Origin of the sequence: Pseudomonas sp. NFR02 (assembly GCF_900119375.1) — a bacterium.
In the GTDB taxonomy this organism is placed as follows: Bacteria; Pseudomonadota; Gammaproteobacteria; order Pseudomonadales; family Pseudomonadaceae; genus Aquipseudomonas; species Aquipseudomonas paracarnis.
In genome coordinates this window covers 113,160-343,845 of record NZ_FPJJ01000006.1, presented here as the reverse complement: position 1 = coordinate 343,845, position 230,686 = coordinate 113,160, and the positions used below count along the sequence as shown (strand labels likewise).

General features: G+C 60.4%; 205 protein-coding genes (2 of these 205 only partly in view). 106 read left to right on the top strand and 99 right to left on the bottom strand.

From position 1 onward, the window contains the following. The 4 genes in view from zur to BT199_RS19655 are tightly spaced (at most 37 nt apart) and all read left to right on the top strand, a layout consistent with a single transcriptional unit that may run on beyond the window. Positions 1–337, top strand: partial view of a zinc uptake transcriptional repressor Zur gene (gene zur / locus BT199_RS19670; RefSeq protein WP_014716336.1) — the 3' portion only. The gene continues 146 nt to the left of window position 1, outside the view; the window shows 337 of its 483 coding nt (coding positions 147–483); its start codon lies beyond the left edge, outside the window; its stop codon occupies positions 335–337. Next, positions 337–1,107, top strand: a complete 771-nt coding sequence (gene znuC / locus BT199_RS19665; RefSeq protein ID WP_072435321.1) for a zinc ABC transporter ATP-binding protein ZnuC — start codon at positions 337–339, stop codon at positions 1,105–1,107. The genes zur and znuC overlap by 1 nt, the downstream gene beginning before the upstream one ends. Then, entirely contained in the window at positions 1,100–1,888 is a 789-nt protein-coding gene (gene znuB / locus BT199_RS19660) for a zinc ABC transporter permease subunit ZnuB (RefSeq protein ID WP_014716335.1), read from the top strand. Before znuC ends, znuB begins: the two co-directional genes overlap by 8 nt. A 37-nt stretch (positions 1,889–1,925) precedes the next feature. Continuing rightward, complete coding sequence (locus BT199_RS19655; protein ID WP_014716334.1) at positions 1,926–2,645, top strand: PA5502 family lipoprotein; 720 nt, start codon at positions 1,926–1,928, stop codon at positions 2,643–2,645. Between the two features lie 86 nt (positions 2,646–2,731). Here the strand turns inward: BT199_RS19655 and katE are convergent, their stop codons facing one another. Continuing rightward, complete coding sequence (gene katE, locus BT199_RS19650) at positions 2,732–4,873, bottom strand: catalase HPII (RefSeq protein ID WP_060766945.1); 2,142 nt, start codon at positions 4,871–4,873, stop codon at positions 2,732–2,734. A 265-nt stretch (positions 4,874–5,138) separates the two neighbouring features. Between katE and BT199_RS19645 the strand changes: the two genes are divergently transcribed. The 3 genes from BT199_RS19645 to BT199_RS19635 are packed head-to-tail and all read left to right on the top strand — an operon-like array spanning position 5,139 to position 7,642. Further along, positions 5,139–6,146, top strand: a complete 1,008-nt coding sequence (locus tag BT199_RS19645; RefSeq protein WP_014716332.1) for a methionine ABC transporter ATP-binding protein — start codon at positions 5,139–5,141, stop codon at positions 6,144–6,146. Further along, the gene (locus BT199_RS19640; protein WP_003187354.1) at positions 6,146–6,820 is read left to right on the top strand and encodes a methionine ABC transporter permease; all 675 of its coding nucleotides are present in this window, start codon (positions 6,146–6,148) and stop codon (positions 6,818–6,820) included. Before BT199_RS19645 ends, BT199_RS19640 begins: the two co-directional genes overlap by 1 nt. Positions 6,821–6,871: 51 nt before the next feature. Next, entirely contained in the window at positions 6,872–7,642 is a 771-nt protein-coding gene (locus BT199_RS19635; RefSeq protein WP_014716331.1) for a MetQ/NlpA family ABC transporter substrate-binding protein, read from the top strand. 129 nt (positions 7,643–7,771) lie between these two features. Here BT199_RS19635 and BT199_RS19630 read toward each other — a convergent pair whose 3' ends face one another. Genes BT199_RS19630 through BT199_RS19610 form a run of 5 tightly spaced genes read right to left on the bottom strand, consistent with a single transcriptional unit; the run spans position 7,772 to position 11,695 of the window. Continuing rightward, on the bottom strand, positions 7,772–8,407 hold the full coding sequence (locus BT199_RS19630) for an SCO family protein (protein WP_072435320.1): 636 nt from the start codon (positions 8,405–8,407) through the stop codon (positions 7,772–7,774). Continuing rightward, positions 8,404–9,303, bottom strand: coding sequence for a heme o synthase (gene cyoE / locus BT199_RS19625; protein WP_072435319.1), 900 nt, complete (start codon positions 9,301–9,303; stop codon positions 8,404–8,406). The genes BT199_RS19630 and cyoE overlap by 4 nt, the downstream gene beginning before the upstream one ends. After that, positions 9,291–10,370 (bottom strand): COX15/CtaA family protein, encoded by a 1,080-nt coding sequence (locus tag BT199_RS19620; RefSeq protein ID WP_014716328.1) that lies wholly within the window; start codon positions 10,368–10,370, stop codon positions 9,291–9,293. Before BT199_RS19620 ends, cyoE begins: the two co-directional genes overlap by 13 nt. Positions 10,371–10,380: 10 nt before the next feature. After that, a complete protein-coding gene (locus BT199_RS19615; protein ID WP_014716327.1) occupies positions 10,381–10,965 on the bottom strand; it encodes a hypothetical protein in 585 nt (194 codons plus the stop codon). Continuing rightward, positions 10,931–11,695, bottom strand: a complete 765-nt coding sequence (locus tag BT199_RS19610; protein WP_032872186.1) for an SURF1 family protein — start codon at positions 11,693–11,695, stop codon at positions 10,931–10,933. The genes BT199_RS19615 and BT199_RS19610 overlap by 35 nt, the downstream gene beginning before the upstream one ends. 31 nt (positions 11,696–11,726) lie before the next feature. Between BT199_RS19610 and BT199_RS19605 the strand changes: the two genes are divergently transcribed. Then, positions 11,727–11,930 carry a twin transmembrane helix small protein gene (locus tag BT199_RS19605; protein WP_003187345.1) on the top strand — a complete coding sequence of 68 codons (204 nt, stop codon included), beginning with the start codon at positions 11,727–11,729 and terminating at the stop codon, positions 11,928–11,930. A 6-nt stretch (positions 11,931–11,936) separates the two neighbouring features. Here BT199_RS19605 and BT199_RS19600 read toward each other — a convergent pair whose 3' ends face one another. The 4 genes from BT199_RS19600 to coxB form a co-directional block, all read right to left on the bottom strand. Then, entirely contained in the window at positions 11,937–12,824 is an 888-nt protein-coding gene (locus tag BT199_RS19600; protein ID WP_003187344.1) for a cytochrome c oxidase subunit 3, read from the bottom strand. Positions 12,825–12,859: 35 nt separating this feature from the next. Beyond that, entirely contained in the window at positions 12,860–13,411 is a 552-nt protein-coding gene (locus tag BT199_RS19595; protein WP_003187340.1) for a cytochrome c oxidase assembly protein, read from the bottom strand. A gap of 135 nt (positions 13,412–13,546) precedes the next feature. Beyond that, complete coding sequence (gene ctaD, locus BT199_RS19590; protein ID WP_003187339.1) at positions 13,547–15,130, bottom strand: cytochrome c oxidase subunit I; 1,584 nt, start codon at positions 15,128–15,130, stop codon at positions 13,547–13,549. Between the two features lie 58 nt (positions 15,131–15,188). Next, positions 15,189–16,316: a cytochrome c oxidase subunit II gene (gene coxB / locus BT199_RS19585; protein ID WP_014716323.1), complete on the bottom strand. Its 1,128-nt coding sequence runs from the start codon at positions 16,314–16,316 to the stop codon at positions 15,189–15,191. Positions 16,317–16,685: 369 nt separating this feature from the next. On the opposite strand from coxB, the gene BT199_RS19580 reads away from it, so the two are divergent. Continuing rightward, positions 16,686–17,333 (top strand): hypothetical protein, encoded by a 648-nt coding sequence (locus tag BT199_RS19580; RefSeq protein WP_003187334.1) that lies wholly within the window; start codon positions 16,686–16,688, stop codon positions 17,331–17,333. A gap of 68 nt (positions 17,334–17,401) precedes the next feature. Here the strand turns inward: BT199_RS19580 and BT199_RS19575 are convergent, their stop codons facing one another. The 6 genes from BT199_RS19575 to BT199_RS19550 all read right to left on the bottom strand — a co-directional run bounded on the left by BT199_RS19575 (position 17,402) and on the right by BT199_RS19550 (position 24,980). Continuing rightward, a complete protein-coding gene (locus BT199_RS19575; RefSeq protein ID WP_014716321.1) occupies positions 17,402–18,943 on the bottom strand; it encodes a SulP family inorganic anion transporter in 1,542 nt (513 codons plus the stop codon). Between the two features lie 85 nt (positions 18,944–19,028). Further along, the gene (locus BT199_RS19570) at positions 19,029–19,760 is read right to left on the bottom strand and encodes a carbonic anhydrase (RefSeq protein WP_003187331.1); all 732 of its coding nucleotides are present in this window, start codon (positions 19,758–19,760) and stop codon (positions 19,029–19,031) included. 228 nt (positions 19,761–19,988) lie between these two features. After that, positions 19,989–21,047, bottom strand: a complete 1,059-nt coding sequence (locus BT199_RS19565) for a PA0069 family radical SAM protein (protein WP_072435318.1) — start codon at positions 21,045–21,047, stop codon at positions 19,989–19,991. Positions 21,048–21,129: 82 nt separating this feature from the next. Continuing rightward, positions 21,130–22,428: a cytochrome c gene (locus BT199_RS19560; protein ID WP_014716319.1), complete on the bottom strand. Its 1,299-nt coding sequence runs from the start codon at positions 22,426–22,428 to the stop codon at positions 21,130–21,132. Between the two features lie 12 nt (positions 22,429–22,440). Next, positions 22,441–24,225, bottom strand: a complete 1,785-nt coding sequence (locus tag BT199_RS19555; RefSeq protein WP_014716318.1) for a GMC family oxidoreductase — start codon at positions 24,223–24,225, stop codon at positions 22,441–22,443. A 2-nt stretch (positions 24,226–24,227) separates the two neighbouring features. Further along, the gene (locus BT199_RS19550; RefSeq protein WP_072435317.1) at positions 24,228–24,980 is read right to left on the bottom strand and encodes a gluconate 2-dehydrogenase subunit 3 family protein; all 753 of its coding nucleotides are present in this window, start codon (positions 24,978–24,980) and stop codon (positions 24,228–24,230) included. 275 nt (positions 24,981–25,255) lie between these two features. On the opposite strand from BT199_RS19550, the gene BT199_RS19545 reads away from it, so the two are divergent. Further along, positions 25,256–25,906, top strand: a complete 651-nt coding sequence (locus BT199_RS19545) for a dual specificity protein phosphatase family protein (protein WP_072435316.1) — start codon at positions 25,256–25,258, stop codon at positions 25,904–25,906. A 35-nt stretch (positions 25,907–25,941) separates the two neighbouring features. Here the strand turns inward: BT199_RS19545 and BT199_RS19540 are convergent, their stop codons facing one another. Continuing rightward, complete coding sequence (locus BT199_RS19540; protein WP_072435315.1) at positions 25,942–26,217, bottom strand: YheV family putative zinc ribbon protein; 276 nt, start codon at positions 26,215–26,217, stop codon at positions 25,942–25,944. Next, positions 26,214–28,265 (bottom strand): oligopeptidase A, encoded by a 2,052-nt coding sequence (gene prlC / locus BT199_RS19535; protein ID WP_014716314.1) that lies wholly within the window; start codon positions 28,263–28,265, stop codon positions 26,214–26,216. The genes BT199_RS19540 and prlC overlap by 4 nt, the downstream gene beginning before the upstream one ends. Before the next feature lie 101 nt (positions 28,266–28,366). Here prlC and BT199_RS19530 point away from each other — a divergent pair, with 101 nt between their 5' ends. Together BT199_RS19530 and BT199_RS19525 are read left to right on the top strand one after the other, a co-directional pair. Next, positions 28,367–28,909, top strand: a complete 543-nt coding sequence (locus BT199_RS19530; RefSeq protein WP_072435314.1) for a gamma carbonic anhydrase family protein — start codon at positions 28,367–28,369, stop codon at positions 28,907–28,909. Next, positions 28,906–29,565, top strand: coding sequence for an HAD family hydrolase (locus BT199_RS19525; protein ID WP_072435313.1), 660 nt, complete (start codon positions 28,906–28,908; stop codon positions 29,563–29,565). The genes BT199_RS19530 and BT199_RS19525 overlap by 4 nt, the downstream gene beginning before the upstream one ends. Before the next feature lie 95 nt (positions 29,566–29,660). Here the strand turns inward: BT199_RS19525 and BT199_RS19520 are convergent, their stop codons facing one another. Then, complete coding sequence (locus BT199_RS19520; RefSeq protein ID WP_072435312.1) at positions 29,661–30,704, bottom strand: aminopeptidase; 1,044 nt, start codon at positions 30,702–30,704, stop codon at positions 29,661–29,663. Between the two features lie 110 nt (positions 30,705–30,814). Here BT199_RS19520 and BT199_RS19515 point away from each other — a divergent pair, with 110 nt between their 5' ends. Next, positions 30,815–31,237 (top strand): PA0061/PA0062 family lipoprotein, encoded by a 423-nt coding sequence (locus tag BT199_RS19515; RefSeq protein ID WP_014716310.1) that lies wholly within the window; start codon positions 30,815–30,817, stop codon positions 31,235–31,237. A gap of 1 nt (position 31,238) precedes the next feature. On the opposite strand, the gene BT199_RS19510 is transcribed toward BT199_RS19515, so the two are convergent. Next, entirely contained in the window at positions 31,239–31,478 is a 240-nt protein-coding gene (locus BT199_RS19510) for a DUF1161 domain-containing protein (protein WP_003187312.1), read from the bottom strand. A 212-nt stretch (positions 31,479–31,690) separates the two neighbouring features. Beyond that, positions 31,691–32,122, bottom strand: a complete 432-nt coding sequence (locus tag BT199_RS19505) for an OsmC family protein (RefSeq protein WP_003187311.1) — start codon at positions 32,120–32,122, stop codon at positions 31,691–31,693. 218 nt (positions 32,123–32,340) lie between these two features. Here BT199_RS19505 and BT199_RS19500 point away from each other — a divergent pair, with 218 nt between their 5' ends. Next, positions 32,341–33,342, top strand: coding sequence for an LLM class flavin-dependent oxidoreductase (locus BT199_RS19500; protein WP_014716309.1), 1,002 nt, complete (start codon positions 32,341–32,343; stop codon positions 33,340–33,342). A gap of 57 nt (positions 33,343–33,399) precedes the next feature. On the opposite strand, the gene BT199_RS19495 is transcribed toward BT199_RS19500, so the two are convergent. Together BT199_RS19495 and BT199_RS19490 are read right to left on the bottom strand one after the other, a co-directional pair. Next, positions 33,400–33,627 carry a DUF1161 domain-containing protein gene (locus tag BT199_RS19495; protein ID WP_014716308.1) on the bottom strand — a complete coding sequence of 76 codons (228 nt, stop codon included), beginning with the start codon at positions 33,625–33,627 and terminating at the stop codon, positions 33,400–33,402. A gap of 116 nt (positions 33,628–33,743) precedes the next feature. Continuing rightward, the gene (locus BT199_RS19490) at positions 33,744–33,959 is read right to left on the bottom strand and encodes a dodecin (protein WP_005783406.1); all 216 of its coding nucleotides are present in this window, start codon (positions 33,957–33,959) and stop codon (positions 33,744–33,746) included. A gap of 157 nt (positions 33,960–34,116) precedes the next feature. Between BT199_RS19490 and BT199_RS19485 the strand changes: the two genes are divergently transcribed. Further along, positions 34,117–34,443, top strand: coding sequence for an ElaB/YgaM/YqjD family protein (locus tag BT199_RS19485; RefSeq protein ID WP_003187304.1), 327 nt, complete (start codon positions 34,117–34,119; stop codon positions 34,441–34,443). A gap of 8 nt (positions 34,444–34,451) precedes the next feature. Here BT199_RS19485 and BT199_RS19480 read toward each other — a convergent pair whose 3' ends face one another. Continuing rightward, positions 34,452–35,348, bottom strand: coding sequence for a LysR family transcriptional regulator (locus BT199_RS19480; RefSeq protein WP_014716307.1), 897 nt, complete (start codon positions 35,346–35,348; stop codon positions 34,452–34,454). A 108-nt stretch (positions 35,349–35,456) separates the two neighbouring features. Between BT199_RS19480 and trpB the strand changes: the two genes are divergently transcribed. From trpB to BT199_RS19465, 3 genes are all read left to right on the top strand, one after another. Next, positions 35,457–36,683 carry a tryptophan synthase subunit beta gene (trpB, locus tag BT199_RS19475; protein WP_014716306.1) on the top strand — a complete coding sequence of 409 codons (1,227 nt, stop codon included), beginning with the start codon at positions 35,457–35,459 and terminating at the stop codon, positions 36,681–36,683. After that, positions 36,683–37,492 carry a tryptophan synthase subunit alpha gene (gene trpA, locus BT199_RS19470; RefSeq protein WP_014716305.1) on the top strand — a complete coding sequence of 270 codons (810 nt, stop codon included), beginning with the start codon at positions 36,683–36,685 and terminating at the stop codon, positions 37,490–37,492. The genes trpB and trpA overlap by 1 nt, the downstream gene beginning before the upstream one ends. A 188-nt stretch (positions 37,493–37,680) precedes the next feature. Next, positions 37,681–39,339 carry an FAD-binding oxidoreductase gene (locus BT199_RS19465; protein WP_072435311.1) on the top strand — a complete coding sequence of 553 codons (1,659 nt, stop codon included), beginning with the start codon at positions 37,681–37,683 and terminating at the stop codon, positions 39,337–39,339. Positions 39,340–39,372: 33 nt separating this feature from the next. Here BT199_RS19465 and BT199_RS19460 read toward each other — a convergent pair whose 3' ends face one another. From BT199_RS19460 to BT199_RS19435, 6 genes are all read right to left on the bottom strand, one after another. Beyond that, entirely contained in the window at positions 39,373–40,677 is a 1,305-nt protein-coding gene (locus BT199_RS19460) for an MFS transporter (RefSeq protein ID WP_072435310.1), read from the bottom strand. A gap of 161 nt (positions 40,678–40,838) precedes the next feature. After that, positions 40,839–41,987: a galactonate dehydratase gene (dgoD, locus tag BT199_RS19455; protein WP_003187297.1), complete on the bottom strand. Its 1,149-nt coding sequence runs from the start codon at positions 41,985–41,987 to the stop codon at positions 40,839–40,841. 48 nt (positions 41,988–42,035) lie between these two features. Further along, on the bottom strand, positions 42,036–42,656 hold the full coding sequence (locus BT199_RS19450) for a 2-dehydro-3-deoxy-6-phosphogalactonate aldolase (RefSeq protein ID WP_072435309.1): 621 nt from the start codon (positions 42,654–42,656) through the stop codon (positions 42,036–42,038). A 1-nt stretch (position 42,657) separates the two neighbouring features. Then, positions 42,658–43,617, bottom strand: coding sequence for a 2-dehydro-3-deoxygalactonokinase (locus BT199_RS19445; RefSeq protein WP_072435308.1), 960 nt, complete (start codon positions 43,615–43,617; stop codon positions 42,658–42,660). Positions 43,618–43,793: 176 nt separating this feature from the next. Then, the gene (locus BT199_RS19440; RefSeq protein WP_014716300.1) at positions 43,794–44,120 is read right to left on the bottom strand and encodes a DOPA 4,5-dioxygenase family protein; all 327 of its coding nucleotides are present in this window, start codon (positions 44,118–44,120) and stop codon (positions 43,794–43,796) included. A 30-nt stretch (positions 44,121–44,150) separates the two neighbouring features. Continuing rightward, a complete protein-coding gene (locus BT199_RS19435; protein WP_072435307.1) occupies positions 44,151–45,101 on the bottom strand; it encodes a choline sulfate utilization transcriptional regulator in 951 nt (316 codons plus the stop codon). Positions 45,102–45,204: 103 nt separating this feature from the next. Here BT199_RS19435 and betC point away from each other — a divergent pair, with 103 nt between their 5' ends. The 3 genes from betC (at position 45,205) to BT199_RS19420 (ending at position 49,444) form a co-directional block, all read left to right on the top strand. Continuing rightward, the gene (betC, locus tag BT199_RS19430) at positions 45,205–46,719 is read left to right on the top strand and encodes a choline-sulfatase (RefSeq protein ID WP_072435306.1); all 1,515 of its coding nucleotides are present in this window, start codon (positions 45,205–45,207) and stop codon (positions 46,717–46,719) included. 18 nt (positions 46,720–46,737) lie between these two features. After that, positions 46,738–47,652 carry a choline ABC transporter substrate-binding protein gene (gene choX, locus BT199_RS19425; RefSeq protein WP_032901545.1) on the top strand — a complete coding sequence of 305 codons (915 nt, stop codon included), beginning with the start codon at positions 46,738–46,740 and terminating at the stop codon, positions 47,650–47,652. Positions 47,653–47,875: 223 nt separating this feature from the next. Further along, a complete protein-coding gene (locus BT199_RS19420; protein ID WP_072435305.1) occupies positions 47,876–49,444 on the top strand; it encodes a SulP family inorganic anion transporter in 1,569 nt (522 codons plus the stop codon). Positions 49,445–49,572: 128 nt separating this feature from the next. Here the strand turns inward: BT199_RS19420 and aroE are convergent, their stop codons facing one another. Next, complete coding sequence (aroE, locus tag BT199_RS19415; protein WP_072435304.1) at positions 49,573–50,391, bottom strand: shikimate dehydrogenase; 819 nt, start codon at positions 50,389–50,391, stop codon at positions 49,573–49,575. Then, on the bottom strand, positions 50,391–51,323 hold the full coding sequence (gene hemF / locus BT199_RS19410; RefSeq protein ID WP_014716294.1) for an oxygen-dependent coproporphyrinogen oxidase: 933 nt from the start codon (positions 51,321–51,323) through the stop codon (positions 50,391–50,393). Before hemF ends, aroE begins: the two co-directional genes overlap by 1 nt. A 178-nt stretch (positions 51,324–51,501) precedes the next feature. On the opposite strand from hemF, the gene BT199_RS19405 reads away from it, so the two are divergent. Continuing rightward, positions 51,502–52,479, top strand: a complete 978-nt coding sequence (locus BT199_RS19405; RefSeq protein WP_014716293.1) for a quinone oxidoreductase family protein — start codon at positions 51,502–51,504, stop codon at positions 52,477–52,479. A gap of 110 nt (positions 52,480–52,589) precedes the next feature. On the opposite strand, the gene BT199_RS19400 is transcribed toward BT199_RS19405, so the two are convergent. The 3 genes from BT199_RS19400 to BT199_RS19390 all read right to left on the bottom strand — a co-directional run bounded on the left by BT199_RS19400 (position 52,590) and on the right by BT199_RS19390 (position 55,164). After that, positions 52,590–53,147 carry an L-threonylcarbamoyladenylate synthase type 1 TsaC gene (locus BT199_RS19400; protein WP_072435303.1) on the bottom strand — a complete coding sequence of 186 codons (558 nt, stop codon included), beginning with the start codon at positions 53,145–53,147 and terminating at the stop codon, positions 52,590–52,592. A gap of 73 nt (positions 53,148–53,220) precedes the next feature. Continuing rightward, positions 53,221–54,324, bottom strand: a complete 1,104-nt coding sequence (gene dprA / locus BT199_RS19395; RefSeq protein WP_072435302.1) for a DNA-processing protein DprA — start codon at positions 54,322–54,324, stop codon at positions 53,221–53,223. A gap of 63 nt (positions 54,325–54,387) precedes the next feature. Then, entirely contained in the window at positions 54,388–55,164 is a 777-nt protein-coding gene (locus BT199_RS19390) for a hypothetical protein (protein WP_014716290.1), read from the bottom strand. Positions 55,165–55,299: 135 nt separating this feature from the next. Between BT199_RS19390 and def the strand changes: the two genes are divergently transcribed. The 5 genes from def (at position 55,300) to BT199_RS19365 (ending at position 59,979) form a co-directional block, all read left to right on the top strand. Beyond that, the gene (gene def, locus BT199_RS19385; RefSeq protein ID WP_003187273.1) at positions 55,300–55,806 is read left to right on the top strand and encodes a peptide deformylase; all 507 of its coding nucleotides are present in this window, start codon (positions 55,300–55,302) and stop codon (positions 55,804–55,806) included. A gap of 69 nt (positions 55,807–55,875) precedes the next feature. Next, entirely contained in the window at positions 55,876–56,829 is a 954-nt protein-coding gene (gene fmt / locus BT199_RS19380; protein WP_072435301.1) for a methionyl-tRNA formyltransferase, read from the top strand. Beyond that, complete coding sequence (gene rsmB / locus BT199_RS19375; protein ID WP_014716288.1) at positions 56,826–58,136, top strand: 16S rRNA (cytosine(967)-C(5))-methyltransferase RsmB; 1,311 nt, start codon at positions 56,826–56,828, stop codon at positions 58,134–58,136. Before fmt ends, rsmB begins: the two co-directional genes overlap by 4 nt. 22 nt (positions 58,137–58,158) lie before the next feature. After that, entirely contained in the window at positions 58,159–59,532 is a 1,374-nt protein-coding gene (gene trkA, locus BT199_RS19370; RefSeq protein WP_014716287.1) for a Trk system potassium transporter TrkA, read from the top strand. 135 nt (positions 59,533–59,667) lie between these two features. Then, a complete protein-coding gene (locus BT199_RS19365; protein WP_014716286.1) occupies positions 59,668–59,979 on the top strand; it encodes a tetratricopeptide repeat protein in 312 nt (103 codons plus the stop codon). 131 nt (positions 59,980–60,110) lie between these two features. Here the strand turns inward: BT199_RS19365 and BT199_RS19360 are convergent, their stop codons facing one another. Both BT199_RS19360 and BT199_RS19355 read right to left on the bottom strand, forming a co-directional pair. Further along, the gene (locus tag BT199_RS19360) at positions 60,111–60,998 is read right to left on the bottom strand and encodes a lysophospholipid acyltransferase (RefSeq protein WP_014716285.1); all 888 of its coding nucleotides are present in this window, start codon (positions 60,996–60,998) and stop codon (positions 60,111–60,113) included. Between the two features lie 40 nt (positions 60,999–61,038). After that, positions 61,039–61,596 carry a DNA-3-methyladenine glycosylase I gene (locus BT199_RS19355; RefSeq protein WP_032901531.1) on the bottom strand — a complete coding sequence of 186 codons (558 nt, stop codon included), beginning with the start codon at positions 61,594–61,596 and terminating at the stop codon, positions 61,039–61,041. A gap of 81 nt (positions 61,597–61,677) precedes the next feature. Between BT199_RS19355 and glyQ the strand changes: the two genes are divergently transcribed. The 4 genes from glyQ to BT199_RS19335 all read left to right on the top strand — a co-directional run bounded on the left by glyQ (position 61,678) and on the right by BT199_RS19335 (position 66,074). After that, positions 61,678–62,631 carry a glycine--tRNA ligase subunit alpha gene (glyQ, locus tag BT199_RS19350; RefSeq protein WP_003187265.1) on the top strand — a complete coding sequence of 318 codons (954 nt, stop codon included), beginning with the start codon at positions 61,678–61,680 and terminating at the stop codon, positions 62,629–62,631. Further along, positions 62,628–64,682, top strand: a complete 2,055-nt coding sequence (glyS, locus tag BT199_RS19345) for a glycine--tRNA ligase subunit beta (protein ID WP_072435300.1) — start codon at positions 62,628–62,630, stop codon at positions 64,680–64,682. Before glyQ ends, glyS begins: the two co-directional genes overlap by 4 nt. Continuing rightward, positions 64,682–65,221 (top strand): D-glycero-beta-D-manno-heptose 1,7-bisphosphate 7-phosphatase, encoded by a 540-nt coding sequence (gene gmhB, locus BT199_RS19340; protein ID WP_173877514.1) that lies wholly within the window; start codon positions 64,682–64,684, stop codon positions 65,219–65,221. The genes glyS and gmhB overlap by 1 nt, the downstream gene beginning before the upstream one ends. Positions 65,222–65,303: 82 nt before the next feature. Then, positions 65,304–66,074, top strand: coding sequence for a lysophospholipid acyltransferase family protein (locus BT199_RS19335; protein ID WP_003187258.1), 771 nt, complete (start codon positions 65,304–65,306; stop codon positions 66,072–66,074). A gap of 181 nt (positions 66,075–66,255) precedes the next feature. Here the strand turns inward: BT199_RS19335 and BT199_RS19330 are convergent, their stop codons facing one another. Then, the gene (locus BT199_RS19330; protein WP_072435299.1) at positions 66,256–68,535 is read right to left on the bottom strand and encodes a CHASE2 domain-containing protein; all 2,280 of its coding nucleotides are present in this window, start codon (positions 68,533–68,535) and stop codon (positions 66,256–66,258) included. Between the two features lie 410 nt (positions 68,536–68,945). Here BT199_RS19330 and BT199_RS19325 point away from each other — a divergent pair, with 410 nt between their 5' ends. Beyond that, complete coding sequence (locus tag BT199_RS19325; RefSeq protein WP_014716281.1) at positions 68,946–69,668, top strand: response regulator transcription factor; 723 nt, start codon at positions 68,946–68,948, stop codon at positions 69,666–69,668. A 105-nt stretch (positions 69,669–69,773) separates the two neighbouring features. Here BT199_RS19325 and gyrB read toward each other — a convergent pair whose 3' ends face one another. The 4 genes from gyrB to dnaA are packed head-to-tail and all read right to left on the bottom strand — an operon-like array spanning position 69,774 to position 75,982. Beyond that, positions 69,774–72,191 (bottom strand): DNA topoisomerase (ATP-hydrolyzing) subunit B, encoded by a 2,418-nt coding sequence (gene gyrB, locus BT199_RS19320; RefSeq protein WP_072435298.1) that lies wholly within the window; start codon positions 72,189–72,191, stop codon positions 69,774–69,776. Positions 72,192–72,195: 4 nt separating this feature from the next. Further along, positions 72,196–73,299 (bottom strand): DNA replication/repair protein RecF, encoded by a 1,104-nt coding sequence (gene recF / locus BT199_RS19315; RefSeq protein ID WP_003187251.1) that lies wholly within the window; start codon positions 73,297–73,299, stop codon positions 72,196–72,198. A 20-nt stretch (positions 73,300–73,319) separates the two neighbouring features. Beyond that, positions 73,320–74,423 carry a DNA polymerase III subunit beta gene (gene dnaN, locus BT199_RS19310; RefSeq protein WP_003187250.1) on the bottom strand — a complete coding sequence of 368 codons (1,104 nt, stop codon included), beginning with the start codon at positions 74,421–74,423 and terminating at the stop codon, positions 73,320–73,322. Between the two features lie 38 nt (positions 74,424–74,461). Next, the gene (dnaA, locus tag BT199_RS19305; protein WP_032901521.1) at positions 74,462–75,982 is read right to left on the bottom strand and encodes a chromosomal replication initiator protein DnaA; all 1,521 of its coding nucleotides are present in this window, start codon (positions 75,980–75,982) and stop codon (positions 74,462–74,464) included. Positions 75,983–76,567: 585 nt separating this feature from the next. Here dnaA and rpmH point away from each other — a divergent pair. From rpmH to mnmE, 5 genes are all read left to right on the top strand, one after another. Then, complete coding sequence (gene rpmH, locus BT199_RS19300; protein ID WP_003213577.1) at positions 76,568–76,702, top strand: 50S ribosomal protein L34; 135 nt, start codon at positions 76,568–76,570, stop codon at positions 76,700–76,702. A 13-nt stretch (positions 76,703–76,715) separates the two neighbouring features. Then, positions 76,716–77,123, top strand: a complete 408-nt coding sequence (rnpA, locus tag BT199_RS19295; RefSeq protein ID WP_020302575.1) for a ribonuclease P protein component — start codon at positions 76,716–76,718, stop codon at positions 77,121–77,123. Beyond that, on the top strand, positions 77,116–77,361 hold the full coding sequence (yidD, locus tag BT199_RS19290) for a membrane protein insertion efficiency factor YidD (protein WP_019816912.1): 246 nt from the start codon (positions 77,116–77,118) through the stop codon (positions 77,359–77,361). The genes rnpA and yidD overlap by 8 nt, the downstream gene beginning before the upstream one ends. Positions 77,362–77,363: 2 nt before the next feature. Beyond that, on the top strand, positions 77,364–79,046 hold the full coding sequence (yidC, locus tag BT199_RS19285) for a membrane protein insertase YidC (RefSeq protein WP_014720596.1): 1,683 nt from the start codon (positions 77,364–77,366) through the stop codon (positions 79,044–79,046). A 79-nt stretch (positions 79,047–79,125) separates the two neighbouring features. Next, positions 79,126–80,496, top strand: coding sequence for a tRNA uridine-5-carboxymethylaminomethyl(34) synthesis GTPase MnmE (gene mnmE / locus BT199_RS19280; RefSeq protein ID WP_072435296.1), 1,371 nt, complete (start codon positions 79,126–79,128; stop codon positions 80,494–80,496). A gap of 18 nt (positions 80,497–80,514) precedes the next feature. Here mnmE and BT199_RS19275 read toward each other — a convergent pair whose 3' ends face one another. The 3 genes from BT199_RS19275 to BT199_RS19265 form a co-directional block, all read right to left on the bottom strand. Then, on the bottom strand, positions 80,515–82,905 hold the full coding sequence (locus BT199_RS19275) for a TonB-dependent siderophore receptor (RefSeq protein WP_175556215.1): 2,391 nt from the start codon (positions 82,903–82,905) through the stop codon (positions 80,515–80,517). 135 nt (positions 82,906–83,040) lie between these two features. Next, complete coding sequence (locus tag BT199_RS19270; RefSeq protein WP_072435294.1) at positions 83,041–83,985, bottom strand: FecR domain-containing protein; 945 nt, start codon at positions 83,983–83,985, stop codon at positions 83,041–83,043. Next, positions 83,985–84,491: a sigma-70 family RNA polymerase sigma factor gene (locus BT199_RS19265; RefSeq protein WP_072435293.1), complete on the bottom strand. Its 507-nt coding sequence runs from the start codon at positions 84,489–84,491 to the stop codon at positions 83,985–83,987. The genes BT199_RS19270 and BT199_RS19265 overlap by 1 nt, the downstream gene beginning before the upstream one ends. Positions 84,492–85,032: 541 nt before the next feature. Here BT199_RS19265 and mnmG point away from each other — a divergent pair. The 17 genes from mnmG to BT199_RS19180 all read left to right on the top strand — a co-directional run bounded on the left by mnmG (position 85,033) and on the right by BT199_RS19180 (position 101,291). Further along, the gene (mnmG, locus tag BT199_RS19260) at positions 85,033–86,925 is read left to right on the top strand and encodes a tRNA uridine-5-carboxymethylaminomethyl(34) synthesis enzyme MnmG (protein ID WP_014720591.1); all 1,893 of its coding nucleotides are present in this window, start codon (positions 85,033–85,035) and stop codon (positions 86,923–86,925) included. Beyond that, a complete protein-coding gene (gene rsmG, locus BT199_RS19255) occupies positions 86,922–87,566 on the top strand; it encodes a 16S rRNA (guanine(527)-N(7))-methyltransferase RsmG (RefSeq protein WP_020302581.1) in 645 nt (214 codons plus the stop codon). The genes mnmG and rsmG overlap by 4 nt, the downstream gene beginning before the upstream one ends. An 18-nt stretch (positions 87,567–87,584) precedes the next feature. Beyond that, the gene (locus BT199_RS19250) at positions 87,585–88,382 is read left to right on the top strand and encodes a ParA family protein (RefSeq protein WP_003195891.1); all 798 of its coding nucleotides are present in this window, start codon (positions 87,585–87,587) and stop codon (positions 88,380–88,382) included. 9 nt (positions 88,383–88,391) lie between these two features. Then, positions 88,392–89,264 (top strand): ParB/RepB/Spo0J family partition protein, encoded by an 873-nt coding sequence (locus tag BT199_RS19245; RefSeq protein WP_003195890.1) that lies wholly within the window; start codon positions 88,392–88,394, stop codon positions 89,262–89,264. Between the two features lie 148 nt (positions 89,265–89,412). Further along, complete coding sequence (locus BT199_RS19240; protein WP_010565865.1) at positions 89,413–89,820, top strand: F0F1 ATP synthase subunit I; 408 nt, start codon at positions 89,413–89,415, stop codon at positions 89,818–89,820. A 16-nt stretch (positions 89,821–89,836) separates the two neighbouring features. After that, entirely contained in the window at positions 89,837–90,706 is an 870-nt protein-coding gene (atpB, locus tag BT199_RS19235) for a F0F1 ATP synthase subunit A (RefSeq protein WP_003195886.1), read from the top strand. Positions 90,707–90,839: 133 nt separating this feature from the next. Next, entirely contained in the window at positions 90,840–91,097 is a 258-nt protein-coding gene (gene atpE / locus BT199_RS19230; protein WP_002555987.1) for a F0F1 ATP synthase subunit C, read from the top strand. 55 nt (positions 91,098–91,152) lie between these two features. Further along, entirely contained in the window at positions 91,153–91,623 is a 471-nt protein-coding gene (locus BT199_RS19225; RefSeq protein WP_003195835.1) for a F0F1 ATP synthase subunit B, read from the top strand. 12 nt (positions 91,624–91,635) lie between these two features. Continuing rightward, complete coding sequence (locus tag BT199_RS19220) at positions 91,636–92,172, top strand: F0F1 ATP synthase subunit delta (RefSeq protein ID WP_003195833.1); 537 nt, start codon at positions 91,636–91,638, stop codon at positions 92,170–92,172. 21 nt (positions 92,173–92,193) lie between these two features. Further along, positions 92,194–93,738, top strand: a complete 1,545-nt coding sequence (atpA, locus tag BT199_RS19215; protein WP_003195831.1) for a F0F1 ATP synthase subunit alpha — start codon at positions 92,194–92,196, stop codon at positions 93,736–93,738. Between the two features lie 50 nt (positions 93,739–93,788). Beyond that, positions 93,789–94,649, top strand: a complete 861-nt coding sequence (atpG, locus tag BT199_RS19210; RefSeq protein ID WP_005792602.1) for a F0F1 ATP synthase subunit gamma — start codon at positions 93,789–93,791, stop codon at positions 94,647–94,649. A 27-nt stretch (positions 94,650–94,676) separates the two neighbouring features. Next, entirely contained in the window at positions 94,677–96,053 is a 1,377-nt protein-coding gene (gene atpD / locus BT199_RS19205; protein ID WP_003195827.1) for a F0F1 ATP synthase subunit beta, read from the top strand. A 44-nt stretch (positions 96,054–96,097) separates the two neighbouring features. Continuing rightward, on the top strand, positions 96,098–96,514 hold the full coding sequence (locus BT199_RS19200; RefSeq protein ID WP_003195825.1) for a F0F1 ATP synthase subunit epsilon: 417 nt from the start codon (positions 96,098–96,100) through the stop codon (positions 96,512–96,514). A gap of 122 nt (positions 96,515–96,636) precedes the next feature. Next, a complete protein-coding gene (gene glmU / locus BT199_RS19195; protein ID WP_072435292.1) occupies positions 96,637–98,004 on the top strand; it encodes a bifunctional UDP-N-acetylglucosamine diphosphorylase/glucosamine-1-phosphate N-acetyltransferase GlmU in 1,368 nt (455 codons plus the stop codon). Between the two features lie 226 nt (positions 98,005–98,230). Then, positions 98,231–98,998: a DeoR/GlpR family DNA-binding transcription regulator gene (locus BT199_RS19190; RefSeq protein ID WP_014720586.1), complete on the top strand. Its 768-nt coding sequence runs from the start codon at positions 98,231–98,233 to the stop codon at positions 98,996–98,998. Between the two features lie 10 nt (positions 98,999–99,008). Continuing rightward, positions 99,009–100,841 (top strand): glutamine--fructose-6-phosphate transaminase (isomerizing), encoded by a 1,833-nt coding sequence (gene glmS / locus BT199_RS19185; RefSeq protein ID WP_014720585.1) that lies wholly within the window; start codon positions 99,009–99,011, stop codon positions 100,839–100,841. Between the two features lie 84 nt (positions 100,842–100,925). Then, positions 100,926–101,291, top strand: coding sequence for an avidin-fold protein (locus tag BT199_RS19180; RefSeq protein WP_014720584.1), 366 nt, complete (start codon positions 100,926–100,928; stop codon positions 101,289–101,291). Between the two features lie 167 nt (positions 101,292–101,458). Here the strand turns inward: BT199_RS19180 and BT199_RS19175 are convergent, their stop codons facing one another. The 6 genes from BT199_RS19175 to BT199_RS19150 are packed head-to-tail and all read right to left on the bottom strand — an operon-like array spanning position 101,459 to position 107,136. Next, complete coding sequence (locus tag BT199_RS19175; RefSeq protein ID WP_014720583.1) at positions 101,459–102,391, bottom strand: phosphatidate cytidylyltransferase; 933 nt, start codon at positions 102,389–102,391, stop codon at positions 101,459–101,461. Position 102,392: 1 nt separating this feature from the next. Next, positions 102,393–103,013: a lysophospholipid acyltransferase family protein gene (locus tag BT199_RS19170; protein ID WP_032901856.1), complete on the bottom strand. Its 621-nt coding sequence runs from the start codon at positions 103,011–103,013 to the stop codon at positions 102,393–102,395. A 9-nt stretch (positions 103,014–103,022) separates the two neighbouring features. Continuing rightward, positions 103,023–103,466, bottom strand: a complete 444-nt coding sequence (locus BT199_RS19165) for a hypothetical protein (RefSeq protein WP_072435291.1) — start codon at positions 103,464–103,466, stop codon at positions 103,023–103,025. Further along, complete coding sequence (locus BT199_RS19160; protein ID WP_072435290.1) at positions 103,456–104,754, bottom strand: phosphatase PAP2/dual specificity phosphatase family protein; 1,299 nt, start codon at positions 104,752–104,754, stop codon at positions 103,456–103,458. Before BT199_RS19160 ends, BT199_RS19165 begins: the two co-directional genes overlap by 11 nt. A gap of 2 nt (positions 104,755–104,756) precedes the next feature. Next, the gene (locus BT199_RS19155; RefSeq protein WP_038452043.1) at positions 104,757–106,505 is read right to left on the bottom strand and encodes a bifunctional alpha/beta hydrolase/class I SAM-dependent methyltransferase; all 1,749 of its coding nucleotides are present in this window, start codon (positions 106,503–106,505) and stop codon (positions 104,757–104,759) included. 10 nt (positions 106,506–106,515) lie between these two features. Beyond that, complete coding sequence (locus tag BT199_RS19150; RefSeq protein ID WP_072435289.1) at positions 106,516–107,136, bottom strand: CDP-alcohol phosphatidyltransferase family protein; 621 nt, start codon at positions 107,134–107,136, stop codon at positions 106,516–106,518. Between the two features lie 317 nt (positions 107,137–107,453). Between BT199_RS19150 and hflK (BT199_RS19145) the strand changes: the two genes are divergently transcribed. The 8 genes from hflK (BT199_RS19145) to cfaB all read left to right on the top strand — a co-directional run bounded on the left by hflK (BT199_RS19145) (position 107,454) and on the right by cfaB (position 116,636). After that, positions 107,454–109,379, top strand: coding sequence for a protease modulator HflK (gene hflK / locus BT199_RS19145; RefSeq protein ID WP_072435288.1), 1,926 nt, complete (start codon positions 107,454–107,456; stop codon positions 109,377–109,379). Positions 109,380–109,388: 9 nt separating this feature from the next. Beyond that, positions 109,389–110,390, top strand: a complete 1,002-nt coding sequence (hflC, locus tag BT199_RS19140) for a protease modulator HflC (protein ID WP_175556216.1) — start codon at positions 109,389–109,391, stop codon at positions 110,388–110,390. Then, on the top strand, positions 110,387–111,421 hold the full coding sequence (gene hflK / locus BT199_RS19135) for a protease modulator HflK (RefSeq protein ID WP_014720575.1): 1,035 nt from the start codon (positions 110,387–110,389) through the stop codon (positions 111,419–111,421). Before hflC ends, hflK (BT199_RS19135) begins: the two co-directional genes overlap by 4 nt. Further along, on the top strand, positions 111,418–113,304 hold the full coding sequence (locus BT199_RS19130; protein ID WP_032901860.1) for a cation-translocating P-type ATPase: 1,887 nt from the start codon (positions 111,418–111,420) through the stop codon (positions 113,302–113,304). The genes hflK (BT199_RS19135) and BT199_RS19130 overlap by 4 nt, the downstream gene beginning before the upstream one ends. A gap of 116 nt (positions 113,305–113,420) precedes the next feature. Continuing rightward, entirely contained in the window at positions 113,421–113,672 is a 252-nt protein-coding gene (locus tag BT199_RS19125; RefSeq protein ID WP_003195792.1) for a BufA2 family periplasmic bufferin-type metallophore, read from the top strand. A 67-nt stretch (positions 113,673–113,739) separates the two neighbouring features. Beyond that, the gene (locus tag BT199_RS19120; RefSeq protein WP_014720573.1) at positions 113,740–114,585 is read left to right on the top strand and encodes an MNIO family bufferin maturase; all 846 of its coding nucleotides are present in this window, start codon (positions 113,740–113,742) and stop codon (positions 114,583–114,585) included. Further along, complete coding sequence (locus BT199_RS19115; protein WP_014720572.1) at positions 114,576–115,364, top strand: HvfC/BufC N-terminal domain-containing protein; 789 nt, start codon at positions 114,576–114,578, stop codon at positions 115,362–115,364. The genes BT199_RS19120 and BT199_RS19115 overlap by 10 nt, the downstream gene beginning before the upstream one ends. A gap of 87 nt (positions 115,365–115,451) precedes the next feature. Beyond that, entirely contained in the window at positions 115,452–116,636 is a 1,185-nt protein-coding gene (cfaB, locus tag BT199_RS19110; RefSeq protein WP_014720571.1) for a C17 cyclopropane fatty acid synthase CfaB, read from the top strand. Positions 116,637–116,767: 131 nt separating this feature from the next. Here cfaB and cls read toward each other — a convergent pair whose 3' ends face one another. After that, the gene (cls, locus tag BT199_RS19105) at positions 116,768–118,207 is read right to left on the bottom strand and encodes a cardiolipin synthase (protein ID WP_014720570.1); all 1,440 of its coding nucleotides are present in this window, start codon (positions 118,205–118,207) and stop codon (positions 116,768–116,770) included. Positions 118,208–118,337: 130 nt separating this feature from the next. Here cls and BT199_RS19100 point away from each other — a divergent pair, with 130 nt between their 5' ends. After that, a complete protein-coding gene (locus tag BT199_RS19100) occupies positions 118,338–118,859 on the top strand; it encodes a DUF3617 domain-containing protein (protein WP_014720569.1) in 522 nt (173 codons plus the stop codon). Here the strand turns inward: BT199_RS19100 and BT199_RS19095 are convergent. Genes BT199_RS19095 through folE2 form a run of 6 tightly spaced genes read right to left on the bottom strand, consistent with a single transcriptional unit; the run spans position 118,856 to position 124,064 of the window. After that, entirely contained in the window at positions 118,856–120,193 is a 1,338-nt protein-coding gene (locus BT199_RS19095; RefSeq protein WP_072435286.1) for a dihydroorotase, read from the bottom strand. The genes BT199_RS19100 and BT199_RS19095 overlap by 4 nt on opposite strands. A 3-nt stretch (positions 120,194–120,196) precedes the next feature. Then, a complete protein-coding gene (locus BT199_RS19090; RefSeq protein WP_072435285.1) occupies positions 120,197–120,757 on the bottom strand; it encodes a gamma carbonic anhydrase family protein in 561 nt (186 codons plus the stop codon). Further along, the gene (locus BT199_RS19085; RefSeq protein WP_072435284.1) at positions 120,754–121,632 is read right to left on the bottom strand and encodes a metal ABC transporter substrate-binding protein; all 879 of its coding nucleotides are present in this window, start codon (positions 121,630–121,632) and stop codon (positions 120,754–120,756) included. The genes BT199_RS19090 and BT199_RS19085 overlap by 4 nt, the downstream gene beginning before the upstream one ends. A 9-nt stretch (positions 121,633–121,641) precedes the next feature. Next, entirely contained in the window at positions 121,642–122,508 is an 867-nt protein-coding gene (locus BT199_RS19080) for a metal ABC transporter permease (RefSeq protein WP_072435283.1), read from the bottom strand. After that, positions 122,509–123,177, bottom strand: a complete 669-nt coding sequence (locus BT199_RS19075) for a metal ABC transporter ATP-binding protein (protein ID WP_072435282.1) — start codon at positions 123,175–123,177, stop codon at positions 122,509–122,511. Continuing rightward, a complete protein-coding gene (gene folE2, locus BT199_RS19070) occupies positions 123,174–124,064 on the bottom strand; it encodes a GTP cyclohydrolase FolE2 (RefSeq protein WP_020302044.1) in 891 nt (296 codons plus the stop codon). The genes BT199_RS19075 and folE2 overlap by 4 nt, the downstream gene beginning before the upstream one ends. A gap of 128 nt (positions 124,065–124,192) precedes the next feature. Between folE2 and BT199_RS19065 the strand changes: the two genes are divergently transcribed. Beyond that, complete coding sequence (locus tag BT199_RS19065) at positions 124,193–125,404, top strand: N-acetylmuramoyl-L-alanine amidase (RefSeq protein ID WP_072435281.1); 1,212 nt, start codon at positions 124,193–124,195, stop codon at positions 125,402–125,404. On the opposite strand, the gene BT199_RS19060 is transcribed toward BT199_RS19065, so the two are convergent. Then, the gene (locus BT199_RS19060) at positions 125,401–125,769 is read right to left on the bottom strand and encodes a hypothetical protein (protein ID WP_019818159.1); all 369 of its coding nucleotides are present in this window, start codon (positions 125,767–125,769) and stop codon (positions 125,401–125,403) included. The two genes, BT199_RS19065 and BT199_RS19060, sit on opposite strands and share 4 nt — an antisense overlap. A gap of 126 nt (positions 125,770–125,895) precedes the next feature. On the opposite strand from BT199_RS19060, the gene dksA reads away from it, so the two are divergent. From dksA to BT199_RS19040, 4 genes are read left to right on the top strand one after another with little or no spacing between them, the layout of a single operon-like run. After that, positions 125,896–126,300: an RNA polymerase-binding protein DksA gene (gene dksA, locus BT199_RS19055; protein WP_003195761.1), complete on the top strand. Its 405-nt coding sequence runs from the start codon at positions 125,896–125,898 to the stop codon at positions 126,298–126,300. Positions 126,301–126,327: 27 nt separating this feature from the next. Then, complete coding sequence (gene zigA / locus BT199_RS19050) at positions 126,328–127,533, top strand: zinc metallochaperone GTPase ZigA (RefSeq protein ID WP_072435280.1); 1,206 nt, start codon at positions 126,328–126,330, stop codon at positions 127,531–127,533. Next, positions 127,533–128,177, top strand: coding sequence for a DUF1826 domain-containing protein (locus BT199_RS19045; RefSeq protein WP_072435279.1), 645 nt, complete (start codon positions 127,533–127,535; stop codon positions 128,175–128,177). The genes zigA and BT199_RS19045 overlap by 1 nt, the downstream gene beginning before the upstream one ends. A gap of 44 nt (positions 128,178–128,221) precedes the next feature. Continuing rightward, positions 128,222–129,184: a CobW family GTP-binding protein gene (locus BT199_RS19040; protein WP_060766914.1), complete on the top strand. Its 963-nt coding sequence runs from the start codon at positions 128,222–128,224 to the stop codon at positions 129,182–129,184. Here BT199_RS19040 and BT199_RS19035 read toward each other — a convergent pair. Next, positions 129,178–129,573, bottom strand: a complete 396-nt coding sequence (locus BT199_RS19035; RefSeq protein WP_003195752.1) for a DUF3301 domain-containing protein — start codon at positions 129,571–129,573, stop codon at positions 129,178–129,180. The two genes, BT199_RS19040 and BT199_RS19035, sit on opposite strands and share 7 nt — an antisense overlap. Positions 129,574–129,690: 117 nt before the next feature. On the opposite strand from BT199_RS19035, the gene pdxY reads away from it, so the two are divergent. Beyond that, positions 129,691–130,563 (top strand): pyridoxal kinase PdxY, encoded by an 873-nt coding sequence (pdxY, locus tag BT199_RS19030; protein ID WP_014720557.1) that lies wholly within the window; start codon positions 129,691–129,693, stop codon positions 130,561–130,563. 133 nt (positions 130,564–130,696) lie between these two features. Here pdxY and BT199_RS19025 read toward each other — a convergent pair whose 3' ends face one another. Then, the gene (locus BT199_RS19025; protein ID WP_003195747.1) at positions 130,697–131,182 is read right to left on the bottom strand and encodes an acyl-CoA thioesterase; all 486 of its coding nucleotides are present in this window, start codon (positions 131,180–131,182) and stop codon (positions 130,697–130,699) included. Between the two features lie 282 nt (positions 131,183–131,464). Here BT199_RS19025 and BT199_RS19020 point away from each other — a divergent pair, with 282 nt between their 5' ends. After that, positions 131,465–133,225 (top strand): cation:proton antiporter, encoded by a 1,761-nt coding sequence (locus tag BT199_RS19020; protein WP_072435278.1) that lies wholly within the window; start codon positions 131,465–131,467, stop codon positions 133,223–133,225. Positions 133,226–133,294: 69 nt separating this feature from the next. On the opposite strand, the gene BT199_RS19015 is transcribed toward BT199_RS19020, so the two are convergent. The 3 genes from BT199_RS19015 to uvrD form a co-directional block, all read right to left on the bottom strand. After that, positions 133,295–133,702 carry an SMI1/KNR4 family protein gene (locus BT199_RS19015; RefSeq protein ID WP_072435277.1) on the bottom strand — a complete coding sequence of 136 codons (408 nt, stop codon included), beginning with the start codon at positions 133,700–133,702 and terminating at the stop codon, positions 133,295–133,297. Positions 133,703–133,837: 135 nt separating this feature from the next. Continuing rightward, entirely contained in the window at positions 133,838–134,704 is an 867-nt protein-coding gene (locus tag BT199_RS19010; RefSeq protein WP_003195740.1) for a Tim44 domain-containing protein, read from the bottom strand. Positions 134,705–134,921: 217 nt separating this feature from the next. Continuing rightward, positions 134,922–137,105 (bottom strand): DNA helicase II, encoded by a 2,184-nt coding sequence (uvrD, locus tag BT199_RS19005; protein ID WP_014720554.1) that lies wholly within the window; start codon positions 137,103–137,105, stop codon positions 134,922–134,924. 278 nt (positions 137,106–137,383) lie between these two features. Here uvrD and BT199_RS19000 point away from each other — a divergent pair, with 278 nt between their 5' ends. The 3 genes from BT199_RS19000 to BT199_RS18990 all read left to right on the top strand — a co-directional run bounded on the left by BT199_RS19000 (position 137,384) and on the right by BT199_RS18990 (position 141,627). Next, positions 137,384–140,257: a putative bifunctional diguanylate cyclase/phosphodiesterase gene (locus BT199_RS19000; protein WP_072435276.1), complete on the top strand. Its 2,874-nt coding sequence runs from the start codon at positions 137,384–137,386 to the stop codon at positions 140,255–140,257. Between the two features lie 162 nt (positions 140,258–140,419). After that, on the top strand, positions 140,420–141,286 hold the full coding sequence (gene hexR / locus BT199_RS18995; protein ID WP_003177007.1) for a transcriptional regulator HexR: 867 nt from the start codon (positions 140,420–140,422) through the stop codon (positions 141,284–141,286). A 143-nt stretch (positions 141,287–141,429) separates the two neighbouring features. After that, positions 141,430–141,627, top strand: coding sequence for a PA3496 family putative envelope integrity protein (locus BT199_RS18990; protein WP_020302818.1), 198 nt, complete (start codon positions 141,430–141,432; stop codon positions 141,625–141,627). On the opposite strand, the gene BT199_RS18985 is transcribed toward BT199_RS18990, so the two are convergent. Continuing rightward, on the bottom strand, positions 141,557–142,531 hold the full coding sequence (locus BT199_RS18985; protein ID WP_014720552.1) for a LysR family transcriptional regulator: 975 nt from the start codon (positions 142,529–142,531) through the stop codon (positions 141,557–141,559). The genes BT199_RS18990 and BT199_RS18985 overlap by 71 nt on opposite strands. Positions 142,532–142,727: 196 nt before the next feature. Between BT199_RS18985 and BT199_RS18980 the strand changes: the two genes are divergently transcribed. Both BT199_RS18980 and oadA read left to right on the top strand, forming a co-directional pair. Continuing rightward, a complete protein-coding gene (locus tag BT199_RS18980; RefSeq protein ID WP_003195732.1) occupies positions 142,728–144,143 on the top strand; it encodes an acetyl-CoA carboxylase biotin carboxylase subunit in 1,416 nt (471 codons plus the stop codon). Between the two features lie 11 nt (positions 144,144–144,154). Next, entirely contained in the window at positions 144,155–145,963 is a 1,809-nt protein-coding gene (gene oadA, locus BT199_RS18975) for a sodium-extruding oxaloacetate decarboxylase subunit alpha (RefSeq protein WP_003195730.1), read from the top strand. A gap of 84 nt (positions 145,964–146,047) precedes the next feature. On the opposite strand, the gene BT199_RS18970 is transcribed toward oadA, so the two are convergent. After that, the gene (locus BT199_RS18970) at positions 146,048–147,349 is read right to left on the bottom strand and encodes an autotransporter outer membrane beta-barrel domain-containing protein (RefSeq protein ID WP_072435275.1); all 1,302 of its coding nucleotides are present in this window, start codon (positions 147,347–147,349) and stop codon (positions 146,048–146,050) included. Positions 147,350–147,458: 109 nt separating this feature from the next. Continuing rightward, positions 147,459–150,425: an autotransporter outer membrane beta-barrel domain-containing protein gene (locus tag BT199_RS18965; RefSeq protein WP_072435274.1), complete on the bottom strand. Its 2,967-nt coding sequence runs from the start codon at positions 150,423–150,425 to the stop codon at positions 147,459–147,461. A gap of 223 nt (positions 150,426–150,648) precedes the next feature. On the opposite strand from BT199_RS18965, the gene BT199_RS18960 reads away from it, so the two are divergent. Further along, on the top strand, positions 150,649–151,989 hold the full coding sequence (locus BT199_RS18960; protein ID WP_072435273.1) for a type II toxin-antitoxin system HipA family toxin: 1,341 nt from the start codon (positions 150,649–150,651) through the stop codon (positions 151,987–151,989). Continuing rightward, entirely contained in the window at positions 151,986–152,264 is a 279-nt protein-coding gene (locus BT199_RS18955; protein WP_014720548.1) for a helix-turn-helix domain-containing protein, read from the top strand. Before BT199_RS18960 ends, BT199_RS18955 begins: the two co-directional genes overlap by 4 nt. A 3-nt stretch (positions 152,265–152,267) precedes the next feature. Here BT199_RS18955 and BT199_RS18950 read toward each other — a convergent pair whose 3' ends face one another. Continuing rightward, complete coding sequence (locus BT199_RS18950; protein WP_072435272.1) at positions 152,268–153,038, bottom strand: amino acid ABC transporter permease; 771 nt, start codon at positions 153,036–153,038, stop codon at positions 152,268–152,270. Beyond that, positions 153,035–153,856 carry an ABC transporter substrate-binding protein gene (locus tag BT199_RS18945; protein WP_014720546.1) on the bottom strand — a complete coding sequence of 274 codons (822 nt, stop codon included), beginning with the start codon at positions 153,854–153,856 and terminating at the stop codon, positions 153,035–153,037. The genes BT199_RS18950 and BT199_RS18945 overlap by 4 nt, the downstream gene beginning before the upstream one ends. 114 nt (positions 153,857–153,970) lie before the next feature. Here BT199_RS18945 and BT199_RS18940 point away from each other — a divergent pair, with 114 nt between their 5' ends. Next, complete coding sequence (locus BT199_RS18940; RefSeq protein ID WP_014720545.1) at positions 153,971–154,873, top strand: homocysteine S-methyltransferase family protein; 903 nt, start codon at positions 153,971–153,973, stop codon at positions 154,871–154,873. A gap of 115 nt (positions 154,874–154,988) precedes the next feature. Here BT199_RS18940 and BT199_RS18935 read toward each other — a convergent pair whose 3' ends face one another. The 3 genes from BT199_RS18935 to BT199_RS18925 are packed head-to-tail and all read right to left on the bottom strand — an operon-like array spanning position 154,989 to position 156,752. Continuing rightward, positions 154,989–155,660 carry a GNAT family N-acetyltransferase gene (locus tag BT199_RS18935; RefSeq protein WP_072435271.1) on the bottom strand — a complete coding sequence of 224 codons (672 nt, stop codon included), beginning with the start codon at positions 155,658–155,660 and terminating at the stop codon, positions 154,989–154,991. Positions 155,661–155,670: 10 nt separating this feature from the next. Then, positions 155,671–156,117: a GNAT family N-acetyltransferase gene (locus BT199_RS18930; protein WP_072435270.1), complete on the bottom strand. Its 447-nt coding sequence runs from the start codon at positions 156,115–156,117 to the stop codon at positions 155,671–155,673. Further along, positions 156,114–156,752 carry an FMN-binding negative transcriptional regulator gene (locus BT199_RS18925; RefSeq protein ID WP_072435269.1) on the bottom strand — a complete coding sequence of 213 codons (639 nt, stop codon included), beginning with the start codon at positions 156,750–156,752 and terminating at the stop codon, positions 156,114–156,116. Before BT199_RS18925 ends, BT199_RS18930 begins: the two co-directional genes overlap by 4 nt. Positions 156,753–156,839: 87 nt before the next feature. Between BT199_RS18925 and BT199_RS18920 the strand changes: the two genes are divergently transcribed. After that, positions 156,840–158,378, top strand: a complete 1,539-nt coding sequence (locus tag BT199_RS18920; protein WP_072435268.1) for a MocR-like pyridoxine biosynthesis transcription factor PdxR — start codon at positions 156,840–156,842, stop codon at positions 158,376–158,378. A 4-nt stretch (positions 158,379–158,382) separates the two neighbouring features. On the opposite strand, the gene BT199_RS18915 is transcribed toward BT199_RS18920, so the two are convergent. The 8 genes from BT199_RS18915 to aspA all read right to left on the bottom strand — a co-directional run bounded on the left by BT199_RS18915 (position 158,383) and on the right by aspA (position 175,508). Further along, complete coding sequence (locus tag BT199_RS18915) at positions 158,383–163,005, bottom strand: dermonecrotic toxin domain-containing protein (protein WP_072435267.1); 4,623 nt, start codon at positions 163,003–163,005, stop codon at positions 158,383–158,385. 150 nt (positions 163,006–163,155) lie between these two features. Beyond that, positions 163,156–167,754 (bottom strand): dermonecrotic toxin domain-containing protein, encoded by a 4,599-nt coding sequence (locus BT199_RS18910; RefSeq protein ID WP_072435266.1) that lies wholly within the window; start codon positions 167,752–167,754, stop codon positions 163,156–163,158. 139 nt (positions 167,755–167,893) lie between these two features. Continuing rightward, complete coding sequence (locus tag BT199_RS18905; protein ID WP_019818144.1) at positions 167,894–168,985, bottom strand: polyamine ABC transporter substrate-binding protein; 1,092 nt, start codon at positions 168,983–168,985, stop codon at positions 167,894–167,896. Next, positions 168,982–170,016 (bottom strand): histone deacetylase family protein, encoded by a 1,035-nt coding sequence (locus BT199_RS18900; RefSeq protein WP_072435265.1) that lies wholly within the window; start codon positions 170,014–170,016, stop codon positions 168,982–168,984. Before BT199_RS18900 ends, BT199_RS18905 begins: the two co-directional genes overlap by 4 nt. Before the next feature lie 132 nt (positions 170,017–170,148). Further along, entirely contained in the window at positions 170,149–171,141 is a 993-nt protein-coding gene (locus BT199_RS18895; protein ID WP_014720537.1) for an AraC family transcriptional regulator, read from the bottom strand. 50 nt (positions 171,142–171,191) lie between these two features. Next, positions 171,192–172,169 carry an asparaginase gene (locus tag BT199_RS18890; protein ID WP_072435264.1) on the bottom strand — a complete coding sequence of 326 codons (978 nt, stop codon included), beginning with the start codon at positions 172,167–172,169 and terminating at the stop codon, positions 171,192–171,194. Between the two features lie 76 nt (positions 172,170–172,245). Continuing rightward, positions 172,246–173,691: an alanine/glycine:cation symporter family protein gene (locus tag BT199_RS18885; RefSeq protein ID WP_019818140.1), complete on the bottom strand. Its 1,446-nt coding sequence runs from the start codon at positions 173,689–173,691 to the stop codon at positions 172,246–172,248. Between the two features lie 392 nt (positions 173,692–174,083). Further along, on the bottom strand, positions 174,084–175,508 hold the full coding sequence (gene aspA, locus BT199_RS18880) for an aspartate ammonia-lyase (protein WP_003195657.1): 1,425 nt from the start codon (positions 175,506–175,508) through the stop codon (positions 174,084–174,086). Between the two features lie 181 nt (positions 175,509–175,689). Between aspA and BT199_RS18875 the strand changes: the two genes are divergently transcribed. From BT199_RS18875 to BT199_RS18845, 7 genes are all read left to right on the top strand, one after another. Continuing rightward, complete coding sequence (locus tag BT199_RS18875; protein ID WP_003195655.1) at positions 175,690–176,610, top strand: LysR substrate-binding domain-containing protein; 921 nt, start codon at positions 175,690–175,692, stop codon at positions 176,608–176,610. A gap of 168 nt (positions 176,611–176,778) precedes the next feature. Next, a complete protein-coding gene (locus BT199_RS18870; RefSeq protein ID WP_072435263.1) occupies positions 176,779–177,159 on the top strand; it encodes a helix-turn-helix domain-containing protein in 381 nt (126 codons plus the stop codon). Beyond that, positions 177,156–178,460 carry a type II toxin-antitoxin system HipA family toxin gene (locus BT199_RS18865; RefSeq protein ID WP_083535084.1) on the top strand — a complete coding sequence of 435 codons (1,305 nt, stop codon included), beginning with the start codon at positions 177,156–177,158 and terminating at the stop codon, positions 178,458–178,460. Before BT199_RS18870 ends, BT199_RS18865 begins: the two co-directional genes overlap by 4 nt. A gap of 195 nt (positions 178,461–178,655) precedes the next feature. Beyond that, positions 178,656–179,147, top strand: a complete 492-nt coding sequence (gene purE / locus BT199_RS18860; protein WP_003195648.1) for a 5-(carboxyamino)imidazole ribonucleotide mutase — start codon at positions 178,656–178,658, stop codon at positions 179,145–179,147. Between the two features lie 11 nt (positions 179,148–179,158). Beyond that, positions 179,159–180,244, top strand: coding sequence for a 5-(carboxyamino)imidazole ribonucleotide synthase (locus tag BT199_RS18855; protein WP_020302828.1), 1,086 nt, complete (start codon positions 179,159–179,161; stop codon positions 180,242–180,244). Positions 180,245–180,349: 105 nt separating this feature from the next. Beyond that, entirely contained in the window at positions 180,350–180,595 is a 246-nt protein-coding gene (locus tag BT199_RS18850; RefSeq protein ID WP_005792540.1) for a GlsB/YeaQ/YmgE family stress response membrane protein, read from the top strand. Positions 180,596–180,672: 77 nt separating this feature from the next. Continuing rightward, positions 180,673–181,209: a DUF3299 domain-containing protein gene (locus tag BT199_RS18845; protein WP_003195640.1), complete on the top strand. Its 537-nt coding sequence runs from the start codon at positions 180,673–180,675 to the stop codon at positions 181,207–181,209. Positions 181,210–181,325: 116 nt separating this feature from the next. Here the strand turns inward: BT199_RS18845 and BT199_RS18835 are convergent, their stop codons facing one another. Then, a complete protein-coding gene (locus BT199_RS18835; RefSeq protein WP_072435260.1) occupies positions 181,326–182,225 on the bottom strand; it encodes a D-hexose-6-phosphate mutarotase in 900 nt (299 codons plus the stop codon). 58 nt (positions 182,226–182,283) lie between these two features. Next, positions 182,284–182,688 carry an acyl-CoA thioesterase gene (locus BT199_RS18830; RefSeq protein WP_003176975.1) on the bottom strand — a complete coding sequence of 135 codons (405 nt, stop codon included), beginning with the start codon at positions 182,686–182,688 and terminating at the stop codon, positions 182,284–182,286. A 406-nt stretch (positions 182,689–183,094) separates the two neighbouring features. On the opposite strand from BT199_RS18830, the gene BT199_RS18825 reads away from it, so the two are divergent. The 7 genes from BT199_RS18825 to BT199_RS18790 all read left to right on the top strand — a co-directional run bounded on the left by BT199_RS18825 (position 183,095) and on the right by BT199_RS18790 (position 192,588). Beyond that, positions 183,095–184,384 carry an MFS transporter gene (locus BT199_RS18825; protein WP_014720517.1) on the top strand — a complete coding sequence of 430 codons (1,290 nt, stop codon included), beginning with the start codon at positions 183,095–183,097 and terminating at the stop codon, positions 184,382–184,384. Positions 184,385–184,503: 119 nt separating this feature from the next. After that, positions 184,504–185,490 (top strand): phosphate ABC transporter substrate-binding protein PstS, encoded by a 987-nt coding sequence (locus BT199_RS18820; RefSeq protein WP_003195633.1) that lies wholly within the window; start codon positions 184,504–184,506, stop codon positions 185,488–185,490. Positions 185,491–185,975: 485 nt separating this feature from the next. Then, the gene (locus BT199_RS18815; RefSeq protein WP_172832677.1) at positions 185,976–188,009 is read left to right on the top strand and encodes an ABC transporter permease subunit; all 2,034 of its coding nucleotides are present in this window, start codon (positions 185,976–185,978) and stop codon (positions 188,007–188,009) included. Between the two features lie 15 nt (positions 188,010–188,024). Next, entirely contained in the window at positions 188,025–189,695 is a 1,671-nt protein-coding gene (pstA, locus tag BT199_RS18810; RefSeq protein WP_020302831.1) for a phosphate ABC transporter permease PstA, read from the top strand. A 163-nt stretch (positions 189,696–189,858) separates the two neighbouring features. Then, the gene (pstB, locus tag BT199_RS18800) at positions 189,859–190,692 is read left to right on the top strand and encodes a phosphate ABC transporter ATP-binding protein PstB (RefSeq protein WP_003195626.1); all 834 of its coding nucleotides are present in this window, start codon (positions 189,859–189,861) and stop codon (positions 190,690–190,692) included. Positions 190,693–190,762: 70 nt separating this feature from the next. Beyond that, entirely contained in the window at positions 190,763–191,524 is a 762-nt protein-coding gene (gene phoU, locus BT199_RS18795; protein ID WP_003195624.1) for a phosphate signaling complex protein PhoU, read from the top strand. Between the two features lie 164 nt (positions 191,525–191,688). Then, positions 191,689–192,588 carry a response regulator gene (locus BT199_RS18790; RefSeq protein WP_014720514.1) on the top strand — a complete coding sequence of 300 codons (900 nt, stop codon included), beginning with the start codon at positions 191,689–191,691 and terminating at the stop codon, positions 192,586–192,588. 132 nt (positions 192,589–192,720) lie between these two features. Here BT199_RS18790 and BT199_RS18785 read toward each other — a convergent pair whose 3' ends face one another. The 3 genes from BT199_RS18785 to phoB form a co-directional block, all read right to left on the bottom strand. Next, positions 192,721–194,061: a hemolysin family protein gene (locus BT199_RS18785; RefSeq protein WP_003195620.1), complete on the bottom strand. Its 1,341-nt coding sequence runs from the start codon at positions 194,059–194,061 to the stop codon at positions 192,721–192,723. A gap of 257 nt (positions 194,062–194,318) precedes the next feature. After that, positions 194,319–195,605, bottom strand: coding sequence for a phosphate regulon sensor histidine kinase PhoR (phoR, locus tag BT199_RS18780; protein WP_232246145.1), 1,287 nt, complete (start codon positions 195,603–195,605; stop codon positions 194,319–194,321). Between the two features lie 81 nt (positions 195,606–195,686). Further along, the gene (phoB, locus tag BT199_RS18775; protein WP_003195617.1) at positions 195,687–196,376 is read right to left on the bottom strand and encodes a phosphate regulon transcriptional regulator PhoB; all 690 of its coding nucleotides are present in this window, start codon (positions 196,374–196,376) and stop codon (positions 195,687–195,689) included. 154 nt (positions 196,377–196,530) lie between these two features. Here phoB and BT199_RS18770 point away from each other — a divergent pair, with 154 nt between their 5' ends. Next, positions 196,531–196,908, top strand: a complete 378-nt coding sequence (locus BT199_RS18770) for a COG4315 family predicted lipoprotein (RefSeq protein ID WP_014720512.1) — start codon at positions 196,531–196,533, stop codon at positions 196,906–196,908. Between the two features lie 121 nt (positions 196,909–197,029). Here the strand turns inward: BT199_RS18770 and ubiA are convergent, their stop codons facing one another. Beyond that, positions 197,030–197,920: a 4-hydroxybenzoate octaprenyltransferase gene (ubiA, locus tag BT199_RS18765; RefSeq protein WP_014720511.1), complete on the bottom strand. Its 891-nt coding sequence runs from the start codon at positions 197,918–197,920 to the stop codon at positions 197,030–197,032. Further along, entirely contained in the window at positions 197,920–198,483 is a 564-nt protein-coding gene (locus BT199_RS18760; protein ID WP_072435258.1) for a chorismate--pyruvate lyase family protein, read from the bottom strand. Before BT199_RS18760 ends, ubiA begins: the two co-directional genes overlap by 1 nt. Positions 198,484–198,678: 195 nt before the next feature. Here BT199_RS18760 and BT199_RS18755 point away from each other — a divergent pair, with 195 nt between their 5' ends. From BT199_RS18755 to BT199_RS18740, 4 genes are all read left to right on the top strand, one after another. Next, on the top strand, positions 198,679–198,846 hold the full coding sequence (locus BT199_RS18755) for a rubredoxin (protein WP_014720509.1): 168 nt from the start codon (positions 198,679–198,681) through the stop codon (positions 198,844–198,846). 36 nt (positions 198,847–198,882) lie between these two features. Beyond that, a complete protein-coding gene (locus tag BT199_RS18750; RefSeq protein WP_019818134.1) occupies positions 198,883–200,031 on the top strand; it encodes an NAD(P)/FAD-dependent oxidoreductase in 1,149 nt (382 codons plus the stop codon). Positions 200,032–200,221: 190 nt separating this feature from the next. Further along, entirely contained in the window at positions 200,222–200,497 is a 276-nt protein-coding gene (locus BT199_RS18745; protein WP_003195589.1) for an HU family DNA-binding protein, read from the top strand. 274 nt (positions 200,498–200,771) lie between these two features. Further along, positions 200,772–201,866 (top strand): type III secretion effector protein, encoded by a 1,095-nt coding sequence (locus BT199_RS18740; RefSeq protein ID WP_072435257.1) that lies wholly within the window; start codon positions 200,772–200,774, stop codon positions 201,864–201,866. Positions 201,867–202,037: 171 nt separating this feature from the next. Here the strand turns inward: BT199_RS18740 and BT199_RS18735 are convergent, their stop codons facing one another. The 12 genes from BT199_RS18735 to tssA all read right to left on the bottom strand — a co-directional run bounded on the left by BT199_RS18735 (position 202,038) and on the right by tssA (position 219,570). Beyond that, positions 202,038–202,799 (bottom strand): pentapeptide repeat-containing protein, encoded by a 762-nt coding sequence (locus tag BT199_RS18735; RefSeq protein WP_175556214.1) that lies wholly within the window; start codon positions 202,797–202,799, stop codon positions 202,038–202,040. Beyond that, complete coding sequence (locus BT199_RS18730; RefSeq protein WP_038452012.1) at positions 202,796–207,178, bottom strand: RHS repeat-associated core domain-containing protein; 4,383 nt, start codon at positions 207,176–207,178, stop codon at positions 202,796–202,798. The genes BT199_RS18735 and BT199_RS18730 overlap by 4 nt, the downstream gene beginning before the upstream one ends. 14 nt (positions 207,179–207,192) lie before the next feature. Further along, complete coding sequence (locus BT199_RS18725; protein ID WP_014720504.1) at positions 207,193–207,627, bottom strand: DcrB-related protein; 435 nt, start codon at positions 207,625–207,627, stop codon at positions 207,193–207,195. Positions 207,628–207,642: 15 nt separating this feature from the next. Further along, a complete protein-coding gene (locus BT199_RS18720) occupies positions 207,643–209,589 on the bottom strand; it encodes a type VI secretion system Vgr family protein (RefSeq protein WP_014720503.1) in 1,947 nt (648 codons plus the stop codon). A 156-nt stretch (positions 209,590–209,745) separates the two neighbouring features. Then, positions 209,746–212,406, bottom strand: a complete 2,661-nt coding sequence (gene tssH / locus BT199_RS18715) for a type VI secretion system ATPase TssH (RefSeq protein ID WP_019818130.1) — start codon at positions 212,404–212,406, stop codon at positions 209,746–209,748. Then, positions 212,399–213,442 (bottom strand): type VI secretion system baseplate subunit TssG, encoded by a 1,044-nt coding sequence (gene tssG / locus BT199_RS18710; protein WP_072435255.1) that lies wholly within the window; start codon positions 213,440–213,442, stop codon positions 212,399–212,401. Before tssG ends, tssH begins: the two co-directional genes overlap by 8 nt. Then, complete coding sequence (tssF, locus tag BT199_RS18705) at positions 213,406–215,265, bottom strand: type VI secretion system baseplate subunit TssF (protein ID WP_020302842.1); 1,860 nt, start codon at positions 215,263–215,265, stop codon at positions 213,406–213,408. Before tssF ends, tssG begins: the two co-directional genes overlap by 37 nt. Continuing rightward, positions 215,262–215,777 carry a type VI secretion system baseplate subunit TssE gene (gene tssE / locus BT199_RS18700; protein ID WP_003195563.1) on the bottom strand — a complete coding sequence of 172 codons (516 nt, stop codon included), beginning with the start codon at positions 215,775–215,777 and terminating at the stop codon, positions 215,262–215,264. The genes tssF and tssE overlap by 4 nt, the downstream gene beginning before the upstream one ends. Positions 215,778–215,849: 72 nt before the next feature. Continuing rightward, a complete protein-coding gene (locus tag BT199_RS18695; protein ID WP_003195562.1) occupies positions 215,850–216,338 on the bottom strand; it encodes an Hcp family type VI secretion system effector in 489 nt (162 codons plus the stop codon). A 155-nt stretch (positions 216,339–216,493) separates the two neighbouring features. Then, positions 216,494–217,990: a type VI secretion system contractile sheath large subunit gene (gene tssC, locus BT199_RS18690; protein ID WP_003195559.1), complete on the bottom strand. Its 1,497-nt coding sequence runs from the start codon at positions 217,988–217,990 to the stop codon at positions 216,494–216,496. A 2-nt stretch (positions 217,991–217,992) separates the two neighbouring features. After that, a complete protein-coding gene (gene tssB, locus BT199_RS18685; RefSeq protein ID WP_003195557.1) occupies positions 217,993–218,499 on the bottom strand; it encodes a type VI secretion system contractile sheath small subunit in 507 nt (168 codons plus the stop codon). A 54-nt stretch (positions 218,500–218,553) separates the two neighbouring features. After that, positions 218,554–219,570, bottom strand: coding sequence for a type VI secretion system protein TssA (tssA, locus tag BT199_RS18680; protein WP_072435254.1), 1,017 nt, complete (start codon positions 219,568–219,570; stop codon positions 218,554–218,556). A gap of 393 nt (positions 219,571–219,963) precedes the next feature. Between tssA and tagH the strand changes: the two genes are divergently transcribed. The 8 genes in view from tagH to BT199_RS18640 are tightly spaced (at most 57 nt apart) and all read left to right on the top strand, a layout consistent with a single transcriptional unit that may run on beyond the window. Further along, a complete protein-coding gene (gene tagH / locus BT199_RS18675; RefSeq protein WP_014720498.1) occupies positions 219,964–221,292 on the top strand; it encodes a type VI secretion system-associated FHA domain protein TagH in 1,329 nt (442 codons plus the stop codon). 57 nt (positions 221,293–221,349) lie between these two features. Next, positions 221,350–221,859: a type VI secretion system lipoprotein TssJ gene (gene tssJ / locus BT199_RS18670; protein WP_019818127.1), complete on the top strand. Its 510-nt coding sequence runs from the start codon at positions 221,350–221,352 to the stop codon at positions 221,857–221,859. Positions 221,860–221,877: 18 nt separating this feature from the next. Beyond that, the gene (gene tssK, locus BT199_RS18665; protein ID WP_019818126.1) at positions 221,878–223,212 is read left to right on the top strand and encodes a type VI secretion system baseplate subunit TssK; all 1,335 of its coding nucleotides are present in this window, start codon (positions 221,878–221,880) and stop codon (positions 223,210–223,212) included. A gap of 6 nt (positions 223,213–223,218) precedes the next feature. After that, on the top strand, positions 223,219–224,508 hold the full coding sequence (locus tag BT199_RS18660) for a DotU family type VI secretion system protein (protein WP_014720496.1): 1,290 nt from the start codon (positions 223,219–223,221) through the stop codon (positions 224,506–224,508). Next, a complete protein-coding gene (gene tssM / locus BT199_RS18655; protein ID WP_072435253.1) occupies positions 224,505–228,005 on the top strand; it encodes a type VI secretion system membrane subunit TssM in 3,501 nt (1,166 codons plus the stop codon). Before BT199_RS18660 ends, tssM begins: the two co-directional genes overlap by 4 nt. Continuing rightward, a complete protein-coding gene (tagF, locus tag BT199_RS18650; RefSeq protein ID WP_072435252.1) occupies positions 228,002–228,655 on the top strand; it encodes a type VI secretion system-associated protein TagF in 654 nt (217 codons plus the stop codon). The genes tssM and tagF overlap by 4 nt, the downstream gene beginning before the upstream one ends. Further along, positions 228,656–229,375 carry a PP2C family protein-serine/threonine phosphatase gene (locus tag BT199_RS18645; RefSeq protein ID WP_072435251.1) on the top strand — a complete coding sequence of 240 codons (720 nt, stop codon included), beginning with the start codon at positions 228,656–228,658 and terminating at the stop codon, positions 229,373–229,375. After that, on the top strand, positions 229,372–230,686 hold the beginning of the coding sequence (locus BT199_RS18640) for a serine/threonine-protein kinase (protein ID WP_072435250.1). Its footprint extends 1,664 nt past the window's final position; only the first 1,315 of its 2,979 coding nucleotides appear in the window; it begins with the start codon at positions 229,372–229,374; the stop codon falls past the right edge of the window. The genes BT199_RS18645 and BT199_RS18640 overlap by 4 nt, the downstream gene beginning before the upstream one ends.

Genomic DNA, 230,686 nt, shown 5'->3' with positions numbered 1-230,686 from the left:
CCACAAGCCTTTGGGCGCGTACGACATTCTGGGCGTCCTCAGCGAGCAGGACGGCCGCCGCGCCGCGCCGCCCACCGTTTACCGTGCATTGGATTTCCTGCTGGAAAACGGCCTGGTGCACCGTATCGCCTCGCTTAACGCCTTTGTCGGTTGCAACCACCCGGAGCACGCGCATCAGGGCCAGTTCCTGATCTGCCGCGAGTGCCACGCCGCCATTGAGCTTGAACAAAAAAGCATCAGCGACGCCATTATCAAAAGCTCTGCCGACGTCGGCTTCAAGGTCGAAGGGCAAACGGTCGAAGTGGTCGGCCTGTGCGCAGGCTGCCAGGGGGTTTGATGAGCAATGCGTTAATCCGCCTGGAGCAGGTCGGGGTCACGTTCGCCGGGCAAAACGTGCTGGAGAACATCGCACTGAGCGTGGAACCGGGGCAAATCGTCACCTTGATCGGCCCCAACGGCGCTGGCAAGACCACCTTGGTGCGCGCCGTACTCGGGCTGCTCAAGCCCCACAGCGGCACGGTTTGGCGCAAGCCCAAGCTGCGCGTGGGGTATATGCCGCAAAAGCTGCATGTGGACCCGACATTGCCGCTCTCCGTATTGCGCTTCCTGCGCCTGGTGCCTGGCGTAGACCGCACCCGCGCCCAGGCTGCGCTTAAGGAAGTCGGCGCCGAACACGTCATCGACAACCCGGTGCAAAGTATTTCCGGCGGCGAAATGCAGCGCGTGCTGCTGGCCCGCGCCTTGCTGCGCGAGCCCGAGCTGCTGGTACTCGATGAACCCGTGCAAGGTGTCGATGTCGCCGGCCAGGCCGAGCTGTACAGCCTGATCACCCGCCTGCGCGACCGCCATGGTTGCGGCGTACTGATGGTCTCCCACGACTTGCACCTGGTCATGAGCACCACCGACCAAGTGGTCTGCCTCAACCGCCACGTGTGCTGCTCCGGCCACCCGGAACAGGTCAGTGGCGACCCGGCGTTCGTGGAGCTGTTCGGCAAGAACGCCCAGAGCCTGGCGATCTACCATCACCACCATGACCACGCCCATGACCTGCATGGCGCCGTCGTCGATACCCCCCACGTTCATGGAGATAGCTGCAAGCATGGCTGATTTTCTGCTCTACGCCCTGCTGGCAGGCTTGGCTTTGGCACTGGTGGCGGGCCCATTGGGCTCGTTCGTGGTGTGGCGACGCATGGCCTATTTCGGCGACACCTTATCCCATGCTGCCTTGCTGGGCGTGGCCATGGGCTTTCTGCTGGATGTAAGCCCGGCCATCGCCGTGACCGTCGGCTGCCTGCTGCTAGCCGTGCTGCTGGTGACCCTGCAGCAACGCCAGCCACTGGCCTCCGACACACTGCTGGGCATCCTTGCGCCCAGTACCTTGTCTCTGGGCCTGGTGGTGCTGAGCTTCATGCATGAAGTGCGCATCGACCTGATGGCCTACCTGTTCGGCGACCTGCTGGCGATCAGCCCGACCGACCTGGCCTGGATCCTCGGCGGCAGCGCTGCGGTGCTGGCGTTGCTGGTGGCCCTGTGGCGCCCGTTGCTGGCGATCACCGTGCATGAAGAACTGGCCAAGGTAGAAGGCTTGCCCGTCGCAGGCCTGCGTATGGCCTTGATGTTGCTCATCGCCGTGGTGATTGCTGTCGCGATGAAGATTGTCGGCGTATTGTTGATCACGTCGCTGCTGATCATTCCAGCCGCCGCCGCCCAGCGCCACGCTCGCTCTCCGGAGCAGATGGCGATTGGCGCCAGCCTCCTGGGGATGCTTGCAGTGTGTGGTGGCCTGGCGCTGTCCTGGTTCAAGGACACACCGGCCGGGCCGTCGATTGTGGTTACGGCGGCCGCCCTGTTTCTGCTGAGTTTTGTCCTGCCCCGTCGAGGGGTGTAGACTTGCTCGCTTTTTGCGCAAATAGAGAGTCGCAGGAATGAAGCCGTTCACCTCCCGTTATCTGCTCCTTGCCGCATTTTCACTGCTGCTGGGCGCCTGCCAAAGTACGCCGCCCGCTGCCCCCCAGGCTCCGGATCCGCGGGCTGCGGCCATCGCGCAGCTGGAACAAAACCTGGCCAGCAGCGAATTGGCCACCGCCGAAGACCAGCTGGCTGCATTGCAGGCCCAATCGCCCAATGACCCGGCACTTGAGGCCTACCAGCGTCAATTGGCCGAAGCCTACCTGCAACGCAGCCAGATCGTGCTGCAAAAAGGCGACGTCAACGCGGCAGCCACGGCCCTGAGCCGCGCCCGCGCTTTGATGCCCAAGGCCCCTGCGCTGACCGGTGGCGTCAACAGCGCCATCAGCCATGCGCGCAAAGCCGAATTGGACCAGGCAGAAGCTGCGTTGAAAGCCGCTGAGGCCAAGCCTGCCGCCAAGGTCATCGACCCGGCAGCGCCGAGCACCACCGTGGCGCTGAACCTTGCGGATGTTGAAGACATGCGCCATCAGTTGGACGCCATCGCCACCGATGTGGTGAATTACCAGTGCGACGTCAGCATCCAGGTGCCACGCACCCAGGATTACCCGTGGCTGGCCACGTTACTGACCAAGCGGGTCAAGCGGATTGATTCGGGGTATGACCTGAAGATTCACCGGCAAATCCTGAAACATATTCCGGCGCAGGTTGTGCTGATTCCGCGCAAGGCGGACTAAAAGCATCGCAGGCAAGCCAGCTCCCACATTTGAACAGTGTGGGAGCTGGCTTGCCTGCGATGACGACCTAACAAACAACCGATAAGTTAAGCCGGAATCGCCTTGGATTTCGGCTCACGCTCCCACACCCGATGCTGGGCAATCGCCGCAAAAAACGCTTTGAACGCCTTGGCATCCGCGCCCACGATCAACCCCGCATCCTCCTCCAGTTTCAGCAGGTCCAGCAACGGCTTCACATCGCTGGCTACCGCAATCGCCTTCAGGTGTTTGTAGGCTTCCAGTACGTAATGCAACGCCACGCCATCACCGCTCAGCGCCTTCACGGACTCTTTGCCACCCGGGATAAACACTGCGTCGAAGGCAATGGACGGCATGCCTTCCATGGAGGCGTCGACCGGCAGCGTCTTGCCCTGCGCGGTGGTTACCGGCGCCGAAGTAGGCCCCAGCAACTTGGCATGGGCGCCTTCAGCTTCAAGCGCGGCTTTTAACGCGTCAATGGCCGCACCATCAACGCCGTTGGCTGCCAGAATCGCCACTTTGCGCGTTTTGATGTCACCCGATAGCAAATTCACCTGGCTCAAGGCTGGCGATTCTTTCAACGACGTTTCACGGGCAGGCACGGTGCCCTTGGTCGGCGCCGGCAAGCCGAGGTTCTGCGCAACGCGCTTGGCCAGCTCCAGGTCGATATTGGCCAGGATCTCGTTGACCTGGCGCGCACGGATGAACTCGCGCTCCACCTTGCCCAGCTCAAAACTGTAGGCCGCGATAATGTGCTCTTTCTCGTGGTGGCTCATGCTGTTGTAGAACAGCGTCGCCTGGGAGAAATGGTCACCGAAGGATTCGCTGCGCTCACGTACTTTGTTGGCATCGACGCGCTCGTAGTAGGACTCAAAGCCACCATCGGTAGGACCAGCAGGGGTTTCTTTCGGCCAACCACCATCAATAGAGTTTGGCTCGTAGGACGCACGACCCTTATCAATCACGGTGCGATGCTGAGCGTCGCGCTGGCCGTTATGGAAAGGCACGACAGGCCGGTTGATTGGAATCTCATGAAAGTTCGGCCCGCCCAGTCGGCTGATCTGGGTATCGGTGTAGGAAAACAGACGGCCCTGCAGCAATGGGTCGTTGGTGAAGTCGATGCCCGGCACGATGTGGCCCGGGCAGAACGCAACCTGCTCGACTTCAGCGAAGAAGTTGTCCGGGTTACGGTTGAGCACCATTTTGCCCAGCGGCGTGATCGGTACCAGTTCTTCTGGAATGATCTTGGTCGGGTCGAGCAAGTCGAAATCAAACTTGTGCTCGTCTTCTTCGGCCACGATCTGCACGCCCAGCTCCCACTCGGGGTAATCGCCGCTTTCAATCGCTTCCCACAGGTCACGACGGTGGTAGTCCGTATCTTTACCGGCCAGCTTTTGCGCCTCATCCCATACCAGCGAGCAGGTGCCGACTTTTGGACGCCAGTGGAACTTCACGAAGCTGGACTTACCTTCGGTATTGATCAAACGGAAGGTGTGTACCCCAAAGCCCTGCATGGCGCGCAGGCTTTTTGGAATGGCGCGGTCGGACATGGCCCAGATCACCATGTGCGCGGATTCCGGTTGCAGCGAAACAAAGTCCCAGAACGTATCGTGGGCCGAACCGCCGGTAGGAATCTCGTTATGAGGCTCGGGTTTCACCGCGTGGACGAAGTCAGGAAATTTGATCGCATCCTGGATGAAGAACACCGGCATGTTGTTGCCCACCAGGTCGAAGTTGCCTTCGTCGGTGAAGAACTTCACGGCAAAACCGCGAACGTCACGCACGGTGTCGCCGGAGCCACGCGGGCCCTGCACCGTGGAAAAACGCGCGAACACCGGGGTTTTATGCTCAGGCGTGCGCAGGAAACCTGCCTTGGTCAGCGCCGAATGGTCGCCGTAGCTCTGGAAATAGCCATGGGCCCCCGTACCACGGGCATGCACGATGCGCTCAGGGATGCGTTCATGGTCGAAGTGCGTGATCTTTTCACGCATGATGAAGTCTTCCAGCAGCGACGGGCCGCGAGCGCCGACTTTCAGGCTGTTCTGGTTATCGGAAATTTTCACGCCCTGGTTGGTGCGCAGGGCCTGGCCGGTTGCATCGGAACGGAATTCTTCCAACGCCTGCAGCTTGGCGTTGGTGTTGCCACGGTCCAGGGTATCAGTGCCCGCGAGTTCACTCTTCGGCGGGGTGGCTGGCTTCTTGGTACTCATCAGTCAAAACTCCTTATTCAAAGTGGCCAGAGCGGTCCCCGGCTCGTTTGAGCAAAACCCCAGGCACGGCACCTGGGAAATCGAGTTGCTTAAGTAGTGACTGACGCGGTTTTGCACCGTTCCTTTTTTATGACCTTTGATCGCGTTATTGCCAAATGACTGGATGAATACGAAATAAATGCTAAGAAACGCTATACGGACAGGCTAAAATGCGCGCCCGGCTAACCGCTGATCCCTTTTCAATGCGCCCCACAAGGTTCGCTACGTGATCGAGTTTCAAAACGTCCATAAAACCTACCGCGTCGCCGGTAAGGATATCCCCGCCCTGCACCCCACCAGCCTGCGCGTCGCCAATGGCCAGGTGTTTGGCCTGATTGGCCACTCGGGTGCGGGTAAAAGCACGCTGCTGCGCCTGATCAACCGCCTGGAAGAACCCAGCGGCGGGCAGATCACGGTCGACGGTGAAGAAGTCACCGCCCTGGATGCCAACGGCCTGCGCCGCTTCCGTCAGCAGGTCGGGATGATCTTCCAGCACTTCAACTTGCTGGCGTCCAAGACCGTGGCCGACAACGTCGCGCTGCCGCTGACGCTCGCCGGTGAACTGTCGCGCAAGGAAATCGACCAACGTGTGGCTGAGCTGCTCGCCCGCGTCGGCTTGTCGGACCACGCCAAGAAGTACCCGGCGCAGTTGTCCGGCGGCCAGAAACAGCGCGTCGGCATCGCCCGAGCCCTGGCGACCAAGCCAAAAATCCTGCTGTGCGACGAAGCCACCAGCGCCCTCGACCCGCAAACCACGGCATCGGTCCTGCAACTGCTGGCCGAGATCAACCGCGAGTTGAACCTGACCATCGTGTTGATCACCCATGAAATGGACGTGATCCGCCGCGTATGCGACCAGGTCGCCGTCATGGACGCCGGGGTGATCGTCGAGCAAGGCTCGGTGGCCGACGTGTTCCTGCACCCCAAGCACCCGACCACCAAGCGCTTCGTACAAGAAGCCGAACAGGTGGACGAAGGCGAGCAGCGCGACGACTTTGCCCATGTGCCAGGCCGTATCGTGCGCCTGACGTTCCAAGGAGACGCGACCTACGCGCCACTGCTGGGTACCGTCGCACGGGAAACCGGTGTGGACTACAGCATTCTTGCCGGTCGTATCGACCGCATCAAAGACATCCCTTACGGGCAACTGACCCTCGCCGTCACCGGCGGTGACATGGAAGCTGCGTTTGCACGCTTCACCGCCGCAGACGTTCACATGGAGGTGCTGCGCTGATGGACGTGTTCCTGAGTTTCTTCGCCAATATCGACTGGTCTGAAATCTGGCTCGCCACCGGCGACACTATGACCATGCTGTTCGGCTCGCTGTTCTTCACCGTGCTGCTGGGCCTGCCTCTGGGCGTGCTGTTGTTCCTGACCAGCCCGCGCCAGCTGTTCGAACAAAAAGGCCTGTACGCGCTGTTGTCGCTGATCGTGAATATCTTGCGCTCGCTGCCGTTCATCATTCTGTTGATCGTGATGATTCCGTTCACGGTACTGATCACCGGCACGTCGCTGGGTGTTGCCGGTGCGATCCCACCGTTGGTCGTCGGCGCTACGCCATTCTTTGCGCGCCTGGTGGAAACCGCACTGCGCGAAGTGGACCGTGGCATCATCGAAGCCACCCAGGCCATGGGCGCCACCACCCGCCAGATCATCACCAATGCCCTATTGCCCGAGGCCCGCCCTGGCATCTTCGCGGCGATTACGGTGACGGCTATTACACTGGTTTCCTACACCGCGATGGCTGGCGTGGTCGGTGCTGGCGGCCTGGGCGACCTGGCAATCCGTTTTGGCTACCAGCGCTTCCAGACCGATGTGATGGTGGTCACTGTGGTGATGCTGTTGATTCTGGTGCAAATTCTGCAAACCGTCGGCGACCGGCTGGTGGTGCACTTTTCTCGTAAATAACGGCCATTGCCGGCGCGCAGCCGGCAGATGCCCGAACAAGGAGCTTGCTGGATGAAAAAACTACTGGTTGCCTTCGCCGCCGTGGCTGCGTTTTCCGCCCACGCCGAGACCATTACGGTCGCTGCTTCGCCGGTGCCTCACGCCGAAATCCTCGAATTCGTGAAGCCTGCCCTGGCCAAAGAAGGCGTGGACCTGAAGGTCAAAGTCTTCACCGACTACGTGCAGCCGAACGTACAGGTGGCTGAAAAGCGCCTGGATGCCAACTTCTTCCAGCACCAGCCGTACCTGGATGAATTCAACAAAGCCAAAGGCACTCACCTGGTGAGCGTCGGCGCTGTGCACCTGGAACCTCTGGGCGCTTACTCCAGCAAGTACAAAAAACTGGCCGACCTGCCTGACGGCGCCAACGTGGTGATCCCGAACGACGCCACCAACGGCGGCCGTGCGCTGTTGCTGCTGGCCAAGAACGGCCTGATCACCCTGAAGGACCCGACCAACATCCTGTCGACCATCAAGGACATCACCGGCAACGATAAAAACCTGAAATTCCGTGAACTGGAAGCCGCTACCTTGCCGCGCGTGCTGACCCAGGTCGATCTGGCGCTGATCAACACCAACTACGCCCTGGAAGCCAAGCTGGACCCATCCAAGGATGCCCTGGTGATCGAAGGCAACGACTCGCCTTACGTGAACATCCTGGTGACCCGCGAAGACAACAAGGATGCAGACGCGGTGAAGAAGCTGGTTGCAGCCTTGCACACGCCTGAAGTGAAGAAATTCATCGAAGAGAAGTACAAAGGCGCGATCAAGCCAGCGTTCTGATCTCTCCTGATCTGATCGTTCCCACGCTCTGCGTGGGAACGCCTCTTGTGACGCTCTGGGTCACGCTTGGGGACGCAGAGCGCCCCTAACTGCATTCCCACGCTCAGCGTTGGAACGATCATCAGGTGCTCACTTGCGCTGTAGCAACCCCGGCAACTGCGCCACCAGCTTCTGGTTGTTCAACGGCGCACGAATAAACCCACGCTGGGTACCATCCGGGCCGATCAGTGCCAGGTTACCGCTGTGGTCGACGGTGTAGTTCGGCTTGTTGGTATCCGCCGGAATGAAGGGAATGCTCACCGCATTCGAAACCTTCTGTACATCCTCCACATTCGCGCCAGTCAGGCCTTGGAACTGTGGGTCGAAGTAACCCAGGTACTGCTTGAGCTGCGCCGGGGTATCGCGGTTCGGATCGACGCTCACCAGGATCACCTGCAACTTATCCACAGCCTCTTTGGGCAGTTCGCTCTTGATCTGGCGAAGCTGGGCGAGGGTGGTCGGGCAGATATCCGGGCAGAAGGTGTAACCGAAAAACAGCAGGCTCCACTTGTCCTTCAACTCATTGACCACCACCGGCTGACCTTCCTGGTCAGTCATGGTCACCGCTGGCAACTGGCGGCTTTGCGGCAGCAGAATGATGCCGGCGTCGATCAGCGCAGTGGGGTCGCCCTGGCCTTTGCCCGAGAGCACTTTGTTGACGGTCAGGCCCATGATCAACGCCACCAGGGCCACGAGGATGAAGACGGTTTTTTGAGTTCGAGTCATAGGTTCAACAATAAGTAGTGGTCTACGAGCAGGGCGATAAACAGCAGCAGCAAGTACCAGATAGAGTACTTGAACGTGTTGATCGCCGCGTGCGGCTGGCTGCCACGGTACAACACCCAGGCCCATTGCAGAAAGCGCGCCCCCAATACCAGCGCAAAGCCCAAGTAGAGCAGCCCGCTCATGTGGATAACGTAGGGCATCAGGCTTACCGCCAGCAGGGCGAAGGTGTACAGCAGGATATGCACCTTGGTGTAGTGCTCGCCATGGGTGACCGGCAGCATCGGGATGTCGGCCTTGGCGTATTCCTCTTTGCGGTGAATAGCCAGGGCCCAGAAGTGTGGCGGAGTCCAGGCGAAGATGATCAGCACCAGCAGCAAGGGTTCGGCACTCACATGCCCAGTGACAGCCACCCAACCCAGCAGCGGTGGCGCCGCACCGGCCAGACCGCCGATGACAATATTCTGCGGCGTCGCTCGCTTGAGAAAGCCGGTGTAGATCACCGCATAACCCAGCAGCGAAGCCAAGGTCAGCCAGGCCGCCAGCGGGTTGGTAAACGCCAATAGCAGAGCCAATCCTGCAATCGCCAGGAACAACGCAAACGCTAACGCCGCCATCGGCGAGACACGCCCCTCAGCCATCGGCCGCTTGTGCGTGCGCGCCATCACGGCATCAATCCGTCGATCCACTACATGATTGACCGCCGCCGCGCCGCCGGCACACAGGGCAATGCCGAGGTTGCCGAACACCAGCACTGTCCAGGGCACACCGGCGCGGGTGGCAAGGAACATGCCCACCAGCGAAGTGATCAGCATCAGCACCACCACTTTGGGCTTGGTCAGCTCCAAATAGTCACGCCAGATCGCCCGGTCGCGACGTGCGCCGATCACGGTCGCCATGGCAGTTCTCCTTTAAGGGTGATCAGACCTGACACCTGCTTGCGCGGGATAAAACGCCAGCCAAACAGGCGCGGGTGTCGCACCCGAACCAGGCTGGTGCGCGCGTGATAATTGACCAGCACCAGCGTCATCAACAACGTTGCCCCGCCAGCGTTGTGCGCGACCGCCACCGGCAGCGGCAGGCCGAACGCCACATTGCTCACCCCCAGGCAGATCTGCGCGGCCAGGGCGATCAACAACAAGCCGGCCAGGCGCGTCATCCCCACTGCCCGCAGTTGCCAGGCCAAACCGAGCAGCACCAGCGTGACCAGCACGGCGCCGATGCGATGCGTCAGGTGGATGGCGGTGCGCGCTTCGCTGTCGAGCTGGCCCCCCAGGTAATTGGGGCCGATGTGCTGGGTCAGGTGAAAACCATTGGCGAAGTCCGCTGCCGGCCACCATTGGCCGTGGCAGGTGGGCAAATCGACACAGGCCACCGCGGCGTAGTTGGAACTGACCCAGCCGCCCAGGGCGATCTGCCCGATCACCAGCACCAGGCCCGCCGTCGCCCAATATTGTAGGCGCTTGGGCACGACCAGCGCCGGTAGTACGCCGGACAGCCGCAGGGTCAGCAGAAACAGCAGGCTCAAGGTCGCAAAGCCGCCCAAAAGATGCCCTGTGACCACTTGCGGCCAGAGCTTCAAGGTCACGGTCCACATGCCAAACGCCGCTTGGGCGAACACCACCGTCAGCAGGAACAGCGGCAGCTTCACCGGCTGGCCCGGATCGCGTCGATGACGCCACGAACGCGCCGCCAGCAGCGCGATCAACAGGCCCAGGCTGCCCGCGAAGTAGCGATGGGTCATCTCGGCCCAGCCTTTGTCGGCCTCCACCGGCGTGTCGGGAAAGTGCAACTCGGCATGAGCCAGTTGGGCTTCGCTTTGCGGCACGCTGATAAAGCCATAGCAGCCCGGCCAGTCCGGACAGCCGAGGCCGGCGTGGGTCAGGCGGGTATAAGCACCGAGCAGCACGACAAACAACGCCAGTAACGTGGCAAACAGCGCGAGGCGAAATCCAGGCTTGGCCATGAGGGTGCCCTTATCCGATGTTCGACAGTTTCAGCAGCAGGCGCAGATCGTTGAGCAAGTCCTTGCCCTTGACCTTGGCGTCGTAGCGCAGCACCAGATTGCCGTGGGGGTCGACGATCCACAATTGCGCATCGCCAGGCGCGGCAGCGTTCCTGGTAAAGGTCGACACATCCAGCGGGTAGCGCTGCAGCTGTGGATATTCGGCTTTGAGCTTGGCCTCGTATTCGCCGCTCAACGGTTGCGCACCCGCCAGGGCATGGCTGGCACGGGATGCATCACGGCCAAGGCTGATCTGCAGCTGACGCGCCAGGTAGACCAGTTGCTGGCAATTGGCAGCACAGGCGGTGGGGGCGGTGACCAGCAGTTGCCAGCGCTGTTCATCGGCCTGCACGCCGATGTCGGCGCGGGTCTGGCCGTTGCCAATCAGTTCGCCGTGATAGCTGCGGCTGTCCGGCACCCAGAACTGCAATTTGTACATGAAGGTGGCCAGCACCATCGGGCCGATCACCATCATCAGGATCAAAATCAGCTGCCAGCGCCCCTTGCGCCGATCAGGCGTGTCAGATGTGCTGGGTGGATTCATGACCGCTCCCATGGGGCTTCTCCTTTTTGTTATGCCATCCGAGGTAGAGGTAAAGCGCCAGCAACGCCATGGCCATGGCGAACCATTGCACAGCGTAGGCCAGGTGTTTTTCCGGGCCCATGGCGACCACAGGCCAGCTGGTTTCGTAGGTACCGGGGCCCGCTTCGGCACGCAGCTCATAGGCAAAGCCACTGCGCCCCAGTTCGCCCCACAGGGCGGCAGGGTGCAGCGCGGTCAGCAGGCGCGGCCATTGCGTGCTGGCCGGGTCGGCATGCAGTTGGAAGGTCTCGCCGGGGGCGACGTACACCCAGGCGTCGAGGTTCAGCGTCTGTTCAGGGGTTGTAAAGGCGGGCGCGATACGCCGGTCCGGCCAGGGCAGCCAGCCGCGATTGAGCAACAGCCACAGGCCGCTGGCCTGGTCATGAAAGGGTTGCAGCAACTCGACACCGGCCTTGCCGTCACGCATGCGGTTATCCAGCAATACGCTGTGTGCACCATCCAGTTGCCCGCGAAGGTGAACGCGACGGAAGGCTGGATCAGCCATGTCATTGAGCTGAGCACTGCTGACCGGCTCGGCGGCGCGGCGCTCGGCATAACGGTCTACCAACAGTTGCTTTTCGTGCCCGCGGGACAATTGCCAAAACCCCAGGCCCACCATCAACGGCAGCAACACCAGTACCACCAGCGTCGGCGCGATGCCCGGGCGAAAGCGTTGCATGGCACTGGCTATACTCGATCTCATCGCCCCTCCCCAATTAGCCCGGAGCCAGACCATGCTCAAAGCCGCCATTGCCCTGATGCTGATCGCGACCGTCGTGAGCCTGTTCAGTGGCTTGTTCTTCTTGGTCAAGGACGAGGGCAACTCCAACCGCCTCGTCACTGCCTTGACCGTGCGTGTCACCCTGGCCGTGATCACCGTGGGCTTGATCGCCTGGGGCTTTTTCAGCGGCCAATTGGTCTCTCATGCGCCGTGGTAAGCCGCGTCAGAGCACATAGACAAAGAAAAACAGCCCGATCCACACCACGTCCACAAAGTGCCAATACCAACTGGCCGCCTCAAAACCGAACTGGTGCTCGGCATTGAAATGCCCGCGCAGGATACGCATCAGCATCACAAACAGAATGATGGTGCCGATGGTCACGTGGGCGCCGTGAAAGCCCGTGAGCATGAAGAACGTCGCGCCGTACACCCCCGAACCCAAGGTAAGGCCCAACTCTTTGTAGGCGTGGATGTATTCCTCGGCCTGGAACCCGAGAAAGGCCAAGCCCAGCAGCACGGTGATCGCCAGCCAGAGTTTCAGCGCACCACGATGGCCTTTGCGCAGGGCATGGTGGGCAATGGTGATGGTTACGCTGGAACTCACCAGCAGGATGGTGTTCACCAATGGCAGGCCCCAGGGGCTGATGGTGCCTTTGGGCGCAGGGTAGAGCTTGGGGTCGGGGTTGTTCAGCAGGGGCCAGGCAAACTCAAAGTTCGGCCACAGCATGTGCGCAATGCCCTTGGGCCCCTCGCCCGCCAACCAAGGCCCGGCCCAGACACGCACGTAGAACAGCGCACCAAAAAAGGCGATGAAGAACATCACCTCCGAAAAGATGAACCAGGTCATGCCCCAGCGGAACGAGCGGTCCATCTGCGCGCTGTACAGCCCGGCGCGACTTTCCTTGATCACCGCGCCAAACCAGCCAAACAGCATATAGGCCAGCAACAAACCGCCGACGAAAAAGATCCACGGCCCGTGGGATTCGGGCCGCGCGGCCTTCAAGTCGTTGAACCACACGGCCAGGCCATACACGGTGACCAGCAGGCCAATCGTGGCAATTATTGGCCATTTGCTTTGCGCTGGTACGTAGTACGTATCATGAGTCGACATGTATTCGCTCTCCTGATTGAGGGGGCAAACAGTAGCTAGCCCCCGGTCCTGACGGCCACGGGCGGCTGGCGCGCAGTGATATCGAACAGCGTGTACGCCAGGGTCAAATGCTTCACATCCTTGGGCATCGCGCGGTCGACGATGAAACGTACGGGCATCTCAATGCGCTCACCGGGCTGCAACACTTGCTGGGTGAAGCAGAAGCATTCGGTCTTGTGGAAGTACATCGCCGCTTCGGCCGGGGAAATGCTGGGTATCGCCTGGGCTGTCATCGGCTTATCGGTGGGGTTGTAGGCCACGAACAGCATCTCGTTGACTGCACCGGGGTTGACCACAATCTCATCGGCCTTGGAGTGGAATTCCCAGACCATGTCGATGGCGTTGGTGGACAGAAACTGCACCCGCACCTGGCGCGAGGGGTCAACCATTTGCTCACCCTCGTACTGCCCGGCGGTCTTGCCGTTGATGCCGAACGCCTTGCACATCACGTCGTAGATCGGCACCAGGGCGAAGCCAAAGGCGAACATCGCCAGCACCAGGATCAGCAGGCGGGTGACCAGGCGCTTGAGCGGGACGGAGTCAGCCATGGCGCCCACCTGGCTTTGGACTTTCTGTGGGAGCTGGCTTGCCTGCGATGAGGGCCTGGGGGTTGGTAGATTCAGCGCCTGACCTACCGCCATCGCGGGCAAGCCCGCTCCCACAGGGGGAGTATAGGGAGGGCTTCATTTGACCTCCGGCGGCGTGGTGAAGGTGTGATACGGCGCGGGTGAGGGCACGCTCCATTCCAGGCCCTCGGCGCCATCCCACGGCTTGGCCGGCGCAGGCGGGCCGCCACGGATGCACTTGATGACAATGAACAGGAAGAAGATCTGCGTGGCGCCAAACATGAAGGCACCAATGGACGAGACCATATTGAAGTCAGCGAACTGCAGGTTGTAGTCCGGCACTCGGCGCGGCATACCGGCCAGCCCCACAAAGTGCATGGGGAAGAACGCCATGTTCATGCCCACGAAAGACAACCAGAAGTGCAGCTTGCCCAAGGTTTCGTCGTACATGTGGCCGGTCCATTTCGGCAACCAGTAGTAGGCCGAAGCGAAGATCCCGAAGATCGCGCCCGGCACCAGTACGTAATGGAAATGCGCCACCACAAAGTAGGTGTCGTGGTACTGGAAGTCCGCCGGCGCAATCGCCAGCATCAGCCCGGAGAAGCCGCCGATGGTGAACAGGATCACAAAGGCCACCGCAAACAACATCGGCGTCTCGAACGTCAGTGAGCCTTGCCACATGGTGCTGACCCAGTTGAACACCTTCACGCCCGTGGGCACGGCGATCAGCAGGGTGGCGTACATGAAGAACAGCTCACCCACCAGCGGAATGCCCACCACGAACATGTGGTGCGCCCACACGATGAACGACAGGAAGGCGATGCTCGCGGTGGCGTAGACCATCGAGGTGTAACCGAACAGTGGCTTGCGCGAGAAGGTAGGGATGATCGAGCTGACGGCGCCAAAGGCCGGCAGGATCATGATGTACACCTCGGGATGCCCGAAGAACCAGAACACGTGCTGGAACAGCACCGGATCACCACCACCGGCCGCACTGAAGAAGCTGGTGCCAAAGTGAATGTCCATCAGCATCATGGTCACGCAGCCCGCCAGTACCGGCATCACCGCGATCAGCAGGAATGCGGTGATCAGCCAGGTCCACACGAACAGCGGCATTTTCATCAGGGTCATGCCCGGCGCACGCAGGTTGAGGATGGTGGCGACCACGTTGATCGCGCCCATGATCGAACTGATGCCCATCAGGTGGATGGCAAAGATAAAGAACGTCACGCTTTCCGGCGCATAAGTGGTAGAGAGCGGGGCGTAGAAGGTCCAGCCGAAATTCGGCCCGCCGCCGGGCGTGAACAAGGTGGACACCAGCAACAGGAACGCCGCCGGCAACAGCCAGAAGCTGAAATTGTTCATGCGCGGCAGGGCCATGTCCGGCGCGCCGATCATCAACGGGATCATCCAGTTGGCCAGGCCAACAAACGCCGGCATCACCGCGCCGAATACCATGATCAACCCGTGCATGGTGGTCATCTGGTTGAAGAACGCCGGCTGCACGATCTGCAGGCCCGGCTGGAACAACTCGGCGCGGATCACCATGGCGAACGAGCCGCCGAGCAGGAACATGGTGAAGGCGAACCACAGGTACATGGTGCCGATGTCTTTGTGGTTGGTGGTCAGCACCCAGCGCATCAAGCCTTTGGCGGGGCCGTGGGCGTGGTCGGCATGACCGTGGTCGATCACAGTGCTCATGGCCGTTCTCCTGCAAGCGAGTGAGCGGGGCGATTCAGGGCATTGGCAATGAAAGTCGTCATTTGCTTTGGGCCTGTTTCAGAGCCAGCACGTCTTTGGGCGTGACCATGTCGCCTTTGTTATTGCCCCAGGCGTTACGCTCATAAGTCACCACAGCGGCGATATCCACTTCAGAGAGCTGCTTGCCGAAGGCTGCCATCGCGGTGCCGGGCTTGCCGTGATACACGATGCTCAGATGGTCTTTGGCCGGCCCGGTGGCGATTTTCGAGCCCTTGAGCGCTGGGAACATCGGTGGCAAGCCTTGGCCCTCGGCCTGGTGACAGGCCACGCAAGTGGTGTGATAGACCTTGTCGCCACGTGCCACCAGTTCGTCCAGTGTCCATTCCTTGGAGGTCAACTCCTTGAGCTTGGCGGCCTCCTCCTTGCGCTCGCCCAGCCAGGTGTCGTAGTCGGCCTTGGACTTGACCTCCACCACGATGGGCATGAAGCCATGGTCCTTGCCACACAGTTCGGCGCACTGACCACGGTAGATGCCGGGCTTCTCGACGCGAGTCCAGGCCTCGTTGACGAAGCCGGGGATGGCGTCGCGCTTGACCGCAAAGGCCGGCACCCACCAGGAATGGATCACATCGGCGGCGGTCACTAGAAAGCGCACCTTGGCGCCCACCGGCAATACCAGCGGCTGGTCGACTTCCAACAGGTAGTGCTCACCCTTGGTGGCCTGGTTATGGATCTGCTCGGCGGGGGTGGCCAGGTTGCTGAAGAACTCCACATCCTGACCCAGGTATTTGTAGTGCCACTTCCACTGATAGCCGGTGACCTGGATATCGATATCCGACTCACTGCTGTCGTAGATGTTGATCAGGGTCTTGGTGGCCGGAATAGCCATGGCCACCAGGATCAGCAAGGGCACCACGGTCCAGAGGATTTCCACGGTGGTGCTTTCGTGGAACTTGGCCGCTACCTGGCCCGTGGACCGACGGTGCAGGATCATCGACCAGAACATCGCGCCAAACACGACGATGCCGATCACCACACAGATCCAGAAAATGGTCATGTGCAGGTCAAACACAGCGTGGCTGACTTCAGTAGCCCCTGGCGCCATATTCGTAGTCCAGGCGGCGTGCGCCTGGCCGAATACCGACCACAACAGGAGGCCCATCCAAACGTGTGGATGTCGCGTCATTGCGGGTTCCCCTTTATGTTTCTTGTTATCCCGCCGGTTTGCACCTGCGGCGAAGGGAGCGGCTTCCATACTGCTTACAACCGCCAAGCCTTGCCTGCGTCATGCAGTTGGGCGTCATCAGCTAATTGCGTACAAAATCGAGTATAGACAGCCGTAGCAACCCCGCAATGTGTGGGGGCAAATGAATAGAAACAGACAGACGGAGCCCGTAAAATAGGCAGCGGAATCGTTTATCCGACGAACGATGGCATTTCGATATAACCCCTGCCTATAACCATGAAATAATTATGACAAATGCGTCTTAGGCGCTCGTATAAACGAACTACCTTATCTTCTCCCTTTTCCTACGCCTGCTTCACTGGAGCCCTCATGAACACCGCCGCATTGCGCGAGCAGATTTCCCGTGCCCATCAACACGAAGCCAGCACCGGCCAGCTCGTCAGCCAGCTGAAAAAACAAGTGCCGCACCTGCATTCGTCCATCGCCCTGGCTGACGGTGATCGCAACATGGTCATGACCCGTTTTGTGACCGCTTACATCGACCTGGTTCCTGATTTGCTCGACGCCGCCAATGACGTGGCCCGTGAGGCCGGGATTGAAAGCCAGATCAAACCGGTACTGAAAATCGCTGAACATTTCTTCCTGCAGCCGCCAGCGATTCTGGCCGGCCACGACGGCCTTGATGGCCTGCTGGATGAGGCCTACCTGGCGCATCGCCTGGTCGAAGAAGTAAACGATCTGTATATCAAGCATTTTGGCCAGCCGTTGATTCCAGCGGATACCACCGTGGCCAACGTGATCGCCCATCAACTGATCGGTGAAGACTTCGCCAATCAATTGGATGAAGCCGTGCACCTGGCGGTGGATGAGATGCTTAACGAGGAAAGCTTTGCGCTGGAGTCGGTCGAGGCCTATCGCGAACAGCTCAAGAGCCCGCAGACCGAAGCGTCCTGGAAGCGCTGGCCATGCCTGTCGCGCCAGCTTGGGGTTGAGCTGTCGCTGGATCAGCCGGCATAGACTTCAGATCCGATAGGGGATTCAATGTGGGAGCCGGGCAAGCCCGGCTCCCACAGTTTTTTGAAGGGTCAGGCAGGCGCTGAGCCGATCCCCACTGTCGTTCGCACCCGACCTTCCAGCCGACGCTTCAACCCACGCGCCTCGATCACCAACGTCGAGCCCTTGGCCGCATTGGCCCGGCCCCATTCTTCCAGCAACTCCAGGCAAGAGTGGTCGATGTAACTCAAGTTGCTCAACGGCACATGCAGGGTGGTCCCCGCAGGCACCGCCGACAACACCTGAGTCAACGCCGGCACCTTCAGAAAGGTCGCCGCCCCCGTCAAACGCAGCTCCATCTCACCTTCCTGGGGCAGGTCGATCAGGCTGACTTTCAGGCGCGAGGCCTTGAAGGCCAACTTGAGCAATGTGAGCCCGAAGCCCACCAGCACGCCGGTCAGCAAATCGGTAAAGATGATTGCCAGCGCGGTGGCCGCATAGGTGAACATCGGCATCCGCCCATAGCGCCCCAGCGCCTTGAACGCCTTGACGTCTACCAGCTTGATCCCGGTGTATACCAGCACACCCGCCAGGCTCGCGACCGGAATGCTCTGCAGCACGCTCGACAGCAAAAGCACGAAACCCAGCAACCACAGGCCATGGAACATCGCCGACAGACGCGTGGTAGCACCAGCCTGGACGTTAGCCGAGCTGCGTACGATCACACCGGTCATTGGCAATGCACCCACCAGGCCGCAGAGCATGTTGCCCACGCCTTGGGCCGACAATTCCTTGTCGAAATCGGAACGTTGACCACTGTGCATACGGTCCACCGCTGCGGCAGACAGCAGGGTTTCGGCACTGGCAATAAACGCCACGGCGAATGCCGCGATCAAAAGCTGTGGATCTGCCAGGTTCAGCAGGTCGCTGGGGCGCAGCCAGTCGATAGCGTCCGCCAGGTTTTCCGGGACTTCCACGCGCTTGACCTGCAACGCCAGCACCAGGCTGGCGACGGTCGCCAGGCCCACGCCAAGCAACGCGCCAGGCACAAACCGCAGTTGTTGCGGGCGGAATTTGTCCCACAGGTACATCACCAACATCGTCGACAGGCCGAGTACGCCAGCCTGCCAGCCGAGACCGCCGCCGAAGGTAGGAATCGCTTCAGCCAGCGCTGCCGGGAAGCCAGCCAGGTTATCCAGCCCTGACGGCTTGGGCGCGCCGTCGAGCATCACATGGATCTGCGACAGCACGATCAACACGCCAATGCCGGCCAACATGCCGTAGACCACCGCCGGCGCGGTGACGCGAAACCAGCAGCCCAGGCGCAAACGCCCGGCCACCAATTGCAGGAAGCCGGCCAGCAACAGGATCGGCCCCAGCATCAGCATGCCGTGCTGGCGCACCAGTTCGAACACCAGTACCGCCAGACCCGCCGCCGGGCCGCTGACTTGCAGCGGCGAGCCGGCCAACCAGCCCACCACCAAGCCGCCGATGATGCCAGTGATCAGGCCTTTGGCCGGCGGCATGCCGGACGCAATCGCGATGCCCATGCACAGTGGCAAGGCGACCAGAAAAACAACCACCGAGGCGAGCAGCTCCCGTGGCAATACAGCTTTCAATTGAGCAGCACGCATGATGACTCTCCCGAGGCATTCGCCGGGCGCGGTAAAGCCTGGCTGCATCCATGGCAGCCACCGCATTACCCGGCAGGGAAGTGTTTTAGAAGCGCGCTTTAGGCGTCGCTGAAGGGATCGGCTCGGTGCCGTTCAGCGGTCGGAACGCCGCTTTGTCCGCATCGTAGGCCCGGATTTCGCTGGTCTCGATGTTGTAGATCCAACCATGGATAAACAAATGACCATTGGCCATGCGCGAAGCCACGGAAGGGTGGGTGCGCAAATGTTGCAGTTGGGCGATAACGTTTTCTTCGGTCAGCACCGCCATGCTCTCGCCTTCGTTGGCGCAGTCGCAGTTGTCATGGACCATTGTCTTGGCGACCTCGGCGTGACGCAACCAGGCCTTGACCGTTGGCATCTTCTCCAGGCTGTCGGGGTTGAGCACCGCACGCATGGCGCCGCAGTCCGAATGCCCGCACACGATGATGTGCTGTACGCCAAGGGCGAGCACCGCGTACTCGATAGCGGTGGAAACACCACCGTTCATCTGGCCGTAAGGCGGCACCACGTTACCGACGTTACGGGTCACGAACAGGTCGCCTGGGGAGCTTTGGGTAATCAGCTCGGGCACGATGCGCGAGTCGGCGCAGGTGATGAACATCGCCCGTGGGCTCTGGGCGGTGGCGAGTTTCTTGAAGAGTTCTTCCTGCTGGGGGAAGACGTCGTGATGGAAATGCAAAAAGCCGTCAACGATATGCTGCAGCGCTGCATCGGCGGATTCCGCCACCTGAGGGGCTGAAGCCGACGCAGCCAACGGCTGTTTATCCTTGTCACTCATGATTCATCCTCTTGATCAATGCAGGGGAGGGTTCAGGTCAGTTCGACGCCATGGCGGTGAAATAGTTGTAAAACAAGCACCGGCCAGGCCGCCGACTCATCAGTCACTCGCTGAACAAGGTAACCGTCGAAACTTAACTCAAACTGAATGAACCGCTCTAGAACGCGGGTTTCAGTGATGTCAAAACGCGACTATTCCTACAGCAGAGATGCACACCTCTCCATCAGTCTACAACAAAGCCATCTGCCTGCCCGGTGGGCAAAACGCCGTGCAATCAAGGTTGAACCCTTCCCGCCGATTCAGCCCCAGACGCTTGATCGCCTTGCTGAAACGCTGCGCCAGCAAATCGGCAAACGGCCCTTCACCGCGCATACGCACGCCAAACCGGCTGTCATACACCTCACCCCCGCGCACCTGGCGCACCAGGCTCATCACATGGGCCGCACGCTGGGGGTAATGGGCCGCCAACCACTCCTCGAATAACGGCGCCACCTCCAACGGCAGGCGCAGCATCATATACGCCGCGCTTTGTGCGCCGGCCGCGTGAGCTTCGGTAAGCAGGCTCTCCAGCTCGCTGTCGTTGATCATCGGGATCATTGGCGAGCACAGCACGCCCACCGGGATACCCGCGTCGCGCATTACCCGAATCGCCCGCAGCCGTGCCTTGGGCGCTGCGGTGCGCGGTTCCAAGATGCGCTTGAGCTCATCGTCCAGGCTGGTGAGGCTGATCATCACCGCCACCAGGCGCTGGCGGGCCAACTCGGTCAGCAGGTCGAGGTCGCGCAGGATCAGCGAGCCCTTGGTGATGATCGTCACTGGGTGGCGGTAGCGCAGCAGGACTTGAAGGGTTTGCCGGGTGATCCGGTATTCGCGCTCGATTGGCTGGTACGGATCGGTATTGGAGCCCAGGTTGATCGGCGCACACACGTAGCCCGGCTTCGACAACTGCTGTTCCAGCACATCGGCCGCGTTGCTCTTGGCAATCAATCTGGTTTCAAAGTCCAGCCCGGGCGACATGTCCCAATAGGCGTGGCTTGGCCGTGCATAGCAGTAGATGCAACCATGTTCACAACCGCGATACGGATTGATGGACCGATCAAACGGCAAGTCCGGGGAGGTGTTGCGGGTGATGATGGTCTTGGCCGTTTCGATACGCACTTCGGTGCCTTGGGTCGGCGGCACTTCCTGGTACCAACCGTCGTCCTCGGCCACGCTGACGGTGGGTGCAAAGCGATTGTGCAGGTTAGTGGCCGTACCCCGGCCACGGGGCGGCAGCGCAGTAGACATGAAAACGCCTCGATACTGTTTTTATATACAGTATCGAGGCGCGAAGCTTCTGACCAGTGCCGTTGGGCGGCCAGCGAACTTATCAGTGCTTTTGCGTCACCTGCCCCAGGTCATCGCCCGAGGTGGTGTGCAGATCGTTTTTGCGCAGATCCGCCACATCGCTCGCCTTGACCGGTGCGCCCTGGTTGCCCCAACTGCCACGGATAAAACTGACCACATCCGCCACTTCCTGGTCCGACAGACGCCAGGCAAACGCCGGCATGGTGAAGGTTGACGGCGCCGCATGGGTGGCCGGCAAGGTGCCGCCGTTCAACACAATGTTGATCAACGACGTGGCATCTGCCGTCTGCAGCACCGGGTTGCCCGCCAGCGCCGGGAATACCCGCGTATAGCCATGGCCGTCGGTACGGTGGCAGGCCGCGCAGTTGTCGATATACACCGACGCACCCGGCTTGCTGTCGTCCCCCTTCCACAACGCTTGCGCTACCTGCTTGTCGTACTGGTGCGGCTGATCCTTGGGATCGACCGCCGGCAGGCTCTTGAGGTAACGGGCGATGGCGGTCAGGTCATCTTCCGACATGTACTGCATGCTGTGCACGACCACATCACTCATGCCGCCGAATACCGCGCTGCGGTCGCTGCGACCGGTCTTGAGGAACTGCACCAACTGCTCCTCGCTCCAGCTGCCGAGACCGTCCTTGTGGTCGCCGCGCAGGCTTTTGGCAATCCAGCCTTCCAACGGCGCACTGCCAGAGAGGAAGGCGCTGCCGTCCGTGGCACTCAGGGCTTTTTCCTGCATGGTCAGGGCACGCGGCGTATGGCAGGCGCCGCAATGTCCGAGACCTTCCACCAGGTAGGCACCGCGATCGATCACCGGGTCGGCAGCGGCTTGCGGCTGATGCGCCTCGACTGCCGGGGCAAACATCCAGCGCCAGGCCGCCAACGGCCAACGCATGCTCAGGGGCCAGGGAATATCGCTGTCCTTGTTTTCCTGGGCGACCGGTTCGACCCCCTTCATGAAGTACGCATACAACGCTTGCATATCGCTGTCGCTGACGCGCGCGTAAGACGGGTAGGGCATCGCCGGGTAAAGCGTACTACCGTTCTTGGCGACGCCATGGCGCACGGCCTTGTCGAAATCCTCGAAGCTGTAGTCGCCCAGGCCGGTCTTGTCCGGGGTGATGTTGGTGGAATAGATCACGCCAATCGGTGTTTCCATCGGCAGGCCGCCAGCGAAGGGCTTGCCACCCTTGGCGGTATGGCAGGCAACACAGTCGCCGGCGCGCGCCAGGTATTCACCCTGTTTGATCAGATCGGTTTCGGCAGCGCTGATCGAGCAGCTGCTGAACAGCGCCAGGGAGGCAATAACGAATGCTTTCATGGTCATCGCTCCTTATGCCTGAACCAGTGGGCCGGGGTTTTTGAGGTACTGCTCGCGAATCGCGCGAGCCGACCAATAGGTCAACGCTGCCACCAGGCCGGTAGGGTTGTAGCCCAAGCCTTGTGGGAAAGCGGAAGCACCAGGGACGAAGACGTTGTGCACATCCCAGCTCTGCAAGTAGCGGTTCAACGCACTGGTTTTCGGGTCGGTACCCATGATCGCGCCACCGTTGAGGTGGGTGGTCTGGTAGGAGGCGGTATTGAAATGCTCACCGACCTTTTTACCCAGCACGGCGATGGCCTTGGGGTTCATGGCCTGGGCCACTTTGCCCATTTTTTCCATCATGAAGCGGTTCATCTTGATGTCGTTTTCTTGCCAGTCGAAGGTCATGCGCAGCAGCGGCAGGCCGTAGGCATCGCGGTAAACCGGGTCCAGATCCAGGTAGTTGCTGCGGTAGGACTGATGGGCACCGTGGGAATCCATTGAGACTTGATGGGTGTAGTAATCGGCGGTGGCGCGCTTCCAGGCACTGCCCCACGCCGGGGTGCCCGGCGGGTTGGACGTACCGGCAATCGGCCGGCTGCCCGCCTGGTTGACCCACATCGGCGACCCCCCCACAAAGCCATGGGGGCCATGGTCAAAGTTGTCGGCGTTGAAGTCGTCGATGGCCACGCCATTGCCGCCCGCGCCGATAAAGTTGTTGGTGTGGGTGTCCTTGTCGAAGAACGCCTTGATGGTGCCCATGTTCTGGTAGGCGAAGTTGCGGCCTACCACACCCTCGTTGGTAATCGGGTCGTAGGGTTTGCCGATGCCGGACAGCAGCATCAGGCGCACGTTATGGAACTGGAATGCGCCAAGAATCACCAGGTCGGCCGGTTGTTCACATTCGCGGCCCTGGGCGTCGATGTAGGTCACGCCGGTGGCTTTCTTCTTGGTGCTGTCGAGGTTGACCTTGAGCACGTGGGAATTGGGCCGCAGCTCGAAGTTGGGCACCTGGCGCAAGGCCGGCAGGATGTTCACGTTCGGCGAGGCTTTGGAATACATGTAGCACACGTAGCCACTGCAAAAACCGCAGAAGTTGCACGGGCCCATCTGCGCACCGTAGGGGTTGGTGTACGGCCCCGACGTGTTGGCCGAAGGCAGGTTGTAAGGTTTGTAACCTACGTCGGTCGCCGCTTTCTGAAACAGCTGGGCGGAGACGGTATTTTTCTGCGCCGCAAGCGGGAACGGGTTGGAGCGATCCGGCGCGTAGGGGTTGCCGCCACGGCCCTCGCCGACCAGTTGGCCCTTGACCGTCCAGGCTTGCCCGGAGGTGCCAAAGACTTTTTCCGCATAATCGAAAAACGGCTCCAGCTCTTCATAGCTGACGCCGAAGTCCTGGATGGTCATGTCCTTGGGAATGAAGTTCTTCCCGTAGCGCTCTTCGTAATGGCTGCGCATGCGCAGCTCAATTGGATCAACGCGAAAATGTACGCCCGACCAGTGCAGCCCCGCACCACCAACACCGTTACCCGGCAGGAATGCGCCCAACTGGCGATTGGGCAGGGCAACGTCATTCACGCTGTGGCGAATGGTCACCGTTTCTTTGGAGATGTCCTGGAACAGCTTCTTACGCACGCTGTAGGTCAATTCGTCGATGACCTGGGGATAGTTGCCGTCTGGGTAAGTGTCCTGCATCGGGCCGCGCTCCAGCGCTACCACGTTGAGGCCCGCTTCCGTCAGCTCCTTGGCCATGATCGCGCCCGTCCAGCCGAAGCCCACAATCACTGCATCCACTTTCTTCATGATGGTCGCCACGTTTATGCCCTCTCACCGCGAATGGAAACAGCCGGGAAGGGGTATTGCTCGTTGCGTTCCACCCAGTCCATGAAGTCGGCGCGGGCGCCGGGGAAGCCGATCATGGTCCAGCCGACCATGCCTTTATTACCGCCGTGGATAGGGTCGCAGAAGAAGCCTTCCTTGGTGTTTTGCAGCAAAAGGTTGAAGAACATCTTGGGCGGCACGGCATCGAAATGCGCCGCCACTTCGCTGCCGCCAGCCTCCAGACGCCTGAGCATATCGTCTCGGGTAGCGCTGTCTTGCGCAGCAAAAGCTTTACCGTTGAACGCTTTCGACCAGGCATCCGTCGCAGCAATACCCAGGCGATAGATCTCCTTGGGCACCAATTTGCTTTGCCAGCCCATCTCCGGCGCCGCATCGGCGTTGAACGGGCCTTGCATGAACCACAGGGCGCCACTGGCGTAAGGGGTGTTCATCTGGCGGTCGATGTATTCCGGCGCGCCAGCCTCCAAGGCACCGGGTCCCTGGGCGTCAGCGGGAATCAAGCGCTCGACGGCGGCGTTGATAAACGCCCATTCCTCGGCCGTGAAATAGCTCGGCTCATAGGCTTTGTCGCTGACCGCGGGTTTGGCCGGCTCGGCCTGGGCCGGTTCCGCAGTGGCCATCAACATCGACCCGCCAAGGCCAGTGCTGGCAACCGTGACCACCGGGATCAAGGTCAAGGATTTGCGTAAAAAGTCACGCCGGGGGTTGTCTTGATCTTGATCAGACATAGGTACACCTCATCATGTGGTCACGGGTTTATCCGCCGCTTCTGGGAGCAGCGTGAAGGCTTTGCCGCTAATTGGATCCAAGCAGACACAGCACAATGGCAAACATTAGTTACAAATGATAGCAGGCTAAGAATTCAGAGGCGTCAATTCGGCGACAAAAACACCGGATCAGATAGCAAGTATCACGATTCTTTGACGCGAACCTCACGCCTTATTGACCCGCCGTGAGTGAGTCTGTGGCCCATCAACCACTTCCTCGCTCGGTCACAACGTTCATGTTCAACACACGCATACTGCTCGCTCTCGGCCTGGCGCTCATGAGCCTGCTCAACACCGTACAAGCCGATGAGGCTGCGTCGATCCGCTCGCCGGAATGGGCCCAGCCGGTGGGTAACCAATACAACCTGCATCAAATGACACCCACGCTCTATCGCAGTGCATTGCCGGACGAGCGTGCGCTGCCGCTGTTGCACACGCTCAAGATCGCTACGGTCATCAACTTCCTGCCGGAATCTGATGCGCACTGGCTCCAATCATCTGATATCAAACAGGTGCAGTTGAGTTATCGCACCAACCACGTCGACGATGCCGACGTGCTGGCGGCGATCAGGGCGATTCAGGCAGCAGAGGCCGATGGCCCGGTGTTGATGCATTGCAAGCACGGCGCCGACCGCACCGGCCTGATGGCAGCGATGTATCGGGTGGTGGTTCAAGGGTGGAGCAAGGAGGACGCGCTGAACGAAATGACCTTGGGCGGCTTTGGCAGCAGCAATGGTTTCAAGGACGGCGTTCGCTACATGATAAAAGCTGATGTCGACAAGTTGCTTACAGCTTTGGCGAATGGGGATTGCAGCACCAGCGCCTTTGCGTTGTGCTCAATGAAAGACTGGATCACCACAACGGGCCAGCAAGAGAAAAAATTGTAGGAGCGAGCTTGCTCGCTCCTACAGTGAGTGCGGTTTTAGTCTTTTTTCAGCTTCGGGTTCGGGAAGAACTGCACTGCCTGCACTTTAGGATCCGCCGGCGCTTTCAACGCGGTGGTATTGACCCTAGTGCCCAACTCCTTGGGCACCGACAGGCCTTGGTCATTCAGCGTATCGGTATACCCGCAGGCCACGCATTCGCGGTGCGGCACGCTGTCTTCGGTCCACATCTTCAACTTGTCCGACTCGCTGCACGCCGGGCAGACCGCCCCGGCGATAAATTGCTTTTTGGTGATCACAGGCCCTTCACTCATGCTGCTGCGTCCTCACTCAGGCCGCTGTGGCGCAAGAGTGCGTCAATCGACGGCGCGCGTCCGCGGAAGTCGACGAACAGCACCATCGGCGCCTGGGAACCGCCACGCGCCAGGATGGCTTCACGGAAGGCACGCCCGGTCTGGGCGTTGAGCACGCCGTCTTCCTCAAACTTGGAGAACGCATCCGCCGACAGCACTTCGGCCCACTTGTAGCTGTAGTAGCCCGCCGCATAACCGCCGGCGAAAATGTGAGCGAAGCTGTTGGGGAAGCGGTTGTAGGCCGGTGGGCGCATGACCGAGACTTCATCGCGCACGCCTTCAAGCACCTGGGCCACACTGCGACCATCGCCATGGGTGGCGTGCAGTTCAAAGTCGAACAGTGAGAACTCCAGCTGACGCACCATCATCAGGCCGGACTGGAAATTTTTCGCCGCGAGCATTTTCTCCAGCAAGTCCTGGGGCAGGGGCTCGCCGGTTTCGTAGTGGCCGGAGATCAGCGCCAGGCCTTCAGGCTCCCAGCACCAGTTCTCCATGAATTGGCTCGGCAGTTCCACCGCGTCCCACGCCACACCGTTGATACCGGATACGCCGGCATGTTCCACGCGGGTGAGCAGGTGATGCAGGCCATGGCCGAATTCGTGGAACAGGGTGGTGACTTCATCGTGGGTCAGCAGGGCAGGCTTGCCGCTGTCGGCCGGAGTGAAGTTGCACACCAGGTTGGCGACGGGGCTTTGCAGCACGCCATCAACGGTACGGCGGCGGTCACGGGCGCCATCCATCCAGGCACCGCCACGCTTGTTGGCGCGGGCGTACAGGTCGAAGAAGAAACGTCCGACGTGCTCGCCGTTCTCCTTGATCTCGAACAAGCGCACATCCGGGTGCCAGGTGTCGAAGCCTTTAAGCTCGGCGATCTCGATGCCGTACAGGCGCTGCACAATGGCAAACAGGCCGCCCAGCACTTTGTCGATGGGGAAGTAGGCGCGTAGCGCTTCCTGGGACACGCTGTAGCGCTGCTCACGCAGTTTTTCGCCGTAGAAACCGCTGTCCCAGCTTTGCAGATCGGCGCAGCCTTGCTCGGCGGCATAGGCCTTGAGTTGCTGCAGGTCCTGGGCGGCAAACGGCTTGCTGCGCTTGGCCAGGTCACGCAGGAAGCTGAGCACCTGGTCGCTGGACTCGGCCATCTTGGTGGCCAGGCTCAGCTCGGAGAACGACGCATAACCCAGCAATTGGGCCAGTTCCTGACGCAGGTCGAGGATCTGTTCCATCACCGGGCCGTTATCGTTCTGACCGGCATTCGGGCCTTGGTCCGAGGCACGGGTGCAGTAGGCGGCGTACACCTCTTCACGCAGGGCACGGTCCTGGGCGTAGGTCATGACGGCGTAGTAGCTGGGGAATTCCAAGGTGATCAGCCAGCCGTCGAGGCCCTTGGCCTGAGCGGCGGCGGCCATTTGCGCCTTGGCCGAATCGGTCAGGCCGGCGAGGGTGGCTTCATCGGTGACGTGTTTGGTCCAGGCCTGGGTGGCGTCCAGCAACTGGTTGGAGAATTTGCTGCCCAGCTCGGATAGCTTGCTCTGTACCTCGGCGTAGCGTTTTTGCTGCTCCGGCGGCAAGTCGATACCCGACAGGCGGAAGTCACGCAGGGAGTGCTCCAGAATGGTTTTTTGTGCCACATCGAAACCGGCAGCTTCCGGGCTGTTGGCCAGGGCTTCGAAGGCCTGGAACAGCTCACGGTTCTGGCCCATTTCGGTGGAGTAAGCGCTCAAGGCCGGCAGGCACGCCTCGTAGGCTTCGCGCAGTTCGGCGCTGTTGCACACGGCATTGAGATGGCTGACCGGGCTCCAGGCCGCGCCGAGGCGATCATTGAGTTCATCCATGGCCAGGACCAGGCCGGCCCACGTCGGATTTTTACCCTGGCTTTGCAGGATCTCTGCGATTGCCACGCGGTTGTCGGCGAGGATCTGTTCGATGGCCGGCTGGACGTGCTCGGCACGGATCGCCGAGAACGGCGGCAGGTCGTAGGACTGCAAAAGAGGGTTGTTCGCGCTCACGGTTGGCACCTTGGCTGAAGAAACATGTAGAACAAAGATGGGGCCATCTTAATTACAATCAACACCCACCGCAGCTATCAGCACAACAGAGAGAGGCTATCGTGACCCTTCGCACCTATCAGAACCACACGCCGACCCTCGGCGCCGGGGCGTTTGTCGATATTTCGGCGGTGGTGATCGGCGATGTCGAAATCGGCACTGACAGCTCGGTTTGGCCGCTGACAGTGATTCGCGGCGACATGCACCGCATCCGCATCGGTGCGCGCACCAGCGTGCAAGACGGCTGCGTGCTGCACATCACCCATGCCGGGCCGTTCAATCCGCAGGGTTTCCCGTTGCTGATCGGCGACGATGTGACCATCGCCCATAAGGTCATGCTGCATGGCTGCACCGTAGGTAGCCGCGTCCTGATCGGCATGGGCAGCATCGTGATGGATGGCGCCGTGGTTGAAGACGACGTGATCATCGGTGCCGGCAGCCTGGTGCCGCCAGGCAAGAAACTCGACAGCGGTTTTTTGTATGTGGGCAGCCCGGTTAAGCAGGTTCGCGCATTGACTGACAAAGAGCGCGCCTTTTTCACCTACAGCGCGGCGAACTACGTGAAGCTCAAAGACCTGCACCTGGCCGAAGGATTCGATCAATGACGCTGCATCACCCCACCGTCCTGTTCGACCTGGACGGCACCCTCACCGACCCGCGCGAGGGCATTACCCGTTCGATCCAGTACGCCCTGGCCAAACTGGGCATTGATGAGCCCGACCTGACCAAGCTCGAACACTTCATCGGCCCGCCCTTGTTGCAGGCGTTCATGCAGTTTTACGCCTTCGACGAGGCCAAGGCATGGGAGGCGGTGAATTTCTACCGCGAGCGCTTCAAGGTTACCGGACTGTATGAAAACCGCGTGTTCGACGTGGTCATGCCGTTGTTGGAAGAGTTGAACAGCCAAGGGCGCCAGCTGTACATCGCCACCTCCAAACCGTGGGAATTTGCCCGCGAGATTGCGCGGCATTTCGACTTTGCCAAGCACTTCAAGGTGATCTACGGCAGCGAGTTGGACGGCACGCGTACCAACAAGGTGGAATTGATCGCGCATTTGATGCGTGAGGAACAACTGGACCCGGCCACCACCTTGATGATCGGTGATCGCAAGCATGACCTGATCGGGGCACGCAGTAATGGGCTGGATTCGGTCGCCGTGGGGTATGGGTTTGGTAGTTTTGAAGAGCTGAATGCCGAGGCGCCGACCTGGCATTTCGAGACGTTGGACCAGATGCATCAGGCGTTTTTGCAGCGTCCTTGAGACCGCTTTCGCAGGCAAGCCAGCGCCCACAGTTGACCGCATTCTCATGTTGAAAATCGGTCAACTGTGGGAGCTGGCTTGCCTGCGATAAGGCCCTAACGGCCAACCCTCTCCAACTGCCTCAACGCCGCCTTACGCTGCTCCACCGGCAGCTCACCCAACTTCTCCACCGCCGCATAAAACCTCACCCAATCCCCGCCTTCCCGCGCAAACAACGCCGCAAACGCCGGCACCCATTGGTCATACAACCCAAACGGCAAAAGCCGCGCGTTATTCATCGGCTGGTTGATCCAGGCGTCATAACGCTTGTCACCACCCCATTGGCTATCGCGCAGGCGCCGGTATTCGCTGCGCAACTGCTCGAATTGCGCCGCTTTGGCCCGGCGCATGGCGTCCGCCGCCAATGGCTGCGCGTACAACGCCTCCAGACGTTTGCGGGTATCGAGAATCAGCCGGATAAATTGATCGCGTTGCTTCAACGCCGCATCGCCGACAGGCGCCAGGCCCCGCGCCGCACGCCATTGTCGGGTGCCTTCCTGCTCGACAAAACTGGCATAGGACTCGTTGAACTCGGTGTCGTCTTTCACGTAGAAGCGCTGGTGGGCCAGCTCATGGAAGATCAGCGTGGCGAGGCGCTCATCGCCCCAGCTCATCATCGAACTCATGATCGGGTCGTTGAACCAGCCCAGGGTGGAATAGGCCTCCACGCCACCAATCGACACATCCATGCCCTGCTGCCGCAGCAGCGCCGCCTCGCCCCGCGCAGCGCCTTGGTTGTAGTAGCCGCGATAGGCGACGCAACCGGCGATGGGAAAGCAATGGTTCTGTGGTGACAGAGAAAATTCCTGCGTGGCAAAGACATTCCAGACCACATAGGGCCGGCCGATATCGGCATACAGCCGATAACTTTGGTTGTCAGGCAGATGCAGCTGTTCACTGGCAAAGGTTCGGGCTCTCTGCGATTGAGCCAGATGCTCGCGCAGCACTGGCGGGCGAGCAGGGTCGGCGATGACCTCGGCAACCGGCTCCCGGGCCCGCAACAGCTGCCACTGGCCACTCGCCAACTGGCTGTAATAACTGACACTGGAGCAGCCGCTGAGCAGCACAACCATCAGCCCTGGAAGAAAACGCCTGATCATGCCCTGACTGCTCCTGGATGATGGGTTCGCCAGACTATCGCGCTTGCAGGGGATTTTTCCACGGCATGGCGTGTTTATACTCAAGCCTCTCTTCGTGTTGAGTACCTGCCATGCGCCAGCTTGTGCTTCCCCTCGCCGCTGTGTTCCTCAGCGCTTGCGCCTATACCCCCATCCCCCCTGTGGACCCGCAGCAGGCCTGGGTGGATTTCACCACGCCGACACCGGGTTCCAAGTTGGTGATGGCTCAGCGCCTGGACGGGAAAAACCTCGACGACGGGCGCTTTTTTCAAATGCCTCCCGGCCCTCACGAGCTGATGGTGCGCTTTGACTTTGAAGTGCCCGCCGGCGGCGGCCTGGGTGGCCTCAGCCAGATGATGTATCGCACCTGCTTCATGACGCTGCAGTACGACCACTTTCAGGCCGGCCAGCACTATGTGCTGGAAGGGCGATCACTGGCGTTCACGCCCAACATCCGGCTGTACGACTCAACCCGCCAGCTATTGGCCGAAGAGCGCAGCGTGAACTGCATCTAAGTCAGTCGTTGTTCTTTTGATAGATGATGCGCTTGGTGCCGTTTTCGCATGAGCCGACAATCATGGCTTCGTCATGGTTCTTGGCTTCTTCGGCGGTGATGATTTCCAGGGTGTAGGACGGAATCGCCTTGGCCTGGATCTTCACTTCGATTTCTTTCCTGAGCTCTTCACAATCTTTTGGCGCGGCCACGGCCGAAGTGGCCAATACACCGCAGATGATTGCCAAGGCAAAACGTTTCATGTGTGGAGCTCCCTGAATGCGCTGCGCACGAGTGTGCGCCTAGGCTGCATGGGCTATTCGACCACATTTTGCAAACACGAGTTCTAATTTAACGCAGCACCAAAAATGTGAGAGCGGGCTTGCTCGCGAATACGCAGTATCAGGCACCGAAGATATCGGCTGATCCACCGCATTCGCGAGCAAGCCCGCTCCCACACAAGATGACTGCTGTGTCAGTTGACCAGCGTGGCATCCAAGGTGATGGTTGCATTCAGCACCTTGGACACCGGGCACCCTTCCTTGGCCTTTTTGCTCAGTTCATCGAACTGCGCCTGGCTCGCGCCTGGAATTTTGGCCTTCAGGATCAGATGCACTGCTGTAATCGCAAAGCCGCCCTCGACCTGGTCCAGGGTCACTTCGGCCTGGGTGTCGATACTGTCAGCCTTGAGCCCGGCGTCGCCAAGAATCATGGAAAACGCCATGGAGAAACAGCCGGCGTGAGCCGCGCCGATCAATTCTTCAGGGTTGGTACCCTTGCCGCCCTCGAAGCGGGCCTTGAAGCCGTAGGGCGCTTCGCGCAGCACGCCGGTTTCGGTGGAAATGGAGCCCAGGCCAGTCTTCAGGTCACCTTCCCAATGCGCGGATGCCTTTTTAACGATACTCATAGCTTTCTCCTCGAACGGTGGTTTTGCGTCGGTAAGGGTTCTGAGGATAGACGCCGCGGCAAAGTTCACTTGTAAGAAAAACCTAGTGATTAAGTAGGAAATTTGGCGGTTACTATTGAATCTCGGGTATATGCCCTCATTGCATAGGGTATGCACATGCAGCGGCAGGTTTTGGCTCGTTTAAAAAAGCCTGTGCGCCCAATTGGAGAAGCAGGCTTATGAAATCGCTGTCCGACGTAAAATTCTCGACCCTTGACCTCGTGCCCGTGCGCGCCGACGGCAACCCGGCGCAGTCCCTGCGTAATTCCCTGGACCTGGCCCAGCATGTGGAGAAGTTCGGCTACCACCGTTTCTGGGTAGCCGAGCACCACAATATGGACGGTATCGCCAGTTCGGCTACCTCGGTACTGCTCGGTTACCTGGCAGGCGGCACCTCGACCATTCGCGTGGGTTCCGGCGGGGTGATGCTGCCTAACCACGCGCCACTGGTGATCGCCGAGCAGTTCGGCACCCTGGAAAGCCTCTACCCTGGCCGTATCGACCTGGGCCTGGGGCGCGCCCCCGGTTCCGACCAGATGACCGCCCGCGCCCTACGCCGTGAGCGCTCCGGCAGTGCCGATGACTTCCCCGAAGATGTGGCCGAGCTGATGGCCTACTTGGGCCCGCGTACGCCCGACCAACGGGTTATCGCGGTACCGGGCACCGGCACCAATGTGCCAGTGTGGCTGCTGGGTTCAAGCCTGTTCAGCGCGCAATTGGCCGGTGAGCGTGGCTTGCCTTACGCCTTCGCCTCCCATTTCGCGCCGCGCCTGATGCACGAAGCAATTCGCGTGTACCGCAATCACTTCAAGCCTTCGGCGGTGCTGGACAAGCCCTACGTGATGCTCGGCATTCCGCTGGTGGCCGCGGACACCGATGAGCAGGCCGATTACCTGGCCACCTCGGTGTACCAGCGTATTCTCGCGTTGATGCGCGGCCAGAGCCTGGTGCAGCGCCCTCCAGTAAAAACCATGGACGGCCTGTGGTTGCCTCACGAAAAAGACGCGGTGGGCAGCTTCCTCGGCCTGGCCATGGTGGGCAGCCCGGCGAAGATTCGCGGCAAGCTGGAGGTGTTGATCGAGCAGACCGGCGCTGATGAGCTGATTTTTACCAGTGACCTGTATGAGCACGCCGACCGGATTCATTCCTACGAGCTGCTCGCACAAGTGATGAAGGGCTGAAATCCAAGCGAAAAAAACCGACGCACTTGCGTCGGTTTTTATGTCCACAACACGAGATTAACCGCGCTTGTAGGCAATTTCCTTGGTGCCACCTTCGCAGGTGCCAACTACTGTGTGGTCACTTGGCGTAGCACCTTTGTCCACCACTTCCAGCGAATACCCCGAAGCACCCTTGGCGTCGATTTTCGCTGCGATTTCGCTTTTCAACTCTTCACAAGGCTTGCCCGCCGCCATAGCGGTACCCGCAATGCTCAACAACCCTACCGCTAACAGAAACTTCTTCATCCGTTACTTTCCTTGCGCTGATCAAAAAGAGCGTGCCGACGCTCATCGCGTCGGCACCCGTTGTTTGTAGCGCAGGTTATGGCAATCGGCCAGCGGGCAAAGTTCAACTCTGCCGATCAACTACTGGCAATGCGGAATCCCACTTTGAGCGTGACCTGGAAGTGTGCAGCCTTGCCATCCTTGATGTGACCACGGGTTTCGGTCACCTCAAACCATTCCAGATGCTTGATGCTCTTGTTGGCTTCGGCCAGGGCATTGTTGATCGCGTCTTCGATGCTGGTGGTGGAAGAGCCTACCAGTTCGACTTTCTTGTATGTGTGATGATCACTCATGGCGTTTCTCCTTTAGGTCGTCAATCAAGACTAGCAGCGAATGTGCGTACTGCTTCAGGCGACCGTTGGGAGGCGAAAGTTCAGAATTACTGCACTTTCTGAAACCGGCGCAGTCGGTATCTACACACGCCACTCAATCACTTCAGGAGATGTCCACATGGCCAACACTTCTTTACGCAAAGCGTCGCTGGAAAGCATGGAAGCCGAGATTTCGAGCCTGCTCAAATCTCTGGAGAGCCTCAAGGACGACGCGTCCGATGAGTCGCGCAAAACGCTGAAGGCCTTGAAGAGCAATGCCGAGAACGCGCTCAAGCACTCTCGCCATCTGATCAGCGACGCCTACGAAGAAAGCAAAGTCAAAATCCGCGAAACCAGCGCTGCCACCCGTGACTACGCACAAGAGCACCCATGGACGACCGCTGGCGTCGCCGTGGGCGCGCTGGGCCTGCTGGCGGCTTACCTGCTGTGCAAGCGCGGTGACTGATTGACCGGTTACACCGGTTGACGCAACAGCTCAGCCTTGAGCCATTGCGCCAACTGCCCGGCGCGCCCGTCTGCGGCGCGCTTGGGTAGCCACAACGCCAGGTGCGCCGGGGTTTCACTGAACCCCCACGGCGCCACCAGGCGACCCGCTCGCAGGTCCTCTGCCACCAGCGGTTCTGGCGCAATTGCCACTCCCAAGCCGGCAACCGCCGCTTCCAGTAAATAATACAAATGCTCAAACCCCTGGCCGAGCTTCAGCGCACCGGGTTCGATGCCGTGTTGCCGTGCCCAACTGGGCCAGGCTTGCGGCCTTGACGTGGTGTGAAGCAAGGGTTGCTCCAGCAGTTCCGACGCTGGGGCCTGACGCAGGTGTTCAAAACCGGCGAAGCGGGGGCTCAAGACCGGGCCGATACGCTCGCTGGCCAATTCATACACTTGCATGTCCGCCGGCCAAGGCGGCTCAGCGAATACCAGCAGGGCATCCAGCCCCGGACGGCGCGGGTCCAGATCGCCTTCGCCCGCCGACAGGTGCAGGCGTAAATCCGGCAAGTCGGCATTCAACCGCCCCAGCCGAGGGATAAACCAACGCGCCAGCAAGCTGCCTGAACAGCCAAGAACGAAGGGCGCATCAGCGCCGCGTTGGGTGAGTTCGGCGCACACGTCGCGCAACCGCTCAAAAGCCTCGCTGCTGGCATCTCGTAGCCTGACGCCAGCATCTGTGAGTTTAAGGCCGCGTCCATCCTTGACGAACAGGCTCACGCCCAAATGCTCCTCCAGTACTTTCAACTGCCGGCTGACAGCACCGTGGGTCACGTGCAATAGCTGCGCAGCCTGGCTGACGCTGTTAAGGCGAGCAGTGGCTTCAAAAGCGCGCAGGGCATTAAGGGGCGGGAGATTACGACTCATCTGTGAGTTTTCCTGACAGGTTACGGCGATCTTATCGGTTTTCAGGCCAGGGCGTCACGAGTAGAGTGACCGTCATTGCCTTTAAACACATTTTTCCTGGAGCGTCCCATGACTCAGTCCCAGACCGATCTACGCAACGGCCCCGACGCCAACGGCCTGTTTGGTGCGTTCGGCGGCCGCTACGTCGCTGAAACCCTGATGCCGTTGATTCTCGACCTGGCCCGTGAATACGAAGCGGCGAAGGTAGATCCGGCGTTTAACGAAGAATTGGCCTACTTTCAGCGCGATTATGTCGGACGCCCAAGCCCGCTGTACTTTGCCGAACGCCTCACCGAGTTCTGCGGCGGCGCCAAGATCTACCTCAAGCGCGAAGAGCTCAACCACACCGGCGCGCACAAGATCAACAACTGCATCGGCCAGATCCTGCTGGCCCGGCGCATGGGCAAGAAACGCATCATCGCCGAGACCGGCGCCGGCATGCACGGCGTGGCCACCGCAACTGTGGCGGCGCGCTTTGGCCTGCAATGCGTGATCTACATGGGCACCACCGACATCGAGCGCCAGCAGGCCAACGTGTTTCGCATGAAGCTGCTGGGCGCCGAGGTCATCCCCGTGGTCGCCGGCACCGGCACCCTCAAAGACGCCATGAACGAAGCCCTGCGCGACTGGGTCACCAACGTCGACAGCACCTTCTACCTGATCGGCACCGTGGCCGGCCCACACCCATACCCGGCGATGGTGCGCGACTTCCAGGCCGTGATCGGCAAGGAAACCCGCACCCAGCTGCAAGCCCAGGAAGGCCGCCTGCCGGACAGCCTGGTGGCGTGCATCGGCGGCGGTTCCAACGCCATGGGCCTGTTCCACCCGTTCCTGGATGACACCAGCGTCGAGATCATCGGCGTTGAAGCCGCAGGCCATGGCATCGAAACCGGCAAGCACGCCGCCAGCCTCAACGGCGGCGTCCCGGGCGTGCTGCACGGCAATCGCACCTTCCTGCTGCAGGACGACGACGGCCAGATCATCGACGCCCACTCGATTTCCGCAGGCCTGGACTACCCCGGCATCGGCCCGGAACACGCCTGGTTGCATGACATTGGCCGCGTCCAATACACGTCGGTAACGGACGACGAAGCCCTGGAAGCCTTCCACAAATGCTGCCGCCTGGAAGGGATCATTCCTGCCCTGGAAAGCGCCCACGCCCTGGCTGAAGTATTCAAGCGCGCGCCAAACTTGCCCAAGGATCATCTGATGGTGGTCAATCTCTCGGGCCGTGGCGACAAAGACATGCAGACCGTGATGCACCATATGGAACAGTCCAAGCAGGAGAAACACTGATGAGCCGCCTGCAAACGCGCTTTGCGCAACTTAAAGAACAAAACCGCGCCGCCCTGGTGACCTTCGTCACCGCTGGCGACCCCGGCTATGACACCTCGCTGGCGATCCTCAAGGGCTTGCCGGCCGCTGGCGCCGACGTGATCGAACTGGGCATGCCCTTCACCGACCCGATGGCCGACGGCCCGGCCATTCAACTGGCCAATATCCGCGCGCTGGCCGCCAAACAGAACCTGTTGAAAACCCTGCAGATGGTTCGCGAGTTCCGCCAGGACAACAACGACACGCCGCTGGTGTTGATGGGCTATTTCAACCCGATCCATAAATATGGCGTGTCGCAGTTCATTGCCGATGCCAAGGCAGCTGGCGTCGACGGCCTGATCGTGGTGGACATGCCCCCCGAGCACAACGGCGAGCTGTGCGACCCGGCCCAGGCCGCAGGCATCGACTTTATCCGCCTGACCACGCCGACCACCGATGATGTGCGCCTGCCTACTGTGCTCAATGGCAGCTCCGGGTTTGTGTATTACGTGTCGGTCGCCGGTGTCACCGGGGCGGGCGCCGCCACTCTGGAACACGTCGAAGAAGCCGTGACCCGCCTGCGCCGTCATACCGACCTGCCGATCAGCATCGGCTTTGGTATCCGCACACCGGACCAGGCAGCGGCCATCGCACGCCTGGCAGACGGGGTGGTAGTGGGTTCGGCGCTGATCGATCACATCGCCACGGCCAAGAACGACCAGCAAGCCATTGATGGCGTACTGACCCTGTGCGCGGCGCTGTCGGAAGGTGTTCGCAACGCACGCAAGTAAACTGCACGGCGCAACGACCCAGCTCATACGCTAGGCTTCAAAGGAGGTGGGCATGTCGCCCACCTCCTTTTTTATCGCACTTCGTGCCCTTTGCCGTCTAACCACCTTCGCAAGTCCTGCAGTCCTTGCCCCTCGGTCGTTAAGTTAGCCGCATCAGAAGTCATTCTTGTCTCTTTAAGGAGTACATCATGGCATTTGATCTCGTCACGGTTTCAGACCGTCGTCACTCAGCCCTACAAAAAGGCTTCAACCTGCGCTGGCCCTTGGGAAACGTGCAGGGCCAGTCGTCGGCCAAGGGCGCCAATCTGATTTACCTGTGCCGCAGCCCGCAAGACATCATGGACGCCGCCGCCCAGGCATTGGCCCTGCCCAATGGGCGCATCACCGTACGCAGCGGCGGTCATTGCTACGAAGGGTTTGTCGCCAACAAGATGCCCGACAGCCCGCATGAGGTGCTGTCGATCCTGGATATCAGCGCGCTGAACCGAGTGGTCTACGATGCCAGCGGGCAAATCGGCTCAGAGCTGAGCCCGACGCAGCCCTTTCGCTACCGCTTTCGCCTAGAGGCCGGCAGCCAGGTCTGGGACAGCTATAGCGCGTTGTACAAGCAGGCCAACAAGACCCTGCCCGGCGGCTCATGTTACTCAGTGGGCCTGGGCGGGCACATTTGTGGTGGCGGCTACGGGCTGCTGTCGCGCAAGTATGGACTGGTGTGTGACTGGCTCAGTGGGGTCGATATCCTGGTGCCTGACAGCCAAGGCAAAGGGCTCGAACCGCGCCATGTCAGCCGGGACAGCACCCAACAGGACGAATTGGACCTGTTCGCCGCGTGCTGCGGTGCGGGGGGTGGGCAATTCGGCATTATCACCAGCTATTACTTCGAAGACCTGCCACCGGCCCCCAAAGAAGTACTGTGGCTGGTGTTGGAATGGGATTGGTCAGTACTGACCCAGGATGCACTAAACAATCTGCTGGTGGCTTACCAGCTATGGTTCGCCAGTCATCAGAACAACCGGGACACCTGGGGCCTGGCGACCAAACTGGAAATGCGCCACGAGCACACAGGTAATATCACCTTGGGCATCCATTATGTGGACAAGGATGGTGAGCTGAACGACCGTGCGCCCTTCGATGATTTTGTCGACAAGATGCTCACGGCCATCGGCTTACCTGCCACCGAGTCGCTGGTGCCGTTTCATGTGGTCCATTTGCCGCCTGGCACAGCCGGCGGGCGCCCCGTCGACTCAGTGTCATCTGCCCAGACTGCGGCCCGGCGCCTGGATTGGCTGGCGTGCCAGCAAACATTGAATGGTTCGGGAGACAATCAGCGTGGGCGCTATAAATCGGCCTATCAGAAAGGTGAGTTCAGCCCTCTCGTACTAGGGGCCATCTGGCGGACCTTGACCTGGCCAGACCCTGACAACCACCTGACACAAAGCCTGATCCAGATTCAGTCCTTCGGCGGCCAGATCAACGCCGTCAGTGCGCCCGTACTCAAGGAGTCGTCGGCCGCCCAGCGTTCGTCCTTCCTCAAGTGGCAACCCCAATGTTATTGGCACGGCGACAGCGCCGCCGCGGACCAAGCCCATGCTGACTGGATCCGAGGGCTGTACTTCAACGCGTTTGCCGATGCTCAAGGTGTACCGCTCAACAACGCGTTCGAAGGCTGCTACATCAATTACCCCGACCTCGACATGACTTACAAAGGGGGTAACCCGGCCAACGGCAAAAACCCCCAGTGGTACAAAATCTTCTTTCCCGATCTGATGATCGAAAGCCGCTTGCGCCGTACCAAGCAGCGCTGGGACCCGCACAATATATTTCGCAACGAGATGTCGGTGCCGTAGAACGAAAAAAGGGCGACCCGAAGGTCGCCCTCTTTACAGTTCTATCCGCTCTACTTTGCCGACCAGCAATATGTAGGAAAGCGCGCCGAGCAGCGCCAAGACCGCAATGTAGGTAATGGCCGGCGCAAATGACGAGCCACTGGCCAGAAAGCCAATCACGATAGGTGTGGCAATCGCCGACAGGTTGCCAATGAAGTTGAACACCCCGCCGGTCAACCCCAGCAGACGGGCAGGCGCCAAGGTCGACACCAACGACCAGGTGATCGACGCCAGGCCATTGCCGAAAAACGCCACCGCCAGAAACGCGATGACCCATGCCGTCGAGTCCACATAGTTGGCCCCGATGATCGCCGTGGAAATCAGCAGCCCGCTGATGATCGGCAACTTGCGCGCAAAGCCCACCGACGTCCCACGCCGAATCAGCCAATCGGAAAACACCCCCGAACACAGCACGCCCACAAACGCGGCCAGGAACGGCAAAGAGGCCAGCAAGCCAGACTGGATAAAGTCCATGCCGCGATATTTCACCAGGTACGTCGGGAACCAGGTCAGGAAGAACCACAGCGTGGAGTTCAGGCAAAACTGGCCCAGGTAGATGCCCCACAGCTTGCGTTTACTCAGCACGATGCCGAGGTCGGTCCAACTGAAGGGTGCCTTGACGGTTTTAGCCTGCATGTCCACCAGCCCGCCACCGTCGCGGATCAGTTGGATTTCGGCTTCGTTGGCGCCTTTGAAATCCTTGGGCTCGCGATACACCGCATACCAGATCGCGGCCCACAGGATGCCGACGCCACCGGTTACCACAAACACCATGTGCCAGCCGTACTGGTGCTGCAGCCACGCCAACACCGGGGTGAGGAACGCCAGGCCGACGAATTGCCCGGAGGTATAGACGCCGATAGCCGTGGCACGCTCGCGCTCGGGAAACCAGGTGGTGACCACACGGCTGTTGATGGGATAGGCCGGTGCCTCCAACGCGCCCACGGCCATGCGCAGCACAAACAGCGCGATAAAGCTGGCGGCGAAACCGAGCATCACGGTGGCAATCGACCACAGCAGCAGGGCTGCCGTGTAGAGAATGCGCGGCGGCACTCGATCTACCAGCCAGCCACCCGGGATTTGCATGGCCGCGTACGTCCAGCCGAAGGCAGAGAAAATCAGCCCGACTTGCACCGGGTCGATCCCCAGCTCGCTGGTCAGCGCGGGCGCGGCAATCGACAGGTTGCTACGGTCGAGGTAGTTGATGACCACGGTGATGAACAGCAGCACCATGATGAAAAAGCGCTTTCTGCTAGGCGTGACTAAGGGAGCCTGCCCGGTGGGGGATTCAGGGTGCATGGGGGTGCCTCTTTTTATATTTGTTGAGGAAGGAACGCGCTCAATGTGGGAGCTGGCTTGCCTGCGATGGCGGCATGAATGGCACCGCTGCGGTGACTGGCCCACCGCCATCGCAGGCAAGCCAGCTCCCACATTTTTAGCGCGTTTCAATCAAGTGGAAATCACCACTCGGCAAAACTGCCATCGGCATGGCGCCAGATCGGATTGCGCCAGCGATGGCCGATGGCCGCGCGCTCAACCACATACTCCTCGTTGATCTCAATGCCCAACCCCGGGCCGTTGGGGATCTTCACAAAGCCCTGGTCATAGTCGAATACGCCCGGGTCTCGCACGTAGTCGAGCAGATCATTGCTTTCGTTGTAGTGAATACCCAGGCTCTGCTCCTGGATAAACGCGTTGTAGCAAACCGCATCCAGTTGCAGGCATGCCGCCAAGGCAATCGGGCCCAGCGGGCAGTGCAGGGCCAGGGCCACGTCGTAGGCTTCGGCCATGTTGGCGATCTTGCGGGTTTCGGTAATCCCACCGGCGTGGGAGGCGTCCGGCTGAATGATGTCGACGTAGCCTTCGCTGAGCACCCGCTTGAAATCCCAGCGCGAGAACAGGCGCTCGCCCAGGGCGATCGGCGTACTGGTCAGCGGCGCCAGTTCTTTCAGCGCTTCGTAGTTTTCGCTCAGCACCGGCTCTTCAATGAACATCAGTTTGTATGGGTCGAGCTCTTTCATCAGCACCTTGGCCATCGGCTTGTGCACGCGGCCATGGAAGTCGACGCCGATACCCACGTTAGGGCCGACCGCATCGCGCACGGCAGCGACGTTGGCCAGGGCCAGGTCGACTTTTTCGAAGCTGTCGACGAACTGCAATTCTTCGGTGCCGTTCATTTTTACCGCCGTGAAGCCACGCGCTACGGCCTCTTTGGCAGCACGGGCGGTGTCGGCGGGGCGGTCACCGCCGATCCATGAGTACACGCGAATCTTGTCACGCACCTGGCCGCCCAGCAGATCGCTGACCGACACACCGAGGGCTTTGCCCTTGATGTCCCACAACGCTTGGTCGATACCGGCGAGGGCGCTCATGTGCACCGCGCCGCCTCGGTAGAAGCCGCCGCGATAGAGCACGGTCCAGATATCTTCGATATTGCGTGGGTCTTTGCCGATCAGGTAGTCGGACAGTTCTTCGACGGCGGCGGCCACCGTGTGAGCGCGGCCCTCGACCACCGGCTCGCCCCAGCCGGTCACACCCTGGTCGGTTTCGACCTTGAGGAAGCACCAGCGCGGCGGAACGATAAAGGTCGTCAGTTTGGTGATTTTCATCTCTTGTCTCTCTTATAGATGCAGCGCCTGTGGGCGCGGAATATGCTCTCAGCCGAGGGCTTTCCAGGCGGCGACATAAGCCTGGGCACGGCTCGCAACCTGATCCACTGTCATGCCCGGCTTGAACAGCCCGGAACCCAATCCGAAGCCCTTGGCGCCGGCGTCGGTAAACACCTGCATGTTGTCCGGGGTGATGCCGCCCACCGGCAGCAGCAATGTGCCCGCCGGCAATACCGCCAGCCATGCCTTGATCACTGAAGGGCCCATCTGCTCGGCCGGGAACAGCTTCAACACATCGGCGCCTTCGGCCAGTGCGGCAAAGGCTTCGGTAGGCGTGGCTACCCCAGGCGACAAGTACAGGCCCGCCGCTTTAGCGGCACGCAGCACCTTGGCATCGCTGTGGGGCATGACGATCACCTCGCCTCCGGCGGCCTTGACCTGTTCGACCTGCTCAGGCGTCAACACCGTGCCGGCACCGATCAGGCAATCGGCGGGCAAGCTGTCGCGCAGGATGCGGATGCTGGTGTAAGGGTCTGGCGAGTTGAGCGGCACTTCGATCACGCGAAACCCCGCGTCGTACAGCACCTGGCCGACCGCCTGGGCTTCGTCGGGGCGTAGGCCGCGCAGGATGGCGATCAAACCGTTTTGTGAGAGTGCTTGCTTGAGCATGTCAGGCCTCCAGTACAGGTCGAATGAGCCCGGCGGCTTGCGCCAGTTGCCACAGGCCACGCTCAGTGGCTTCTTGCGCCAGGCTGACGTGGGCAAATCCGCAAAGGGCGAGGGCGCGTTGATAGCGGGCGCAAAGTGCAGCAGCGCCGACCAGGATGATCGGCTGATGTTTGGCCGAATCTGGCAAGCCGGCGAGCTCATGGCCGATGAGCAGGCCAGACAGGTAATCGGGTTGCTGGTCGGGCGCCAGCTGCGCGGTGAGCCCAAGGGTACGGGCACTGAACAGGGTCGAAAGCACGCCACGCTGACCATCGTTGGACAGCGCCACGCGCACGCCTCGATCAAACGCCTCGGCCTGGAACTGCTCGCTCGCCTGTTGGGTACGCCCCAGGATGCTGTGCTTGCTCAACACCGCAAACACTTCGCCAGTCATGAAGGTATCGAAATGGGTAATGCGGCCTTCCACCACCTCGACCCATTTGGAATGGCTGCCGGGCAGGCCGATCAACACCTGGGGCCCTAGCCCTTGCAGTACGCCGAGCACTTGGGTTTCTTCGCCACGCATGACATTAGGCAGACCCACTTGCTCGATCACCCCCGGCACGATATGCACCTGCACCCCGCGCAGGCTGCGTATGCCATGCAACGCCTGGCCGAGACTGGCGACATCCACGGGCGTGCTGCGATAGGCCGCCTCGCTCCAACCCTGTGCGCTGCCGACCATGCCGCAAGCGATCACCGGCAGCTCGGGCTGGGCATCAAGCCAATCGCCGCAGGCGCTATCGAACGCCAGTTCAAAGCCGTCAGTGCACAGCGCACCGGCTATTTCCCGGGGCTCTGTGGGCAAATGCATGATGCCCCAGGCTTGCGAGCGCTGTTCCAGCACAACCCCCGCGGGGCCGAGTTTGTAAGCACGAAGGGAGCTGGTCCCCCAATCGAGCGCGATCAATTGCGCCTGCATCGCTTCACCTGAAATGAGTGGGTGCTGAAAAAAGCAGATGAGCGAATATAAACCTAGGGCGCGGAATATCTCAATATATAAATATCAATCCCATATAATGAGACAAGACAAGATTAATCCTACAACTCATCCTGTTTTTACTTAGGGAAAGACGCAGGATTATCGGGTAGGAAAGGCTAAAAAATAGACAGGTCCAGTTCGCGCATCGCACCCATCCAGATGGCGTAATCGGTGTGGTCCTTGAGGTCGTCACCGGTTTCAGGGTGCAGGAACACCACCAGACCATTGCGATGCAGCGCCAGCCACGGCAACACCACGCCGATATATTCCGGCTCGAACGCCAACTGGCAACTCCAATCCGGGTGCGGGCCCACGGGCCGCTCGTGCACGCGGCCCATGCGCAGCGGGAACAACTTGGCGGCGTCTTCACAGAGCGTGCGCGCCTGCTCAATCGTGCTGGCGTCGAAGTAGATATGGGCGTGGTAGCCCTTGATACGTTGCATGACAGACTCCGGTTCCACTGTGCGCCGATCCTAGACCGCAATCGACGGCAGGGCCAGCCCGGTCAACGAGTGCGCACTGTTGGCCTGTTCCGCCACCAGCCACTCGACAAAGCGGTCCACCAACTGTCCGCGGCGTTTGCGCTGGGGCTGCACCACGTAATAGCCCAAGCGCGACGTCACCGTGTGGCTGATCGGCCGGCACAGCCAATTCTGCTCCAGCAGGTTATCCACCAGGTGGCGCCAGCCGATGGCGACGCCCTGGCCGGCAATCGCGGCCTGGATCAGCAAGGTGTAGTTGTCAAAGCGCAATTGCCCAGGGGTCGGCGCAGCCGTGATACCCAGTTCGCGGAACACGCCGTTCCAGTCGAACCACTGGCTGTTGTTTTCCTGACGCAGGTGCAGCAACGGGCAGTCTTGCAAGGCCTGCACCGTCAGGGGCGCGACCTGCTCCTTGAGCCACTGTGGGCTGCACACCGGGAACACTTCCTCATTGAACAACCACAGGCTCTCGCCCTGCTTGAAACGGCGATCGCCGAACAGCACCGCCACATCAATATCGCTGCGCAGGGTGGCGTGGTTGCGCTCACTGGTGACCAGGCTGACATCCACCTGCGGGTTGGCCTGGTGAAAGCGATGCAAGCGCGGCATCAGCCAATAGGCGGCGAAGGCAAAGTCGGTGGCGACTTGCAGCACTTCATGCTGGCTTTGTTGAGTGATGGCGCCGAGCCCCTGGTTGATATTCTGCAGGCCGCCCTGCACATGCTCGAACAGCAGGGCACCGGCGTCGGTCAGTTCGATGCCGCGGTAAATGCGATCAAACAGGCGGATCGCCAGTTGCTCTTCAAGGCGTTTGATTTGCTGGCTGACCGCGGGTTGGGTGGTACCCAGCTCCATCGCGGCCGCGGTGAAACTGCGATGACGCGCCGCCGCCTCAAAGGCGCGCAGCAAATCGAGAGAGAGGTCACCCAGCGCTTCATACATAAGCTCAACTTATCCTAGTCATTGCTGCGTATGGGCTTTACCCCATAACTTATGGACCGCATGCTCATTGGCATAAACACTGCCTATGGAATGCCGAGAAACCATGAAGCGCAAGAACATTCTTTTCATCATGGCCGATCAGATGGCCGCGCCGATGCTGCCGTTCTACGGGCCTTCCCCGATCAAGCTGCCCAACCTCAGCCGCCTGGCGGCACAAGGCGTGGTGTTCGAAGCCGCCTATTGCAACAGCCCGTTGTGCGCACCGTCGCGCTTCACCTTGGTCAGCGGCCAGTTGCCGAGCAAGATCGGCGCCTACGACAACGCCGCCGATTTCCCCGCCGACGTGCCGACCTATGCCCACTACTTGCGCCGCCTGGGCTACCGCACCGCACTGTCGGGCAAGATGCACTTCTGCGGCCCCGACCAGTTGCACGGCTATGAGGAACGCCTGACCAGCGACATCTATCCCGCCGACTACGGCTGGGCGGTGAACTGGGATGAGCCAGACGTACGCCCTACCTGGTATCACAACATGTCCTCGGTGCTGCAAGCCGGTCCGTGTGTACGCACCAACCAGCTGGATTTCGACGAAGAGGTGGTGTTCAAGGCCCAGCAATATCTGTTCGACCATATCCGTGAGGAAGGTGACCAGCCATTTTGCCTGACGGTGTCGATGACCCATCCCCACGACCCTTACACCATTCCCAAGCCGTTCTGGGACTTGTACGCAGACACCGACATCCCAATGCCCGCGACGCCGCCCCAGGCCGACCTCGACCCGCATTCCCAGCGGCTGCTCAAGGTTTATGACTTGTGGGACAAACCGCTGCCTGTGGATAAGATCCGCGACGCCCGCCGCGCCTACTTCGGTGCCTGCAGCTACATCGACAGCAACGTCGGCAAGCTGCTGCAGACCCTGGAAGACACCGGCCTGGCCGACGACACCCTGATCATTTTCTCTGGCGACCACGGCGACATGCTTGGCGAGCGCGGCCTCTGGTACAAAATGCACTGGTTTGAAATGGCCGCCCGCGTGCCGCTGCTGATCAGTGCACCGGGGCAGTTCGCCGCTGGCCGCGTCGCCCAGGCCGTGTCGACCGCCGACTTGTTGCCGACCCTGCTGGAATTGGCCGGAGGCGAACTGGATCCGCACTTGCCGCTGGACGGCCGCTCGCTGGTCGCGCACTTGCAGGGGCAGGGCGGGCATGACGAAGTGTTTGGCGAATACATGGCCGAAGGCACCGTCAGCCCATTGATGATGATTCGCCGGGGCGCCTACAAATTCATCTACAGCGAGGACGATCCTTGCCTATTGTTCGATCTGTACAACGACCCGAACGAGCAGGAAAACCTCAGCCAGTCAGCTGAACATCGGCCATTGTTCGAGGCGTTCTTGCGTGAAGCGCGAGCTAAATGGGATATCCCGGCGATCCATCAACAGGTGCTCGCCAGCCAACGCCGTCGCCGCCTGGTGTTTGATGCGCTGACCCATGGCAAGCTCAAGAGCTGGGATCACCAGCCACTGGTAGACGCCAGTCAGCAGTACATGCGTAACCATATCGACCTTGATGACCTGGAGCGCAAAGCACGTTTTCCACAACCCTGCCAAAACCAATAAGTAGACAGAGGGAAGGCCATGCAAAAGTTGACCGTGGTACTGAGTTTGGTGGTGCTCAGCAGCGCCCAGGTGTACGCAGACACTCGCTGCGAAACGGTAAAGATGGCCGATCCAGGCTGGAGCGATATTGCCGCCACCAACGCTATCACCAGTTTCCTGCTGACGGGCATGGGCTATCAACCCAAGGTCGACACCCTGGCGGTGCCGATTACCTTCGGCGGGCTCAAGGACGGCCAGGTGGATGTCTTCCTCGGCAACTGGATGCCGGCGCAGCAGGGCTTCTACGACAAGTTCGTGGCCAACGGTGATGTGGTGCAAATGGCGAAGAACCTGGAGGGCACCGAGTTCACCCTCGCCGTGCCGGACTATGTGTGGGACGCCGGGGTGCATGACTTTGCCGACCTGAACACATTTGCCGACAAGTTCGACAAGAAGATCTACGGCATCGGCTCCGGCGCGCCAGCCAATATCTCGTTGCAGGAGATCATCAAGAAGAATGATTTCGACCTGGGGCAGTGGAAGCTGATCGAGTCAAGCGAACAGGCGATGCTCGCAGAGGTCTCGCGAGCGGTGAAGAAACAGCGTTTTATCACCTTTCTCGGCTGGACCCCGCACCCGATGAACGTGCAACTGAAAATGCGCTACCTCAAGGGCGGCGAGCAGTACTTTGGTGCCACCGGCAGCGTCTATACCTTGACTCGCAAGGGTTACGCACAAGCGTGCCCCAATGTCGGCAAACTGCTGACCAACCTGAGTTTTACCCAGGCCATGGAGAACAGCATCATGGCTGACGTGGCGAACAACAAGGTCAGCAATGCGCAGGCGGCGAAGACGTGGATCAAGGCCAACCCGGCGGTCCTGGACCAGTGGCTGGAGGGGGTGAAAACCCTGGACGGCCAGGAGGCGTTGCCAGCGGTAAAAGCCAAACTCTGACGTTAAAATCGGACGCAGAGCGTCCCGAGCAGCATTCCCACGCAGAGCGTGGGAACGATCAACTCTGACGCTTGCCGCTGACCCCTGTGGGAGCTGGCTTGCCTGCGATAGCATCACCCCGGTATGCCTCTCACACCGAGGCGCCAGCATCGCAGGCAAGCCAGCTCCCACAGGTACCCATGCATATTGATACTCTTGCCAAAACCCTTTATCCGAGCCCGCGATGCCCCGGCCCAACCGCCATACACTTTTGCCCTTCCTGCGCTGGCTGCCGCGCCAAACCCGCGCCAGCGTCGGCCGGGACGCGATCGTCGGCCTCAGCGGCGCTGTGCTTGCGCTGCCGCAGTCGATTGCCTACGCACTGATCGCCGGTCTCCCACCCGAATATGGGCTCTACGCAGCCATCATCCCAGTATTGATCGCCTGCCTGTGGGGCTCGTCCTGGCACCTGATCTGCGGGCCCACGGCCGCCATCTCCATCGTGCTTTACGCCAGCATCAGCCCACTGGCCGTGCCAGGCTCCCAGGACTACATCACCCTCATCCTGTTGCTGACCTTCCTCGCCGGGGTATTCCAATGGTTGCTCGGCCTGCTGCGCTTCGGCGCGTTGGTGAACTTTGTCTCCCATTCGGTGGTGCTGGGTTTCACCCTGGGTGCCGCCGTAGTGATCGCCTTGGGGCAACTGCCAAACCTGCTCGGCTTGGATTTACCGAGCCAGGCCACGGCTATCAATGGCCTGCTGGCGCTGATCGACCATCGTGGCGAGTGGGACCACGCGTCCCTGGCCCTGGGGCTGGGTACATTGCTGGCAGGTATGCTGCTCAAGTACCTGGTGCCACGTTGGCCGACATTGTTGATCGCCTTGGTGTTGGGCAGCCTGGCGGCATGGCTGTTGCCGGCGATGTTCGGGCATGTGGCACGGGTCAGTTCGTTTATTGGCAAACTGCCGCCGTTCAGCCCGTTGCCGATGGATCTGGATCTGGTACTACGCCTGCTGCCCAGTGCCGTAGCGGTGGGAATGCTGGGGTTGGTGACCAGCCTGTCGATTGCCCGCTCGCTGTCCGCCCGCTCGCAACAACTGCTCGACGCCAACCAGGAAGTACGCGCCCAGGGTTTATCCAACATCGTGGGCGGATTTTTTTCCGGATACCTGTCAGCCGGATCGTTCACCCGCTCGGGCCTCAGTTATGAGGCGGGTGCCTGTTCGCCATTGGCGGGGGTTTTTTCGGCTCTGTGGGTGGCGTTATTCGCGTTATTTGGCGCAGCGTTGATTGCGCATATTCCGATCCCGAGCATGGCGGCGAGCATCCTGCTGATCTGCTGGGGCCTGGTGGACCACCGCGGCATTCGTGCGCTGTTCCGGGTCAGCCGCGCCGAATTTGTGGTGATGAGCCTGACCTGTGTCGCCACCTTGTTGCTGGAGCTGCAAACGGCGATCTATGCCGGGGTACTGGCGTCGCTGTTTTTCTACCTCAAACGCACCTCGCAGCCACGGGTGCAACACTGGCGCGACTGTGAAGCGGATGTGTTGCGGGTGGGCGGCTCGATCTTTTTTGGCGCCAGCCATTACCTGCAAGTGCGCCTGCAACGTCTGCAGGGTGAGCGGGTGGTGATCGAGGCGCAGCAGATCAACTTTATCGACTATTCCGGGGTGGAGATGCTGCACCAGGAGGCGCGGCGGTTGGCGGGGTTGGGCCGTAGCTTGACGTTGCGTGGGGCCAGGCCGCAGGTGGTTGAGGAATTGATGAAGCTGGAGGGGCCGGATAACTGCCCCCTCCATTTCGAAGATTAAACCCGATCAACTGTGGGAGCTGGCTTGCCTGCGATAGCGGTGGATCAGCCAGCACATGGGTAACTGACCTATTGCTATCGCAGGCAAGCCAGCTCCCACATTAAGTGTGCCCACATCAACGTGTGGGATCAGGCCAATTGCCGGCGCAGTTCGGCCAGTACGGGCGCCGAATCCGGACGCACACCGCGCCACAGCAAGAAGGCTTCCGCCGCTTGTTCCACCAGCATGCCCAGGCCATCCATCGCCACCGCCGCGCCTTGCTCGCTCGCCCAGCGGCAGAATGCGGTGGGTTCCTTGGCGTACATCATGTCGTAGCAGAAGGTCTTGCCCGGCTCGATCAGGCTGCCGGCAATCGGCGGTACATCGCCTGACAGGCTGGCCGACGTGGCATTGATGATCACATCCACCGGCTCACGCAACCAGTCGAAACCACTGGCAGACACCGGGCCCAGGTCATCGAACAGCTCAGCCAGCCGCTCGGCCTTTTCCACGGTGCGGTTGGCGATGATCAACGACGAGGGTTGCTGCGCCAGCAACGGCTCCAGCGCACCGCGTACCGCACCACCGGCGCCCAACAACAGGATGCGTTTGCCTTGCAGGCTCAGCCCGGCATTGACCGTCAAGTCGCGCACCAGGCCCGCGCCGTCGGTGTTGTCGCCCAACAACGTGCCGTCAGCCAATTTGCTCAAAGTGTTTACGGCGCCGGCGCGCTGGGCACGTTCGGTCAGGGTATTGGCGAGGCGATAGGCCTCTTCCTTGAACGGCACGGTCACGTTGGCGCCACGGCCGTGTTGGAAGAACTCACGGGCACAGGCGGTGAAGTCCTCCAACGGCGCGAGCATCGTGCTGTAGTCCAGTTGTTCGCCGGCCTGGGCAGCGAACAGACGATGAATCAGCGGCGATTTGCTATGGCCGATGGGGTTGCCGAACACCACATAACGGTCCATCACACCGCCGCCTTGGGCGCGGCAACGCCGAGCCAGTCACGGTCTTGCAGGAAGTAGTCGGTGAGGCGCGCCTCTTCGCTGCCGGCTTCGGCCTTCCAGTCGTAGCTCCAGCGTACCTGAGGTGGCAGCGACATCAGGATCGACTCCGTACGCCCGCCCGATTGCAGGCCGAACAGGGTGCCACGGTCATAGACCAGGTTGAACTCAACGTAGCGGCCCCGGCGGAACTCCTGGAACTGGCGTTGTTGCTCGGTGTACGCCATGGCCTTGCGACGCTGCACAATCGGCAGGTAGGCATCGATGTAGGCATCGCCGATGGCGCGGATGAAGGCGAAGCAGGTGTCAAAGCCCCACTCGTTCAAGTCATCGAAGAACAGCCCACCGATGCCACGGGGCTCGTTGCGGTGCTTGATGTGGAAGTAGGTGTCACACCAGGCCTTGTAGCGGGAGTACACGTCCGGGCCAAACGGTGCACAGGCCTGCTCGGCCACGCGGTGCCAGTGAATGCAGTCTTCTTCATTGCCGTAATACGGGGTGAGATCGAAGCCACCACCGAACCACCACACCGGTTCTTCACCTTCTTTTTCAGCGATGAAAAACCGCACATTGGCGTGGGAAGTCGGTACATGAGGGTTATGCGGATGGATCACCAGCGACACACCCAGGGCCTCAAACCCACGGCCCGCCAGTTCAGGGCGATGGGCACTGGCAGACGGTGGCAGACCGCTGCCGAACACGTGGGAAAAGTTGACACCGCCTTTTTCGATCACCGAACCGTTTTCCATCACACGGGTACGACCGCCACCGCCGGCTGGCCGGGTCCAGGCGTCTTCGATAAAGCGAGTGTCCGTCTCGAAGGTTTCCAGGGCGCTGCAAATGCGGTCTTGCAGGTCAAGCAGGTAGGCTTTAACGGCCTCGGTGCGGGTAGTCATGGCATCACCTTGAATCGGGCAAAGCTACGCGAGGCCCATGGGGCGTCGGCGGCAAATGGGCGCACAGGATACCACTGCGCCTACATGCCACTGCACTTAGGTGCGCAGCAGTTGACGAAGATCAAGCTTAGGAGTCCGATAGGGGGCTACGCAGATTCGAACCCAAGGAGAAGTGCAGATGGCCAAACGTATCCAGTTCAGCGCCCATGGCGGCCCCGAAGTACTTGAATATGTGGACTACACGCCAGCGGAGCCTGGCCCACAGCAGGTTCGGGTGCGCAACGAAGCTATCGGCCTGAACTTCATCGACACCTATTTCCGCAGTGGTCTCTACGCGCCGCCCGCCCTGCCATCGGGCCTGGGTGCGGAAGGCGCTGGCGTGGTGGACGCGGTGGGCAGTGAAGTCAGCCAATTCAAAGTTGGCGACCGCGTGGCCTACGGCAGCGGTCCGCTGGGTGCCTACAGCGAGCTGCATGTGTTGCCTGCCGCCAACCTGGTGCACCTGCCGGATGAGATCAGCTTCGAACAGGCCGCCGGTGCCATGCTCAAAGGCCTGACCGTGCAATACCTGTTGCGCCAGACCTATGAGCTCAAAGGCGGTGAAACCATTTTGTTCCACGCCGCCGCCGGTGGCGTGGGTTCCCTGGCCTGCCAATGGGCCAAGGCCCTGGGCGTGAAGTTGATCGGTACGGTCAGCTCCCCGGAAAAGGCCGCTTTGGCCAAATCGCTGGGCGCCTGGGAAACCATCGACTACAGCAAGGAAGATGTCGCACAACGCGTACTGGAATTGACTGACGGCAAGAAGTGCCCGGTGGTATATGACGGCGTCGGCAAAGACACCTGGCTGACCTCGCTCGACAGCGTGTCGCCACGGGGCTTGTTGGTGAGCTTCGGCAATGCGTCGGGTGCAGTGGATGGGGTGAACCTGGGAATTCTGTCGGCGAAAGGATCGCTGTACGTGACCCGGCCTACTTTGGCGACCTACGCGAACAACCCGGCGAACTTGCAGGCGATGGCGGACGATCTGTTTTCGATGATCAAAAGTGGCAAGGTGCGCATTGATATCAACCAGCGCTACTCGCTGGCAGAGGCGGCCAAAGCGCAGACGGAGTTGTCGGGGCGGCGCACGACTGGATCGACCATCCTGCTGCCTTAAGATCGTACCCACGCTCTGCGTGGGAATGCATACCGTGACGCTCTGCGTCACAAGCGGACGCAGAGCGTCCAATGCGGCGTTCCCACGCAGAGCGTGGGAACGAGCTGCACCTAGGAGGGGCGCACCACATCACCCGTCACCAGGTCCCGAATCAGGCTCGGGTTCTTGCGCCCACCCAAGGCGCCGCCCAACACCAGGTCCACTTGCCCGCGAAAATACTGCTCCACGCGAATCCGCGTGCGGGCTGCCGAACGGCCCTGTGGGTTGGCCGAGGTGGAAATCAACGGGCCGACCTCGGCGCACAAATCTCTCACCAACGGATGATCACTGACCCGCAGCGCTACGGTGTCATGCACACCCGTGACCCATTCGGGCAGCAAGTCTTGATGGGGCACCAGCCACGTATTCGGCCCTGGCCAGGTGCTGGCCATGCGTTCGATCCATGTGTCCGGGAAATCTTCAAACAGAAAGTCGAACTGACGAATATTGTCCGCCACCAGGATCAGGCCTTTGTCGACCGAGCGGTTCTTGATCGCCAGCAGCCGATCCACTGCTTCTTCGTTCCACGGGTCGCAGCCCAGGCCCCAGACCGCTTCGGTCGGATAGGCGATCACCGCGCCTGCGCGAATTTCCCGTGCGGCTTCCAGCACACGCCACCTGTTGACCATTGTTTACTCTCCGGACTAAAGCTCTGGGCAGTTTACCGATCTTCGTTACAAAACCTAGCGCCAAAAACGTCCACTACAAAAGCGGGCACCGCGCCAGCCAGCGCCCGCTTTCGCAAATCACCTGGCCCTCCAACTCCAGCTCTGTCAGGGTGGCCAGTACTTGGGACAACGGCCGACCGCTGGCAATCGCCAAGGCTTCGCTGCTATGCGGTGCCGCGTGCAGCAGCGCCACCAACGGATGGATCACGGGCACCGGCGCAGCATGGGACAACCGCTGCCAACCGCGCAGGCTTTCAAGAATGTGCTCGATGGTTTCCACAAGCACCGCGCCATCACGGATCAGTTGATGACAGCCCTTGGCGGCGGGGTGGTGGATGGAACCCGGAATCGCGTACACCTCGCGCCCTTGCTCCGCCGCCAGGCGTGCGGTGATCAGCGAGCCGCTGGACATACTGGCCTCCACCACCAGCACGCCTAACGACAACCCGCTGATAATCCGGTTGCGCCGTGGGAAATTACCGGCCTGGGGCGCGGTATCCAGCGGAAACTCGGAAACCACGGCGCTGCCTTGGGCGATCATCGCCGCAGCAAGCTTGCGATGGCGCTGTGGATAAAAATTTTCCAGGCCAGTGCCAAGCACGCCGATGGTATGGCCGCCCACGTCCAATGCCGCCTGGTGCGCCGCGCCGTCAATGCCCACCGCCAGCCCACTGGTGATGACAAAACCGGCGCTCGCCAGGCTGCGGGAAAAGGCCGCTGCCGTGTCCATGCCTGGGCGAGAGGCACGCCGGCTTCCGACCATGGCCAACTGTGGTTTTTCCAGAATACCGGGGTCGCCCGCCACGAATAACAACGGCGGCGCATCGTCGATCTGCGCGAGCAACGCCGGGTACTCTGGTTGGTCCCACATCAGCAAATGCTGGGCCGGGCGCGCCAGCCAGGCCAACGCCTCACTGGCACCGTCACGGACTTTGGGGCTACGTCGGGCCTCGGCACTGATGGCGGGCAAACCGAGGGAACGCCAGGCGCTGGCGGGAGCACTCAGGGCCTTGGAAGCGCAACCAAAGGCTTCGATCAACACGTGAAAACGCTTGGGCCCCAGTTCTGGCAGCCTGTGCAAGCGTAGCCGGGCTTCCAGCTCTGCCGGGGAAATATCGCTACTGTTTATCGGATTCATATGATCATCCTTGACCGGAACAAGCTGTGGATAACTCTGTTGGTAACTTATTTAGCAGGCTATTTATTGCGCTTGTTGAGCCGTCTCGAAACGGTCTTGCACGGCCAACGACCTTGAAGCACTGAGCACCAGGGCATAGCTGAGCTTTTCGTAGGTGCGAAACACCAGCAGGGTGCCCGCTCGCTCATCCGGGAGCGGCGTGGGCGTACCGGTGAGGGCGTCTCGCACGGTGGCGCCAGCCTTGATCACCGTCAGCAGTTGGCCTTCCATCAGGCCATCGCGGCGGCCCTTGTTCAGGGTCACAGCATCGAGCACGCCAATCTGCGTGACGCCCTTGGGGATGTCGATGATGTGCCCTGTAATCAAGGGTGCGGGTTTGCAGGGTTCCAGGCTGGCCAAAGCAACGGGAGGCTCGGCGCGCAACAAACGGTCACCCGGGCGAATTTCCTGGGTCACCCGTTGCACTGCCAAGGTGGTGAGGCTGTCGGCAAGCACAAAGCGTGCAGTGCCGATGTCGTCGGCATTGATGCCGAGTAATTCCTGGGTAACGGGGTCGGTGTAGGCCTTGCCCCGCCGAAAGATCCCGTAGCTGGGCTGGGCCGGGTCCAGATGCCCGCGCGCATGCACACGCTCGTCGTTGGCACCCAGCACGCGCCCGCCTTGAGCCGCAATAATATAAGGCGCGTTGTCCAGGTCGTGGGGGGAGTCAAAAATACGGTTGTGCAGTAAAAAATGCTGAATGGCCTGTTGCGCGGCCTGATCCAGACGCTCAGTGGGTTGCACAATCAATGCCGTGGCGAACGGGGCCCACAGCAGCAAGACGAGTAGCGATTTCCTCATGGGGTGAATCTCCTTTATTATGTGCGTTCGCGTGAAATGCCATAGCCTTCGCGGCTTCCGAGCGTTTCACACCGGCCGTATGGGTCCTTCCCACCGCCGATTTGTCTCTTCCTCACATGTGCAGCAATTACGCTTATGGCTATTTTGAACATCCTCGAATTTCCCGACTCGCGCCTGCGCACGATCGCCAAGCCGGTGGCCGTAGTGGACGACAAGGTTCGTCAGTTGGTCGATGACATGTTTGAAACAATGTATGAAGCCCCGGGCATCGGCCTCGCCGCTACCCAGGTCAACGTGCACCTGCGTGTCGTGGTCATGGACCTGTCGGAAGATCGCAGCGAACCTCGGGTGTACATCAACCCTGAGTTCGAACCGCTGACCGAAGAGATGGGCGAATACCAGGAAGGCTGCCTGTCGGTGCCGGAGTTCTACGAAAATGTGGAACGCCCGCTGCGCGTGAAGATCAAGGCGCTGGACCGTGACGGCAAGCCTTTCGAACTGATTGCCGAAGGCCTGCTGGCGGTGTGTATCCAGCATGAATGCGACCACCTCAACGGCAAGCTGTTTGTCGATTACCTGTCCACGCTCAAGCGTGACCGCATCAAGAAGAAGCTGGAAAAAAAGCATCGCCAGCAAGCCTGATGCCCTTCTTCCAAAGGCTTGCTGCGGCAAGCCTTTTTCTTTTGTGACTGTTTTTAACCGAGAACTCCCATGACCGAGCCATTGCGCATTGTTTTTGCCGGCACTCCTGAATTTGCCGCCGAACACCTCAAGGCGCTGCTTGCCAGCCCTTACGACATCGTCGCGGTGTACACCCAGCCGGATCGCCCGGCCGGTCGCGGGCAAAAACTGATGCCGAGCCCGGTCAAGCAATTAGCGCTGGAGCACAACATTCCCGTGCTGCAGCCGCCGACCCTGCGTAGCGCCGACGCCCAGGCCGAAATGGCCGCGCTGAAGCCGGACCTGCTGGTGGTGGTGGCTTACGGTTTGATCCTGCCTCAGGCTGTGCTGGATATCCCGCGCCTGGGTTGCATCAACAGTCATGCTTCACTGCTGCCACGCTGGCGCGGTGCGGCGCCGATTCAGCGCGCCGTTGAAGCAGGCGACAGCGAGAGCGGCGTGACCGTGATGCGCATGGAAGCCGGCCTGGATACCGGGCCGATGCTGCTCAAAGTCACCACACCGATCACCGCCCAAGACACCGGCGGCAGCCTGCACGACCGCCTCGCTGAACTGGGGCCGCCCGCCGTGATCCAGGCCATCGCCGGCCTGGCTGCCGGCACACTGGAAGGCGAGGTACAGGACGACAGCCTGGCCACCTACGCGCACAAATTGAACAAAGACGAAGCACGCATCGACTGGAGCCGCCCAGCCGTGGAGCTTGAGCGCCTGGTACGTGCCTTCAACCCGTGGCCGATCTGCCACAGCACTCTGAACGGCGAAGCCTTAAAAGTGTTGGCCGCGACCCTGGCCGATGGTGCAGGCGCTCCCGGCGAGATCATCGGCGCCAGCAAAGACGGCCTGTTGGTGGCTTGCGGTGAACAGGCGCTGTGCCTGACGCGTCTGCAATTGCCCGGCGGCAAGGCGCTGAACTTCAGTGATTTGTTCAACAGTCGTCGTGAGAAATTCGCCCTGGGCACCACGCTTGGAGTGGTCACTCAATGAACCCACGTCTGGCCGCCGCCAAGGCTCTCGCCGCCGTGCTCAACGGCAAGGCTTCGCTGAACAGTTCATTGCCCACGCAGTTGGATAAGGTTGAAGACCGCGACCGGGGGTTTACGCAGGACCTGGCCTTTGGCACCGCCCGTTGGCAGCCACGGTTGTCTGCGTTGGCCGCCAAGCTGCTGCAAAAACCGTTCAAAACGGCGGACGCGGATGTCGAGGCGCTGTTGCTGGTGGGTCTCTACCAGTTGCTCTACACCCGCGTGCCCGCCCACGCCGCCATTGGTGAAACCGTCGGTTGCGCCGACAAGCTGAAAAAGCCCTGGGCCAAGGCCCTGCTCAATGCCGTGCTGCGTCGCGCCCAGCGTGAAAGCGAAACGCTGTTGGCCGAGCTGGAACATGATCCGGTGGTGCGCACCGCCCACCCGCGCTGGCTGCAAAAATCCCTGAAAGCCTTTTGGCCCGAGCAATGGGAGGCTATCTGCGCGGCCAACAACGCGCACCCGCCGATGATCCTGCGGGTCAACCGTCGCCACCACAGCCGGGATGCATACCTGCAATTACTCGCCGACGCGGCCATTAACGCCACCCCGTGCGTGTACAGCACGGACGGTATCGTGCTGGAAGCCGCCGCCGATGTGCGCAGCCTGCCGGGCTTTGCCCAAGGCTGGATCAGCGTGCAGGACGAGGCCGCGCAATTGGCTGCCGATCTGCTCGATTTGGCCCCCGGCCAGCGCGTACTCGACGCCTGCTGCGCGCCAGGCGGTAAGACGTGTCACATCCTTGAGGTTGAAAAAGACCTGGCCGGTGTGGTGGCTGTGGACCTTGAGGCCAAGCGCCTGGTGCGCGTGCGGGAAAACCTTGCACGCCTGGGCCTCAGCGCCGACCTGATCGCCGCCGACGGCCGCGACACCGCGACGTGGTGGGACGGCAAGCCATTCCAGCGCATCCTGCTGGACGCTCCTTGCTCCGCCACCGGTGTGATCCGTCGGCACCCGGACATCAAGCTGACCCGCCAGCCCGACGACATCGCCGCCCTGGCGGTGTTGCAAGGCGAACTGCTCGACGCGCTGTGGCCAACCCTGGAAGTGGGCGGCATCCTGCTTTACGCCACCTGCTCCACGCTGCCCACCGAAAATACCGAGGTCATCCAAGCCTTCCTCGCCCGCACCAGCGGCGCGCGCGAACTGGACCTCGCCACCAGCGCCGGCATCAAGCAGCCCCACGGCCGCCAACTGCTCGCGCAGGAAGGCGGGCACGATGGCTTCTACTACGCCAAACTGATCAAGATTGCCGCCGCGCGCGGCTGAATGGTTTTAAGGGAGTGACCGGATGAAAATCATCATCCTTGGAGCAGGGCAGGTGGGTGGCACGCTGGCCGAACATTTGGCCGGTGAAGCCAACGACATCACCGTGGTCGACACCGATGCCGAGCGCTTGCGCAACCTGGGCGACCGCCTGGACATTCGTACGGTGCAAGGCCGCGCGTCGTTTCCGACGGTGCTGCGCCAGGCCGGTGCCGACGATGCCGACATGCTGGTGGCTGTGACCAACAGCGACGAGACCAACATGGTCGCCTGCCAGGTCGCCCACACCCTGTTCCACACCCCGACCAAGATCGCTCGGGTGCGCGAAGCGGCTTACCTGACCCGCGCCGGGCTGTTCGACAACGACGCCATCCCGGTAGACGTCCTGATCAGCCCGGAACAGGTGGTGACCCACTACATCAAGCGCCTGATCGAAATTCCAGGTGCGCTACAGGTTATCGACTTCGCTGAAGGCAAAGCGCAACTGGTAGCCGTGAAGGCCTATTACGGCGGGCCGCTGGTTGGCCAGCAATTGCGCCAGCTGCGTGAGCACATGCCAAACGTGGAAACTCGCGTCGCCGCGATTTTCCGGCGTGACCGGCCGATCCTGCCCCAGGGCGACACGGTGATCGAAGCAGACGACGAAGTGTTTTTCATCGCCGCCAAGGCGAACATTCGTGCGGTCATGAGCGAAATGCGCAGGCTCGACGAAAGCTACAAACGCATCGTCATCGCCGGCGGTGGGCAGATTGGCGAGCGTTTGGCCGAAGCCATCGAAAGCCGCTATCAGGTGAAGATCATCGAGATGAGCCCGACGCGGTGTCGGCATTTGTCCGACACCCTCGACAGCACTGTCGTACTGCAAGGCAGCGCCTCGGACCGTGACCTGCTGATGGAAGAGAACATCGCCGACGCGGATATCTTCCTGGCCCTGACCAACGATGACGAAGCCAATATCATGTCGTCCTTGCTCGCCAAGCGGCTGGGGGCGAAGAAGGTGATGACCATCATCAACAACCCGGCCTATGTCGACCTGATCCAGGGCGGCGATATCGATATTGCCATCAGCCCGCAGTTGGCGACCATTGGCACCTTGCTCGCCCACGTACGGCGTGGCGACATTGTCAGCGTGCACTCGTTGCGCCGTGGCGCAGCGGAAGCCATCGAGGCGATTGCCCACGGTGACTCCAAGTCCAGCAAAGTGATTGGCAAGGCGATCCGCGATATCGGCCTGCCGCCCGGTACCACCATTGGCGCGATCATTCGCGATGAAGAAGTGATCATTGCCCACGACGACACGGTGATCGCCACCGGAGACCACGTGATTTTGTTCCTTGTGGACAAGAAACATATCCGCGATGTGGAGAAGCTGTTCCACGTGGGGCTGAGTTTTTTCTGATTAAAAAATTGAGTGAGCCTGCCGCCGCCATCGCGGGCAAGCCCGCTCCCACATGTGATCGCGTTCCAAGTGTGGGAGCGGGCTTGCCCGCGATGACGATATCGAAACCGCTATGTAGCTAAAGGATGCACCGCCATGCTCGAATCCCTGGAAAAAATGCTCGCCAAGGGTGTGGATAATTCATTGCTGCGCTTTGGCCTGGGCAAGGGTTATCTGGACCTGAAGGACAACGCAACGGCGGCCGAGCATTTGCAGCGATGCGTCGAGTTCGATCCGAAGTATTCGGCGGCGTGGAAGTTGTTGGGCAAGGCGCGGCTGGGATTGGAAGATCGCGCGGCAGCACACCTGGCATGGGAGAAGGGCATCGAAGCCGCCCAGGCCCATGGCGACAAACAGGCCGAAAAAGAAATGACGGTGTTCCTGAAGAAACTTGATCGCCAAACCTGAGGTGATCACCTGTGGGAGCTGGCTTGCCTGCGATAGCATCACCTCGGTATATCAGGCACTCCGAGGTGATGCTATCGCAGGCAAGCCAGCTCCCACATTTGATCTCCATTGGGCTGGAGGTCAGCGGTGTATCAATACCACCGCGCCTCACCCGGCGGGCGTTTCTTGAAGCGCTTCATGCTCCACATGTACTGGCTTGGGTAAGCGCCTACATAGCGCTCAACTACCTTGCTCATCGCCGCACAGGACGTCGCGGTGTCGGTGCTGTACATGTCCTCCGGCGCCGCTTCCAGGATCACCTTGTAGCCCGAGCCGTCCGGCAGGCGCAGGGCGTGCAGGAATACGCCAACGGCCTTGTGGCCCGCGAGCATGTTCGGCACGAACTTGCTGGTAAGCGCCTGGGTGGCAAAAAACGGTACGAAGATCCCGGCGGACTCAGCCGGCTCCGGGTCGGCAGGAATGCCCACCTGGCCGCCTTTGCGCACTTCCTTGATCACACTGAGAATGCCTTCCTTGGTGGAGGCCGCCACGCGGTTGCCCAGCTGCACGCGTTGTTTGCGCAGCAGTTCGTCCACCGCCTTGAGCTTGGGCGGGCGATAGAAAATGATCGGTTTGCACTGGCTGCAATAGAAGTGGTTCAACACTTCCCAGTTGCCCAGGTGGCTGGTGATGCCCACCACGCCTTTGCCAGAAGCCAGGGCCTCGTGCAGCACTTCCAAGCCCTCGACTTCGCGGACCAGGTCGATGGAGCGCTGCGCCGGCCAGATCCACGCGCAGGCGCTTTCGGTGAGGGACTTGCCGATGTCCATCAGGCTGCGGCCCACCAGGCGCTCGCGTTCTGCAGGGTCCATGTCCGGGAAGCATTTGGAGAGGTTGATCCGCACGGTATCGCGGGAACGGTTGGGGGTTTTCCACATGATCCAGCCGATCCCCGTGCCGACGGCTTGTACGGCGCGCCAGGGCAGCAGGGCAAACAACCGAAGAGCGCCTACCAGCAAGGCGCCTTTAAACTTTTCCACAGGTCACTCCTGATCGTGTGTGGTGCGCAAAGCCGGCATTCTAACCGGCGTTGGCCAAGTCCGCGTAACGGTCGCAGTCCTGGGTGTGGTCCATGACCATGCCCGAGGCCTGCATGAAGGCGTAGCAGATGGTCGGCCCGACGAAGGTGAAGCCGGCCTTTTTCAAGGCTTTGCTCATGGCTTGGGCTTCGGGCGTGATCGCCGGGACGTCGCTGCGATCCTTGAAGTGATTGACCTTGGGTTTGCCGCCGACAAACGACCACAGCAACCCCACGGGATCTTCCAGCGCCAGCCAGGCCGCGGCGTTGCGCCGGGTAGCGTTGAGCTTCAAGCGATTGCGCACGATACCCGGGTCCTGCATCAGCACCTCGATTTCGTCATCGCTCAATTGCGCCAGACGCTGCGCGTCAAAGCCGAACAACACCTTTCGATAATGCTCGCGTTTGCGTAAAACGGTGATCCAGGACAGGCCTGCCTGGAACCCTTCGAGCAAAAGCAACTCGAACAAACCCTGCGCATCGCGCAGCGGCGTTCCCCACTCTTGATCGTGATAAGCCATGTACAGCGGATCTTCAGAACACCAAAAGCAGCGTGGCATAAGGCTCCAGGGAGTGGTGGCGGGGCCGAATCGGGTATACTCCCGCTCTTTAAATCGCAGCCCAAGTAACAGGTGAATTTCGTGAGCCAGCCTACGCCAGCCGTGCGTACCTTCCAAGACTTGATCCTCGCCCTCCAGCAATACTGGGCCGAGCAAGGTTGTGTGGTACTTCAGCCCTACGATATGGAAGTAGGCGCCGGCACTTTCCACACCGCTACATTCCTGCGGGCCATCGGCCCGGAAACCTGGAACGCCGCTTATGTGCAGCCCAGTCGCCGCCCGACTGACGGCCGCTACGGCGAAAACCCGAACCGTCTGCAGCACTACTACCAGTTCCAGGTGGTATTGAAGCCCAACCCGGACAACTTCCAGGAGCTGTACCTGGGCTCGCTGAAACATGTCGGCCTGGACCCACTGGTGCACGACATTCGTTTCGTCGAAGACAACTGGGAGTCGCCAACCCTGGGCGCCTGGGGCCTGGGCTGGGAAGTCTGGCTCAATGGCATGGAAGTGACGCAGTTCACTTACTTCCAGCAAGCCGGCGGCATCGAGTGCTACCCGGTCACCGGCGAAATCACCTATGGCCTTGAGCGCCTGGCCATGTACCTGCAAGGCGTGGACTCGGTCTACGACCTGGTATGGGCTGACGGCCCGTTCGGCAAGGTGACTTACGGCGATGTGTTCCACCAGAACGAGGTGGAGCAGTCCACCTACAACTTCGAACACGCCAACGTCGACAAACTGTTCGAACTGTTCGACTTCTATGAAAGCGAAGCCAAGCGCCTGATCGAACTCGACCAGCCGCTGCCGTTGCCAAGCTATGAAATGGTGTTGAAGGCCTCCCATACCTTCAACCTGCTGGACGCCCGCCGTGCCATTTCGGTTACTGCGCGCCAGCAATACATCCTGCGTGTGCGCACCCTGGCGCGTTCCGTCGCCCAAGCCTACCTGCTGGCTCGCGCCAAGCTGGGCTTCCCGATGGCAACCCCGGATTTGCGTGATGAAGTGTTGGCTAAGCTGGAGGCTGCACAATGAGTGCTCAAGATTTCCTGGTTGAACTGGGCACCGAAGAGCTGCCACCCAAGGCCCTCAATACCCTGGCCGATGCATTCCTGGCCGGTATCGAAAAAGGCCTGCAGACCGCTGGCCTGAAGTTTCAAGCCAAGAAGGTCTACGCCGCGCCGCGCCGCCTGGCTGTGCTGCTGACCGCGCTGGAAACCCAGCAGCCGGATCGCAGCATCAACCTGGACGGCCCACCGCGCCAGGCGGCTTTCGACGCCGAAGGCAACCCGACCCAGGCGGCCCTTGGCTTTGCCAAGAAGTGTGGCGTGGAGCTGAGCGAGATCGACCAGAGCGGCCCGAAACTGCGTTTCAGCCAGGTCATCACCGGCAAGCCAACCGCCAGCCTGTTGCCGACCATCGTTGAAGATTCCCTGAACGACCTGCCTATCCCCAAGCGCATGCGCTGGGGTGCGCGCAAGGAAGAGTTCGTGCGCCCAACCCAATGGCTGGTGATGCTGCTCGGTGACCAGATCATCGATTGCACCATCCTCGCCCAGAAGGCCGGTCGTGACTCCCGTGGTCACCGCTTCCATCATCCAGAAAGCGTGCGCATCACTTCGCCGGCCAACTACCTCAACGACCTGCGCGCTGCTTACGTGCTGGCCGACGCCAATGAGCGTCGCGAGCTGATCAGCAAGCGCACCGAAGAGCTGGCCCGTCTGCAGGAAGGCACCGCCATCGTGCCGCCAAGCCTGCTCGACGAAGTGACCGCCCTGGTGGAATGGCCGGTGCCGCTGGTGTGCTCGTTCGAAGAGCGTTTCCTCGACGTGCCGCAAGAAGCCTTGATCACCACCATGCAGGACAACCAGAAGTACTTCTGCCTGCTGGACGTGGACGGTAAGTTGTTGCCGCGTTTTATCACCGTGGCCAACATCGAAAGCAAAGACCCACAGCAGATCATCGCCGGTAACGAAAAAGTCGTGCGCCCGCGCCTGACCGACGCCGAGTTCTTCTTCAAGCAAGACAAGAAGCAGAAGCTGGAAGACTTCAACCTGCGCCTGCAAAACGTGGTGTTTCAGGAAAAACTCGGCAGCGTCTACGACAAGGCCGTGCGTGTTTCCAAGCTGGCGGCCTACATTGCCCCACGTATCGGCGGCGACGCAGCCTGGGCAGCGCGTGCTGGCTTGCTGTCCAAGTGCGACCTGGCCACCGAGATGGTCGGCGAGTTCCCAGAGATGCAAGGCGTGGCCGGTTACTACTACGCCCTCAACGACGGCGAGCCAGATGATGTCGCCTTGGCCCTGAACGAGCAGTACATGCCGCGCGGTGCCGGTGCAGAACTGCCGAGCACCCTGACCGGTGCGGCCGTGGCCATTGCCGACAAGCTGGACACCCTCGTGGGTATCTTCGGTATCGGCATGCTGCCCACCGGCAGCAAAGACCCGTATGCCCTGCGCCGTGCGGCCTTGGGCGTGCTGCGTATCCTGATCGACAAAAAGCTGGACCTCGACCTGACCCAGGCCGTGGTATTTGCCGTCGGCCAGTTCGGCACCAAGGTCAAGCAAGCCGGCCTGGCCGAGCAAGTGCTGGAGTTTGTGTTCGATCGCCTGCGTGCGCGTTATGAAGACGAAGGCGTGGACGTTTCCGTCTACCTGTCGGTACGTGCCCTGCAACCGGGCTCGGCACTGGACTTCGACCAGCGTGTACAAGCCGTGCAAGCGTTCCGCAAGCTGCCGGAAGCCGATGCCCTGGCCGCCGTGAACAAGCGCGTATCGAACCTGTTGAGCAAGGCCGACAACCTCGGCACTGCCGAAGTCGACCCGGGCCTGTTTGCCGATGCCAAGGAGTTCTCGCTGAACTCAGCCATCGCCAAGGCCGAGAACGCCGTGAAGCCGCTGATCGCTGAGCGTAACTACGCTGAAGCGTTGGCGCGCCTGGCGTCCTTGCGTGAGCCGGTGGATGCGTTCTTCGAAGCGGTGATGATCAATGCCGATGATGCTGGCGTGCGCAAAAACCGCTACGCCATGCTGGCGCGCCTGCGTGGCTTGTTCATCAATATCGCCGACATCTCCGTACTGGGCTGATCATGTTGAAACTGCTGATTCTCGATCGGGACGGGGTGATCAACTACGACTCCGACGCTTACATCAAGTCGGTGGAGGAGTGGATCCCGCTGCCCGGTTCGATCGAGGCCATCGCGCAGTTGAGCAAAGCCGGCTGGACGGTGGCCATCGCCACCAACCAGTCCGGCATCGCCCGCGGTTACTACGACATCGCGACCCTGGAGGCCATGCACGCGCGTTTGCGCGCGTTAGTGGCCGAGCAGGGCGGCGAGGTGGGGCTGGTGGTCTACTGCCCCCACGGGCCGGACGAAGGCTGCGATTGCCGCAAGCCCAAGCCTGGCATGTTGAAAATTATTGCAGAACATTACAAGGTGCCCTTGGCTGGGATATGGTTCGTCGGGGACAGCCTCGGTGACCTGGAGGCGGCCAAAGCCGTCGACTCTCAGCCAGTTTTGGTTAAAACCGGAAAAGGCGAAAAGACCCAGGCTAAAAACCTGCCGGTAGGCACCTTGATTTTTGACGATCTGGCGGCCGTTGCCGCAGAACTTATCAACAACTAGCCGCCCTCGACTTCCTGACCAAGGACTGTTCGGGAGTGCGCTTTTAACAGGCGGGCCGTGTCCCGCAACGGTAAATGCCGCCATGTCGATCTTGCAGGCCATCAGAACCTTTTTCTTTTACCTGCTGCTGGGCACCAGTTCGTTTCTCTGGTGCACCCTGAGCTTTTTTATTGCACCGTTCCTTCCCTTCAAGGCGCGCTATCGCTTTATCAACGTCTACTGGTGCCGCTGCGCGTTGTGGCTGAGCAAGGTGTTCCTGAATATTCGTTTCGAGGTCAAGGGCGCTGAAAACGTTCCTGATCAACCGTGCGTGATTCTCTCGAACCATCAGAGCACCTGGGAGACGTTCTTCCTCTCGGCGTATTTCTCGCCGTTGAGCCAGGTGCTCAAGCGCGAGCTTCTGTATGTGCCATTCTTCGGCTGGGCCATGGCCATGTTGCGTCCGATCGCCATCGACCGGGACAACCCCAAGGCTGCGCTCAAGCATGTCGCGAAGAAGGGCGATGAGTTGCTCAAGGACGGCGTCTGGGTGCTGATCTTTCCCGAGGGCACGCGGGTGCCCTACGGCACCGTGGGTAAGTTCTCACGGGGTGGTACCGCCCTGGCGGTCAACGCCAACCTGCCTGTGCTGCCAATTGCGCATAACGCCGGCAAGTTCTGGCCCAAGACTGGCTGGGCTAAACGCCCAGGCACTATCACCGTAGTGATCGGCGAACCGATGTACGCAGAAGGCGAAGGACCACGTGCCATCGCCGCCCTGAACGACCGCGCTGCGGCGTGGAATGAGGCGCAGCAACGGGCCATGGGCTCCCTGCCTCCGGAACCGGTGGTGGTGGAGACACCGGCCGTTTGAGCATCTGTGGATAACCTGTGTACGCTTTGTTGGCGAATTGGCTTTTTTGCTTCATAACAAGCTGATTTACTTACATATTTCTGAAGCTCATAAAATTCAGAAAAACGTGCATAAGTTTTTTCTTCATAAAAAAACCGGTCCTTGTGACCGGTTTTTTATGCACAGCAGAAAAGCCGCTTTTTCAGTCCTCCAATAACGGCAGCAGCAGGATAAACGTCGAGCCCTTGCCCAGCTCACTTTCACACACGATGCGCCCACCGTGCCGCTCCAACACTGCTTTAACCATGGTCAGCCCCAGTCCCAGCCCCTCACTGCCTTGAGCCGAATCGAAACGTCGGTATTGGTTAAACAACTCCGGCAGATCCTCAGGCGCAATCCCCGGTCCCTGGTCGCTTATCCTGCATTCCAACCAACCTTGCGCACTGCCATGCCTCAACCTGACGGTGGTACCGGATGGGGAGTATTTGATCGCGTTCTCCAGCACATTGAACAACGCCCGGGTGAGCAGCGATTGGTCGGCGTAGACCATGGCCTCGTCCGCCTCATCCAGGTCGTGAACCAAATGGATGCCCTTCAACTGCGCAATCACCGCCACTTGATCAAAGGCGTCCATCACCAGCATGGCAAACAGGGTGGGCTGGAACTGGTAACCGTCCGCTTCAGCCTTGGCCAATTGCACAAAGGATTCGGTCAGGCTCAAGGCCCGCCGCACCTGCTGTTCGATCTGGGTAAACACCGGGGACTCCCCGTTGTGCACGTCCAACAGGGCAAGGATCGCTGAGTGCGGTGCACGCAGGTCGTGGGAAAGGAAACGCAGCATCGTCTCGCGGTGCTGCTGGGCTTCACGCTCCTTGCTCAGGTCCGTGAGGCTCAACAACCAGCCGAGGGCAAAATCCCCTTCGGCAGGCAGCAAAGGGGCTAGCTCCATGCGCAAACTGCGTTGGTGGATATCGCGAAACTCGACCAGTTCCAGTGCCGATAGGGCAGGGCGTACACCATTGTGCAGCGGGGGATAGCCTAGATCGGCGAGCTGTTCGACGAGGTTTTCGCCGACCAGGTCATTGCCGAATACTTCACGGGCCACGCGGTTGGCCAACAGGATGCTGCCCTGAGGGTCGGTGATCAGCGTTGCTACCGGCAGGCACTCCAGCCCGTCAGCCATAAAGCGCCGCGTATCGCGTGTACGACTGACGGCTTGTTCAAGGGCAAAGATCCGCCCTTGCAGCACATCGCCCTTACTGGCGGGCGCGCGACGACGTTCCGGAAGCACCTTGGGTTCGTTATCCAGACGTGCCAGTTCCCAGCCAAAGTAGGCGAGAATTACGCTCAGACGTCGCCAATTCCAGATCAGGTAACTCAGCAACAAACCGATCAGGCATGCTGCGGGGCTCCACCAGTGGCCCAGGCGCAATAAGCCCCATGAGCCCAGCAAAGCCACGGCCATGCACGCCAAGGTCATCCACAGGGCGTAACGGGGGCGCACAAGCAGAAGGCCCAGCAGCAGGGCCACCAGGGACGTTGCCAGCAACGCCGCGAACCAGCCGGGCAGATCGACGATGCTGCGACCCTGCAATAAACCATTCAGTACTTCAGCCTGGATCTCAACCCCCGCAGTGGTGCCCACGGTGGAAGAGAGCGGCGTCACGAAACGATCGGCCATGCCATAGGCTGAGGCGCCGATCAGAACCCGGCGACCCCGCAGCGACTCGGGAGCTACCTCGCCGCGTAGTACGCTGACGTAGGACAGACTGGGAAAATGGTCTGGTTCCGAAGTGAACGGCACACGAATCTCATGTTCCTGATGCCAGTGCCCTCCAGTAGGCTCTTGTGGCAGGCCTGGCATCGTCTCGGCATGCTCGCTCATGGCGAACGCCAGCCACGCCAACTGAGGAAGCGTGCTTCCCGGCGGGCCTTCACGTAGATACACGCTGCGCACCACACCGTCGTTGTCCGCTTCGACGTTGATGTGACCGACACCCTTGGCGCACTTGAGCAGTGGCGACAACGGCGCTATGGGAGCCTTGGGGCTGACGCTGCTGTCTCCGGCGATGGGCAGCAATACATTGCCGGCTTTGCATACGGCATCGGCCAGGCGCTGGTCGTCATTACTGTGGTCGGTCTCACTGAAGATCACATCCAACAAAATGCCCGCCGGCTGTGCGGCGTTCACGCGTTCAATCAGCTCGGCATGTACGCTGCGCGGCCAAGGCCATGGGCCAAGTGCTTCCAGGCTGGGTGCGTCGATGGTCACCAGGACGATGCGTGGATCTACCGGCAAGGGCGTGAGGCGGCGCAGGCTGTCATAGAGCGGATTATTGAGCGCTAAGCCAGCGCTCAAGGATAAGTAGGCCGTAAAGGGCAGGAGTACCAAACCGATCAACAGCCATTCACGAACCAACCCATGGAACAAAAGCTGGGCCTGGGTAGGTTGGCGTTTCTCGGTTTTGCGCCAGAGCTTCACAGGGCTAGCGCCATGAGGGGGCCAAGGCATTGATGGTCGTTAAGTAAAGATGTCATAAGCCCAGGATCCCTCTCCATGGGGTTGCGATGAAGTGCATGCAGTGTTCTGAAACCAGTGAAGCTTATTTCGGTCTCATTGGAGGACTTCCCACGACCGCGCAATGAACGATACCGCACATTGGAGCGGGCATAACGCCCCGGCGAGGCGATCACACCGACGCTTTTACGGAACGACAGGAGCCGGTATCTTCTTTGAGGATCGTAGTGGATTGAGTTTACGGCGCTTTCAGCGTATCGAGAGATCCAGGCACTGTAGAATCCGTCCATAATTATTCAGATTCATAGGCCGGCATTTGTACAGCATGTGCCCCCCATTCAAGCTCTCGTATTTTTGTAGGAAGGACCCCGCCCATGCGTGTCGCAATACTGGATGACGAACCCGCAGAGTTGCGACGGGTGGAACAGACACTGCGACAGATTCCCGGTCCGGCTGAACAGCCCTGGTCCCTGCATTTTTTTGAACGTGGCGAAGACCTGCTACGCCAGCTACGTCGGGAAACCTTTGACCTGCTGATCCTCGACTGGCAACTGCCGGATATCTCCGGGATCGCGTTATTGCGCTGGACCCGCGAGCACATGGAGTCGCCTCCCGCCGTTATCATGCTCACCAGTCGCGATGCCGAAAGCGATATCGTGACGGCGTTGAACAGCGGGGCGGACGACTATGTCAGCAAGCCGTTTCGGCCCAACGAACTCAAAGCCCGAGTCAGCGCCGTGCTGCGGCGCCACGGTTTGCAAAAGTCGGCTACCCAGGAAGTGCAGAGCTTTAACGATCTGACGTTCGACGATGCCGAACTGACCGTCACCCGAGCGGGCAAGCCCATTAACCTGACAGAACGGGAATACCGTTTGGCAAGTTGTCTATTTGCCAACCTGGCCCGGCCGTTGTCTCGCGAGTATCTCTATGAGCGGTTCTGGAGCCACGAAGAAATGGTGTCGTCGCGGCCGTTGGACACGCATATCTACCGCCTGCGCAACAAGCTAGGGCTGACCGCGGATCGCGGTTGGCAGCTGTTGACGATCTATGGGTACGGGTATCGGTTGGAGAGTGTGACACCCGCTGTGGAAAGTTAAATAGCCTGATGTTCCACGTGGAGCATTTAAAAAATGCGCGACTACGAACCAACAAAAAAGGCCAACGCTAAGCGTTGGCCTTTTGTTTTTAGCAGATGTTCCTGATCAGAAGTCCAGGTTAGACACCGCCAAAGCATTGCTCTCGATGAAGTCACGACGAGGCTCGACCGCATCACCCATCAGGGTGTTGAAGATCTGGTCGGCGCCAATGGCGTCTTCGATGGTCACGCGCAGCATGCGACGTTGAGCAGGGTCCATGGTGGTTTCCCACAGCTGATCCGGGTTCATCTCGCCCAGACCTTTATAGCGCTGGATGATATGACGCTTGGTGCTTTCCGCCATCAACCAGTCCAAGGCTTCCTTGAACTCCTTGACCTGCTTCTTGCGTTCGCCACGCTGAATGTAAGCACCGTCATCCAGCAGGGTGCTCAATTGCGCGCCGAGGGTAACCACGGTCTTGTAGTCGTTGCTACCGAAGAAGTCGCGGTTGAAGGTGACGTAATTGGACAGGCCGTGGGAGATCAGTTCGACCTCTGGCAGCCATACGTTACGTTCACGGTCCTCACGTAGGCTGGCTTTGTACACCAGGCCAGACTTCTCCACAGTACGCAGGCGCACTTCGTATTGGGCCAGCCAATCCTGCATGGCGGCGTGATCGCCCAACTGCTCCAGGCTCACGGCCGGCAGATAGATGAAGTGCTCGGTCAGCTCCTGTGGGTACAGGCGCGACAAACGCTTGAGTGTCTTCATGACCATGCGGAAGTCGTTGACCAGTCGCTCCAGCGACTCACCGGAGATACCCGGCGCTTCGTCATTCAAGTGCAGGCTGGCATCTTCCAGGGCCGACTGCGTCATGTACTCTTCCATGGCGTCGTCGTCTTTGATGTATTGCTCTTGCTTGCCCTTTTTCACTTTGTACAACGGCGGCTGGGCGATGTAGATGTAGCCACGCTCGATCAGCTCCGGCAACTGACGGAAGAAGAAGGTCAGCAGCAGGGTGCGGATGTGCGAACCGTCGACGTCAGCATCGGTCATGATGATGATGTTGTGGTAGCGCAGCTTGTCGATATTGTACTCATCGCGGCCAATACCGCAGCCCAACGCCGTGATCAAGGTGCCGACTTCCTGGGAGGAAATCATCTTGTCGAAGCGGGCCTTCTCAACGTTAAGGATCTTACCCTTCAACGGCAGGATGGCCTGGGTGCGACGGTTACGACCCTGCTTGGCGGAACCGCCAGCAGAGTCACCTTCCACCAGGTACAGTTCGGAGAGGGCAGGGTCCTTCTCCTGGCAGTCAGCCAGTTTGCCTGGCAGGCCGGCGATATCCAGCGCGCCTTTGCGGCGGGTCATTTCACGGGCCTTCCGTGCGGCTTCACGGGCGCGTGCAGCATCGATCATCTTGCCGACAACCAGCTTGGCTTCGTTCGGGTTTTCCAACAGGAAGTCGGAGAAGTACTTACCCATTTCCTGTTCAACCGCAGTCTTCACTTCGGAAGACACCAGCTTGTCTTTGGTCTGGGAGCTGAACTTCGGATCCGGTACCTTGACCGAGATGATCGCCGTCAGGCCTTCACGGGCATCGTCACCGGTGGTGGCGACTTTATGTTTCTTCGCCAAGCCTTCCGCTTCGATGTAGGTGTTCAGGTTACGCGTCAGCGCAGAACGGAAACCCACTAGGTGAGTACCGCCATCGCGTTGTGGAATGTTGTTGGTGAAGCACAACAGGTTCTCGTTGAAGCTGTCGTTCCACTGCAGGGCGATTTCCACGCCGATGCCATCTTCACGCTGGATGTTGAAGTGGAACACCTGGTTGACCGCGGTCTTGTTGGTGTTCAGGTATTCAACGAACGCTCGCAGGCCACCTTCATACTTGAACAGCTCTTCCTTGCCGCTGCGCTCATCCTTGAGGACGATGCCGACACCGGAGTTAAGGAAAGACAGTTCGCGAATCCGCTTGGCCAGGATGTCCCAGCTGAAGTGGATGTTTTTGAAGGTTTCTTCCGATGGCTTGAAGTGGATCTGGGTACCGGTGGTTTCACTGTCACCGACGATTTTCATCGGTTCCTGTGGTACGCCGTGGACGTAGGTCTGCTCCCAAATCTTGCCGCTACGGCGGACAGTGAGGATCAGTTCTTCGGACAGGGCGTTCACTACCGACACACCTACACCGTGTAAACCACCGGATACTTTATAGGAGTTGTCGTCGAACTTACCGCCAGCGTGGAGCACGGTCATGATGACCTCTGCCGCCGAAACGCCTTCTTCTTTGTGCACGTCTACCGGGATGCCACGACCGTTGTCACGCACGGTGATGGATTCATCCGGGTGGATGATAATGCTGATGTCGTCGCAGTGACCGGCCAGAGCTTCGTCGATGGAGTTATCGACCACCTCGAACACCATGTGGTGCAGACCGCTACCATCATCGGTGTCGCCAATGTACATACCGGGACGTTTGCGTACGGCATCCAAACCTTTCAGCACTTTAATGCTGGTCGAGTCGTACGTGTTTTCTTCGCTCATGCCTTCACTCCCGATGGTCGTGGGTCTGGGTGATACGGCCTTGTTCCACGTGGAACAAAGCGACTGGCGTTTCCGTCTGCCAGCCTTCCCTCAATAATTCGTGGTCTACACAGGTGATAAACACCTGGCAGCGTAAGTCTTCCAACAAGCGGCATAGCGAGCGGCGGTGCTGCTCGTCGAGCTCTGACGGCAAGTCATCCACCAAATAAATGCACTGACCGCGTCGAGCCTGGCTAACCAAATGGCCCTGCGCGATACGCAACGCACAGACCACTAGCTTCTGCTGGCCGCGAGACAAGATATCCGCAGCATTGTGTGCACCTAATCTAAGGCGCAAATCAGCGCGCTGGGGGCCAGCCTGGGTGTGTCCGATTTGCTGATCCCGTTGCAAGGACGTTGCGAGCACTGCACTCAGCTCACGTTCTTTGTCCCAACCCCGGTAATAACTCAGCGTCAGCCCCTCGAGGTCCAACAACTCGCTCAAGGTCTGCTCAAAGACTGGTTTCAAGGCTTTGATATAGGCGCGGCGGTATTCATCTATTTCGTCGCTGGCCAGGCACAGTTCACGGTCCCAGGCTGCTTGCGAAGCGGCGTCAAGTGTACCATGCCGCAGCCATGAGTTCCGCTGCCGCAGGGCCTTCTGCAGCCGCTGCCAAGTGGCCATGAAGCGGGGTTCCACGTGGAACACGCCCCAGTCGAGGAATTGCCGACGGATTTTCGGGGCACCTTCCAGCAATCGAAAGCTGTCGGGGTTGATCAGTTGCAACGGCAGGATCTCTGCCAGTTGCGCTGCGCTGCGCGCATTTTGCCCGTCGATTCGGATCTGAAATTCCCCACCACGATCACGCGATATCCCCAGGCTGCTATGACCGCCCTCAGCCAGTTCCACTTGGCCAAATACGGTACAGGCCAATTGTTCGTACTGAATCACGGGTAACAAACGGGCACTGCGGAAGGAACGCGCAAGCCCCAGCAGATGGATGGCTTCCAGCACACTGGTTTTGCCACTGCCGTTGGCGCCATGGAGGATATTGATGCGGGGAGAAGGGGAGAAGGTCACCGGGTGCAGATTGCGCACCGCGGTGACCGAGACGCGACTGAGGGACATCTAGCTTCTGCTGAGCATGATTACAGGCGCATCGGCATGACAACGTATGCCGAGTCGTCGTTGTCGGATTCTTGCACCAGGGCGCTGCTGTTGGAGTCCGACAGGATCAGACGAACCTGTTCGGTTGTCATAACACCCAGCACGTCCAACAGGTAGCTCACGTTAAAGCCGATTTCCAGCGATGCGCCGTTGTAGTCGACACCCACTTCTTCTTCCGCCTCTTCCTGTTCCGGGTTGTTGGCCTGGATTTTCAGTTGGCCGTTGGCCAGCTGCAGGCGAATACCACGGTACTTTTCGTTGGACAGAATCGCAGTACGGCTAAAGGCTTCACGCAGAGCCTGACGATCACCGACCACCAGCTTGTCGCCACCTTTAGGCAACACACGCTCGTAGTCCGGGAACTTACCGTCTACCAACTTGGAGGTGAAGGTGAACTCACCGGTGGTCGCGCGAATGTGGTGCTGGCCCAACACGATGCTGACATTGCCGTCCGGCTCGGTGAGCAAGCGCGCCAGTTCAAGGATACCTTTGCGTGGAACGATTACCTGGTGACGATCCGGCTGACCGATATCGGCACGCATCGAGCACATTGCCAGACGGTGACCGTCGGTGGCCACGGCGCGGATAATACCTTCCGAGACTTCCAGCAGCATACCGTTGAGGTAGTAACGCACGTCCTGCTGGGCCATTGCGAAGCTGGTGCGCTCGATCAAACGACGCAGCTTGCTTTGCTCCAGGCTGCACGTCAGCGAGCCAGGGCCTTCTTCTACGGTTGGAAAGTCATTGGCCGGCAAGGTCGACAGGGTGAAACGGCTACGGCCTGCCTTGACCACCAACTTCTGCTCATCCACCTTGATGTCGATCAGCGCATCGTTAGGCAGGCTTTTGCAGATATCCATCAGCTTGCGCGCCGGCACGGTGATCTCGCCGGGTTCGGCAGGCTCTTCGAGCTGGACACGACCCACCAGTTCGACTTCCAGGTCGGTACCGGTCAAGGACAACTGTTGCCCCTCGACCACCAGTAATACGTTGGAAAGCACCGGCAAGGTCTGTCGGCGCTCGACGACGCCTGCGACCAGTTGCAGGGGTTTCAACAGGGCTTCGCGTTGAATGGTGAAATGCATGGTCTAGTCCCTTGCCTTAATAAGCTGCGCTGGTGTCATCACGTAGTCAGTGTACGCAGCAGGTTCTTGTAGTCCTCGCGAATATCCGCGTCGGATTCCTTAAGTTCATTGATCTTGCGGCATGCGTGCAAGACCGTGGTGTGGTCGCGTCCGCCAAACACATCACCGATTTCCGGCAGGCTGTGGTTGGTCAACTCCTTGGAGAGGGCCATGGCAACCTGGCGTGGACGTGCCACCGAGCGCGAACGGCGCTTGGACAGCAGGTCGGAAATCTTGATCTTGTAGTACTCGGCCACGGTGCGCTGGATGTTATCCACACTCACCAGCTTGTCCTGCAAGGCCAACAAGTCTTTCAAGGACTCGCGAATCAGCTCGATGGTGATATCGCGACCCATGAAGTGCGAGTGGGCGATGACCCGCTTGAGCGCGCCTTCCAGCTCACGCACGTTGGAACGGATGCGTTGGGCGATGAAGAACGCAGCATCGTGAGGCAGATCGACTTTAGCCTGGTCGGCCTTCTTCATCAGGATCGCAACGCGGGTTTCCAGCTCCGGTGGCTCCACGGCAACCGTCAGGCCCCAGCCGAAACGAGACTTCAGACGTTCTTCCAGGCCTTCGATTTCCTTCGGGTAACGGTCACTGGTCAAGATGACCTGCTGGCCACCTTCGAGCAGGGCGTTGAAGGTGTGGAAGAACTCCTCTTGGGAACGTTCCTTGCGGGCAAAGAACTGAATGTCATCGATCAACAAGGCATCAACGGAGCGGTAGAAACGTTTGAACTCGTTGATGGCGTTGAGCTGCAAGGCCTTGACCATGTCGGCCACGAAGCGCTCCGAATGCAGGTAAACCACCTTGGCATTCGGGTTCTTCTTTAATAGGTGGTTACCGACGGCGTGCATCAAGTGCGTCTTACCCAAGCCCACGCCGCCATAAAGGAAGAGCGGATTGTAACCATGCTTGGGGTTATCGGCGACCTGCCAGGCGGCCGCTCGGGCCAGCTGGTTGGACTTGCCTTCGACAAAGTTCTCGAAGGTAAACGTGCGGTTCAGGTAACTGGTGTGCTTGAGCGCGCCTTCTACCTGCACAGTACGTTGCTCGGAGCGCACGGGCGCCTGTTGAGAGCTGGCACCGGCCATCGGGTCGAAGCTGTCGCGGGACGGCTCTTCATTCTCTGGCGCATTATTTTTGCGCGACGACGGCTTGGACGGCGCAGCTGTCGGTGCAGGTGCTGCGGCGACAGGCGCCACTGCAGCTTGGGCTTGCGACGCGGCGGCGGCCAATGGCGCATTCGGCGCGGCGCGAGGAGCTGAGCTGCGCTTGCTGCCTATTAATAAGGAGAGAGCAGGCGCCAGGCCGTTGCCATGTTCGTCGAGCAATTCGAGAACGCGGCCCAGGTACTTCTCGTTGACCCAGTCGAGGACAAAACGATTGGGCGCATAGACACGCAACTCGTCGCCTTCGGCTTCGACCTGTAGCGGACGGATCCAGGTGTTGAATTGCTGGGCAGGCAGCTCATCGCGCAAAAGCTCCACGCACTGCTGCCAAAGTTCCACTGACACGGATATCCCCTAAGTTGAAAGCCGGTGAGGCAAAAACAGCCGCCATTGTAGCGGCCAGCCGTCCACTTATCCACATGTAGGTTGTTCACAGGCCACCCAAAATCAATGCCTTAACCGCAAAAAATGCGACCAGTGGTCTGTGCATAAGCTCTGTGGATAAACCCACCTAAGCTCGTTGTACAAGTGGGGTCGAAAGTCTGTGGGTAACCGGCCTGTGGATAAGTAGCTGTTCCACACACAGCTTATCCGATAGCGCAGCACAGGCAGAGCACCGCTTCTCCCCCGTGTTGTCATTCTCTGTACAACACGTGGAACAAGGGCTCAAGGCAGTTATCCACAGATAATCGCGTCCCTAGCTTTTATAAGCTTTACAGAAAAGCTTTAAATAACTTCCTTCTTTATTTTTATATCTATCGCATGGCAGATGGAAGTCAGACGGGGAGAAGGGCGCCAGGACCCCGTCGACATCTAATTAAAGGAAAAGCTGGTTGGAAATTGACCTAGAGGCTTGCTTTCTCTAGAATCGCCGGTCTCTTAAAACGGGGGCCATTCCGGCCCGTTGTGGACGAACCAGGTAACAACGCCATGAAACGTACTTTCCAACCAAGCACCATCAAACGCGCCCGTACTCACGGCTTCCGTGCTCGCATGGCTACCAAGAACGGCCGTGCTGTCCTGTCGCGTCGCCGCGCCAAAGGTCGTGCGCGTCTGGCAGTTTGATAATCCGGTACTGGTGGTGAGTCAGGACTTCAGTCGGGAAAAGCGTCTGCTAACCCCCCGGCATTTCAAGGCAGTCTTTGACTCCCCCACCGGCAAGGTTCCGGGGAAAAATCTCCTGCTCCTTGCGCGTAACAACGATCTTGATCACCCCCGTCTCGGGTTGGTGATCGGCAAGAAGAGCGTAAAGCTCTCCGTTGAGCGCAATCGCCTCAAGCGTCTGATGCGCGAATCGTTTCGCCTCCACCAGGACACTCTGGTTGGTTGGGATATTGTTATCGTCGCGCGCAAAGGCTTGGGTGATGTAGAAAACCCCGAATTGATTCAGCATTTCGGCAAGCTCTGGAAACGTTTGGCGCGTACCCACAAGCCAGCACCAGCAGTCAGCACCGAAACTGTAGGGGTAGACAGCCTTGATGCGTAAACTGGCAATCGTTCCGATCCAGTTTTATCGCTATGCCATTAGTCCTCTGATGGCCAGCCACTGTCGTTTCTACCCCAGTTGTTCCTGCTACGCGTTAGAGGCCATAGAAAATCATGGTCTTCTGCGCGGTGGCTGGCTGACCTTTCGTCGTTTAGGTCGCTGTCATCCGTGGAATCCCGGTGGTTATGACCCGGTTCCACCTATCCCTACCTCCCGTTCTTCTTCGATGGCCGAGTAATCATGGATATTAAACGCACAATCCTGATCGTCGCCCTGGCAATCGTGTCCTATGTCATGGTCCTTAAATGGAACCAGGACTACGGTCAGGCTGCCCTGCCGACTCAGAATGTTGCTACCAATCAGGCTGCGCCGGCTATTCCGGACACCCCGCTGGGTAACAATGCGTCCGCGAGTGCCGATGTTCCCAGCGCGAATGGCGAGACAAGTGCCCCGTTAGAAACGCCAGTGGTCACCAACAAAGACCTCATCCACGTAAAAACGGATGTGCTCGACCTGGCTATCGACCCACAAGGTGGTGATATCGCACAGCTGAAGCTGCCGCTTTATCCACGTCGCCAAGACCATCCGGATGTGCCGTTCCAACTGTTCGATAACGGCGGTGAACGTACCTATCTGGCGCAAAGCGGCCTGACCGGCACCAATGGTCCGGATGCACGTGCTACCGGTCGTCCGGTTTATTCGACCGAGCAGAAGACTTATCAACTGGCAGACGGCCAGAACCAGTTGAACGTCGACCTGAAATTCAGCCTCGACGGTGTCAACTACATCAAGCGTTTCAGCTTTACCCGCGGTTTGTACGATTTGAAGGTCACTTACCTGATCGACAACACCAGCGACAAAGCCTGGAGCGGCAACCTGTTTGCCCAGCTCAAGCGTGACGCCAGCTCCGATCCGTCTTCCAGCACCGCCACCGGTACCGCCACTTACCTGGGCGCCGCCCTGTGGACAAGTAACGAGCCGTACAAAAAAGTGTCGATGAAAGATATCGACAAGGGCTCGCTGAAAGAAACCGTCCAAGGTGGCTGGGTAGCGTGGCTGCAGCACTATTTCGTGACCGCCTGGATTCCTAACAAGGGTGACGCGAACCTCGTTCAGACCCGCAAGGACAGCCAGGGCAACTACATCATTGGTTTCACTGGCCCGGCGTTGACCGTCGCTCCAGGTGCCAAGGCTGAAACCAGCGCTACCCTGTACGCCGGCCCTAAAAGCCAGGCGGTACTGAAAGAGTTGTCCCCAGGCCTGGAATTGACTGTGGACTACGGCTTCCTGTGGTTCATTGCCCAGCCGATCTTCTGGCTGTTGCAGCATATCCACAGCATCGTCGGTAACTGGGGCTGGTCGATCATCTTCCTGACCATGCTGATCAAAGGGCTTTTCTTCCCTCTGTCGGCAGCCAGCTACAAGTCGATGGCGCGTATGCGCGCCGTGGCCCCGAAACTGGCCGCGCTGAAAGAACAACATGGTGATGACCGGCAGAAAATGTCGCAGGCCATGATGGAGCTGTACAAGAAAGAGAAGATCAACCCGCTGGGTGGATGCTTGCCGATTCTGGTACAGATGCCGGTGTTCCTGTCGCTTTACTGGGTATTGCTGGAAAGCGTTGAAATGCGCCAGGCGCCGTTCATGCTGTGGATAACTGACCTGTCGATCAAAGACCCGTTCTTTATCCTGCCGATCATCATGGGCGCGACCATGTTTATCCAGCAGCGTCTGAACCCAACCCCGCCGGATCCGATGCAGGCCAAGGTAATGAAAATGATGCCAATCATCTTCACCTTCTTCTTCCTGTGGTTCCCTGCTGGCTTGGTACTGTACTGGGTGGTCAACAACGTGTTGTCGATCTCTCAACAGTGGTACATCACACGTAAAATCGAAGCGGCTACCAAAAAAGCCGAGGCGTAATTTACTCTGTGGATAACCACTCAAGACGCCCCCTAGTGGGGCGTTTTGCTTTCCGTTACTTTTGTTCTGGAACCTGCTGATGAGCGCTCCTCGTGAAACCATCGCTGCTGTCGCTACCGCTCAAGGTCGGGGCGGTGTCGGCATCGTTCGAATTTCCGGGCCATTGGCGGGCGTGGCAGCCAAGGCTATCAGCGGCCGGGAGCTGAAACCCCGTTATGCCCATTACGGCCAGTTCCTGGATGCCGACCACAGCGTATTGGACGAGGGGCTGGCCATCTATTTTCCAGGGCCAAACTCGTTCACCGGTGAAGATGTCCTTGAACTACAAGGGCACGGTGGTCCTGTGGTGTTGGACATGCTGCTGCAGCGCTGCTTGCAATTGGGTTGCCGCCTGGCCAGACCCGGGGAATTCAGCGAACGCGCATTCTTGAACGATAAGCTCGACCTGGCCCAGGCCGAAGCTATCGCTGATTTGATCGAAGCCAGTTCTGCACAGGCTGCACGTAACGCGTTGCGCTCATTGCAGGGGGCTTTTTCCCTGCGTGTGCATAATTTGACCGAGCAGTTGATCAGTCTGCGCATCTACGTCGAAGCCGCGATTGATTTTCCGGAAGAAGAAATCGACTTTCTGGCGGATGGCCATGTATTGGCGATGCTGGACAAAGTCCGCGATGAGTTATCCACAGTGCTGCGTGAAGCCGGGCAGGGCGCCTTACTGCGCGATGGTATGACGGTGGTAATTGCCGGCCGGCCCAATGCCGGCAAATCCAGCCTGCTCAATGCTCTTGCAGGGCGCGAGGCGGCCATCGTCACCGAGATCGCCGGCACTACACGGGATATCTTGCGCGAGCATATCCACATCGACGGTATGCCGCTGCACGTGGTCGACACCGCTGGTCTGCGCGACACCGACGACCAGGTGGAAAAAATCGGCGTGGAACGTGCGCTCAAGGCGATCAGCGAAGCCGAGCGTGTGTTGCTGGTGGTGGATGCCACTGCACCGGAAGCTGTGGATCCTTTTGCCTTGTGGCCCGAATTCCTTGAACAACGGCCAGACCCGGCCAAAGTCACCTTGATCCGTAACAAGGCCGACCTTACGGGTGAAGCCATCGCCCTGGAAACCAGTGAAGATGGCCACGTCACGATCAGCTTGAGCGCGAAATCGGCCGGTGAGGGTCTGGAATTGCTGCGCGAACACCTTAAAGCCTGCATGGGCTACGAACAGACGTCGGAAAGCAGCTTCAGTGCGCGGCGCAGGCACCTGGAAGCGCTGCGTCATGCCAGCGCGGCCCTGGAGCACGGGCGGGCCCAGCTGACCTTGGCGGGGGCTGGGGAGCTGCTGGCTGAAGATCTGCGTCAGGCGCAGCAGCTGTTGGGTGAAATCACCGGCGCTTTCAGCTCGGATGATTTGCTGGGGCGGATTTTCTCCAGCTTTTGCATTGGCAAGTAACCGAGTTATCCACACCGTCTACCAGTTGTAAGACACCGTACCGAGCAAGGTACGGCTGTCGCCCCAATAGCAACGCCCCGCATCGTTGCAACCGGATACATATTCCTTGTCGAACAGGTTCTTGGCGTTCAGGTCCACCGACCAGTGTGGGTTGATCTGATAACCCAGTGCCGCATCCACCAAGGTGACGCTTCCTGCGTCCAGCTTCCCGTAGAGCGTAGGCGGGGTGTAGGAAAAGGTACTGTCGAAATAGCGCACCCCGCCGCCCACGGAGAAACCCTTGAGTTGGCCGTCGAGAAAGCGATATTTGCCCCACACCGAAGCCTGGTTACGCGGCACGCCCGTCATCTGACGGCCTTCTACCAGCGATGTGGCCGAATCCTTGGTTATCCGAGCGTCAGTGTAGGTATAGGCTGCCGTCACGTTGAAGTTGGAGCTGATGTTACTGTTGACCTCGACTTCCACGCCCTTGGCGCGACTTTCACCGACTTGGCGATAGCTGTTGGTGGTGGCATCAAGGTAGGTATCGTCCTGCTTGCGCAGGTCATACACCGACACGGTCATCGCCGTATCCCAGCCGATCGGTTCGTACTTAACGCCCACTTCGTATTGGCTGCTGGTGATCGGTTTCAACGGCGAGCCGGCGTTGGAGATCTGCTGCACGGGGACAAACGCGGTGGAATAGCTGACATACGGCGTAAGGCCGTTGTCGAACTGGTACATCACCCCGCCCTGGTAAGTGAATTTACGATCCTGTGAGTTGATATTACTCGATGGCTTGACCTTGTCTCGGTAATCGCTGTCGACCCAGTCCTGGCGGCCGCCGAGCAGAAAGAGCCAATGGTCGTATTTGCTTTGGATCTGTGCATAAACCCCTTTCATCTGCTGTTCAAGCAAAGTGTTTTGCACTGCCAGGGGAGTGAGCGGGTCACGCAGGTACACTGGGTTATACACATCGATGGTGCCGGCGAAACCCGCATCCCAGTCTTGATTGAACGAGGTTCGGTCATAGCTGGCGCCCAATAGCACTGTGTTTTCCACACTGCCCAACTGGAACTTGCCTTCGAGCTGGTTATCCAGGGAATAGACCATCGACTTGTTGTAGCGGTCGTAGGCGTTCATGTTCAGCCGGGTGCCGAAGCCACCGTTATTCAATGAGCCAGGCCAGGTTTCGTGCCGGTTGATACGTGACTGCATATAGCGCGAGTTCTGACGGAACTGCCAGTCATCATTGAAGCTGTGGCTGAACTCATAGCCGGTGCTCCACGCTTCGCGTTCAAAGGTGTTCCAGTCCGGGTTGCCCAGCAAGGTGTGTTTGGACAGCTTGCCGTTGGGATTTGTAAGCAGGGTACCGGCGGCGGGTAGGCCGAGTTCCAGGTTGGTATGGTCTTTCTGATAGTTGGCCAGCAGCGTCAGGGTGTTGTAGTCGTCGAAGTTCAGGGTCAAGGATGGCGCGATATACAGACGATCGTCCGGAACGTGATCGGTCTGCGTGTCGGATTTACGCCCCAGCATCACCACCCGACCCAGGATAGTGTCACTGTCGTTGAGCGGGCCCGAGATATCCACACCCAACTGGCGTCGATTATTCGAACCATAACTCACCTGCACCTCGCCTTGCGGGGTTGCAGTCGGGTGTTTACTCACCAGATTAACCAAGCCACCGGGTGCGTTTTCACCGTAGAGCAGGGAAGAAGGACCGCGGAAAATCTCGACCCGTTCCAGGCCGTAGGGTTCGCTGGTGGTGTCGTATCGATTGCCTTGAACTCGCAGGCCATCTCGCAGCAGGCCGTAGCCGTAATCCGTGGCGTTGAAACCGCGTATGAAAAACAGATCGCCTGCCAAGCCGTCGCCCGCCGCGAACGGTGGGGCGAAGATTCCCGGTACGTAGCCCAGCACTTCTGTCAGGGTCTGGGACTTCTGGTCCTTGATACGCTGGCCAGTGACAACGGACACCGAACGCGGGGTCTCGGACAGCGGTGTGCTGGTCTTCGTGCCGATCCGGCTGCTCTGAGCCTTGTAGCCTACATCCCCGGCGATCTCTTGATTGAAGCCGCCCTGTTGATAAGCGCTCACGGTGGTAGGGGCCAAGGTCAATTGGCCAGCAGGTGCCGCCTGTAATACATAGCTGCCGGGAGCCTGTGCGACCGCCTGCAGGTCCGAGTTCTGCAACAGTAGCGCAAAGCCCTGGTCCACCGAATAGTCACCTTGCAGCCCTGGCGTATTCAAACGCGCCGTTTGCTGTGGCGAGAAGGACAGAATCACATTGGCCTTGGCGGCAAACTGGCTCAAGGCCTTGTCCAGCGGGCCTGCGGCAATGGCAAAGTGTTGCGTTGCGCTGGCGGCCATGACGGTGGTGGATAACAACACACCGGTCGTAGCGGTGATGAACTGCAGACCGTACGTCATGCCATGCCAGGAAAGTCGTTTGCGGAGCGGGGTGGGAAGGCGCATAGGTGAGTAAGCCCTGAAGGTAGCGTCGTGATTACCTGTAGGGCCGCACCAGGTCAAAAAAAGATAACTCCTCTGTGGATTATTTTTCGATTAGCCGATCCGGGTGACCGACACCCAATAGCGCGTAAAGTATTTCACTTGAATCGGCAGGCTCGCTTGCAGGTTAGCGAGGACGGCATTGGTTGAGTCCAGACGGAATGTCCCGGAAACGCGTAGGCCCGCAGAGGCTGGGTCGCAGTGCAATACGCCCGGCCGATAGCGCGCCAACTCATCGATAACTTCTCCTAGCCGAGCATCGAGCACGATCAGTTGGCCATCGACCCAGGCGGCCTGTACACCGCCATATCGCTGGGCAGGGCGCACATTGTGCCGATCAAACTCTGCGCTCTCACCCGCGCCAATAGTGCGGCGAAGTTCGGGTTGGTCGCCGGGGGATATCTCAACCCGTTCTTCCAAGACGCCCACCCGCGTGGCGTCCGGCAGTTGGCGCACAGTAAACCGAGTGCCCAGCGCCTGGACCCGGCCTTGGCGAGTTTCTACATAAAACGGTACGTGCCCACCCCGCGTGCCGGTGTGGATAAGTACTTCACCCTCGCGCAGACGGATCAAACGTTGGTGCCCGTCAAAGGCCACATCGATAGCGGTATGAGTATTGAGATTGATCTGCGTGCCATCCGCCAACTCGATGCGCCGCCTCTGGCCCACCGACGTGCGGTAATCAGCCCATGCGTTACCCAACGACGTATGTTGCTGGACGTTCCAGCCCAGGTAGCCACTGCCGCCAAGCACCAGCATCCACTTGAGTACCTGGCGCCGCTGTTGCGTGGTGGATAACGCGCGGCGTGTGAGATCAGGGGGCAGGCCACCGAGGCTGCGTTGCAACTGCTCCATCTGGTCCCAAGCCGCCTGGTGGGACGGGTCATGATTAAGCCACTGCTGCCACGCTTGATGTTGTGCGGGCGTCGGTGATTGCAACTGGAATTGCACATACCAACTGGCAGCGACCTCGAACGTCTTGCGGTCAGGGCTGACCATTACCGGCTGGCCATGATCAGGGAGCACTCGGTGAGGGCACGGATCATGTGTTTCTTCACCGTGGTCAGCGATACCTGCAGTAGATCGGCGATCTGTTGATAAGTCAGCCCTTCAATCTGTGCCAGCATGAAAATTCGCCGTGCACGCTCACCCAGCCCAGACAGCGCTTTATCCACAGCCACCAGGGTTTCGATGATGATTGCCTTGTCTTCCTCACTGATAGCCGTGGCTTCAGGACGCTCTGCCAGGGTCTGCCTGTAGGCCTGCTCGATGGCATGCCGGCGATACCGATCAATCACCAGGCCCCTGGCGATGGTGGCCAGATAGTCCCGTGGTTCGAGGATCTGCGCCGCATGTCGTCCACCGAGCATGCGCACGAACGTGTCGTGGGCCACATCGGCTGCATCGCTGGCGTTATGCAATTTTCCCTTGAGCCATCCGCGCAACCACGAATGGTGCTGTTCATAGATGTGCTGGACCGCTGCGGTATGTGAGGAGGGAGGCATAGGCGCGACAAGGCAGGTTAATGATAATCGCTATTATTAACTGGCCCAGTGTTTTCCCACAATAGATCTGTTTTTGTCCCACCCGGGATTAATTCCCAGCTTTGCCGTGGACGAAATCGGCCGTTTCTGTGGATTAAGCCCTGTGAATAACCGCTCCTGTGCCCAGTTGATAACAGGGCGTGAAACCTGCGTAAAAACCCATCTGTGGATAACCGGTCGTTTAATCCACAGGCTTAAAGCACTTATCCAAGGGCCTCATTGGCAGATGACCACAACGTTTTGAATCGCTGTACACATTGAAAATAAAGGCCTGTAGAGATCTATCCACAGAAATGTTGCCCAGTATAAATAAACATAAAAACAAAGATTTAATAAATTTCTCTCTTTTAATTTCTATTGTCTGTGATTCATCCACAGCTGGTTAAATTTTGTGCAAAGGGTTCTTTAGGAAGCCCTAAGTCCCTATACTTGCCCGCAAAGCTCTAAAACCCTTTCAACAAACAATTCCTGATTACCTACATAAGCAGGCACGAGGTGCGTGGTGGATTTCCCTTCCCGTTTTGAAGTGATCGTCATCGGCGGCGGTCATGCCGGTACCGAGGCAGCACTGGCGTCAGCACGCATGGGTGTAAAAACCCTGTTGCTGACGCATAACGTGGAAACCCTCGGTGCCATGAGTTGCAACCCCGCAATTGGCGGGATTGGCAAAAGCCATCTGGTCAAGGAAATCGATGCCCTTGGCGGGGTAATGGCGATGGCCACCGACAAGGGTGGTATTCAATTTCGCGTGCTCAACAGCCGTAAAGGCCCGGCCGTACGTGCTACCCGGGCTCAGGCCGACCGCATCCTGTACAAGGCTGCGGTACGCGAAACGCTAGAAAACCAGCCGAACCTGTGGATATTTCAGCAGGCCGCCGATGACTTGATCGTCGAGCAGGACCAGGTACGTGGTGTTGTTACGCAAATGGGTCTGCGTTTTCATGCAGATTCGGTCGTACTGACCACGGGCACGTTCCTGGGCGGACTTATCCACATCGGTATGCAAAATTATTCCGGTGGCCGTGCCGGTGACCCGCCGTCGATTGCTCTGGCAAAACGTCTGCGTGAACTACCGCTGCGCGTCGGCCGCTTGAAAACCGGGACCCCGCCACGCATTGATGGGCGTTCTGTGGATTTCTCGATGATGACCGAGCAAGCCGGCGACACGCCGATCCCGGTCATGTCGTTCATGGGTTCCAAAGAACAGCACCCGAAACAGGTCAGCTGCTGGATTACCCACACCAACGCCCGTACCCACGAAATCATTGCCGCGAACCTTGATCGTTCGCCGATGTATTCCGGGGTGATCGAAGGCATTGGCCCGCGGTATTGCCCGTCGATCGAAGACAAGATCCACCGCTTTGCCGACAAGGAAAGCCACCAGGTCTTTATCGAACCCGAAGGCCTGACCACCCACGAGCTGTACCCCAACGGAATTTCCACTTCGCTGCCGTTCGATGTGCAAATCCAGATCGTGCAGTCGATTCGCGGTATGGAAAACGCGCACATCGTGCGTCCGGGCTACGCCATCGAGTACGACTACTTCGACCCGCGCGACCTGAAATACAGCCTGGAAACCAAAGTGATCGGTGGCCTGTTCTTCGCCGGCCAAATCAACGGCACCACCGGTTATGAAGAAGCCGGGGCCCAAGGTTTGCTGGCCGGGACCAACGCAGCATTGCGTGCACAGGGCAAAGACAGCTGGTGCCCGCGTCGCGATGAAGCCTACATCGGCGTATTGGTCGACGACCTGATTACCCTGGGTACCCAGGAACCGTACCGGATGTTCACATCTCGGGCGGAATACCGTCTGATCCTGCGCGAAGACAACGCCGACCTGCGCTTGACCGAAAAAGGTCGCGAGCTGGGCCTGGTCGATGACGCCCGCTGGGCGGCCTTCTGCAAAAAACGCGAAAGCATTGCGCTCGAAGAACAGCGTCTGAAAAGTACCTGGGTTCGCCCGGGCACGGAGCAGGGCGACGCCATCGCAGAAAAATTCGGCACGCCGTTGACCCATGAGTACAACTTGCTCAACCTGCTTTCCCGTCCGGAAATCGACTACGCTGGTTTGGTCGAAGTGACAGGCCAGGGCGCTGAAGACCCACAAGTTGCTGAACAGGTGGAGATCAAGACCAAGTACGCCGGTTACATTGATCGCCAGCAGGACGAAATTGCTCGCCTGCGCGCCAGTGAAGACACCAAGCTGCCTGTGGATATCGACTACACCGGGATTTCCGGGTTGTCGAAAGAAATCCAAAGCAAGTTGGGGATAACTCGTCCGGAAACCCTCGGGCAGGCTTCACGTATTCCTGGCGTCACCCCGGCAGCCATCTCGCTGTTGATGATTCATTTGAAAAAACGCGGCGCGGGCCGTCAGTTGGAGCAAAGCGCTTGAGTTCGTTGGTCACCTCGCAACACGCCGAAGAGTTATCCACAGGGGCGCGCCAGTTGGGCGTTGCGCTGACCGAAGCCCAGCATGAGCTACTGCTGGGCTACCTGGCCCTGTTGATCAAATGGAACAAGGCTTACAACCTGACCGCAGTGCGTGATCCGGACGAAATGGTCTCGCGCCATCTGCTCGATAGTCTTAGTGTTATGCCATTCATCGAAAATGGTCGCTGGCTGGATGTCGGCAGCGGCGGCGGAATGCCCGGTATTCCGCTGGCGATTCTGTTTCCCGAGTCGCAAGTGACCTGCCTGGACAGCAACGGCAAGAAAACCCGCTTCCTGACCCAGGTCAAACTCGAACTCAAGCTGGACAACCTGCAAGTTATCCACAGCCGCGTCGAAGCCTTCACGCCTGAACAGCCCTTCAACGGAATTGTTTCCCGGGCGTTCAGCAGCATGGAGAACTTCAGCAACTGGACCCGCCACCTTGGCGATCGCGACACGCGCTGGCTGGCAATGAAGGGCGTCCATCCAAGCGACGAGCTGTTAGCATTGCCGGCAGACTTCCACCTCGATAGCGAACACGCCTTGGCCGTACCTGGTTGCCAAGGCCAACGCCATCTGCTGATACTGCGCCGCACGGCATGATTGGGAACACAAGCAAGAATGGCTAAGGTATTCGCGATAGCGAACCAGAAAGGTGGCGTGGGTAAAACCACCACCTGTATCAACCTCGCAGCATCCCTGGTCGCGACCAAGCGTCGGGTGCTGTTGATCGATCTCGATCCACAGGGCAACGCCACCATGGGTAGCGGTGTGGATAAACACGGCCTGGAAAACTCGGTCTACGATTTGCTGATTGGCGAATGCGACCTGGCCCAGGCCATGCATTATTCCGAGCACGGCGGTTACCAACTGCTGCCGGCCAATCGCGATCTGACCGCGGCGGAAGTGGTGCTGCTGGAAATGCAGATGAAAGAAAGCCGTCTGCGCAGCGCCTTGGCGCCCATTCGCGACAACTACGATTACATCTTGATCGACTGCCCACCGTCGCTGTCGATGCTCACGCTTAACGCGCTGGTGGCCGCCGATGGGGTAATTATCCCCATGCAGTGCGAGTACTACGCGTTGGAAGGCCTGAGCGACCTTGTGGATAACATCAAGCGCATTGCCGAGTTGCTCAACCCGAAACTGCAGATCGAAGGCTTGTTGCGGACCATGTTCGACCCGCGCCTGAGCCTGATGAACGATGTGTCGGCGCAGCTCAAGGAACACTTCGGTGACCAGCTGTACGACACCGTGATTCCACGCAACATCCGTCTGGCCGAAGCGCCAAGCTATGGCATGCCGGCGCTGGCGTACGACAAATCCTCGCGTGGCGCCATCGCCTACCTGGCATTGGCTGGCGAGATGGTTCGCCGCCAACGCCGTAATTCACGCACCGCTGCAGCCCAGCCAACTTAAGGAATCCCCATGGCCGTCAAGAAACGAGGTCTCGGACGTGGACTGGATGCACTGTTGAGTGGTCCGACCGTCACATCGCTTGAAGAACAAGCGGTGCAGGCCGACGAACGCGAGCTGCAGCACTTGCCGCTGGACCTGATCCAGCGCGGCAAATACCAGCCACGTCGGGACATGGACCCCCAGGCCCTGGAAGAACTGTCCAACTCGATCAAGGCTCAGGGCGTGATGCAGCCCATCGTGGTGCGCCCCATTGGCGGTGGCCGCTTTGAGATTATCGCCGGGGAGCGCCGCTGGCGTGCCAGCCAGCAGGCCGGCAAGGAGACTATCCCGGCGATGGTGCGCGACGTGCCGGATGAAACCGCGATCGCCATGGCACTGATCGAGAATATTCAGCGTGAAGACCTCAACCCGATCGAAGAAGCGATTGCGTTGCAGCGTTTGCAGCAGGAATTCCAGCTCACCCAGCAACAAGTGGCCGAGGCAGTGGGCAAGTCCCGCGTCACCGTGTCCAACTTGTTGCGTTTGATCGCGCTGCCGGAAGTGATCAAGACCATGTTGTCCCACGGCGACCTGGAAATGGGCCATGCCCGTGCGTTGCTCGGTTTGCCGGAAAATCAACAGGTTGAAGGGGCGCGACACGTTGTCGCACGAGGCCTGACCGTACGTCAGACTGAAGCGCTGGTGCGCCAATGGCTCAGCGGCAAACCTGCACCGGTGGAAACCGCCAAACCTGATCCGGATATCGCGCGACTCGAGCAGCGCCTGGCCGAGCGCCTGGGCTCTGCGGTGCAAATTCGTCACGGCAAGAAGGGCAAAGGGCAATTGGTCATCGGATATAACTCCCTTGACGAGCTTCAAGGCGTCCTTGCCCACATCCGCTGAAACATTTGCTTATGTAGCGCGTGATCGGAAATCACTACCCGACAGTTGAATAGGGGCTGAACCGCCCCTATACTCTGCGCGCATTTTGTCGGCACAAATTATGCCAAGTTATTGATTTCCGGCAGCCGACCATTGAGGAGCAAGAGTGATGGAAACCCGCACGCCAAACACGTTGCCGTTCCATCGCTTGGCTGTTTTTCCGGTTCTACTGGCTCAATTTGTCATTTTGCTGATCGCCGCATTGGCGCTCTGGTATTGGCATGGAGTCGTAGCCGGGTATTCAGGACTCTGCGGAGGCCTGATAGCCTTGCTGCCCAATATGTATTTTGCTCACAGGGCCTTTCGGTTTTCCGGCGCCCGAGCAGCCCAGGCTATCGTCCGGTCTTTTTATGCCGGCGAAGCAGGGAAACTGATTTTGACGGCAGTGCTGTTTGCACTGACCTTTGCAGGTGTGAAGCCATTGGCGCCGCTGGCTGTATTCGGCGTCTTCGTGTTGACCCAACTGGTCAGCTGGTTCGCTCCCCTGCTAATGAAAACAAGACTTTCGAAACCTTAGGGCGTTTGAGGCAACCATGGCAGAAACAACCGCTTCGGGCTATATCCAGCACCACTTGCAGAACCTGACCTTCGGTCAGCTTCCTAATGGCGGCTGGGGCTTTGCCCACACCGCAGCAGAAGCCAAAGAAATGGGTTTCTGGGCTTTCCACCTGGATACTCTGGGTTGGTCGGTCGCATTGGGTCTGATCTTCGTTCTGATTTTCCGCATGGCGGCAAAGAAGGCGACTTCGGGTCAGCCAGGTGCTTTGCAGAACTTCGTTGAAGTATTGGTCGAATTCGTCGATGGCAGCGTGAAAGACAGCTTCCATGGCCGTAGCCCGGTGATTGCACCGCTGGCACTGACCATCTTCGTCTGGGTGTTCCTGATGAACGCCGTCGACCTGATCCCGGTGGACTGGATTCCTCAGTTGGCCATGGCGATCTCCGGCGACCCGCACATTCCATTCCGCGCCGTATCCACCACTGACCCGAACGCCACACTGGGCATGGCTCTGTCGGTATTCGCGCTGATCATTTTCTACAGCATCAAGGTCAAGGGCATCGGCGGCTTCATCGGCGAATTGACCCTGCACCCGTTCGGCAGCAAGAACATCTTCGTTCAAGCCCTGCTGATCCCGGTGAACTTCCTGCTGGAATTCGTCACCCTGATCGCCAAGCCGATTTCCCTGGCTCTGCGACTGTTCGGCAACATGTATGCCGGCGAGTTGGTGTTCATTCTGATCGCTGTGATGTTCGGCAGCGGCCTGCTCTGGCTTAGCGGCCTGGGCGTAGTTCTGCAGTGGGCGTGGGCTGTGTTCCACATCCTGATCATTACCCTGCAGGCCTTCATCTTCATGATGCTGACCATCGTCTACCTGTCGATGGCGCACGAAGAGAACCATTAAGACCAGTCTCGACTAGTCTGATGTCCTTCCCGGTCAAACGGGAAGGTGGCCCAACAGGGCTATGAAACGATTTGTTTTACCGCTTTAAAATCTAAAAAACCTAAACCATACGACGTAAAAGTCGGGAGGAAAGATGGAAACTGTAGTTGGTCTAACCGCTATCGCTGTTGCACTGTTGATCGGCCTGGGCGCCCTGGGTACTGCCATTGGTTTCGGCCTGCTGGGCGGCAAATTCCTGGAAGGCGCAGCGCGTCAGCCAGAAATGGTCCCAATGCTGCAAGTTAAAATGTTCATCGTCGCCGGCCTGCTCGACGCCGTGACCATGATCGGCGTTGGTATCGCACTGTTCTTCACCTTCGCGAACCCCTTCGTTGGTCAACTCGCTGGCTAATCACTCGATTTTCGAGTGATTGGGGTGATGGACAACGAATGAGCGAGGTGTTGGCGTGAACATTAATGCAACCCTGATTGGCCAATCCGTTGCGTTCTTCATTTTTGTAGTGTTTTGCATGAAGTTCGTGTGGCCTCCGGTCATCGCGGCTTTGCACGAACGTCAGAAGAAGATCGCGGATGGTTTGGACGCTGCCAGCCGTGCAGCTCGCGACCTGGAGTTGGCCCACGAGAAAGTGGGTCAGCAACTGCGCGAAGCTAAAGCACAGGCAGCCGAGATCATTGAGCAAGCCAAGAAACGCGGTAACCAGATCGTCGAAGAGGCTGTTGAAAAAGCCCGCGTCGAAGCTGACCGTGTGAAGGCTTCGGCTCATGCCGAGATCGAACAGGAACTGAACGGTGTCAAAGACGCGCTGCGTGCCCAACTGGGTGCTCTGGCCGTTGGCGGTGCCGAGAAGATCCTCGGTGCCACAATCGATCAAAACGCGCACGCGGAGCTGGTTAACAAACTGGCTGCTGAAATTTAAGCGAGGGCGATCATGGCAGAACTGACCACGTTGGCCCGACCTTACGCTAAGGCAGCCTTCGAGCACGCCCAGGCCCACCAGCAACTGGCCTCTTGGTCAGCCATGCTCGGCCTGGCTGCAGCAGTGTCGCAAGACGACACCATGCAGCGCGTGCTCAAGGCCCCGCGCCTGACGAGCGCAGACAAGGCCGCCACTTTTATTGAAGTGTGCGGCGACAAGTTTGATGTGAAGGTGCAGAACTTCATCCACGTCATTGCCGAAAACGACCGTCTCCCGCTATTGCCGGAGATCGCCGCTCTGTTCGACCTGTACAAGGCCGAAGCAGAGAAATCGGTAGACGTTGAAGTGACCAGTGCTTTCGCATTGAACCAAGAACAGCAAGACAAACTCGCCAAGGTTCTCAGTGCACGACTCAATCGGGAAGTGCGCCTGCAAGCTTCGGAGGACGCATCGCTTATTGGTGGTGTTGTTATCCGTGCCGGCGACCTGGTTATCGATGGCTCGATTCGCGGCAAAATCGCGAAACTTGCCGAAGCATTGAAATCTTGAGTTTGAAGGGGCAGCAGAGCAATGCAGCAACTCAATCCTTCCGAAATAAGTGAAATTATCAAGGGCCGCATCGACAAGCTCGATGTGACCTCCCAAGCCCGTAACGAAGGCACTGTCGTCAGCGTATCTGACGGCATCGTGCGGATTCACGGTCTGGCCGACGTCATGTACGGCGAGATGATCGAGTTTCCGGGCGGCGTCTACGGTATGGCCCTCAACCTGGAGCAAGACTCCGTAGGTGCCGTTGTATTGGGCGCGTACACCAGTCTGGCTGAAGGCATGAGCGCCAAGTGCACAGGCCGCATCCTGGAAGTTCCGGTTGGTAAGGAACTGCTGGGTCGCGTAGTCGACGCACTGGGTAACCCTGTTGACGGTAAAGGTCCACTGGGCAACACCGAGACCGACGCGGTCGAGAAAGTTGCTCCAGGCGTGATCTGGCGTAAGTCGGTAGACCAGCCTGTACAGACTGGCTACAAGGCTGTCGATGCCATGATCCCGGTCGGCCGTGGCCAGCGTGAGCTGATCATCGGTGACCGTCAGATCGGTAAAACCGCTCTGGCGATCGACGCGATCATCAACCAGAAAGACAGCGGCATTTTCTGCGTCTACGTAGCCATCGGTCAGAAGCAATCGACCATCGCCAACGTAGTTCGCAAGCTGGAAGAAAACGGCGCCCTGGCCAACACGATCATCGTGGCTGCCAGTGCTTCGGAATCTCCTGCGCTGCAATTCCTGGCACCGTACTCCGGTTGCACCATGGGTGAATTCTTCCGCGACCGCGGTGAAGACGCGCTGATCGTTTATGACGATCTGTCCAAGCAAGCAGTGGCTTATCGCCAGATTTCCCTGCTGCTGCGCCGTCCACCAGGCCGTGAAGCTTACCCAGGCGACGTGTTCTATCTCCACTCCCGTCTGCTGGAGCGCGCATCCCGCGTTTCCGAAGAGTACGTAGAGAAGTTCACCAACGGCGCAGTGACCGGCAAAACCGGTTCCCTGACCGCACTGCCGATCATCGAAACCCAGGCTGGCGACGTTTCCGCGTTCGTTCCGACCAACGTGATTTCCATCACCGACGGTCAGATCTTCCTGGAATCGGCCATGTTCAACTCGGGCATCCGCCCTGCAGTGAACGCCGGTGTTTCGGTATCTCGTGTGGGTGGTGCCGCTCAGACCAAGATCATCAAGAAGCTCTCCGGTGGTATCCGTACCGCTCTGGCTCAGTACCGTGAACTGGCGGCATTCGCCCAGTTCGCTTCTGACCTGGACGAAGCGACCCGTAAGCAACTTGAGCATGGTCAGCGCGTTACCGAGCTGATGAAGCAGAAGCAATACGCCCCAATGTCGATCGCTGACATGGCGTTGTCGCTGTATGCCGCTGAGCGTGGGTTCCTGACCGACGTTGAAATCGCCAAGGTCGGCAGCTTTGAACAAGCGCTGATTGCTTACTTCAACCGCGATCACGCCGAATTGATGGCGAAGATCAACGTGAAGGGTGACTTCAATGACGATATCGACGCTGGCATGAAAGCCGGTATCGAGAAGTTCAAGGCCACCCAAACCTGGTAAGCCGCAGCGGGAGCCGCAAGGCTTCCGCTTGCTAACCTGATAGGTGTTACATGGCAGGCGCAAAAGAGATTCGCAGTAAGATTGCGAGCATCAAAAGCACGCAAAAAATTACCAGCGCCATGGAAAAAGTGGCGGTCAGCAAAATGCGCAAGGCACAAATGCGCATGGCTGCTAGCCGTCCTTATGCGGAGCGTATCCGCCAGGTAATTGGGCATCTGGCCAACGCCAACCCGGAATACCGCCACCCGTTCATGATCGAGCGCGCCGTCAAGCGTGCAGGTTATGTGGTAGTGAGCAGTGACCGTGGTTTGTGCGGTGGTCTGAATACCAACCTGTTCAAGGCCCTGGTCAAGGACATGGCGGTAAACCGCGAAAACGGCGTCGAGATCGATCTGTGTGTTGTTGGTAGCAAGGGTGCGGCCTTTTTCCGCAACTTCGGCGGTAACGTCGTTGCAGCTATCAGCCACCTGGGTGAAGAGCCGTCGATCAATGATTTGATCGGCAGTGTGAAGGTGATGCTGGATGCGTACCTGGAAGGCCGGATTGACCGCCTGTCCGTGGTATCCAACAAGTTCATCAACACCATGACCCAGCAGCCAACCGTGGAGCAATTGATTCCACTGGTGGCAACCCCGGATCAGGAACTCAAGCACCACTGGGACTACCTCTACGAACCAGACGCCAAAGAGCTGCTTGACGGCTTGATGGTGCGCTACGTGGAGTCGCAGGTGTACCAGGCGGTGGTCGAGAACAACGCAGCTGAACAAGCGGCGCGGATGATCGCGATGAAAAACGCTACCGATAACGCCGGTGATCTGATCAGCGATTTGCAGCTGATCTACAACAAGGCGCGTCAGGCTGCGATCACCCAAGAGATCTCGGAAATCGTCGGCGGCGCTGCCGCGGTTTAACGGTTCAAATATTCAGAGGATCCAGCTATGAGTAGCGGACGTATCGTTCAAATCATCGGCGCCGTTATCGACGTGGAATTTCCACGCGACAGCGTACCGAGCATCTACAACGCGCTGAAAGTACAAGGCGCGGAAACTACCCTGGAAGTTCAGCAGCAGCTGGGCGACGGCGTAGTTCGTACCATTGCGATGGGTTCCACCGAAGGCTTGAAGCGCGGTCTGGACGTTGTCGACACTGGCGCTGCCATCTCCGTACCGGTCGGTAAAGCGACCCTGGGCCGGATCATGGACGTACTGGGCAACCCGATCGACGAAGCTGGCCCGATTGCCACCGAAGAGCGCTGGGGCATTCACCGCGCAGCACCTTCGTTCGCAGAACAAGCGGGCGGCAACGACCTGCTGGAAACCGGCATCAAGGTTATCGACCTGGTTTGCCCGTTCGCCAAAGGCGGTAAAGTCGGTCTGTTCGGTGGTGCCGGTGTAGGCAAGACCGTAAACATGATGGAACTGATCCGTAACATCGCCATCGAGCACAGCGGTTATTCCGTGTTCGCAGGTGTGGGTGAGCGTACTCGTGAGGGTAACGACTTCTACCACGAGATGAAGGACTCCAACGTTCTGGACAAAGTGGCACTGGTTTACGGTCAGATGAACGAGCCGCCGGGAAACCGTCTGCGCGTAGCCCTGACTGGCCTGACCATGGCCGAGAAATTCCGTGACGAAGGTAACGACGTTCTGCTGTTCGTCGACAACATCTACCGTTACACCCTGGCCGGTACTGAAGTATCCGCACTGCTGGGCCGTATGCCTTCTGCAGTAGGTTACCAGCCGACCCTGGCTGAAGAGATGGGCGTTCTGCAAGAACGTATCACTTCGACCAAGGAAGGTTCGATCACTTCGATCCAAGCGGTATACGTACCTGCGGATGACTTGACCGACCCGTCGCCAGCTACCACCTTCGCCCACTTGGACGCCACCGTCGTTCTGTCCCGTGACATCGCTTCCCTGGGTATCTACCCAGCGGTCGATCCACTGGACTCGACTTCGCGCCAGCTGGACCCGAACGTGATCGGCCAGGAGCACTACGACACCGCTCGCGGCGTTCAGTACGTGCTGCAGCGTTACAAAGAACTGAAGGACATCATTGCGATCCTGGGTATGGACGAGCTGTCGGAAGCCGACAAGCAGTTGGTAAACCGTGCTCGTAAGATCCAGCGTTTCTTGTCGCAGCCGTTCTTCGTGGCTGAAGTCTTCACCGGTGCTTCGGGTAAATACGTTTCCCTGAAAGACACCATTGCTGGCTTCAAAGGCATCCTCAACGGTGACTACGACCACCTGCCAGAACAAGCGTTCTACATGGTCGGCGGCATCGAAGAAGCGATCGAGAAAGCCAAGAAACTGTAATCCTGGCGCCCGGAAACGGGCGCTCATCAGGTTGAGGCAATCAGATGGCTATGACAGTCCATTGCGATATCGTCAGCGCGGAAGGGGAAATTTTCTCCGGTCTGGTCGAGTTTGTAACAGCGCACGGCGACTTGGGTGATCTTGGTATCGCCATGGGTCACGCCCCGCTGATCACAAGCTTGAAGCCAGGTCCGATCACTCTGACCAAGCAAGGCGGGGAACGTGAGGTGTTTTACATCTCCGGTGGTTTCCTCGAGGTTCAGCCGAACATGGTCAAGGTACTTGCCGACACCGTGCAACGTGCTGGCGACCTAGATGAAGCCTCCGCTCAGGAAGCCGTCAAGGCTGCCGAGAAGGCGCTGAACGAAAAAGGCGCAGACTTCGACTACAGCGCTGCTGCAGTCCGTCTGGCCGAGGCCGCAGCCCAGCTGCGTACTCTCCAGCAGATCCGCAAGAAGTAAGCGGCCACGCCGTTTTGCTTGATGCGTGATTGATTAAAAAGGGTAGCCTCGGCTACCCTTTTTCTTTTTTGCAAAACACTTCTTTGGTCTGAACCCGGACCGCCCAGGATTGGTAGCCATTCATGTCTCTTGAAATCGTCATTCTCGCCGCAGGCCAGGGCACTCGTATGCGTTCGGCCCTGCCCAAGGTGCTGCACCCGGTCGCGGGCAATTCCATGCTGGGTCATGTTATCCACAGCGCCCGGCAACTGGACCCACAACGTATTCATGTGGTGATTGGCCACGGTGCCGATGTGGTCCGTGAGCGTCTGGCCGCGGCCGACCTGAATTTCGTATTGCAAGACAAGCAACTGGGCACCGGCCACGCGACCGCGCAGGCTGTGCCTTTCATCACCGCGGACACGGTATTGATCCTCTACGGCGATGTACCGCTGATTGAAGTGGAAACCTTACAACGCCTGCTCAAGCACGTGGTGCCTGGCCAGATGGGCCTGCTGACCGTGGAGCTGGACGACCCTACGGGCTACGGCCGCATTGTGCGCAACGCCGACGGCAAGGTGGCTGCCATCGTTGAACACAAAGATGCCAGCGAAGCCCAGCGCGCGATTACTGAAGGCAACACCGGCATTCTCGCGGTGCCTGCCAACAAGCTCGCCGATTGGATGAGCCGCCTGTCCAACAACAACGCCCAGGGCGAGTATTACCTCACCGACGTCATCGAGATGGCCGTCAGCGATGGCCTGCTGGTCGCCACCGAGCAGCCCCACCATCCGATGGAAGTGCAGGGCGCCAACGACCGCAAACAACTGGCAGAGCTGGAACGTCACTATCAACTGCGCGAAGGCCTGCGCCTGATGGCCCAGGGTGTGACCCTGCGAGACCCGGCGCGTTTCGATGTACGTGGCGAAGTCACGGTGGGCCGCGACATCCTGATCGATATCAATGTGATCCTCGAAGGCCGCGTGATCATTGAAGACGGTGTGGTGATCGGCCCGAACTGCGTGATCAAGGACAGCACCTTGCGCAAAGGCGTGGTGGTCAAGGCCAACAGCCATATCGACGGTGCGGTGATGGGCGAGGGCAGCGATGCCGGGCCGTTTGCGCGCTTGCGTCCGGGTAGCGAGCTGGGGGCCAAGGCCCATGTGGGGAACTTTGTCGAACTGAAAAACGCTCACCTGGGCGAAGGCGCCAAAGTCGGCCACCTGACTTACCTGGGCGATGCCGTCATCGGCGCCCGCACCAACATCGGCGCCGGCACCATCACCTGCAACTATGACGGTGCCAACAAGTACCAGACCACCATTGGTGAAGACGTGTTCATCGGCTCCAATAACTCGCTGGTTGCTCCGGTGACCATCGGCGATGGTTCCAACACCGCAGCGGGCTCAACCATCAACCAGGATGTGGATAAGTCCCAACTGGCTGTTGCCCGGGCTCGCCAACGCAACATCGACGGCTGGAAACGCCCGGTCAAAATCAAGAAGACCTGAGTTATCCACAACTCCATAGGTTGATACGCCCTCCTGTGGGAGCTGGCTTGCCTGCGATAGCGGTCTGACATTAAGCAGGGATGTCGCCTGACAAACCGCTATCGCAGGCAAGCCAGCTCCCACAATTGATTTGTGACTTAAAAATATTGCATGCCCCGCTTGACGATCTTTCACCAATAGGTTTTGATTGCCTTCGTTATCTTTCGAAACGAAACTTATCACTACCATGTCGAAACGAAACACCCCCCAACGACGCCACAATATCCTGACCTTGCTCAACGAACAGGGCGAAGTCAGCGTGGACGAATTGGCCAAACATTTCGAAACTTCGGAAGTGACCATCCGCAAGGACCTTGCTGCCCTCGAAAGTAACGGCTTGCTCCTGCGTCGCTACGGCGGTGCAATCACTATGCCCCAAGAGCTGGTGGGTGACGCTGCCCAGCCCATCTCGGTCTACAAGCGCGCCATCGCCCGTGCGGCCGTGAAGCGTTTGCGTGAACATGCGCGCATCATCATCGACAGCGGCAGCACCACCGCCGCGATGATCCCCGAACTGGGCCATCAGCCGGGCCTGGTGGTGATGACCAACTCCCTGAACGTGGCCCGCGCCTTGAGCGAACTGGAACACGAACCGGTGCTGTTGATGACCGGGGGCACCTGGGACCCGCATTCGGATTCGTTCCAGGGCCAGGTCGCCGAGCAGGTCCTGCGTTCTTACGACTTTGACCAGCTGTTCATCGGTGCCGATGGCATCGATTTACAGCGCGGCACCACCACCTTCAACGAACTGCTGGGCTTGAGCCGCGTCATGGCCGAGGTCGCCCGTGAAGTGGTGGTGATGGTCGAATCCGACAAGATCGGCCGCAAGATTCCCAACCTGGAACTGCCCTGGAGCAGCGTCCATACCCTTATTACCGATGATCGCCTGCCGCTCGAGGCCCGCGACCAGATCCAAGCCCGCGGCATTACGCTGATATGCGCGGCAATCATCTAGGAGAAGCACCATGTGTGGAATTGTTGGCGCAGTCGCCGAACGTAACGTTACTGCCATCCTGATCGAAGGCCTCAAGCGCCTCGAATACCGCGGCTACGATAGCGCCGGTGTGGCCGTCTTCACTAACGCCGGCAAGCTGGAGCGTATGCGCCGCCCGGGCAAGGTCAGCGAGTTGGACCAGGCCCTGGCCGGTGAGCCGCTGGTAGGTCGCTTAGGGATCGCCCACACCCGTTGGGCCACCCACGGTGCTCCGTGCGAGCGTAACGCTCACCCGCACTTCTCGGGCGACCTGGCGGTGGTGCACAACGGCATCATCGAAAACCATGAAGTGCTGCGTGAACAACTCAAGGGCCTGGGCTACGTCTTCACCTCGGACACTGACACCGAAGTGATCGCCCACCTGCTCAACCACAAGCTCAAGGACCACAGCGACCTGACCACCGCCCTCAAGGCCACGGTCAAAGAGCTGCACGGCGCCTACGGCCTGGCCGTGATCAGCGCGAGCCAGCCTGACCGCGTCGTGGCCGCCCGCAGCGGTAGCCCATTGGTAATTGGCCTGGGCCTGGGTGAGAACTTCCTTGCGTCCGACCAACTGGCCCTGCGCCAAGTGACCGACCGCTTCATGTACCTGGAAGAAGGCGACATTGCCGACATCCGCCGTGAAAGCGTGCAGATCTGGGACGTGAACGGTCAGTCCGTGGAACGTGAAGCCGTGCAATACCGCGACGGTGCCGAAGCCGCCGACAAGGGCGAGTTCCGCCACTTCATGCTCAAGGAAATCCACGAGCAGCCGTCAGTGGTACAGCGCACCCTGGAAGGTCGCCTGAGCCAGAACCAAGTGTTGGTGAACGCTTTCGGCCCGCAAGCCGCTGAACTGTTCGCCAAAGTGCGCAATGTGCAGATCGTCGCCTGCGGCACCAGCTACCACGCCGGTATGGTGGCGCGTTACTGGTTGGAAGAACTGGCCGGCATCCCATGCCAGGTCGAAGTCGCCAGCGAGTTCCGCTATCGCAAGGTGGTGGTGCAGCCCGACACCCTGTTCGTGACCATTTCCCAGTCCGGCGAAACCGCCGACACCCTGGCCGCCCTGCGCAACGCCAAGGAACTGGGCTTCCTCGGCAGCCTGGCGATCTGCAACGTCAGCATCAGCTCCCTGGTGCGTGAATCCGACCTGACCCTGCTGACACAGGCCGGTCGTGAAATCGGTGTCGCCTCCACCAAGGCTTTCACCACCCAACTGGTGGGCCTGTTGCTGCTGACCCTGTCTCTGGGCCAAGTACGCGGCACCCTCGCCGACGGTGTCGAAGCCACTCTGGTGGAAGAACTGCGCCGCCTGCCGACCCGCCTGGGCGAAGCCTTGGCCATGGACGGCACCGTGGAAAAAGTCGCCGAGCTGTTCGCCGACAAGAACCACACCCTGTTCCTCGGCCGTGGTGCGCAGTACCCGGTTGCGATGGAAGGCTCGCTGAAACTCAAGGAAATCTCGTACATCCACGCCGAAGCCTACCCGGCCGGCGAGCTGAAGCACGGCCCGTTGGCCCTGGTGGATGACGACATGCCAGTGGTCACCGTGGCGCCGAACAACGAACTGCTGGAGAAGCTCAAGTCCAACCTGCAGGAAGTACGCGCCCGTGGCGGCCAACTGATCGTCTTCGCTGACGAGAAGGCCGGAATGACCAACGGTGAAGGCACCCACGTCATCAACATGCCGCACATCCACGACACCCTGTCGCCGATCCTCTACACCATCCCGCTGCAGTTGCTGTCGTACTACGTCGCCGTGCTCAAGGGCACCGACGTTGACCAGCCGCGCAACTTGGCGAAGTCGGTGACGGTGGAGTAAGCCTTACTGGTGTACCCAAAAGGGGCTGTTTTCAACAGCCCCTTTTTTGTGTTTTGAATTCGCTCAATTCAAGGATGCGTATTGATGCAAAACCCTCCTGCTACCGTCCACGCACGTTTGCACAATCGCCGGTTCGTGGTCGCCAACAACGCCCAAGGGTTGTCCGGTACCGGCACCGTGTTTCATTACGAAGTCGAAGGCGGGGTGATTTCGAGCACTTACCAAGGTGGCCGAATTCGCCTGGGAACGCAGGTCGGGCGGGTGACCGGCCCAGATACTATCGAGCTGCTTTATCAGTGCGTCACCCTGGACGGGGAGCTGCTCGCAGGGTGGTCACGAGGCACGGTAGGTGTTGATCACGCCGGGCGCACTACCCTGAGTTTCGTTTGGGGCTGGCTATCGGGTGCGACCGGAGGCGGAGAGTCTAGCTATATCGAGATCACTGGCTAGAGGTATTGAAAGCACCATAAAACCTACAGGTAGGCGCATATCCCCTGTGGGAGCTGGCTTGCCTGCGAGGGCTGCGTGTCAGTCGCTGCATCTGTTACTGCACCACCGCCTTCGCAGGCAAGCCAGCTCCCACATTTGATCTCCATCGGGTTTGAGAAAGGGGTGGGTTAGGTCCACCAGTAGCGCACGAGATGAAAGAAGATCGGCGCCGCAAAGCACACCGAATCCAGCCGATCCAGCATCCCGCCGTGCCCTTCGATCATGTGGCCCCAGTCTTTCACCCCGCGGTCACGCTTGATCGCCGACATCACAATCCCTCCCGCAAACCCCAGCAGGTTGATCAGCAGCGCGATCAGGAATGATTGCCAGGGATTGAACGGTGTGGTCCACCACAGCGCTGCGCCGATCAGCGACGACAACAGGATCCCGCCGACAAAACCTTCCACGGTTTTCGACGGCGACAGGTTGGGCGCGATCTTGTGTTTGCCGAACAGCTTGCCGCACACGTACTGCAGCACGTCCGACAGTTGCACCACGATCACCAGATAGGCGATCAGCAGCAGGTTACGGCCTTCGTAACCCGGTATGTCCAATGTCAGCAGCGCCGGGACGAAAGACACGCAGAACACGGCGATCATCAACCCCCATTGCACCTTCGATGCCCGTTCCAGAAAGTGCGTACTGTCGCCGCCCAGGGAGGCGAGGATCGGCAGCAGCAGGAACACGTACACCGGGATGAAGATCGAGAACAGTCCATACCAGTCGGCGTAGATCAGCAGGTATTGCAGCGGCAGGGCGAGGTAGAACGCGGCCACGAGGGCCGGGTAGTCGCTGCGCCGGGTGGGCGTGAGGGTGAGAAATTCGCGCAGGGCGTAGAACGACACCGCGTAGAACAGCAGGATCACCGCGCCGGTGCCGAGCCAGAAGGCGATGCCGATGACCACCACCATCACCCACCAGGCGTTGATGCGGGCGTTGAGGTTGTCGATAACTGCGTTGGGGCTGCCACGGGTGCGCAGCTTGAGGATCAGGCCGATCAGCGAGGCGATGACCAGGATCGCGCCGATGCCGCCAAATAACATCAGGGTTTGGCTATCCATCTCAGGAATGCTCCGGGGCAAGGGCGAGCAGGGCGTCGCGAGTGCGGGCGAGGAAGGCGGCTTTGTCTTCGCCTTCTTCCAATTGCAGGGGGGCACCGAAGCTGGTGGTGCATAACAACGGCAATGGCAATACGCGACCCTTGGGCATGACCCGGTTCAAGTTGGCTATCCACACAGGGACCAATTCGGCCTGTGGGTAACTCTTTGCCAAGTGGTACAAGCCGCTTTTGAACGGCAGCAAGCCATCCTCCAGATTGCGCGTGCCTTCGGGAAAGATGATCAACGAATCGCCGCCTTCCAGGGCCGCGAGCATGGGCATCAGTGGGTTATCCACAGGCTCTTTGCGCTCGCGGTCGATCAGCACGCCATTGAATACGCGGTTGATGATGTAGCGGCGCAACGCGCTCTTGTTCCAGTAATCGCTGCCGGCCACCGGGCGTGTGAACTTGCGCAGGTTCTGCGGCAGTGACGCCCACACCAGCACGAAGTCACCGTGGCTGCTGTGGTTGGCGAAATAGATGCGCTGCACCGGCACTGGCGCGCACCCCAGCCACAGGCTGCGAGCGCCGGTGACGGTGCGGGCCATGGAGGTAATCAGCGTGGCGACCACGGGTTCGAACATGAGGATTCCTTATCCGGCAAAAGGCAGCCAAGGGCTGGCAAGGATGACGCCCAGGGTCAGCAGCGCTTGCGCGCCCAGTAGCCAGGCTTGTTTACGCAACAGTTTGAGAGCGCCGCGCCGGCGTTCGCTCCATGGCCGACCGGCTCGCTTGGGCAATTGCAGGCCAAGGGTTTGCAAGGATTGGTCAAGGTCTGGCGTGCGGGTAACGTCGCGGGCCAGCAAGGCGAACAGATCGGCGTCAAAGGCCACCCGTAGCGCCCAGTATTTTTCCAGCAGGCCCAGCACGATCATCCACAGGGCCAGCAGCAGGCAGGTCGTCGAAATACTGGCCAACAACAGTTGGGCAAGGCCGAACAGTACGCCGAGCAACGTCAGGCCTGTGGATAACTGATCCAGGGAACGGCCACGACGTAGCAGGCTGGCGACTACCTGGAGTTCCATATCAGCGGGCATAATGCAAACCCTCCAACGCTTTACGGTGTGCGGGGTGCAGGACCACAGTGGCCCGTGCTGTACGAATAATAGCCAGTGCTTGGTCAACCGTTGCGGCGCGCCCGGTGGTCAGCAGCCAGGCGGCGACGGCAGTGGCGCTACGGGAATAACCGAGGGCGCAGCACACCAGCAAGGGGCCACTCGTTCGCAGACGTTCAATGGCGTGCGCGGCCTTCAGGCATTCGTCGGCTGTCGGGGTGATCAGGTCCAGTACCGGCACGCAGGCATAAGCACGGCCCTGTGGATTAATCGGCAGTTCGGCACACAGATCGACAATGGCTTTGAACGGGCCTTGCTCAGAGGTTGTAGGAACACGCCCCAGCCAGACGTTATCCACAATCAGATCCGGCTGTGGATGTTTGCGTGTCCACAGCCGCGAATTGGTCCACGCCCCTGCCAAGTAAGGCGCATACAGCCAGCGAGCGGCAGGCGTCAGGCGGCCATTTGTACGTTTTTGAAAGCCCGGCGCGCCGATCACCAGGTAGTTGGCGCTGATCAAGCCGAGGGAAACCGCTGGCCACAGCAACCACAGCCAGCCGCCGCGAAGTACCAAACCCAGCGTCAGCAGTACTATCGCACCCAGCCCATAGCGAACAGCCAGGCGCCAGCGTTGGGTATCGCGCGTTAACCGGGCACTCAACAATGGGCTCGGGTGTTCCACCGGCCATAACCACACGCACAACCACCCCGCGAGGGCGCCTGTGGGTAAGTCGATAAAGTGATGTTGATAAGTAGTCAGCACCGAGATGCCGATCAGCGCAAACCAGCCATGCACCACCCAGCGCCAAATCCCCTGGGTGTGCCGCTGATACATGACCCACAGGATCACCAGCAGCGCGATATGCAGTGAAGGCGCCTGGTTGAACGGTTTGTCGAAACCGGCCAGCACGGCGAACAGCCAGCCGAACACACCGTCCAGTTCCGGCCGCTCAAACGTGAAGCGCAGAGGCCAGAGCAGGAAGCAACTCACGGCAATCACCTGCGCACTCAGCAGGCGCAGTGCATGTTGTTTCAACTCATGCCGTGTATTGGGCAGCAGCAGGGAGAAGCCGTAAAGCAGGTCGATGGACCAGTAGGGCACGATGGTCCAGGCCCAGAACGGCATATGGCTTTCCCAGCCGAACACCAGCGTGCCGACGTCGCTGCGCTGGCTGGTGACCCAGGTGGCAAAGCCATAGGTGCTGAAAAACAGCGGCGCCAACAGCAGCAGCCAGAGCACCGCAGGTTTCAATAAACCGGGTTCGCGCATGTTCAGATCTTCTGTGCCAGGGACACGGTGAAAATGCCCCACTCATCCACGCGCTGGGTGATCTTGCGAAAGCCCGCCGCTTCGACGAGTTGGTCCATTTCCGCCTGGCTGCGCCGGCGCATCACCCAGGCCTGGCCCTGACGGTGGCTGGTGAGCGCACGGGCAATTAGCTCCAACTGCGGGTGCCACGGCTGCCCGGTGTAGACCAGGTAACCACCTGGCTCCACGGCTTCGGCCAAGCCCGCCAGCGAGCCGCCGACCATGGCGTTATCGGCGAACAATTCGTACAGGCCGGATACCACGGCCAGCGTCGGCTTAGGGGCCAGGGCAGCCAGGTCAGCGCGGTCGAACGCATCGCCTTTGACGAACTGGGCGATGTCCCCCAGGCCCTTCTCGCGAATCAGCGCGCCACCGTCGCGCACGTTGATGTCGCTGTAGTCGCGCAGCAGGATCGATTCCGGCAGCGGCGATACGCCTTGCAAGGCTTCCAGGATGTAGCGGCCGTGGCCGGCGGCGATGTCGACAATGCGCACTTCGCGTTGGTCATCACGCAGCTTGGCCATGGCCAGGCGCAGCAGTTCCTCGACATTAAGCTTGCGCTGGCGAATACCGCGCCAGCCGATGGAATTGAGGTAGTTGGTATCGATCATCCGCCCCAGCCCGCCCTTGCCGGTAGGCTTATTGCGATACACGTAGTCCAGGGTGCTGCCGGAATCGAAGCCGGTGTCGAAGCCCAGCTTCACCCCATCCGAAAGGTTCTTGCCCAGGCCCATGCTGGCGCGGGTCATGCGCCAGTACAGGTCGCGCAGGGAGTTGCGTGGCAGCGGCGCGGCGAGGGATTCGGATTCGGCGCACGTGGCGCCAAGTTTGTCGGCGTCCAGTAGAGAAGCGCGGTCCAGCGGGTGCGCGAAGTTCTGCAAGATAAAGCGCTTGGCGCTGGTCACAGCCACGGCGCGATCACGTTCGCCGAGGGTGTCGTGGAAAAAGCCGGGGAGGATATGCAGCTCTTTTTTCAGGCTGCCGAGGCGGTCGAAGAACTGCTGCTGGGGTTTGCGGTGCACCACAAAATCGGAGCCGGAGATAAGCAGCTGGGTCGGCACTTGGATCGCCTGGGCATCGGCTACAACCCGGTCGGCGGCTTCGTACAGGCCCAGCAGCACATTCACCGAGATGGCCTTGGTGATCAAGGGGTCGCTGTCGTAGGACGCCACCCGTTCCGGATCATGGCTGAGGAACTTGGCCTTGACGTAACTGTTGACGAAAAAGTTGCCGCGAAACTTGCGCATCAGTGCCAGGCCCGGGCGGGCGAGGGGCACATACAGCTTGACCTTGAAGGCTGGCGAGGCGAGCACCAGGGCGCGGATTTTTGGCGCGTAATCATGAACCCAGGTGGCCGCAATCACCGCGCCGACGCTTTGGGCGATGACGGCGATGTCTTCCTCTTCGATGCTGTAGGTGGCATTGATGTGATCACAGAACGTCTGCACGTCGCGGGCGCTGGTGGCAAAGCTGGGGCTGTCGCCGCGCTCGCCTGGGGATTGGCCGTGGCCACGGGCGTCCCAGGCGAAGAAGTCGAATTCAGGCAGGCCCAGTTCATCCACCAGGTGGGCAATGCGCCCCGAATGCTCATGGCCGCGATGGAACAACAGGATCGCCTTGCGCGGCCCGGCGCCTGCCGTGGCCGGCCAGTGCCGGTAGAAAAGCTCGACGCCATCATGGGTACTGAAGGTGTGCTCTTGCTGTTCGCGCATCGCAAAATCCTTATGCAGAAGGGAGAGAATGTTGTTCTTTGAGGCCCTGACGCACCCGGTTGACCAAGGTATAGGCGAGCAGGGCGGCCACCAGCCACATCACCGCCTCCACCCAACCGGCGCCGAGCCAGCCCAGCGCCACGCCCGTGGCCAGCACCCCGAGTACGAACGCCCGATCACTCTTGCCCATGGGCCCGTCATAACGGCGCGACGCGCCCACCATCGGCCCCAGCACCCCGGCGTATTCGCTGAATACCGCCAGCAGCGTCACCAGCAGCACCGGTGCCAGGCTCACATCGGGGATCAATGCAAAGGGCAGGATCAGCGCGCTATCGGCGATCACGTCGCACAATTCATTGAGGTAAGCACCGAGGCGCGACTGCTGGCCGAACTCCCGGGCGAGCATGCCATCGATGGCATTGAGCGCCATGCGCACAATCATCCACAGCGGGATCAGTGCAAACAGCCAGAGGTGTTGGGCAAAGCCCGCGATCAACAGCCCCACCAGCAGGGAAATAACCCCGGCCAGCACGGTGATCTGGTTGGCGGTGGTGCCGTTGTCATAAAGACGCTGCACGAGAGGCCGCAGCAGGTTTTGAAAACGCGGTTTGAGTTGGTAGATGGAAATCATGGGGGTGGCGCTTCCTTGTCCGTGAACCCGCGAAAAACTGTTTTGGAGTGTGCCGACTAATCGCAGCCGACACCAGTGATGGCTCGTGTTTATAGGGGGTTAGTCACTGTATTAAGCACGGCGCCGGTCGAATGTGGGAGCGGGCTTGCTCGCGAATGCGGTGTGCCAGACAGAATATCTTTTACTGACAAACCGCATTCGCGAGCAAGCCCGCTCCAACAAGGGATTTACGGTGCATTTGGATTGGGGGTTTCGAACAAAAATTTCACGCTTCGTGTTATATCGTAACGAATTGTGTACAAGTGGGCGTTGAGCAGATGCAAGTGGATCTAGAGGCTGACGGGGCTTCGGTTGAAGGCCTCGCGCGTTTTCAGCAGGGGCTGTTCCACGCCCGTCGATTGCGCCAAGCCGGTATCGGCCTGACAACCCTGGCCCTCAGTGGTTGGATATTGGCGCTGTTCGTAGCGTTGTTTGCCCCGCTGTCGATCTGGCCGGTGGTATTGATCAACTGCGCGTCGGCCTTGCTGCTGCTGGTGGCCGGTTTGCAGTCGGCCTGGTGGGTGGCCGATTGGCGTGCCCAGGTGCTGGAAGCGCCGAGCGGTGAAGCGGTCGAACAATCCATCGAGACCACACCCTGGCATAAGGGCCTGATCAACCGGTTCGGCAACGGCTTGTTGGCGCAGATTGGCGCGCCGGTGCTGTGGTTGGGCGGCTGGTCGCTGTTGGCGCTGGTCAGCATCCTGCAGTTCTGGAACCTGGGCTTGCCCGCTGCCGCCATCGGGCAGTCGGCAAGTATTGGCGCAGCGCTCGCATTGGCCCTGGCGTTTGGCCTGCTGGTATTCGAACGCCGCCTGGCCCAGGAAACCGCTGCCCAATGGCCGGAAGCCTCACAGTTGGCGCAGTTGAGCCGGATGGCAATTATCTGCCTGGTGCTCAGCGCGATCTGCCTGCTGTTTGCCAGTGCAGAGTCGGTCTGGCCGTTGCGCCTGGCCACTCTCATCGGGCTGTTGCCAGCGTTGGTAGCGTTGGAGTTCCTGCTCAGGGGCGTGCTGTCGCTGTTCAGCCCGCTTCAGCCGCGCCTTGAGCCGCGCTTGATGGCGCAGAGTTTCATTGCCGGCCTGCTGCGTTGGCCGCCTCAGCCCTTGCTGGCGTTGCAGCATGAGTTGCACAACCGCTTTGGCATCGACCTGCGCCAGATCTGGGCCTTTACCTACATGCGCCGGGCGTTTTTCCCGGTGTTGCTGGTGGTGCTGGCGGTAGGTTGGGCGCTGACCGGTCTGCATGAAGTGCCCCTGCAAGGCCGTGGGATTTACGAGCGTTTTGGTAAACCGGTCGAGGTGTTCGGCCCCGGCCTGCATGCCGGTTTGCCGTGGCCGTTGGGCCGCGTGCTGAACGTGGAAAACGGCTTGGTGCATGAGCTGGCGACCAGCGTCAGTGACGCCGCCACACAGCAGCTGGCCGCCGCCGAAGGACCGGCGCCGTTGATCGCCAACCGCCTGTGGGACGCCAGCCATGTGAATGACAAATCCCAGGTTATTGCCAGCAGCAGCGGCGACAAGCAGGGCTTCCAGATCGTCAACATGGACGTGCGCTTTGTCTACCGCATCGGCCTCACCGATCAGGCCGCGCTTGCCGCCACCTACAACAGCGCGGATATCCCGACCCTGATCCGCAGCACCGCCAGCCGCATCCTGGTGCACGATTTTGCCTCGCGCACCCTGGATGAACTACTCGGGGAAGAGCGCACCAGCCTCGCGGACGAGATTGGTCGCAGCGTGCAAGCCGACCTGCAAACACTCGACAGCGGTGTGGAAATTCTCGCCACGGTAGTCGAGGCGATCCATCCGCCGGCCGGTGCCGCCAATGCTTATCACGGTGTACAGGCCGCGCAGATCGGCGCCCAGGCGCTGATCGCCCGTGAACGCGGTGCCGCCAGCGAACAGACCAACCAGGCGCTGCTTCAAGCCAGTACCGCCCGCGATCAGGCCCAGGCCAGTGCCCGCGAAGTGAATGCCGGCGCCCAAGCCGCGAACCTGCGCTTTGCCGCCGAACAAAAGGCCTACGCCGCTGCGGGCCAAGCCTTCGTGCTGGAACAGTACCTGGGCCAACTGAGCCAGGGCCTGGCCCAGGCCAAGCTGCTTATTCTGGATCATCGTTTGGGTGCCGACAGTGCGCCGACGATCGATCTGCGTTCTTTTACCTTGCCCGCCGACCCGTCGGCGCCGCGCAAAGCCGTTCAATAAGGAGTCTGTCTGTTGAGCGCTCATTCCCACGATCATGATCACGGTCATCACCACCATCACGGCCACCACCATCACCATCACGGCGATGAGCAGGCGGCCGGGCCTTTTCCCTGGCGTCGCATGGCGTGGGCGGTGTTGCTGGTGCTGTTTGCCATGGCAGCGGCAAGCCTGGTGCAAGTGCGTTCCGGTGAGGCCACGGTGATCACCCGCTTCGGCAACCCGGCGCGCGTGCTGCTGGAGCCGGGCCTGGGCTGGCGCTGGCCGGCACCGTTCGAAGCGGCGATCCCGGTGGACCTGCGTCTGCGCACCACCTCCAGCGGCCTGCAGGATGTGGGCACCCGCGATGGCTTGCGGATTATTGTGCAGGCCTATGTGGCGTGGCAGGTGCAGGGCGATGCCGACAACGTGCAGCGTTTTATGCGTGCGGTGCAGAATCAGCCGGATGAGGCGGCGCGGCAGATTCGTACCTTCGTCGGCTCGGCGTTGGAAACCACGGCGGCCAGTTTTGACCTGTCCAGCTTGATCAATACCGACGCCAGCCAAGTGCGCATCGCCGATTTTGAAGCGCAGTTGCGCCAGCAGATTGACCAACAATTACTCACCACCTACGGCGTGCGCGTGGCGCAGGTCGGTATCGAGCGTTTGACGTTGCCATCGGTGACCCTCACCGCCACGGTTGACCGCATGCGCGCTGAGCGTGAAACCATCGCCACCGAACGCACCGCCGTGGGTAAGCGCGAAGCGGCGCAGATCCGCTCCGCTGCCGAGCGAGATGCGCGCATCATGCAGGCCGATGCCACCGTGAAAGCCGCCGATATCGAAGCGCAGTCGCGGGTTGAAGCCGCGCAGATTTATGGCCGCGCCTACGCTGGCAATCCGCAGCTGTACAACCTGCTGCGTTCGCTGGATACCTTGGGCACAGTGGTCACGGCGGGGACCAAGATCATCCTGCGCACCGACGCCGCGCCGTTCCGCGCCCTGGTGGATGGGCCGAAGGACCTGCAGCCATGAGCGAGCCTGAAAGCCCGGACAGCCCGTGGATCCAGGCCGGGCGCCTGACGTTCCTGGCACTGTACGCGGTCACCGTATTGGCGGCGTTGGCCTGGGCCTTTTCCAATGTGCGCCAGATCGACCCGCAGAATCGCGCCGTGGTCTTGCACTTCGGCGCCCTTGATCGCATTCAGAACGCCGGGTTGTTGCTGGCCTGGCCGCAACCTTTTGAGCAAGTCATCCTGCTGCCAGCGGCCGACCGGGTGATCGAACGCCGGGTGGAAAACCTGCTGCGTTCCGACGCGGCGTTGCAGGCGGATCGCGTGGCCAGTTTCGCCACGCCGTTAAGCGATGCCCTGGCCGGTTCCGGCTACCTGCTGACCGGTGATGCCGGGGTGGTTCAACTGGACGTGCGGGTGTTCTACAAGGTGACCGAGCCCTACGCCTTTGTGTTGCAGGGCGACCACGTGCTGCCTGCCCTGGACAGACTGGTGACACGCAGCGCCGTGGCCCTCACCGCTGCGCGGGATCTGGACACCATCCTGGTAGCCCGCCCGGAACTGATCGGCAGCGACAATGGCGCCGCCGAACGGCGTGAGCGGCTGCGCGGCGACCTGGTGCAAGGCATCAACAAACGCCTGGCGGAGTTGGCGGCCAGCGGCTTGGGGCTCGGTATCGAAGCCACCCGCGTCGATGTGCAATCGAGCCTGCCTGGGCCTGCGGTGAATGCATTCAACGCGGTACTGACCGCTAGCCAGCAGGCTGATAAAGCCGTGGCCAACGCCCGCACTGAAGCGGAAAAACTCACCCAGACCGCCAACCAGGAAGCTGATCGCCAGGTGCAAGTCGCCCATGCCCAGGCCAGTGAGCGCTTGGCCAATGCCCAGGCGCAGACCGCTACCGTTGCCAGCCTGGCCCAGGTCAAAGATCCCGGTTTGCTGTTGCGCCTGTACCGTGAACGCTTGCCGAAGATTCTCGGCCAGGCCGGTTCAGTGACCACTGTCGATCCCAAAGACGACTCCCGCTTGATCATCCAGGGAGCCGAACAATGAGCGCACCCATGCTGACCTCTGCCGAACAGCGCAGCGCTGCCCGGCAATTGACCTTGGCGATGCTCGCCCTGGGCTTGCTCGTGCTGGGCCTGGTGTGGCGCTGGCTCGCGCCCGACCAGAGCGGCGTCAGCCAGCTGCTGCTGGGCGTGGCTTCGCTGTTGGTGGCGGTGCCGGTGATGCGTTCAGCCTGGTACAGCCTGCGCTTTCCAAGCCTGCACGGCATCACCGATCAATTGATCGCCCTGGCCATGCTCGGCGCCTGGGCCACCGGTGATCTGCTCACCGCCGCGTTGCTGCCGATTATCATGATCTTCGGCCATGTGCTGGAAGAGCGCAGCGTGATTGGCTCCCAGGAAGCGATCCATGCCCTGGGCAAACTCACCCGCAGCCATGCACGCCTGGTGCAGGCGGACGGCAGCATCACCGAAGTGGATAACGGCACCTTGAACACCGGCGATATCGTCGAAGTGCGAGCCGGTGACCGCGTGCCGGCCGATGGCGTGGTGTTGTCCGGCCAGGCGAGCCTGGACACGGCGCCGATCACCGGCGAGTCGGTGCCGTTGGAAGCCAGCGTGGGCGTGCAGGTGTTTGGTGGGGCGATCAACCTCGATGGCCTGCTGCGCCTTGAGGTCACGCGCACCGGTAATGAATCGACGTTGGGCAAAGTTATTGCGCTGATGCAGAACGCCGAGCGGTCCAAGCCACCGATCACCCGGCTGCTGGAGCGTTATGCCGGCAGCTACATGGTGCTGGTGTTGCTGCTGGCGGCCGTCACCTGGTTTGTCACCAATGACGCCCAGGCGATGCTCGCGGTGCTAGTGGCTGCGTGCCCCTGTGCCTTGGTGCTGTCGGCACCGGCCACGGCGATTGCCGGGATTGCCGTGGCGGCGCGCCATGGCATCCTGATTCGCAGCTCGGCGTTCCTCGAAGAACTGGCCGACCTGACATCACTGGTGGTCGACAAGACCGGCACCCTGACCTTTGGCACCCTGCGCTTGCAGTCCATCGAGACTACCGCGCCGGATCGCCAAAAGCTGCTGAACCTGGCGGCCAGCCTTGGTTCGGCAAGCAGTCACCCGGTCAGCCGAGCGTTGGCGGGGTTGGCGAGCCAGGAGCAGATGCGGGTGCTTAGCGACATCCGCGAGCGTCAGGGCCTGGGCGTGGTCGCCCAGACCGAGCAGGGCGAAGCGGCGCTAGGGCGGCCGGAGTTATTTGAACAGTTGGGCATCGTCACCACCGCCGTGCCCGCCCATGATGGCCCGATTGCCGGGCTGGCGTTGAACGGCGAGTTCCTCGCCTGGCTGCTGTTGGCCGACAGCGTCAAACCCGAAGCGCGCCAGGCCCTGCAAGAGCTGCGTGACTTGGGCCTGGGCCGCCAACTGCTGCTGACCGGCGACCGCCAAAGCGTGGCCGACAGCCTGGCGCTGGACGTGGGCATCAGTGATGTCGAAGCCCAAGCGCTGCCGGAAGACAAGCTCAACCGCGTGCTGGGCGAAATCAGCAGTGGCTTCCGGCCAATGGTGGTGGGCGATGGCATCAACGACTCCCTGGCGCTCAAGGCCGGCGTGGTCGGCGTGGCCATGGGCGCGGGCGGTGCCGACATCGCCCTGGCCTCGGCGGACGTGGTGCTGATCGGCAGCGACTTGCGCCGCTTGGGCACCTGTGTGCGCTTGAGTCGCCAGTGCCGGCAGACGTTGCAGGTCAATGTGATCATTGGCTTGGGCTGGACACTGGCCATCGTGGTGTTCGCCGCATTTGGCTGGCTGGGGGCGGCGGGCGCGATGATCGCGGCGGTGCTGCATAACCTCAGCACCTTGTTGGTATTGGGGAACGCCGGGCGTTTACTGCGCTTCCAGGAGCCGCTGTTGAAGCTCGACGAATAATTTCAGAAATATTTGCTCACGGCTGTAACGCCGACAGGGGGCCTCACTCTAGTGCTGTGTCGAGACTGAACAATCCGTTCAGATCGGCTCCACTACTGATCATGAGGAATACAACAATGAGCATTAAATCCGCTGCTGCTGGTGCCGCCCTCGCAATGGCCGCTGCTTCTCTATTCGCGGGTGTGGCCACCCAGGTACAAGCGGCAGACGCCACCGTTCACTGCTACGGCGTGACCTCCTGCAAAGGCATGAACGACTGCAAAACCAAGGACCACGCGTGCAAGGGCCAGGGCGAGTGCAAAGGGATGGGCTTCAAGGCCATGACCAAATCGGCCTGTGACGCCGCTGGCGGTAAAGTCGGCGAGTAACCGGCAAACGAGTGCAACCGCGGCGGCTGCCTGCCACCGCTGCGGACACTTTGCCCTGGAGTGAGTCATGTCCGCGTCCCTTCCAAGTCTGGGTTACGGCCTGGGTTTACGCAGTGAGTACTACCACCAGATCCTTGAACAGTCGCCGGCCGTGGATTGGTTCGAAGTGATCTCCGAGAACTACCTGGTGCAGGGCGGCAAGGCCTTGTACTACCTGGATGCGATAGCCGAGCGTTACCCCTTGGTGATGCACGGTGTGTCGTTGTCCATCGGCGGGCCACATGCCCTCGATATGGATTACCTGAATCACATCAAACAGCTCGCAGAGCGCATTCAGCCGGCATGGATTTCCGATCACCTGTGCTGGAGCCGTGGCAGCGCGCACCAGTTACATGATTTGTTACCCCTGCCTTACACCGAAGAAAGCCTTTACCACGTGGCCGGCCGTGTACGTCAGGTGCAGGACGTGTTGCAGCGACCGCTGGTACTGGAAAATGTCTCCAGCTACGTGCGTTCCAAGGCGGATGAATTCACCGAGTGGGAGTTCCTCAACGCCTTGGCCCACCTGAGCGGATGCCAGTTGCTGCTGGACGTCAACAATGTCTACGTCAGCGCACGTAACCATGGTTTTGATGCCTGGACCTTCATTCGCAACCTGCCACCCGAAAGCATTCGCCAGCTGCATTTGGCAGGGCATATGGACTATGGCGACTATGTGGTCGATACCCATGACCATCCAGTGTGCGACCCGGTGTGGGCGCTGTATCAGCAGACTCTCGAACATCTGGGCCCCGTGTCGACGTTACTGGAACGCGATGACCATTTTCCACCCTTCGAAGAATTACTCACCGAGTTGAACAAAGCCCGTGAGTTGGGTGCCAGCGCCTTGGCCCGGAGAGCGTTATGCGCCTGATCGACTGGCAGTTGGCGTTTGAACAGCATCTATTATCCGAAGCGCCCCCGGCCAACAGTGGCTTTGCCGCTACCTTGCTGGGAGGGCCGACGTTGGATGTGGACACCGGCCTGGCGATTTACCACAACGCCTACCTGTCGCGTCTGCAAGAGGTACTGCGCCATGATTTCGGTGCCATCTGGTATTGGCTGGGAGATGAGCAGTTTTGCTCGCTGACCGAGGCCTACATCCGCCGTTATCCCTCGGCCCATTACAGCGTGCGCTGGTTGGGCGAGCGCTTTGCGATGTTTATCGTTGAGCATCTGATGGCTGCGCACAGTGCGCCTTTGGCTGAGTTGGCACGTCTGGAGTGGGCGTTCACCTTGGCGTTTGACGCCGCCGAAGGGGAGCCGCTGACCTTGAATGACATGGCGCACCTGGCGCCTGAAGACTGGCCCACCTTGCAGGTTGCGCTGGCGCCTTCGGTGCAGCAGTTGCTTTGCCGTTTCAACACGGTGGCGATCTGGCGAGCCAGCAAGGATGAGTCGGATTTCCCCGGCAGCCAGGCGCTGGAACCGGCGCAGATCTGCCTGGTGTGGCGCAACCAGAACCGCTGCCACTACCGCAGCCTGGAAGCCGCTGAAGCCTGTGCGCTGTCGGGCATGGTGACCATGGGCTGGAATTTTTCAGAACTGTGTACTGAGCTGACGGTCACTTATTCAGAGGGGGCGTCGCTGCAAGCGGCCACTTGGCTGAAACAGTGGGTCCAGGAAGGTTTGCTCGAGCGCCGAGCGCCATAGAAGGGGAGCTATTCATTCGATAGCTTCCTACTTTGTTTGGCATGGTCTACCCTCACAGCAGACGTCTGAAACAAGGGGGGACTACTCATGCTCGCGCAACTTCCACCGGCCTTACAGAATCTTCAGCTACCGCTGCGTCTTCGACTCTGGGACGGCCATGAATTCAACTTGGGCCCTGAGCCCAGTGTCACCATCGTGGTCAAGGACCCCACGGTTGTATCCAGGCTGACCCATCCAACACTCGACTCACTGGGCGAAGCCTTCGTCGAGGGCAAGCTGGAGCTGGAAGGCTCCATCACCGAAGTGATCAGGGTATGTGACGAGTTGAGTCACGCTTTGGTCGATGACGACGAGGAGAGTCGTCCGGTGCGCTCGATTCACGATAAGGCCACCGACGCGGCGGCCATTTCCTACCATTACGACCTGTCCAACGAGTTCTACCAGCTATGGCTGGACCAGGACATGGCCTACTCCTGCGGTTATTTCGAAACCGGCAGCGAGTCGATCGATCAGGCCCAACAAGACAAATTCCGCCACCTGTGCCGCAAGTTGCGGCTGCAGCCGGGTGAGTATCTGCTCGATGTGGGCTGCGGCTGGGGCGGGCTGGCGCGTTATGCCGCACGTGAGTTCGGGGTCAAGGTGTTCGGCATCACCTTGAGCAAGGAACAACTGGCGCTGGCCAAGGAGCGGGTGAAAGCCGAAGGCCTGGAAGACCAGGTCGACCTGCAATTACTCGACTACCGCGACCTGCCCCAGGACGGTCGTTTCGACAAAGTCGTGAGCGTGGGCATGTTCGAACACGTCGGCCACGCCAACCTGGCGCAATACTGCCGGACCCTGTTCGGCGCAGTGCGTGAAGGCGGCCTGGTGATGAACCATGGCATCACCGCCAAGCACACCGACGGCCGCCCCGTAGGCCGTGGAGCCGGCGAGTTTATCGAGCGCTACGTGTTCCCTAATGGTGAACTGCCGCACCTGGCCATGATGACCGCCGAGATCAGCGAAGCAGGGCTGGAAGTGGTCGATGTCGAAAGCCTGCGTATGCATTACGCCCGCACATTGGACCATTGGAGCGAACGCCTGGAAGACAACCTGGAAGCAGCGGCGAAAATGGTGCCAGAGCAGGCGCTACGCATCTGGCGGCTGTACCTGGCCGGTTGCGCTTATGCATTTGCCCGTGGCTGGATCAACCTGCACCAGATACTGGCAGTGAAACCCCATGCTGATGGCGGGCATGAACTGCCGTGGACGCGGGAAGATCTCTACCGCTGACCACCAGGCACTGAAGCTCAAAACTGTGGGAGCTGGCTTGCCTGCGATAGCGTTGTATCAGGACCGGATGAGTCGACTGACACACCGCTATCGCAGGCAAGCCAGCTCCCACATTGGTTTTGTATTGGCGGTTAGAGGATGGGTGAGATCAGGCGTGCAATGCGCATCCCCAGTTGTTGCAGGCGACGGGTCTCGCGGCTTTCTTCCTGGCTGACTTCATGGGCCAGGGCAAAGTCATCCAGCAACATTTGTTCAACCTGGCTGGCGAAGGCTTCATCCACCGTCAGCAGCATCACTTCAAAATTCAGCCGGAACGAACGGTTGTCCATGTTGGCGCTGCCAATGGCGCTGATTTCGCTGTCTACCAACACCACCTTCTGATGCAAAAAGCCCGGTGTGTAGCGAAACACTCGCACGCCTGCTCGCACCGCTTCGTTGGCGTACAGGCTGGATGCGGCATATACGATGCGGTGGTCGGGCCGTGACGGCAGCAGCAGGCGCACATCGACTCCGCGCAATACCGCCAGGCGCAGGGCGGCAAACACCGCCTCGTCGGGGATGAAATAGGGGCTGGTGATCCACACCCGCTTGGTCGCGGCATGGATGGCCTCGACGAAAAACAGCGAGCAGGTTTCATAAGGGTCCGCTGGCCCACTGGCAAGCAACTGGCAGAGCACGCCGTCTTCCGGGTAGGCGTCCGGCAGGATCAGAGGCGGCAGTTCCCGTGCGGCCCAGAACCAGTCCTCGGCAAACGACTCCTGCAGGCATGCCACCACTGGGCCTGCGACCTGCACATGGGTATCGCGCCATGGCGCCAGCGGCGGTTTTTTACCCAGGTATTCATCGCCTACGTTATGCCCGCCGACAAAACCGGTGATGCCGTCCACCACGACGATCTTGCGATGGTTACGGAAGTTGACCTGGAAGCGATTGAGCCAGCCACTGCGGGTGGCGAATGCCTTGACCTGCACGCCAGCGTCACGCAGCGCTTGCACATAACGATGGGGCAGGGCGTGACTGCCGATGCGGTCGTACAGCACATAAATGGCCACGCCCTGAGCGGCTTTTTCCCTCAACAGGGCCTGCAATTGACGGCCCAGTTCGTCATCGTGAATGATGAAAAACTGGAACAGCACGGCGGTCTTTGCGTTACGGATAGCCTCGAAGATCGCGCCGAACGTGGCATCGCCATTGATCAACAGGCGCACTTCGTTGTTGGCCAGGCACGGCATGCGGCCCAGCTTGGGCATGGCGCGCAAGGAGGCATAGGCGCTGGAATTGCGCGCCGCGAGCGCTTCCTCCACCCAGGGGCGCCAGTTCAATTCGGTGATGGCCGTGTGCATTTCCTGGTTGGCCTGGCGACGGGCCTGGATGTACGCGTCGAAGGTGCTGCGGCCAAAAATCAGGTAGGGGATCAGCGTCAGGTAGGGCATGAACATCAGTGACAACGCCCAGGCAATCGAGCCTTGTGCGGTGCGCACGGTCAGTACTGCGTGGATCGCGGCGAGCGTTCCAAGAAAGTGCAGCGTGGCAATGACATAGGCGAGCAGGTGCGGGCCAAAGAAATCCATGAACGACGTAACTCCAGGCAGTCCAGTGCGTAACAGACCATGAACGGCTGTGAATGTCGCTATTTTATTTGCCATGCAACACTGGCTGCTTTGCGACGTCTAACGCCCACAATTACCCAGGAGTTACCCGATGAATGCTCGTCTGCTTGGTTTGGCCATGGTTGTTGGTTTGTCGCTGCCTGTGGCGGCACAGGCGCAGATGCTGGCGCCGGGCTTGTGGGAATTGACCACCAGCAATATGAAAGTCGATAACCAGGACCTGCCGGACTTGTCGCTGATCCTCGGTCAACTCAAGCAACAGATGACCCCTGAACAGCGCGCCATGCTCGAAAAGCAAGGCATCAACATGGCCGGTAAAGGCGTACAGGTGTGCCTGACCCCGGCCCAGGTGGCCTCCGATTCGATCCCCTTGACCGACCCTCAATCGGGCTGCAAACAGGAAGTCACCGACAAGAGCGGCAACCAGTGGAAGTTCCGCTTCAGTTGCCCGAAAGCCCAGGGCACTGGGGTGGCAACGTTTCAGAGCCAGAAAGAATTCACCACCAGCGTCAACGGTACCTTCAATGCCACCGGGATCCAGCAGAAGGGTAGCCTGGACAGCCACGCTCAGTGGCTGGGCAACGATTGCGGTTCGGTCAAACCCCGCGCCTAACGCCCGAACTGCAGGGGCAAGCCCTGGCAACTGTTGACCACCTGGCCGTTGTGCCAGGCCAGGTGGCCGCTGACCAGTGTGGTACTCACGCTGTGGCGAAAGCTGCGTTCTGCAAAGGGTGTCCAGCCGCAGCGGGCGAGAATAGGCTGGCTGTTGACCGGCTTGCCGGCAGGCTCCGGTTTGATCAGTACCAGGTCGGCCCAGTAGCCCTCGCGCACGTAGCCGCGATCAGCAATGGCAAACAGGTCGGCCACGCGGTGGCTGGTCTTGGCTACCAGAGTGGTCAGGGGCAAATGCCCGTCGGCCACCAACTCCAGTAACGCCGGCAGGGCATGCTGCACCAGAGGCATGCCCGAGGGCGCTTGCCGATAGCCCAACTGTTTTTGCGCCCAGGTATGCGGCGCATGGTCGGTGCCAATCACATCCAGACGATCACTCAATAACGCCAGGCGCAGCGCGTCGCGGTCGGCGCGGGTCTTGATCGCCGGGTTGCATTTGATCTGGTGGCCGAGGCGGTGGTAATCGCGATCATCGAACAGCAGGTGGTGCAGGCAGACTTCGGCGGTGATGTGCTTGTCGGCCAGGGGCTTGTCTTCGAACAACGCCAGTTCACGAGCGCTGGTCAGGTGCAACACATGCAGGCGCGTGCCATGGCGTTTGGCCAATTCCACGGCAAACGATGACGAGCGATAACAGGCCTCGGCATCGCGGATCAGCGGGTGGGCGACGGCGGGAATATGCTCGCCGAAGCGTTCGCGCAGGCGCTGCTCGTTGGCCAGGATGCTGGGCGTGTGCTCGCAATGAGCGAGCAGAATGGTTGGCACCTCGGCAAACAGGCGCTCCAGAATGCGTGGGTCGTCCACCAGCATATTGCCGGTGGAGGCGCCCATGAACACTTTGACTCCAGCCACTTCACGAGGAGCGAGGGCCGCGACGGTGTCGAGGTTGTCGTTGCTCACGCCAAAATGAAAGCCGTAGTTGGCCACTGAATGCAGTGCGGCACGGCGCTTTTTATCGGCCAGGGCTTCCAGGTTCAAGGTGGCCGGGTGAGTGTTGGGCATGTCCATGAAGCTGGTGATACCACCGGCCACCGCCGCGCGGGATTCGCTGTAGAAGCTGCCTTTTTCCGGCGCACCGGGTTCGCGAAAGTGCACCTGGTCGTCGATCATCCCTGGCAGCAGCCACTGGCCGTTGGCATCGATTTCCACCGGTTCGTTATCGCCTTGAATGCTGGCGGCAATCTTCTCGATACGACCATTGGCGATCAGTACGTCGGCGTCGAATACCTGGCCCTCGTTGACCAGGCGGGCGTTGCGGATCAGCAGGCGGCTCATGGTTCAGAACTCGTTTTGCAGGGCTTTGTAGCCGCGCACCAAGTCGACGTTGGTGCGTGCCACGTCTTCGGAAAACTCCGAAGCGCTGACACTCACCGGCGGGAAGTGCGACAAGTCGGTGTTGGGGCCGATACGCGTGGTGGAGGGCACGTAGAAAGCGGCGGGCAGGTCGCGGCCGTCGACCACCGAGTTGTGGCGCACCACGCACCCATAGCCCACGGCGCAATTGAACAGCACACTGTTGAAGCCAATAAACACGCGGTCGCCCACCGTGCAGGGACCGTGGACGATGGAACGGTGGGCGATGGAGGTGAATTCACCGATGGTCACCGCTGCGCCGGATTTGGAGTGGATGACCACGCCGTCCTGGATGTTGGAGTTGGCGCCGATGGTGATCGGGTCCATGGCGCCGCTGGCATCCACTTCGTCGGCGCGGATCACGGCGTAAGGGCCGACGAACACGTTCTCGCCGATGATGACTTTGCCGCAGATGATCGCGGTCTTGTCGACGTAGGCCGATTCGGCAATCACCGGCAGGTCGCCGGAAGGATTTTTGCGGATCATGGCTGGCTCAGTGCGGCGCACAGGGTGTTGAGGTTGTATTCGAACAGCCTGATAAAGGTGCTGGCCGGGCCTTCTGCGGCGAGGGCGTCGGAGTACAGCGTGCCGCCGATCTGTGCGCCGCTTTCGTCAGCGATCTGCTTGAGCAGGCGCGAGTCTTTGATGTTTTCCATGAACACGGCTTTGACCTTGTCCTTGCGAATCTGGGTGATCAGTGCGGCAACTTCAGCGGCCGAAGGGTCACGTTCAGTGGACAAGCCCTGGGGCGCGAGGAACTGGATGCCATAGGCCTGGCCCAGGTAGCCGAAGGCGTCATGGGAGGTGACGATGCGGCGGTTACCCGGTGGCAGGGCGCCGAACTTGGCCTTGGCCTCTTCCAGCAGGCTATGGATTTGTTTGAGGTAGGCCTGGCTGTTGCGCAGGTAGGCGGTCTTGTTGGCGGGGTCGGCGGCCACCAGGGCCTTGGTGATGTTGCTCACATAAATCTCGGCATTGGCCAGGTTGTGCCAGGCGTGCGGGTCGGGAATGGTTTCGCCATCCTCGTCCATGGTGTGGGAAATCACGCCTTTGCTGGCGGTGACCACCGTTGCCTTGGTTTCGGTGCTGGTAACCAGGCGGTCCAGCCACGGCTCGAAACCCAGGCCGTTCTTGATGATGACCTTGGCCTTGAGCAATGCCTTGGCGTCATCCGGCGTGGGTTCATAGGTATGGGCGTCGGCGTCCGGGCCGACCATGTTGCTGATCTGGATATGCTCGCCACCGATCTGGTGGGTGATGTCATTGAGAATACTGAAGCTGGTGACTACTTGGAGTTTGTCGGCGGCGTGGGCCATCGAAAGCGGCAGCAGCAGACTGAACAGCACGAGTAGAGCGCGCATCGGAACACCTCATTGGGATGTGAGCAAAGGCGGGCGGCGCAACAAACCGTGCACCGGACCGAACACCACGGACAACAAATACCCAGCGCCCGCCACCAGCGCGATGGCCGGGCCGCTGGGCAGTGAGTAGTAGAACGACAGCAGCAGACCCAACCACACCGACAGGCAGCCCAGCAGCGCCGATACCGCAATCAGCACCGGCAGGCGTCGGCTCCAGAAGCGTGAGGCGATGGCCGGCAACATCATCAAGCCGACCACCATCAGCGCACCGATGGCCTGGAAACCAATCACCAGGTTCAGCACCACCAGGGTCAGGAACACGCCATGGGCGAGGGGGCCGAGGCGGCTGACGGTTTGCAGGAACAGCGGGTCGAGGGTGTCCAGCAACAGCGGTCTGTAGATCAGCGCCATGGCGATCAGGCTGAAACCCGAGACCCAGAGCATGCCGGTCAGGGTGGTTTGATCCACGGCCAGGGCGGAGCCGAACAGCAGGTGCAGCAGGTCCAGGCGCTTGCCGGCAAGGCCCAGGATCAGCACCCCGGCGGCCAAAGAGATGGGGTAGATGGCGGCGAGGCTGGCGTCTTCGCGCAACCCGGTGCGGCGGGTGATCCACGCGGCCAGGCCGGCCATGCTCAGGCCTGCACCCAGGCCACCGAGGGTCAGCGCGGGCAGGCTCAGGCCGGCGAACCAGAAACCCAGGGCGGCACCGGGCAGGATGCCGTGGGCCACCGCATCACCGATCAGGCTCATGCGCCGCAGGATCAGAAACACTCCTAGCGGCGCGGTGCTGCAAGCCAGTACCAAACCGCCGAGGAGTGCGCGGCGCATAAAGACGAACTCATGAAACGGCATCCATAAGTGGGCAGTGAAGTGCATTCAGGCCACCTGCATCTGCGGTTGCGGGCGGATCAGCTTTTTGCTGGGGCCGAATACGCACCCGGTGTTTTTGATCTGCAGTACGTGCTGGGTGTGGTGACGCACGGAGGCCAGGTCATGGCAGACGATCACCAGGGTGCGGCCTTCGCTGTGCCAGGCGTGGATGTGTTTCCAGCACAGCGCCTGGCCATCCTCGTCGAGAGCTGCGTGAGGTTCGTCGAGCAGCAGGACGGGTGCGTCGGCCAGGCTCATGCGTGCCAGCAGGGCGCGCTGCAATTCGCCGCCGGACAATGCCATCAACGGTCGGTGTTCCAAGCCAGTCAGGCACCAGTCTTCGAGTACCGCTTGCAGGCGTTGGCTGCGTTGTTGCGCGGTGTGTTGGATGCCCCAGAAACCGGCAGCGACCAGCTCTTGCAGGCTGATGGGGAACTGGCGGTCCAAGTGTTGCTGCTGGGGCAAGAAGGCCAGGCCGCCACGGCGTGGAACATCCACAATGACCTTTCCCGCCAGCGGTTTTTGCAGGCCGGCAATGACCTTGAGCAGGCTGCTTTTGCCTGTGCCATTGGCGCCGATGATGCCGGTGAGGCTGCCTTTTTCCAGGGTCAAATCCAGTGCCGGGGTGAGCGGTTGCCCGGGGGCACCCCAGCGCAAAGAGTTACAGGTGATCATGCAAAGTCTCTCGTCCAGCGGCTTTCAGCCACGGCATCGTGCGCGTGCAGGCTTTCGGCGTGGATCACTTTGAGGTGGAAGGCTTTGATGGCATCCGAGCGTTTCAAGGCGAGGTTCAGGCGGCGAGCGGCGTCTTCGCAGAACATCAGGTTCTGCCCGTTGGCCAGGGCGAAGGCTTGTTCGTCTGCGCGTTTCACCGCGGTTTGTACGGCGGTGCCGAGCGCGGCTTCGGCAGCGTTGATCAAGCCGACTATCGGCAGGTCAGTACCTTGCAACTGGACGTGCAACTGCGCGCTGCTGCGCTGGCTATGGGGTGTGGCGACGATGCCGTCGGCAGTGCCGAGCCAGGCCAGCACCGCTTCATGCTGTAACGGCGTATTGGCGAAATCATCGACAAATTGCTGCTGAATCAACTGCCTGGCGAGGGCGGCGGAGCAAGGGCAAGTTGAGGAATAAGTAACGTCAATTTTTAGTTCCACGTGGAACATCTGGTTTTCCAGGCGCGCTTCGATGCTCACGGGGTAGGTTTTCCAGCCGGCTAATGGGCTGACCAGGGCAGGGCGTTTAAGCAGCAGCTGGGTGTGGATGCGCAGGTAAGCGTTCTTAGATAAACCTTCATGTGTGTCGAGAAAACGCTGCAGTACATTACGCAGCAGTGCAGATGTCAGCGGCTGTTGATCGAGCATTTCCAGAGCCAGGTACAGGCGTGACATATGAATGCCACGGGCCGTGCCGTCGTCCAGGCTTACGCCCGCATCAGCGGTGGCGGTCAGGTGTTGACCGTCAATCAGGATTGGCAAGGCGATGCCGCGCATCCCCACCCAGTCGAGTGGCAAGGCTTGGCGTGAAGCCTGCGCGGCGATATCCGGCAGAGTCAGCGCATTCATAAGCAGGTCCATCGTTGGAAATAATTCGACATGTTATAGTATAACAATACGAGCCACGATGAATTTTCTGCACCTGCCTTTGTTCAGTCACGTCGAGTAGGGATGCTCCTTTATCTGCGGTATATGCCATGCACCGACGTCAGCTCCTCAACCTGCTGCTGGTCAGCCCCTTGTTTGCCTTGCCTTTGGGGGCTCACGCCACGCAGATTCGCAATGCACGCCTGTGGCGCTCAGACGACAAGCTGCGCCTGGTGTTCGACCTCAGCGGCCCGGTGCAATACAAGACCTTTTCCCTAACCTCACCCGACCGATTGATCATCGACTTGAGTGGCGCCGGGCTCAGCGGCGACTTTTCCCAATTGGCGTTGAAGAACAGTGGGATTACCTCGATCCGTTCCGGGCATTTCGGCCAGAGCGACACGCGCATCGTGCTGGACCTGGTCGAGCCCATGCAGCTCAACAGTTTCGTGTTGCCGCCGCAGGAGGGACAAGGCCATCGCCTGGTGCTGGACTTGACCAACGCGACCCGTGCGCCCCGTCAAATCGCCGCTGAGCCAGCACCCTTGGCGGCGCCGGTAGACAAGGCGCATCCCAAGCGCGACATCATCGTGGTGGTCGACCCCGGCCATGGCGGCAAAGACCCCGGCGCCATCGGCTCCAAGGGCCAGCGCGAAAAAGATGTGGTGCTGTCCATCGCCCAGTTACTGGCTAAACGCTTGAAACGCGAAAAGGGTTTTGACGTGAAACTGGTGCGCAACGACGACTTCTTCGTGCCGCTGCGCAAGCGCGTGGACATTGCCCGTCAGCACAAGGCCGATATGTTTATTTCGGTACATGCCGACGCCGCGCCACGGCTGACCGCGTCGGGCGCCTCGGTGTATGCGTTGTCTGAAGGCGGCGCCACCTCGGCCACAGCGCGTTTCATGGCCCAGCGCGAAAATGGCGCCGACTTGCTGGGCGCCACCACCTTGCTCAATCTGAAGGACAAGGACCCGATGCTGGCCGGAGTGATTCTCGACATGTCGATGAACGCGACCATCGCCTCCAGCCTGCAGTTGGGCAGCTCGGTATTAGGCAGCCTGCAAAACATCACCAGCCTGCATCAGAAACGGGTGGAGCAGGCTGGGTTCGCCGTGCTCAAGTCACCGGATGTCCCTTCGATCCTGGTGGAGACGGGATTCATTTCCAACCCTCGGGATGCCCAGCGGCTGGTGACGGCGCGCCATCAACAGGCGGTGGCGGATGGCCTTTTCGAAGGACTCAAGCGTTACTTCCAGAAGAACCCACCCATGAACAGCTACATGGCCTGGGTGCAGGCGCAGAAAAACAGCCAGGCCTAACAGCCGGTCATTCGGCTGCAGGTGAACTTGGCGCTGGCGCCCCCAGAGCTGGAAAACCGATTGATGGTGGTCCAGCCTACGCGCCGCGTGTAGCCAACCCACGCCTCGCCATCCGATGCCAACCCGGTAAAAAACGTCAGTTGCCCATAACGGCTGTTGGTCTGCGCCCAATAGCGTTTGCCGATCACTTCGAAACCGCGCAAGTAGGTGGTGCTGCCGACGGTTGCCACGCTATAGGCATTGCCCAACGGGTCTACACACGCCAGCAGGTTTGCGCTGCGTGTGCACTTGGCCAACAGGCTGGGTGCCTGGGCGCAGGCAGGCCCGGCGGCTGCCAATAGCAGGGCGCACAGCAGGTATCTCATCGGGTTTCTCAGCGTAAGAAGGTGACCCAGCATTGCGCCCTTCGTCGCGGCGAGCAAGAGGGATTGGCTTATTTGTATTGTTATACTATAACATAAAAGTACAGCCCGACCCGCGAACCCCTTCCCATGACCGAACACGATCTTTTGGCCCAACCAGCGGCCGACTACATGAATGAGGCCCAGCAGCGCTTCTTCCGCGAATTGTTGCTGGCTCAGCGTGATGACCTGCAAGCCCGTATCGATGCTGAGTTCCAGGCACTGCGCGAGCAGGAAACCAACAGCGACCTGGCGGATATCGGCAGTGCCGAAGAGCAACGCCAATGGCAATTGCGCCTGCTCGAGCGCGAAAAGAAGCTGTTGGACAAGATCGACGATGCCCTGGAATTGCTGGCCCGTGGCGAATACGGCTGGTGCCGTGAAACCGGCGAACCCATCGGCCTGCAACGCCTGCTGCTGCGCCCCACCGCCACCTTGTGTATCGAAGCCAAAGAACGTGAAGAGCTGCGCGAACGCCATAAACGGGCAGTTTGACCGGCCAACCTTGATGAGGAATACCTGATGCCCAATCGTCTCCCTGTGACCGTGTTGTCCGGCTTTCTCGGCGCCGGTAAAAGCACGTTGCTCAATTATGTCCTACGCAACCGCGACAACCTGCGGGTGGCGGTGATCGTCAACGACATGAGCGAAATCAACATCGACGGCAGCGAGGTACAGCGCGACGTCACGCTCAATCGTTCGGAAGAAAAACTGGTGGAGATGAGCAATGGCTGCATTTGCTGCACCTTGCGTGAAGACTTGCTTGAAGAGGTTGGAAAACTCGCCAAAGAAGGTCGTTTCGATTACCTGCTGATCGAATCCACCGGTATTTCCGAACCTTTGCCCGTGGCCGAAACCTTCACGTTTCGCGATGAAAACGAGCAAAGCCTGGCCGACATTGCACGCCTGGACACCATGGTCACTGTGGTCGACGGTATGAATTTCCTGCTCGACTACCAGGCTGCAGAAAGCCTGGCTTCACGGGGCGAAAGCCTCGGTGAGGAGGATGAACGTTCCATCACCGACCTGTTGATCGAACAGATCGAATTCGCCGACGTCATCCTGATCAGCAAGATCGACCTGATCAGCAGCCGCGAGCGCGAAGAACTGATGGCCATCCTCGAGCGCCTCAACGCCCAGGCGGAAATCATCCCGATGGTCATGGGCGAAGTGCCGCTGAACAAGATCCTCAACACTGGCCGTTTCGACTTCGAACGCGCCGCCCAGGCCCCGGGCTGGTTGCAGGAATTGCGCGGTGAGCATGTGCCGGAAACCGAAGAATACGGCATAGCGTCCACGGCTTACCGTGCGCGCCGGCCTTTCCATCCACAGCGGTTTTTCGACTTTATCGACCGCCCCTGGGTCAACGGCAAGCTGTTGCGCTCCAAGGGTTTCTTCTGGTTGGCGAGCAAACATCAGGATGCGGGCAGTTGGTCCCAGGCGGGCGGGCTGATGCGTCATGGGTTTGCCGGGCGTTGGTGGCGGTTTGTGCCGAAAAGCCAGTGGCCTCAGGACGAAGAAAGCGTGGCGGCGATCATGACTAACTGGCAGTTGAGCACGGGTGACTGCCGTCAGGAACTGGTGTTTATCGGGCAAAACATCGATTTTGTCCAGATGCGTACCGAGTTGGACGCCTGCTTGCTCAACGATGAAGAAATGGCCCTGGGTGTCGAAGGTTGGCGCCAGCTACCCGACCCGTTTGGCCCTTGGTATGAGCAGGTCGCCTGATGCTGGCCCCGGTCATTCCCCTGCGCCCCGTCATCCGCCAGACACATGGGGAAACGCCGCTGGCGCTGTCCGATATCCTCAATGACGGCGTCAACCTGGCCATCTGGCAGCGCCAACTGCCCCTGCATATCGCTGAGTTTGGCGCTTTGCTGGTGGCGCTCAATGAACCGTTGGCCGAGTCCTTGGTGGTCGAGTTGGTTAGCGAAGACTGCGTGCCGAACTTGCAAGGTTTGGCGTCCAGTTGTCGCGATCTTGAAGGCTACGATGGGTTTATCGCCGATGTGTCGTGGCTGGTCAGTGCATTCGCCTGCCTGCTGGGCGCCAAGCGCATCGGCGTGCGTTTACGGCTGTTGGACAAGGCCATGTGCCCGCGTTTTCACGTCGATCACGTGCCGGTTCGGCTGATCACCACCTACGCCGGTATCGGTAGCCAATGGTTGCGTGAAGGCGTCATGGACCGGCGCACATTGGGCCAGGCGGATGCCGAGCCCACTGAGCGCATCGAGCAGATCCACTACGGTGAAGTGGCGCTGCTCAAAGGCACCAAATGGCACGGCAATGAAGGGCACGGCCTGATCCATCGTTCGCCGGCGCTCAAGGCCGATGAGCGACGGTTGATCCTGACGCTGGATTGGCTGGCATAACCGCGTAGGATCAAACGCTCTAAACGGCCTGAACCATGCCTCTTATGCTGCAGAACATTCCTACCCATGTGATTGCCGGGCCCTTGGGCGCCGGCAAGACCAGCCTGATCAAGCACCTGCTTGCCCAGCGCCCGGCCAACGAGCGCTGGGCGGTGCTGATCAACGAGTTCGGCCAGATCGGCCTGGATGCAGCCTTACTCACCCAAGACGATGACGGTATCGCCCTGGGCGAGGTGGCAGGCGGCTGTTTGTGTTGTGTGAACGGCGCACCGTTCCAGGTAGGGCTGGGCCGCTTGTTGCGTAAGGCTAAGCCGGACCGGCTGTTTATTGAACCCTCAGGCCTGGGCCATCCGGCGCAATTGCTCAAGCAACTGCGGCAGGCGCCATGGCAAGACGTGCTGGCCGTGCAGCCTTGCGTGCTGGTACTCGATGCCCAGGCATTGGCGGCGGGCAGGCCGTTGCCCCAGGCACAGCAGGAGGCGTTGACCAGTGCCGGCCTGCTGGTGCTGAACAAGGACGAGACGCTGACTGCTACGCAACGTCAGGCGATCGAAGCGCAATTACCCGATTGCCCGCGCCATTGGACATGCCAGGCGCAATTGCCACTCGACCGGTTGCCCGGTTTGAAAGCACAGGCCCAAGTAGCTGTGGATAATTTCGACGTGCCTGAAGCGGTGGGGCAAATGCCGGCGATCTGGAGCGACCCTGGGCTGCCGATCTGTTTGAGCCAGAGCCAGGAGGGCGGCTGGAGCATTGGCTGGCGCTGGCACCCAAGCCAGCGATTCGATGTCAGCCGTCTGCATCAGTGGCTATCGAGTATCGACTGGCGCCGTGCCAAATTGGTTATCCACAGCGTTGACGGCTGGGTGTCCGCCAACGCTGTGGATGACAGCCCACTGCACTGGCAACCCAGCGCTTGGCGGCGCGATTCACGTGTTGAGTTGATCTTCAGCGCACCACAGGACGTGGCCGCATTGCAAAGCGCCCTGGCAGCCTGCCGTTACTGATGTTTCTTGCTGGCGTGGTCCTGGCGCCACTGGCTCAATTCGATGATCTCGGCGCTGGGCAGCGGCTCCTTGGTTTCGAACGGGTAGGGCGCCAGTTCGATCTGCGCGCTGTGGGCGCCGAATTGGGTGATGACCCCAGCATGCCGGGTTTCGCCGGTCACCGTGAACTCGAAATTATAGATGCGCGCCAGGCGTCGGCGGCCATTGGCATCCTTGACGAAACCGATGCGTTTGAGCGCCACGGCACCGTCAAGCAGCTCGATATCGAGCTTGGCGCAATGCTGCTTGACCCGCGCCAGCGCCCGTTCACGCAGGCCGTGGTTGTGCCAAACCCAGGCGGCGCCGGTGGCCAGCAGCATCAAGACGAAGATGTTTCCCAGGGTCAGCATTCCATGAACTCCAACAAAGTGAGCGCAGCTTAACTGTGTCGCCGGTCTGTCGTACAGGCTGCGTTTAGTCGCATACTGCTCGGCCAGAAATTCAACGGTTTTACGGAAATCTCCCGCATGAAACGTACACCTCACCTGCTTGCGATCCAGTCTCATGTGGTCTTCGGCCACGCCGGAAACAGCGCCGCCGTGTTCCCCATGCAGCGGGTCGGGGTGAATGTCTGGCCGCTCAACACGGTGCAGTTTTCCAACCACACACAGTATGGACAGTGGGCGGGCGAAGTGTTGGCGCCGCTGCAAATTCCTGCGCTGGTGGAGGGTATTGCCGCGATTGGCGAGCTGGGCAACTGTGATGCGGTGCTGTCCGGATACCTGGGCAGTGCAGACCAGGGCCGTGCCATCCTCAGCGGTGTGGCACGCATCAAGGCGATCAACCCCAAGGCGCTGTACCTGTGCGACCCGGTGATGGGCCACCCGGAAAAGGGTTGCATCGTGCCGCAGGAGGTCAGCGATTTCCTCTTGGATGAGGCTGCCGCCATGGCGGACTTCCTGTGCCCCAACCAACTGGAGCTGGACAGTTTTGCCGGGCGCAAGCCGCAATCGCTGTTCGATTGCCTGGCGATGGCCAAGGCCTTGCTGGCGCGCGGGCCCAAGGCTGTGTTGGTCAAGCACCTGGATTACCCAGGCAAACTGCCAGAAGGGTTTGAAATGCTGTTGGTGACGGCCGACGGCAGTTGGCACTTGCGTCGGCCCCTGCTGGCGTTTCCGCGTCAGCCAGTGGGCGTGGGCGACCTGACGTCCGGGCTGTTCCTGGCGCGGGTACTGTTGGGGGATAGCCTGGTGGCCGCTTTTGAGTTCACCGCTGCGGCCGTGCATGAAGTGCTGCTGGAAACCCAGGCCTGCGCCAGTTATGAACTGGAACTGGTGCGGGCCCAGGACCGTATTGCCCACCCTCGTGTGCGCTTCGAAGCCACACCGATCAGCCTGTAAGCACACAAAACCCAATGTGGGAGCGGGCTTGCCCGCGATGGCGGAGTCTCAGTCAAAGCGATGTCGACTGAACCACTGCTATCGCGGGCAAGCCCGCTCCCACACGTTTTTGAGTTGATTCGCCGCTTGGAGTTTACGGCGCGTCGGCTTTGATTTCCCGGTAGCGCTTTTCCAGTTCCTGGCGAATCTGCCGACGTTGCTGAGCCTGCACAAAGCGGCGCTTGTCCTCGCTGTTCTGCGGCTGCAAGGGCGGTACGGCGGCAGGTTTGCGCTGGTCGTCCACGGCCACCATGGTGAAGAAGCAGCTGTTGGTATGGCGCACCGAGCGTTCGCGGATGTTCTCGGTCACCACCTTGATGCCCACTTCCATCGACGTATTGCCGGTGTAGTTGACTGACGCGAGGAAGGTCACCAGCTCACCGACATGAATCGGCTCGCGAAAAATCACCTGGTCCACCGACAGCGTGACCACATAACGACCGGCATAACGGCTGGCGCAGGCGTAGGCCACTTCGTCGAGGTACTTGAGCAGCGTGCCGCCGTGCACATTGCCAGAGAAGTTGGCCATGTCAGGGGTCATCAGTACCGTCATCGACAACTGGGCGTTTCCGGGTTCCATAGCACACTCACGGGTTGTAGGCATTGGTTGGGGGGAGGCACCTCTGCGGGTACTCAAAATCTTTGCAGCGCCATCCCTAACGGGACGCCGTCAGGCGGCTTGCCGTCACGCGTGCAGCGATCTGTTTCCATATATTGCACCGGCTTTCCAGCAGAAGTCGCGGTGTTACCCTTCAAAAGCCCTTCTCAGGGCTTTTCTTACGATCAAGGCAGACTTTTCCGACCCTTCAAAGGCGCGGCCGGAAGTGGGAAAAGCGCCGGCACCCTCAAGGAGCCCCTCGCCATGCACGCCATCAGCTTTATCCAGGACTTGGCCGTGATCATGCTGGTGGCAGGGGTGGTCACCATCCTGTTTCACCGCTTTAAGCAGCCGGTGGTGCTGGGCTACATCGTTGCCGGCTTCATTATCGGCCCCCACACCCCGCCGTTTGGCCTGATCCACGATGAAGACACGATCAAGACCCTGGCGGAGTTGGGAGTCATCTTCCTGATGTTCTGCCTGGGCCTGGAATTCAGCCTGCGCAAGCTTTTCAAGGTAGGGGCCACGGCGTTTATCGCGGCGTTCCTGGAAATCGTGTTGATGATCTGGATCGGCTACGAGATCGGCCGCTGGTTCGACTGGAGCACTATGGACTCGCTGTTCCTCGGCGCGATCCTGGCAATCTCCTCGACCACCATTATCGTCAAGGCCCTCAACGACCTGAAGATGAAAGACCAGCGGTTCGCCCAGCTGATTTTCGGTGTGCTGATTGTGGAGGACATCCTGGGTATCGGCATCATTGCGTTGCTGTCGAGCATTGCGGTGAGTGGCACGGTCAGCTCCGGCGAGGTGTTCTCCACGGTCGGCAAGCTCTCGCTGTTCATGGTTGTCGCCCTGGTGATTGGTATTTTGCTGGTGCCGCGCCTGCTGGCTTATGTGGCCAAGTTTGAAAGCAACGAGATGCTGCTGATCACTGTATTGGGGCTGTGCTTCGGTTTCTGCCTGTTGGTGGTGAAGTTGGAATACAGCATGGTGCTCGGGGCCTTTTTGATCGGCGCAATCATGGCTGAATCCCGCCAGTTGATTAAGATCGAGGGCCTGATCGAGCCCGTTCGCGACATGTTCAGCGCAATTTTCTTCGTGGCGATTGGCTTGATGATCGACCCGCAGATTCTGCTGCAATACGCCTGGCCCATTGCGGTGATCACCGTGGCCGTGGTGCTGGGCAAGATGCTGTCGTGCGGGCTGGGCGCGTTTATCGCCGGCAACGATGGTCGCACCTCGCTGCGGGTTGGTATGGGGCTGTCACAAATTGGCGAGTTTTCTTTCATCATCGCGGCGCTGGGGATGACCCTGCAGGTCACCAGCGACTTTCTGTATCCCGTGGCGGTGGCCGTTTCGGCGATCACCACGCTGCTGACGCCCTACCTGATTCGCGGAGCCGACCCGCTATCATTGAAGATCGCCGCACTGATGCCCACGCGAATGAGCCGAGTTTTCGGCATGTATGGAGAATGGTTGCGCAGCATTCAGCCCCAGGGCGAGGGGGCGATGTTGGCCGCGATGATCCGCAAGATCATCCTGCAAGTCGGGGTAAACCTGGCATTGGTGATCGCAATCTTCTTTGCCGGCAGCTTTTTCGCAGGGCGCATCGGTGGGTATCTGGAAGGCTGGGTCAGCGATCAAAGCTGGCAGAAGGCGTTGATCTGGGGCGGGGCGCTGCTAGTGTCGTTGCCGTTTCTGATTGCGGCGTATCGCAAGCTCAAGGCGCTGTCGATGCTGCTGGCGGAGATGAGCGTGAAGCCAGAGATGGCCGGGCGTCATACCCAGCGTGTGCGAAGGGTGATTGCGGAGCTGATCCCCCTCTTGTCGCTGCTGGTGATCTTCCTGCTATTGGCAGCCTTGTCGGCCAGTATTCTGCCGACCAACAAGTTGCTGGTGTTGATTGCCGTGGTCACGGCGGCGGTGGCTGCAGTGCTCTGGCGCTGGTTTATCCGTGTGCATACGCGGATGCAGGTTGCGTTGCTGGAGACGCTGGACAACCACAAGGATACGGAACACTGACTGGCGTTGGCGGGGGCTGCTTTGCAGCCCAGCGGGAGCAAGCTCCCTCGCCACAAAAGCTATCAAGTATCAGCTTTCCAGCCAGACGTCCCGTGCCCAGTGCCACACCGATTCCCAGGTTTCTTCGGTGACCAATTCTTCTTCGGCGGACCACAACACCACGGTGCCGTCTTCTTCGACGCAGTAGTAGTCGTCGCCGTCCTGGCAGATAGGGATCAGGCTGCGATCAACACCGGCATCCCAGGCGTTGGCCGCAACGTCCGGCAGGTAAGTGTGGGACTGCGGGTCGGTGACGGTCACTGGCTCCAGGCCGCCATAGACTACGTCGCTGACGGTCAGCAAGAATTCACGGAAGACAAAGGGGATGTCGATGAACAGTTGTTCCTCGATTTCCACCAGCAGGTCTTCGTCAGGTAGCTCCAAAGGAACCGGGACCGGTTCGTTGGCTTCACGCAGTTGTTCGATGATTTCTTCCACGGCCGGGATCCTCTTGCTAGATGGCGCGGTTTATAGGGGCGTTTTATACAGTAGCTCGCTATAAGTGCAACCGTGAAATAGAAAACCCCGGACATGTCCGGGGTTTTTGTTACCGCTTGCTCAAACGCGCAGGTATTAGCCGTTCTGGCGGATACCGGCGACCAGCCATGGCTGGTCGTCGCCCTGGGCGCGTTCCATGTTCCAGCTTTCGCTGAACACTTCGCCCTGGTCGAAACGCGAGGACTTCGACACACCGCTGAAGGTCAGGGTGGCGATGGTCTTGTCGGCACGATCGTCCACGCCATCGAGCTGTACGCGCAGGTCGTCGATGTAGGTCGACTGGAAGGCGTCACCGATCTCGGCACGTTCGCGCTTGAGGAACTCCAGCAGTTGCGGGGTCACGAACTCGGAGATCTTGTCCATTTCGTTGGCATCCCAGTGCTGCTGCAGGGACTGGAAGTGGCTGCGGGCCGCTTCGACGAAACGCTCTTCGTTGAACCAGGCCGGTGCGTTGATCACCGGACGGGCGGCAGGGGCTGCCGAACCACCGAAGATCGAACCCATGGCAGGCTTCTGTTCGAACGCTTCACGCTGCATCGGCGCGCCGGCTGGAGCGAGGTGCTCCTGCTGCTTGCGGCGACGGGCGGCGATAAAGCGGAAGACCAAAAAGGCGATGACGCCCATGATCAGGATGTCGAAGATCTGCATGCCCTGGAAGCCGTCGCCCATGAACATGGACGCGAGCAGGCCACCGGCGGCGATGCCGGCCAGTGGGCCCAGCCAGCGCGAAGCACCGCCGGCCTTGGCAGCAGCGCCAGCGGCACCGGCTGCGCCTGCAGTAGCCGCAGCACCGCCCGCACCGGCGGATGGAGCCATTTGGCTGGTCTGGTGAGTCGGTGCCGCGCCCGAGCTTTTGCCGCCACCGAAGCGTTTGGCGTTGGCGTCGAGGCTCATCGTCAGGCCGATGCACAACGCCATGGCGATGCTAAGAAAACGTTTCATATAGGGAATTCCCATTTGTGGATTGCACGCGCGCCATGTTGCACAGGTGTCGTGGCAGTGGCTAGCGGCATAATGTTTCGGGCTTTTGCGTAAGACCAAATCCGAAGGGTCTGTAGGACTAATTACAGATATTGGCCCGCACGCCTCTAAAACAAGGGAGGGCCAATAATCTTCATGTTACGCAGTGTTTCATGATGGTGGGCTTATTGTGGCCAGCTCAGACCGCTTCGAGCTTGGCGTAACCCATCATCAGCCACTTGCTGCCCTCGGCGAAGTTCACCTGCACCCGGGCCTGGGCGCCGGCGCCTTCGAAGTTGAGGATCACGCCTTCGCCGAAGATCGCATGCTTGACCTGCTGGCCCAGGCTGAACGGGGTTTCCGGTATTTCGGAACCGGCAAACATGCTGCTGGAGTTCTGTTGCTGGCCACCGCCGAACGGGCGGCTGACGCTGTTGGACAAGCGCACTTCCTGGATCAGCCCCTTGGGCACCTCACGTACGAAGCGCGACACCTTATTGTAGGTTTCGCTACCGTACAGGCGTCGGGTCTCGGCGTAGGTCATCACCAGGTTCTGCATCGCCCGGGTAATGCCCACGTAGGCCAGGCGGCGTTCTTCTTCAAGGCGGCCGGGTTCTTCCAGGCTCATCTTGTGAGGGAACAGGCCTTCCTCCATGCCCACCAGGAACACGTAAGGGAATTCCAGGCCTTTGGCGCTGTGCAAGGTCATCAGCTGGATGCTGTCTTCATGCTCGTCGGCCTGGGTATCGCCGGCTTCCAGCGAGGCGTGGCCCAGGAAGGCGGCGAGCGGCGTCAGCTCTTCGTCGTCCTCGGTGTTTTCGAACGCGCGGGCGGCGCTGACCAGTTCCTCAAGGTTTTCTACCCGGGCCTGGCCTTTCTCGCCTTTTTCCGCTTCGTGATAGGCGATCAGCCCGGACTGCTCGATCACGGTCTGAGTCATCAGGTGCAGTGGCATCTCTGCGCACTTGGCGGCCAGGTTCTCGATCAGCTCGACAAACACCCCCAACGCCCCGGCAGCACGGCCAGTCAGGCCTTTGTTGGCGATCAGCAAGCGCATGGCTTCCCACATCGACACATCGGCATGGCGCGCATGGTCGCGGATCGCTTCAACGGTTTTCTCGCCAATGCCACGCGCCGGGATATTGATCACCCGCTCCAGCGCCGCATCGTTACCACGGCCCTCAAGCAAACGCAGGTAGGCCATGGCGTTCTTGATTTCGGCACGTTCGAAGAAGCGCTGGCCGCCATAGATGCGGTAGGGGATGCGCTCGCGCAGCAACGCTTCTTCCAGTACCCGCGATTGGGCGTTGGAACGGTACAGAATCGCGATATCGCTACGGGCCAGGCCGGTTTTCAGTGCGCTTTCGATGGTTTCCACCACATAGCGCGCTTCATCGTGCTCATTGAACGCCGCGTACAGGTTGATCGCTTCGCCTTCCCCGCCGTCGGTCCACAACTCTTTGCCCAGGCGCCCGGTGTTGTTGGCGATCAAGGCGTTGGCCGCCTTGAGGATCCCGGCGGTGGAGCGGTAATTCTGCTCCAGGCGGATGGTCACCGCGTCCGGGAAGTCTTCGGAATACTGGTAGATGTTCTCGATTTTCGCGCCGCGCCAGCCGTAGATCGACTGGTCGTCATCGCCCACCACCATCAGGCTGTCGCCGCCCTTGGCCAGCAGGCGCAACCAGGCGTACTGCACGGCGTTGGTGTCCTGGAACTCGTCCACCAGGATATGGCGGAAGCGTTTCTGGTAATGGGCCAGCAAACCGGGGTTGTCGCGCCACAGGTCGAGGGCACGCAGCAGCAGTTCGGAGAAGTCGATGACGCCGGCGCGCACGCAGGCCGCTTCATAGGCCTCATAAATGCTGCGCATGGTGGCCAGGAACAGGTCGCCGCTGGCCTGGATATGTTGCGGGCGCAGGCCCTCGTCTTTCTGGCCGTTGATAAACCACTGCGCCTGACGCGCCGGCCAGCGTTGTTCGTCCAGGCCCAGTTCGCGGATCACGCGCTTGACCAGGCGTTGCTGGTCGTCGCTGTCGAGAATCTGGAAGGTCTGGCTCAGCCCCGCTTCCTGCCAATGCGCCCGCAACAGGCGGTGCGCCAGGCCGTGGAAAGTGCCTACCCACATGCCGGCCGGGCTGATGCCCATCAACTGCTCGATGCGATGACGCATCTCGGCAGCGGCCTTGTTGGTGAAGGTCACCGACAGGATGGAATGCGGGGACGCGTTTTCGACCTGGATCAACCAGGCGATACGGTGCACCAGCACTCGGGTTTTACCGGAGCCAGCACCGGCCAGGACCAACTGACGGCCAACGGGGGCCGCTACGGCCTGGCGTTGGGCATCGTTGAGGGAGTTCAGCAAAAGAGAGAGATCATCGCGCATCGGCGCATTCTATGGGCCTTGGGGGGCCTGGGCAAATCCCAATGCCGGATGGTCGATGCAAAACGCCTGCAGGCTAGCGACGCGGCGAACATTCTGACGGGGGTGATGACCGGTTGGTCATCGGCCGCAACCCGTGCCGTGTCTTGCTCAAGCGGTCTGGACCAAAGGTTTGCGGCCAATCGCAGCAGGTTTTTTATGACTTGTAGCAGTTTGGCCCAGGCGCTTGCTTGTGTATGCTCCGTCGACGTTTCGGGCTCACCATTATAAGAACACCGCCTATGACCCTTAGCACCGACCTGTTTGGCCCCTCGCCGGCCCCAGCACAGGTCATCCGTAAACACTATGCAACCCAAATCGCGGTTGAGCGCACGCGCCTGCTCTATCAGGGCTCGTTGCTGCCGACGCTGCTGATGCTGGTCAACGGGCTGGTCTGCGCCTGGTTGCTGTGGAACCCCAATCAATACCTGCTGGACAGCGTCTGGCTGCTCTGGCTGCTGGCCCTGGTGGCGATGCGCGTGATTCAAGTAGCGGCCTTTGACTCGGCCATGCCCAGCCGGCAGGCCCAGCCCGTGTGGCGCCGTATGTTCATGCTCGGCTCGGCGGTCAGTGGCCTGACCCTCTCGGCTGCGGCCATTGCCCTGGTGCCCACGGACAGTTTCATGCATCAAGCCTGGGTGTTTGGCCTGATCGGCGCCGCCACCTTGTCGGCCAGCGTTGCCTATGCCGTGAGCTTTTGGGCCTACCTGTCGTTTGCCTTGCCGTGCCTGGTGCCGGCCATCGTCTACCTGTTCTGGAATGGCACACCGCAGCAACAAGGCTGGGGCGTGCTCGGGCTGATCCTGCTGGCGTCCCTGAGCCTGGTGGCGTGGCAAGTCAACCGCCTGATCCAGCGCGGGTTGTTGCGCCGTTTCCAGAACCAGGCCCTGATCGAGCATTTACAGCAGGCGCAGCAACGCAGTGAGCAGTTGAACCAGGACCTGGTGCGCGAAGTCGAGCAGCGCCGCGAGGTGGAGCAGAACTTGCGTGAAGCCCAAGTCGGCTTGCAAGACCGTGTGGCGCAACGCAGCCAACAATTGGATGCTGCCAGCCTCGCCTTGAGTAAAAGCGAAGCGCGCCTGGCCATGGCCCTGCAAGCCAGTGAACTGGGCCTGTGGGACTGGAACCTGCAAACCGACGAGGTCCACCACACGCAACTCAAGGAGTTGTTTGGCCTGGAGCCCGGATACGTCACGGCGATGCTCAGCCACCTCAAACCGCGCCTGCACCCCGACGATCTGCCACTGCTCAAGCACGCGCTGGTAGAGCATCTCAAGGGTCGCAGCGAGGACTATCAGGTGGAATACCGGATACGTCATGGCGATGGGCATTGGGTGTGGATCGAAGACCGCGGGCGCGCCGTGGAGCGCACGCCCAGTGGCCGCGTTATCCGTATGCTGGGCACGCGTCGCGATATCAGTGCCAGCAAGGCCGTAGAAGAGCAGCAACGCCTGGCTTCGACGGTGTTCGAGGCGGCCAGCGAAGGCATTGTGATCCTCGACCCGAACTACGCGCTGATCGCCGTGAACCAGGCGTTCAGCCGCGTCACCGGCTTTGACATCGACGACATGCTTGGCCGCAACGTCGTGGAACTGCCCTGCAGTCGCGATGCGCGGCGCCACTTCCCGCTGATCCGCCAGGCATTGCTCAGCCACGGCACCTGGCAGGGCGAATTGGTGGAGACGCGCAAGAACGGCGAACTGTACCCGCAGTGGCTACAACTGAGCGTGGTGCGCGATGTGCGGGGAAACGTCAGTCATATCGTAGGCTTCTTCGCCGATCTGTCCGCCCGGCGCGAGTCGGAGGAGCGCATGCGCTACCTCACCCACTATGACGAGTTGACGGGCCTGGCCAACCGTTCGCTGTTTCGCGAACGGCTGCGCGAGGCTCACCAGCGCGTGCGCCAAGGCGGTCGCAGCCTTGCGCTGCTGCATATCAACCTCGACCGCTTCAAATTGCTTAATGACAGCCTGGGCCATGAAGTGGCCGACCAACTGCTGCAGAAAATGGCGCGGCGCTTGATCAACGCGCTGCCGGAGGCCGACACCATTGCGCGCCTGTCCGGTGATGAATTCGCCGTGTTGTTTGACGCCTATGGCAACCTATCGAGCCTGGCGCGGGTGGCGACCCGGCTGCTGGCGAAATTGCGCGTGCCGGTGAATGTGGAGGGGCATGAACTGGTGGTCAGCGCCTCGATGGGCGTCAGCCTGTTGCCGGATAACGCACGGGAAATTTCTGCACTGGTCAGCCAGGCGAATATGGCGATGCAGCACGCCAAGCATTTGGGCGGGAATAATTTCCAGTTCTTCACCGACAGCCTGCAAGCCAGCACCCTGGAGCGTTTGCAGCTGGAAAACCACCTGCGTAAAGCCATCGACGAGCGTCAGCTCACGGTGTTTTACCAACCCAAGCTGTGCCTGGCCACGGGCAAGCTGAAGGCTGCCGAGGCGTTGGTCCGCTGGGAGCATCCGCAATGGGGCATGGTGCCGCCGAGCGACTTTATCGGTTTGGCGGAAGAAACCGGCTTGATCGTGCCGTTGGGCGAATTTGTGCTGCGCCAGGCCTGCTGGCAGGCCTGCGAATGGCAGCGTCAGGGGCTGGCGCCGATTCGCGTGTCGGTCAACTTGTCGGTGCATCAGCTGCGCCAGGGCAAGCTGGTCAGCCTGGTACGCCAAGTGCTGGAAGAAACCGCACTGGACCCGCAATACCTGGAGCTGGAACTGACCGAAAGCCAGTTGCTCGACAGCGTTGAACACATCATCGCTACCTTCCAGCAACTGCGTGACCTGGGGGTGAAGCTGGCCATCGACGACTTTGGCACCGGTTACTCATCCCTCAGCTACCTCAAGCGTATTCCGGTGGACTACGTAAAGATCGACCAGGCCTTTATTCGCGGGCTTGGTCAGGGACGCGAGGATGCGGCAATCACCCGTGCGATCATCGCCATGGCCCACGGGTTGGCGCTCAAGGTAGTGGCCGAAGGCGTGGAGGATCAGCAGCAGCTGGATTTCCTGCGCGGCGAGCAGTGTGACGAGGTACAGGGTTACCTGATCAGCCCGCCCATGCGGGCCGAGGGGCTGGCAGATTTGTTACGTAAAAATGCAGATTTTTCTTAGCGCAGCGTAGGCCGCCTTTATGGCTACATAGCGCCTGCCCGCTGAATCAGGGGGGAGTAGGGCGATTTAGTGATGCATCACACGGGCAAAACGACAATTCTTGTAGTATAACTACAAGCTTGCTACATCCCTGGCGCCTGCCAATAACAAGAGTCCTGCCCTTTGAACCTGTTGCAACATATCGCCCAGTCGCGCCACCTGTTACGCAAATCGGAACTCAAGGTTGCCGATCATGTGCTGCTTGACCCTGCGGCCGTGATGCACAGTTCCATGGCCGACCTGGCCCACAGCGTGGGCATCAGTGAGCCGACCATCGTGCGCTTCTGTCGCGCCATTGGGTGCTCCGGGTTTCAGGATCTGAAACTCAAGCTGGCGCAAAGCCTGGCTGCTGGTGCGAGCTTCGGCCAGTTTGCAATCCATGAAGACGACTCCGTCGCCGACTACAGCCTGAAAATCTTTGACACCACCTTGCACACCTTGATGGAAGTGCGCGAGAAGCTCGACCCGGTGGAGCTGCAAAAGGCCGTGACCGCGATGTCCCAGGCCCAGCGCGTCGAGTTCTACGGCTTCGGTGCGTCCGGCGCGGTGGCGGCCGATGCCCAGCACAAGTTCTTCCGCCTGCTGCTGACCGCCGCGGCCTACAGCGACCCGCACATGCAGGCGATGTCGGCGGTGACCTTGAAGCCCACAGACGTGGCCATCTGCATTTCCCAATCAGGTCGTTCCAAAGACCTGCTGATCACCGCCAACCTGGTGCGTGAAAGCGGCGCTTCGCTGATCACCCTGTGCCCAAGCCAGACGCCATTGGCGGAGCTCTCCACGGTGAATCTGGCGATCGACGTGCATGAAGACACCGAAATCTACACGCCGCTGACCTCGCGCATTGCCCACCTGGTGGTCATCGACGTGTTGGCGATGGGCGTGGCCATGGCCCGTGGCCCGAGCCTGGTCAACCACCTCAAGAGCGTGAAGCGCAGTTTGCGCAGCCTTCGCCTCTCGCCAAAATCCGTCAAAGCCCTCGATGACTGAGGGTCTGTGGGAGCTGGCTTGCCTGCTCCCACATGGATTTGCGCCAGCTTCGCAAGATTCATCATCCTGTAACCCCCGCGCCGCCAAACCGTCATCCCCCGCGCCCATCCTGTACTCCCCGTACTCGCATTGGGAGACTCCAAATGACCCGGCCCTACGAAGACAGCAACAGCACCGTCAAGACCCGTCGTCAGCAGGAAGACCAGCGCCGCATGGCGTTCCGTCGCGCCATCGAAGATCGTTGCGAGGAGCGCCAGTTGCTCCAGAGCATCAGTGACTACCCGGAACTGCATTGGCAGGCACCCGTGGCTGCCCAGCGAAACGCTCAGCCAACGCGCTGATCTGCACCCGTTCGCTGCGAATAAAGCCCAGGAACGCATGGGCCACCGGTGACAGGCGTTTAGCCTTGGCCTGCACCAGGCACCAACTGCGGTACAGCGGCAGTTCTTCCACCGGCAGCTCCTTGAGCCCGCCGGTGGCCAGCTCCAGGTTCAAGGCGTGGCGCGTCAGCAGGGCCACGCCCAACCCTGCCGCCACACACTCACGCTGCGCCTCCGCCGAGGCCACTTCTACCGTTTGGGTGAAGTGCACGCGTTTTTCCTTGAAGTATTCTTCGCAGGCCAGCCGCGTGCCAGAGCCCGGTTCGCGGATGAGCAGGGTATAAGGCTCCAGGTCTTGCAGGCGCAGCGGCCCTTGCAGGCTCAAGGGATGATCCGGCAATGCCACGGCCACAATCGGATTGTTGAGAAACGGCAGGAACTCCAGGCCCATGTCCTGGGGCACCATGGACATGATCACCAGGTCATCACGGTTGTCCGAGAGCCGGCGGATTACCTGGGCACGGTTGACCACCGTGAGCTGCAATTGCACTTCCGGATGCTGGCGCTTGAAGGCGGCGAACAGGTGCGGCACGAAATACTTGGCGCTGGACTCCACCGCCAGTTTCAGTTGGCCTTGCAGTGAACCCTGCATGTCCGACAGCTGCATATCGAGGTTTTCCAGGCGCCCGAAAATATCGCGGCTGGCCCGTTGCAAGGCTTCGGCGGCCTCGGTCATGTAGAGTTTTTTGCCGACATAGTCGAACAGCGGCTGGCCGACCAGTTCTTCCAGCTGGCGAATTTGCAGGCTGACCGCCGGTTGGGTGAGTGACATTTCCTCGGCGGCACGGCTGTAGGAACGCAAATCACACACTTCATTGAAGATCTGCAATTGACGCAATGTCATACGCATCAATGACTTACGCATTTTATAAGCCCTTAGCTCTCCGGTCGTCCGGCCAACTATAAGTCTTTACTTATACACAACCCAATAATTATTGATTTTTGTTAATTCTCCTGTGCGCATAGTGTGTGTCTCGCGACTGTCATGAAACATTTGGTCACGCGCCGACCCGCCTCAAGCGGGTCGAAGAACGCAGCAATCGGCTCAAGGGAATTTCCAAGTGATAAAAAAGATCCTGATCGCCAACCGTGGTGAAATTGCCGTACGAATCGTGCGTGCCTGCGCCGAGATGGGCATTCGCTCGGTCGCGGTTTATTCGGACGCCGACCGCCACGCGTTGCACGTCAAGCGTGCCGACGAAGCCCACAGCATCGGTGCCGAGCCACTGGCCGGTTACCTGAACCCGCGCAAGCTGGTGAACCTGGCGGTGGAAACCGGCTGCGATGCGCTACACCCCGGCTACGGCTTCCTGTCGGAAAACGCCGAATTGGCAGATATCTGTGCCGAGCGCGGCATCAAGTTCATCGGCCCGTCGGCAGAAGTGATTCGCCGCATGGGCGACAAGACCGAAGCGCGCCGCAGCATGATCAAGGCCGGTGTGCCAGTCACGCCGGGCACCGAAGGCAACGTTGCCGACATCCATGAAGCCCTCACCGAAGGCGACCGTATCGGTTACCCGGTGATGCTCAAGGCCACCTCCGGTGGTGGCGGCCGTGGCATTCGTCGTTGCAACAGTCGCGAAGAACTCGAGCAAGCCTTCCCCCGCGTGATTTCCGAAGCCACCAAGGCCTTCGGTTCGGCGGAAGTGTTCCTGGAAAAATGCATCGTCAATCCCAAGCACATCGAGGCGCAGATCCTCGGTGACAGCTTTGGCAACGTGGTGCACCTGTTCGAGCGTGATTGCTCGATCCAGCGTCGCAACCAGAAGCTGATCGAAATTGCCCCCAGCCCACAGCTGACCCCCGAACAGCGCGCCTACATCGGCGACCTGTCGGTGCGCGCGGCCAAGGCTGTGGGCTACGAGAACGCCGGTACCGTGGAGTTCCTGCTCGCCGAGGGCGAGGTGTACTTCATGGAGATGAACACGCGGGTGCAGGTGGAACACACCATCACCGAAGAAATCACCGGCATCGATATCGTTCGCGAGCAAATCCGCATCGCCTCCGGCCTGCCGTTGTCGGTCAAGCAGGAAGACATCCAGCACCGGGGTTTCGCGTTGCAGTTTCGTATCAACGCCGAAGACCCGAAGAACAACTTCCTCCCAAGCTTCGGCAAGATCACCCGTTACTACGCCCCCGGCGGTCCCGGCGTGCGGACTGACACGGCGATCTACACCGGTTACACCATCCCGCCGTTCTACGACTCCATGTGCCTGAAACTGGTGGTGTGGGCGTTGACCTGGGAAGAAGCCATGGACCGCGGCCTGCGTGCCCTGGACGACATGCGCCTGCAAGGCGTGAAGACGACCGCCGCCTACTACCAGGAAATCTTGCGCAACCCGGAATTCCGTAGCGGCCAGTTCAATACAAGCTTTGTGGAAAGCCACCCTGAGCTGACCAACTACTCGATCAAGCGCAAACCCGAAGAGCTGGCCCTGGCCATCGCCGCCGCCATCGCCGCCCACGCAGGCCTGTGAGGAATATAACAATGAGCAAGAAGATCTTCGTAACCGACACCATCCTGCGCGACGCCCACCAATCGTTGCTGGCCACCCGCATGCGCACCGACGACATGCTGCCGATCTGCGACAAGCTCGACAAAGTCGGCTACTGGTCCCTGGAAGTCTGGGGCGGCGCAACCTTCGACGCCTGTGTGCGCTTCCTCAAGGAAGACCCGTGGGAGCGCCTGCGCCAACTGCGCGCCGCACTGCCTAACACGCGCCTTCAAATGCTGCTGCGCGGCCAGAACCTGCTGGGCTACCGCCATTACAGCGACGACGTGGTCAAGGCCTTCGTGGCCAAGGCGGCGGTCAACGGTATCGACGTGTTCCGCATTTTCGATGCGATGAACGATGTGCGTAACCTGCGCGTGGCCATTGAAGCGGTCAAGGCCGCTGGCAAACATGCACAAGGCACCATCGCCTACACCACCAGCCCAGTGCATACCGTGGAAGCGTTCGTGGCCCAGGCCAAGCAATTGGAAGCCATGGGCTGCGACTCCATCGCGATCAAGGACATGGCCGGCCTGCTCACGCCCTACGCCACTGGCGAACTGGTCAAGGCACTCAAAGCCGAGCAGAATCTGCCGATCTTCATCCACTCCCACGACACCGCCGGTCTGGCCGCGATGTGCCAACTCAAGGCCATCGAAAACGGTGCCGACCATATCGACACGGCCATCTCCAGCTTTGCCTGGGGCACCAGCCATCCGGGCACCGAGTCGATGGTAGCGGCCCTTAAAGGCAGCGAGTTCGACACCGGCCTCGACCTGGAACTGCTGCAAGAGATCGGCCTGTACTTCTACGCCGTGCGCAAGAAGTACCACCAGTTCGAGAGCGAATTCACCGCCGTCGACACCCGTGTGCAAGTCAACCAGGTGCCGGGCGGGATGATCTCCAACCTGGCCAACCAGCTCAAAGAGCAGGGCGCTCTTAACCGCATGAGTGAAGTGTTGGCCGAGATTCCACGAGTGCGTGAAGACCTTGGCTTCCCGCCGCTGGTAACGCCGACCTCGCAGATCGTCGGTACCCAGGCGTTCTTCAACGTGCTGGCCGGTGAGCGCTACAAGACCATCACCAACGAAGTGAAGCTCTATCTGCAAGGCGGTTACGGCAAGGCGCCTGGCACGGTGAACGAAAAACTGCGCCGCCAGGCCATCGGCAGCGAAGACGTCATCGACGTGCGCCCGGCGGATTTGCTCAAGCCGGAAATGACCAAGCTGCGCGGTGAAATCGGCGCATTGGCCAAGTCCGAAGAAGACGTGCTGACCTACGCCATGTTCCCGGACATCGGGCGCAAGTTCCTCGAAGAGCGCGACGCCGGCACCTTGGCTCCTGAAGTGCTGTTGCCGATCCCTGAAGCGGGCGGCGTGGCCCGTGCTGGCGGCGAAGGCGTACCGACCGAATTCGTTATCGACGTGCACGGCGAAAGCTACCGCGTGGATATCACCGGTGTCGGCGTGAAGGCCGAAGGCAAGCGTCACTTCTACCTGTCCATCGACGGCATGCCGGAAGAAGTGGTGTTCGAACCGCTCAACGAGTTTGTCAGCAGCGGCGGCAGCAAGCGCAAGCATGCCACCGAACCGGGCCATGTCAGCACGGCGATGCCGGGCAATATCGTCGATGTGCTGGTCAAGGTCGGCGACGTGGTCAAGGCCGGCCAGGCCGTGCTGATTACCGAAGCCATGAAGATGGAAACCGAAGTGCAGGCAGCGATTGCCGGCAAGGTGAGCGCTGTACATGTGGCCAAGGGCGACCGGGTGAATCCTGGCGAAATCCTGATTGAGATCGAAGGCTGATCACAGCCTTCGAGACTGACGTTTAATCCTCGGGGGGGCAGGTGCTCCCCTTTTTTTTCGCCTGAAATTCAGGCGTTCCCGGGCTTAGAAGCTCATTTTCCACTGGCCCATCAGGCCTTGGTCGTGGCCATGGTTGCCGGCTTGGCTGGTATAGGTCAGGCCGACGCTGTGTTGGGTGGACAAGGCAAGGTCCAGGCCTGCTTGCAAGTCAAAGCTATCGCGGTCCAGGGCGGTGCCAGTGATGGTGTAACCGTCGATCAGGCCTGGCGCATAGCGCGAGGTTTGGCGGACCTGGCTATTGACGTCGCCATACAGGTGCTTCCAGCTCGTACTTAGGTGAGGCGTGAGGCTCATGTTGTTGTCGAAGCGATACAGCGTTGCCAGGCGCAGGCCAAAGGTGCTGTTCAAGTTTCGCTGGGTTTGTGGGCCGACGTTCAATGCGCTTACGCCGCCGCTCTCTTTGAAACGGTCGCGCTGATAGCGTTGGTAGCCGAGGCCGACGAAGGGTTCGACAGTGGAATCACCGCTGCCCAATTGATAGCCGAGTTCGGAGAACAGTGTCTGGCTGCTGGCGTTGTATTTGCTTTTGAGCGAGTCGTGGTAATTGAGCAGGCTGACGCTGCGTTTGTTCTGCCCGGCATGGTTGCTGTAGATCGCCCCCAGGCGCAGGGCGAAGGGGCCGTCCTGGTGCACGGCGTAGCCGCCCAAGTGCCAGCTGTCCAGGTTGGCGGCATAACGCGGGGCATCGAAGTGGCTGGAGGTCTTGGCGCCCATGACACCCACCCGCCAGGCATGGTCGAGCGCCCAGTCGGCGCCCAGCAACAGGCCTTGGGTATCGTGCTTCAAGCCGGCGCTGCCGTGTTGTGCGTCTAGGCTGCCGCCGTTGCCCAGGCCTTGCACCCAGAAGTGGCCGTCGTCGTCAGTAGGCAGTGTGCGCAGGGTGGCGAGCAATTGGCGGCTCAGGTGCTGGGTGGTGGCCTGGGTTGCGGTGGCCAGGTTGGCGTTTTGGCTGGCGGCCAGTTGCTCAAGGGCTGCGCCGATCCCTCCGGGTTGCTTGCTCAATTGCTCAAGTGATTTTTGCAGCTCCTTGAGGTCTTCCGAGTCCAACTCGCCGGAGGCCACCAGTTGAATCACTGCCGGCTCCAGCACCTTGGCGACCTGCAGGCCGTTGTGCGAAGTGGCCTGCTGGGTGAGGAATCCGTCGAAGGGCGGTGGAATGGGCGGCGCTTCGAACTTGGGTATAAACGCCCCGCTATAGTCGGTGGCGTCGTAGGGATGGTTCTCATAGGGCTTGTATTCGATATCGCCTCGCGCGTGGGCGGGCTGAAAACTCGCGGCCACTGCCAGGCCGATGACGATTGCGGTTCTTTGAAGTGTAAAGGGCATGAATTCCCAACCTCTGATGAATGAGGCCGGGAATTTAGGCGAGGTGCGGGGGGATAACTGTCAGGCTATCGACCACCGTTTTGCGGGAGTTGTCTCTAGTACGGTGCGATTAAAAACTCATCTGCCATTGGCCGGTCAGCGCATGGTTGCGGCTGTTGCTGCCCACTTCGCCGGTATAGCCCAGGCCCAGGCGATGACGGACGGATAAGCCTACGTCCAGGCCCGCTTCGAGCAACAGGCTGTCCCGATCCAGCGCACTGCCTTGCACATTGAAGACGGTGCCACCGGCCAGGAAAGCCTGGCGTGTGGTGCTGTCGACATCGCCATAGGTGTGCTTCCAGCCAACGCTGGCACGGGGTGTGAGGCTGACGCCGTTGTCCAGCTGGCTCAGGTGCGCCAGGCGAAGGCCGAAGGTGCTGCTGAAGTTGTCCTGGGTCTGGCCCTCGACATGCAACGCAGCGGCGCCGCCTTTTTCGTTATAGCCGTCGCGTTGGTAGCGCTGGTAGCCGAGGTTGGCGAACGGTTCTGCGCTCAAGCGGCCACTACCCATGGCGTAGCCCAGTTCAGCGAAAGCCTGCTGGCTGTTGGCGTCATAGTCGCCCTTGGGGCGGTCGTTAAAACCGTTGAAGGCCACCGTGCGTTTATTGTCGCCCTGATGCCCGCTGTAGGCCGCACCCAGGCGCAAGGCCAGTGGGCCGCTCTGGCGCAGGGCATAGACGCCGGCGTGCCAGCTGTCGACGCTGCCGTCCACACCGGTGGTGTCCAGGTCGGTCTTGGAGTAACCGCCCAGCACACCCAGGCGCCAGTCACTATCCAGCGCCCAATCGGCGCCGAGCACTGTACCTTTGGTGCGTTGGGTCAAGCCGTTGCTGCCGTGCTCGCCATCGAGCTTGCCGTAGCTGCCGATGCCTTGCAGCCACAGGCGGCCGCGCGCGTTCGGGTCATTGAGGTTGCGCACCTCGGCGGGCACGCCGGTGGCGGCCAGTACCGGCGTATCTTGGTCATTGAGCCCCACCAGCAGTCCCGCACCGCCACCCACCTGGTGCATGGCGGCGAGCATGCTGTGGCCCACTTGCGCACTGGCATTGAGGGTGGCGCTGGTGAGGTTGGCGGTGCTACTGCCCGCCAGTTGCTCGATGGCTGCCCTGGCTGTGGCGGTGGTGGTATTGAGCAGGGCGTTGTACAGCGGGTTGTTCGTGCCCAGGCCTGCCAGGCTGTTGGCGGCGCTGGCGCCATTGCCGGTGCTGGCGAATTGGTTGAAGGCGATGTCGTTACGGGTGTATGTAAGGCCGACCTGAGTGGCGCTGTAATCCAGGGTTGGGGTCAGGAAGGCGTAGTCGCTGGTGACCTTGCCAAACGTGCCATTGATGCTGCCGGCTTGCAGCACGTTGTAATGGCTTTGCCAGGGGTAGGTGCCTTCGCCGGGGTTGACCGCCAGGGTCGCGCCATTGAGGTAAGCGGTGCCGCCGACCTTGATCGGCGCGCTGCTGCCGTCGGCGTTGACGCCATAGGCCAGGGTCGAGCCGCTGCCCATGCGCAAGTCGCGGTTGATGGTGGCGGTGCCCAACGCGGTGTTGGTCTGCAGGGTGCCGTTCACCACCAGGCTGCCCACCGAGCCGCCGCCGGCATACACACCGCCTGTGTCGACCGTCACGTTACCGGTAATCCCGCCTTGGTTGACCAGCTTGGCACCGCTGGAAATCTTGCCGCCGTCGCTGAAATCACCCTGGCCGGTCAACGTCCAGGTACCTTGCTTGACCTCCAGCCATTCAAGGTTGCGGCTGTCGCCAAAACTGCCCCCTGCGACGTCGTCCAGGGTCAGTCGGTCGTAACCGCTGCCGCCGTCCACCGTGCCGATAAAGCGGCTGCCGTTGCGCAAGATCAGCTGGTCATCGCCGCCGCCCAAATCCAGGGCCAGGCCATTACTGCCGCTGATCGTGCCGCTGTTGATGACCGTGTCGGCGTAGTTGCCGACGAACTTCACGCCAAAGCCATCCAGGCCCTGAATCGTGCCGTGGTTCTCCAGGATGGTAGCCGCGAGCCCCGGCCCGTCGCTGCCGTCGTCCACCAGGATGGCATTGTTGGCACCACTGATCAACGCGCCTTTGGCGTTGTAGAGAGAGCCACCGCCCAGGGCGATCCCTTCGCTGCCGTTGGCAAAGCCGTTCTTGTCGACACCCCCGGCGCCGACACCCTGGATGACGCCGTAGTTTTCGATATGGGCGATCTTGTCGATGTCCACGCCGTCACCGTCGCCATCCGGTTGCAGCCCGGAGAACGCGCCGGTGATGGTGCCGTGGTTGATCACAGTGCCGTCGCCATCGGAACCAAAGCCCGAGCCGTTGCGGCCGACCACCGTGCCGTAGTTGGTCAGCGTGGCGCCCTCGTCCGTGGTGATGCCATGGCGGCCACCGGAAATCAGGCCATAGTTGGTCACCGTCACGCCGCTGGCGGAGTCGATGTCCACGCCATCGAACTTGTCATCGCGGGAGAAGGTGTTGCCGGTGGAGATCTCACCGTAGTTAGTGATAGAGGCGTTGGCGCCAGTCTTCATGCCGTCGCTGGCCTCCCCGCGAATCAAGCCACCGGCACGGTTGATGATCGTGGTGGTGACGTTGCTGCTGCGCAGCGCATCCAGGTCCAGCCCTTGGCCGGTGGCCGAGCGAAGGGTGCCGCTGTTGTCGATCAGCACGCTGCCGCTGACAACGTTACTGTTGATGCGCAACGCATCATTGGCACCTTGAATCACCCCACCGGCAAGGTTGTAAATGCTGTACCTGCGCTCCCCGCTGACGTTCCCCGAACTGTCGATACCCCGACCGCCACTGGAGACCAGCTTGCCCGCGTTAGTCACCACCACCCCCGCACCGCGGGTGCCGTCCTTGAGCGTCACCGCCACCCCGGAGGTTGTAATGCTGCCAGGCGCCGACGTGGTCAACGTATCACTGCCACCCAGGGTTTGCCCCTGTGTCGTAGGCGTGTCGATCTGCAGGGTCTTGGCTACGGCTGCTTCAATGAAACCGCCGCTGGCCAACAGGGTGATGGCGAGCGCGAGGCGTTGTGGACACGGGGGCATGCTGGGCGACCTTGTTATGGCAAGCGAGTCGACTGGTATAGCGCAAGGTCGTTGCAGAAATGTGTCGCAGTGATGACGGTCAAGTCGTATGCATTAAATTGCATATCTCCAGGTCTTTCCCCTCCATATCTGCATTTTAATGCATATATAAAGACACTCTATGAGTGAGAAATGCACTATATTGCATGTGTTGCTCTCATCACTGCTTAGCAGGTGCACTAAATTGCAGAAAGACACCGCTTACTCTTTGACGCTGCAAATTTTCACCGCCGGGCACTGGCATGATGCTATGCGGCTTGAATTTCCTGAACCGCAACGGGGTTTTGTCGGGCCCTGCAGGTTTCATTACCGCCAGGATTATCTGGCCGATCACCTCGAAGAGATCCAGCAGCCTTTTTGCTACGCGGCCAGTGCCCGGTTCCCGCTGGATTGGGACGTTACGGTGCTCAAGTCAGCCCCCGCTTTTTTGCACGATATCGCGCCAGCCGGCGCGGCCAAGCGCTTTTTGATGCAGCGTCTTGGTCGTGAGAAACCCCAGGCCATCGATGACGACTTGTTCTTGCTGGGGCGCAGTACGCCGGCGCCGATTGGCAACATGCGGATCAAGGAGTCCATCCAAGCCCTGGGCGGTGAAACCCCGATGGGGTTTGCACGACATGAGGTCGTCAGTCGCGATAGCCGTTTCCTGGAATATGCCTATGAACAAGGTGCTGCCATCGGCGGTGCTACCGGAGCAGGGGGCGAGGCACCGAAATTGTTGATGACCCAAGGCGTAGATGGCTTGCTGTATCCAGACGCGATCCTGAATGACGCTGACGTCGCTCAGCACTGGTTCATCAAGTTCGCGCGCAACCAGGCTACGCAGACTGATCAAGATATCCTGCGAAGTGAGTACCACTATTACCGGGCGCTTGAGTCTCTTGGCATCGAAACGGTCGCCACCCAAGGGCTGGCGCTGGAAGAGGCGACAAAACCCAGCCTGTGGATGCATCGTTTTGATCGCAGGCTGGGTGAGGGCGGTGTTGAACGGCTGGCCGTCGAGTCGATCTATTCCTTGGCCGGTGTGACCACCCCTGGCAGCTACATGGATCATCTGGAGGTGGTGAGGCTGTTGGCCGATCAATGGCGAGCAGTGGGACAAGAGGACCACGTCGCAGATCTGGTCGCAGAGTACCTGCGCCGGGATTTGCTGAATAAAGTGCTGGGTAATTCGGATAACCACGGCCGCAATACATCGATCATCCGCGAGCCCAAGGCGCTGCGCCTGGCCCCCATTTATGATTTGGCACCCATGGTAATGGACGCTGAAGCCGTCACTCGAACCACCAAATGGCCCAAACCCTTGGAACTCGCCGGGGATATCAATTGGCGAGCGGTATGCGAGGCTCTGGCCGACCTCGTCGACCCCGAGCAAAGCTTTGAACGCCTGCGACAAACAGCCGAGCACCTGCGTGCATTACCGGATCTTCTGGTGGCCAGTGGCGTGCCCGCTGTGACCTTGAATCACCCAAGCATCCCATTAGGGAAACTGGACCTGCGTCTCAGGCAGTGGGGGTTGAGATGACGATTAGCATGGATGCTCGTGCTTTGTTGATCGACAGCGTCGAACAAGGCTTGGCCGGTGGCTCGCTTGAGCTGGGCTCCGCCGTACGCCGCCTGCGCATCGAAGTGACCGGCCTGCACCAAAGCCAGTTCGCCAGAATGTGCAAAATTTCGGTGCGTACCCTGGTGCATATCGAACATGGCGATGGCAACCCAACCCTGAAATCGCTGAATGCCGTGTTTCGGCCCTTCGGTTTGCAGATGGGCGTGGTCAAGGTGCGGCGCAACAGGCCCTGACCGTCAACCGCGCCGCACGTAGCCCTTGCCGAAATGCCGCTCCATCCGCGCCTGGATCAATTCGAGCCCCAGGGACATCACCCAATAAATGATCGCCGCCGTCGTGAGCATCTCGATATAGCGGTAGCTTGAGCGGCCATAGGACTGCGCCAGAAACATCACTTCCCACACGCCCATCACCGAGATCAGGGAGGAGTCCTTGAGCATCGAGATGAACTGGTTGGTGGCCGGCGGGATGATGGTGCGCATGGCCTGGGGCAGTGTCACGTGCCAGAAGATCGCCCTGTCGCGCATGCCCAGGGCCAGCGCGGCCTCGCGTTGGCCGTGGGGCACGCCGAGGATGCCGGCGCGGAAAATCTCGCTCAGGTAGGCGCCGTAATTCAGTGACAACGCGATGATCCCGGCGACGATGGCGCCTGGCACCAGCCCCAATTGCGGCAGGCCCAGGTAGATCAACTGGATCTGGATCAGCAGCGGCGTGCCGCGAAAGAACGAGGCGTAGAAACTGGCGATGCCGAACGCCACGGCACTTTTGGACAGGCGCCCCAACGCGGTGATAAAGCCCAGCACCGACGACGCGACAATGGCGCACAGGCACAAGAACAGCGTCAGCGCCGCGCCTTGCAGGAAGCCGTTGGGCGCAAGGTGCAGGCCGACCAGGTTGGGCAGCTTGTCGAGGATGATCGAGAACTTCAGGTCAAAGCTCAGGAAGAAACTCGCAAACAGCGCGAACAGCGCCGCCCAGGTCAGGTAAAGCCGTAGGCGAAAACTCATCGGCTGATATCGGCGCCGATCCATTTTTGCGACAGCGCGCTCAAGGTTCCGTCCTGCTTGAGCTGGGCGAAGACCTCACGCACTTTGCTGTCCCACTGCGGGTCGCCTTTCTCGATGGCCACCGAGTTGGGCTCCGAGTACAGCGGCGCACCGGCGAGCTTGAAACGCTTGTCCTGGGTCAGGCGCGGCTGCGCGGTGACCAGGTTGGTGAGGATCGCATCCAGGCGCACGCCAGCGCCCAGGCCCAGATCCTGAAACGCCACGTTGTCGGTGTCGTACGGGGCGATCTGCACCTCCTCGAACGGGTACTGCAACTGCGTGTCTTCGGCGCCTTCGATCACCAGGTTCTTGTTCAGGTAGCTTTCGTAGCTAGAGGCGCTGGTGAGGCCGACCTTCTTGCCGCTCAGGTCCCGGGCGTCGTGGATGCGGTCGTCCTTGGCATTGACCACAATCACGGCGGGCGAGGCGTAGTACTCCACCGGGAAGTCGAACACCTCGGCGCGTGCCTTGCTTGGGGTCATGGAACAGATGCAGATGTCGTAGCGCCCGCTCCAGCGGCCGGCGGCGATCACGTCCCAGGACGGAGTTTCCAGGCGCAACTTCACGCCCAGTTTTTGCGCCACGGCCTTGGCCACGTCCACGTCGAAACCGTCGAGCTGGTTCTGGTCATTGAGAAATGAAAACGGCGGATAGCTTTCCATCAGCACGCCGACCAGCTCTTTCTTCTGCTCGACACGATCCAGCGTGGCACCGCCAAAGGCTTGGGTTGAAGCAGCCAACATCGTCAGGCCCAGGGCCAACAGCGGTCTGAATTTCAAAATCGAACACCTGAATAAAAAAGAGGTTGTTATTAACCGAACGGTACGCATTAAATAGTTATAAGAACGACTCTCATAGTGAGTTATTTTCATAAGCATATGAGTAAAAAGCATATGGGCGCAGTAAGCACAGTAATTCTCGATGGTGGCATGGGCCGTGAACTGCAACGCCGTGGCGCGCCGTTCCGTCAGCCGGAATGGTCGGCACTGGCCTTGAGCGAAGCGCCGCAAGCGGTGGAGGCGGTGCACGCGGCCTACATCGACAGCGGCGCCAATGTGATCACCAGCAACAGTTACGCGGTGGTGCCGTTCCATATCGGCGAAGCGCGGTTCGCCCAAGAAGGGCAGGCGCTCGCCGCCCTGGCCGGTGAGTTGGCGCGACGGGCGGTGCAGGCCTCCGGTAAAGCCGTGCAGGTAGCCGGCTCACTGCCGCCGCTGTTTGGCTCTTATCGCCCAGATCTGTTCCAGGCCGAGCGCGTCAGTGAGTTGCTGACCCCCTTGGTGAACGGCCTGGCCCCGCATGTCGATCTGTGGCTGGCGGAAACCCAGAGCTCAATCGCTGAAGCACGGGCGATCCATGCCGGGTTGCCTAAGGATGGCAAGCCGTTCTGGCTGTCGTTTACCTTGAAAGACGAAGACACCGACGAGGTGCCGCGCCTGCGCTCCGGCGAACCGGTGGCGGACGCAGCCGAGGCGGCGGCGCAACTGGGCGTGCAGGTATTGCTGTTCAACTGCAGCCAGCCGGAAGTGATCGGCGCGGCGATTGACGCTGCCCGCCAGACCTTCGACCGTTTGGGTGTAGCGATTCAGATCGGCGCCTACGCCAACGCTTTCCCGCCGCAACCCAAGGAAGCCACGGCCAACGATGGCCTGGACCCGTTGCGCGACGACCTCGACCCACCCGGCTACTTGCAATGGGCGGCCGATTGGCAAGCGCGCGGCGCTAGCCATCTGGGTGGATGCTGCGGCATCGGACCGGAGCATATTGCGGTGCTGGCGCAGCGCCTGACCGACTGATTCACCGCTAGTCAAACCTGTGGGAGCTGGCTTGCCTGCGATGGCATCAACTGGTTTTGCCTGATACACCGAGGTGTCTGTATCGCAGGCAAGCCAGCTCCCACACATGTGAGCCTTAACCCCGACACTCTGCGAGTGTCTTCAACTGGCCCGAGTCACTCTGGTTCGCCTCCGACAACCACGCCTCAAACCCGGCACCGACCTTTGGCCATTCCGAATCCAGGATCGAATACCACGCGGTATCCCGGTTCCTGCCCTTGACCACCGTGTGCTGGCGGAATACGCCTTCAAAACTGAAGCCCAGGCGCTCGGCCGCGTACTTGGAGCGAGCGTTGGCGTTGTTGCACTTCCATTCCAGGCGGCGATTGCCCTGCTCGAAGGCGTACTTGGCCAACAGGTAGACCGCCTCGGTGCTTTTGGGCGAGCGTTGCATCGAAGCACCGAAGGTGACGTGTCCGATCTCGATGCGGCCTTGTTCGGGCACGATCGACATCAGGCTGAGGATGCCCTGGACCTGGCCGCTGGCGCGGTCGATCACGCTGAAAAAATACGGGTCGTCATGGGCCGCGTGATTATTCAGCCAGGCATCGAATGCGCTGCGTTCAGGGAAGGGGCCGTAGGGCAAATAGTCCCATAGCTTGGGATCGGCGCCGGGGCCTTGCAGGGCGTTGAACAGGTCATCGCCATGGCGCGCCGGGTCGAGTTTTTCCAGGCGGATAAAGCGCCCTTCAAGCAGTTGAACCGTGGGCGCCGGGACGCCTTTCCAATCAGCGAGGGAAGTGATCATGCTGTGCTCCTTAAAGACCTTTGCGAAATTGGATGAAGCCTGGGCGTTCGGCGATGCGCTCGTAGAGTTGGATCGCGGTGGCGTTGGTCTCGTGGGTCAACCAGTGCACTTTGCAGCAGCCATCGGCCTTGGCAGTGGCGTAGACGAATTCGATCAGCTTGCGACCTACGCCCGTGCCACGTTGGGTCGGGTCTACCAGCAAATCCTGCAGGTAGCAGGAGTTCTCGATGCTCCAGTTGGAGCGATGGTAGATGAAGTTGACCATGCCCACCGCCTTGCCGTCCTGCCAGGCCAGTGCCGAATGGGTCGGCTCGCTGGCGTCGATCAGGCGTTGCCAGGTGCTTTGGCTGACGGCGTCCGGCAGTTCGGTGTTGTAGAACGCCAAGTAGGCCTGCCACAGCGGCAGCCAGGCGGCTTGGTCGGCGGCTGTAACCTGGCGAATGTCGATCAAGCTCATTCTGAAACTCCTTGGGGAATAAAGCGGGCGAGGGTCTGGTCACGTACATCGGCACTGGCGGCCAGGCCGTCACGTACACCGGCCATGTCGGCGGCGCTGCGGTTCTGGCTGAGCTTGCGTTTGCCCACCAGGCGCTCGATCGGCAAGGCAAAGCCGACGATGGCCTTGAGCATGCCGTCAATGTAGTCCGCCGGTGCGTCGCTGACACGCCAGGGTTGGGCGCGGCCGCTTTCATGGCGGTCGGTGAGGGCGGTGACCACCTTGAGCAAGCGCTCGGCGTCGCTGAATACCGCAGGCGTGCCATAGGCGTGCACGGCGATGTAGTTCCAGGTCGGGACCACTTTGCCGTGCTCGGCCTTGGCGGGGTAAAACGCCGGGCTGATATAGGCTTCGGCACCGGCGAAGATCACCAGCGCTTCACCGCCATTTTGCAGCTCGCGCCATTGCGGGTTGGCTTTGGCCAAGTGACCGTACAGCGTGCCATTGGGCCCTTCATCGGGGTTGAGCAGCAAGGGCAAGTGGCTGGCTTGCAGGCCGTTTTCACCCACGGTTACCAACTGCGCCAGACGGGTGTGCTGGATCAGTTGCTGGATTTCGGGCAAGTCATCGAGAGCAAAGGCGCGGGGTGTGTACATGGAGATTTTCCTTGGCGAATGCCGGCATCCTAGGCAGGCTATTGGTTCGTTGTAAGAGCCATCTAGCGCTATTTTCATAGGTCCAATATGCCGCCTGTTTCGCCACCGTTGTCCTTCAACCCCGCCGGTATCGAGCTGGACCGCCGCCAGGGCCTCACGCGCCAGCTTTATGAGGCCCTGCGCCAGCGGGTATTGGATGGGCGATTAGTCAGCGGCACGCGGTTGCCCGCAACCCGAGATTTGGCGGCAGCCTTGTCGATTTCCCGCAACAGCGTGGTGCGCGCCTACGACCAGTTGTATGCCGAAGGGTTTATCGAGAGCCGGGTGGGTGATGGCACCTATGTTGCCCAATTGCCGATGGCCGAAAAACTATCCACAAAAGTATCCACAGGGTTGTCAACAGGCTTATCCCCAGGTTTATCCACAAAATGGGCGAATTTGCCCGAGGATTTGGATGCCGAAGTTATCCACAGCGCCGGTTTGGCACGGGTAAAAGACCACCATCTGCCTCAGCCGCCGTTGGGACCGCCCCGGGCATTTCGCGTGGGCGTCCCCGCCTTCGATCTGTTCCCGTTTGAGGTATGGGCCAAGCTGAATGGGGCGTTCTGGCGCAAACCCGACCTGGAGCAGCTGTGCTATGGCGACCCGGCCGGTGACGGTCGCCTGCGCGGTTTGATCGCCGCGTACCTGCGCAGCTCGCGCGGCATGCAATGCACGGCTGAACAAATTGTGATCACCAGCGGCGCACAGCAGGCCATTAGCCTTTGTGCACAGTTGCTGGTGGAGCCTGGGGATGGCGTGGCGGTGGAAAACCCTGGCTATCGCGCGGCCGGCCATGCATTCGCTTTGGCCGGCGGGCGACTGCATGGCGTGCCGGTCGACGGCGAGGGCATGGATTGCCAGGTGCTCAGTACCCTCAATGATTGCCGCGTGGCGTATGTCACGCCTTCACATCAGTACCCGCTGGGCGTGGTGATGAGCCTGGCTCGGCGCCTGGAATTGCTGGCCTGGGCCGAACGTTCAGGCGGTTGGATCGTGGAAGACGATTACGATGGCGAGTACCGCTACAGCGGCGCGCCGCTGTCACCGTTGGCCGCGCTGGATCGCAGTGGCCGCGTGCTGTATGTCGGCACCTTCGGCAAGGTGGCGTTCCCGGCGTTGCGCCTGGGTTACCTGGTATTGCCACCGGGCCTGGTGCAAGCCTTCACCCGGCGCCGCGCCGTGGACGTGCGTCACTCCGAAGTCAGCACCCAGGCGGTGATGGCCGAGTTCATGGCGGCGGGGCACTTCCAGCGCCACATTCGTCGGATGCGTCGCGCCGCGCTCAGCCGGCGCAATGCGTTGTTGGCCGGATGGCCCACCGGGTTGCCCGGGGTCGGCGCGTTGCCAAATGCCGCGGCGGGTTTGCACATCACGGTGCGGGTGGACAGCCTGGCCCGGGAGCAGGCGTTGCTCGCTCAGGCCCGTGCAGTGGATGTCGAGATCAATGGTTTGAGCAGCTATTGGCTGGCTGGCACACGCCCGCCACCGGACCAGCATGCTGGCCTGGTGATGGGGTTTGCCGCCGTGCCGGAGGCGGCCATTGCGCAGGCGCTGGCGCGTTTGCGTCAAGCGTGGAAGGCGTAGCCGATCAGTTGTTGAAGAACAGCGACTTGGCCAGTTGCTCACCGATACTGCGGCGGTGGATTTCTATGATGTCCCAGTCACTGGGCCCGGTACGTTGGTGGGCGCCGCCGAGCCGATGTTGTTCGCGGGTCTTGAGATGATCCTTGGTGAAATTCTCCAATGCAGCGTTCTTGGTTTCATAGTGAAAGTGCGCGTACCACAGCGCCGTGCCATTCTCGTTATCGCGAATCTCGTACTCGTCCAGAAAGTCCTTTCTGGGCCCCTTGAGGGCACGCCGAGTGATGACCTTGACGATGGTGATCAGCCCCTGGCTGTGCAGCCAGTTCACCCGTTCCGCGGTTGGGGGCTGGCGCTTGATCATGTCGATGTAGGTTTCTTTGCCCTGCCGATAGAAACGTTGTGCCGCGTCTTTGAGATGACGATTGGTCACAGCAGCGGAGGTATGTTCGCTTTCTGTGAGATTGCGCTGGGTCAGCGCTTCTTCGATGTTCTTTGACGCGTCTTCCAGCGTCTTCGCATAGTCATCGAACATATCTTGAATGTCTTGCGGAGCATGCCAGGGCTTTGTTGAGAAACCCTTGTATTTGCGAATTTCGGCGTGTTCGCCCTCCAATAGCGTTTGCCCAGCGTTGATGCTGGTGTCCAGGTCCACCGAAACAGGCACGGGTGGGTGCAGCGCAGTTTTGTGCCGTGTGACCCACACCCCTGGCGACTTTTCATGGAATGTGGCGATCACCTTGCCGGTCATGCCGGCCCTGACGTCTACCAGGGAACTGTCGGTTTCACGCGGTTCACCCATTACCAAGCCGTGATGGCGTGTTTTGATTACTTTGCGCCGCGGGCGGGGCTCGGTCTTCGAGCTGCCGGGCTTGGGCTCCAGGGCTTTCTTCGTTCGCAGCAATTGCGCCAGGTCGTGCACGGCCCGTTGGCTGAACTCGCCAATCTGTTGGCGGAAACTTTCCAGGCGGCTTTTGTGCAAGTGTTGTGGGTAATCGGCGTGAAGATCGAGCAGGCGCTGGTCGGCACTGGAAAATTGCTCTACCAGGCTGTTGAGTACATCGATGCGCTCATCCAGCGATGCGCCATTACCGCGTTCCACAATCTCATTGAAACTCTCGACGTTCAGTTCGGCGCTATCGACGATCTGGCCCATCCGCTCGCGCAGCGTGGCGGGGATCTGGCGTTGCTCTTCATCGATACACAAGTAGCGGCCCAGGATGATCTCCAGGGATTTGAGTTCAGTGAGGGTCAGCTGTGGCAACTCCCCGATGGTTTTACGAATGACGGCTGCACCCTCATCTCCCAATGCTCTGAGATCGTTGAAACGGTCGTTGATGAACTGCAGGCGCTTGATGATTGCCTGGTTCAGGGTGGACAGGTGTTGGGCGCTGCGAGCCTGGTTTTTATAGTCGATGTCCACCTCGGCGTCGAGGATTGGGGACGACGACTTCAGGGCCTCCCTATAACTCACCACTTGTTGCTCCAAAGCGATCTGAGTCAGTTGCAATTGCTGTTTCAGGTAACCGCTCATAGTGCTCTGGTAGGTGGGCACCGTGTCGATGATGCTCAAGGACTTCAGTTGGCTGATCGCTTCGTCATACGCCGCCAGCCGGCTGTCGACTTTACCGATGAACGTTGTACGTCGCAGGTCCGTGGACGGGCCAGGGGCAGCGTCCAGCGCAGGCTTTGCCTCAAGCACGTCCAGCTGTTGGCGGGCGGCGACCGCGTCGAAGGCGTTGAGTTGAGTCATAAGTGCCGCAATGCGCGCCGGCTGATCGATCTTGACCGCACGCCGCCGGTTTCGAAGACCGCCGCCGCGTAGCCGCAAACGGACATCGACAAACCATTGCCCCGCGAGGTTGCCGATCAGCGGTGGGCCGGTACGCGAAGGTTCCTTCGGGTCGATGATGACGACGCTGTCGTTGTCATCCACCGTGACCTCGAACCAACGCTCGCTGACCGGTGCGTACCACTTATCTGCAAGCGGATAGAGATTGAGATGGTGACCGGGGTTTTTATTTTGTTCACCGAGTTTTTCGGGCTTGGCGACCTTGAAGCTGTCGAGCGTCTTGGCCAGTCCGAGGCGGCTGTGACTGAGGGCTCCGCGAGTGTGCACGGGGCCTTGATGCTTGGCTGAAAGTTGGCTGTCGGAAATAGTGGCCTGTTGGACTGAAGTAAATGTCTTATCGGTAACGGACGGCCTGCCTACCGTTTCAATCGTCGTTTTCGTGGGTTCAGTGCCGACCCTGGGGGAAGCGGATCGCTTGGACGCTCGAGGGTGGCGCAGGGCGATGTGCAGCGTTAGGGCCATGCCGAGGTTGAGGAAGACATCCACCAACGCTGTCCAGGAGGCGGGCTGGTCACTCTTGTTCATGGCCTCCTCAGCGGCCTGCAGGTCGTCCATGATTTGCCAGACCCAAGCGGCGATGCCAAGGGTGCGGCCCAGGAAGGGCAGGGCGGCGTTGAAAATTTGCCAGCCGGCCTGTCGAAAGGTCGCCCAGCGTTTCTGTACGTTGGACACCGACTGGCGTGTCGCCAACTCGACCATGGCATTGGCGTTGGCCTTGAACAGCGTGGCAAAAATGTCATTGCCCATTTCTTCATCGCTCAACGTCACCGGGCCACTCATGTACAGCACGGTGAGCGGTTCGACCAGTGCGCGCACCACGGTCCAGGGCGAAGGAAGGGTGTCGGGGAAAACGTATTGGGCGTAGTTGAATCTTTGCGGTTCAGGTAGCCAGGCCAACACCGACTCGCGCAAGGAGCGCTCATGTTTGATGGCATAGAGCAGGTTTTGCCGCGACGCAAATTGCATCAGGGCTGGCTCCAGCAATGGCCGATAGAGTACGCAGGGACCGTTGCCGGAATGCTTCGGGCCAATCACGAACATATTGGTGACCACGTCTTGCTCAGGCCCGGGGCGCAGGCTGGGCACGAAGGCCAGGCGGCGGATGACAATGGGGTGCCCGTCGACACGGCGCGTATGTTCATCGGGATGCATGACGGCGGCGACGTAGCGATAACCCAGCTCATCGAAGCCGCCCTGGCTGCGGATTTTCATCTGCAGGGCCAGCAACGGCAGTTGAATCTGCAGGTGGCGGATGTAGAGCTGTTGGCGGTGACTCGATTGGGTGGGGTCATCGAGCAGTTGCTGTTTGACCAGCGCGGGGTAGCGCTGACCAATGTCGATGTCCTCGATCACGTCTTTCAGGTAGCTGTAGGTCAGCCATGCGGGGGCGTCACCGCCCCTGCCGTTGTAGTGCACTGTCACGTTGCCGGTGGGCAGGCCGGTGAGGTTTTCCAAGGCCAGGTCGATCAGGCTGCGTCGTGTGGTGTCCACGGCTCCGGGGACGATAAACGTGCCCCACAGCACTGGGCTCTCGATAACGATTTCGATGTTATCCAGGTCCAGGCGCGCCCCCGCTTGGGGGGAGCGGATAAGGTTTTGCAGCTGTGTCCGGGCGTAGTCACGAATGGCTGGAATGCCGTCCTGAAACGTTTCGCCGTGATAATGGCTGTGCAGTTGGGCCAGGTTGATCATATAGCGGCCGTAGGCGGCGATATCGGAGTCCGTTGCCGAAGCCAGCCAGTCTGGAAGTTGTCGGTGAATATCGCGGATATTCGACAGCTGGTGATCGCTCATTTCTTCGATACTGGGCACGATGCGGGCAACCGTGGTCGCGGGCACCTTTGCTTCGGCCAGGTTACCCAGGCCGGATTCGCCATAACTGCCTATGGCGTAGATTTGCAACGAGATCAGATTGCAGGCCAGCGTATCGAAGAAGTTGCCGTCGGGTTCATACAAGCGCCATTGCAAGGTGGCGTCGCTGGCGGGCGCACTCATTCGCGCAGGCAGCGCGGCACCCAATTGTGCCAGTGACTCGAACGTTTCATACCCGCTCACCAACGAGTGCGTCAGGATCATCGGGCGATTGGCGTGCTCGCCCACCAATACGGTGATATCCAGGAAGCTGGCATGGGTGGACCGGCCGGCTTCAAGAATGTCCACGTCGACCAGGTACGCGTGGGTCTTGTAAGGGTCTTTCAGCGAGCGTCTGGCCAGGTCGGGTTCCTGGAAAAATGCACGTGCCATCGCGCTTTCGTGCTCACTCAGGCCTTGCTCTTCGGTGATGTTCCACACCTTCCTCAGTGTGCTGGATAAGGATTGCCAGCGTGGACCGGTGGTGCCATTGGACGCGTTCCAGAAGTCCAGTTGCTGTTCCTGGAACGCAGTGAACAGCAGGTCGGATAGCTCGTTGATCAGGCGTGCGATGGCATCGATTTTCACTGCCAGATGCACAGGAATCAGAGCGTACGGCTGCAAGGTGAGGAAATGTTGGCCGTCGATATAGGTCACTCTCTCGCTGGACAGTGCCTGGCGGGCCAGCACTGAGGTGAGCGATTCGACAGTGGCCGGCGCACGCACGACGTCGTTGCCGACCACCACCCATTGAGGGCTGACGACCATGGCCAGGTCGGGTTCGATATCCAGCGTGGGATATAGCGCCTTGATGGCTGAGCGCAATGCCGTTGCGGCCACTTCGCGGATAGTGGGGCCACTGGTTAACTGGGTCAGCAGTTCATAGGTAGTAGGTGGACGGTGATTGTTGACAGTGTCATTGGGCATGCGCAGCTCCTTTGCATTCAATGGCCCGTACGGGCTTTAAGGAACGCGCAAGGTAGCGAGCGACGTTACCGCAGGGGTGGTAGATACGTCGCGCTGCGGCTGGCTGCGGTCATGAGTCGAGGGCGCGAACGCCCCCGCCTCAGGGGGGAGTCATTTCACCGTGAAAAACAACCGCCGGGCCTGGTCTAGATTGATTTCACTGAGATACACCGCGGTTTTCTGCTTCTCGCCAAGGCCGTTGAGGGTGTCGGACTCCGCGCCACGGGCGTGCTCCTGCGGGGTTTTCAGGCGCGCGCGCAGGAATGCCTTGGCGGGCACCCAGTCGGTTGAGTAATGAAAGTGGGCATACCACAGCACGCTATGGTCTTCGCGGTTGTGGATGGTGTACTCGTCCAGATAGTCCTTCTCCGGGCCTTTGAGCCGACGCCGCGTGACGGTTTTCTTGATGACGACCTCTTGGTTTTTCAGCAGCCATTCCAGGGCATGCACGGTGGGTGGATGCTTTTTGAACAACAACGACTTGTAGCGTGAAGCCTCCTTGTAGAGGGCTTGGGCCGCCTCGTTGAGCTTTCTGTCCACAAGCGCAGCCGAGTCCTTGTGGCTCTCGGTTGCGTTGCCTTGGGTGAGGGCCTCTTTAATATTCGAAGACGCCTGTTCCAGCACCAATGCGTGCTGGTGAAACAACGTTTCTATGCCGATGGCCGTGCGCTCCGGCTTGGCCGCTTGTTCGGCGGTCCGCTGCTTAAAAGTCTCCAGTGCGTCCAACAGGTCCTGTGCCTGTTTGATGCGGGTGGCAACGTCCACGACAACACTGGGTTGTGTTTCGGCGGGCGTTACGCGCTGCACCCAGACGCCTGCGGGCTTTTCGTGGAAGGTCGCCATGATGTCCTGAGTCAGTGGAGATCTGATATCTACCAGACCGGTTTCCTCGCCTGTTGCTGACAGGCGTGGGTCACCGACCAGCACACCGTTGTAACGCGTATAAATGACTTTTTTCCTGGCTTTAGGCGGGGTCGGCGGCGGAGTTGGCCGGTTTCTGATGGCGTCCCGGTCACTGTGCAGCAGCTCCAGGTGGCCAACGGTTTCGTTGTAGAAGCTGCGGATTTTTTCACGCAGGCGCGTAAGGGGGGTGGTCAGTGCAACGTTGGTAAATTCCGCTGGAAAGTCCTGCAAGCGTTCATCGAGGACATTGAACTGTTCGACCAGGCTGCCCACGGTTTCGATGCGTTCGTCCAGACGCGACTCGCTGCGTTCGAACAGGGTTTCACGCAAGGTCTGAATCGACAGATTGGCGCTGTCGACAATACGGTCGATGGCGTTCCAGGCATCCGGAGCCGTGGTCATGCTGTTTTCGTCCACGCACAGATTGCGCGCCAGGGTCACTTGCAGGAACCTGAGGTCGCGGGCTGTGTAAATCGGCAAGCTTTTGCGGTGTTGGCAGATAGCCTTGAAGCCGGATCGCCCCATCGTTCTAAGCTGAGCGAACCGCGACTCTGTGTAGTTCAGGCGTTCGATCATGTCCTGGCTCATCTCGGTCAAGGTTTGGGCGTCCTCGATATGACGCTCGTCGGGATGGCTGGCCTGGCGCTCAATCTGGTCCAGCACGGTTTTAAGCTTCGGCGTGAACGCGACTTGAGCTTCGCGTATACCGGTTTGCGTCAGGTCCAACTGGGCGCCGACGTAGCGCACGACTTGCTCTTGATAATTGGCAGTCGGGGCAAACACATTCAAGACCTTGAGTTGTTGCAGCGCCGTTTCGTAGTTATTTCGCTGGGCCTCGAGCTTTTGCAGGTAGATCTCACGGCGGGCATCGGCCGAAGTGCTGGCCTCGGTATCCTCCATCTCAGCGCGGGCTGCCTGTATCTCCAATTGCGTGGCGCTCTTGTTTCGCTCAAATTCTGACAATCGCCGCTGGGCTTCCACTGCCTTGACGTCCGCTTCGGATTTGGACCTTTGCTGTTGTTTTTTCGGGCCGCCGCCGCGCAGACGCAAACGCGTGTCGATGAACCATTGGCCCTGGGCGTTGTGAATCAACGTCGGGCCCGTGCGCTCCGGTTGTTTGGGGTCGATGATGACCACTGTTTCATCGTCATCGGTGTTCACCTCAAACCAGCGCTCCCCCACGGGGGCGTAGTAGCGCTGTGCATGCCGGAATAGGTGCTGGTGCTGGCCTGCCGCGCTTTCAGCGGGGCCCAGGCCGTCGGGCTTATTGATTTTGAAGCTGTCGAGCAGGGTGGCAAGTTCGCCAGGGGCGCGCTTGACTGCGCCACTGATGTGCAAGTGAGGTGAGTGTTTGGACGCCAACGCCTGGGTCAGGGACGGCTGTTGTTTGACGGTGACGTCCGTGGCGCTTGTCGGCTGCGGCAGGGTTGGCTGGGCCTTGCGTGGGTAGCCTGGACGGTGGCTGCGGCTGGCGACATGCAGGGTGATGGCCATGCCAAGGTTGAGCAGGACATCGGTGAGCGCCGACCACTCGGCTTGCTGCTCACCGTGCTCCTGGGCCTCGATAAAGTTCTGCAGTTGATCGACCACCTGCCAGATCCACACCGCCGTGCCCACGGTACGACCGAGAAAAGGCAGCACGGCGTTGAATATCAGCCAGCCGGCTTGCTTGAACGTGGCCCAACGGTTTTCGGCATTGGAAACCGATTGCCGATCCGACAGTTCGATCAAGGCATTGGCGTTGGCTTTGAACAGAGTGGAAAATCGGTCGCCGTTAAGCACTTGTTCACCCAGCGCCATGGGGCCGCTCATGGTCCATAGTTTGTCAGGCTCGATCAGGTAATCGGCCACCTGCCAAGGCGTAGGCAGTGCGCCGGGGAATACGTAATTGGCGTAGTCGTTACGCACCGCATCCGGTAGCCAGGCAAGTACCGACTCGCGCAGGGTGCTCGATTGCGAAATCCCATAGATCAGATTGGCCGGGGTTGGGAACTGCATCAGGGGTGGTGTGAACATCGGTCGATACAACAGGCATGGGCCGGCCGTCAGGTCCTCGGGGCCGATCACGTACATGTTGGCAACGGTGTCCAATGTCGCTTCCGCGCGCCGCAGGGGCCGAAACGCCAATGGCCTGAGCACAATGGTTTGCCCGTCAACCTGGCGGTCAGTGGCCTCGTCTTGTAACACCGCCGCCACATAGCGGTAGCCTCGCTCGTCAATGCCTTCTTGCTGGCGAATCTTGGCTTGCAAGGCCTGCATAGGCAGTTGGATACGCAGGTGCTGGCTATAGAGGGTTTTACGGCGTAATGACTCCTGCGGGTCGTCCAGCAGTTTTTGTTTGATCAACGCGGGATAGGCACTGCCGATATCGGCATCGGTGACCAAGTCTACAAAATAGCCTGAGGTCATCCATCCAGGCAGGCTGAACCCCTTATCGATCTCGACAGATCGATTGCCGGTCGGCAGCGCAATCAGGTTTTGCAAGGCCAGTTCTACCACGCTCAAAGAGGTGGTTTCGAACTGACCCGGCACCACGAAGGTGCCCCAGATGACCGGGCTTTTCACCGTCAGGCGGATTTTATCCAAGGGAACGTTGGCGCTGGCAGGATGATCCTTGATCATTTGCGCCTTGATCACCTTCAACGCGTAAGCCTCGATGGAGGGAACGTCGTCGAGGTAAGAGCGGCCGGCGTTCTGGTTGTGCAGGGCGGCGAGGTCCTTCAAGTGCCGGGCAAAGAAGTTCTGGTCGGCGACGGACGCCTTCGTCAGCCAGTCGGGCAACTGGTTCTGATACCAGGCAAGCCCTGGGCCCTTTTCAGGGGCAAGCGGGGCGATGGCTGGCGGCGTGCCGAGGACGACATCGGCGTTATGGGTCTGGCGCAGGTCCGAGAAGTCGATTGCACCCACGGCCTCGACCAGCACGGACACCATTGCGCAGGCCTGATGATCAAAAAAGTCGCCATCAGGCTCGAACAGCCGCCAATGAATTTCCTGGTTCGAAGCAGAGGCTGGCAGGTGCAACGACAATGAATTGCCCAGGTGCTCCAGCGAAGGAAATTTTTCATAGCCCTTGAGCAGTGAATACATGAGGATCGAACGCTGCCCTTCATGTTCGCCGAGCAGTACCGCGATCACCACTTCATTCTGGTGCGTCACGTGGTCAGCGTCGACGCGGTCGATATCGATCAGGCAGGCCTTGAGGTTGTAAGGGTCTTTGCCCTTCCTGTCGGCTTTATCGGGGTGGGTGAACAGGGTGCGCGCCATGGCGCACTCGGTGGCGCTCCAGTCGTCTGCGGTCTCGACATTCCAGACTGCCCGCAACATGCTCGACAACTCGTGCCAATGCGGGCCGCTGCCGTTGGTTTGATTCCAGTAGGCGACCAACTGTTGCTGGAAGGCCCGCAGCATGACAGGAGCCAGCAGGTTGAGGGTTTTGGCGATTTCACAGATACGCACGGGCAAGTGAACCGTCGGCTCGACGATCGGTTGCTGGGTGAGAAAGTGTTCGCCCTCGATGTACAGGGTCGGCACTGACAGAACTGCCTGTTGAGCGAGGATGTCGCTGAGTGCCTGATATTCCGTGGGCCCCGCGACAATCTCGTCGTCAATCAGTCGCCAGGTCGGCGTGCCGACCATGGCGATGTCCGGGTTGATATCCAGCGTCGGGTACTGTTCCCGAAGTGACTGGCGCAACAGAGCCGATGCGGTCTCCCTGAATGAAGGGCCGACATAGAGTTGGGTGAACAGCGCTGAGCGCTCATCCAGCCGTTTGGCGTTCGTGTGGTTATTTGCAGCGGGTGAGGTCATAGAGTGGCTTCCCTGTCTGACCGGTTGATGGAGATAGCCCGAGGTATAGGTTCGGAATTTCCATGCTAGGGCTCGGCCAGACAGGTAGGCGGTGCTTACATAGGCCTGCTGTTAAATGCACGTACGCCAGTACAGCGCTTCACCTCCCGGACTTAATCTTGGTCCAGGCCCTTGTCCTGGCGCGTTCGGCTTTGCTGTCCAGGGGTTTGAGGGTGTAGAGCGTGGTCATGGCCGTGTCGGTCGGGTACAGGTTGGGGTTGTTGCGTATGGCCGGGTCGACCCGCTCGGTAGCGTCCTTGTTCGGGTTGGGATAACCGACAAAATCGCTGACCGGTGCGATGACGTCGGGTTGCAACAAATAGTTGATGAAGGTGTAGGCGTCGCCCGGGTTTTTAGCGCCCTTGGGAATGGCGAGCATGTCGAACCAGATCGGCGCGCCTTCCTTGGGCAAGCGCATGTCCACGGTCACGCCATTCTTGGCTTCCTTGGCGCGGTTGGCGGCTTGGGAAAAACTGCCGGAGTAGCCCACCGCCACGCAGATATCGCCATTGGCGATGTCCGCCATGTATTTGGAAGAGTGAAAGTAGGTGATGTACGGGCGGATCTTCATCAACAGCGCTTCGGCCTTGTCGTAGTCCTTGGGGTTGCTGCTGTTGGGGTCCAGGCCCAGGTGCTGCAACGCCAGGGGCAGGATCTCCGAGGGCGAGTCCAGCAGCGCGACGCCGCATTGCTTGAGCTTGCTGATGTTCTCTTCTTTGAAGATCAGGTCCCAGCTGTCCACGGGGGCGTTGTCGCCCAGGGCCGCCTTGACCTTGGCTGGGTTGAAGCCGATCAGGATGGTGCCGTACATGTAGGGCACGGCGTATTGATTGCCGGGGTCGTTGGCTTCGATCAGCTTCATCAGTTTGGGATCGAGGTGGTTCCAGTTGGGCAGTTGGCTGCGGTCCAGGGGCTGGAACACGCCGGCTTCGATCTGTTTGGCCAGGAACACGTTGGAGGGTACCACCACGTCATAGCCGGAGTTGCCGGTGAGCAGTTTGGCTTCCAGGGCTTCGTTGGTGTCGAAGATGTCGTACACCAGCTTGATCGACGGGTGCTGGGCCTTGAAGTCTTCCAGCGCCTTGGGCGTGATGTAGTCGAACCAGTTGTAGACCTTCAGGGTTTTTTCTTCGGCCTGGGCTGCGCCGCTGACAACCACGGCGCACAGGGCGAGCGACTTGAGTATGTTCATTGGGCTGCTTCCTCGAAACCTTCCAGCACGTTGACGGCGTTGATGCCGATTTCTTCCACCGCGTAGCCGCCTTCCATCACGAACAGCGTGGGTTTGCCCAGGCGGGCAATGTGTGCGCCCATGGTCAGGTAGTCCGGGCTGTCGAGCTTGAACTGCGAGATGGGGTCGTCCTTGAACGTGTCCACGCCCAGGGACACCACGATGATGTCGGCGGCGTAGCGCTCGATTTCGGCGCAGGCCTGTTCCAGCGCGGCGCTCCAGGCCTGCCAGCCGGACCCGGCCGGCAACGGATAGTTGAAATTGAAACCCGCGCCTTCGCCTTCGCCGTGCTCATCGGCATAACCGAGGAAGAACGGAAACTCTGCCTCCGGATGGCCGTGAATCGAGGTGAACAGCACGTCGCTGCGCGCATAAAAAATCGACTGCGTGCCGTTACCGTGGTGGTAGTCCACGTCGAGGATCGCAACCTTTTTGCAGCCTTGATCAAGGAATGCCTGGGCCGCGATGGCCGCGTTGTTGAGGTAGCAATAACCGCCCATCACATCGCTGGCGGCGTGATGCCCCGGCGGGCGGCAAAGGGCGAAGGCACTGTGGGCGCCTTGGGCGATGGCGGCCTGCGCGGTAAGGGCCACTTGCGCCGCGCTGTAGGCCGCTTGCCAGGTGCCGGCGGTGATCGGCGCGCCACCATCGAAACTGTAATAGCCCAATTGGCCGTGCAGGCTGGTGGGAAGCACACGGCGCAACGTACGAGCGGGCCAGGTGTAGGGCAACAGGTCGCCGTCCTGGCCGTACTCGGTCCAGCGTTGCCAGGCGCCTTTGAAGAAGTCGAGATAGTCGCGGCTGTGAATACGTTGCAGCGGCGCCAGGCCGAAGTCCTGAGGGGCCTGCACGGGGCCCAGTTCACGGTCCTTGACCCGTTGCAGCACGTGATCGGCACGCGAGGGCATTTCGAAGCAGGGCATCAGTTGCCCGTCCATCAGTTCACAGCGGCCATGGTGCAGGTGGTGATCGTCCGAGTAGATCGTCAGCATTTGTTGTTCTCCGCAGGCTGTATTCGTGAGTGCAGTCTTGCGGCGCACGCGCTTTATGAGAACGACAGGAGCGGCCAAAAGGAGATAAATATGGCCAAAGTGTGTGTCCGCAATTCGCCCCTTATTGGCGCGTCATGCTCGAAATTGGCTCGGCGTGACGCCGCTCCAGCGCACGAACGCATGCCTGAAGCTCGCCGTTTCGCTGAACCCCAGCGTCTCGGCAATCCGGTGGATCGGCCACAGGTCGTTAGCCAACAACTGTTTGGCGCGTTCGAAGCGCAGCTCATCGAGCAGTTCCTGATAGCTGCAACCCAGGTTGTGCAGGTGCCGGCGCAGGGTGCGCGCCGAACAGTTCATCTGCTGGGCCAGGCCATCGAGCCCAGGTGCGGCGTGCAATTGTGCAGCCAGCAACTGGCGGATTCGCCCCAGCCAGGCCTCGCGCCCGGTGAATTCGGTGTTCTGTTTGCGACAACGTTCGACCATGGCCTGGTGGGTGACCGCGTCGGCCAGGGGCAAAGGTTGGGCGAGCCAGCGTTTATCAAAGGCGAACGCGTTGGCGATCGCCTGAAACTGGAGCGGGCAGTCGAAGCTCTCGGCGTAGCGGGCCTGATAATCCGGCGCCTCGTGCTCGAACCGAGCGCCCAACAACGGCAGGGGATGGCCGAGCAGGTCGTCGCAAATGACCTTCAGTGATCCCAGGCACAGCTCGACATTGAAGGCAGTCAGTGCCGGGTTTTCGCGGTAGTCGCCGGCCGTGAACCAGATGCGTTCGCCGTCTTCGTCCAGGCTCAGTTCAAAGAGTGTTCCCAACAGCGCCGGATACCGCAGGGCCAGGCGCAAAGCGTCACCGAAAGTGGCACTGGTGAGCAGGGCATAGCCCAGTAGGCCGTACGAGGAAACATGCATACGCCGCCCAACGATCAAGCCGATATCACGCTGATGGGCCACGGCATTGGCGCACACTTGCATCTCCTGATGTGTGGCGATACGCGTGTCGGCGCGGCTCAAATCCGCCGCACAGATGCCGCTGCCGGCCAGCAATGCTTCATGGGGCAAGCCTTCGGCCTCGAAGGTACGCAGCACCAGGGACACGGCATTGAGGGTGGTGAGGTGGGAATGCAGCATGGGAACTTCCAGCCAGGGGATGGCTGGAAGTGGAGCAAGTTACATGCCGGTCAGCTCAGCTCGCCGCACAGGTCCAATTCCACCAGGCGGCGGATTTCTTCGCTGTCCAGCCCCGCGCCGATCAAGGCGTTGAGCTTGCCGAAGGCTGCTTCTCGGGTCATGCCGCCGCCGGACAGTACACCCACGCTGCGCAGGCGGCTGCCGGCTTCGTAGACATCCAGTTCCACGCCGCCTTCATGGCATTGGGTGATTGCAACCACTACCACCTCTTGATCCTGCGCACGTTGCAGGCTGGCGAGGAAGGCCGGATTGTCACTTGGCCCGGTGCCGCTGCCGAAGCATTCGAGTACCAATGCCTGGATGCCGCTGTCGATCAATGCATCCAGTTGCGCGGCAGCAATGCCCGGAACGAGCGGCAGGACGCTAACGTTGGCCGGGGCCTTGTCGTTGCGGTAGGCCAGCGCGGCGGGAAGCCTGTCTGCCAGGGCGACACCGCCGTTGCGCTGCAGTGCGGCAAACGGGTTGCGCCCAAAACTGCGAATCTTCGCGCAGCGAGTCGGCGCCATCAGCGCGCCGTGGAAGTACAGGTGCACACCCGGCTTCAGGCCTTCGCCCAAGGCCGTCAACGCACCGCTGACGTTTTCCCAGGCATCGCTGTCGGGCACACCGGCCGGCAGCATCGAACCGGTGAACACCACCGGCGCCGGGAGGCCCAGCAGCTGGAAGCTCATGGCCGCTGCGCTGTAGGCCAGGGTGTCGGTGCCGTGCAGGATCAGTACGGCATCGCAGCCGGCGTCTACCGCCTCGACCACGGCGCTGCGCAGGCGTTGCCAGTAGGCGGGGTTCATGTTGGCGCTGTCGATCAGTGGTGACATTTCCCGGAAGCGCCACGCGGGCAGGTCTGCGTCGGCAAACTGTTCTCGCATACGCACTTCAAAACCAGACGCGGGCGCCAGGCCATTGGCGCTGGCCTGCATGCCGATGGTGCCGCCGGTGTAGAGCACCATGACGTTGTTAGCTGATTGCATCGAAAATCTCCTGAACGAAAAACGCCGCCGGGCCCAGAGCATGCCCAAGGCCGGGCGGCGTGTCATCTAGCCGTGATTAACGTTGCGCTTGAGCGCTCAGTTCAGCTGCCGGAGCCGCCTCGGTTTTCACCGGGTTGGCTGGCCATGCCTTGCGGTCCAGGTCCAGGTCGGGGAACTGGCTGGAGTCGAACACCGGGGTCTTGATGCCCGCTGCGCGCTGGTTGTCGTAGTCATTGAGGATGCGCATGGCAATCTTGAACAGGAACGCCAGGGCAAACAGGTTGACGAACGCGAGCATGGTCATGGTGATGTCGGCGAAGGCGAACACGGTGCTCAGGTTCTCGATCGAGCCCCAGAAAATCAGCACCAGCACCAAGGCGCGATAGCCCATCAGCACCTTGCGGTTATTGCCGACCAGAAAGCGCAGGTTGCTCTCGCCCAGGTAGTAGTTGTACATGATCGAGGTGAACACGAACAACGCCAGGGCCACCGAGATGAACATGCGGCCCCAGTCACCCACCACCGCCGCCAGGGAGTTCTGGGTCAGGGCAATGCCGTCGCCTTCAAAGCCTGGGGTGTAGAAACCCGACAGCAGGATCAGCAACGCAGTACAGGTGCAGATCACGAAGGTGTCGAGGAACACGCTGAACGCTTGCACCACGCCTTGGGCGATAGGGTGTTCTACCGACGCCACTGCCGCCACGTTAGGCGCACTGCCCAAGCCTGCTTCGTTGGCGAACACGCCGCGTTTTACACCCATGATGATCGCGCTGCCCACCAGGCCACCGAAGGCTTGGTCGAGGCCGAACGCGCTCTTGACGATGGTCGCGAGCATGGCCGGTACGTGGTCGAATTGCAGCACGATCACGTACAGGGTCACGGCGATGTACACCAGAGTCTTGACCGGTACCAGCAGGTCGGCAATCGAGGCAATACGCTTGATCCCGCCAATGAACACCAGGCCCAGCAACACCGCCAGCGCCAGGCCGGTGTAGGTGGTGTCGAGGCCAAACGCGTTATTCAACGAGTGTGTTACAGCGTGGGCTTGCAGGCCATTGAAGGCAAAGCCGAAGGTCACCAGCAGCAGGAACGCCATGACCATCCCCAGCCAGCGTTTCTGCAGGCCGTGCTGGATGTAATACGCCGGGCCGCCACGGTAGGTGCCTTCAGCGTCGGTGCGCTTGTACAACTGGCCGAGGGAGCACTCGATAAAGCTCGAAGACATGCCCACCAGCGCGGTGACCCACATCCAGAACACGGCACCCGGGCCACCCAACGTCACGGCAATGCCGACTCCGGCGATGTTACCGGCACCCACTCGGCCGGCCAGGCTGAGCATCAGCGCCTGGAACGAGCTGAGTTGGCCGGCGCTGCTCTTGAGGCTGTCTTTAAACACCGAGAACATGTGGAAAAAGTGACGCAACTGCACGAAACGCGAGCGGATCGTGAAATAACCGCCGAGCCCGACTATGAGCACGATCAGTACTTTCCCTGAGAGGAAGTCGTTGATGACTTCGAGCATGGAGTGTTCCTCGCTGATTTTTCTAATGGCAAACGCAGGACGGTCCGACGCATCGCTCGGCACCAGGCAGTGCACGACGCTCGATCCCCATCCTTTTGCGGGTGTTGTTATTCATGCGCTTTCGCGTGGTTCCCGGGCCTCGTTACCGACAGCCGCAGACGCGAAGAGGGGCGGCACTATACCTAGGCGAGCGTGATCCGTCTGCACGGGGCGATTAAAGGTTTCAGCGCGGTCGCGCAAGGCGAGGAAGGTTTGCGGTGCGATATTAGATTTTTTATGGGCGTCATGGAGCAACCTCAAGGCAAAAAAAAGGGCCTGAAGAACGAGCCTTCAGGCCCTCAAAAGGTGAGAGGTGTCTAGTCCCTCAACCTGGTGAGCGGTGCAACAAACGCTTAGGCCTTCAGCGGGACCAAACGTGGGGCAATCATGTTTTCCGGGCGCAGGATGTCGTCGAGCATGGCGTCGTCGAGCAAGCCTTCTTCACGCACCAGTTCCAGCACGCCGCGCCCGCTTTCCAGAGCGATACGCGCAATGCGGGTGGCGTTTTCATAGCCGATGTACGGGTTCAGCGCGGTGACCAGGCCGATGGAATGCTCCACCAGTTCGCGGCAGCGCGCTTCGTTGGCGGTGATGCCGACGATGCAGTGCTCGCGCAGCATGTCCATGGCGCGTTGCAGCAGGCGGATCGAGTCGAAGATCTTGAAGGCGATCAGCGGCTCCATCACGTTCAACTGCAGTTGGCCGCCTTCGGCTGCCATGGTCAGGGCCAGGTCGTTACCGATGACCTGGAACGCTACCTGGTTGACCGCTTCCGGGATTACCGGGTTGACCTTGCCGGGCATGATCGAGCTGCCTGGCTGGCGAGCCGGCAGGTTGATCTCGTTGATGCCGGTGCGTGGGCCGCTGGACAGCAGGCGCAAGTCGTTGCAGATCTTCGACAGCTTCACGGCGGTACGCTTGAGCATGCCGGAGAACAGTACAAAGGCGCCCATGTCGGAGGTGGCTTCGATCAAGTCGGCCGCCGGTACCAGCGGCTGGCCGCTGATGGTGGCCAGGCGTTGTACGGCCAGGGCCTGGTAGCGTGGGTCGGCGTTGATGCCGGTACCGATGGCGGTGCCGCCCAGGTTCACTTCGGTCAGCAGCTCCGGTGCCAGGGTTTTCAGGCGGGCCAGGTCTTCACCCAAAGTAGTGGCGAAGGCGCGGAATTCCTGGCCGAGGGTCATCGGCACGGCGTCTTGCAACTGGGTGCGGCCCATTTTCAGCACATGGCTGAACTCGGCGCCTTTGGCGGCGAACGCCTGGATCAGGCTGTCGAGGCTGGCCAGCAGCGCGTCATGGCCCAACAGCAGACCCAGGCGGATCGCGGTCGGGTAGGCGTCGTTGGTCGACTGCGCCATGTTCACGTCGTTGTTGGGGTGCAGGTACTGGTATTCGCCTTTCTGGTGACCCATGGCCTCCAGCGCGATGTTGGCGATGACTTCGTTGGCATTCATGTTGGTTGAAGTGCCGGCGCCGCCTTGAATCATGTCCACCACGAACTCTTCGTGGAAATCGCCGCGGATCAGACGCGCACAGGCTTCGCTGATGGCAGCGTGCTTGGCTTCGCTGAGCTGGCCCAACTCGCGGTTGGCGTCAGCGGCCGCTTGCTTGACCATTGCCAGACCGACCACCAATTTCGGGTAATGCGAAATCGGAACGCCCGAGAGACGGAAGTTATTCACCGCTCGCAGGGTCTGGATGCCGTAATACGCTTGAGCCGGTACTTCGAGTACGCCAAGCAGGTCTTTTTCGGTACGGAATGATGCAGCAGAGGACATGACGGAAATCATCTCAATATGGACCCGGAACTGGCCGGAACGCTGCGAATGCTAGGCTTGTAGAACTTTTTGGGCCAATGCTGTTAAACACTGGCCTATGCACAAACGGCATAATGTGGATGTGACCCGGTTATCTTGGCGGGCGTGTGTGCCAAAATGGTGCATTCCGTGGGAGGCAGTGATGAACCTTGAGAGCAAGTGGTTGGAAGACTTCAGCGCCCTGGCGGCGACGCGTAGTTTTTCCCAGGCGGCTGAGCGGCGCTTTGTCACCCAGCCGGCGTTCAGTCGGCGTATCCGCAGCCTGGAAGCCGCGTTGGGGCTGACGTTGGTCAACCGTTCACGCACGCCGGTGGAACTGACAGCGGCCGGGCAGTTGTTTCTGGTGACGGCGCGCACCGTGGTCGAACAGCTCGGTGAAGTACTGCGCCATTTGCATCACCTGGAAGGCGGGCAGGGCGAAGTCATGCAAGTGGCGGCCGCCCACTCCCTGGCCTTGGGGTTCTTCCCGCGCTGGATCGCGCAGTTGCGCAACGAGGGCTTGAATATCGCCACGCGGCTGGTGGCCACCAACGTCGGCGACGCCGTGCACGCCCTGCGCGAAGGCGGTTGCGACTTGATGCTGGCGTTCTACGACCCGGACGCGGCGATGCAAATGGACGCCGAAATTTTCCCGTCGCTGCACCTGGGCAACACCGAAATGCTCCCGGTGTGCGCCGCCGATGCCGACGGCAAGCCGCTGTTCGACCTGGAAGGCGAGGGCAGCGTGCCACTGCTGGCCTACAGCGCCGGCGCGTTCCTTGGCCGCTCGGTGAATTTGCTGCTGCGCCAGAGGGCCCTGCGCTTTACCACTATCTATGAAACCGCCATGGCCGACAGCCTCAAAAGCATGGCGCTCGAAGGCTTGGGGATCGCCTGGGTGCCGCAGTTGAGCGTACGTGCAGAGTTGGCGCGTGGCGAACTGGTGGTGTGCGGCGGGCCGCAATGGCATGTGCCACTGGAGATTCGCTTGTATCGCTGCGCGTTGGTGCGCAAGGCGAATGTGCGGTTGTTGTGGCGCAAGCTGGAAGGTGGGGCGGCGCAAGGAGATCGAGGTCTCGCTTGAATGAAATTGAGTGGTTTACTGCTCAATAGATAGTTTTTTATCATTTTTTGATCATTTTTCTGCCCAAAAAGTATTGTTGAATACGTGATCACTTGCCGGATAAATATTGGCTAGAATACTGATCAAAGGTTTGTGTAAATCCATCTTTTGATCAGGAAACTGCACAAAATGCGTATGACGACGATGAGTGAGCAGGCTATCGCCCAAGCGATTGGCTCGCGCGTTGAAGCCTTGAGGGTGAAGAAGAACATCAATCAGGAAACGGTTGCCGAGGAGGCGGGTATTTCCCGCACGACGTTACGGCAGTTGATGGTGGGCAAGGGCACCTTGCTCAATCTGATTGCAGTGTTGCGGGTGATCGGGGAACTGGATCGGTTGAGTTCTCTGGTCGAGGAGGTGCGTTCAAGCCCCATCCAGATGGCGAAAATGGCCGGGAAAAAACGTCAGCGCGCCTATACCACCCGTAAAGACTCATCCGAAACCACCTCTATACCGGGCCAGAAAAAGCGCCTTGTGCCCGACGCAGTCAAGAAGGACACCCGTTGGTGATTGCACAGATTTATTTATGGGGTTTATACGTCGGAGCGCTCAATTGGGACGAGACAACCCAGGTGGGCGAGTTCGAGTTTTCACCCGAGTTTGTCGCCACGGGGCTTGAGATCTCGCCCATTCACATGCCCGCCCGCGCCGGGTACACCTACGCATTCACCAACCTGAACCGGGAAACCTATAAGGCGCTTCCGGCGATTTTTGCCGACTCGCTTCCGGATGATTTCGGTAATGCATTGATCAACGCGTGGTTGGCGCAGCAGGGTCGCGACAAGCTTTCGTTCACGCCGGTGGATCGACTCCTTTACCAAGGTAATCGCGGTATGGGCGCGCTGGAATATCGGCCGGCCATGAATACTGAGGCGAATGAGGCCCAAACGATCGAGATCGCGGCGCTGGCCCAGTTGGCTGGGGAGGTGCTCTCGGGGCGCCAAAGCCTGGAGGACCGGCTGGCATCCAATGACCCTAGCGTCGACGACGCCGCGTTGCAGCGCTTGATCCAGGTGGGCACAAGTGCCGGTGGCGCTCGCGCAAAGGCGATCATTGCCATCAATCGCGAAGGACATATCAGGTCAGGGCAGGTTCCAGCGCCCAAAGGCTATAGCTACTGGTTGCTCAAGTTCGATGTCGCAAAAAACACCGACGTGCTTGCCGATAGCCAGGGGTTTGGTCGCATTGAATATGCCTACCACCTGATGGCCAGGCGAGCCGGTGTGGTAATGACTGAGTGCCGTCTGCTTGAAGAGGGCGGGCGTGCTCACTTCATGACCAAGCGATTCGACCGCACCGATGAAGGTGACAAGATTCACACCGCGACCTTGTGTGCACTGGATCATGCCGACTACAAAAAACCAGGTGAGTACTCCTACGCCGAGGCTCTGAACGTGTTCAGGGCGCTGAAACTGGGGCGTTGGGAAGCGGAGCAGTTTTTCAGGCGCATGGTGTTCAACGTGATCGCCCGAAATCAGGACGACCACACCAAGAACATCAGCTTTCTGCTGGACACTGACGGTACCTGGTATTTGTCGCCTGCCTATGACATTACTTGGTCCTATATGCCTGGAAACTTCTGGGTCGACAGCCATCAGATGAGCATCAACGGTAAGCGCGACAATTTTGTGGTCGATGACCTGCTCAGTGTGGGCAGCCAGATCAAAGGGCTGAAGGCCATGCAGATCATCCGTGAGGTGCATGAGGCGGTGGTGCAATGGCCTGTGATCGCTGCAGAAGTGGGGGTCTCGTCGGTCATGATCGATGCCATTGCCAAGACCCATCGAATGGACCTCGCGCCTGACTCTTAAGTCAATAAAACCGCCACTTTGCGCCGCTAGACAGATGGTCATCCCAGGGGCTGTTTATCTGGATTATTACGGTATACTGCGCGGCCTTCGGCCGGTCCAACCGGCCTTAATTCGTACACCAAGCCACGCCGGTCTCCCGCGTGGCTTGTTGTTTTTTGACGCGCCTGCGGGCGCCCAGAGAGAAGAGGCACGACGATGAGTGCATTGGTTGGCGTGATCATGGGCTCCAAGTCCGATTGGTCCACCCTTAGCCACACCGCCGATATGCTGGAAAAACTCGGCATTCCGTACGAAGTGAAGGTGGTCTCCGCCCACCGCACCCCGGATTTGCTGTTCCAGTATGCCGATGAAGCAGAATCCCGTGGCATCGAGGTGATCATCGCCGGTGCCGGCGGCGCGGCGCACTTGCCTGGCATGTGCGCGGCCAAGACTCACCTGCCCGTGCTGGGTGTGCCGGTGCAGTCGTCGATGCTCTCGGGCGTGGATTCGCTGTTGTCCATCGTGCAGATGCCGGCTGGCATTCCGGTGGCAACCCTGGCGATCGGCAAGGCCGGCGCGATCAACGCAGCCTTGCTGTCCGCCAGCATCCTGGGCGCCAAGCACCCGCAGTTTCATGCGGTGCTGAAAAAATTCCGTGCTGAGCAGACAGACAGCGTGCTGGACAATCCAGACCCACGCATCGCCTGAGGTTGTTATTGATGAAAATCGGTGTAATCGGTGGCGGCCAACTGGGCCGCATGCTGGCTTTGGCGGGTACGCCGCTGGGGATGAACTTCGCTTTCCTGGACCCGGCGCCGGACGCCTGCGCTGCGGCCCTGGGTGAACACCTGCGCGCTGACTACAGCGACCCGGACCACCTGCGCCAACTGGCCGATGAAGTCGACCTGGTGACCTTCGAATTCGAAAGCGTCCCGGCCGAAACCGTGGCCTTCCTGTCGCAGTTCGTGCCGGTGTACCCGAGCGCCGAAGCCTTGCGCATCGCTCGCGACCGCTGGTTCGAAAAGAGCATGTTCAAGGACCTGGGCATTCCGACGCCGGCCTTCGCCGACATCCAGTCCCAGGCAGACCTGGACGCCGCGGTCGCCAGCATCGGCCTGCCGGCGGTGTTGAAAACCCGCACCCTGGGTTACGACGGCAAGGGTCAGAAAGTCCTGCGTACCGCGGCCGATGTGGTCGGCACTTTTGCCGAGCTGGGCAGCGTTGCCTGCCTGCTGGAAGGCTTCGTGCCGTTCACTGGCGAAGTCTCGCTGATTGCCGTACGCGCCCGTGATGGCGAAACCCGCTTTTACCCGTTGGTGCACAACACTCACGTCAACGGCATCCTGAAAGTGTCGGTAGCCAGCACTGACCACCCGCTCCAGGCCCTGGCCGAAGACTATTCCAGCCGTGTGCTCAAGCAGCTGGATTATGTCGGCGTGATGGCGTTCGAGTTCTTTGAAGTCGACGGTGGCCTCAAGGCCAATGAAATCGCCCCGCGCGTTCACAACTCCGGACACTGGACCACTGAAGGCGCCGAGTGCAGCCAGTTCGAAAACCACCTGCGGGCGGTGGCGGGCTTGCCGTTGGGCTCCACGGCCAAGGTCGGCGAGAGCGCCATGCTCAACTTCATCGGCTCTGTACCGCCGGTGGAGCGTGTGATGGCGATCGACGATTGCCACGTGCACCACTACGGCAAGGCCTTCAAGGCCGGGCGCAAGGTCGGCCACGCCAACCTGCGCTGCAAGGATCGTGCGACGTTGCAAGCGCAGATTCTCAAGGTTGAAGCGCTGATCGCCGAACAATAAGCCTGGCCACGGCGGGAACCATTGGGGTTCTGCGTCTCTCTGATTGCAGGATGCCAAAGCCTGACTAGGCTTTGGCATGACTCATACCAATCAGAGGGAAATGCCATGGGTATCATCGGAACCATCTTTATCGGCTTGATCGTCGGCCTCCTGGCGCGCTTCCTCAAGCCTGGCGACGACAGCATGGGCTGGATCATGACCATCCTGCTGGGTATCGCCGGTTCCCTGGCCGCGACCTACGGCGGTCAGGCCCTGGGGATCTACCAGGCAGGCCAGGGCGCAGGTTTCATCGGCGCGCTGGTGGGTGCCATCGTGTTGCTGGTGATCTACGGCCTGATCAAAAAGAAGTAATCAGCCGACAAAGTCCTCTGCGCTGCGCAGGCGCAGAGGGCTAGAATGCTCGGCACTTGTATTTGCCGAGCCTCTCCATGCGCCGTCTTCTGTTAACGCTTCTTCTGCTGGGCTCTGGCCTGGCGCACGCTGGCGAACTGCCGGAAACCGACTGGCTGGACCTGATGCCGCTGTCGGATCAGAAAGCTCTCGAAGCCATGCCCGAGATCGACCATAACTCTCCCGAAGCTCAAGGCACGTTCACCGAAAAGGGTGGCTTGAAGCAGAGCAAGGGCCTGCCTGCGGTGATGTATTCCACCAAGACCGTCGCAGCCATGAACGGCAAGAATATCCGCATTGGCGGCTATCCGGTGCCGCTTGAAACGGACGCCAAGGGCCGCAGCACATTGTTCTTCCTGGTGCCTTACCCGGGCGCCTGCATACACGTGCCGCCACCGCCGCCTAATCAATTGGTGCTGGTGCGCTATCCCAAGGGGCTGAAGCTGGATGATATCTACACGCCGCTGTGGGTCACGGGCACGTTGAAGGTGGAGAAGGTCAATAACGACTTGGCAGACGCCGCGTATGCGCTGGAGGCCGGGAAGGTGCGGGTGGTGAAGGAGTCTGATCTCTAAAGCTCAGAGCATAACCCCTGTGGGAGCTGGCTTGCCTGCGATAGCAGCGCCTCGGTGTTCCTGATACACCCAGTTGCCTGCATCGCAGGCAAGCCAGCTCCCACATTTGATTGGGTTTACAAGGCCAGTGCCGTGATGCTCACGCCTAGAGTGTGGCTTTCGCCGGGCGCCAGGTTCACAACATCGTCCAGCACGTTGGCCGTCTCGATGCACAACATACCCTGCCAGCCGTCATCGGCCATATCGTCGAAAGCCTTGGCGCGTTCAGTCCAGGGGTTCCAGACCACGGTGGATTTCGAGCCTTCGCTGGTGAGCTGGATACGGCGCTGCCAATCGCTATCGACGATATTCAGCTGTGTTGGAGTATTCAGGTAAATGCGGTCTGTTTCGGCGCTGAAGTGCAGCAGCCCGGCTTGCTGTTTCTCGGCCCACCCGTCGGCGGTATCGATGTAGGCCACGCCATCCAGGCCCTCGACCTGCACCTTGCGCACATCGCTCACGGCGAAGTAGGTGTGCAATGCCTGGCTGAGGGTCACGATGTCGGCGCCGCGGTTGTGGCTGGTCAGGCGGATGTGCAGTTGGTCATCCAACAGCAGGCTCAGCGTCAGGTCTACCTGATGGGGCCAGCCTGGAAAGCCGCCAGCCGGCACCGGCAATACCAGGTCCACTCGCAGCGTCTGGCCGTCGAGTTCGGTGGTGGCCAATTCCCAGCGGGCGGTGCGCACAAAACCGTGGGCGCCGGCAGGCTGATTACTCTGGCGCATGGCTTTGACACTTTGCGGGTTGCGGTCGAACACCCCGAACCACGGCCAGCACACCGGTACGCCAGTACGAATGCCTTTGCCCTGCTTGAACACGGCCTCAGGGTTCGGCCAGATCAGCGGCTGTTCGCCCTCGCGCTGGTAACTGAAGATATGCGCACCCTGGTGGGCCACCATCAACTCGGCGCCGTTGTGGCGGATGCGCCAGCAGTCCAGCTCGTCGATTTTTACCGTCTCAACGTGGGGCGTAGGCATGACAAAGCTCTCTTAGTGGCAGGCAATGGGGCAATTGACCGTTAAAACCCGGCGAGGTTTAACGCGCCCGTGACGGTACCGAGCGCGTGCGGCCGCTGCCATCGATGGCGACGAACACAAATACGGCTTCGGTCACCTTGCGCCATTCGCTGGACAACGGATCGTCGCTCCACACTTCGACCATCATCTGGATCGAGCTGCGGCCGATTTCCAGGGCCTGGGTATAGAAGGAAAGCTGCGCGCCCACGGCTACCGGCACCAGGAACGCCATGCGATCAATGGCCACGGTGGCCACGCGCCCACCTGCGACCTTGCTGGCCATTGCCGTGCCGGCCAGGTCCATCTGCGCGACCAGCCAGCCGCCGAAGATATCGCCAAAACCGTTGGTTTCACGCGGAAGCGCGGTGATTTGCAGGGCGAGATCGCCTTGCGGGATAGGATCTTCTTGTTCGAGTTCGATCATGCCGAGGGTGCCTCTGACCCGTGACGCTTCATGGGTATTTCAAGTGGATAGCCGTCTTCTCAGAAAAACGTTTCAGCACCAACATACACCGCTCGATGCGTTTCTCGTAAGGCGAACTAAAGGGAAACTCTGCCAAATCGGCTGGATGGTACCCAACAGCGTTTTGGCACAGCAGCCCCTCAAGACAGCGGGTCTGGCGCTTGCACCGGCGAGTATATCGAGACCCTGGCGCCACGACGACCTTCCGACGCTCATTTGGTCGGTAAATAGACGCTGTATCGGGGCTTTTGCGCGCAACTGTGCTCCTGGCGCTGTGCTTTTTCAGGCGATTTGCTATCTTGCCAAACCCGCCGCAAGTCACGGGCGTGCAGTCCTTTACGATGATTACTATAAGAGAAGCCTTGCCATGTCCTCCGTGCCTGCAAGCAGTGCGCAACCCTCGCGCCCGCTGACCCGCAACGACTACAAAACCCTGTCGCTGTCTGCCTTGGGCGGGGCGCTGGAGTTCTACGACTTCATCATCTTTGTGTTTTTCGCCACCGTGGTCGGGAAACTGTTCTTCCCCGTCGACATGCCCGAATGGCTGCGCATGATGCAGACCTTCGGCATCTTCGCCGCCGGCTACCTGGCCCGCCCCTTGGGCGGCATCATCATGGCGCACTTTGGTGACCTGCTGGGCCGCAAGAAAATGTTCACCCTGAGCATCTTCATGATGGCCGTGCCCACCCTGATCATGGGCTTGCTTCCGACCTACGCGCAGATCGGCCTGTGGGCGCCGGTCCTGTTGCTGCTGATGCGCATCATCCAGGGCGCGGCGATTGGCGGCGAAGTACCGGGCGCCTGGGTGTTCGTCTCCGAGCACGTGCCGCCGCGCCACATCGGCTATGCCTGCGGCACCCTGACCAGCGGCCTCACCGCCGGTATTCTGCTGGGCTCGTTGGTGGCTACCGCCATCAATAGCGCCTATACACCGGAACAGGTCTCTGATTACGCCTGGCGGATTCCTTTCCTGCTCGGCGGCGTATTCGGCCTGCTGTCGGTGTACCTGCGTCGTTGGCTGCATGAAACCCCGATCTTCGCCGAGATGCAGCAACGCAAGAGCCTGGCCGCTGAACTGCCCTTGCGCGCCGTATTGCGCGATCACCGTGGCGCCATTGTGCTGTCGATGCTGTTGACCTGGCTGCTGTCGGCCGGCGTGGTGGTAGTCATCCTGATGACCCCGACCGTGCTGCAAACTATCTATCACTTCAGCCCCACGGTGGCACTGCAGGCCAACAGCCTGGCCATCGTGACCTTGAGCCTGGGTTGCATCGCCGCAGGCGCGCTGGCCGACCGTTTTGGTGCCGGTCGCGTGCTGGTCACCGGTTGCGCACTGCTGCTGGCGACTTCCTGGACGCTGTATCACAGCCTGATGGCGCATCCCGACTGGCTGTTCCCCTTGTATGCCCTGACCGGCCTGTTTGTCGGCACCATCGGCGTAGTGCCCTACGTGATGGTCAAAGCCTTCCCGCCGGTGGTGCGCTTCAGCGGCCTGTCGTTCTCCTACAACGTTGCTTATGCCGTGTTCGGCGGGTTGACGCCCTTGGCGGTGTCGCTGCTGATGAAGGAGAGCCCGATGGGCCCGGCTTATTATGTAGCCGTGCTGTGCGTGATGGGGATGCTGGTGGGCGGGTATCTGTGGAAACGCGGTCGCTGAAGCGGGCACACTCAGATAGTGGCCTTTCATCTAATTGTCATATTTCAGACATAGAGTGTTCACACGGCCTGCCGATACTTGGCCCCGATCCAATTATCCCTATCTGCTAGGAGCAAGGCATGAAACTGAAACGTTTGATGGCGGCAATGACGTTTGTCGCTGCTGGCGTTGCGACCGCCAACGCGGTGGCCGCTGGTGTTGATCCGGCAATCCCGGCTTACGTCAAGACCACTGGTGTGTCGGGCAACCTGTCCAGCGTCGGTTCCGATACCCTGGCTAACCTGATGACCCTGTGGGCCGAGGGTTACAAAAAGGAATACCCGAACGTCAACATCCAGATTCAAGCTGCCGGCTCCGCTACTGCGCCACCTGCGCTGACTGAAGGCACCTCCAACCTGGGCCCGATGAGCCGCAAGATGAAGGACACCGAACTGGCTGCCTTCGAGCAGAAGTACGGCTACAAGCCAACGGCAATCCCGGTTGCGGTGGATGCTCTGGCGGTATTTGTGCACAAGGACAACCCGATCCAGCACCTGACCATGGAACAGGTCGATGCGATCTTCTCCTCGACGCGTCTGTGCGGCGCCAAAGCCGATGTGAAAACCTGGGGTGACCTGGGCGTGACCGGCGACCTGGCCAACAAGCCAGTGCAACTGTTCGGGCGTAACTCGGTATCCGGCACCTACGGCTACTTCAAGGAAGAAGCCCTGTGCAAAGGCGACTACAAGCCAAACGTGAACGAACAACCGGGCTCGGCTTCGGTCGTGCAGTCGATCAGCTCCTCGCTGAACGGCATCGGTTACTCGGGTATCGGCTACAAGACCGCCAGCGTGAAGACCGTGCCACTGGCCAAGAAAGGCAGCACTGACTACATCGAAGACTCTGAAGAAAACGCCCTGAACGGCAAGTATCCGCTGTCGCGTTTCCTCTACGTGTATGTCAACAAAGCCCCGAACAAGCCACTGGCGCCGCTGGAAGCTGAGTTCGTGAAACTGGTGCTGTCCAAGCAGGGCCAGGAAGTGGTGGTCAAAGACGGCTACATCCCGCTGCCAGCCAAAGTCGCCGCCAAGGCCCTGGCTGACCTGGGTCTGAAAGAAGGCAACTAAGCCTGCGATACCCGGTGTAATACCGGGCCCCTGTGGGAGCGGGCTTGCTCGCGAAGGCGTCGTGTCAGTCGCCCGATGTGTTGAATGACACACCGCTTTCGCGAGCAAGCCCGCTCCCACACAAGCCCGGTTACATCCCTAATTTTTATCCGCTGCCAGCCCTGCTTCGCGGCGGATTTGTTGCGTCACTGCACTGTCATCTTTCTGTCATACAGGATCGCTAGGGTGTGCGCATGAATGATCTGGCCAATTCCACCATGACGACGACTTCCCCTCCCAAGCGCATTGATTTCAATACGCCTGAGCTGCAACGCAAGCGCCGCATCCGCGCGCTCAAGGATCGCTTCACCCGTTGGTATGTGCTGGTCGGCGGCCTCGCCGTGCTGGCCGCCATTACCCTGATCTTCTTCTTCCTCGCCTATGTGGTTGCGCCATTGTTCCAGGGCGCCTCGTTGACCAAGGAAGACGCGTTGACGCCCGCTTGGATGCAGGACGCCGGCAAGCCGTTGATGATCTCCCTCGAAGAACAGAACCAGGTCGCCATGCGGGTTTCCGACAAGGGCCAGGCGCTGTTCTTTGCCGTGGACACCGGTGCCGAGCTCAAGCGTGTCGACCTGCCGATTCCGGCCGGTACCAGTGTTGCTTCCATTGGTGAAGATCAGCCGGGCAGCCCGCTGGTGATTCTCGGCTTGTCCAATGGCCAGTCTTTAGTGTTCCGCCACACCTATAAGGTGTCGTACCCCGACGGCAAGAAAACCATCACCCCAGCGATCGAGTACCCCTACGGCGAAACGCCGATCGTGCTGGATGACGCCGGTCGCCCGCTGGAGCACGTCGCGCTCAACGCCACCGACACCTCCCTGGTGGTGGCAGGTTCCGCCGGTTCGCACTTGAACGTGCTGACCCTGAGCCGCGAAGAAAACATGATGACCGGTGAGGTCACCAGCGAGCAGAAGCGTGTCGAGCTGCCGCAGATGACCGAGCCGGTGAAGGCGATCTTCATCGACCCACGCCAGCAGTGGCTGTACGTGATCAACGGCCGTGCCCTGGCCGACGTGTTCAGCCTGCGCGACAAGAGCCTCAACGGGCGCTACAAGCTGCTGGAAGACGCCGACACGGAAATCACCGCCAGCACCCAGTTGGTCGGCGGCATCTCGCTGATCCTGGGTAACTCCAAAGGCGGCCTGGCCCAGTGGTTCATGGCCCGTGACCCGGATGGCGAGCAACGCCTGAAGCAGATCCGCACCTTCCAGATGGGCACTGCACCCATCGTCGAAATCAGCGCTGAAGAGCGCCGCAAAGGCTTCACCGCCCTGGATGCTGCTGGCCAGTTCGGCGTGTTCCACAGCACCGCTCATCGCACCTTGCTGGTGGACCCGGTGGTCGACGGTCAGGGTCTGTTCGGCATGTCGCCACGGGCCAACCGTGTGATCGTCGAGGCGGGTGGCAAGCTGCAACCGTTGTTGCTCGACAACCCGCACCCGGAAGTGTCGTGGAGCGCGTTGTGGAGCAAGGTCTGGTACGAGAACTACGACGAGCCTAAATACGTCTGGCAATCCACGGCCGCCAACACCGATTTTGAACCCAAGATGAGCCTGGCCCCGCTGACCTTCGGCACCTTGAAGGCCGCGTTCTACGCCATGTTGCTGGCGGCGCCACTGGCGGTTGCTGCAGCGATCTACACCGCTTACTTCATGGCGCCGAGCCTGCGCCGCAAGGTCAAGCCGGTGATCGAACTGATGGAAGCCATGCCGACGGTGATCCTCGGATTCTTCGCCGGCCTGTTCCTGGCGCCGTATGTGGAAGGGCATCTGCCGGGCATTTTCAGCCTGTTGATGCTGTTGCCGATTGGCATCCTGGTCGCCGGCTTTGTCTTCAGCCGCTTGCCTGAGTCGATCCGCCTGCGCGTTCCCGATGGCTGGGAAAGCGCGATCCTGATTCCGGTGATCCTGTTCGTGGGTTGGCTCTCGCTGTACATGAGCCCGTACCTGGAAACCTGGTTTTTCGGCGGTGACATGCGCATGTGGATCTCCCACGATCTGGGCATTACCTACGACCAGCGCAACGCGTTGGTGGTCGGCCTGGCCATGGGTTTTGCCGTGATCCCGAACATCTACTCCATCGCCGAGGACGCTGTGTTCAGCGTGCCACGCGGCCTGACCCTGGGGTCCCTGGCACTGGGCGCCACGCCGTGGCAGACCATGACCCGCGTGGTCATCCTCACCGCCAGCCCGGGCATCTTCTCGGCGCTGATGATCGGCATGGGCCGCGCCGTGGGCGAGACTATGATCGTGCTGATGGCCACCGGTAACACCCCGGTGATGGAGATGAACCTGTTCGAGGGCCTGCGCACCCTGGCGGCCAACGTTGCGGTGGAGATGCCCGAGTCGGAAGTGGGCGGCAGTCATTACCGCGTGCTGTTCCTCTCGGCGCTGGTGCTGCTGTTGTTCACCTTCATCATGAACACCCTCGCCGAGCTGATTCGTCAGCGTCTGCGCAAGAAATACTCGTCGCTTTAAGAAAGGTAGAAGTCTGTGAAACAGAACTCCCTGAATGGATGGTTCAAGAGCGGCGCCCCCGGCGTCTGGATCAGCGGTGGCGCGGTGTCCATCGCGGTCATCATGACCATTGGTTTGCTGGCTGTGATTGCGGTGCGGGGCCTGGGCCATTTCTGGCCGGCCGACCTGATCCAGGCCAACTACAACGTGCCAGGCCAGGCCAACCACATCGTCATCGGCGAAGTGGTCCAGAAAGAAGAAGTGCCGCGTGAGCGTCTGAAAAGCGCGGGCCTGCCAGTGCCGGACCAAGGCCCGGAATTCATGACCCGTGAGCTGATCAAGGTCGGCAACCGCGATTTGAACGGCAACGACTTCACCTGGATCGTCGGCGAATGGTTGAAGGACCAGACCAAACCGACCAACCTGATGGCCATTGAGCGCCGTGAATGGGGCAATTTCTACGGCACCCTGGTCAACGTCAAGCAGGACGGCAAGGTGATTGCCGAAGGCGAGGCCGCGTGGCCGGAGCTGCAAGCTCGCGTGGACCGCGTGAACAAGCTGGCCGCTCAGCTCAAGAGCCTGGAAAAAACCGATATTGGCGCGATCAACGCCGGGTTGGAGCGCATCCGCCTGCACGGTCGCAAACTGGAACTGGAAGGCAAGCTCGACGCTGCCGCCCAGGCCGACATGGACGCCGACCGCGCCGAGCTGAATGCGCGCTACCAGGACATCGAAGCGCGCCTGGCCGACCTGCATGCCCAATTCAACCGCGACGCCCTGACGGCGCGTGACGGCAACGGCAAGGAAGTGGAAATCGGCATCGGCAAAGTGGTGCACGCCTACCAGCCGAACGCCATGGGCACGATGACCAAGATCGGTTTCTACTTCAGCAAGGTCTGGGAATTCCTCAGCGATGACCCACGGGAAGCCAACACCGAAGGCGGGATCTTCCCGGCCATCTTCGGCACCGTGATGATGACCCTGATCATGGCAATGATCGTGACCCCGTTTGGCGTACTGGCCGCGGTGTACCTGCGTGAATACGCCAAGCAGAACACCTTGACGCGCATCATCCGCATCGCCGTGAACAACCTGGCCGGTGTACCGGCGATCGTCTACGGCGTGTTCGGCCTTGGCTTCTTCGTGTATGTATTGGGGGGCTCGGTCGATCGTCTGTTCTTCGCTGAAGCGCTGCCTGCGCCGACCTTCGGTACGCCGGGGCTGCTCTGGGCTTCGCTGACCCTGGCGCTGCTGGCGGTGCCGGTGGTGATCGTGGCCACCGAAGAGGGCCTGGCGCGGATCCCTCGAACCGTGCGTGAAGGCTCCTTGGCACTGGGCGCGACCAAGGCGGAAACGCTGTGGAAGATCGTGCTGCCGATGGCCAGCCCGGCCATGATGACCGGCATGATCCTCGCCGTGGCCCGCGCCGCCGGTGAAGTGGCGCCGCTGATGCTGGTGGGTGTGGTGAAACTGGCGCCGTCGCTGCCGCTGGACGGCAACTATCCGTACCTGCACCTGGACCAGAAGATCATGCACCTGGGCTTCCATATTTATGACGTCGGCTTCCAGAGCCCCAACGTCGAAGCGGCACGGCCTCTGGTGTACGCCACCGCGTTGCTGCTGGTACTGGTGATCGCCACGCTCAACCTGTCGGCAGTGTGGATTCGTAACCACCTGCGCGAAAAATACAAAGCGCTGGACAGCTAATGCGATCCAATGTGGGAGCTGGCTTGCCTGCGATGCAGACGACGCGGTGTATCAGTAAGACCGCAGTGATGCCATCGCAGGCAAGCCAGCTCCCACAGACACAGAATTTGAGTAAGCCGCCCCGGCGGTTCAACGAATGAATTGGTAGCACAGGGAGCATCCCATGCAACACGAAACCCAATCCCACGGCATCAACATGTCTGCCCTGGGTCGCGACAAGCAGAGCCTGAGCCTGGCCCAGGAAACCGTGGCCATCGAAGTCCCCGGCCTGAGCCTGTACTACGGCGACAAGCAGGCGCTGTTCGATGTCAGCATGAACATCCCCAAACAGCGTGTGACCGCCTTTATCGGCCCGTCGGGCTGCGGCAAGTCGACGTTGTTGCGTACCTTCAACCGCATGAATGACCTGGTGGACGGTTGCCGTGTGGAAGGCGCGATCAACCTCTACGGCACCAATATCTACCGCAAGGGCGAGGACGTGGCCGAGCTGCGTCGCCGCGTGGGCATGGTGTTCCAGAAGCCCAACCCGTTCCCCAAGACCATCTACGAAAACGTGGTCTACGGCCTGCGTATCCAGGGTATCAACAAGAAACGCATCCTCGACGAAGCCGTTGAGTGGGCGCTCAAGGGCGCGGCATTGTGGGACGAGGTCAAGGACCGCCTGCACGAATCGGCACTCGGCTTGTCTGGCGGCCAGCAGCAGCGTCTGGTGATCGCCCGTACCATCGCCGTAGAGCCGGAAGTGCTGCTGCTCGACGAACCGTGCTCGGCCCTCGACCCGATCTCCACCCTGAAAGTCGAAGAGCTGATCTACGAGCTCAAGTCCAAGTTCACCATCGTCATCGTGACCCACAACATGCAACAGGCGGCGCGGGTTTCCGACTACACCGCGTTTATGTACATGGGCAAGCTGGTGGAGTTCGGCGACACCGACACCCTGTTCACCAATCCGGCGAAGAAGCAGACCGAAGACTACATCACCGGTCGCTACGGCTAGGAAGCTGTGGTTCTGATTGCACTGACGCTGCGGTTTTCCGCACCTTACCGGACGCTCCAAGGACGCCAACATGATTAGCAAAGAAGGCCTTACCCACCACATCTCCGCGCAGTTCAATGCCGAGCTTGAGGAAGTGCGCAGCCACCTCCTGGCGATGGGCGGGCTGGTGGAGAAGCAAGTCAATGATGCGGTCACCGCGCTGATCGAGGCCGACTCGGGCCTGGCCCAGCAAGTGCGTGAGATTGATGAGCAGATCAACCAGATGGAACGCAATATCGACGAAGAGTGCCTGCGCATTCTCGCCCGTCGCCAGCCGGCGGCCTCGGACCTGCGTTTGATCATCAGCATTTCCAAGTCGGTGATCGACCTGGAACGCATCGGTGATGAAGCCACCAAGATTGCCCGCCGCGCCATCCAGCTGTGCGAAGAGGGTGAAGCCCCCCGTGGCTACGTGGAGGTGCGCCATATCGGCGATCAGGTGCGCAACATGGTGCGCGATGCCCTCGACGCCTTCGCCCGCTTTGACGCCGAACTGGCGTTGTCGGTGGCCCAGTACGACAAGATCATCGACCGCGAATACAAGACCGCGCTGCGCGAGTTGGCCACTTACATGATGGAAGACCCGCGCTCGATCTCGCGGGTCTTGAACATTATCTGGGTGCTGCGTTCCCTGGAGCGTATCGGCGACCACGCGCGCAATATCTCGGAATTGGTGATTTATCTGGTGCGCGGCACCGATGTGCGGCACATGGGCCTCAAGCGCATGAAAGCCGAAGTTGAAGGGACTGCTGATCTAATCCCTAATGTTTCGGGCGAATCTGACGATAAGTAAGGTTGCCCGAGAAATTAACGCCCGGCCTCTGGCCGGGCGTTTTCGTTTGTGGCATCTGAATTTTTTGCACAGCAGGCGCCATAAAGTCCTTCTGTGACCCGCGAGTTTTGGCAAAATGCCATCAGTCAGGCGTTTTGCAGACGTTTTTATAGGATGAAGGGTCGATGAGTAAAGTCAGTGTGTTGGTGGTGGATGACGCCTCGTTTATTCGCGACCTGGTGAAGAAGTGCCTGCGCAATTACTTCCCCGGAATCAAGATCGAAGATGCGGTGAACGGCAAAAAGGCGCAATCCATCCTGATGCGCGAAACCTTCGACCTGGTGCTGTGTGACTGGGAAATGCCGGAAATGTCCGGTATTGAGCTGTTGACCTGGTGCCGCGAGCAAGCGCACCTGAAGGCCATGCCGTTCGTGATGGTGACCAGCCGTGGCGACAAGGAAAACGTGGTGCAGGCCATCCAGGCCGGCGTTTCCGGCTACGTGAGCAAGCCGTTCACCAACGAGCAGTTGCTGAACAAGGTCAAGCAAGCCCTGCACAAGATCGGTCGCCTCGATGCGCTGATTGCCAGCGCGCCGACCAAGATGAACTCAGCCTTTGGCAACGACTCCCTGAGCGCCCTGACCGGCGGCAAACCCGAAGCGGTCAAGCCGGCCCCGGTGGCGGCGCCCAGCAAAGGTTTGCTCAATACACCGCCAGTCAAGGCCCCCGCCGCAGCGGCGCCGGCTGGCAGTCGCGGTCAGGGCCAGTTGCGCCTCGCAAGCGGCACCCAGCAATGCGTGATCAAGGCCCTGAGCATCAAGGAAGCGTTGCTGGTGGTAAAGCGTGGCGAGGTCCTGCCTCAGGTGCTGGAAAGCGCCGTGCTCGACCTTGAGCAGGGCGACAACGCCGAAGTCGCACGGCTCAACGGCTACCTGCACGCCATCGTCGCCTACGAGCCCAAGCCCGACAGCGACTGGTTGCAACTGACCTTCCGCTTTATCGACCAGGATGCGCAGAAGCTGGACTACATTTCCCGCCTGATCGCCCGTGGCACGGCGCAGAAGCATTTCGTACCGGGTGCGTAAAGCGCTGCCCCCTGTAGGAGCGAGCTTGCTCGCGAAAAACGTCAACGATAACGCGTGCGTCCTGAATAAACGCGGCGCCTGTGCGTTTTTCGCGAGCAAGCTCGCTCCTACAGGAGGCGCCAGGTTCTACAGTCAGTCCAGCAACAGCACCTTGGCCAACACGATCTTCGGTCCTTTCATTTTCTTGATGATGATCCGCAAGCCTTCAACTTCCAGCACTTCTTCTTCTTCCGGCACGCGCTTGAGCGTGTCGTAGATCAGGCCGGCCAGGGTTTCGGCTTCGATGTGGTCCAGGTCGACGCCCAGCAGGCGTTCCACCTTGAACAACGGCGTGTCCCCACGCACCAGCAGTTTGCCGGGCTGGTAGGCGAGGATGCCGCGCTCGGCCTTGCGGTGTTCGTCCTGGATATCGCCCACCAGCACTTCCAGCACGTCTTCCATGGTCAGGTAACCGATAATCTTGCCGTCGGCCTCTTCCACCAGGGCGAAGTGCGCGCCGCCTTTGCGGAACTGCTCCAGCAGTTGCGACAACGGCATATGTCGCGATACGCGTTCCAACGGGCGGGTCAATTCGGCCAGGTTGAACGATTCGGGGATATGGTCCAGGGCCGCCAGTTCCAGCAGCAAATCCTTGATGTGCAGCAAGCCGACAAACTCGTTGCGCACCGCGTCATACACTGGGTAGCGGCTGAATTTGTGACGACGGAACAGCGCGAGGATTTCCTTGAGCGGGGCGTTGAAGTCCAGGGTCACCAGGTCTTCCCGGGAGTTGGCCCAGTCCACTACTTCCAGCTCGCCCATTTCCACGGCGGAGGCCAGTACGCGCATGCCTTGGTCGCTGGGGTCCTGGCCGCGGCTGGAGTGCAGGATCAGCTTGAGTTCTTCGCGGCTGTAATGGTGCTCATGGTGGGGGCCAGGCTCGCCTTGGCCCGCGATACGCAGAATGGCGTTGGCACTGGCGTTGAGCAGGTAGATAGCCGGGTACATCGCCCAGTAGAACAGGTACAGCGGCACGGCCGTCCATAGCGACAGCAGCTCGGGTTTGCGAATCGCCCAGGATTTGGGCGCCAGTTCACCGACCACGATGTGCAGGTAGGAAATCACGAAGAAGGCGGCAAAGAACGACACGCCCTTGATCACTTCTGGCGACTGCACGCCGACCGCGCCCAGCATCGGCTCGAGGATGTGCGCAAAGGCCGGTTCACCGACCCAGCCCAGGCCCAGGGACGCCAGGGTGATACCCAGCTGGCAAGCCGACAGGTAGGCGTCGAGCTGGCTGTGCACGGTACGCAGGATCTGCCCGCGCCAGCCGTTCTTATGGGCAATGGCCTCGACGCGGGTAGCGCGCAGTTTGACCATGGCAAATTCCGCCGCAACGAAGAAACCGTTGAGCAGTACCAGGATCAGTGCAAAAAGAATCATGCCGAAATCGGCGAAGAGTGTCGCGAGGGTGATGCCAGGGGAAGGGTCCATGATGGGGTTTTGCAGGTTCCGTGTGTTCAATAAGGGGTGACAGGTGGGCCTGAAAGGCAGGCACAAGTCGGCCAATGTAGCGGCTGACGGGGCGCTTGCCTAGTGCCCGCTGCCGGGCGGGGCTGCAAAGTCGTGTCGCAGAACCCGTGTGGGAGCTGGCTTGCCTGCGATGGCGGTCTGCCTGCTACCGATGATTTGGCTGACCCGCCGCCATCGCAGGCAAGCCAGCTCCCACAGTGGGCTGTGCTCACTTCAAATTAGTCATCGGCCTCGACCGCTCGCGAACGGGTGACCTGCGCCGGCGGAAAATGACAGGTAAAGGTACTGCCATGCCCCAGCACGCTGCTGATTTCCAGGCGGGCCCGATGGCGCAACAGCACATGTTTGACGATGGCCAGGCCCAGCCCGGTGCCGCCGGTATTGGAGTTACGGCTGGAATCGACACGGTAGAAGCGCTCGGTCAGGCGCGGCAGGTGCTTGGCGTCGATACCGATACCCGAGTCCTGCACACTCAGGTGTGCGCCATGCTCGTCGGCCCACCAGCGAATGCGGATATTGCCCTTGTCCTGGGTGTACTTCACCGCGTTGAACACGAGGTTGGAGAAGGCGCTGCGTAGTTCGCCTTCACTGCCCTTGAGCAATACGGTTGGGTCGGCCTCCAGCGTGATCTGCTGCCCGCGTTCGCCTGAGAGCGCCTGGGCATCGTTCTTGATCGTCTGCAACAGGCTCTGCACCGCCACGGGGTGGTTGTCCGAGGGGTAGTCCGTGGCTTCAAGCTTGGCCAGCAACAGCAGGTCGTTGAGCAGGGTTTGCATGCGTGAGCCTTGCTGCTGCATCTGCTGCAGGGCGCGGCTCCAGCGCGGGTTGATCTCATCGACATTGTCGAGCAACGTCTCCAGGTAGCCGCAGATCACCGTCAAGGGCGTGCGCAACTCGTGGGAGACGTTGGCGACGAAGTCCTTGCGCATCTGTTCCAGCTGGTGGATACGGGTCACGTCACGTACCAGCATCAAGTGTTCGTTGTTGCCGTAGCGGGTCAGGTACAGCTGGATGCGCACGCGGTCGTTGGTGGGCGAGGGGATTTCCAGGGCTTCTTCGTAGTTGTCCTGCTCGAAGTACTCCTTGAAGCGCGGGTGGCGTACCAGGTTGGTCACCGGCTGGCCGCTGTCCTGGGGCGTCTTGAGGCCCAGCAGAGTCTCGGCGGCGCGGTTCCACCATTCGAGGTTGCCGTCGCTGTCGAGCATGATCACCGCGTCCTTGAGTGCGGCGGTGGACTCCTGCACCCGGTCGATCACCGCTTGCAGGCGCCCGCGTACCCGTTGGTCGCGGCGTTGCAGGTGGTAGATGCTGTCGAACACCTCGCCCCACAGGCCATAGCCATCGGGCGGTGCTTCGTCGGGTTTGTGCTGGCGCAGCCATTCATGCAGGCGCAGCAATTGTTTGAGGGTCCAGCCCAGGTACAACGCGATGCCGGCGGCCAGGCTCCAGCCGTAATAGCCACTGATCAGCCCGACCAGCAGGCAGGCAGTGATCAACAGAAGCATGTGGCGGATCAGGGTGCCGTGCCAGTTCTGGTTCACTTAAACATGCGTCCTTGTCAGCTGTTTAGGGAGGAAGGGGCTGGCTCAGCCTTTGGTAGAAAACCGATAGCCGGTGCCGCGCACGGTTTGTACCAGATTCTCGTACGCATCGCCCAAGGCTTTGCGCAGGCGGCGGATATGCACATCCACAGTGCGCTCTTCCACATAGACGTTGCCGCCCCATACCTGGTCGAGCAGTTGGCCACGGGTGTAGGCACGCTCCTGGTGGGTCATGAAGAACTGCAGCAGGCGGTATTCGGTCGGTCCCATCTCGGCAGGCTTGCCGTCGATGGTCACGCGGTGGCTGATCGGGTCCAGGATCAAGCCGTCGACTTCGATAGGCGCTTCGCCATCGGTCGGGCCGGCGCGGCGCAGCACGGCTTTGAGGCGCGCCACCAGTTCCCGTGGGGAAAACGGCTTGGTGATGTAGTCATCGGCGCCGACTTCCAGGCCCTGGATCTTGTTGTCCTCTTCGCCCTTGGCGGTGAGCATGATGATCGGGATATCCCCGGTCAGCTCGTCACGCTTGAGACGGCGGGCCAATTCGATGCCCGAGGTGCCGGGCAGCATCCAGTCGAGCAGGATCAGGTCCGGCTTGCGGTCGACGATAATGGCGTGGGCCTGCTGGGAGTTTTCCGCCTCCAGGCAGTCATAGCCGGCCATTTCCAACGCAACGGCGATCATCTCGCGAATGGGCGCTTCGTCGTCAACAATCAGAATGCTCCTGCCAACCATGCTCAAAATCCTCTTGTCATTTAACTGTCTTGCGCCGCATTAGATAACGGAATTATTGCAGTCGTGTGACAGTAATTTAGTCGCTTGGGCAATTAACGGCACTCTGGACTACCCTTTGGGTCCGAATCCTGACAACCACAAAAGGAAGGTTCCGATGACTTACAGCACTGTTTCCTGGAAAGCCCTGCTGGTATCTGCGGTGTTGACGCTGCCAGGCCTGGCGTTTGCGGCAGAGCCGGCGATGACCCAAGACGGGATGTTAGTGGATCACAAGGGGATGACGCTCTATACCTTCGACAAGGACGCTGATGGCAAATCAGTGTGCAAGGACCAGTGCGCGACCAACTGGCCACCGCTGAAGGCAGAGTCCACTGACACCAAGACCGGCGATTGGACGGTGATCACCCGCGACGACCAGACCAGCCAGTGGGCCTACAAAGGCAAGCCTGTCTACACCTACAAGGACGACAAGAAAGCCGGTGACAAGACCGGTGATGGCAAGGGTAGCGTCTGGCACATCATCAAGCCTTAAGTTTGCGGCGCTGCTGAATCCATCGGGGGCAAGCCCCTCCCCATTTTTTGATCTGCGAATACAGTCAAAATGTGGGAGCTGGCTTGCCTGCGATGGCGTCCCAACAGCCACCACAGAATCCTCAGCGAACCGCGTAATCCACCACGATCCCGACAAAAATCGCCAACCCCGCCCAGTGGTTATGCAAGAACGCCTTGAAGCACTTCATGCGGTCCCTGTCCCGTGTGTACCAGAACTCCCAGACAAAACAGCCCGCTGCCGCCAGCAACCCGAGGTGGAACCACCCGCCCAGCTCGAACCGCGCGCCGGCCAGCAACAGGCACGCCAGCGCCAGGCCTTGCAGGGTGAGGATGATCACGCGGTCAGCGTCACCGAACAGAATGGCGGTGGATTTCACCCCGATCTTCAAATCGTCATCGCGGTCGGTCATGGCGTAATAGGTGTCGTAGCCCACCGTCCATAACAGGTTGGCGATGTACAGCAGCCACGCGGTGGCAGGCAAATGGCCGGTCTCGGCGGTAAACGCCATCGGCATGCCCCAGGAAAACGCTGCGCCCAGCACCACTTGGGGGTAATAGGTGTAGCGCTTCATGAACGGGTAGCTTGCCGCCAGTGCGAGGCCGCCCAGGGACAGCAGGATGGTGCTGGCATTGGTCAGCAGTACCAGCAGGAAACTGATGCCCATCAGCACGGCAAAAAACACCAGCGCTTCTTTCGAACTGATCTTGCCGCTCACCAGCGGGCGTTGCTCGGTGCGTTTCACATGGCCATCGACCTTGCGGTCGGCCCAGTCGTTGATCACGCAGCCGCCGGCCCGGGTGAGCACCACGCCCAGCACGAAAATCACGATATTGATCAGCGACGGCGAACCCTTGCCGGCGATCCACAGGGCCCACAGCGTCGGCCACAGCAGCAGGTAGATGCCGATGGGCTTGTCCATGCGCGTCAACTGAATGAAATCCCAGGCCCTGGGGTTCAGGCGGTTCAAGGACTTGAGCAGACGTTGGTACATCAGCAGTTCTCCGGATGATCGTGCAACGCGCGCCAGAAACTCGGCAAAAAGACTTCCGCCACCAGCACGCTCAGCGCTCCGCGGTCGAAGCGCGAGCGGCGTGCCCACAGATTATCGGCCTGGTCCGCTGTCGGCAGCCAGGCACGAGGGTAGTGACACACTTCAATGGCCTGGCGGGTGAAGGCGCGGTCGCAGAACAGCAACTCGCCCAGCGAACGGCTGCCCAGCTCGTCCATGTGCAGGCCATCGCCCTGCAAAGCACTGCGGGCCGCCACGCTGCGGGCGAACACCCAAGGCAGGCCGTGCCCGCGCAAATACACCTCGCGTACCCAGCCGATACTGGCCGGCGGCAGGTCCAGGGCGGCGCATTCATCATCGCGCAACGGTTGCCAGCCTTCGAACAGCGGCGTCACGCTGAAAGCCTCGTTGGACAGCCACGTCAGCCGTCGCGTCAGCGAGCCTTCGTCAAATAGCCAGTTGAGGGTCAAGGGCGTGGGCAAGGGGCTCAGAAGGCTCTGGGTCAGCCATTGGCAAGCATCGGGAAGGGCGATTGAGTGCGGCACGGTGAGTCAGTATTGGCAGCAAAAGAGGCGGCGAGCTTACCATGGCACCCTGAACTTTTGCCGCGCCAAACCGGCCGTTTGCGTCGAACGTGCTTGCATCTGCCGGCCCCGATCAGTACAAAACGCCCTGAGCCGCGCGGCAACGCTGGATCCATCGACCGCCGGCCAACACGCCTGAACCTGAGGAAGCACGTAATGAAGAAGTGGCAATGTATCGTCTGTGGCCTTATTTACAACGAAGCGGACGGCTGGCCGGATGACGGTATTGCACCAGGCACTCTGTGGCAGGACGTCCCGGAAGACTGGCTGTGCCCGGACTGCGGCGTGGGTAAGTCGGACTTCGAAATGATCGAAATCGCGTAATCCCGAATTTAAGAAACGTAATACAAGGAGAAAGGAATGAACGCACCTGTCGTGATCATCGGCACAGGATTGGCCGGTTACAACGTCGCCCGGGAGTTTCGCAAGCTCGACAGCGAGACCCCATTGCTGCTGATCACTGCCGATGACGGACGCTCCTACTCCAAGCCCATGCTCTCTACCGGCTTTGGCAAGAACAAGGAAGCCGATGGCCTGAGCATGGCCGAACCCGGCGCCATGGCCGAGCAGCTCAAGGCCCAGGTGCGCACCCATACGCGTATCAGCGGCATCGACCCAGGCCACAAGCGTCTGTGGATCGGCGAGGAAGCGGTGACCTATCGCGACCTGGTCCTGGCCTGGGGCGCAGAAACCGTGCGCGTACCGGTCGAAGGCGATGCGGCTGATTTGATTTTCCCGATCAACGACCTGGAAGACTACGCACGCTTTCGTGCCGCTGCTGCTGGCAAACGGCGCGTGCTGCTGCTCGGCGCCGGCCTGATCGGCTGCGAATTTGCCAACGACCTGATCCTGGGCGGCTATGAAATCGACCTGGTCGCGCCCTGTGAGCAAGTCATGCCGACCCTGCTTCACCCGGCGGCGGCCGCCGCGGTGCAAGCCGGGCTCGAAGGCATCGGCGCGCGCTTTCACCTGGGCCCGGTGCTCAATCGCCTGCAACGCGCCGCTGATGGCCTTGAAGCGCACCTCTCGGACGGCGAAGTGATCCACTGTGACCTGGTGGTGTCCGCCATCGGCCTGCGCCCACGCGTAGACCTGGCCGCAGCCGCTGGCCTGCAAATCAACCGCGGAATCATGGTGGACCGTCACCTCAAGACCTCCCACGCTAATATCTACGCCTTGGGCGACTGCGCCGAGGTCGATGGCCTGAACCTGTTGTACGTGATGCCGCTGATGAGCTGCGCTCGCGCCCTGGCACAAACCTTGGCTGGCAATGCCACGGCGGTGAGCTATGGGCCGATGCCCATCACCGTGAAAACCCCGGTCTGCCCGCTGGTGGTGTCACCTGCGCCACGAGGCACCGAAGGCGTCTGGAGCGTCGAAGGGCAGGGTGCCGACATCAAGGCCCTGTGCCGCGATGCCAGCGGCCGTCTGCTGGGTTATGCACTGACCGGCAGCGCTGTCATGGAAAAACTGGCGCTGAACAAAGAACTTCCGCCGTTACTGGCGTAAATACCACCCGTTCTGTCGCAAACATCACGTTCATACCCCGAGAAAGGCCGCCGCGAGACTGGCGCGGCGCCCGAGGGCGTGCCATCCTCACTCCCGTCTGCCGCAGAGTAGAGCCTGCGGCGCCTTGGCGCTGCTCCACCAGAGAGCAGCACGGACATAACAACAAAAAACCGTCAAAGAGGCTTCACATATGCGTAAACCAGATCTCGCAGCCGCCATCGCTGAAAAAGCCGATCTCACCAAAGAACAGGCCAACCGCGTCCTCAATGCCGTCCTCGAAGAAATCACCGGCGCCCTGCACCGCAAGGACAGCGTCACCCTGGTCGGCTTCGGCACTTTCCTGCAACGCCACCGCGGCGCCCGCACCGGCAAAAACCCGCAAACCGGTGAGCCAGTGAAAATCAAGGCGAGCAACACGGTAGCGTTCAAGCCGGGCAAGTCGCTCAAAGACAGCGTCAACCCGTAAGTTAAGCGGTACCGTCTCGAAGGGAGGCGGGGCGGTAAAGAAAATGGGCACGCCGACTGGGTCGGGTGCCCATTTTTATTGTGCGAGAGAAGCATTTTTGCCACCACAACAGACGTTGCCTCTTGCGTAGATATAAGTGAGTACAGTAGCCATTGATCGAATCGATGTTATAGAGTTTCTATATTGACTCAGTGTGGAACTACATCCAAACGACAGGACACATATAGCGCGAGACTGCAGGGAGCGCTCTCTAAACTCATTTAGAGGTGTATATATGAAAGTTCTTGATCTGCCTTTTGTTCCACCTGTCCAATTACCCCACGAGAAAAAAGTAGAAGCGAAGGCTCCGTCGGCGTCGGGTGCTGCCGGAGCAGCCACCGCTAACGTTGAGGGCGTTTCGAGTGGCGCGGACGAGCAGGTATTTAAATGCATAGCAGCGACCCCGGAGGAGATCGCTGCTAAAAAAAGGCAAATGGGTGCTGCGATTGCTAATAATTTGGGACCCGATCAATTAGACCTTCCTGCCCCCGAAGATCTTAAATTCAAACCTGGCGCTCCAGGCAAACCTCACACTCCAGGCAAACCTAGAACTGGCGGAACTAATGGTGGATCTTCCCCTGCCGTGTCCACACCTAAGCCAACTGTGAAGCCTAAGCCAACGGTAACGCCTAAGCCAACTGTGAAGCCTAAGCCAATCACACCTACTCCAACAAAACCAACGGCTGTGCCGAACACTCCGAGTGGTGTAGTGAGCACCGCGCAAAGCATTGTGAGTCAGCCACAGAACTTACCGCCGGCGCCTCCATCAGTAGCGGCCACTGTGCGTAATGCTTTTATAACGGCCGGTGCAAACAACATAACCAGCAGCCCCTTCACTGTCGGCCAGCAATTCACGTCTAACTACTTCCAAAATAAATTTACAGCGCAAAGTCAGATGCCAGGAGCGCCAGTACAGAATGCAGATGGCACGATTGGAACCGTAGACCCTGCCGCGACGAAAGAGCAACAAATGGAGGCTCGCCTCACCGGTGCTGAAATAAAAAATGAGGCAACGGCCAACCTGTTTATTTTTCTCAACTTAGGAGCAGAAGCAAATGCGGTGCAGCCAAGCGATCAAGCGCCTACGGATACAGAAGGGCGCCTGAAGAACCTTGAGGCGTCGATGAATGCAATCGAAAAGCAAATGCCGGAGCTCGCTAAGCGTTTTAAACTCCTTTACGAACCGTATGAAGCTGCCGAATCATCAGGGGCGCCGACTGATGAGTCTCGTATGGACAATATTGAAAAACGTCAGGAACACATAAATGAAATGATCGATTTATTGAAGGATGTTCAGAATCGGAAATCGCAGAAAAAACCAGGCGTGTAGCGAGATAGAGCGTTTATTTAAATAAGTAGGCAGGTAATGGGACGAACGTTATTGGCTTAAATAACGTCGTCTCTTTTTATGGGCAAGAGTACCCGTGAAATACCGTTTTCCCATCAGCTTCGGTCAGTTGCTTCATCAGGAATTTTTAATTCAGGGCTGCCCTAACGTTTCTTAAGTTGCCTGAAGAAGCGCAATAAACTGTTTGGTGAACTCAGGCCCTTCGTACTCTTCAAGATTCTTGATATTGAAGAGCGCGCCTCGTTGCGTTGTGAGTTTTTGCAGGCGGCGTTTCAATAGCTTATTGATCTGGTTGTCTGGCTCAGAGGTAATTGATGCAAGCGCTTTACGGGCGCGACCTGACACGTCTTTGAAAAAAACGTGCTGGATATCTGCGGGAGGAATAATCTGCGCAAGGTCACAGTTTTGAAATGTTACCCAATCCAATTTGCACAATTCAAAATCAACAAGAAGGGGGGTGTTGGGCGGTTCGGATATGAAACTTACCTCTTGTAATTTTCCCGAAAACTTGAGGTTTTTTATTTTGCTGGCATTGAACGAGTTGTCAATGATCTTGCACTGGGTAAATATGCAGTTGCTGAATTCGCAATCTTTCAAAGACGCTTCTCGAAAGTTGCACTTTATGAAAGTGCAGTTCTCGAATTTGCTGTTGCTGAAGCCTGAAGCCTGAAAGTCAACCGTCTTGAAGTGGCAATGGGCTAATAAGGTCTTATTGAAAAATCTTGAACCGGAAAAATCACTTTTCTCAAAGCTGCAGCTTTCCAATATACACTGATCGAAAATCGGATCGGAGAGCTTCGCATCTTTTAATTTACAATCGATAACACGTTCTTTTTCAAAACGCGTTTTTTTAGGTAACACAAGCCCGTCTTGCTGTATGCCTGACAGTACGAATGATGGCATTTTGTCATTCACCATAATATTCCTTCATAACCATTGCCCCAGTCCCCATAACGCCGCTGATGCGTGCCTCTTTTCCAATCAGCCTTAGTCGTGAGGTCCCACCAGGTTTTAGTTTTAGTTTCATACACATCGGGAAGACGCTGCCCTGATTTCGATACCTCCAGGTGTCCCAATGATGGATCATTTTTTACTCTGGTTTTGAAGTTTGCATCAATTCTCTGCCCTACATACCTGCGATAGCGAGAACGTGCTTGTCCGAGATCGCCTCTATCATAGGCTCGTTTCACCGCTGCTCTTTGCCTCGGGGTCAATGACCTTTGGGGGTTACTGTAGACAGCCTTCTTCGCTGCATTGGCATGCGCTTGAAGCTTAGCAGTGGTTGAGCCGCACGGTGCCCATCCCAACGGATCGATCCATCCCGAGGGGTTAGGAGAATACTGATAAAGGTTAAAACCTCCTGCTAGCCCGACAGGGTCCGGCGTTGTAAAACGCCCCACGTCGGGATCATAAAACCGGAATGTATTAAAATGCAGCCCCGTCTCCCGATCCAGATACTGCCCTTGGAATCGTAGATTTTGCTCTTCAATGTAATGTGGCTCCCGCACCTCTTCCAAGGTATTGCCCCACACCTGATAAGTCGCACGCCAGGTAATTTGCCCATCGGCCTCGGTCAGTCGCTCCGGCAGTCCGTTAAGATCATTGTGGTAGTAGCGGGTTTTTTGCAGTGGGCCGATGCCGTCAATCCTGGCCAGGGGCACGTAGCTTTCACCTTCGTATAGATACAGACTGGTCTGGCTGTGTTTGAACTCCTGCAACAGACGTAAACCATCCCAGGTGAAACTCGTCTGGCCCAACGGGCGGCCATTGTAATCATGCTCGGTTTTTTCGATCCGCCGCCCTAGGGGGTCATAGGTCATCCTGACCACGTGGCCGCTCTCATTTCGCACTTCAACCAGCCGGCTTTCCGCATCGTAGGCAAAGCGCTGCAAGCCACGAGCAGAGCTGCGTTTTTCGATCATTCTTCCTAAAGCATCATAGGCATACCGTATGTCTTGATAGACGAGCAGGCGATTATGTCGTATGAGACCACCTTGATTTGGGCGGTCCAGCAGATTGGCCGCAGCGTCATAGGCGTATGTTTCGGTCCGGCCAACTTGGTGGCTTAAAAGGATTCGGTCGGTGCTGTCGTAACCCAGATGTTCTTGATGATCATGTTGGTGGTTTATACGACGTCGCCCGATCAGGTTGTCACTGGGGTCGAAGCTATAGTCCGTCTCGACCAGGGGAGGCAACTGCCAAGGCTGGTCAATGCTGCGACGCTGTCGTGAGCGAACCCTGCCACTTCGGTCGTATGCGGTACTCGTTTTGAGTTGGCCCTGGGTACGCTGTACTTCGCGATGCAAGCGATCACGCTCAAAGTCGCTGATGACTTTTCCATCGATGTTCAACTGATGCAGGTGGCCGCTACCGTAGTACAGCCTGTTCAACCATCGACCGTCGGGCAAGCCGGTTTGAACCAGGTTTCCCAGCTCGTCGTAACGATGCTGCACAGACCCTGCCGAGCTTTGCTCCTCAAGCAGTTGCCCCAGCGCGTCATAGCTGAAACCGAGTAGCTGCTGGCGGCCATCAAGGGCGGTGAAGGTGACACCGACCAACTGGTCGTTCAGGTCGTGTTCATAGACCGTGGTGCCGTCCGCGGTGGTTTTACTGACCAGGCGGCCAACAGGATCGCGCTGAAACTGGTGCGACAACGGCGCTACCGGCTCGCCCTCTGTTCCCGGTAGATAGTCCACGGCAACAATATCGTCCAGTGAATCGTAGGTGTAGCAGCGTCGGCTTTGATCCAGATCCTGCTGCTGCACCATGCGGTCGGCTGCGTCCCACTCAAAGCGATAGCTCTCGCCATTCTCGTTGGTCAGCTTGCGGAGTCGTCCGTAGGCATCATGATCGAACATCACCGAACGGTTATGCGCATCCCGGCGTTGTTTGACCAAGCCACGAACGTCATAGTCATAGCGTGTGGTGCTGCCGGCAGGGTCAACGTGGGCAGTCAGATAACCATTTGCGCTGCGCTGGAACAGTTCGACGCGGCCATCTGGAAGCTGGCATTCCAGTAGTAGCCCCTGAGGACCGTACCGATAGCGCACCGATTCACCCTCGGCATTGGTCTGCACCACCAAATTGCCGAAGGCGTCGTACTGATAGCGAGTGGGATAACCCGAGCAGTCCACTTCTTCGACCAGTTGGCTCCATTCGTTCCAATGCAATGTTCTGGTTTTTTCGGTCGCATCGATGATGCGTACCGGCTGGCCGAAACCGTCATAGACATAGCGCGTACGGTTGCCCAGGGGGTTGATTTCCTCGATGCAGTTACCACGCTGGTCGTAGCGATAATGCCAGCTGTGGCCCGCAGTATCGGTTTCCACCTCGGGCAATGCCCAATGCGCCAGCCACTGCGTGCTGCTGGTTCTGGACAGTGGATCGATGACGGCGCTCAGGTTGCCGCACGCGTCATAGTTGAAACGCCACTGGCCGTTTTGCGGGTCAATCGCACCGAGCAGTTGGCGATCTTCGCTCCATTCAAACTGCCACGTATGGCCGAGGTTATCGATGTAGCGAGTGATCTGGAACTGCGGATTCCAATGCCGAGTGCTGACGCGCCTCAACCCGTCGGTGACGCGCGTAATGCCCGCATCCAAGTCGTAGTCGAAGGTGTATTCATCACCCGCATCTGTCCAGTGCCGACTGACGCGCCATTCCGAGCCGTCTGGTCCAGGTACTTGAGCCCATTGGTAGAAGCAGCGCATGCCACTCGGCAATCGGTGCACGGTCATGCGCCTGCCGCTGTCGTAGGCAAAGCTGCGAAGGGTCGTGCCCTGGGCGTCCAAGACTTCGGCAAGATCGCCGTTGCTGTCATAGCGATAGCTGACGAGCACGTCGCAGCGCCCATCGAAATGGTCTTGGCGCAGGTAACGGCGTTCGATATGGCTTACACGCCCAGGATGCTCTGCGGTGTAGCTTAGGTCGACGTGCATCAAGTCATGGGTGTCGCGCAGGCGGCACAGCCGTCCTTGGGCATCGTAATCAAGGAAGATCCGCCCTTCATTGCGATCACCTAGCAGTTGCAGACGCATTCGAGAGTGGTTCTGCGGGTCGAGTTCGAACAGCCGATACAGGCCGTCGGTACTCTCGATCAAGACCGCTGCGTCACCACTGCGCCTGACCGCAAGACCTTCGACTGGGTCGAATGCTCCGCCGGACGCAGGGATGTAACCGATCTCCAAGCGCCTTCCCTGTTCATCGATATAAAACAAGTTTTCGTCTTTATCGATCTCGACCGATACCTCATAGGCAACGCTCCAGCCCGCCCCAAAGAGACCGTCGGTCCGTGCGTCGAGGCTGCTGTAGAAACGCTGCCAATCGATGGGAAACAGCCCAGGAAGCACGAAATCCAGTTCATCCTCATCACCTAGAATCTTAGCGCCGGTCGCACTGTGCACGGGGTTGGGGGAGCCGTTCATGGCGCTCTTGAGCGCAGAGGTTATTTTGCTGGTGCCATAGGAGACTCCAGCCCCTACCACCACACTGCCGAACAGGCAGGGCAGTTTGCTCCAAAAGCACTTCACATTGCCGCGTAGCATCAACAAGGCAGTAATCGCCAGCCCCACCCCCGGCGTTTTCCCGCTACGAATCTCCTGCACCACAATGGTCTCACCACCAATGCGCACATCCGGCGAAATCAGGCCCTCAGCCGTCCCAATCTTGGCGTCACAGGTACTGCGATCACCGCTGCGTGCCGCAGGCTGCCCGTTGATGAACACCGAGCTGGAACCTTCGGCAATAAACTGCAGGGGCATGGGCGGATGCTTGTTGCACGCCACGGTGTCCAGCGGGCACGGCTCGGTGCCGGGGGCGGGCGAGGCGACGGTCGGGCGCCACATCTGCGAGAAAAACTCCCCGGCCATATCCAGGAAGCTCGGCGCTGCCGGCTCGCTGGGCGCGACCGGTACAGCCGTCATCTTGCCTGCGGCGCGGGCGGCCTTTTTGCCATTGATGAACACGTTGTGCGAACCGCTGGTGATGAAGGCATCGATCACCGGCGGGAACACCCAGTTGGCGGCGGACTCGCACCAACTGGATATCTTCAAGTCCGCCCCCGTGAGGCCAGCGGTAATACCGACGACCGCGCCCACCACCAACACCAGGGCTACACCGCCGGTGGCGATGGTTGCACCCGTCGCGAGGAACACCGCCCCGGCAACGGCCAGGCAGCCCACGGTGGTGAGCGCCGCATAGGCGGCCACTTCCAGCACGCCGCCGAGAATATCGGCCATCACCGAGGTGTGCAGCAGTGCGTCGCCTTCGCGGGCCGCCCAAAGATCCTCACTCATTGCTCAGACTCGACTCAGGGCGTGGCGAGGAAGTGGAGTGTGTTTTTCAGCGTTGCCCAGTGTGCCGCTTCGGCAGGGCCCAGGGGCTGGGTCTTGACGTAGCTCAGGGCAATCAGATTGCGGGTGCCAGGTATCTGCATCGCCAGCTGATACTGGTAAATGTTGTCGCTGCCTTTGTTGAAGTGGTTCTGCACTTCAAACGCATCGATGTCCTGCGCTGGGCCGACCTTGACCGCTTGTGCAGGGCTATAGCGCAGATCTTTGACCTGCTGCTCGAGTTTTTTCAGCTGGCCTTCAAAATTGCTTTGCAGGCTTTCGCCGTCCGCCAACGGGCTGCGGCTCACCACCAGGGTGGTGCCCAGCTTGGCGAACTTGAGGATATTGATCGAGGTGTCCTGCACTTCGGCATCAGGCAGGGTGAACTGGGCTTCGTTGATCAGGTAGTTCATGGTGAAGAAATCTCGTTATTGACCAGCACCGGGCTTACCGGGGAATTTTGACTCGACGGCGGACTTGATCGTGCTTTGCACGCCCTGGGCACCCGGCGAAGTGCCTTTGTCGCTGCCCAGGTTGATGTCCAGCTTGCCCTTCGTCTGGATCTTGCTGCTGCCGGTGGAAAACAGGTTGAACGAGCCACAGGTCAGGTTGATGTCGCCGCCAGCCTTGAGCTCAATCACGCTGTCGCCGCACACCAGGCGAAGACTCTCGCCGGCCTCGATGGTGTAACTCGTGGCGGCGCTGTCGGACTTGGCACCGCCCACGATCACCGTGTCGTTATTGCGCACAACCCGCAGGCGGTTACTGCCAATGGTCACCGTCTCGTTATGCCCAATATTCTTGTTGCGGTCATGCCCCACCGAGTGGCTTTCATCCACCTCCACCACGATGTCCTGGTTACGCTCGGCATGGATATACAACTGCTCCAAGCCCTTCTTGTCCTCCATGCGGATTTCATTGAAGTTGGCCGGCGTGCCGCCTTTGCTGGAGCGACTTTTCATGCCGCTCTGGGTGGCGTTCTCCGGCAAGTCGTAGGGCACCGTCTGCTCAGCGTTGTAGACCCGCCCGGTGATGATCGGTCGGTCGGGGTCGCCTTCGAGGAAGCTGACGATCACCTCTTGGCCGATGCGCGGAATCTGCATCGAGCCCCAGTTCTTGCCGGCCCAGGATTGCGACACACGAATCCAGCACGAGCTGTTCTCGTTGGATTGGTCGTGGCGGTCCCAGTAGAAATGCACCTTCACGCGGCCGTACTGGTCGGTCCAGATTTCCTCGCCCTTGGGGCCTACCACCAAGGCGGTCTGCGGGCCTTTGACGATGGGGCGGTGAGTATTGGCCAGCGGGCGGAAACTCTGTTGGGCGTCGATGCAGGTCAGGCTGCTTTCAAACTGCGCCGAGCCTGAACCGCCACCGCTTTCCAGGCTTTCTTGCACGATGAAGTAGCGGCAACCGACGATCAGGTACTCGCGGTTCTGGTCCTGGCGACTGAAACCGGTGAGGCTGAACAGATGGCCCGAGCCCAGCCCGCGCGCATTGCCGCTGAACTCAATCTGTTCATGCAGGGTTTGCAGGGCCTCGATGCGGGTGCGCGCATAGTGTTCGCCGTCGGCGCTTTGCACGTAGGTACCGGGGTAGTCGTACAGCGGGTAGTCGCCGGCGGTGTGCGGGCGCGGCATGGCCGAGCGCACGTCGATGCTCGCGCTGGGGCGCTGGAAGTCGTAGTCGTTGAGCTCCAGCGAGCCCGGCTGCACCTCCTGCGCCAGGTGCCAATTGTGCATATGGTCGCGTTCGCGCTGCTGCTCGTCCTTGGGGTAGTAGGGGATCGACGCGTAGCCGGGCACGCTGGTGTGGGCGCCATAGGCGTCGGCCAGCACCAGCACATGGCGGTCCTGTTCATGGCGGAAGAAGTAGTAGATGCCTTCCTGTTCCATCAGTCGGCTGACGAAATCGAAGCTGGTCTCGCGGTACTGCACGCAGTACTCCCACTCGCGATACGGCCGGCTGAGGGCGTCTTCAAAGTCGGAAAAACCCAGGTCACGGAACACCTGCTTGATGATCTGCGGGATGCTCAGGTTCTGGAAAATCCGGCAGTCGGAGGTGCGGCTGAGCAACCACAGCCAAGGGCGCAGGGTGACTTGGTAACTGGCGAACTGGCCTTTGTCGATGTTCTGGCTGCACCGCGCAACGATCCCGTGGAAATGCCGCTCGCCGCCGTCCGCCAGTTGCAGGCCGACGCTCATCGGTTTACCCAGCAATTGGTTCAGGTCGATGTTGGCGTCCAGGGACGTCAGTTGCAGCTCATAGTTGAACAGCCGGCCCAACTCTTCACCGCCGCCCATTTCGTTGAGCAGCAGCACATCCGGCCCGAGGGGGCTGTTGATCTTGGCCAGGCGTGAGGCTTGGTTGAATAGCATCGGTAGTCCCGTAAATACCGTCATCACTGACGGAACCGGATCAACTGTGGGAGCTGGCTTGCCTGCGATAGCGGTGGATCAGTCAACATCAATGCTGAATGTCAGACCGCTATCGCAGGCAAGCCAGCTCCCACACTGACCGTATTCCAACAATAATTATTCGGTGTCGCTGAAGTCGTAGTGCAGTTCATTATCCCGACTACTGATCCGCACCCCCGCCAGTGCCTTGCCTTCCAACATGCGCGTGAGGAACTCGCGGCTCATGTCCGGCAGCAGGCTGTTGGTCAGGATGGTGTCGATCATGCGCCCGCCGCTTTCGGTCTCGGTGCAGCGCGAGACGATCAGGTCGACCACTGCGTCGTCATACTCGAACGCGACTTTGTGGGTGTTCTCCACACGCTTCTTGATGCGGTTCAGTTGCAGGCGCGTGATCGCTTTGAGCATCTCATCGCTCAGCGGGTAGTACGGGATGGTCACCAGGCGACCGAGCAAGGCCGGCGGGAAAATCTCCAGCAGTGGCTGGCGCAGGGCCTTGGCGATTTCCTCGGGCTCGGGGATGTTCGCCGGGTCTTTGCATACCTGGGATATCAGCTCTGTCCCGGCATTGGTGGTCAGCAGGATCAGGGTGTTCTTGAAGTCGATCACCCGGCCCTCGCCGTCCTCCATCACGCCCTTGTCGAACACCTGGAAGAAAATCTCGTGCACGTCCGGGTGAGCTTTCTCCACCTCATCGAGCAGCACCACGCTGTAGGGTTTGCGCCGTACCGCTTCGGTCAGCACACCGCCTTCGCCGTAGCCGATATAGCCCGGAGGTGCGCCCTTGAGCGTGGACACGGTGTGGGCTTCCTGGAACTCGCTCATGTTGATGGTGATGACGTTCTGCTCACCGCCATACATGGCTTCGGCCAGGGCCAGGGCGGTTTCGGTCTTGCCCACACCCGAGGTGCCGGCCAGCATGAACACGCCAATCGGCTTGCTCGGGTTGTCGAGGCCGGCGCGGGAGGTCTGGATGCGCTTGGCGATCATCTGCAGGGCATGGTCCTGGCCGATGATGCGTTTCTTCAGGTGCTGGTCGAGGTTGAGCACAGTTTCCAGCTCATTGCGCGCCATGCGGCCCACCGGGATGCCGGTCCAGTCGGCGACCACCGAGGCCACGGCCTGGTAATCCACGGTCGGCAGGATCAACGGGGTTTCGCCTTGCAGGGCGGTGAGGCGCTGTTGCAGGTCGACCAATTGCGCACGCAACTCATCGTTGCCGCTGTCCACCACACCGGCTTTCTCGCGCAAGGTTGCGCGGGTGGCGAGCAGTTCATCCACCAAGGCTTTCTCTTCAGCCCAGCGGCTTTCCAGCGTGGCCAGACGCTCACGCTCGGCGGTCAGCAGCGCTTCGCTATTGGTTTGACGCGCACCAATGGCAATGCCGATCGCATGCTCACGGGCGATGATTTGCAACTCGGTTTCCAGGGCCTCGATACGCCGACGGCTGTCGTCCACTTCTGCTGGTACCGCGTGCAAGCTGATAGCGACGCGGGCGCAGGCGGTGTCCAGCAGGCTTACGGATTTGTCCGGCAACTGGCGCGCCGGAATGTAGCGGTGGGAGAGCTTCACTGAGGCTTCCAGAGCTTCGTCGAGGATCTGCACCTGATGGTGTTTTTCCATGGTGGAAGCCACGCCGCGCATCATCAGCAGGGCCTTGTCTTCCGACGGTTCGGCAACCTGCACCACTTGGAAGCGGCGGGTCAGGGCCGGGTCTTTCTCGATGTGCTTTTTGTACTCGGCCCAGGTGGTGGCAGCCACGGTACGCAAGGTGCCACGGGCCAGGGCAGGCTTGAGCAGGTTGGCTGCGTCACCGGTGCCGGCAGCGCCACCGGCACCTACCAGGGTATGGGCTTCGTCGATAAACAGGATGATCGGCTTGGGTGAAGCCTGCACGTCTTCGATGACCTGGCGCAGGCGCTGTTCGAACTCGCCTTTCATGCTGGCGCCGGCTTGCAACAGGCCCACGTCGAGGCTGCGCAGCTCCACGTCCTTGAGCGCAGGCGGCACGTCACCGGCGACGATACGCAGGGCGAAACCTTCGACCACGGCGGTCTTGCCCACCCCGGCCTCACCAGTGAGGATCGGGTTGTTCTGGCGCCGACGCATGAGGATATCCACCAGTTGGCGAATCTCTTCGTCACGGCCCACGATGGGGTCGAGCTTGCCGCTGCGGGCCTGTTCGGTCAGGTCCACAGTGAAGCGCTTGAGCGCTTCCTGCTTGCCCATCGCGCTGGGCGCCATGGCACCGCTGGCCTCGCCAGGGACGCCGGCATTGAAGCCATCGCTGGCGCTCAAGGCATTTTCCGGCGAGTCACCGACGTATTCGTCAAAGCGCTCGCTCAAGGCCTCGGCCTTGATCTTGTCGAACTCGCCGGACAGGCCCAGCAGCGCATGGCGCAGGCTCGGTGTCTTCAAGATGCCCAGCACCAGATAACCGGTGCGCACCTGGCTTTCGCCAAACATCAGGCTGCCATACACCCAGCCGCGTTCTACGGCCTCTTCCACATGGGAGGACAGGTCGGTGATCGACGTGGAGCCGCGCGGCAGGCGGTCCAGGGCTTCGGTGAGGTCGCGGGCCAGGCGCGCCGGCTCCACGTTGAACTGGCGGATGATGCGGTGCAGGTCGGAGTCCTGCAGTTGCAACAACTGGTGAAACCAGTGGGCCAGTTCCACATACGGATTGCCCCGTAATTTGCAGAACACGGTGGCGGCTTCGATGGCTTTGTAGGCCACGCTGTTGAGTTTGCCGAACAGTGCGGCGCGACTGATTTCACCCATGCTCTGGATTCCTTGAGGTGGTGGCGTGGTCGGCGTAATGCCGGGCCAGGATTAGGTCGTTGGCGTCATGCGCAGGTTGGCCGAGCCAGGTGTTGAAGCCCAGGCGGAACTGGCCGTTGAGTTGCAGCGCCGGTACTTCGGGTTGTTGCAAAACCAGGTTCAAGTCCCAGTCCAATTCATGGCCCAGGTACTCGGCCACCCACGCCACCAGCTCGTTGAACGGCTGTTGGCCGGGCAGCATGCCCATGTAGTTATCCAGCGTGAGCGGGCCCAGGCGGATGCGGAATTTGTGCTGGCGGTCCCACACGTGGCTGCCCAGGCAGAAGTCCACGCCCAACTGGTTGGCGTTGACCCCCACGCGGCTGCGCTCGGGCAGTTCCAGCCATTGGCCGACGTATTCCTCGATCTCTACCGGCAGGCCGAAGTACTCGCCCAGGATCGCTTTCAAGCCATCCGGGTAGCGGGTTTGCGCCGACAGATGGCCGCTGTAATGCAGCTTCGCGGTATCGGGGATCAGCCCTTGATTGAGCAGGCTTGGCATCCCGCGGCCACTCAGGGCGGCGAGGCGGGCGGACCAGTAGTCATCGTCCGGGCGGTCATGGCTGACCGTTGGCCGCGCCTCGGCCCAGGCCCGATAGAACAGGGTCAGCAGGCGATGGTGGAATACATCCAGGAACTGCTTGCTGGTGCTGTCGGCGTTATTGCGTTGGCGCTCGCGTACGTACTCGGTGATGTGCAGCGGCAGCGGCCCGTTGGGGCCGCCGAGGCCGAAAAAGAACTGCTCCAACCGCGCCGGCTTGCCGTCGCCACCGGGGTCGACCGAGGCGAGGGTGGCGGGTGCGAAGGTGCAATCGGCCTGCTGCCCCAGGCGCAGCGGATCATCGGCCAGGCGCAGGGAATGGCCCAGGCGTGGCAGCTCGGGCGTTTCGCACTCGATGCGCCGCAATGCCTGGAAGAAGTCATATTCCCAGGGCTCCTGGTGCATCGCGTCCAGGGTTCTCACAGGGTCGGACGCCGTCCGGGCTTGGCTTTCCATCGCATGATCTCGCCGCGTTCGGTGGTACGGATCACCGTCTCGGTAAAGCTGTTGATCGACACGTAGCGTGCCAGGAAGCGCTCCAGCACTGCACCGAGCAGGAACACGCCGGTGCCGCGAAACGCGTTTTCGTCGAACTCCAGGGTGATTTCCAGGCCGCGGCCAAACACAATCGGGCCAGGCATCGGCAGGCGTCGGGTCACCGCCTTGCTGCTGACTTCGCGCAGGCCTTCGATCTGCAATTGCAGGGCGGCGTCATTGCTGTCGCCGTACAGGCGCAGCAATTCGCGCAAGGCGCCGGCGCCCTGGCCCTGTTCGCTCAAGGAGAGGTAGTTGAGCGACAACTGGCTGATCAGGCGCCAGGCCTTGGCGTCATGTGCGTGGCTGGCACGCGGGCGGCTTGGCCCGGCGACGCATCGCACGGCCAGTACCGGCGCGCTGTCGGCCAGGGTGAAGTCGGTCTTGCCGTTGCCCACGCTCATGAACAGCGGCAGGTCCCGGTTGGTGCACAGCGCCGTCACGCCCAGTTGGCGCAGGTCATGGCGATACGGCGCCTGGCGGCTGTCCACCAGGCTGACGAAGGTTTCACTGCCCACATAAGTGGAGCGTGGGCCATTGCGGCGTTGGTCGCTGGACAGCACCCGTGGCTCGCGGCGCACGCTGTAATAGGCCTGGTCGCGGCCATAGCGCGACGGATCGCGCACTGCGTAGAACGGCAAGAACGGCTGCTCCGGTCCGGTGCCATGGCCGGTAATGCCGCTCAAGGAGTGAATCTCGAAATCCATCGGCCGCGTACGGTCGGCGATCACATGGTGTTCATTGACCCGGTCGGACAAGTGGATGCGGTCCACGCGCTTGGGGAACAGGTTGATGGCGGGCGTGCAGAACGGCAAGAACTGCGCCGCGCCGACACTGCCTTCCAGGCTCGGTTCGTGGCGGTCGAACAACACGATCAGTTCCAGCTCCTGGCCGTCACACCGCTTGACCGCGCGTCTCAACTCGGCGAACTCAACGAACAGGAAGCGATGGGGCAGGGCGAAGTACTCCTGCAACAGGCGATAGCCCTGGAACGCCCGCGCCACCACCGGCATGGCCGCATCGGCATCATCGAACCCCCGCGAGCGCAACGCGCCCTGGGGCAGGCGCTCGACCCAATCGCCACCGGGCTGGCGCGCAAACACCGCGCAGGCATTGCCCAGCAGTTGTTCGTAGAGGCGAAACGGTTGTTCATCAGCGCCGCTCAGGTACAGCGGCAAGGTATCCAGGTCGAGGCTGTTGAACGGCAGCTCGGCACCGGTGCGCAGGGTCAGGCGCAGGCCGGCCTTGGCTTTCGGTTCGCTGGCGGCCAGGCGTCCGAGCACGGCGGCGGGGTTGCCGAAATATTCGGCGTTGCTGACCTGCAACGGCCACAGCGTCACCGGGTGCGCGGTGCGGTACTCGCAGCAGGTCTGGGTTTCACGGCCCAGGGCGGCACGCAGCACCGTGTCCCGGGGCAGCGGGAAACCGCCGGCCAGGGAGCCTTCATCGGGGTCGGTCTGCAATTGCACTACGGTCATCGACGGCGTCGGTGCCAAGTAGTGCGGGTAGGCGATTTCCAGCAAGTTGTGGGTGAAGGTCGGGTACTCGGCGTCGAGCTTGAGCTGCACGCGGGCCGTGAGATAGGCGAAGCCTTCAAGCAAACGTTCGACGTACGGGTCGGCGCAGTCCATGCCGGACAGGGTCAGCCGACTGGCGATCTTCGGGTATTCCTTGGCGAACTCGGCGGCGCTTTCGCGCACGTGGTGCAATTCCTGGTTGTACAGCTCCAGCAGGCGCGGGTTCATGGGCGTCTCCGCTGGTCGGCATTGAGCACGCGCACATGGCCGGACTCCAGGTCCACGTCGGTCTGCAACAGCAAACGCAACGGCACCGGCTGTGCCCACAGGTCGCCTTCAATCTCGAAACTCAGGGCGTTGTGATTCATCTCGCCATGGCCCATGCGCGCCTTGACCCGCAATGTGTGGCGCAAAATACGCGGCTCGAAAGTGGCGATGGCCTGGTAAATCAAGGCTTCTAGGGCTTTGATATCGACGCTCGACGCGCTGTTGCCCGCCAGTGCTGGCAGGCCGTAATTGACCACCGAAGTGCCGGCCGGGGTGTGCAGCGTGGCATCGGTATCGAGTAACGAGGTGGTGTTAAGCAACCACGCCAGGTCACGCAGCACCGAGGCCTTCAATTGGGTCAGGGACAGCACGCGTTTGTCGGCGCTTTCCTTGGGGTTGGTCGGGTCGTCGTCGGTCAACCGGTCCAGCAGGGACGGTTGCAGACGGTCGCGGGAAGCGATTTCAGTTACCACCAAAGCAGCTCCACGGACGGGTTGCGAGAGGGACACAATGGCCGTGGCACCGGGCCACGGCCACAAGGGCTATCAGCGTTTGGTGTTGGAGCGAATGTTCCAGCCAAACTTGATGGCGCCGCCGTCTTTGGTGCCGTCGGCTTTCTGCGGCTGGTAGTCGACCATCACTTGGGCGAAGTTCAGGGTGACGTTTTCGGTCAGGCGATCATCGCTGCCCGAACCGCCGGTGCTCAAGGAGGTGACCAGCACTTCTTCCAGGTTGATCACCATGTACTCGACCTGGCTCTCGCCACCGGCCTTGCGCACGGTCAGCTTGACCTTGTCGATGTGCTTGCCGCTGGCGCAGTGCATCATCAGGTTGGGCGAAGCCTTGTCGACGTACTTGGTCAGCGACAGGTCCTGGATATTCACCTTGCCCGCGCCACCGCCACCGCCGACGTGCATGTTGCCGGACTGGGACATGCCCCAGCTCCAGTTCAACACATCGATTTCGTCCTTGTGGGCCTTGTCCATGGACTCGCCCTTGATGTCGCCGATCTTGATGAAAATATCAACAGCCATGTTTTCTCCCTGTGTGGCCCATGCCACTTGATTGGGTGATCGTTCCCACGCTCTGCGTGGTAACGCATCCTGTGACGCTACGCGTCACCGGGACGCAGAGCGTCCCGGGCGGCATTCCCACGCGGAGCGTGGGAACGAGCTAGCTCAATCGTTACTTATGCGCTTTTTGCCGAAGGCAGTTTCGATACCAGGCGCAACGACACCGTCAGCCCTTCAAGCTGATAGTGCGGGCGCAGGTAGAACTTGGAGTTGTAATACCCCGGGTTGCCTTCGACTTCTTCCACGATCACTTCGGCCGCCGCCAACGGGTGCTGGGCCTTGGTGGTTTCGGTGGAGTGCGCCGGGTCGCCGTCGACGTAGTTGAGGATCCAGTCCTGCAACCAGCGCTGCATTTCGTCCTTCTCTTTGAAGGAGCCGACCTTGTCGCGCACGATGCACTTCAAGTAGTGGGCGAAACGGCAGGTGGCGAACAGGTACGGCAGGCGTGCGGCCAGGTTGGCGTTGGCGGTGGCGTCCGGGTCGTCGTATTCGGCAGGCTTTTGCAGCGACTGGGCGCCAATGAACGCGGCGAAGTCGGTGTTTTTCTTGTGCAGCAGCGGCATGAAACCGTTCTTCGCCAGTTCCGCTTCACGGCGGTCACTGATGGCGATTTCGGTCGGGCACTTCATGTCCACGCCACCGTCATCGGTAGGGAACGTGTGGGCCGGCAGGTTTTCCACTTCACCACCAGACTCGATACCGCGGATGCGCGAGCACCAGCCGTAGTGCTTGAACGAACGGTTGATGTTCACTGCCATGGCGTAGGCGGCGTTGGCCCAGGTGTACTTGGAGCTGTCGGCGCCGTCGGTGTTTTCTTCGAAGGCGAAGGCTTCTACCGGGTCGGTCTTGGCGCCGTACGGCAGGCGTGCCAGGAAGCGCGGCATGGTCAGGCCGATGTAGCGCGAGTCTTCCGATTCACGCAGCGAGCGCCAGCCGGCGTATTCCGGGGTGGTGAAGATCTTGGTCAGGTCGCGTGGGTTCGACAGTTCCTGCCACGAGCCCATGCCCATCACGGTCGGCGAGGCCGCAGCGATGAAAGGCGAGTGCATGGCGGCGCAGACTTTCGACAGCTCGCCCAGCAGTTCCACGTCGGGCGGCGACTGGTCGAAGTAGTAGTCACCCACCAGGCAGCCGTAAGGTTCGCCACCGAACTGGCCGTATTCTTCTTCGTACATCTTCTTGAAGATCGGGCTCTGGTCCCACGCGGTGCCCTTGAATTTCTTCAGGGTCTTGTGCAGGTCTGGCTTGGAGATGTTGAGCACGCGAATCTTCAGTTGCTCATCGCTCTCGGTGTTATTGACCAGGTAATGCAAGCCACGCCAGGCGCTTTCCAGTTGTTGGAAATCCTGGTGGTGGATGATCTGGTTGACCTGGGCGGTGAGCTTGGCGTCGATGGCGGCGATGATCGATTCGATCGACTTGATCGCGTCGTTGGACACCAGGTCGGTTTGCGCCAGGGCCTGTTCAGCCAGGGTGCGCACCGCGGTTTCAACGGCTTCGCGGGCACGCTCGGTCTTGGGTTTGAATTCTTGCAGCAGCAGGTTCGCGAACTCGCTGGCTTCTTCGGTGGTACCCAGGATCTGGCTGCCTTCGCGGGCGGTGTTGTCCGTCATGATTACTGCTCCCCTGCAGGCTTGGGCGCGCTGGCAAGTGCCTGAAGCAATGCCGGGTCCTTGATCGCCTTCATGATGATTTCTTCAGCGCCAGTCTTGCCGTCCATGTAGGTCAGCAGGTTGGCCAATTGGGTGCGGGCTTCGAGCAGCTGATTCAGGGAGTCGACCTTGCGGGCCACGGCGGCCGGGCTGAAGTCGTCCATGCTTTCGAAGGTGATGTCCAGGCTCAGGTTGCCTTCGCCTGTCAGCTCATTGGGTACGTGGAACGCGACGCGTGGCTGCATGGCCTTGAGGCGTGAGTCGAAGTTGTCGACGTCCACCTCAAGGAACTTGCGGTCGGCCACGGGTGCCAGCGGCTCGGCAGGCTTGCCGGCGAGGTCGGCCATCACGCCCATCACGAAGGGCAGCTGGACCTTTTTCTCGGCGCCGTAAAGCTCGACGTCGTACTCGATCTGCACTCGAGGCGCACGGTTGCGCGCGATGAATTTCTGAGAACTTTGCTTCGCCACGTTGCTGCTCCTGGTCGCTTGAGCGACGGTGTTGTTACTGCACGGTCCGGCGGCTTACTCGCTGTCGGGGCCGCGCAGGTTTTCAAATTGGGACATGCCATCGGGAATCAGATTGCGCACGATGGCCGCAAAGTCGGCATGTACCAGATTCTTGGCTCGGTTCAACAATACCGGCAGCGGGCTCGAAGGCTCGTGGCGGGTGTAGTACGCAAGGATCTTGTCGAGGCTGCGCAGCACATCGTCGCGGGTGGCGATGTCGCCCGTCGGGCGAGGAGCTGCGGGCGCGGCGGCGTCGACCGAGGGGGCATTGTCTTCACTGACGGCCTCGGGATCGCTGCTGCTGTCGGTGCCTGGCACCGCTTGGTTGAGTAGTTGCAGGGCCTGTTTGAGCGGCTGCTTCAAGGCGCTGAGGTCCACGCCCTGGGCGGAACCGACTTGGTCATTGACCTGTTGCTCAATGGCCTCGCACGCCGCACGCGCCGCGCTCAAGGCGTCACGGGTGGCTTGCAGTTGTTCGGGGTCGCTGTCCAGGAACGCGGCGTTGAGTTGCTGGTTGCCCAACTGCTCATCGGCGAAACTCTGCAGGCCGCTGGCGTTGAGCGCTGCGCGCAGGGTCACGGGCCCGAAGGTGCGCGAGCGCGTCAGGATGCTTTCGCGCAGCAGACGAATATTGGTCTCGCAGGTCAGGCCGGTAAGGGCGTTGATGCGCACGGTGGGGTCGTTGTCATCGTCGGCATCCAGGCGCGGGTGCAGCTCGGCCCAGTATTGGCGCAGCAAGGCGTCGATCAGCGTGAGGACTTCGGCCAGCCCGGCCACACCTTGGAGGGCGAGGGTGCTTTGCAGCAGAAAGTGGGTGATGCGCAGGTCTTTGCTGCGCTGCAACAGGTCGAGGCTTTGCTGCTGGATGCTGCGCCACTCGGGCGGCTCAGCGGGCAGGATCGAGTCGCCCATGCTGCGTTCGGGTTGGCCCTTGGCATCACGTTCCAATTGCAGAAATTGCGCGTCATATTCCATGTCCTCGCCACAGGGCGACGTCGCGGAAACGGCGGTGAGCAGCAACGGCACATCCACTGAATTCGATCTCCTTATCGGCCCGCTGGATGGCGGGCAACGCATGCATTAGTTGCGTAATGAACTTTGCATGTTTTCTTGGTCATATACTCAGCGTGCCACTACTGCGCCATCACTGATGTTCAAGAAGTTGTGCATTTTTGGTGTAGTACTTATGGCTTGTCAAGGTAAGCTATTCGCCCTCTGTGACAGATGTGCGGTGTTTAACAACCTGCGCGACTGGCGAGTCGAAAGGCGCGCCCAGAGCGGATTTTTGTCATGGAAGCCAGTTAAGATCAGCGATCATGCTGGTAAAAGCAGATTTTGGCGGTCGTTTGTACGACAGGACGGGACTCTCCAGGGCGGTGCTGCCTCCTGGGTAGACTGCGCGCGATGTATCAGCAAGGAGGCAAGATGTCGCTGTGTTTGACTATCACTAGTTATCACAAGATCACACCTGGGCAATGCCCCGAAAAGTCCATGGATCAGGGCGTGATGGCTATTGGCCGCAGTTCTGACAATGACTGGGTATTGCCCGACCCTGAGCGTCTCGTCTCTTCGCAACATTGCGTTATTCAATACAAAGATGGCCGTTATTATTTGACCGATAACAGCACCAATGGTGTGGAGTTGGTCAAGGCGGGTATTCGTATGCGTCGGGGTAACAGCGAGCCGTTGCAAGACGGTGAATTGATCCGCATCGGCGATTACGAAATCCAGGCGCGTATCGACTTCAACGTGCAGGCCATCGACAGCCAGCCATTTGCCGGCGACTCACCCAATAGCTTTGAAGCGCTGATGGGCGCCGTGGCGAGCCAACCTGCGCCCACGCCGATGATCGCGCCGCAGTTCCAGGGCGCCTCGGCCATGGAAACTTTGCCAGACCTGTTCGACTTCCTCAGCCCCACCGCCGTGCCGCCGCCCACCGTGGCGGACCATGTGCCGTCCGAGCAACACGATTTTCGCCCCCCGGCCCCAGTGGCCGTACCGGCGCCCGAAAAGCCATTGGTGCAAGGCTCGGTGATTCCCGAAGACTGGGACCTGTTCGGCGACGCGCCCGCGCCCGTGGTCAATGCTGCGCCCGCCCCAGACCCGATCATCCCGCCGCCACCTGTGGTCGAGCCTGTTGCGCTCCCCGTGGCCAATGCCGAGCCACAACCGGACCTCCTGCAAGCCTTTCTGCGCGGTGCGGGCCTGGACCAGTTGCGCCTGGACAAAGCCGACGCTTGCGCGCAGATGGAAAGCATCGGCCGCAGCTACCGGCTGATGGTCGAGGGCCTGATCGACGTACTGCGCGCCCGTGCCAGCCTCAAGGGCGAGTTTCGCATGCAGCAGACGATGATCCGCCCCGCCGAAAACAACCCGTTGAAATTCGCCCCGAATGCCGATGAAGCGTTACTGCTGTTGCTGCGTCATGGCAACCAGGCGTTTATGGCGCCGGACCTCGCCGTACGTGACAGTTTCGACGACCTGCGCGCCCACCAGTTGGCCGTGATGGCTGGCGTGGAAGCGGCGATCAAACACCTGCTCACGCGCTTTGAACCGGCGCAATTGGAGGAGCGCATGGGCAAACCCGGCGGCCTCTCGAGTCTGTTCAACGGTTCGCGCCAGGCCCAGTACTGGCAGCAGTTCACCGAGCTCTACAGCAACATTTCCCGCGAGGCCCAGGACGATTTCCAGGACCTGTTCGGTCGCGAATTCAGCCGGGCCTACGAAGAACACAGTGCACGACAGCGACGCTGAAAACGCCTCGCACCAATGGATAAAACGGATAGCTAAATACGTCATTGAGGACGCAGGATGATTCCCAGGTTTTTACTCGCAGCCGCCACCGCGCTGCTGCTGACGGCGTGTGCCAACGACACTGCCAAACCCCAGGCGGCTGCCGAGGCCGAAGCTGACACGGCCGCCGTTGAGCTGCATTTTCATGCGATTGCCGGGCTTAACCCCGGTGCCAACGGCCAGGCCGCGCCGGTGCGGGTGCGCATTTTCGAATTGAAAAACGCCGCGACCTTTTCACGCTCCGATTACTTCGCCCTGGCGGACCGTGCGCAATCGACCCTCGGCCTCGACCTGCTGGACCAGGACGAAGTGATGGTGCAGCCCGGCCAACAACTGAGCCTGCAGCGCGATCTCGACCCGTCCACGCGCCAGATCGGCTTGCTGGTGGGCTACCGCGAGTTGGACCGTGCGCAATGGCGCACGGTCATCAACGTGCCGCCGCGCCAATACAGCGAATACCAGATCAGCCTCGACGTGCATGCCGTGCGCGCCGACGTCGTGGCTTCCCCATCCAGCCCAGCCCAATAACAAGCAATCGGAGCCCCCATGTCCTGGAACAATCGCGTGGTCTGGTCGGAAGGCATGTTCATCGGAACGCAGCACTTCCAGCAGCATGACCGTTACCTGGAAAACCTGATCGATGCCCGCAGCCGTCCGTTGTCAGCGGGTGCCTGGGGGTTCTCCGAACTGCTGATCGACCAGGGCCTGCTGGCCCAGGGCAAGCTGGCGATTGTGTCGGCCCGCGGCCTGCTGCCCGATGGCACGCCGTTCAATATTCCCCAGGACGACCTGGCGCCGAGCCCGTTGAACATCGACGACAACCTGCGCGACGGCCTGGTGTACCTGGCCCTGCCGCTCAAGCGCGCCGGCGCCCGTGACACGGTGGACGAGGGTGAAGCCCTGGAAGCGGCGCGCTACGTGAGCCAGGTGCGTGAAGTGCGCGACGACAACGCCCCGTTCGAAAACCGTGCACCGGTGGCGGTGGGGTCGCGGGCATTGCGCCTGCTGACGGCGCAGGACGGCATCAGCGACTACGCCGCCATCGGCCTGGTACGCATCAAGGAAAAGCGTGCCGACCGTGCGTTGGTGCTCGATGACACTTACATCCCGCCCGTGCTGGACGTGGCCGCAAGCAAGCCGCTGACTGCCTTTCGCAGCGAACTGCTGGGCCTGTTGCACCAGCGTGGCGAAGCCCTGGCCGGCCGCGTGGTGGCCTCGGGTGCCGGGGGTGCCTCTGAGATCGCCGACTTCATGCTGTTGCAACTGGTCAACCGCGCCCAGCCGCTGATCCAGCACTTCAGCCAGTTGAGCCCGTTGCACCCGGAGCGCTTCTTCAGCGAACTGGTCAGCCTGGCCGGTGAGTTTTCCACCTTCTCAACCTCCAGCCGCCGTCCACACGAATACCCGCAGTACCAGCACGACGACCTGGCCCTGAGCTTCATGCCGGTGATGGCGGCCCTGCGTGAAGCGCTGTCGATGCTCATCGACAGCAAGGCCACGCCGATCCCCATTGTGGAGAAAGCCTACGGCATCCATGTGGCGATGTTGGCCGACAAGACCCTGCTCGACAACGCCAGTTTCATCCTCGTGGTACGCGCCGATGTGCCCGGCGAAACCCTGCGTGCGCGTTTCGGCCAGCAGAGCAAGGTCGGCTCGGTGGAGCACATCCGCGACATGGTCAACCTGCAACTTCCGGGCATCGGCCTGCTGCCGTTGCCGGTGGCGCCACGCCAGTTGCCTTATCACGCTGGCAGCACCTACTACGAGCTGGACCGTGGCAGCGAGCACTGGCAGCAGCTGAATAATTCCGGCGGTTTCGCCTTCCATATCGCCGGGCAGTTCCCGGGCTTGAACCTGGCCTTCTGGGCGATCCGAGGATAATTGGCGATGCATCCCAATGATGATGACCGCACCCAGTTCATGCCGCGCCCGGGTGGCCGAGAGCCTGCACCCGCGCGTGCCGAACCTGCGCCGCTGTCGATGCCGGCTGCGCCGATCCTCACCGGCAAGAGCCAGGGCCTCAACCCGCTCGAAAGTGCCGCCGGCCCGTTGCTGGCGTTGTTGACGCGGTTGCGCAACACCATTGCCCATCCCGCGCCGGCCAGCCTGCGTGCGCAGTTGCTGGCGTACCTGCGCCAGTTCGAAGAACGCGCCGAAGCCGCCGGTGTGGCACGCAATGAAGTGCTGTTGGCCCGTTACGCGCTGTGCACTGCCTTGGATGAAGCGGTGCTGAGCACGCCGTGGGGCAGCACCAGTGACTGGGGTAAGCAGAGCCTGCTGATCACCGTGCACAACGAAGCCTGGGGTGGCGAAAAGGTTTTCCAGTTGCTTGACCACTGTCTGCAAAGCCCACGGGAACGCCTGTACCTGCTGGAGCTGTTGTACCTGTGCATGTGCCTGGGTTTTGAAGGGCGTTACCGCGTGATGACCGACGGGCGCAGCCAGTTGGAAGCCTTGCGTGAACGCACCGCCGCAGCGATACGCAGCGCCCGTGGCGAGCACGAGCGTGAGCTGTCGCCGCACTGGCGCGGTGTAACCGTGGCCCGTGATCGCCTGGCGCAATTCATGCCGCCATGGATTGCCGTGGCGATTGGCTTGGCGCTGCTGTTGGCGTTGCTGTTCGGCCTGCGCCTGAAGCTGGCCTCGGACGCCGAGCCGGTGTTCAAGAATATTCATGCCCTGGGCGAGATCCCGGTGCAGGCCATCGACCGTCCGGTGGCGCAGCCCAAAGTGATTGAGCGCCCGCGCCTGGCCGGGTTCCTGGCCGACGACATCAAGGCCGGCCGCGTGGCGGTGGAAGACAAGGTCGACCGCTCTGTCGTGACCATTCGTGGCGATGAGCTGTTCGCCTCGGCCAGCTCCAGCATCGTCGATGACTACCAGCCGCTGATGCTGCGCATCGCTGACGCCATTCGCAAGGTCAAGGGCCAGGTGCGTGTCACCGGGCACAGCGACAACCGCCCGATTGCCACGTTGCGTTTCCCGTCCAACTGGGCGTTGTCCGAAGCCCGGGCCAAGTCGGTGCTGGCGATTCTCGCGGCCAAGACCGGCCAGGCCGAACGCTTCAGCGCCGAAGGCCGCAGCGACACCGAGCCGTTGGCCACAAACAGTACTGCCGAAGGCCGTGCCCGCAATCGTCGGGTTGAAATCACCGTATTGGCGGAGGGCGTCGAGTGAAGGCGTTTTTCAGTTTCATGATTCGCTGGGTGATCCCCGTGCTGGGCCTGATTGCCCTGAGCCTGATCATCTGGTTTGTTGGCCCGCTGCTGGACGTGCTGGTGCCCGAAGGGCGCCGTTGGGCGCTGATCGTGCTGGTGTTTGCGCTGTGGGTGGCCTACCGCGTGTTCCGCATCATCCAGGCCCGTCGCCAGGCCGCCGAAGTGATGCGCAGCCTGGCCGCAGAAACCCCGGTCGACCCCAACAGCGTTGCGACCGCCGAAGAGCTGTCCACGCTGCGCCAGCGCATGGACGAAGCCCTGGCACTGCTGAAAAAGGCCAAGCTGGGCGGCGATGAGCGCCGCAACCTCTACGAGTTGCCGTGGTATGTGATCATCGGCCCGCCGGGCTCGGGCAAGACGACCGCGCTGGTCAATTCCGGGCTGCATTTCCCACTGGCGGCGCAATTGGGCGCCGGTGCGGTGCGGGGCGTGGGGGGGACGCGCAACTGCGACTGGTGGTTTACCGACCAGGCCGTATTGCTCGACACCGCTGGCCGCTATACCACCCAGGACAGCAACTCCACGGTGGACAAAGCCGCCTGGCTGGGCTTTCTCGACTTGCTGAAAAAGCAGCGTGCGCGCCGGCCTATCGACGGTGCCTTTATCGCCATCAGCCTCTCGGATCTGCTGCTGGGCACCGACGCCGAGCGCGCAGCCCATGCTGCCGCGATTCGCCTGCGCATCCAGGAGCTGTATACGCAACTGGGCGTGCGTTTCCCCATCTACCTGATGCTCACCAAGCTCGACCTGGTGCCGGGCTTCATGGAGTTCTTCGACAACCTGAGCAAGGAAGAGCGCGCCCAGGTGTGGGGCATGACCTTTGCCCTGGACGACGGCAAAAACAGCGACAGCCCGCTGGCGCACCTGCAAAGCGAATTCGCCGGCCTGGAGCAGCGCCTCAACGAACGCCTGGTCGAGCGCTTGCAACAGGAACGCGACCCGGCACGACGCGACCTGATCTACGGCTTCCCGCAGCAGTTCGGCGCGTTGAAAGATTGCCTGCAAAACTTCCTCGAAGGCGTGTTCAAACCCAACGCCTTTGAAGAGCGCGTGTTGCTGCGTGGCGTGTACTTCACCAGCGGCACCCAGGAAGGCAGCCCGATTGACCGCCTGATCGGTGCCATGGCCCAGAGCATGAACCTGGACCGCCAGCACCTGGCGCGCCAGAGCGGCACTGGGCGCAGTTACTTCATCGAAAAACTCTTCACCGCCGTGGCCTTTGCCGAGCGCGGCCTGGTGGGGGTGAACCCGAAAGTCGAGCGGCGCCGCAAGTGGATCGCCCGTGGCGTACTGGCGGCCACCGTCACGCTGGTGGTGGTGGTCAGCAGCCTGTGGTGGGTGAGCTATCGCGCCAACCAGGCGTATATCGCCCAGGTCGATCAGAAGGTCGCGCCCCTGGGCCAGACCGTCCAGAACCTGAGCCCGGCACAGCGGGAAGTGCTCGCCGTGCTGCCGTTGCTCAACGCCGTGAAGAACCTGGCGGGGGATTCACCGAGCTGGTCCGAAGGGCTGGGGCTGTACCAGGGCGATATGCTCGAAGCCGAGTCCGCCAGCGTGTACCGCAAACTGTTGATCGCCGTGTTCGCGCCACGCCTGGTGACGCGTATCGAAGAGCAACTGCACGGCGGCGGTAACTCGGACTTTCTCTACGAGGGCCTCAAGGCTTACCTGATGCTCGCCGACACCGAGCATTACGACCCGGACTTCATCAAGGCCTGGATCGCCCTGGACTGGGACCGCAACCTGCCCCGCGACCTGCCGGCCGACCAGCGTCAGGCCCTGGCCGGGCACTTGCAGGCGCTGTTCGAACGCCACCCGCCGAGCGCACGCCTGGACCCACGGCTGATCGACGATTTGCGTCGGCAGTTGCAGCAATTGCCGGTAGCCCAGCGCGTGTACGACCGCGTCAAGCGCCAGAAACTGCCCGAAGGTATCCCGGACTTTCGCCTCAACGAAGCCGCCGGTCGCGATGCCGCGCTAGTGTTCAGCCGCAAGAGCGGCAAGCCGTTGGGTGAGCCGTTGAGTGGTTTCTTTACCGCCAAAGGCTATCGCCAGGCGTTCTTGCTCAGCAGCTTGAACCAGACCGGCACCCTGGCCGAAGAGCAATGGGTGCTGGGCCATGAACAGGCCGACCAGCAGAACGTGGTGAGCCTGGCCGCCGACGTGCGCCGTTTGTACTTCCAGGATTACCAGCGCCAGTGGGACGCGTTGCTCGCCGACATCGACTTTGTGCCGATCACCAGCGTGGCACAGGCCGCCGATGTGCTGCGGGTGATTTCCGGTCCCACCTCGCCGCTGAAAAAGCTGCTGGTGGCGGTTGCCAGGGAAACCGACCTGCAAGCCGAAGAACGCCAACTGGCCGCCAAAGGCGTGCCGGTGGAAGGCGGCGTGGACAAGCTCAAGGAGCGCCTCGGCAGTTTGCTGGGCGAGGCGCAACCGACGGCGAATGCACCGGCACCGGCGGATGATCCGGTGACCGCGCACTTTGCCGAACTCAACAGCATCGTCAGCAAAAACGAAGGTGAACCGGCGGCCATCGACGGCCTGCTGTCGGACATGAATGCACTGTATGTGCAGGTCAGTGCCATGGTCGGTGCCAGCGGCGATGCCTTGCTCGGTGAGGCCAAGAACCAGGCGGCGGCTGCGGCCACGCGGGTCAGCCTGAACGCCGAGCGTCAGCCGCCGCTGGTGCAGGGCATGGTCAAGTCGGTGGTCAATTCCACCACCAACAGCATGATGGGCGGGGTGCGTAACCAGCTGAACGCGGCCTGGGTCAGTGAGGTGGTCAACGTGTATCGCCAGTCGTTGGCCGGGCGTTACCCGATGTCGCCGGGCAGTGCGCGGGACGCCACCCTGGATGACTTCGGCCAGTTCTTCGGCGTGGGCGGGGTGATGGACAACTACTTCCGCAAATACCTGCAGCCCTATGTGGACACATCGGCACAGACCTGGCGCTGGCAACCTGGGGCGGCGCAGAAGCTGGGGATTGCTCCTGGCGTGCTGCAAACCTTCCAGCGTGCGGCGTCGATTCGGGACGCGTTCTTCCGCTCCGGTGGCACCCAACCCATCGTGCGTTTCGAACTCAAGCCGGTGTCGATGGACCCTACCATCACTCAGTTTCTGCTTGACCTGGACGGCCAGCAATTGAGCTACGACCACGGCCCGAGCCGGCCGGTGGCGATGCAATGGCCGAACCCGGGCAGCATTGGCGTGGTGCGTATTTCCATCATGCCCCCGTCGGCCAGTGGTCGCTCCGGCATCACTCTGGACGGCCCGTGGGCCTGGTTCCGTCTGCTGGAGCAATCAGACCTCACCGCAGGCAACTCGCCGGATCGTTTCAACCTGCGCCTGCGAGTCGATGGCGCGAGCATCGCCTACGAGTTGCGCGCCAACAGTGCCTTCAACCCGTTCAAGAGCCGCGTGCTCAGTGGCTTCAGCCTGCCGGAGCGGCTATGACGGCCCTGGGTTTCTACGGCAAGTTGGCCAGCCGCGGGGACTTCGTCAGCCGCGCCTTGCCGCAGAGCTTTATCGGCCCGTGGGACAGCTGGCTGGCGGCGGGTTTGCTCGCCAGCCAGAACAGCCTCGGCGCTGACTGGCTGAATACGTACCTGGTCAGCCCGTTGTGGCGCTTTGTGCTGGCGCCGGGCGTGTGCGGGCCGGACGCGGCGGCGGGCGTGGTGATGCCGAGCATTGACCGGGTCGGGCGTTACTTTCCGCTGGCGGTGGTGACCTTGCTGGATCACGACACCAACCCGGCGTCGCTGGTGGGCGGTTCGGACGCCTGGTTCGAGCAGGCTGAAACCTTGTTGCTCAGCACCCTCGACAGCGGCGCGACCTTCGAAAGCTTCAACGCCGGGCTCGACGAGTTGGGTGTGCCGGCCAGCGAGCCGCGGGCGGTGGACAGCCGTTTCGCCGGCCTGCAAAGGGTGGCAGCCACCGTGCCGCACCAGCGTATGACCGCACTGGCCGAACAGGCGTGCGAGGGCGCAAGCCTGTGGTGGGGGCGAGGCTCGCAGCGTATCTCCCCCGGTTTATTACGGTGCCAGGGCCTGCCTGCCGCCAGCGATTTTGCGCAGTTTTTGCTCGGACAAGAAGGTGTGGTGTAGATGGGCGTGACGTACGAATCCGCGAGCAAAAGCCATGTGGGCATGGTTCGCCAAGTCAACGAAGATGCCTTTCTGGATCTGCCGGAAAACCGCCTGTGGGTGGTGGCCGATGGCATGGGCGGGCACGCGGCGGGCGACTATGTCAGCAGCTTGATCGTCGACAGCCTGCGCCATGTGCCGCTGGGCCGCTCTCTGGATGAATACTCGGCGGCGCTGCGCAATGACCTGCTGCGCATCAACGCGGCCGTGCGCGAAGAAACCGCCAACCGTGGCGTGACCATGATGGGCAGCACCGTGGTGGTGTTTGCCGCGCGCGGCTTGCGCGGGGTGTGCCTGTGGGCCGGCGACAGCCGCCTGTACCGCTTGCGCGACGGCGTGCTGGAAAGCATTTCCCGCGACCACAGCTACGTGCAAGACCTGCAAGACAGCGGCCTGCTCAGCGAAGCCGACGCCCGCACCCACCCGCGCTCCAATATCGTCACCCGCGCCATTGGCGTTGAGGCCCAGTTGGAAGTCGCCTCGGTGGACCTGTTGATCGCTCCCGGCGACAGCTATTTGCTGTGCAGCGATGGCCTCAACAAAACCGTCGAAGACCACGAAATCCGCGAGGTGCTCAGCCATGACGCACCGGATGAAATCGTGCGCAGCCTGGTGCACTTGGGCCTAAATCGCGGCGCACCGGACAACATCACCACCCTCGTCGTGAAGGTCTCGTCATGAACATCGTCATCCCGGGTTATGACATCGAAGGCGAGATTGGCGAAGGCGCCATGGCCAGCGTGTACCTGGCGACCCAGCGCTCGTTGGAGCGCAAGGTGGCGTTGAAGGTGATGGCGGCGGCGCTGGCGGCCGACCCGAGTTTCTGCGAACGCTTCCTGCGCGAGGGCAAGACCCAGGCGCGCTTGTCGCACCCGCACACGGTGACCATCCATGACATCGGCAACGTCGGTGAGCTGTATTACATGGCCATGGAATACCTGCCCAACGGCACGCTCAAGGAGCGCATCGCTGCTGGGCTGACCCCGGAGCAGGGCGTGACGCTGATCCGCCAGATTGCCTCGGCCCTGGGCTATGCCCATGCCCAAGGGCTGGTGCACCGCGACGTCAAGCCGGCGAACATTCTGTTTCGCGCCGATGGCACGGCAGTGTTGTCGGACTTCGGGATTGCCAAGTCGCTGGACGATCGCACCCAGTTCACCCAGGCCGGGTTTGCCGTGGGCACGCCGAGCTACATGAGCCCGGAGCAGGCGCGGGGCCAGGAGATCGATGGCCGCGCCGACCTCTACGCGCTGGGCGTGGTGCTGTATGAAATCCTCGTCGGCAAGCTGCCTTATAACGGCACCGATGCGCTTTCCACGGCGCTGGCGCACCTGACCGAACCCTTGCCGGAATTGCCTGTGCACCATGGGCGCTATCAGGGCGTGCTGCGCAAGTTGTTGGCCAAGGACCCGGCGGAACGTTATCCGGATGCGGCAGCGTTGTTGTTGGCGCTGGATCAACTGCCGGCTGATGAATCGGATGCCACGCTGGTGCGGCCGCTGCCGATTCCATTGAGCTTTGATCTGGCGGGCATGACCCCTGTCACCATCGACATTCCGACGGATAAACCGCAGCCGCAGCCAATAGTGCGTCAACCGGTGGTGACGCCGACGCAGCACAATGCCCCGTCCGAGCAGCGCCGTGGGCCGGTATTGGCTTTGGCCGCCGTGGCAGTCGCCGTCGCGTTGGCCATTGGTGGCGCCAGCTACTGGTGGTTGAGCGGCGGCGATGAACCGGCCAAGCCGCCAGCCGCCGTGGTGCCCAAGGTGACGCCGCCCGTGGCTGTCGCTGAAGTGGATGGCGGTCAGCGCCCGTTGCTGATGGCAGGCAAGAAAACCTTGTTCCAGCGTGTACTCAGCAAACCCGGCGCCCAGCTTTCAGCGGACGCCGGGAGTACGCCGGGTAAAGCGCTGCCGGCGTTTTCCGTGCTCTACGTGTACCAGCGCAAAGAGGTCGATGGCAGCCAGTGGGTACGCGTCGGCGCGGCCACTG

Excerpts from the sequence above, each read along its gene's own strand:
- atpD (WP_003195827.1), top strand. The coding sequence starts at position 94,677 with ATGAGTAGCGGACGTATCGTTCAAATCATCGGCGCCGTTATCGACGTG.
- BT199_RS18985 (WP_014720552.1), bottom strand. The coding sequence starts at position 142,531 with ATGCGTAAGTCATTGATGCGTATGACATTGCGTCAATTGCAGATCTTC.
- BT199_RS19600 (WP_003187344.1), bottom strand. The coding sequence starts at position 12,824 with ATGTCGACTCATGATACGTACTACGTACCAGCGCAAAGCAAATGGCCA.
- BT199_RS19355 (WP_032901531.1), bottom strand. The coding sequence starts at position 61,596 with ATGCCACGCTGCTTTTGGTGTTCTGAAGATCCGCTGTACATGGCTTAT.
- BT199_RS19120 (WP_014720573.1), top strand. The coding sequence starts at position 113,740 with ATGTCCGCGTCCCTTCCAAGTCTGGGTTACGGCCTGGGTTTACGCAGT.
- BT199_RS19245 (WP_003195890.1), top strand. The coding sequence starts at position 88,392 with ATGGCCGTCAAGAAACGAGGTCTCGGACGTGGACTGGATGCACTGTTG.
- tssH (WP_019818130.1), bottom strand. The coding sequence starts at position 212,406 with ATGGGTGAAATCAGTCGCGCCGCACTGTTCGGCAAACTCAACAGCGTG.
- BT199_RS19440 (WP_014716300.1), bottom strand. The coding sequence starts at position 44,120 with ATGCAACGTATCAAGGGCTACCACGCCCATATCTACTTCGACGCCAGC.
- BT199_RS19035 (WP_003195752.1), bottom strand. The coding sequence starts at position 129,573 with ATGCTGACCCTGGGAAACATCTTCGTCTTGATGCTGCTGGCCACCGGC.
- hflK (WP_072435288.1), top strand. The coding sequence starts at position 107,454 with ATGCAAGTGGATCTAGAGGCTGACGGGGCTTCGGTTGAAGGCCTCGCG.
- BT199_RS18920 (WP_072435268.1), top strand. The coding sequence starts at position 156,840 with ATGCCGCCTGTTTCGCCACCGTTGTCCTTCAACCCCGCCGGTATCGAG.
- BT199_RS19275 (WP_175556215.1), bottom strand. The coding sequence starts at position 82,905 with ATGACGTACGGTCTGCAGTTCATCACCGCTACGACCGGTGTGTTGTTA.
- BT199_RS19175 (WP_014720583.1), bottom strand. The coding sequence starts at position 102,391 with ATGGATAGCCAAACCCTGATGTTATTTGGCGGCATCGGCGCGATCCTG.
- BT199_RS19160 (WP_072435290.1), bottom strand. The coding sequence starts at position 104,754 with ATGCGCGAACCCGGTTTATTGAAACCTGCGGTGCTCTGGCTGCTGCTG.
- BT199_RS19170 (WP_032901856.1), bottom strand. The coding sequence starts at position 103,013 with ATGTTCGAACCCGTGGTCGCCACGCTGATTACCTCCATGGCCCGCACC.
- betC (WP_072435306.1), top strand. The coding sequence starts at position 45,205 with ATGAAGCGCAAGAACATTCTTTTCATCATGGCCGATCAGATGGCCGCG.
- BT199_RS19520 (WP_072435312.1), bottom strand. The coding sequence starts at position 30,704 with ATGATCAGGCGTTTTCTTCCAGGGCTGATGGTTGTGCTGCTCAGCGGC.
- BT199_RS19020 (WP_072435278.1), top strand. The coding sequence starts at position 131,465 with ATGCACGCCATCAGCTTTATCCAGGACTTGGCCGTGATCATGCTGGTG.
- BT199_RS18850 (WP_005792540.1), top strand. The coding sequence starts at position 180,350 with ATGGGTATCATCGGAACCATCTTTATCGGCTTGATCGTCGGCCTCCTG.
- BT199_RS18660 (WP_014720496.1), top strand. The coding sequence starts at position 223,219 with ATGCATCCCAATGATGATGACCGCACCCAGTTCATGCCGCGCCCGGGT.
- BT199_RS19540 (WP_072435315.1), bottom strand. The coding sequence starts at position 26,217 with ATGAGTGAAGGGCCTGTGATCACCAAAAAGCAATTTATCGCCGGGGCG.
- BT199_RS19025 (WP_003195747.1), bottom strand. The coding sequence starts at position 131,182 with ATGGAACCCGGAAACGCCCAGTTGTCGATGACGGTACTGATGACCCCT.
- BT199_RS19040 (WP_060766914.1), top strand. The coding sequence starts at position 128,222 with ATGCTGCAGAACATTCCTACCCATGTGATTGCCGGGCCCTTGGGCGCC.
- hflK (WP_014720575.1), top strand. The coding sequence starts at position 110,387 with ATGAGCGAGCCTGAAAGCCCGGACAGCCCGTGGATCCAGGCCGGGCGC.
- phoB (WP_003195617.1), bottom strand. The coding sequence starts at position 196,376 with ATGGTTGGCAGGAGCATTCTGATTGTTGACGACGAAGCGCCCATTCGC.
- cls (WP_014720570.1), bottom strand. The coding sequence starts at position 118,207 with ATGGATTTCTTTGGCCCGCACCTGCTCGCCTATGTCATTGCCACGCTG.
- BT199_RS18915 (WP_072435267.1), bottom strand. The coding sequence starts at position 163,005 with ATGCCCAATGACACTGTCAACAATCACCGTCCACCTACTACCTATGAA.
- BT199_RS18770 (WP_014720512.1), top strand. The coding sequence starts at position 196,531 with ATGACTTACAGCACTGTTTCCTGGAAAGCCCTGCTGGTATCTGCGGTG.
- BT199_RS19130 (WP_032901860.1), top strand. The coding sequence starts at position 111,418 with ATGAGCGCACCCATGCTGACCTCTGCCGAACAGCGCAGCGCTGCCCGG.
- BT199_RS19010 (WP_003195740.1), bottom strand. The coding sequence starts at position 134,704 with ATGAAACGTTTTCTTAGCATCGCCATGGCGTTGTGCATCGGCCTGACG.
- BT199_RS19180 (WP_014720584.1), top strand. The coding sequence starts at position 100,926 with ATGCAAAACCCTCCTGCTACCGTCCACGCACGTTTGCACAATCGCCGG.
- BT199_RS19615 (WP_014716327.1), bottom strand. The coding sequence starts at position 10,965 with ATGGGAGCGGTCATGAATCCACCCAGCACATCTGACACGCCTGATCGG.
- tssF (WP_020302842.1), bottom strand. The coding sequence starts at position 215,265 with ATGAACCCGCGCCTGCTGGAGCTGTACAACCAGGAATTGCACCACGTG.
- tssJ (WP_019818127.1), top strand. The coding sequence starts at position 221,350 with ATGATTCCCAGGTTTTTACTCGCAGCCGCCACCGCGCTGCTGCTGACG.
- BT199_RS19265 (WP_072435293.1), bottom strand. The coding sequence starts at position 84,491 with ATGCCTCCCTCCTCACATACCGCAGCGGTCCAGCACATCTATGAACAG.
- BT199_RS18970 (WP_072435275.1), bottom strand. The coding sequence starts at position 147,349 with ATGCCCTTTACACTTCAAAGAACCGCAATCGTCATCGGCCTGGCAGTG.
- rsmB (WP_014716288.1), top strand. The coding sequence starts at position 56,826 with ATGAACCCACGTCTGGCCGCCGCCAAGGCTCTCGCCGCCGTGCTCAAC.
- BT199_RS18890 (WP_072435264.1), bottom strand. The coding sequence starts at position 172,169 with ATGCAATCAGCTAACAACGTCATGGTGCTCTACACCGGCGGCACCATC.
- BT199_RS19060 (WP_019818159.1), bottom strand. The coding sequence starts at position 125,769 with ATGAGATACCTGCTGTGCGCCCTGCTATTGGCAGCCGCCGGGCCTGCC.
- tssC (WP_003195559.1), bottom strand. The coding sequence starts at position 217,990 with ATGACGGACAACACCGCCCGCGAAGGCAGCCAGATCCTGGGTACCACC.
- cyoE (WP_072435319.1), bottom strand. The coding sequence starts at position 9,303 with ATGGCGACCGTGATCGGCGCACGTCGCGACCGGGCGATCTGGCGTGAC.
- glmU (WP_072435292.1), top strand. The coding sequence starts at position 96,637 with ATGTCTCTTGAAATCGTCATTCTCGCCGCAGGCCAGGGCACTCGTATG.
- BT199_RS19250 (WP_003195891.1), top strand. The coding sequence starts at position 87,585 with ATGGCTAAGGTATTCGCGATAGCGAACCAGAAAGGTGGCGTGGGTAAA.
- tssK (WP_019818126.1), top strand. The coding sequence starts at position 221,878 with ATGTCCTGGAACAATCGCGTGGTCTGGTCGGAAGGCATGTTCATCGGA.
- BT199_RS19115 (WP_014720572.1), top strand. The coding sequence starts at position 114,576 with ATGCGCCTGATCGACTGGCAGTTGGCGTTTGAACAGCATCTATTATCC.
- BT199_RS18940 (WP_014720545.1), top strand. The coding sequence starts at position 153,971 with ATGGGCGCAGTAAGCACAGTAATTCTCGATGGTGGCATGGGCCGTGAA.
- BT199_RS18855 (WP_020302828.1), top strand. The coding sequence starts at position 179,159 with ATGAAAATCGGTGTAATCGGTGGCGGCCAACTGGGCCGCATGCTGGCT.
- BT199_RS18785 (WP_003195620.1), bottom strand. The coding sequence starts at position 194,061 with ATGGACCCTTCCCCTGGCATCACCCTCGCGACACTCTTCGCCGATTTC.
- BT199_RS19560 (WP_014716319.1), bottom strand. The coding sequence starts at position 22,428 with ATGAAAGCATTCGTTATTGCCTCCCTGGCGCTGTTCAGCAGCTGCTCG.
- BT199_RS18720 (WP_014720503.1), bottom strand. The coding sequence starts at position 209,589 with ATGCTATTCAACCAAGCCTCACGCCTGGCCAAGATCAACAGCCCCCTC.
- BT199_RS19390 (WP_014716290.1), bottom strand. The coding sequence starts at position 55,164 with ATGAGGAAATCGCTACTCGTCTTGCTGCTGTGGGCCCCGTTCGCCACG.
- BT199_RS18825 (WP_014720517.1), top strand. The coding sequence starts at position 183,095 with ATGTCCTCCGTGCCTGCAAGCAGTGCGCAACCCTCGCGCCCGCTGACC.
- BT199_RS18730 (WP_038452012.1), bottom strand. The coding sequence starts at position 207,178 with ATGAGTGAGGATCTTTGGGCGGCCCGCGAAGGCGACGCACTGCTGCAC.
- BT199_RS19445 (WP_072435308.1), bottom strand. The coding sequence starts at position 43,617 with ATGCAGGCGCAATTGATCGCGCTCGATTGGGGGACCAGCTCCCTTCGT.
- aspA (WP_003195657.1), bottom strand. The coding sequence starts at position 175,508 with ATGTCCTCTGCTGCATCATTCCGTACCGAAAAAGACCTGCTTGGCGTA.
- BT199_RS19270 (WP_072435294.1), bottom strand. The coding sequence starts at position 83,985 with ATGGTCAGCCCTGACCGCAAGACGTTCGAGGTCGCTGCCAGTTGGTAT.
- BT199_RS19240 (WP_010565865.1), top strand. The coding sequence starts at position 89,413 with ATGGAAACCCGCACGCCAAACACGTTGCCGTTCCATCGCTTGGCTGTT.
- BT199_RS19090 (WP_072435285.1), bottom strand. The coding sequence starts at position 120,757 with ATGATCCGCAAAAATCCTTCCGGCGACCTGCCGGTGATTGCCGAATCG.
- BT199_RS19565 (WP_072435318.1), bottom strand. The coding sequence starts at position 21,047 with ATGTCTACTGCGCTGCCGCCCCGTGGCCGGGGTACGGCCACTAACCTG.
- choX (WP_032901545.1), top strand. The coding sequence starts at position 46,738 with ATGCAAAAGTTGACCGTGGTACTGAGTTTGGTGGTGCTCAGCAGCGCC.
- BT199_RS19080 (WP_072435283.1), bottom strand. The coding sequence starts at position 122,508 with ATGCACTTCACTGCCCACTTATGGATGCCGTTTCATGAGTTCGTCTTT.
- BT199_RS18820 (WP_003195633.1), top strand. The coding sequence starts at position 184,504 with ATGAAACTGAAACGTTTGATGGCGGCAATGACGTTTGTCGCTGCTGGC.
- recF (WP_003187251.1), bottom strand. The coding sequence starts at position 73,299 with ATGTCCCTCAGTCGCGTCTCGGTCACCGCGGTGCGCAATCTGCACCCG.
- mnmE (WP_072435296.1), top strand. The coding sequence starts at position 79,126 with ATGAGCGCTCCTCGTGAAACCATCGCTGCTGTCGCTACCGCTCAAGGT.
- tagH (WP_014720498.1), top strand. The coding sequence starts at position 219,964 with ATGTCGCTGTGTTTGACTATCACTAGTTATCACAAGATCACACCTGGG.
- phoU (WP_003195624.1), top strand. The coding sequence starts at position 190,763 with ATGATTAGCAAAGAAGGCCTTACCCACCACATCTCCGCGCAGTTCAAT.
- BT199_RS18845 (WP_003195640.1), top strand. The coding sequence starts at position 180,673 with ATGCGCCGTCTTCTGTTAACGCTTCTTCTGCTGGGCTCTGGCCTGGCG.
- phoR (WP_232246145.1), bottom strand. The coding sequence starts at position 195,605 with ATGCTTCTGTTGATCACTGCCTGCCTGCTGGTCGGGCTGATCAGTGGC.
- BT199_RS19125 (WP_003195792.1), top strand. The coding sequence starts at position 113,421 with ATGAGCATTAAATCCGCTGCTGCTGGTGCCGCCCTCGCAATGGCCGCT.
- BT199_RS18905 (WP_019818144.1), bottom strand. The coding sequence starts at position 168,985 with ATGAACATACTCAAGTCGCTCGCCCTGTGCGCCGTGGTTGTCAGCGGC.
- BT199_RS18835 (WP_072435260.1), bottom strand. The coding sequence starts at position 182,225 with ATGCCTACGCCCCACGTTGAGACGGTAAAAATCGACGAGCTGGACTGC.
- atpB (WP_003195886.1), top strand. The coding sequence starts at position 89,837 with ATGGCAGAAACAACCGCTTCGGGCTATATCCAGCACCACTTGCAGAAC.
- BT199_RS19505 (WP_003187311.1), bottom strand. The coding sequence starts at position 32,122 with ATGAGTATCGTTAAAAAGGCATCCGCGCATTGGGAAGGTGACCTGAAG.
- BT199_RS19515 (WP_014716310.1), top strand. The coding sequence starts at position 30,815 with ATGCGCCAGCTTGTGCTTCCCCTCGCCGCTGTGTTCCTCAGCGCTTGC.
- cfaB (WP_014720571.1), top strand. The coding sequence starts at position 115,452 with ATGCTCGCGCAACTTCCACCGGCCTTACAGAATCTTCAGCTACCGCTG.
- BT199_RS18950 (WP_072435272.1), bottom strand. The coding sequence starts at position 153,038 with ATGAGTTTTCGCCTACGGCTTTACCTGACCTGGGCGGCGCTGTTCGCG.
- coxB (WP_014716323.1), bottom strand. The coding sequence starts at position 16,316 with ATGACGCGACATCCACACGTTTGGATGGGCCTCCTGTTGTGGTCGGTA.
- BT199_RS18815 (WP_172832677.1), top strand. The coding sequence starts at position 185,976 with ATGCAGGACGCCGGCAAGCCGTTGATGATCTCCCTCGAAGAACAGAAC.
- pstB (WP_003195626.1), top strand. The coding sequence starts at position 189,859 with ATGCAACACGAAACCCAATCCCACGGCATCAACATGTCTGCCCTGGGT.
- purE (WP_003195648.1), top strand. The coding sequence starts at position 178,656 with ATGAGTGCATTGGTTGGCGTGATCATGGGCTCCAAGTCCGATTGGTCC.
- BT199_RS18695 (WP_003195562.1), bottom strand. The coding sequence starts at position 216,338 with ATGGCTGTTGATATTTTCATCAAGATCGGCGACATCAAGGGCGAGTCC.
- BT199_RS19480 (WP_014716307.1), bottom strand. The coding sequence starts at position 35,348 with ATGAGTCGTAATCTCCCGCCCCTTAATGCCCTGCGCGCTTTTGAAGCC.
- atpG (WP_005792602.1), top strand. The coding sequence starts at position 93,789 with ATGGCAGGCGCAAAAGAGATTCGCAGTAAGATTGCGAGCATCAAAAGC.
- znuC (WP_072435321.1), top strand. The coding sequence starts at position 337 with ATGAGCAATGCGTTAATCCGCCTGGAGCAGGTCGGGGTCACGTTCGCC.
- BT199_RS19155 (WP_038452043.1), bottom strand. The coding sequence starts at position 106,505 with ATGCGCGAACAGCAAGAGCACACCTTCAGTACCCATGATGGCGTCGAG.
- BT199_RS18900 (WP_072435265.1), bottom strand. The coding sequence starts at position 170,016 with ATGCTGACGATCTACTCGGACGATCACCACCTGCACCATGGCCGCTGT.
- BT199_RS19400 (WP_072435303.1), bottom strand. The coding sequence starts at position 53,147 with ATGGTCAACAGGTGGCGTGTGCTGGAAGCCGCACGGGAAATTCGCGCA.
- BT199_RS19065 (WP_072435281.1), top strand. The coding sequence starts at position 124,193 with ATGCACCGACGTCAGCTCCTCAACCTGCTGCTGGTCAGCCCCTTGTTT.
- BT199_RS19365 (WP_014716286.1), top strand. The coding sequence starts at position 59,668 with ATGCTCGAATCCCTGGAAAAAATGCTCGCCAAGGGTGTGGATAATTCA.
- BT199_RS19325 (WP_014716281.1), top strand. The coding sequence starts at position 68,946 with ATGCGTGTCGCAATACTGGATGACGAACCCGCAGAGTTGCGACGGGTG.
- BT199_RS19510 (WP_003187312.1), bottom strand. The coding sequence starts at position 31,478 with ATGAAACGTTTTGCCTTGGCAATCATCTGCGGTGTATTGGCCACTTCG.
- tssG (WP_072435255.1), bottom strand. The coding sequence starts at position 213,442 with ATGGAAAGCCAAGCCCGGACGGCGTCCGACCCTGTGAGAACCCTGGAC.
- trkA (WP_014716287.1), top strand. The coding sequence starts at position 58,159 with ATGAAAATCATCATCCTTGGAGCAGGGCAGGTGGGTGGCACGCTGGCC.
- BT199_RS19435 (WP_072435307.1), bottom strand. The coding sequence starts at position 45,101 with ATGTATGAAGCGCTGGGTGACCTCTCTCTCGATTTGCTGCGCGCCTTT.
- BT199_RS18885 (WP_019818140.1), bottom strand. The coding sequence starts at position 173,691 with ATGCTCGAAGTCATCAACGACTTCCTCTCAGGGAAAGTACTGATCGTG.
- uvrD (WP_014720554.1), bottom strand. The coding sequence starts at position 137,105 with ATGCGCGATGATCTCTCTCTTTTGCTGAACTCCCTCAACGATGCCCAA.
- BT199_RS19630 (WP_072435320.1), bottom strand. The coding sequence starts at position 8,407 with ATGACTCGAACTCAAAAAACCGTCTTCATCCTCGTGGCCCTGGTGGCG.
- dprA (WP_072435302.1), bottom strand. The coding sequence starts at position 54,324 with ATGAATCCGATAAACAGTAGCGATATTTCCCCGGCAGAGCTGGAAGCC.
- BT199_RS18790 (WP_014720514.1), top strand. The coding sequence starts at position 191,689 with ATGAGTAAAGTCAGTGTGTTGGTGGTGGATGACGCCTCGTTTATTCGC.
- BT199_RS19075 (WP_072435282.1), bottom strand. The coding sequence starts at position 123,177 with ATGATCACCTGTAACTCTTTGCGCTGGGGTGCCCCCGGGCAACCGCTC.
- BT199_RS18755 (WP_014720509.1), top strand. The coding sequence starts at position 198,679 with ATGAAGAAGTGGCAATGTATCGTCTGTGGCCTTATTTACAACGAAGCG.
- BT199_RS19220 (WP_003195833.1), top strand. The coding sequence starts at position 91,636 with ATGGCAGAACTGACCACGTTGGCCCGACCTTACGCTAAGGCAGCCTTC.
- BT199_RS19575 (WP_014716321.1), bottom strand. The coding sequence starts at position 18,943 with ATGCGTGCTGCTCAATTGAAAGCTGTATTGCCACGGGAGCTGCTCGCC.
- glyS (WP_072435300.1), top strand. The coding sequence starts at position 62,628 with ATGAGTGCTCAAGATTTCCTGGTTGAACTGGGCACCGAAGAGCTGCCA.
- BT199_RS19640 (WP_003187354.1), top strand. The coding sequence starts at position 6,146 with ATGGACGTGTTCCTGAGTTTCTTCGCCAATATCGACTGGTCTGAAATC.
- BT199_RS18910 (WP_072435266.1), bottom strand. The coding sequence starts at position 167,754 with ATGACCTCACCCGCTGCAAATAACCACACGAACGCCAAACGGCTGGAT.
- dksA (WP_003195761.1), top strand. The coding sequence starts at position 125,896 with ATGACCGAACACGATCTTTTGGCCCAACCAGCGGCCGACTACATGAAT.
- ctaD (WP_003187339.1), bottom strand. The coding sequence starts at position 15,130 with ATGAGCACTGTGATCGACCACGGTCATGCCGACCACGCCCACGGCCCC.
- BT199_RS18990 (WP_020302818.1), top strand. The coding sequence starts at position 141,430 with ATGACCCGGCCCTACGAAGACAGCAACAGCACCGTCAAGACCCGTCGT.
- folE2 (WP_020302044.1), bottom strand. The coding sequence starts at position 124,064 with ATGAATGCGCTGACTCTGCCGGATATCGCCGCGCAGGCTTCACGCCAA.
- BT199_RS18870 (WP_072435263.1), top strand. The coding sequence starts at position 176,779 with ATGCGTATGACGACGATGAGTGAGCAGGCTATCGCCCAAGCGATTGGC.
- rpmH (WP_003213577.1), top strand. The coding sequence starts at position 76,568 with ATGAAACGTACTTTCCAACCAAGCACCATCAAACGCGCCCGTACTCAC.
- BT199_RS19095 (WP_072435286.1), bottom strand. The coding sequence starts at position 120,193 with ATGAGCCGCCTGCTGATCCGCAACGCCCGCCTGGTCAACGAGGGCCAG.
- BT199_RS18965 (WP_072435274.1), bottom strand. The coding sequence starts at position 150,425 with ATGCCCCCGTGTCCACAACGCCTCGCGCTCGCCATCACCCTGTTGGCC.
- BT199_RS19085 (WP_072435284.1), bottom strand. The coding sequence starts at position 121,632 with ATGCGCGCTCTACTCGTGCTGTTCAGTCTGCTGCTGCCGCTTTCGATG.
- BT199_RS19570 (WP_003187331.1), bottom strand. The coding sequence starts at position 19,760 with ATGAGTGACAAGGATAAACAGCCGTTGGCTGCGTCGGCTTCAGCCCCT.
- BT199_RS18725 (WP_014720504.1), bottom strand. The coding sequence starts at position 207,627 with ATGAACTACCTGATCAACGAAGCCCAGTTCACCCTGCCTGATGCCGAA.
- BT199_RS19465 (WP_072435311.1), top strand. The coding sequence starts at position 37,681 with ATGGCATTTGATCTCGTCACGGTTTCAGACCGTCGTCACTCAGCCCTA.
- ubiA (WP_014720511.1), bottom strand. The coding sequence starts at position 197,920 with ATGTACCAACGTCTGCTCAAGTCCTTGAACCGCCTGAACCCCAGGGCC.
- BT199_RS18645 (WP_072435251.1), top strand. The coding sequence starts at position 228,656 with ATGGGCGTGACGTACGAATCCGCGAGCAAAAGCCATGTGGGCATGGTT.
- atpE (WP_002555987.1), top strand. The coding sequence starts at position 90,840 with ATGGAAACTGTAGTTGGTCTAACCGCTATCGCTGTTGCACTGTTGATC.
- BT199_RS18745 (WP_003195589.1), top strand. The coding sequence starts at position 200,222 with ATGCGTAAACCAGATCTCGCAGCCGCCATCGCTGAAAAAGCCGATCTC.
- oadA (WP_003195730.1), top strand. The coding sequence starts at position 144,155 with ATGAGCAAGAAGATCTTCGTAACCGACACCATCCTGCGCGACGCCCAC.
- BT199_RS18955 (WP_014720548.1), top strand. The coding sequence starts at position 151,986 with ATGACGATTAGCATGGATGCTCGTGCTTTGTTGATCGACAGCGTCGAA.
- BT199_RS19000 (WP_072435276.1), top strand. The coding sequence starts at position 137,384 with ATGACCCTTAGCACCGACCTGTTTGGCCCCTCGCCGGCCCCAGCACAG.
- BT199_RS19655 (WP_014716334.1), top strand. The coding sequence starts at position 1,926 with ATGAAGCCGTTCACCTCCCGTTATCTGCTCCTTGCCGCATTTTCACTG.
- BT199_RS18930 (WP_072435270.1), bottom strand. The coding sequence starts at position 156,117 with ATGAGCTTGATCGACATTCGCCAGGTTACAGCCGCCGACCAAGCCGCC.
- glmS (WP_014720585.1), top strand. The coding sequence starts at position 99,009 with ATGTGTGGAATTGTTGGCGCAGTCGCCGAACGTAACGTTACTGCCATC.
- BT199_RS19500 (WP_014716309.1), top strand. The coding sequence starts at position 32,341 with ATGAAATCGCTGTCCGACGTAAAATTCTCGACCCTTGACCTCGTGCCC.
- BT199_RS19165 (WP_072435291.1), bottom strand. The coding sequence starts at position 103,466 with ATGCCCGCTGATATGGAACTCCAGGTAGTCGCCAGCCTGCTACGTCGT.
- BT199_RS19620 (WP_014716328.1), bottom strand. The coding sequence starts at position 10,370 with ATGGCCAAGCCTGGATTTCGCCTCGCGCTGTTTGCCACGTTACTGGCG.
- BT199_RS19610 (WP_032872186.1), bottom strand. The coding sequence starts at position 11,695 with ATGAGATCGAGTATAGCCAGTGCCATGCAACGCTTTCGCCCGGGCATC.
- BT199_RS18740 (WP_072435257.1), top strand. The coding sequence starts at position 200,772 with ATGAAAGTTCTTGATCTGCCTTTTGTTCCACCTGTCCAATTACCCCAC.
- fmt (WP_072435301.1), top strand. The coding sequence starts at position 55,876 with ATGACCGAGCCATTGCGCATTGTTTTTGCCGGCACTCCTGAATTTGCC.
- dnaN (WP_003187250.1), bottom strand. The coding sequence starts at position 74,423 with ATGCATTTCACCATTCAACGCGAAGCCCTGTTGAAACCCCTGCAACTG.
- BT199_RS19595 (WP_003187340.1), bottom strand. The coding sequence starts at position 13,411 with ATGGCTGACTCCGTCCCGCTCAAGCGCCTGGTCACCCGCCTGCTGATC.
- BT199_RS18925 (WP_072435269.1), bottom strand. The coding sequence starts at position 156,752 with ATGTACACACCCCGCGCCTTTGCTCTCGATGACTTGCCCGAAATCCAG.
- BT199_RS19580 (WP_003187334.1), top strand. The coding sequence starts at position 16,686 with ATGAACACCGCCGCATTGCGCGAGCAGATTTCCCGTGCCCATCAACAC.
- BT199_RS19190 (WP_014720586.1), top strand. The coding sequence starts at position 98,231 with ATGTCGAAACGAAACACCCCCCAACGACGCCACAATATCCTGACCTTG.
- BT199_RS19405 (WP_014716293.1), top strand. The coding sequence starts at position 51,502 with ATGGCCAAACGTATCCAGTTCAGCGCCCATGGCGGCCCCGAAGTACTT.
- dgoD (WP_003187297.1), bottom strand. The coding sequence starts at position 41,987 with ATGAAAATCACCAAACTGACGACCTTTATCGTTCCGCCGCGCTGGTGC.
- BT199_RS19485 (WP_003187304.1), top strand. The coding sequence starts at position 34,117 with ATGGCCAACACTTCTTTACGCAAAGCGTCGCTGGAAAGCATGGAAGCC.
- znuB (WP_014716335.1), top strand. The coding sequence starts at position 1,100 with ATGGCTGATTTTCTGCTCTACGCCCTGCTGGCAGGCTTGGCTTTGGCA.
- BT199_RS18750 (WP_019818134.1), top strand. The coding sequence starts at position 198,883 with ATGAACGCACCTGTCGTGATCATCGGCACAGGATTGGCCGGTTACAAC.
- katE (WP_060766945.1), bottom strand. The coding sequence starts at position 4,873 with ATGAGTACCAAGAAGCCAGCCACCCCGCCGAAGAGTGAACTCGCGGGC.
- BT199_RS19460 (WP_072435310.1), bottom strand. The coding sequence starts at position 40,677 with ATGCACCCTGAATCCCCCACCGGGCAGGCTCCCTTAGTCACGCCTAGC.
- trpA (WP_014716305.1), top strand. The coding sequence starts at position 36,683 with ATGAGCCGCCTGCAAACGCGCTTTGCGCAACTTAAAGAACAAAACCGC.
- BT199_RS19420 (WP_072435305.1), top strand. The coding sequence starts at position 47,876 with ATGCCCCGGCCCAACCGCCATACACTTTTGCCCTTCCTGCGCTGGCTG.
- BT199_RS18830 (WP_003176975.1), bottom strand. The coding sequence starts at position 182,688 with ATGATCGAACTCGAACAAGAAGATCCTATCCCGCAAGGCGATCTCGCC.
- BT199_RS19605 (WP_003187345.1), top strand. The coding sequence starts at position 11,727 with ATGCTCAAAGCCGCCATTGCCCTGATGCTGATCGCGACCGTCGTGAGC.
- yidC (WP_014720596.1), top strand. The coding sequence starts at position 77,364 with ATGGATATTAAACGCACAATCCTGATCGTCGCCCTGGCAATCGTGTCC.
- BT199_RS19550 (WP_072435317.1), bottom strand. The coding sequence starts at position 24,980 with ATGTCTGATCAAGATCAAGACAACCCCCGGCGTGACTTTTTACGCAAA.
- BT199_RS19490 (WP_005783406.1), bottom strand. The coding sequence starts at position 33,959 with ATGAGTGATCATCACACATACAAGAAAGTCGAACTGGTAGGCTCTTCC.
- trpB (WP_014716306.1), top strand. The coding sequence starts at position 35,457 with ATGACTCAGTCCCAGACCGATCTACGCAACGGCCCCGACGCCAACGGC.
- BT199_RS18935 (WP_072435271.1), bottom strand. The coding sequence starts at position 155,660 with ATGATCACTTCCCTCGCTGATTGGAAAGGCGTCCCGGCGCCCACGGTT.
- BT199_RS18875 (WP_003195655.1), top strand. The coding sequence starts at position 175,690 with ATGAACCTTGAGAGCAAGTGGTTGGAAGACTTCAGCGCCCTGGCGGCG.
- gyrB (WP_072435298.1), bottom strand. The coding sequence starts at position 72,191 with ATGAGCGAAGAAAACACGTACGACTCGACCAGCATTAAAGTGCTGAAA.
- BT199_RS19200 (WP_003195825.1), top strand. The coding sequence starts at position 96,098 with ATGGCTATGACAGTCCATTGCGATATCGTCAGCGCGGAAGGGGAAATT.
- BT199_RS19335 (WP_003187258.1), top strand. The coding sequence starts at position 65,304 with ATGTCGATCTTGCAGGCCATCAGAACCTTTTTCTTTTACCTGCTGCTG.
- BT199_RS18895 (WP_014720537.1), bottom strand. The coding sequence starts at position 171,141 with ATGCTGCATTCCCACCTCACCACCCTCAATGCCGTGTCCCTGGTGCTG.
- BT199_RS19495 (WP_014716308.1), bottom strand. The coding sequence starts at position 33,627 with ATGAAGAAGTTTCTGTTAGCGGTAGGGTTGTTGAGCATTGCGGGTACC.
- aroE (WP_072435304.1), bottom strand. The coding sequence starts at position 50,391 with ATGGACCGTTATGTGGTGTTCGGCAACCCCATCGGCCATAGCAAATCG.
- BT199_RS19525 (WP_072435313.1), top strand. The coding sequence starts at position 28,906 with ATGACGCTGCATCACCCCACCGTCCTGTTCGACCTGGACGGCACCCTC.
- hemF (WP_014716294.1), bottom strand. The coding sequence starts at position 51,323 with ATGACTACCCGCACCGAGGCCGTTAAAGCCTACCTGCTTGACCTGCAA.
- BT199_RS19045 (WP_072435279.1), top strand. The coding sequence starts at position 127,533 with ATGCTGGCCCCGGTCATTCCCCTGCGCCCCGTCATCCGCCAGACACAT.
- BT199_RS19635 (WP_014716331.1), top strand. The coding sequence starts at position 6,872 with ATGAAAAAACTACTGGTTGCCTTCGCCGCCGTGGCTGCGTTTTCCGCC.
- BT199_RS19150 (WP_072435289.1), bottom strand. The coding sequence starts at position 107,136 with ATGATTTCCATCTACCAACTCAAACCGCGTTTTCAAAACCTGCTGCGG.
- tagF (WP_072435252.1), top strand. The coding sequence starts at position 228,002 with ATGACGGCCCTGGGTTTCTACGGCAAGTTGGCCAGCCGCGGGGACTTC.
- BT199_RS19100 (WP_014720569.1), top strand. The coding sequence starts at position 118,338 with ATGAATGCTCGTCTGCTTGGTTTGGCCATGGTTGTTGGTTTGTCGCTG.
- BT199_RS19545 (WP_072435316.1), top strand. The coding sequence starts at position 25,256 with ATGTTCAACACACGCATACTGCTCGCTCTCGGCCTGGCGCTCATGAGC.
- BT199_RS19450 (WP_072435309.1), bottom strand. The coding sequence starts at position 42,656 with ATGCTCAAGCAAGCACTCTCACAAAACGGTTTGATCGCCATCCTGCGC.
- zigA (WP_072435280.1), top strand. The coding sequence starts at position 126,328 with ATGCCCAATCGTCTCCCTGTGACCGTGTTGTCCGGCTTTCTCGGCGCC.
- pdxY (WP_014720557.1), top strand. The coding sequence starts at position 129,691 with ATGAAACGTACACCTCACCTGCTTGCGATCCAGTCTCATGTGGTCTTC.
- def (WP_003187273.1), top strand. The coding sequence starts at position 55,300 with ATGGCTATTTTGAACATCCTCGAATTTCCCGACTCGCGCCTGCGCACG.
- atpA (WP_003195831.1), top strand. The coding sequence starts at position 92,194 with ATGCAGCAACTCAATCCTTCCGAAATAAGTGAAATTATCAAGGGCCGC.
- yidD (WP_019816912.1), top strand. The coding sequence starts at position 77,116 with ATGCGTAAACTGGCAATCGTTCCGATCCAGTTTTATCGCTATGCCATT.